Annotated in this window: 189 protein-coding genes, 6 tRNA genes, 3 rRNA genes, 2 pseudogenes and 1 CRISPR repeat array (1 of these 201 cut by a window edge); of the genes and pseudogenes, 89 read left to right on the top strand and 111 right to left on the bottom strand. The window is 62.9% G+C overall.

Annotated elements, in window-relative coordinates:
- Positions 1-140 precede the first annotated feature (140 nt).
- The 3 genes from LA343_RS04585 (at position 141) to LA343_RS04575 (ending at position 2,695) form a co-directional block, all read left to right on the top strand.
- Positions 141-383, top strand: a complete 243-nt coding sequence (locus LA343_RS04585) for a hypothetical protein (protein WP_025402179.1) — start codon at positions 141-143, stop codon at positions 381-383.
- A 168-nt stretch (positions 384-551) separates the two neighbouring features.
- On the top strand, positions 552-1,862 hold the full coding sequence (locus tag LA343_RS04580; protein ID WP_025402178.1) for a glutaminase: 1,311 nt from the start codon (positions 552-554) through the stop codon (positions 1,860-1,862).
- Complete coding sequence (locus LA343_RS04575; protein ID WP_052337514.1) at positions 1,859-2,695, top strand: class I SAM-dependent methyltransferase; 837 nt, start codon at positions 1,859-1,861, stop codon at positions 2,693-2,695. Before LA343_RS04580 ends, LA343_RS04575 begins: the two co-directional genes overlap by 4 nt.
- A gap of 6 nt (positions 2,696-2,701) precedes the next feature.
- Here LA343_RS04575 and LA343_RS04570 read toward each other — a convergent pair whose 3' ends face one another.
- From LA343_RS04570 to LA343_RS04550, 5 genes are all read right to left on the bottom strand, one after another.
- Positions 2,702-3,430 (bottom strand): enoyl-CoA hydratase, encoded by a 729-nt coding sequence (locus LA343_RS04570; protein WP_025402176.1) that lies wholly within the window; start codon positions 3,428-3,430, stop codon positions 2,702-2,704.
- Positions 3,431-3,491: 61 nt separating this feature from the next.
- On the bottom strand, positions 3,492-4,169 hold the full coding sequence (locus LA343_RS04565; RefSeq protein ID WP_025402175.1) for an FMN reductase: 678 nt from the start codon (positions 4,167-4,169) through the stop codon (positions 3,492-3,494).
- Complete coding sequence (locus tag LA343_RS04560; protein ID WP_025402174.1) at positions 4,166-5,332, bottom strand: CE1758 family FMN-dependent luciferase-like monooxygenase; 1,167 nt, start codon at positions 5,330-5,332, stop codon at positions 4,166-4,168. Before LA343_RS04560 ends, LA343_RS04565 begins: the two co-directional genes overlap by 4 nt.
- Positions 5,333-5,454: 122 nt before the next feature.
- Entirely contained in the window at positions 5,455-5,757 is a 303-nt protein-coding gene (locus LA343_RS04555) for a thiamine-binding protein (protein WP_039910868.1), read from the bottom strand.
- Between the two features lie 38 nt (positions 5,758-5,795).
- Positions 5,796-6,635 (bottom strand): aldo/keto reductase, encoded by an 840-nt coding sequence (locus LA343_RS04550; RefSeq protein WP_025402173.1) that lies wholly within the window; start codon positions 6,633-6,635, stop codon positions 5,796-5,798.
- Positions 6,636-6,816: 181 nt separating this feature from the next.
- Here LA343_RS04550 and LA343_RS04545 point away from each other — a divergent pair, with 181 nt between their 5' ends.
- Both LA343_RS04545 and LA343_RS04540 read left to right on the top strand, forming a co-directional pair.
- Complete coding sequence (locus tag LA343_RS04545; protein ID WP_025402172.1) at positions 6,817-7,698, top strand: ABC transporter ATP-binding protein; 882 nt, start codon at positions 6,817-6,819, stop codon at positions 7,696-7,698.
- Entirely contained in the window at positions 7,695-8,894 is a 1,200-nt protein-coding gene (locus LA343_RS04540; RefSeq protein ID WP_025402171.1) for an ABC transporter permease, read from the top strand. Before LA343_RS04545 ends, LA343_RS04540 begins: the two co-directional genes overlap by 4 nt.
- Positions 8,895-9,038: 144 nt before the next feature.
- Here LA343_RS04540 and LA343_RS04535 read toward each other — a convergent pair whose 3' ends face one another.
- Together LA343_RS04535 and LA343_RS04530 are read right to left on the bottom strand one after the other, a co-directional pair.
- Positions 9,039-9,398, bottom strand: a complete 360-nt coding sequence (locus LA343_RS04535; protein WP_025402170.1) for an FKBP-type peptidyl-prolyl cis-trans isomerase — start codon at positions 9,396-9,398, stop codon at positions 9,039-9,041.
- 201 nt (positions 9,399-9,599) lie between these two features.
- Entirely contained in the window at positions 9,600-10,880 is a 1,281-nt protein-coding gene (locus LA343_RS04530) for a citrate synthase (protein WP_039910867.1), read from the bottom strand.
- A 637-nt stretch (positions 10,881-11,517) separates the two neighbouring features.
- Here LA343_RS04530 and serC point away from each other — a divergent pair.
- The 3 genes from serC to LA343_RS04515 all read left to right on the top strand — a co-directional run bounded on the left by serC (position 11,518) and on the right by LA343_RS04515 (position 14,863).
- Complete coding sequence (serC, locus tag LA343_RS04525; protein ID WP_025402169.1) at positions 11,518-12,651, top strand: phosphoserine transaminase; 1,134 nt, start codon at positions 11,518-11,520, stop codon at positions 12,649-12,651.
- A 160-nt stretch (positions 12,652-12,811) separates the two neighbouring features.
- Positions 12,812-13,936, top strand: coding sequence for a septation protein SepH (gene sepH, locus LA343_RS04520; RefSeq protein WP_025402168.1), 1,125 nt, complete (start codon positions 12,812-12,814; stop codon positions 13,934-13,936).
- Between the two features lie 9 nt (positions 13,937-13,945).
- On the top strand, positions 13,946-14,863 hold the full coding sequence (locus LA343_RS04515) for a DUF6928 family protein (RefSeq protein WP_025402167.1): 918 nt from the start codon (positions 13,946-13,948) through the stop codon (positions 14,861-14,863).
- 25 nt (positions 14,864-14,888) lie between these two features.
- Here LA343_RS04515 and LA343_RS04510 read toward each other — a convergent pair whose 3' ends face one another.
- Both LA343_RS04510 and LA343_RS04505 read right to left on the bottom strand, forming a co-directional pair.
- Complete coding sequence (locus LA343_RS04510) at positions 14,889-15,821, bottom strand: TrmH family RNA methyltransferase (protein ID WP_039910864.1); 933 nt, start codon at positions 15,819-15,821, stop codon at positions 14,889-14,891.
- A gap of 24 nt (positions 15,822-15,845) precedes the next feature.
- On the bottom strand, positions 15,846-17,345 hold the full coding sequence (locus LA343_RS04505; RefSeq protein ID WP_025402165.1) for an NCS2 family permease: 1,500 nt from the start codon (positions 17,343-17,345) through the stop codon (positions 15,846-15,848).
- A 336-nt stretch (positions 17,346-17,681) separates the two neighbouring features.
- Between LA343_RS04505 and hchA the strand changes: the two genes are divergently transcribed.
- Positions 17,682-18,611, top strand: a complete 930-nt coding sequence (gene hchA, locus LA343_RS04500; protein WP_052337625.1) for a glyoxalase III HchA — start codon at positions 17,682-17,684, stop codon at positions 18,609-18,611.
- A 48-nt stretch (positions 18,612-18,659) separates the two neighbouring features.
- Here hchA and merB read toward each other — a convergent pair whose 3' ends face one another.
- Positions 18,660-19,388 carry an organomercurial lyase gene (merB, locus tag LA343_RS04495; RefSeq protein WP_081737269.1) on the bottom strand — a complete coding sequence of 243 codons (729 nt, stop codon included), beginning with the start codon at positions 19,386-19,388 and terminating at the stop codon, positions 18,660-18,662.
- 27 nt (positions 19,389-19,415) lie between these two features.
- Positions 19,416-20,168 (bottom strand): DUF3027 domain-containing protein, encoded by a 753-nt coding sequence (locus LA343_RS04490; protein ID WP_039911163.1) that lies wholly within the window; start codon positions 20,166-20,168, stop codon positions 19,416-19,418.
- A gap of 126 nt (positions 20,169-20,294) precedes the next feature.
- Between LA343_RS04490 and LA343_RS04485 the strand changes: the two genes are divergently transcribed.
- Together LA343_RS04485 and LA343_RS04480 are read left to right on the top strand one after the other, a co-directional pair.
- Positions 20,295-21,176, top strand: coding sequence for a glutaminyl-peptide cyclotransferase (locus LA343_RS04485; RefSeq protein WP_224209220.1), 882 nt, complete (start codon positions 20,295-20,297; stop codon positions 21,174-21,176).
- Between the two features lie 30 nt (positions 21,177-21,206).
- The gene (locus LA343_RS04480; protein WP_025402160.1) at positions 21,207-21,794 is read left to right on the top strand and encodes a DUF2771 domain-containing protein; all 588 of its coding nucleotides are present in this window, start codon (positions 21,207-21,209) and stop codon (positions 21,792-21,794) included.
- Between the two features lie 42 nt (positions 21,795-21,836).
- Here LA343_RS04480 and LA343_RS04475 read toward each other — a convergent pair whose 3' ends face one another.
- The gene (locus LA343_RS04475; RefSeq protein ID WP_025402159.1) at positions 21,837-22,220 is read right to left on the bottom strand and encodes a cold-shock protein; all 384 of its coding nucleotides are present in this window, start codon (positions 22,218-22,220) and stop codon (positions 21,837-21,839) included.
- 1,238 nt (positions 22,221-23,458) lie between these two features.
- Between LA343_RS04475 and LA343_RS04470 the strand changes: the two genes are divergently transcribed.
- Positions 23,459-24,163, top strand: a complete 705-nt coding sequence (locus LA343_RS04470) for a resuscitation-promoting factor Rpf1 domain-containing protein (RefSeq protein WP_025402157.1) — start codon at positions 23,459-23,461, stop codon at positions 24,161-24,163.
- 287 nt (positions 24,164-24,450) lie between these two features.
- Here the strand turns inward: LA343_RS04470 and LA343_RS04465 are convergent, their stop codons facing one another.
- From LA343_RS04465 to LA343_RS04455, 3 genes are all read right to left on the bottom strand, one after another.
- Complete coding sequence (locus tag LA343_RS04465; RefSeq protein ID WP_144084480.1) at positions 24,451-25,302, bottom strand: HNH endonuclease signature motif containing protein; 852 nt, start codon at positions 25,300-25,302, stop codon at positions 24,451-24,453.
- 57 nt (positions 25,303-25,359) lie between these two features.
- Positions 25,360-26,313 (bottom strand): hypothetical protein, encoded by a 954-nt coding sequence (locus tag LA343_RS04460; RefSeq protein WP_144084479.1) that lies wholly within the window; start codon positions 26,311-26,313, stop codon positions 25,360-25,362.
- Positions 26,314-26,821: 508 nt separating this feature from the next.
- Positions 26,822-27,010 carry a hypothetical protein gene (locus tag LA343_RS04455; protein WP_025402154.1) on the bottom strand — a complete coding sequence of 63 codons (189 nt, stop codon included), beginning with the start codon at positions 27,008-27,010 and terminating at the stop codon, positions 26,822-26,824.
- 59 nt (positions 27,011-27,069) lie between these two features.
- Here LA343_RS04455 and LA343_RS04450 point away from each other — a divergent pair, with 59 nt between their 5' ends.
- Together LA343_RS04450 and LA343_RS04445 are read left to right on the top strand one after the other, a co-directional pair.
- Positions 27,070-29,499, top strand: a complete 2,430-nt coding sequence (locus LA343_RS04450) for a helicase-associated domain-containing protein (RefSeq protein ID WP_025402153.1) — start codon at positions 27,070-27,072, stop codon at positions 29,497-29,499.
- A gap of 164 nt (positions 29,500-29,663) precedes the next feature.
- Positions 29,664-31,319, top strand: coding sequence for a DNA repair helicase XPB (locus tag LA343_RS04445; protein ID WP_025402152.1), 1,656 nt, complete (start codon positions 29,664-29,666; stop codon positions 31,317-31,319).
- Positions 31,320-31,338: 19 nt separating this feature from the next.
- Here LA343_RS04445 and fepB read toward each other — a convergent pair whose 3' ends face one another.
- The 4 genes from fepB to LA343_RS04425 form a co-directional block, all read right to left on the bottom strand.
- Positions 31,339-32,430, bottom strand: a complete 1,092-nt coding sequence (gene fepB, locus LA343_RS04440) for a Fe2+-enterobactin ABC transporter substrate-binding protein (RefSeq protein ID WP_224209219.1) — start codon at positions 32,428-32,430, stop codon at positions 31,339-31,341.
- Between the two features lie 181 nt (positions 32,431-32,611).
- Positions 32,612-33,397 carry an ABC transporter ATP-binding protein gene (locus tag LA343_RS04435; RefSeq protein ID WP_025402150.1) on the bottom strand — a complete coding sequence of 262 codons (786 nt, stop codon included), beginning with the start codon at positions 33,395-33,397 and terminating at the stop codon, positions 32,612-32,614.
- Positions 33,397-34,446: a FecCD family ABC transporter permease gene (locus tag LA343_RS04430; protein ID WP_052337624.1), complete on the bottom strand. Its 1,050-nt coding sequence runs from the start codon at positions 34,444-34,446 to the stop codon at positions 33,397-33,399. Before LA343_RS04430 ends, LA343_RS04435 begins: the two co-directional genes overlap by 1 nt.
- Before the next feature lies 1 nt (position 34,447).
- The gene (locus tag LA343_RS04425; RefSeq protein WP_052337623.1) at positions 34,448-35,434 is read right to left on the bottom strand and encodes a FecCD family ABC transporter permease; all 987 of its coding nucleotides are present in this window, start codon (positions 35,432-35,434) and stop codon (positions 34,448-34,450) included.
- A gap of 222 nt (positions 35,435-35,656) precedes the next feature.
- On the opposite strand from LA343_RS04425, the gene LA343_RS11720 reads away from it, so the two are divergent.
- On the top strand, positions 35,657-35,803 hold the full coding sequence (locus LA343_RS11720; RefSeq protein ID WP_263436993.1) for a hypothetical protein: 147 nt from the start codon (positions 35,657-35,659) through the stop codon (positions 35,801-35,803).
- Positions 35,804-35,851: 48 nt separating this feature from the next.
- On the opposite strand, the pseudogene LA343_RS11845 reads toward LA343_RS11720, so the two are convergent.
- Positions 35,852-36,121 (bottom strand): annotated as a pseudogene (locus tag LA343_RS11845) (alpha/beta fold hydrolase); the annotation flags it as partial.
- A 768-nt stretch (positions 36,122-36,889) separates the two neighbouring features.
- Here LA343_RS11845 and LA343_RS04415 point away from each other — a divergent pair.
- The 5 genes from LA343_RS04415 to LA343_RS04395 all read left to right on the top strand — a co-directional run bounded on the left by LA343_RS04415 (position 36,890) and on the right by LA343_RS04395 (position 42,714).
- Positions 36,890-37,558 (top strand): DUF3239 domain-containing protein, encoded by a 669-nt coding sequence (locus tag LA343_RS04415; RefSeq protein WP_025402146.1) that lies wholly within the window; start codon positions 36,890-36,892, stop codon positions 37,556-37,558.
- Between the two features lie 143 nt (positions 37,559-37,701).
- Complete coding sequence (locus LA343_RS04410) at positions 37,702-38,469, top strand: LamB/YcsF family protein (RefSeq protein ID WP_025402145.1); 768 nt, start codon at positions 37,702-37,704, stop codon at positions 38,467-38,469.
- Positions 38,466-40,175 carry a 5-oxoprolinase subunit B/C family protein gene (locus LA343_RS04405; RefSeq protein WP_052337513.1) on the top strand — a complete coding sequence of 570 codons (1,710 nt, stop codon included), beginning with the start codon at positions 38,466-38,468 and terminating at the stop codon, positions 40,173-40,175. The genes LA343_RS04410 and LA343_RS04405 overlap by 4 nt, the downstream gene beginning before the upstream one ends.
- Before the next feature lie 74 nt (positions 40,176-40,249).
- On the top strand, positions 40,250-42,079 hold the full coding sequence (locus LA343_RS04400) for an acetyl/propionyl/methylcrotonyl-CoA carboxylase subunit alpha (RefSeq protein WP_025402143.1): 1,830 nt from the start codon (positions 40,250-40,252) through the stop codon (positions 42,077-42,079).
- A gap of 5 nt (positions 42,080-42,084) precedes the next feature.
- Positions 42,085-42,714, top strand: a complete 630-nt coding sequence (locus LA343_RS04395) for a GntR family transcriptional regulator (protein WP_025402142.1) — start codon at positions 42,085-42,087, stop codon at positions 42,712-42,714.
- A 6-nt stretch (positions 42,715-42,720) separates the two neighbouring features.
- Here the strand turns inward: LA343_RS04395 and LA343_RS04390 are convergent, their stop codons facing one another.
- From LA343_RS04390 to solA, 3 genes are read right to left on the bottom strand one after another with little or no spacing between them, the layout of a single operon-like run.
- Positions 42,721-43,926 carry an NRAMP family divalent metal transporter gene (locus LA343_RS04390; RefSeq protein ID WP_025402141.1) on the bottom strand — a complete coding sequence of 402 codons (1,206 nt, stop codon included), beginning with the start codon at positions 43,924-43,926 and terminating at the stop codon, positions 42,721-42,723.
- Positions 43,919-44,911, bottom strand: coding sequence for an alpha/beta hydrolase (locus LA343_RS04385; RefSeq protein ID WP_052337512.1), 993 nt, complete (start codon positions 44,909-44,911; stop codon positions 43,919-43,921). The genes LA343_RS04390 and LA343_RS04385 overlap by 8 nt, the downstream gene beginning before the upstream one ends.
- Positions 44,912-44,942: 31 nt before the next feature.
- Positions 44,943-46,241 (bottom strand): N-methyl-L-tryptophan oxidase, encoded by a 1,299-nt coding sequence (solA, locus tag LA343_RS04380; RefSeq protein WP_025402139.1) that lies wholly within the window; start codon positions 46,239-46,241, stop codon positions 44,943-44,945.
- 454 nt (positions 46,242-46,695) lie between these two features.
- On the opposite strand from solA, the gene LA343_RS04375 reads away from it, so the two are divergent.
- Both LA343_RS04375 and LA343_RS04370 read left to right on the top strand, forming a co-directional pair.
- Positions 46,696-47,970 (top strand): MFS transporter, encoded by a 1,275-nt coding sequence (locus LA343_RS04375; protein WP_025402138.1) that lies wholly within the window; start codon positions 46,696-46,698, stop codon positions 47,968-47,970.
- Between the two features lie 6 nt (positions 47,971-47,976).
- A complete protein-coding gene (locus tag LA343_RS04370; RefSeq protein ID WP_025402137.1) occupies positions 47,977-49,290 on the top strand; it encodes an aminopeptidase P family protein in 1,314 nt (437 codons plus the stop codon).
- A gap of 63 nt (positions 49,291-49,353) precedes the next feature.
- On the opposite strand, the gene LA343_RS04365 is transcribed toward LA343_RS04370, so the two are convergent.
- Genes LA343_RS04365 through LA343_RS04355 form a run of 3 tightly spaced genes read right to left on the bottom strand, consistent with a single transcriptional unit; the run spans position 49,354 to position 52,737 of the window.
- Positions 49,354-50,766 carry an FtsX-like permease family protein gene (locus LA343_RS04365; RefSeq protein WP_224209218.1) on the bottom strand — a complete coding sequence of 471 codons (1,413 nt, stop codon included), beginning with the start codon at positions 50,764-50,766 and terminating at the stop codon, positions 49,354-49,356.
- Positions 50,753-51,931 carry an ABC transporter permease gene (locus LA343_RS04360; protein ID WP_224209217.1) on the bottom strand — a complete coding sequence of 393 codons (1,179 nt, stop codon included), beginning with the start codon at positions 51,929-51,931 and terminating at the stop codon, positions 50,753-50,755. Before LA343_RS04360 ends, LA343_RS04365 begins: the two co-directional genes overlap by 14 nt.
- Positions 51,931-52,737, bottom strand: a complete 807-nt coding sequence (locus LA343_RS04355) for an ABC transporter ATP-binding protein (RefSeq protein ID WP_224209216.1) — start codon at positions 52,735-52,737, stop codon at positions 51,931-51,933. The genes LA343_RS04360 and LA343_RS04355 overlap by 1 nt, the downstream gene beginning before the upstream one ends.
- 135 nt (positions 52,738-52,872) lie before the next feature.
- Between LA343_RS04355 and LA343_RS04350 the strand changes: the two genes are divergently transcribed.
- Positions 52,873-54,324 (top strand): nucleobase:cation symporter-2 family protein, encoded by a 1,452-nt coding sequence (locus LA343_RS04350; RefSeq protein ID WP_025402135.1) that lies wholly within the window; start codon positions 52,873-52,875, stop codon positions 54,322-54,324.
- 612 nt (positions 54,325-54,936) lie between these two features.
- Here LA343_RS04350 and rrf read toward each other — a convergent pair.
- The 7 genes from rrf to LA343_RS04315 form a co-directional block, all read right to left on the bottom strand.
- Positions 54,937-55,054: ribosomal RNA gene (gene rrf / locus LA343_RS04345) — 5S ribosomal RNA — on the bottom strand.
- A 196-nt stretch (positions 55,055-55,250) separates the two neighbouring features.
- Positions 55,251-58,329 (bottom strand): 23S ribosomal RNA (locus LA343_RS04340).
- A gap of 384 nt (positions 58,330-58,713) precedes the next feature.
- Positions 58,714-60,237: ribosomal RNA gene (locus LA343_RS04335) — 16S ribosomal RNA — on the bottom strand.
- The 16S, 23S and 5S rRNA genes sit together here, the layout of an rRNA operon.
- A gap of 718 nt (positions 60,238-60,955) precedes the next feature.
- The gene (murA, locus tag LA343_RS04330; protein WP_025402134.1) at positions 60,956-62,212 is read right to left on the bottom strand and encodes a UDP-N-acetylglucosamine 1-carboxyvinyltransferase; all 1,257 of its coding nucleotides are present in this window, start codon (positions 62,210-62,212) and stop codon (positions 60,956-60,958) included.
- A gap of 91 nt (positions 62,213-62,303) precedes the next feature.
- The gene (gene ramA, locus LA343_RS04325) at positions 62,304-63,161 is read right to left on the bottom strand and encodes an acetate metabolism transcriptional regulator RamA (protein WP_025402133.1); all 858 of its coding nucleotides are present in this window, start codon (positions 63,159-63,161) and stop codon (positions 62,304-62,306) included.
- A 337-nt stretch (positions 63,162-63,498) separates the two neighbouring features.
- Positions 63,499-64,077, bottom strand: a complete 579-nt coding sequence (locus tag LA343_RS04320) for a DUF2505 family protein (protein WP_025402132.1) — start codon at positions 64,075-64,077, stop codon at positions 63,499-63,501.
- Between the two features lie 48 nt (positions 64,078-64,125).
- Positions 64,126-64,911, bottom strand: a complete 786-nt coding sequence (locus LA343_RS04315; protein WP_025402131.1) for an enoyl-CoA hydratase-related protein — start codon at positions 64,909-64,911, stop codon at positions 64,126-64,128.
- Between the two features lie 198 nt (positions 64,912-65,109).
- Here LA343_RS04315 and LA343_RS04310 point away from each other — a divergent pair, with 198 nt between their 5' ends.
- The 3 genes from LA343_RS04310 to epsC all read left to right on the top strand — a co-directional run bounded on the left by LA343_RS04310 (position 65,110) and on the right by epsC (position 68,614).
- Positions 65,110-66,486 carry a lipase family protein gene (locus LA343_RS04310; RefSeq protein ID WP_025402130.1) on the top strand — a complete coding sequence of 459 codons (1,377 nt, stop codon included), beginning with the start codon at positions 65,110-65,112 and terminating at the stop codon, positions 66,484-66,486.
- A gap of 271 nt (positions 66,487-66,757) precedes the next feature.
- A complete protein-coding gene (gene cysK, locus LA343_RS04305) occupies positions 66,758-67,693 on the top strand; it encodes a cysteine synthase A (protein WP_025402129.1) in 936 nt (311 codons plus the stop codon).
- 336 nt (positions 67,694-68,029) lie between these two features.
- Positions 68,030-68,614 carry a serine O-acetyltransferase EpsC gene (gene epsC / locus LA343_RS04300; protein WP_025402128.1) on the top strand — a complete coding sequence of 195 codons (585 nt, stop codon included), beginning with the start codon at positions 68,030-68,032 and terminating at the stop codon, positions 68,612-68,614.
- 80 nt (positions 68,615-68,694) lie between these two features.
- On the opposite strand, the gene LA343_RS04295 is transcribed toward epsC, so the two are convergent.
- Positions 68,695-68,979 carry a GNAT family N-acetyltransferase gene (locus LA343_RS04295; RefSeq protein ID WP_025402127.1) on the bottom strand — a complete coding sequence of 95 codons (285 nt, stop codon included), beginning with the start codon at positions 68,977-68,979 and terminating at the stop codon, positions 68,695-68,697.
- Positions 68,980-69,522: 543 nt separating this feature from the next.
- On the opposite strand from LA343_RS04295, the gene LA343_RS04290 reads away from it, so the two are divergent.
- Positions 69,523-71,412 carry an HNH endonuclease signature motif containing protein gene (locus LA343_RS04290; RefSeq protein ID WP_081737267.1) on the top strand — a complete coding sequence of 630 codons (1,890 nt, stop codon included), beginning with the start codon at positions 69,523-69,525 and terminating at the stop codon, positions 71,410-71,412.
- A gap of 231 nt (positions 71,413-71,643) precedes the next feature.
- Here the strand turns inward: LA343_RS04290 and LA343_RS04285 are convergent.
- From LA343_RS04285 to LA343_RS04260, 6 genes are all read right to left on the bottom strand, one after another.
- A tRNA-Phe gene (locus LA343_RS04285) sits at positions 71,644-71,716 on the bottom strand.
- A gap of 39 nt (positions 71,717-71,755) precedes the next feature.
- Positions 71,756-71,829 (bottom strand) — tRNA-Asp (locus tag LA343_RS04280).
- Positions 71,830-72,282: 453 nt separating this feature from the next.
- Positions 72,283-72,359, bottom strand: a tRNA-Asp gene (locus tag LA343_RS04275).
- A gap of 1 nt (position 72,360) precedes the next feature.
- Positions 72,361-72,433 (bottom strand) — tRNA-Glu (locus tag LA343_RS04270).
- A gap of 426 nt (positions 72,434-72,859) precedes the next feature.
- Positions 72,860-72,932, bottom strand: a tRNA-Lys gene (locus tag LA343_RS04265).
- 177 nt (positions 72,933-73,109) lie between these two features.
- Positions 73,110-74,621: a succinyl-CoA:acetate CoA-transferase ScpC gene (locus tag LA343_RS04260; protein WP_025402125.1), complete on the bottom strand. Its 1,512-nt coding sequence runs from the start codon at positions 74,619-74,621 to the stop codon at positions 73,110-73,112.
- A gap of 276 nt (positions 74,622-74,897) precedes the next feature.
- On the opposite strand from LA343_RS04260, the gene dusB reads away from it, so the two are divergent.
- A complete protein-coding gene (gene dusB / locus LA343_RS04255) occupies positions 74,898-76,055 on the top strand; it encodes a tRNA dihydrouridine synthase DusB (RefSeq protein ID WP_025402124.1) in 1,158 nt (385 codons plus the stop codon).
- Between the two features lie 191 nt (positions 76,056-76,246).
- Complete coding sequence (phoU, locus tag LA343_RS04250) at positions 76,247-76,984, top strand: phosphate signaling complex protein PhoU (RefSeq protein WP_025402123.1); 738 nt, start codon at positions 76,247-76,249, stop codon at positions 76,982-76,984.
- A 31-nt stretch (positions 76,985-77,015) separates the two neighbouring features.
- Here phoU and LA343_RS04245 read toward each other — a convergent pair whose 3' ends face one another.
- The 7 genes from LA343_RS04245 to LA343_RS04215 form a co-directional block, all read right to left on the bottom strand.
- A complete protein-coding gene (locus LA343_RS04245; protein ID WP_025402122.1) occupies positions 77,016-77,627 on the bottom strand; it encodes a gluconokinase in 612 nt (203 codons plus the stop codon).
- A 348-nt stretch (positions 77,628-77,975) separates the two neighbouring features.
- Positions 77,976-78,752, bottom strand: a complete 777-nt coding sequence (pstB, locus tag LA343_RS04240; protein ID WP_025402121.1) for a phosphate ABC transporter ATP-binding protein PstB — start codon at positions 78,750-78,752, stop codon at positions 77,976-77,978.
- A gap of 94 nt (positions 78,753-78,846) precedes the next feature.
- On the bottom strand, positions 78,847-79,758 hold the full coding sequence (gene pstA, locus LA343_RS04235; RefSeq protein WP_025402120.1) for a phosphate ABC transporter permease PstA: 912 nt from the start codon (positions 79,756-79,758) through the stop codon (positions 78,847-78,849).
- Positions 79,759-79,771: 13 nt separating this feature from the next.
- Positions 79,772-80,827, bottom strand: coding sequence for a phosphate ABC transporter permease subunit PstC (gene pstC / locus LA343_RS04230; RefSeq protein WP_025402119.1), 1,056 nt, complete (start codon positions 80,825-80,827; stop codon positions 79,772-79,774).
- Positions 80,828-80,975: 148 nt separating this feature from the next.
- Positions 80,976-82,085 (bottom strand): phosphate ABC transporter substrate-binding protein PstS, encoded by a 1,110-nt coding sequence (gene pstS, locus LA343_RS04225; RefSeq protein ID WP_025402118.1) that lies wholly within the window; start codon positions 82,083-82,085, stop codon positions 80,976-80,978.
- A 300-nt stretch (positions 82,086-82,385) separates the two neighbouring features.
- Positions 82,386-83,414 carry a mycothiol synthase gene (gene mshD, locus LA343_RS04220; protein WP_025402117.1) on the bottom strand — a complete coding sequence of 343 codons (1,029 nt, stop codon included), beginning with the start codon at positions 83,412-83,414 and terminating at the stop codon, positions 82,386-82,388.
- Positions 83,415-83,462: 48 nt separating this feature from the next.
- Positions 83,463-84,155, bottom strand: coding sequence for a response regulator transcription factor (locus LA343_RS04215; RefSeq protein ID WP_025402116.1), 693 nt, complete (start codon positions 84,153-84,155; stop codon positions 83,463-83,465).
- Positions 84,156-84,486: 331 nt separating this feature from the next.
- Here LA343_RS04215 and LA343_RS04210 point away from each other — a divergent pair, with 331 nt between their 5' ends.
- Both LA343_RS04210 and LA343_RS04205 read left to right on the top strand, forming a co-directional pair.
- Entirely contained in the window at positions 84,487-85,302 is an 816-nt protein-coding gene (locus LA343_RS04210; protein WP_025402115.1) for an LmeA family phospholipid-binding protein, read from the top strand.
- Between the two features lie 11 nt (positions 85,303-85,313).
- Positions 85,314-86,084 (top strand): heme-binding beta-barrel domain-containing protein, encoded by a 771-nt coding sequence (locus LA343_RS04205; protein WP_025402114.1) that lies wholly within the window; start codon positions 85,314-85,316, stop codon positions 86,082-86,084.
- A 40-nt stretch (positions 86,085-86,124) separates the two neighbouring features.
- On the opposite strand, the gene LA343_RS04200 is transcribed toward LA343_RS04205, so the two are convergent.
- Positions 86,125-87,054: an aminodeoxychorismate lyase gene (locus LA343_RS04200; RefSeq protein WP_025402113.1), complete on the bottom strand. Its 930-nt coding sequence runs from the start codon at positions 87,052-87,054 to the stop codon at positions 86,125-86,127.
- A gap of 135 nt (positions 87,055-87,189) precedes the next feature.
- Here LA343_RS04200 and ygfZ point away from each other — a divergent pair, with 135 nt between their 5' ends.
- Both ygfZ and LA343_RS04190 read left to right on the top strand, forming a co-directional pair.
- On the top strand, positions 87,190-88,410 hold the full coding sequence (ygfZ, locus tag LA343_RS04195) for a CAF17-like 4Fe-4S cluster assembly/insertion protein YgfZ (protein WP_025402112.1): 1,221 nt from the start codon (positions 87,190-87,192) through the stop codon (positions 88,408-88,410).
- A gap of 237 nt (positions 88,411-88,647) precedes the next feature.
- Complete coding sequence (locus LA343_RS04190; RefSeq protein ID WP_025402111.1) at positions 88,648-88,902, top strand: DUF3073 domain-containing protein; 255 nt, start codon at positions 88,648-88,650, stop codon at positions 88,900-88,902.
- Positions 88,903-89,050: 148 nt separating this feature from the next.
- Here the strand turns inward: LA343_RS04190 and purM are convergent, their stop codons facing one another.
- The 3 genes from purM to LA343_RS04175 all read right to left on the bottom strand — a co-directional run bounded on the left by purM (position 89,051) and on the right by LA343_RS04175 (position 92,274).
- Entirely contained in the window at positions 89,051-90,154 is a 1,104-nt protein-coding gene (gene purM, locus LA343_RS04185) for a phosphoribosylformylglycinamidine cyclo-ligase (RefSeq protein ID WP_025402110.1), read from the bottom strand.
- A gap of 34 nt (positions 90,155-90,188) precedes the next feature.
- The gene (gene purF, locus LA343_RS04180; RefSeq protein ID WP_025402109.1) at positions 90,189-91,814 is read right to left on the bottom strand and encodes an amidophosphoribosyltransferase; all 1,626 of its coding nucleotides are present in this window, start codon (positions 91,812-91,814) and stop codon (positions 90,189-90,191) included.
- A gap of 67 nt (positions 91,815-91,881) precedes the next feature.
- Positions 91,882-92,274: a sterol carrier family protein gene (locus tag LA343_RS04175; protein ID WP_025402108.1), complete on the bottom strand. Its 393-nt coding sequence runs from the start codon at positions 92,272-92,274 to the stop codon at positions 91,882-91,884.
- A gap of 246 nt (positions 92,275-92,520) precedes the next feature.
- Here LA343_RS04175 and LA343_RS04170 point away from each other — a divergent pair, with 246 nt between their 5' ends.
- Entirely contained in the window at positions 92,521-93,516 is a 996-nt protein-coding gene (locus tag LA343_RS04170) for an acyl-CoA thioesterase (RefSeq protein WP_025402107.1), read from the top strand.
- Positions 93,517-93,666: 150 nt separating this feature from the next.
- On the opposite strand, the gene purL is transcribed toward LA343_RS04170, so the two are convergent.
- The 6 genes from purL to LA343_RS04140 form a co-directional block, all read right to left on the bottom strand.
- Positions 93,667-96,129 (bottom strand): phosphoribosylformylglycinamidine synthase subunit PurL, encoded by a 2,463-nt coding sequence (gene purL / locus LA343_RS04165; RefSeq protein WP_025402106.1) that lies wholly within the window; start codon positions 96,127-96,129, stop codon positions 93,667-93,669.
- 33 nt (positions 96,130-96,162) lie between these two features.
- Positions 96,163-96,834: a phosphoribosylformylglycinamidine synthase subunit PurQ gene (purQ, locus tag LA343_RS04160; RefSeq protein ID WP_025402105.1), complete on the bottom strand. Its 672-nt coding sequence runs from the start codon at positions 96,832-96,834 to the stop codon at positions 96,163-96,165.
- Complete coding sequence (purS, locus tag LA343_RS04155) at positions 96,831-97,073, bottom strand: phosphoribosylformylglycinamidine synthase subunit PurS (RefSeq protein ID WP_025402104.1); 243 nt, start codon at positions 97,071-97,073, stop codon at positions 96,831-96,833. The genes purQ and purS overlap by 4 nt, the downstream gene beginning before the upstream one ends.
- A gap of 85 nt (positions 97,074-97,158) precedes the next feature.
- Entirely contained in the window at positions 97,159-97,905 is a 747-nt protein-coding gene (locus LA343_RS04150; protein ID WP_025402103.1) for a DUF2334 domain-containing protein, read from the bottom strand.
- Between the two features lie 65 nt (positions 97,906-97,970).
- Positions 97,971-100,136, bottom strand: a complete 2,166-nt coding sequence (locus LA343_RS04145; RefSeq protein ID WP_025402102.1) for a S9 family peptidase — start codon at positions 100,134-100,136, stop codon at positions 97,971-97,973.
- Between the two features lie 44 nt (positions 100,137-100,180).
- Positions 100,181-101,074 (bottom strand): phosphoribosylaminoimidazolesuccinocarboxamide synthase, encoded by an 894-nt coding sequence (locus LA343_RS04140; protein ID WP_025402101.1) that lies wholly within the window; start codon positions 101,072-101,074, stop codon positions 100,181-100,183.
- Positions 101,075-101,515: 441 nt separating this feature from the next.
- On the opposite strand from LA343_RS04140, the gene LA343_RS04135 reads away from it, so the two are divergent.
- From LA343_RS04135 to LA343_RS04115, 5 genes are all read left to right on the top strand, one after another.
- Positions 101,516-103,168: a peptide ABC transporter substrate-binding protein gene (locus tag LA343_RS04135; protein WP_025402100.1), complete on the top strand. Its 1,653-nt coding sequence runs from the start codon at positions 101,516-101,518 to the stop codon at positions 103,166-103,168.
- 163 nt (positions 103,169-103,331) lie between these two features.
- Complete coding sequence (locus tag LA343_RS04130; RefSeq protein ID WP_025402099.1) at positions 103,332-104,258, top strand: ABC transporter permease; 927 nt, start codon at positions 103,332-103,334, stop codon at positions 104,256-104,258.
- Positions 104,251-105,255 (top strand): ABC transporter permease, encoded by a 1,005-nt coding sequence (locus LA343_RS04125; RefSeq protein WP_025402098.1) that lies wholly within the window; start codon positions 104,251-104,253, stop codon positions 105,253-105,255. Before LA343_RS04130 ends, LA343_RS04125 begins: the two co-directional genes overlap by 8 nt.
- On the top strand, positions 105,252-106,952 hold the full coding sequence (locus LA343_RS04120) for a dipeptide ABC transporter ATP-binding protein (protein ID WP_025402097.1): 1,701 nt from the start codon (positions 105,252-105,254) through the stop codon (positions 106,950-106,952). The genes LA343_RS04125 and LA343_RS04120 overlap by 4 nt, the downstream gene beginning before the upstream one ends.
- Before the next feature lie 107 nt (positions 106,953-107,059).
- Positions 107,060-109,246, top strand: a complete 2,187-nt coding sequence (locus LA343_RS04115) for an arabinofuranosyltransferase (protein WP_081737265.1) — start codon at positions 107,060-107,062, stop codon at positions 109,244-109,246.
- Between the two features lie 27 nt (positions 109,247-109,273).
- Here the strand turns inward: LA343_RS04115 and purB are convergent, their stop codons facing one another.
- The 7 genes from purB to purD all read right to left on the bottom strand — a co-directional run bounded on the left by purB (position 109,274) and on the right by purD (position 118,797).
- On the bottom strand, positions 109,274-110,713 hold the full coding sequence (purB, locus tag LA343_RS04110; RefSeq protein ID WP_039910860.1) for an adenylosuccinate lyase: 1,440 nt from the start codon (positions 110,711-110,713) through the stop codon (positions 109,274-109,276).
- 15 nt (positions 110,714-110,728) lie between these two features.
- Entirely contained in the window at positions 110,729-112,258 is a 1,530-nt protein-coding gene (cydC, locus tag LA343_RS04105; protein ID WP_025402094.1) for a thiol reductant ABC exporter subunit CydC, read from the bottom strand.
- A complete protein-coding gene (locus LA343_RS04100) occupies positions 112,255-113,781 on the bottom strand; it encodes an ABC transporter transmembrane domain-containing protein (RefSeq protein WP_039910859.1) in 1,527 nt (508 codons plus the stop codon). The genes cydC and LA343_RS04100 overlap by 4 nt, the downstream gene beginning before the upstream one ends.
- On the bottom strand, positions 113,768-114,739 hold the full coding sequence (gene cydB / locus LA343_RS04095; protein ID WP_025402092.1) for a cytochrome d ubiquinol oxidase subunit II: 972 nt from the start codon (positions 114,737-114,739) through the stop codon (positions 113,768-113,770). The genes LA343_RS04100 and cydB overlap by 14 nt, the downstream gene beginning before the upstream one ends.
- Before the next feature lie 14 nt (positions 114,740-114,753).
- The gene (locus LA343_RS04090; RefSeq protein WP_025402091.1) at positions 114,754-116,478 is read right to left on the bottom strand and encodes a cytochrome ubiquinol oxidase subunit I; all 1,725 of its coding nucleotides are present in this window, start codon (positions 116,476-116,478) and stop codon (positions 114,754-114,756) included.
- A gap of 171 nt (positions 116,479-116,649) precedes the next feature.
- Positions 116,650-117,525, bottom strand: a complete 876-nt coding sequence (locus LA343_RS04085) for an Fpg/Nei family DNA glycosylase (RefSeq protein ID WP_025402090.1) — start codon at positions 117,523-117,525, stop codon at positions 116,650-116,652.
- Positions 117,526-117,540: 15 nt separating this feature from the next.
- Positions 117,541-118,797, bottom strand: coding sequence for a phosphoribosylamine--glycine ligase (gene purD, locus LA343_RS04080; RefSeq protein WP_025402089.1), 1,257 nt, complete (start codon positions 118,795-118,797; stop codon positions 117,541-117,543).
- A 118-nt stretch (positions 118,798-118,915) separates the two neighbouring features.
- Here purD and LA343_RS04075 point away from each other — a divergent pair, with 118 nt between their 5' ends.
- Genes LA343_RS04075 through LA343_RS04065 form a run of 3 tightly spaced genes read left to right on the top strand, consistent with a single transcriptional unit; the run spans position 118,916 to position 121,305 of the window.
- A complete protein-coding gene (locus LA343_RS04075) occupies positions 118,916-119,356 on the top strand; it encodes an HIT family protein (protein WP_025402088.1) in 441 nt (146 codons plus the stop codon).
- Between the two features lie 9 nt (positions 119,357-119,365).
- Positions 119,366-120,484, top strand: a complete 1,119-nt coding sequence (locus tag LA343_RS04070; RefSeq protein WP_025402087.1) for an esterase/lipase family protein — start codon at positions 119,366-119,368, stop codon at positions 120,482-120,484.
- Positions 120,481-121,305: an esterase/lipase family protein gene (locus tag LA343_RS04065; protein WP_025402086.1), complete on the top strand. Its 825-nt coding sequence runs from the start codon at positions 120,481-120,483 to the stop codon at positions 121,303-121,305. Before LA343_RS04070 ends, LA343_RS04065 begins: the two co-directional genes overlap by 4 nt.
- On the opposite strand, the gene LA343_RS04060 is transcribed toward LA343_RS04065, so the two are convergent.
- Positions 121,226-122,851, bottom strand: coding sequence for a sensor histidine kinase (locus LA343_RS04060; RefSeq protein WP_081737400.1), 1,626 nt, complete (start codon positions 122,849-122,851; stop codon positions 121,226-121,228). The two genes, LA343_RS04065 and LA343_RS04060, sit on opposite strands and share 80 nt — an antisense overlap.
- Before the next feature lie 28 nt (positions 122,852-122,879).
- The gene (locus LA343_RS04055) at positions 122,880-123,587 is read right to left on the bottom strand and encodes a response regulator transcription factor (RefSeq protein ID WP_025402084.1); all 708 of its coding nucleotides are present in this window, start codon (positions 123,585-123,587) and stop codon (positions 122,880-122,882) included.
- Between the two features lie 197 nt (positions 123,588-123,784).
- Here LA343_RS04055 and LA343_RS04050 point away from each other — a divergent pair, with 197 nt between their 5' ends.
- The 5 genes from LA343_RS04050 (at position 123,785) to LA343_RS04030 (ending at position 128,784) form a co-directional block, all read left to right on the top strand.
- Entirely contained in the window at positions 123,785-124,513 is a 729-nt protein-coding gene (locus LA343_RS04050) for a L,D-transpeptidase (RefSeq protein ID WP_025402083.1), read from the top strand.
- Between the two features lie 85 nt (positions 124,514-124,598).
- Positions 124,599-125,108, top strand: coding sequence for a GNAT family N-acetyltransferase (locus tag LA343_RS04045; protein WP_025402082.1), 510 nt, complete (start codon positions 124,599-124,601; stop codon positions 125,106-125,108).
- 176 nt (positions 125,109-125,284) lie between these two features.
- Complete coding sequence (locus LA343_RS04040) at positions 125,285-126,007, top strand: TetR/AcrR family transcriptional regulator (protein WP_025402081.1); 723 nt, start codon at positions 125,285-125,287, stop codon at positions 126,005-126,007.
- A 40-nt stretch (positions 126,008-126,047) separates the two neighbouring features.
- Positions 126,048-126,923: a 3-hydroxyacyl-CoA dehydrogenase gene (locus tag LA343_RS04035; RefSeq protein WP_025402080.1), complete on the top strand. Its 876-nt coding sequence runs from the start codon at positions 126,048-126,050 to the stop codon at positions 126,921-126,923.
- A gap of 70 nt (positions 126,924-126,993) precedes the next feature.
- On the top strand, positions 126,994-128,784 hold the full coding sequence (locus LA343_RS04030; RefSeq protein ID WP_025402079.1) for an oleate hydratase: 1,791 nt from the start codon (positions 126,994-126,996) through the stop codon (positions 128,782-128,784).
- On the opposite strand, the gene LA343_RS04025 is transcribed toward LA343_RS04030, so the two are convergent.
- On the bottom strand, positions 128,781-129,749 hold the full coding sequence (locus tag LA343_RS04025; protein ID WP_144084475.1) for a chymotrypsin family serine protease: 969 nt from the start codon (positions 129,747-129,749) through the stop codon (positions 128,781-128,783). The two genes, LA343_RS04030 and LA343_RS04025, sit on opposite strands and share 4 nt — an antisense overlap.
- A 113-nt stretch (positions 129,750-129,862) precedes the next feature.
- On the opposite strand from LA343_RS04025, the gene LA343_RS04020 reads away from it, so the two are divergent.
- On the top strand, positions 129,863-130,081 hold the full coding sequence (locus LA343_RS04020; protein ID WP_182840976.1) for a hypothetical protein: 219 nt from the start codon (positions 129,863-129,865) through the stop codon (positions 130,079-130,081).
- A gap of 184 nt (positions 130,082-130,265) precedes the next feature.
- Here the strand turns inward: LA343_RS04020 and LA343_RS04015 are convergent.
- Positions 130,266-130,338: transfer RNA gene (locus LA343_RS04015), tRNA-Thr, on the bottom strand.
- A gap of 193 nt (positions 130,339-130,531) precedes the next feature.
- Here LA343_RS04015 and thrE point away from each other — a divergent pair.
- The 5 genes from thrE (at position 130,532) to otsB (ending at position 135,553) form a co-directional block, all read left to right on the top strand.
- A complete protein-coding gene (gene thrE, locus LA343_RS04010) occupies positions 130,532-132,148 on the top strand; it encodes a threonine/serine exporter ThrE (protein WP_025402076.1) in 1,617 nt (538 codons plus the stop codon).
- A gap of 88 nt (positions 132,149-132,236) precedes the next feature.
- Positions 132,237-132,614 carry a hypothetical protein gene (locus tag LA343_RS04005; protein WP_025402075.1) on the top strand — a complete coding sequence of 126 codons (378 nt, stop codon included), beginning with the start codon at positions 132,237-132,239 and terminating at the stop codon, positions 132,612-132,614.
- A gap of 6 nt (positions 132,615-132,620) precedes the next feature.
- Positions 132,621-134,096, top strand: a complete 1,476-nt coding sequence (locus tag LA343_RS04000) for an alpha,alpha-trehalose-phosphate synthase (UDP-forming) (RefSeq protein ID WP_025402074.1) — start codon at positions 132,621-132,623, stop codon at positions 134,094-134,096.
- Between the two features lie 11 nt (positions 134,097-134,107).
- Positions 134,108-134,686, top strand: coding sequence for an META domain-containing protein (locus LA343_RS03995; protein WP_025402073.1), 579 nt, complete (start codon positions 134,108-134,110; stop codon positions 134,684-134,686).
- Positions 134,687-134,695: 9 nt separating this feature from the next.
- Entirely contained in the window at positions 134,696-135,553 is an 858-nt protein-coding gene (gene otsB / locus LA343_RS03990; protein WP_025402072.1) for a trehalose-phosphatase, read from the top strand.
- 31 nt (positions 135,554-135,584) lie between these two features.
- Here otsB and LA343_RS03985 read toward each other — a convergent pair whose 3' ends face one another.
- A complete protein-coding gene (locus LA343_RS03985) occupies positions 135,585-136,724 on the bottom strand; it encodes a LacI family DNA-binding transcriptional regulator (RefSeq protein WP_025402071.1) in 1,140 nt (379 codons plus the stop codon).
- 188 nt (positions 136,725-136,912) lie between these two features.
- Between LA343_RS03985 and LA343_RS03980 the strand changes: the two genes are divergently transcribed.
- Genes LA343_RS03980 through LA343_RS03970 form a run of 3 tightly spaced genes read left to right on the top strand, consistent with a single transcriptional unit; the run spans position 136,913 to position 139,648 of the window.
- The gene (locus LA343_RS03980) at positions 136,913-137,926 is read left to right on the top strand and encodes a metal ABC transporter solute-binding protein, Zn/Mn family (protein ID WP_039910858.1); all 1,014 of its coding nucleotides are present in this window, start codon (positions 136,913-136,915) and stop codon (positions 137,924-137,926) included.
- A complete protein-coding gene (locus LA343_RS03975; protein ID WP_025402069.1) occupies positions 137,916-138,617 on the top strand; it encodes a metal ABC transporter ATP-binding protein in 702 nt (233 codons plus the stop codon). The genes LA343_RS03980 and LA343_RS03975 overlap by 11 nt, the downstream gene beginning before the upstream one ends.
- Positions 138,614-139,648 carry a metal ABC transporter permease gene (locus tag LA343_RS03970; RefSeq protein ID WP_025402068.1) on the top strand — a complete coding sequence of 345 codons (1,035 nt, stop codon included), beginning with the start codon at positions 138,614-138,616 and terminating at the stop codon, positions 139,646-139,648. Before LA343_RS03975 ends, LA343_RS03970 begins: the two co-directional genes overlap by 4 nt.
- Positions 139,649-140,091: 443 nt before the next feature.
- Here LA343_RS03970 and LA343_RS03965 read toward each other — a convergent pair whose 3' ends face one another.
- The 3 genes from LA343_RS03965 to LA343_RS03955 form a co-directional block, all read right to left on the bottom strand.
- Entirely contained in the window at positions 140,092-141,387 is a 1,296-nt protein-coding gene (locus LA343_RS03965) for a PDDEXK family nuclease (RefSeq protein WP_144084474.1), read from the bottom strand.
- 460 nt (positions 141,388-141,847) lie between these two features.
- A complete protein-coding gene (locus LA343_RS03960) occupies positions 141,848-144,337 on the bottom strand; it encodes a glycosyltransferase (protein WP_025402066.1) in 2,490 nt (829 codons plus the stop codon).
- Positions 144,334-145,440, bottom strand: a complete 1,107-nt coding sequence (locus tag LA343_RS03955) for a WcbI family polysaccharide biosynthesis putative acetyltransferase (protein ID WP_025402065.1) — start codon at positions 145,438-145,440, stop codon at positions 144,334-144,336. Before LA343_RS03955 ends, LA343_RS03960 begins: the two co-directional genes overlap by 4 nt.
- Positions 145,441-145,534: 94 nt before the next feature.
- On the opposite strand from LA343_RS03955, the gene LA343_RS03950 reads away from it, so the two are divergent.
- Genes LA343_RS03950 through LA343_RS03935 form a run of 4 tightly spaced genes read left to right on the top strand, consistent with a single transcriptional unit; the run spans position 145,535 to position 151,481 of the window.
- Complete coding sequence (locus LA343_RS03950) at positions 145,535-147,664, top strand: glycosyltransferase (RefSeq protein ID WP_224207946.1); 2,130 nt, start codon at positions 145,535-145,537, stop codon at positions 147,662-147,664.
- On the top strand, positions 147,661-148,785 hold the full coding sequence (locus tag LA343_RS03945) for a glycosyltransferase (RefSeq protein ID WP_052337510.1): 1,125 nt from the start codon (positions 147,661-147,663) through the stop codon (positions 148,783-148,785). Before LA343_RS03950 ends, LA343_RS03945 begins: the two co-directional genes overlap by 4 nt.
- Positions 148,782-149,714 (top strand): glycosyltransferase family 2 protein, encoded by a 933-nt coding sequence (locus LA343_RS03940; protein ID WP_025402063.1) that lies wholly within the window; start codon positions 148,782-148,784, stop codon positions 149,712-149,714. Before LA343_RS03945 ends, LA343_RS03940 begins: the two co-directional genes overlap by 4 nt.
- A gap of 18 nt (positions 149,715-149,732) precedes the next feature.
- A complete protein-coding gene (locus tag LA343_RS03935; protein ID WP_025402062.1) occupies positions 149,733-151,481 on the top strand; it encodes a carboxylesterase family protein in 1,749 nt (582 codons plus the stop codon).
- Positions 151,482-151,522: 41 nt separating this feature from the next.
- On the opposite strand, the gene rlmB is transcribed toward LA343_RS03935, so the two are convergent.
- On the bottom strand, positions 151,523-152,482 hold the full coding sequence (gene rlmB / locus LA343_RS03930; RefSeq protein WP_025402061.1) for a 23S rRNA (guanosine(2251)-2'-O)-methyltransferase RlmB: 960 nt from the start codon (positions 152,480-152,482) through the stop codon (positions 151,523-151,525).
- 103 nt (positions 152,483-152,585) lie between these two features.
- Between rlmB and LA343_RS03925 the strand changes: the two genes are divergently transcribed.
- Positions 152,586-153,962 (top strand): MFS transporter, encoded by a 1,377-nt coding sequence (locus tag LA343_RS03925; protein ID WP_144084473.1) that lies wholly within the window; start codon positions 152,586-152,588, stop codon positions 153,960-153,962.
- A 76-nt stretch (positions 153,963-154,038) separates the two neighbouring features.
- Here LA343_RS03925 and cysS read toward each other — a convergent pair whose 3' ends face one another.
- Positions 154,039-155,469 (bottom strand): cysteine--tRNA ligase, encoded by a 1,431-nt coding sequence (cysS, locus tag LA343_RS03920; protein ID WP_025402059.1) that lies wholly within the window; start codon positions 155,467-155,469, stop codon positions 154,039-154,041.
- A 68-nt stretch (positions 155,470-155,537) separates the two neighbouring features.
- Between cysS and LA343_RS03915 the strand changes: the two genes are divergently transcribed.
- A complete protein-coding gene (locus LA343_RS03915) occupies positions 155,538-156,443 on the top strand; it encodes a fumarylacetoacetate hydrolase family protein (protein WP_025402058.1) in 906 nt (301 codons plus the stop codon).
- Positions 156,444-156,810: 367 nt separating this feature from the next.
- On the top strand, positions 156,811-158,418 hold the full coding sequence (locus tag LA343_RS03910; protein WP_025402057.1) for a CRISPR-associated endonuclease Cas3'': 1,608 nt from the start codon (positions 156,811-156,813) through the stop codon (positions 158,416-158,418).
- Here the strand turns inward: LA343_RS03910 and LA343_RS03905 are convergent.
- Entirely contained in the window at positions 158,371-159,687 is a 1,317-nt protein-coding gene (locus LA343_RS03905; RefSeq protein WP_025401756.1) for an ISL3 family transposase, read from the bottom strand. The genes LA343_RS03910 and LA343_RS03905 overlap by 48 nt on opposite strands.
- A 140-nt stretch (positions 159,688-159,827) precedes the next feature.
- Between LA343_RS03905 and cas3 the strand changes: the two genes are divergently transcribed.
- The 8 genes from cas3 (at position 159,828) to cas2e (ending at position 167,509) form a co-directional block, all read left to right on the top strand.
- Positions 159,828-161,051: a CRISPR-associated helicase Cas3' gene (gene cas3 / locus LA343_RS03900; protein ID WP_081737264.1), complete on the top strand. Its 1,224-nt coding sequence runs from the start codon at positions 159,828-159,830 to the stop codon at positions 161,049-161,051.
- Positions 161,052-161,246: 195 nt separating this feature from the next.
- On the top strand, positions 161,247-162,965 hold the full coding sequence (gene casA / locus LA343_RS03895) for a type I-E CRISPR-associated protein Cse1/CasA (RefSeq protein WP_025402054.1): 1,719 nt from the start codon (positions 161,247-161,249) through the stop codon (positions 162,963-162,965).
- Complete coding sequence (casB, locus tag LA343_RS03890; RefSeq protein ID WP_025402053.1) at positions 162,962-163,591, top strand: type I-E CRISPR-associated protein Cse2/CasB; 630 nt, start codon at positions 162,962-162,964, stop codon at positions 163,589-163,591. The genes casA and casB overlap by 4 nt, the downstream gene beginning before the upstream one ends.
- A 78-nt stretch (positions 163,592-163,669) precedes the next feature.
- Positions 163,670-164,770, top strand: a complete 1,101-nt coding sequence (gene cas7e, locus LA343_RS03885) for a type I-E CRISPR-associated protein Cas7/Cse4/CasC (RefSeq protein WP_025402052.1) — start codon at positions 163,670-163,672, stop codon at positions 164,768-164,770.
- Positions 164,771-164,775: 5 nt separating this feature from the next.
- Positions 164,776-165,489 carry a type I-E CRISPR-associated protein Cas5/CasD gene (gene cas5e, locus LA343_RS03880; RefSeq protein WP_081737263.1) on the top strand — a complete coding sequence of 238 codons (714 nt, stop codon included), beginning with the start codon at positions 164,776-164,778 and terminating at the stop codon, positions 165,487-165,489.
- Entirely contained in the window at positions 165,489-166,145 is a 657-nt protein-coding gene (gene cas6e / locus LA343_RS03875) for a type I-E CRISPR-associated protein Cas6/Cse3/CasE (protein ID WP_025402050.1), read from the top strand. The genes cas5e and cas6e overlap by 1 nt, the downstream gene beginning before the upstream one ends.
- Before the next feature lie 3 nt (positions 166,146-166,148).
- Complete coding sequence (gene cas1e / locus LA343_RS03870; RefSeq protein ID WP_025402049.1) at positions 166,149-167,162, top strand: type I-E CRISPR-associated endonuclease Cas1e; 1,014 nt, start codon at positions 166,149-166,151, stop codon at positions 167,160-167,162.
- Positions 167,159-167,509 (top strand): type I-E CRISPR-associated endoribonuclease Cas2e, encoded by a 351-nt coding sequence (gene cas2e, locus LA343_RS03865; protein WP_081737262.1) that lies wholly within the window; start codon positions 167,159-167,161, stop codon positions 167,507-167,509. The genes cas1e and cas2e overlap by 4 nt, the downstream gene beginning before the upstream one ends.
- Positions 167,510-167,599: 90 nt before the next feature.
- Positions 167,600-172,086: direct repeats of the CRISPR family, unit length 28 nt; unit sequence GTGCTCCCCGCTCAGGCGGGGATGATCC.
- Positions 172,087-172,171: 85 nt separating this feature from the next.
- Here the strand turns inward: cas2e and ispF are convergent.
- From ispF to LA343_RS03850, 3 genes are read right to left on the bottom strand one after another with little or no spacing between them, the layout of a single operon-like run.
- A complete protein-coding gene (gene ispF / locus LA343_RS03860) occupies positions 172,172-172,645 on the bottom strand; it encodes a 2-C-methyl-D-erythritol 2,4-cyclodiphosphate synthase (protein WP_025402048.1) in 474 nt (157 codons plus the stop codon).
- 10 nt (positions 172,646-172,655) lie between these two features.
- A complete protein-coding gene (locus LA343_RS03855; RefSeq protein ID WP_025402047.1) occupies positions 172,656-173,549 on the bottom strand; it encodes an IspD/TarI family cytidylyltransferase in 894 nt (297 codons plus the stop codon).
- Between the two features lie 15 nt (positions 173,550-173,564).
- Positions 173,565-174,167 (bottom strand): CarD family transcriptional regulator, encoded by a 603-nt coding sequence (locus LA343_RS03850; RefSeq protein ID WP_025402046.1) that lies wholly within the window; start codon positions 174,165-174,167, stop codon positions 173,565-173,567.
- A gap of 236 nt (positions 174,168-174,403) precedes the next feature.
- On the opposite strand from LA343_RS03850, the gene LA343_RS03845 reads away from it, so the two are divergent.
- Both LA343_RS03845 and radA read left to right on the top strand, forming a co-directional pair.
- Positions 174,404-175,033, top strand: a complete 630-nt coding sequence (locus LA343_RS03845) for a hypothetical protein (RefSeq protein ID WP_025402045.1) — start codon at positions 174,404-174,406, stop codon at positions 175,031-175,033.
- 96 nt (positions 175,034-175,129) lie between these two features.
- Positions 175,130-176,584, top strand: coding sequence for a DNA repair protein RadA (gene radA, locus LA343_RS03840; RefSeq protein ID WP_025402044.1), 1,455 nt, complete (start codon positions 175,130-175,132; stop codon positions 176,582-176,584).
- 27 nt (positions 176,585-176,611) lie between these two features.
- Here radA and LA343_RS03835 read toward each other — a convergent pair whose 3' ends face one another.
- On the bottom strand, positions 176,612-177,355 hold the full coding sequence (locus LA343_RS03835; RefSeq protein WP_224209215.1) for a hypothetical protein: 744 nt from the start codon (positions 177,353-177,355) through the stop codon (positions 176,612-176,614).
- Positions 177,356-177,415: 60 nt separating this feature from the next.
- The gene (locus LA343_RS03830; protein ID WP_052337508.1) at positions 177,416-178,120 is read right to left on the bottom strand and encodes a carbonic anhydrase; all 705 of its coding nucleotides are present in this window, start codon (positions 178,118-178,120) and stop codon (positions 177,416-177,418) included.
- Between the two features lie 27 nt (positions 178,121-178,147).
- Here LA343_RS03830 and LA343_RS03825 point away from each other — a divergent pair, with 27 nt between their 5' ends.
- The 5 genes from LA343_RS03825 to brnQ all read left to right on the top strand — a co-directional run bounded on the left by LA343_RS03825 (position 178,148) and on the right by brnQ (position 183,159).
- Positions 178,148-179,104, top strand: a complete 957-nt coding sequence (locus LA343_RS03825; RefSeq protein WP_025402041.1) for an HhH-GPD family protein — start codon at positions 178,148-178,150, stop codon at positions 179,102-179,104.
- 121 nt (positions 179,105-179,225) lie between these two features.
- Positions 179,226-180,374: an ABC transporter permease gene (locus LA343_RS03820; RefSeq protein ID WP_025402040.1), complete on the top strand. Its 1,149-nt coding sequence runs from the start codon at positions 179,226-179,228 to the stop codon at positions 180,372-180,374.
- A complete protein-coding gene (locus LA343_RS03815; RefSeq protein WP_025402039.1) occupies positions 180,371-181,045 on the top strand; it encodes an ABC transporter ATP-binding protein in 675 nt (224 codons plus the stop codon). Before LA343_RS03820 ends, LA343_RS03815 begins: the two co-directional genes overlap by 4 nt.
- A 39-nt stretch (positions 181,046-181,084) precedes the next feature.
- Positions 181,085-181,654, top strand: a complete 570-nt coding sequence (locus LA343_RS03810; protein ID WP_025402038.1) for a TetR/AcrR family transcriptional regulator — start codon at positions 181,085-181,087, stop codon at positions 181,652-181,654.
- A 110-nt stretch (positions 181,655-181,764) separates the two neighbouring features.
- The gene (gene brnQ, locus LA343_RS03805; protein ID WP_025402037.1) at positions 181,765-183,159 is read left to right on the top strand and encodes a branched-chain amino acid transport system II carrier protein; all 1,395 of its coding nucleotides are present in this window, start codon (positions 181,765-181,767) and stop codon (positions 183,157-183,159) included.
- A 73-nt stretch (positions 183,160-183,232) separates the two neighbouring features.
- On the opposite strand, the gene LA343_RS03800 is transcribed toward brnQ, so the two are convergent.
- A complete protein-coding gene (locus LA343_RS03800; protein ID WP_025402036.1) occupies positions 183,233-185,842 on the bottom strand; it encodes an ATP-dependent Clp protease ATP-binding subunit in 2,610 nt (869 codons plus the stop codon).
- A 340-nt stretch (positions 185,843-186,182) separates the two neighbouring features.
- Between LA343_RS03800 and LA343_RS03795 the strand changes: the two genes are divergently transcribed.
- Positions 186,183-187,952, top strand: a complete 1,770-nt coding sequence (locus LA343_RS03795; protein ID WP_025402035.1) for an AMP-binding protein — start codon at positions 186,183-186,185, stop codon at positions 187,950-187,952.
- A 15-nt stretch (positions 187,953-187,967) separates the two neighbouring features.
- Here the strand turns inward: LA343_RS03795 and LA343_RS03790 are convergent, their stop codons facing one another.
- Complete coding sequence (locus LA343_RS03790; RefSeq protein WP_396021871.1) at positions 187,968-188,111, bottom strand: DUF2283 domain-containing protein; 144 nt, start codon at positions 188,109-188,111, stop codon at positions 187,968-187,970.
- Between the two features lie 99 nt (positions 188,112-188,210).
- On the opposite strand from LA343_RS03790, the pseudogene thiD reads away from it, so the two are divergent.
- A pseudogene (thiD, locus tag LA343_RS03785) lies at positions 188,211-189,044 on the top strand (bifunctional hydroxymethylpyrimidine kinase/phosphomethylpyrimidine kinase); the annotation flags it as partial.
- Between the two features lie 47 nt (positions 189,045-189,091).
- Here thiD and LA343_RS03780 read toward each other — a convergent pair.
- Positions 189,092-189,469 (bottom strand): LppP/LprE family lipoprotein, encoded by a 378-nt coding sequence (locus LA343_RS03780; RefSeq protein WP_039911114.1) that lies wholly within the window; start codon positions 189,467-189,469, stop codon positions 189,092-189,094.
- Between the two features lie 365 nt (positions 189,470-189,834).
- Positions 189,835-190,599 (bottom strand): hypothetical protein, encoded by a 765-nt coding sequence (locus tag LA343_RS03775; protein ID WP_025402032.1) that lies wholly within the window; start codon positions 190,597-190,599, stop codon positions 189,835-189,837.
- Between the two features lie 1,374 nt (positions 190,600-191,973).
- Here LA343_RS03775 and LA343_RS03770 point away from each other — a divergent pair.
- On the top strand, positions 191,974-192,441 hold the full coding sequence (locus LA343_RS03770) for a hypothetical protein (protein WP_025402031.1): 468 nt from the start codon (positions 191,974-191,976) through the stop codon (positions 192,439-192,441).
- 484 nt (positions 192,442-192,925) lie between these two features.
- Here LA343_RS03770 and LA343_RS03765 read toward each other — a convergent pair whose 3' ends face one another.
- The 10 genes from LA343_RS03765 to LA343_RS03720 form a co-directional block, all read right to left on the bottom strand.
- The gene (locus tag LA343_RS03765) at positions 192,926-194,140 is read right to left on the bottom strand and encodes an acyl-CoA dehydrogenase family protein (RefSeq protein ID WP_025402030.1); all 1,215 of its coding nucleotides are present in this window, start codon (positions 194,138-194,140) and stop codon (positions 192,926-192,928) included.
- 44 nt (positions 194,141-194,184) lie between these two features.
- Positions 194,185-195,603 carry an acyl-CoA dehydrogenase family protein gene (locus LA343_RS03760; protein WP_025402029.1) on the bottom strand — a complete coding sequence of 473 codons (1,419 nt, stop codon included), beginning with the start codon at positions 195,601-195,603 and terminating at the stop codon, positions 194,185-194,187.
- 232 nt (positions 195,604-195,835) lie between these two features.
- Positions 195,836-196,165 carry a tRNA-binding protein gene (locus tag LA343_RS03755; protein WP_025402028.1) on the bottom strand — a complete coding sequence of 110 codons (330 nt, stop codon included), beginning with the start codon at positions 196,163-196,165 and terminating at the stop codon, positions 195,836-195,838.
- 2 nt (positions 196,166-196,167) lie between these two features.
- Entirely contained in the window at positions 196,168-197,778 is a 1,611-nt protein-coding gene (gene lysS / locus LA343_RS03750) for a lysine--tRNA ligase (protein WP_025402027.1), read from the bottom strand.
- Positions 197,779-197,836: 58 nt separating this feature from the next.
- Positions 197,837-198,253, bottom strand: coding sequence for an aspartate 1-decarboxylase (gene panD / locus LA343_RS03745; protein ID WP_025402026.1), 417 nt, complete (start codon positions 198,251-198,253; stop codon positions 197,837-197,839).
- Between the two features lie 48 nt (positions 198,254-198,301).
- On the bottom strand, positions 198,302-199,591 hold the full coding sequence (galK, locus tag LA343_RS03740) for a galactokinase (RefSeq protein WP_025402025.1): 1,290 nt from the start codon (positions 199,589-199,591) through the stop codon (positions 198,302-198,304).
- Positions 199,584-200,705 (bottom strand): galactose-1-phosphate uridylyltransferase, encoded by a 1,122-nt coding sequence (galT, locus tag LA343_RS03735; RefSeq protein WP_025402024.1) that lies wholly within the window; start codon positions 200,703-200,705, stop codon positions 199,584-199,586. The genes galK and galT overlap by 8 nt, the downstream gene beginning before the upstream one ends.
- 236 nt (positions 200,706-200,941) lie before the next feature.
- Positions 200,942-201,289, bottom strand: coding sequence for a hypothetical protein (locus LA343_RS03730; protein WP_310648512.1), 348 nt, complete (start codon positions 201,287-201,289; stop codon positions 200,942-200,944).
- 90 nt (positions 201,290-201,379) lie between these two features.
- The gene (locus LA343_RS03725) at positions 201,380-203,035 is read right to left on the bottom strand and encodes a sodium:solute symporter family protein (protein ID WP_025402022.1); all 1,656 of its coding nucleotides are present in this window, start codon (positions 203,033-203,035) and stop codon (positions 201,380-201,382) included.
- Positions 203,036-203,458: 423 nt separating this feature from the next.
- Complete coding sequence (locus tag LA343_RS03720) at positions 203,459-204,406, bottom strand: aldose 1-epimerase family protein (RefSeq protein ID WP_025402021.1); 948 nt, start codon at positions 204,404-204,406, stop codon at positions 203,459-203,461.
- Between the two features lie 70 nt (positions 204,407-204,476).
- On the opposite strand from LA343_RS03720, the gene LA343_RS03715 reads away from it, so the two are divergent.
- On the top strand, positions 204,477-205,055 hold the full coding sequence (locus tag LA343_RS03715) for an HdeD family acid-resistance protein (RefSeq protein ID WP_025402020.1): 579 nt from the start codon (positions 204,477-204,479) through the stop codon (positions 205,053-205,055).
- Positions 205,048-206,217 (top strand): hypothetical protein, encoded by a 1,170-nt coding sequence (locus LA343_RS03710; RefSeq protein WP_144084472.1) that lies wholly within the window; start codon positions 205,048-205,050, stop codon positions 206,215-206,217. Before LA343_RS03715 ends, LA343_RS03710 begins: the two co-directional genes overlap by 8 nt.
- A gap of 7 nt (positions 206,218-206,224) precedes the next feature.
- Here the strand turns inward: LA343_RS03710 and panC are convergent, their stop codons facing one another.
- From panC to dacB, 12 genes are all read right to left on the bottom strand, one after another.
- On the bottom strand, positions 206,225-207,124 hold the full coding sequence (gene panC, locus LA343_RS03705; protein ID WP_025402018.1) for a pantoate--beta-alanine ligase: 900 nt from the start codon (positions 207,122-207,124) through the stop codon (positions 206,225-206,227).
- A gap of 6 nt (positions 207,125-207,130) precedes the next feature.
- On the bottom strand, positions 207,131-208,129 hold the full coding sequence (locus tag LA343_RS03700) for a Rossmann-like and DUF2520 domain-containing protein (protein WP_081737259.1): 999 nt from the start codon (positions 208,127-208,129) through the stop codon (positions 207,131-207,133).
- An 18-nt stretch (positions 208,130-208,147) separates the two neighbouring features.
- Positions 208,148-209,356: a DUF6779 domain-containing protein gene (locus LA343_RS03695; RefSeq protein WP_052337507.1), complete on the bottom strand. Its 1,209-nt coding sequence runs from the start codon at positions 209,354-209,356 to the stop codon at positions 208,148-208,150.
- 152 nt (positions 209,357-209,508) lie between these two features.
- Positions 209,509-210,003 (bottom strand): DUF3180 domain-containing protein, encoded by a 495-nt coding sequence (locus LA343_RS03690; protein ID WP_039910853.1) that lies wholly within the window; start codon positions 210,001-210,003, stop codon positions 209,509-209,511.
- Between the two features lie 28 nt (positions 210,004-210,031).
- Positions 210,032-210,628 carry a 2-amino-4-hydroxy-6-hydroxymethyldihydropteridine diphosphokinase gene (folK, locus tag LA343_RS03685; RefSeq protein ID WP_052337506.1) on the bottom strand — a complete coding sequence of 199 codons (597 nt, stop codon included), beginning with the start codon at positions 210,626-210,628 and terminating at the stop codon, positions 210,032-210,034.
- Positions 210,628-210,990 carry a dihydroneopterin aldolase gene (gene folB, locus LA343_RS03680; protein WP_025402013.1) on the bottom strand — a complete coding sequence of 121 codons (363 nt, stop codon included), beginning with the start codon at positions 210,988-210,990 and terminating at the stop codon, positions 210,628-210,630. The genes folK and folB overlap by 1 nt, the downstream gene beginning before the upstream one ends.
- Positions 210,983-211,834 carry a dihydropteroate synthase gene (gene folP, locus LA343_RS03675; protein WP_039911111.1) on the bottom strand — a complete coding sequence of 284 codons (852 nt, stop codon included), beginning with the start codon at positions 211,832-211,834 and terminating at the stop codon, positions 210,983-210,985. The genes folB and folP overlap by 8 nt, the downstream gene beginning before the upstream one ends.
- Positions 211,835-211,871: 37 nt before the next feature.
- Complete coding sequence (folE, locus tag LA343_RS03670; RefSeq protein ID WP_025402011.1) at positions 211,872-212,450, bottom strand: GTP cyclohydrolase I FolE; 579 nt, start codon at positions 212,448-212,450, stop codon at positions 211,872-211,874.
- Between the two features lie 43 nt (positions 212,451-212,493).
- Positions 212,494-215,076, bottom strand: a complete 2,583-nt coding sequence (gene ftsH, locus LA343_RS03665; protein WP_025402010.1) for an ATP-dependent zinc metalloprotease FtsH — start codon at positions 215,074-215,076, stop codon at positions 212,494-212,496.
- A gap of 33 nt (positions 215,077-215,109) precedes the next feature.
- Positions 215,110-215,691 carry a hypoxanthine phosphoribosyltransferase gene (hpt, locus tag LA343_RS03660; RefSeq protein ID WP_025402009.1) on the bottom strand — a complete coding sequence of 194 codons (582 nt, stop codon included), beginning with the start codon at positions 215,689-215,691 and terminating at the stop codon, positions 215,110-215,112.
- Entirely contained in the window at positions 215,692-216,777 is a 1,086-nt protein-coding gene (tilS, locus tag LA343_RS03655; RefSeq protein ID WP_025402008.1) for a tRNA lysidine(34) synthetase TilS, read from the bottom strand. It lies immediately after the preceding gene.
- Positions 216,778-216,787: 10 nt separating this feature from the next.
- Positions 216,788-218,179: a D-alanyl-D-alanine carboxypeptidase/D-alanyl-D-alanine endopeptidase gene (gene dacB, locus LA343_RS03650; RefSeq protein WP_224209214.1), complete on the bottom strand. Its 1,392-nt coding sequence runs from the start codon at positions 218,177-218,179 to the stop codon at positions 216,788-216,790.
- Between the two features lie 168 nt (positions 218,180-218,347).
- Here dacB and LA343_RS03645 point away from each other — a divergent pair, with 168 nt between their 5' ends.
- Positions 218,348-218,830 (top strand): inorganic diphosphatase, encoded by a 483-nt coding sequence (locus LA343_RS03645; protein ID WP_025402006.1) that lies wholly within the window; start codon positions 218,348-218,350, stop codon positions 218,828-218,830.
- On the opposite strand, the gene LA343_RS03640 is transcribed toward LA343_RS03645, so the two are convergent.
- Positions 218,827-221,322, bottom strand: a complete 2,496-nt coding sequence (locus LA343_RS03640; RefSeq protein WP_081737257.1) for an HAD-IC family P-type ATPase — start codon at positions 221,320-221,322, stop codon at positions 218,827-218,829. The genes LA343_RS03645 and LA343_RS03640 overlap by 4 nt on opposite strands.
- A 116-nt stretch (positions 221,323-221,438) precedes the next feature.
- On the opposite strand from LA343_RS03640, the gene LA343_RS03635 reads away from it, so the two are divergent.
- The 3 genes from LA343_RS03635 to LA343_RS03625 all read left to right on the top strand — a co-directional run bounded on the left by LA343_RS03635 (position 221,439) and on the right by LA343_RS03625 (position 226,384).
- Entirely contained in the window at positions 221,439-221,756 is a 318-nt protein-coding gene (locus LA343_RS03635; protein ID WP_025402004.1) for a rhodanese-like domain-containing protein, read from the top strand.
- Between the two features lie 161 nt (positions 221,757-221,917).
- The gene (locus tag LA343_RS03630; RefSeq protein WP_025402003.1) at positions 221,918-222,364 is read left to right on the top strand and encodes a MarR family winged helix-turn-helix transcriptional regulator; all 447 of its coding nucleotides are present in this window, start codon (positions 221,918-221,920) and stop codon (positions 222,362-222,364) included.
- Between the two features lie 6 nt (positions 222,365-222,370).
- On the top strand, positions 222,371-226,384 hold the full coding sequence (locus LA343_RS03625; RefSeq protein ID WP_052337504.1) for a Pls/PosA family non-ribosomal peptide synthetase: 4,014 nt from the start codon (positions 222,371-222,373) through the stop codon (positions 226,382-226,384).
- A 24-nt stretch (positions 226,385-226,408) separates the two neighbouring features.
- Here the strand turns inward: LA343_RS03625 and ppk2 are convergent, their stop codons facing one another.
- The 3 genes from ppk2 to LA343_RS11715 all read right to left on the bottom strand — a co-directional run bounded on the left by ppk2 (position 226,409) and on the right by LA343_RS11715 (position 228,246).
- Complete coding sequence (gene ppk2 / locus LA343_RS03620) at positions 226,409-227,299, bottom strand: polyphosphate kinase 2 (protein ID WP_025402001.1); 891 nt, start codon at positions 227,297-227,299, stop codon at positions 226,409-226,411.
- Positions 227,300-227,628: 329 nt separating this feature from the next.
- Positions 227,629-227,805 carry a hypothetical protein gene (locus LA343_RS03615; RefSeq protein WP_224209213.1) on the bottom strand — a complete coding sequence of 59 codons (177 nt, stop codon included), beginning with the start codon at positions 227,803-227,805 and terminating at the stop codon, positions 227,629-227,631.
- A 132-nt stretch (positions 227,806-227,937) separates the two neighbouring features.
- Positions 227,938-228,246: a hypothetical protein gene (locus tag LA343_RS11715; protein ID WP_025402000.1), complete on the bottom strand. Its 309-nt coding sequence runs from the start codon at positions 228,244-228,246 to the stop codon at positions 227,938-227,940.
- A 50-nt stretch (positions 228,247-228,296) separates the two neighbouring features.
- Here LA343_RS11715 and LA343_RS11710 point away from each other — a divergent pair, with 50 nt between their 5' ends.
- The gene (locus LA343_RS11710; protein ID WP_263436973.1) at positions 228,297-228,419 is read left to right on the top strand and encodes a hypothetical protein; all 123 of its coding nucleotides are present in this window, start codon (positions 228,297-228,299) and stop codon (positions 228,417-228,419) included.
- A gap of 260 nt (positions 228,420-228,679) precedes the next feature.
- Here LA343_RS11710 and groL read toward each other — a convergent pair whose 3' ends face one another.
- A complete protein-coding gene (gene groL / locus LA343_RS03605) occupies positions 228,680-230,320 on the bottom strand; it encodes a chaperonin GroEL (protein WP_025401999.1) in 1,641 nt (546 codons plus the stop codon).
- Positions 230,321-230,585: 265 nt separating this feature from the next.
- Between groL and LA343_RS03600 the strand changes: the two genes are divergently transcribed.
- Positions 230,586-230,686: the 5' end (the start) of a dipeptidase gene (locus LA343_RS03600; protein WP_039910851.1), read on the top strand. Its footprint extends 1,288 nt past the window's final position; 101 of the gene's 1,389 nt are visible here — the first part of the coding sequence; it begins with the start codon at positions 230,586-230,588; the stop codon falls past the right edge of the window.

The raw sequence follows: 230,686 nt of genomic DNA, 5'->3' as shown, positions 1-230,686 counted from the left end.
TTGGATTGCGATCGGAGGATTGCCCATTGCGCCCTGAGAGAACCCCGAATAGCATTCAGCACGTCAACAAAAACACCGCTCACTCGCCGTTGACACCCCCCACGTTCAATCCCAAAAGCTCTACTCAAGGAACGGAATTCATGAACATCCTCCTCCAGATCCAGGAAATCGTCGGCGCTCCCATCAAGGACCTGCTCCTGCAGATCCAGGGCGGCCTGCCGAGCGTTACCCTTCCCCCGGTGAACATCACCGCTCCGGAGAACGTCACCTTCGGTGATGCCAACCTGGGCTCCTCCAACTTCGGCAACGGCCTGGGCTCCACCTTCGGTGACGCCAACCTGGGCTCTTCCAACTTCCTGAACGGTGTTGGCACCGGTCAGTAAGGCTAGCAGCCACCGGCTCTAGCCTCTCGCAGCTAGAGCACCTCAACGCCCCCAAGGACTCTCCCCGAGTTCCCTGGGGGCGTTTCGCATGCCACCACCGTGCCCCACAGCTAGATCCCGCCATCCCTGCCCAGCCCCACCTCACCCCGCGCACTAGGCTTAATACCCATGAAGTCCATGATCATCGACTACCTCTCCGACGTTCTAGAGGATTACCGCCCCGACGACTCCGGCGAGCAGGCCAGCTACATCCCCGAGCTAGCCCACGCCGACCCGGATCACCTCGCCGTCTGCCTCGCCACCATCGACGGCAAGGTCTACGCCGTCGGTGACACCGAGGTGGAGTTCACCATCCAGTCGATCTCCAAGCCCTTCGTCTACGCCCTCGCCCTGGAAGATCGCGGCTTCGATACCATCCTCGAGCAGGTCAGCGTGGAGCCCTCCGGCGAAGGCTTCAACGAGCTTTCCCTCGATGACCTAGGCCGCCCCTTCAACCCGATGATCAACGCGGGCGCGATCACCACCCACTCCCTCGTCGGCGGCGATGACTGGACCGAGGGCCAGCGCCTCCAGCGCATCATCAACGGCCTCTCCGACTTCGCGGGCCGCCGCCTCCAGATCGACGAGCGCGTCTGCGGCTCCGAGCTCGACCATGCCCACCGCAACCTCGCCATCGCGCACATGCTGCGCAACTACGACGTCTTCACGCAGAACCCACCTACCGTCGTGGAGGGCTACACCCGCCAGTGTTCGCTGCTCGTCACCGCCCGCGACCTCGCGATCATGGCCGCCACCCTCGCCAACAAGGGCATCAACCCCCTCACGGGCAAGCAGATCGTCTCCGCCCGCGTGGTCCGCCAGGTCTTGAGCGTGATGACCACCTGTGGCATGTACAACTCCGCCGGCGACTGGGTCACCCAAGTCGGCATCCCCGCCAAAAGCGGCGTGGCCGGCGGCCTCCTCGGCGCGCTCCCCGGCCAAGTCGGCCTCGCCACGTTCTCCCCGAAGCTGGATAACCACGGCAACAGCGTGCGCGGCGTACGCATCTACGAGCGCATCTCCCGCGACATGGGGCTCAACCTCATGGAAATCCCGCCCACCGTCCAGTCGGTCATCCGCAACACCACGGTGCTCAACGAGGGCATGGGCGAGGACGAGGTCTGCGTCTACGCCCTCCAGGGCAGCCTGCGCTTCGCCGGTGCGGAAAAGATCGTCCGCGAGTTCAGCAATCAGGACATTTACGAGCCAAAGGTCGCCCTTGACCTCACCGACGTCCACGCTCTCGACCGGGTTGCCCGCCGCATGATCCTCGAGGTCGCCCGTCGCCTCATCCAGGACGGGAAAAAGGTCTACCTCATCGACCCGGACGACGTAATCCCCGCACCCAACGCCGACCACCACGCTGATCCCCACCTGAAGCTCAAGACCAAGATCGAAGTGGTACGCAGCCGCTCCGAGCTGCGCAAGGAAGAATCATGACCTACATCCACGGCCACGGTCACGCCCGGGCCAACCACGCCACCCGCACCGCCGCAGATTCCGCAGCGTTCCTGTTGCCGCATCTCACGAAGGACACCCGCCTGCTCGACGTCGGCTGCGGCCCCGGCACCATCACCCGCGGCCTCGCTGATCGCATCGTGGAGCTTGGCGGCTCGCCCGGCCAGGTTGTCGGAGTTGATCGTACGGTCGACGCCCCCAGCTCCCCCTCCGACCCACGGTTTCTCCGTGGGGACATCTACGCTCTCCCCGTCTCGGATGCCACCGTGGACGTGGTGTTTGTGTCCCAAACGCTGCACCACCTGCCGGATCCCGTCGCCGCGATTCGCGAGTGCGCCCGCGTGCTGCGTCCCGGTGGCCTGCTCGCCATCCGCGAGGTGGATTACGGTGCCATGACGTGGTTCCCGCCGAACCCCGGCATCACCCGGTGGCGCGCACTGTTTACCGTGGTCGCCGACCTGCAGGGCATGCAGCCCAATGCCGGCCGTCACCTACCGACGTGGATGGAGCGGGCCGAGTGGTCGGATTACGACGTGTCGGCGTCGATGTGGAGCTACGGTACGCCGAGCGAACGCCAGCGATTCGCGGATTCCTGGATCGCCCGTACGCAGGAAGATCATTATCGACGCCACGCCGCGCGCGCCTTCGGTGACCAGCCCGATGGGGCGGCCGTGCGGGAGGCGATTGACCAGATCACCACGGGGTGGGCGCAGTGGCGGGACACTCCCGGCGCGCTGTTCCTCATGCCCCACGTGGAAATCCTCGCGCGGAAGGCCCAGAAGGCGCAAAAAGCACAGAAGGCACAAAAGCCGTAGCGCGAATCAGCGGCCGTGGAACTGCGGGGCGCGCTTCTCGCTGCGGGCGCGGCGGGCCTCGGCGGCGTCCTCGCTGGCCCAGATGCCGGGGATCTGCGCTTCCAGCTCCGGCTGTTGCGACAAATCCGGGCTGTTAAAGACTCTCTTCGAATGTTCCATGGACAGCGGAGCCTGGGCTGCCACGGTGGTGGCGAAGTCGAGGGCCGTTGTGGCGTCGCCGATAAGAGTGGCGAACCCGATCGCGGCGGCCTGCTGAGCGTCCACCTTGACGCCGGCGAGGAAGACGTTGCGCGCCATGGCGCCGCCCATGAGTTCGCGGGCGCGCTCGTGGGTCCAGAAATCGAGGGCGAAACCGTGCTGGGCCAACGGAACCCACACGAGGGCATCTGGGCCGAAGACGCGCAGTTCACACGCCAGAAGAATCTGACAACCGGCGCCGACGGCCGGGCCTTGGACGTCCGCGATGACCGGCACGGGGGCGTCCAGGATCGCGTGGAGCATGTCGCGCATGGCGGGCCAGAAGTCGTCGCCGTACACGCCACCGGACAGGTCCGCGCCGGCGCAGAAGGCTGGGCCCTCGCCGCGGATGAGAATGGCGCGCACCTGTTGATCCAGCAGACTGTGGATTCCGCGGGTGACGGCCGTGGCGACCTCCGCGCGGATAGCATTGCGCTTTTCCGGGTGGTTCAGCACCACGACCCCCACGGAACCTTCTCGGAAAACGTCTACTCCCATATAGGGAAAGCTACCCGATTCGGTGTGCGTGCGCGGGGGTTATGGCGGTAATCACGGGACTTTAGGAGCCGTCGTGGCCTTGGAGGAGCACGCTGAAGTCGGTGACGTTCGCGTCTACGGTTGTGCCGGAGGTGCGGGTGGTGTGGGCGCTGTGGGCACTGTGAGCGCTGTCTCCGAGGTCTGGGCCGAAACCCTCCACCGCACCGGATTCCTGAACAAGGTATCCGGCGAGTTCCGACGCCGCCCGGTTGATCCGGCGCGTCAAGTCAGTCTGGGCTCCGAAGTCTTGAGTGGCGGCGAAGATCCCGGTCGGCATGACCGTAGCCCGGAGATACGTAAACAGCGGGCGCAGAGCGAAGTCGAGGACCAAGGCGTGCCGGGGCGTGCCCGCGGTAGCGGCAATAAGGACGGGCATACCGTTGAGCGAATCGGTGTCCAGGGTGTCCATGAACATCTTGAACAGTCCCGAATAACTAGCGGTGAAGACTGGGGTTGCCGCCACGAGCCCGTCGGCGGCGGAGATCCTATCGTGAGCATCCTTGAGTGCTGGGCTGGGGATCCCGGTGGTCATCATCGCGGCGAGATCGGTGGCGTAGTCCCGGAGATCCAGGTACGTGGTCTCGAGACCGTCGCCGCGCTTGGACACCTGGGCCTCGACGGCACCAGTGATCTCCTCAGCGAGCATCCGTGTGGTGGACGGGGTGGATAGCCCCGCGTTGAGAACGATGAGTTTTTTCATGACCTGTCTCCTGCGGGTTGGGCGGTGGCGGGATTGACGTTGACGGGTTGGGCGGTGGCGGGTTGAACGAGGCGGTGGGGCGAGTCCGGACCCTGCGCTACCAGGCTGGCGTGGGTAGGCGGGTCGGAGGGCACGTGGCTGGGGCGGCGTGCTTCCAGTTCCTTGCGGAGCTCGGGCACAACCTTGGTGCCGAGGATCTCGATCTGCTCCAGAACGACATCCTGCGGCAGGCCGGCGTGGTCGACGAGGAAGAGCTGGCGCTGGTAGTCGCCCACTGCGTCGGCGTAGCTGAGGTAGCGCTCGATGACCTGTTCCGGCGTGCCTACCGTCAGGGGTGTCATTTTCTCGAAGTCCTCGAGGCTGGGGCCGTGGCCATAGACGGGTGCGTTGTTGAAGTAGGGGCGGAAGAAGTCCTTTGCTTCCTTTTCACTATCGGTCATGAATACCTGGCCGCCCAGTCCCACGATGGCTTGGTCTGCCCTGCCGTGCCCATAGTGTTCGAAGCGCTGGCGGTAGAGGTTAACCATCTGCTGGGTGTGTTCGATGTTCCAGAAGATGTTGTTGTGAAAGAACCCGTCTCCGTAGAAGGCTGCTTGTTCGGCGATCTCGGTGGAACGGATGGAGCCGTGCCAGACGAAGGGCGGGGTGTCGTCGAGGGGGCGCGGGGTTGAGGTGAACGATTGCAGTGGGGTACGGAATTCGCCCTTCCACGTGACGTTCTTCTCGCGCCATAGGCGGCGGAGCAGATGGTAATTTTCGATCGCCATGGGGATGCCCTTGCGGATGTCGGCGCCGAACCAGGGGTAAACGGCGCCGGTGTTGCCGCGGCCCATCATGAGGTCGAGCCGGCCGTCGGCGAGGTGCTGGGCGTAAGCGTAATCCTCGGCCAGGCGCACGGGATCCATGGTGGTTATGAGCGTGGTCGACGTGCTGAGAATCAGCGAGCTCGTTTGCGCCGCAATGTTGGCTAAAAGAACCGGTGGGTTGCCCGGTGCCACGAATGGCGGATTGTGGTGTTGGCCCGTGGCGAAGACATCGAGGCCCACTTCCTCGGCCTTCTTCGCGATCTCGACGGTGTTCTTAATACGTTGGTGTTCTGTGACCAGCTTCCCCGTTGTGGGATCGGGGGTGTGGTCTCCGACTGTCATAAGTCCGAATTGCATGGCTTCAGTATGCATCCATTTAGTTGACGTGTCAACTACTTTGATATAGGGGTGTTCCGTCGCTGGTCACAACCCTTTTTCTAAATCCCCGCGCCCCCGATTGCTAATCGCCCTATGATCCCCTAAGAATCGAGAGCCCGCTCGAGGCGCTCGAGCTTTCCTTCCATCTCCCCCGTATAACCCGGGCGAATATCGGCCTTGAGGACCAGCCACACCCGAGTGCCGTACTCCCCCACAGCTTCGGTGGCGCGCTTGATCACGTCCATACAGTCATCCCATTCGCCTTCGATGGTGGTGAACATGGAGTCCGTGCGGTTGGGCAGGCCGGACTCGCGGACGATCTTCACGGCTGCGGCCACGGCGTCGTGCACCGAGGCATCTGGGTTATCCCCGCCGGAGGGGGAGACGGAAAATGCGAACAACATGGGTTCAACGATACCGAGTCACTCGGCACTATCCAGCGTTATTCGGCAGACGTGCCCGTGTTGAACTCACGCGGATCGGGACCAACGCGGCCGTCGGTGCGGTCAAGCTGCTCGATCTCCTTGACCTCATCCTCGCTGAGCTCGAAACCGAACACGTCGAAGTTCTCACGGACGCGCTCCACCTTGGAAGACCGCGGAATCACAACCTCGCCGCGCTGGATGTGCCACCGGATAATGGCCTGAGCCACGCTCACGCCGTGGTTGGAAGCGATGGCGCCGATGGTGGGGTCGGTGAGGTTCTTCCCCTGCCCCAGCGGGGACCAGGACTCGGTGACGATGCCGCGGCGGGCATTGTCCTCGCGTTGGTCGCGCTGACTAAAACCGGGGTGAATCTCGATCTGGTTCACGGCTGGGGTGAAACCGGCCTTGTCGAGCTCATCGAGGGCCTCCGGGTAGAAGTTGCACACGCCGATCGACTTCGCCGCGCCGGATTCGTTGATCGCAGCCATGGACTCGTAGGCCTGCACGAATGTCCCGGCAGCCGGGCACGGCCAGTGCAGCAGGTAGAGATCCACGTAGTCCATGCCGAGCTTGCTCAGGGATTCCTCGAAGGCTTCCTTGCCGCGCTGCTGGTCGGCGTTCCACAGCTTGGTGGTGATGAACAGATCCTCGCGCGTGACCTCGCCATTCGAGATGGCGTCGGCCACAGCCTTGCCCACTGGCTCCTCATTGCCGTAGATGGCGGCCGTATCGATGTGCCGGTAGCCGGCTTCGATGGCGGCACGGACGGAGGTGTAGGTGTCTTGGTCGTTGAGTTGCCACACGCCCAGGCCGAGCTGGGGGATGGTGTGGCCGTCGTTAAGTTTGAGAGATTCCATAGGCTCCTTTGTACTCTTCTGCCACCATCTCTGCGCCCGACCTATCACCCAACCCCAAACCTATGGGTAGCCTCTCATGTGCTCCACCCGTGCGGTACGGTCTGTGCTATCGGATTTATTTCCCTTTCCGAAGTCATACCAACTTGTACTAACCAGTATCCGCCCCCTCACGAGGAGTTCAATGCAGCCCTTATACATAGACCACCTAAATAAGAGCTACGGAGACCACCAAGTCCTCCACGACATGACCTTTCAGGTTGCCCCCGGCGAGATCTACGGGTTCGTTGGATCCAACGGCGCTGGCAAATCCACGACCATGCGCATTGCCCTGGGTGTGCTCGCCAGCGATTCCGGCGAGGTCCGCGTCGGCGACGAGCCCATCAACGACGATCTCCGCCGCCGCATTGGCTACATGCCGGAGGAACGCGGCCTGTACGCCAAGGAGAAGATCGCCGATCAGCTGCATTTCTTCGCCAAGCTGCACGGCCTCGATGCCGACCGCGCCCAGCGCAACACCACGGACCTCCTGGAACAGCTCGGCCTCGCCGAGCGCGCGAACGACAAGCTCGATGAGCTCTCCTTGGGTAACCAGCAGCGCGTCCAGCTGGCCGCCTCGCTCGTCCACGATCCCCAGCTGCTCATCCTGGATGAGCCCTTTTCCGGCTTGGACCCCGTGGCCGTCAACGTTATGAGCACGCTCCTCGTCGAGCGCGCCCAGCAGGGCATTCCCGTGGTGTTCAGCTCGCACCAGCTGGACTTGGTCCAGCGGTTGTGTGATCGCGTGGGCATCATCGCCGGTGGCGTGATGAAGGCCGAGGGTACCGTCGACGAGCTTCGCAGCCGCGGACCTCTGCGCTACGAGGTGAAGACCCCGGCGCGCGGTTGGTACCCCGATGGCATCACCGTCGTGGAGGAGACCCCGGAGTCGGTCATCGTGGAAGCGCAGTCCACGGACCAGGATCAGGCCATCTTGCAGGCTGCTTTGGCGGCTGGCCCGGTCCACTCGTTCTCCCGCCGTGTCCCCCACCTGTCGGAGCTGTTCCAGGAGGTCGTCGAATCATGAGCTATTCGTCCATGAACACCATCAACACCGTCGCCGGCCGTGAGATCAAGACCGCGCTGCGGAGCAAGAGCATCATCATTACCATTGCCCTCACGCTCGTCCTCGTCATCGGCGGCATCATCGCCGCGTCATTTTTCGCCGACGACGACAGCGAGCCTGCTCGCCTCGGCGTCGTCGGCGTTCAAGCTCCTGTGGTCGACGCCGCTACGCGGGCCCTGGGCCAGAACGCTGGCGTCGTGACGGAATCCATGACCGAAAGCCGAGAAGACGCCATCTCCCAAGTTAAGAATGAGAACGTCGCCGCTGTTCTTCTCAAGACCGATAAGGGCTTCGACCTCATCACCGACGGCGATGCGTCCCCCGAGGTGATGGGGGCGGCCAGCACCATCGCGTCCACGCTGTCGCAGGGCACTGCGCTGCAGAGGCTGGGGATTTCGCCTCAGCAGTTCGCGGAAGCAATGCCGCCGGCGGAGATCACCACCGTCAACGTCAAGGACGATAATTCGTCGGAGGTGAACATGCCTGCGGTGGTCATGGTGATGATCGGATCTTCCCTGATGAGCCTTTTCATCATCCTGTTCGCGGCGAATATCGGCGGTCGCGTGACGGAGGAGAAGTCGTCCCGAGTAGTGGAAATCATCCTGTCCACGGTCCGCCCATTGGATTTCTTGGCGGGGAAGATCCTCGGCAACACGGTCTTCGGGCTGATCGCGGCGGCGATTGTCCTCGGCGCCGGTGCCATCACCGTCTCGACGACGAACGTGCTGGATGGGTTCCCGTTCGATTACGGCATTCTGGGGCTCATGCTGCTGGCATTCGTGCTGGGCATGCTGTTGTTCGGCAGCCTGTACGCCGCCGCTGGGTCGATGGTGAGCCGCACGGAAGACCTGCAGTCCACGCAGATGCCCGTGATGATCCTTGTCTTCGGCATGATTTACACGCCGGTATTCGGATGGAACAGCTTGGATTCCACGGTGATGCAGGTCTTGACGTGGATTCCGCCGTTCAGCCTGCCGACCATTCCGTTGCAGGTCGCTGCCGGGAACATGAGCTACCCGCTGGCGCTTGTCGACTACGCGGTGTCTGCGGTGGTCATTGTGCTGCTCATGGTGCTGGTGTCGAAGATCTACCAGCGCTCGATCTTGCACAACGGCAAGAAGATGTCGTGGGCCAAGGCTCTCACGGCTAAGGCTTAAGCTGCGGCGCATTGGCTAGGACGGAGTCTTGAGCCACAAACCAGGAAAGTCTCCTGCACCCCACCATCTGCGGTGGGATGCAGGAGACTTTTCGTTGTGCTCGCGTGCAGCGCGCTTGTTTACGCTGTGCTGCATCGCGCTCGTTTAGTTCACATCGATAAGGTCAATGATGAACACGAGGGTGAGGCCGGACAGCTCGTGGCCGAGTTCCTTCGGGCCGTAGGCCTTCTCTGGGGGGATGGTGAGCTTGCGTCGCCCACCGACCTTCATGCCTGGGATGCCTTCCTGCCAGCCCTCGATGAGGCCAACGAGCGGGAATTCGATGGGGCCTCCACGGTCCCACGAGGAGTCGAACTCCTCGCCGGTTTCGTATTCCACGCCCACGTAGTGCACTTTCACCATGCCACCGGGGACTGCTTCCTCGCCATCACCAACGGTGATGTCCTCGATCACCAGATCCTCGGGGGCGGGCCCGGATTGGTGGTCAACTTGTGGCTTTGACATCGGATTGTCTCCTTTTACTGCTTTCGGATGTGTTCCACCCTAGCAAAGCGGGCGTGCGACGAATGCGGGCATTGGTCGACCAGACCGGGCGATCACAGACGCTGTTTCCGGAAGCGCACCCGAACCGCATAAGAAAAAGCCTGCTGCCCCGCAGGCGGGGATCAGCAGGCCTTTATCTGGCAGGTTGCGCTCTGGCAGGTATTACTGCAGCTTGCGAGCAGCGGGGCCGGTGTAGATCTGGCGAGGACGGTTGATCTTGCCAGCCGGGTCGTTGATCTGCTCGAGGTACTGAGCGATCCAGCCGGGCAGGCGGCCCATGGCGAACAGCACGGTGAAGAACTCCGTGGGGAAGCCCATGGCGCGGTAGATCAGGCCGGTGTAGAAGTCGACGTTCGGGTAGAGCTTGCGCTCGATGAAGTAGTCGTCGGCCAGTGCGATCTCTTCCAGCTTGAGGGCGAGATCCAGCAGCTCGTCGCCACCGAGGTGGTCGATGATCTCGTGTGCGGACTCCTTGATGATGGCCGCACGCGGGTCGTAGTTCTTGTACACGCGGTGACCGAAGCCCATGAGCTTAACGCCGGGCTCCTTGTTCTTCACGCGCTTCATGAAGTCAGTTGCGTCGCCGCCGTTGGCCTGGATCTCCTCGAGCATCTCGAGAACGGCCTGGTTGGCGCCGCCGTGCAGCGGGCCGGACAGGGCGTTGATGCCTGCAGCGATGGAGACGAACATGTTGGCCTGGGAGGAGGCAACCATGCGCACGGTGGAGGTGGAGCAGTTCTGCTCGTGGTCAGCGTGCAGGATGAGCAGCTTGTCCAGAGCCTTGGTGACGATCGGATCGTCCTGGAAGGGCTCGGTCGGGTAGCCGAACATCTGGCGCAGGAAGTTCTGGCGCGCGTTCAGGGAGTTGTCCGGGTACATGTAGGGCTTGCCCTTGGATGCGCGGTAAGCGTAAGCCGCGAGCATCGGCACCTTAGCCATGAGGCGGTAGGTGTTGAGCTTCTGGAAGTCCTTGTTCAGGGGATCCAGGGAGTCCTGGTAGTAGGTGGACAGGATGTTGAGGGAGGAAGCCAGCACGCTCATCGGGTGAGCGTCGCGCGGGAACACGCGGAACTGAGCTTTAAAGTCCTCATCCAGCAGAGTGTGCTTGCGGATGTTGGAGTTGAACTCTTCCTTCTGCTCGTCGTTCGGCAGCTCGCCGTTGATCAGCAGGTAGGAGACCTCGTTGAAGGTGGCGTTGTTCGCCAGATCAGCGATGTCGTAACCGCGGTACTGCAGAATACCCTTGTCACCGTCGATGAAGGTGATATCAGACTTGGTGGGCGCGGTGTTCATGTAGCCCGTGTCCAGGGTGGTCAGGCCGGTCTCGGCCAGCATCTTGCCCAAGTACACACCGTCGTTGCCTTCGGTGGCGTGGACAATGTCCATTTCGTATTCTCCACCGGGGTAGTGGAGTACGGCCTTGTCCTTATTGTCGGAAGCCATTGACATCCCTTTCTGAATGTTTACATGCTTTGTTTGTTCAAGCATGTTCCAGTCTATAACTTTCTGCCTTGGTCGGGGCGGGACAGCCGTGGCGCCCTCATGCTTCGCGGTCATACTGAAACGCCGTTCAGATGTGTCTCACGCATAACGTAGAGCAAAAGAAACTACCCAGCGAGGCTCGTCGTCGTCTGACCGAGGTGCAGTCGTTCGAAAACCCTCAAGCTCTGTAGAAACCACCAGCGCCGTGCGCCGGAGACCCTCCAGAACTTTCGTGGGACACCACACACTGTAGCCAATATGTGAGTTGAATGACACTGGAAAGGTCACCCAATCCTCACTTTCACCCCCACACCAGTGCATTTCGGTTATATTTTTGAACCTTTACTTCAATGTGACTAGCACCACCGACTAGTCTTGTAGTCGCACAAAAACGCGCCAGGCTCGCTGACGTCCATATATCTATACGTATTTTGTAGCATCCACCCATTCTGCGGTGCCCCGAGGGGCGCGTAGAGCCCGGGACTTCCGAGATCTCCCGGAAACGATCTCTCGGAAACCCCGCCCACAGGAACCCTAGGATCTCCTCGAAACTCCTAGGGGCCCTCAAAACCAAGGAACCGAAAAGGACTTTATGACGATGAGCTCCGACAACTTCCCCACCCTCCCCTCTGATCTGATCCCCGCCGATGGCCGCTTCGGATGTGGCCCGTCCAAGGTGCGCCCCGAGCAGCTCCAGGCCATCCAGGACCACGCTGACATCATGGGCACCTCCCACCGCCAGGCTGGTGTGAAGGATGTCGTGGGATCGGTTCGCGAGGGTCTCAGCGAGCTCTTCAGCTTGCCGGACGGCTACGAGATCATCCTGTCCCTCGGTGGCGCCACGGCGTTTTGGGATTCCGCCGCGTTCGGCCTGATCCGCAACAAGTCCGCTCACCTCACCTACGGCGAATTCTCCGGCAAGTTCGCCAGCGTGTCCAAGAAGGCTCCCTGGTTGGATGAGCCCCAGGTCGTTGCCGCTGAGCCCGGCACCGCCCCCTCCCCCAGCGAGCTGGATGGCACGGATGCCGACCTCGTTGGGTGGGCTCACAACGAGACCTCCACGGGCGCCATGGTTCCCGTCACCCGCCCGAACACCGAGGCCCTCGTGGCCATCGATGCCACCTCCGGCGCCGGCGGCCTTCCCGTCGACATGAACGAGGCCGACGTCTACTACTTCAGCCCCCAGAAGTGCTTCGCCTCCGATGGTGGCCTGTGGCTGGCTGCCTTCTCCCCCGCAGCTCTCGACCGCGTGGAGGAGATCGCTGCCACCGATCGCTTCATTCCCGCCTTCCTGGATCTGAAGACGGCCGTGGATAACTCCCGCAAGAACCAGACCTACAACACCCCGGCCGTGGGCACCTTGCTCATGCTCGACAACCAGGTGCAGTGGATGAACGCCAACGGCGGTCTGGACGGCATGGTCAAGCGCACCACCGAGTCCTCCTCCATCCTTTACAAGTGGGCCGAGAACCGCGCCGAGGCAACCCCCTTCGTGGCTGATCCGAAGTCCCGCTCCCTCGTCGTGGGCACCATCGACTTCTCCGACGATATCGATGCCGCCGCCATCGCCAAGATCCTGCGCGCCAACGGCATCCTGGACACCGAGCCGTACCGCAAGCTCGGTCGCAACCAGCTGCGCATCGGCATGTTCCCCGCCATCGATCCCTCGGATATCGAGAAGCTGACCGGCGCCATCGATTACATCCTCGATAACGGCCACGCCGCCAAGTAGCCACCCCGAGTAGCCGCCAAGTAACCAACCACCGCGGCACCACCCCCGTCGTCGAACGTGGTTGGAGCACGCGGGTGGAGTACGCGGGTTACGCACCGATACGTTCAACCTTTAGCTAAGGTTGGATGTATCACATGATCCCCGTCAGCAGGAGGTACCCGTGCAAGAGCTGAAGTTCATCGCAGCCGAGAGCGATTCGTCATCGCTCATCTTGCGCGCAGTGGATGCAGACACCGAATTCTTCCTCCCGGTGACCGGGGATCTTCGTTCTTTTCTTCTCGACGCCGCTACGTCCGCCCCTTCCCCCGCTCAGCCTGTCGCGCCTGCCAGCGCCAGCAACCCGCAGCTCGAAGCGGTGGAAACCACGGAAGACCCATCGCCTAACCCAGCATCCGACGCAGATTCGACCGAAGCGTCTGGCAGCACAGCGGAGGCAACAGCCGCCACATCCGCTGGCACTGACTCGTCTGACTCGTCGGCCGAGTCCGCCCAGCCCCGCCCTCGCCGGCCCCGCATTTCCCTGAGCCCCCGCGAGATCCAGGCCCGGATCCGGCACGGCGCGAGCGTCGCTGAGCTGGCAGAGGAAACCGGCTCAGACGAGTCGCGCCTCGAGCCCTACGCGTGGCCGATTCTGCAGGAGCGCTCCCGCATCGCCGATTTGGCGCACTCCGCCCACCCGGTGAGCAGCGAGGGCGCGTCCAACCTCACCCTCTGGGAGGTCCTGGCCACGGCTCTTGCCGCCCGCGGCGAGAACCTCTCCGACTCCGAGTGGAATGCCTACCAGAACCCCTCGAAGAAGTGGATCGTCACCGTGACGTGGGAGAAGTCGGTAGCCGGCCAGACGTCGCTGCACGCCGCAGAGTTCCAGCTGGACCTCGACCCCACCGGCCCGTCCCTGGCGCACCCGTACAACAGCATTGCGGGCGATCTCATCGATCCGCGCTACGGCCAGCCCGTTCGCCACGTCGCCCCGGTCACGCCTCTGTCGGCTGTTCCCCAGCACGAGGCCGACTACCCCGCCGATGATGGGCGCGATCAGGCCGGATCCGCTCGCCGTCACCCGTCGGCCGCAGCCCGCCACGGCGATCCATCGAACAACGATTCCGGCACCACTCCCGCCGGCTCCCCCAACGATTCCGACGAAACCCCCGCGGAACAAACGGACGAGTTCCTGCTACACCCGCAGAATCAGCCCGACCGCTCGCGCCGGAAGCGCAAGGCCGTCACCCCGCACTGGGAGGACGTGCTCCTCGGCGTTCGTACCAATCCCAAGAAAAAGAAGTAGAGCCCAGCCGTGACTCTCGTGACTCTCTGGTTTGTCAGCGCTGCTGAGCCGCGCACCGTCCTCGCCACAGAACCCCACGCCGACCGCGGCTTTGCCCGCAAGTATCTGGCGCAGCTCAACCCAGCGTGGCCGCTGACGCACATCGGTGATTTCGACATGACGCGCAGCACCTCCCCCGGCGCCCACGAGTTCTACATTGGCGCCTATTCCGGCCTGTCCGTGGTGCAGACGATCATTCCGGACCTCCGGCGCCTCTCCGAGCTCCCGGAGCGCTACCGCATCCTCGTGCCCGCCGCTGATGTGTACGCCACGGCCGTGGCCGATCACGCAGATACGGAATCTTTTGTGTCCGTCGGCGATGATTCCTTGGAAGATAGGCTCGACGCCACCTACGGCGGCTTTGCCCACTGGTCTGGTGGGGAGCTCAAGCGGTCGTTCTGTGCCACCCGCGAAACGGTTTTTGAGGACATTGGATTGCCCGCCCCCTTCGAGTTGAGCTTTTGGGAGGGCACCACGGAGGCGCAGGGCATCCAGTTGCCGTTCGTCCCCCGCGAGGCGGCCGCCACGGCGGCGCAGGAGTGGCTCGGCTTCCCCGTCTCCGACGACGGCCCGACCATCCCCATCGCGGCGTTCGCGGTGGATGGGCGCCCGGAGGCGAAGTCGAGTGAGTACGACGGCCTGACGCACGGCAACTCACCCCAAGCGCGCGATGGCAACGTCTCCCTCTACTCCGACGAGCAAGGATACGACGATTACGCCGCCCGCGGGCCCGGCGAGGAACCAAGCGGCAAGGATGTCGCCAAGAACGTGGTCAGTTCCGTGGTTCGAGCCACGGGGTCGGGCGTGCGCAAGGGCCTTCGGGGGCTGCAGGGGATCTCGCACAAGATCGGCGACGAGGTCCGCCGCCGCGCCCGCGGCAACAACTAGCGCCCAGCCAATTCACTGAGCCCAGCTAGTGCGCTGCGGCGTAGAACCCGATCGCCGCGGCGGTGGCCACGTTGAGGGAGTCAGTGCCGGGTGCCATCGGGATCGCCGCGCGGATATCCGCAGCCCGCATGGCGTGCTCCGTGAGGCCCGGCCCCTCGGCTCCCACCATGATGGCCACCCGCGCTCGGGCACTATTCGCACCGGCATTGTTTGCGCCAGCATTGGTAGCACGCGCTCGAGCTTCGGCCACCGCTTCCTGTAGCGACACATCCGTGTTCGGCGTAAGGGCAATGACGGTGTAGCCGCGTCGGGTAAGTTCGGTGAGATCGTGCTGCCACGTCGTCGTGGTGCCGGGGAACTTCGCGAACGGGGTGCGCAAAACGTGCCCCATGCTCACGCGCACACTGCGGCGATACAGGGGATCGGCCGTGGCGGCGCCGAAGAGAACGGCATCCACGCCCAAGCCGGCGGCGTTGCGGAAAAGCGCCCCGATGTTTTCGTGATCCCCCACGCCCTCGAGCACCGCGACGATGCCGCTGGCCTGCCCGGCCTCCCAGCGGGCGTCGACCTCGTCGAGGACCTCGCCCACCGTGGCGGGCTCCACCCGATCCGCCGCGGCCACCAAACCACGGTGCATGTCGAAGCCAGCCACCTGTTTCAACGTCTCGCGGGACACCACGTAACAATCCGGAACGGGCTGGTCGGTGGGCAGCGTGGTGGCGTCGGATGACAAAGAAGACAAAAATGAATCCAGCTTGCCGGGAAAGCCCACCACACACCGCACGGGATAGCGGCTCGCCAGGAGCCGAGGAACGACCAGCGGGCCCTCGGCGATGACGAGTCCCTTCCCGCCGGGCAGATCCGGACGATTATCCGAGGAGTTGAGATCCCGAATGTCGTCCAGGCGCGGGTCGTCGGGGTCATCGATGCGGATGGGGCGGGGCAAAGCTGAAGTCACGACACGTGAGTTTACCCGCCGTGACTAGTGCAAAGCATTCATCACGGGGTCCACGGCGAAGTAGACCACAAACAAAGCCGCCACAATGTACAGCAACGGGTGAACCTTCTTGGCGTTGCCGCTGACCAGCGCCATTGCCACGTAGGCGATGAAGCCCACGCCGATGCCGTTGGCGATGGAGTAGGTAAACGGCATGATCACGATGGTGAGGAACGCAGGCAGGGCGATCTGGAAAATGCTGAAGTCGATGTCGCGGATCTGCGCCATCATCATCGCACCCACGATGACCAGCACGGGAGCGGCGGCCTCGATGGGGACGATCTCGTAGAGCGGGGTGAGGAACATCGCCACGATGAACAGCAGGCCGGTCACTACGTTGGCCAGGCCAGTGCGGGCGCCATCGCCGATACCAGCGGCGGAGTCCACGTACACGGTGTTAGATGAACCGGACACGGCACCGCCCACGACGGCACCGGCGCCCTCGACCACGAGGGCGGTGCGCAGGTTGGGGATACGATCGTGCTCATCCACAAGCCCCGCCTGCTTGCCGAGGGCGGTCATGGTGCCCATGGCGTCGAAGAAGTTGGCGAGGACCAGGGTGAACACCAGCAACGCTGCGGCGAGGGCGCCGATGCGGGTGAAGGCGCCGAAGAGATCGACCGCGCCCACGAGCGACAGGTCCGGCACGCCACCCAGAGAATCGGGCATGCCCGGAACGGCAAGGCTCCAACCCTTGGGGTTCGGCTTGCCATCCACCATGGAGGGGCCGGCGCCGGCGAAATGCTCCACGATGAGCGCGATGATCGTATTCAGAACGATGCCGATGAACAGGCCACCGCGCACGCCACGCACCACCAGGGTGCCGCAGATGAGCAGGCCGATGATGAACACGAAGGTCGGCCAGGAGGCGATGGAACCGTTGATGCCGAGGCCCACGGGAACGGTGGTGTGGGCGTCGTCGGGCAGGCGGCGTACGAAGCCGGAATCGACCAGGCCGATGAGCGCGATGAACAGGCCGATGCCCACGCCGATGGCGGACTTCAGCGAAGCCGGAATGGAGTTAAAGACGGCCTCACGGAAGCCGGTCACGGCGAGGACGACGATGACGATACCGTCGATCACCACCAGTCCCATCGCCTCGGGCCAGCTCAGCCCCTCGGAGGCCACGAAGGTCACGGCCACGAGGGTGTTGATGCCCAGGCCGGCGGCGATGCCGAAGGGCATCTTGGCGATGAGGCCGAAGGCGATGGTCATGACACCCGCGGCGAGGGCGGTGACTGCTGCCACGCGGGAGGTGCCGAGGACGTCTCCGTTGAGGTCCGCACCCGTGCCGAGGATGAGGGGGTTGAGGATGATGATGTACGCCATCGCGAAGAACGTGACCACGCCACCGCGAACTTCGGTGCCGATGGTGGAGCCGCGTTTCGAGATGTCGAAGTAACGGTCGAGGAAGCCGGTTTTTCCGGTTGTTGCTGTGTGGTCTGCCGTGCGATCTGCTGTGCGATCTGCTGTGTGGTCTGCCATGTGGTCGGGGTCTCCCCATGCGTCAGGGGGCGCGTGCCGAGGAACGCGAGCCCAAAAAGGATGGTTGGCGCTGAACCGCTCAGCCGCTGAGACGCTCAGGTTCTCAGCTGCTTGACTGCTCAGCTACGTAGTTGCTTAGTCACTTAGCCACGTTGAGTACGTGCAGTACATCGAATACGTGGAGGTCATTCATGAAACGTCTGACTTTATAGTCAGATCTTAAAGAAACCACCGTCTGGCATGAATATGCAACTAAGAAGGGGCTTATCTGACAAGCACCTAGGTTTTACCTAAGTGTGTGGCGCTATTGATAGGCGCAGGCGTACTGTGGGCACCATGAGCGATACTCAAGACACCCAAGAAACCCAAGACACCCAAGAAACCCAAGACACTCAAGAAACTCAAGAAACCCAAAACAGCAAGCGGCCAACCCCCGATCCCGCCGAGAAGAACGCCTTCTTCCCCTCCCAGTACTCCCTGTCGCAGAACACGTCCGCCAAGACAGACTTCGACGGCACCGAACACAAGGGCGAGTACACCGAAGGCCGCTGGAAGGTTCTGGTCATCGCTACCGAGGAACGCTACCTCGAGATGGGCAATGGCACCCTCTTTTCCACGGGCAACCACCCGGTAGAGACCGCCCTCCCCCTGAAGCACCTGCTCGACGCAGGCTTCGGCGTGGATGTCGCGACCCTCGGCGGCAACCCGGTGAAGTTCGAATGGTGGGCCATGGCCGACGACGATGATGCCGTTGTCGAGACCATGAACGCCCTCGAGGACAAGTTCCGCCACCCGCTCAACCTCACCGAGCTCCAGCCGACCCTCGGCGCGGACTCCGATTACCTCGGCGTGTTTATCCCCGGCGGACACGGAGCCCTCAACGGCCTGCCCAGCAGCACCGTGGTGCGCGATACTCTCGACTGGGCGCTGGATAACGAGCGTTTCGTTGTCACTCTGTGCCACGGGCCGGCCGCCTTGCTGGCCTCCGGCGTGGGCCGTGACGAGTCTCGCTTCAAGGGCTACGAGGTTGCCGTCTTCCCCGACAGTCTGGACAAGGGCCCGAACAAGGATGCGGGTTACGTCCCCGGCGAGATGCCCTTCCTCTTCGGTGAGGAGCTGAAGAAGCAGGGGCTGACGCTAGTCAACGATGACATGGCAGGCACCGTTCACCGCGACGGACTGCTCCTCAGCGGCGACAGCCCGCTGGCCGCCCACTCCTTGGGCAAGCTGGCAGCCGACGCCTTTATCGAAGCGGTCAATAAGTAACCCCCCGACCTCCAACGACGGCCTCCACGAAGGTTTCTACAAAGGCCTTTACCAAGAAGCCGTCAGCCCCAAGCGCTGCGCCACCATCTCGGTGATGCGCAGCGCTTGTTCTATGGAGACATAGACAACGCCCGCCTGCCCGGCGCCACCAACCCCGGTAGCCTGGGCAGCCTCGCGCATCGCATCGGGGTGAACCGCCCACACCCGCGAGCGGCAGCAGAAGTCTTCGCGCAAGTTCGCGCCCGGGGTAAACAGAACTGGCAGCGAGACGCTCAGCTCCCGACCATCCCAGTCCCCTTGGGCCCGCGACGAATCCAGTGTTCCCTCTCGGAGATTCACCACGATCGCCTCGCCCGTCCGTGGACACTCCGAGCGGATTTGCGTGGCCTCACTTCCAGTCACGTGAACGAGCAGCGCATCGAAGAAACACCACGTCCACGCCTGGTAGTCCCCTCCTGCCAGCCCCCGAATCTCGTGCACGGTGGGGCGCCTGGTCACGATGCTTCCCTCCACCACATCCCCCACACACTCCGCCCCCACACACTCCGCCCCCGCAGACTCCACGTCCCCAAACTCCGTTGCCGGAAAAGCCAGCACCCGCTCGCGGCTCTTCGCGTCCCACTCCCCCATGTCGACCGGTCCGTACCGCAATCCTTGGGCCAGCCGCAGCCAGACCTCCGCCCCACCCGAGCTAAATCCAAATGCGGCGTCGAGCCGATCGGCCAAGGCCTCCGCAACAGCCTCCGTCGACACTTCACTACTGGCAATATTTTTCATTTAAGCCATCGTAGCAGCCTCGCCACATCACTCCGCCCAGCGCGACACCCCACTGTCGTCGTAGGCCCCATACTCCCGCCCGCCGTGGCCGAGCGTGTCGCCGATCATCTCCGGCTCTGTCGCCGAGTGCGCCCCGCAGCCGTAATCCTCCTGCACCACGCGCCCATCGGCCGAGAACTCGTTGGCACACACGCCAACCTCATTGTCCGCCGAATCCAGCGGCAAGTAGAACGCGCACGTCTCGCACGTCATATCGGCCTGCTTCGCGAACTCACTGTGCGGGCCGTACTCACCGGCGCGCCAGCGATCCAGCGCCTCGGCCAGCCCTTCGCGCGAGAGCGTCTGCTCCGAACGCGGATTGCGCACGAACCCATCGCCGTCGGTTAGTTCTGACCACGCGACTAGCCGCTCGTCGTCGTGCCGAGGCGGAAGGATATCCCCGGGGCCCAGGTCGCCGGGCTGAATTCGGTCCTCGTAAGGCACCCATTCCGGCGCCAGCGTGGCCTGCTTACCTGCCTGCAGGCTGACTTCATTCACCGTGATCTCGCCGCTGCCGGGCACGCTCGCCAACACGGCGATCCATTCCCATCCCTTATACCCAGGCATGAGACTGCGGAAGCGGTGCACCACCGCCCCGCTCTCGGTGACGGTCACGCCGATGTGTTCCCCCACGTGCTCCTCGCCGAGTTCCTCCACGACCTCGCGGGCCACCTCGACCGCCTCTGGGCTTAGCAGGATCGGGTCGGTGGCCGGGCGCCGCTTTCTTCTCCGGTTACTCATTGTTCCAATTATGCCCGCCTCACCCATCCATTCCCATTCGTCAGCTCCATTAGCTCCATCAGCTCTATTAGCTCCGTTCGCCACGTTGCTGTCCCACGCCGCCTCGTATACGGCAAGATGGTCTCCATGCGTATCGCCGCCTTCTCGCCTGTTTCTTTTACTCGACGCCACCCACCACGCGCAGCAATCACCGCCGCCCTCATGACGGGAGCGCTGATGCTCACCTCCTGCAGCGGGGATTCTTCCGACCCCACGAATGCCGCTGGACAAGCAGACGGTGGCGTCGAACAATTAGAAGCCACAATCGTGGCAACGCATCCCTGGGACAAAACGAGCTTTACCCAGGGCCTGCAGGTAACTGGCCCCGACCAGCTGCTCGTGGGCACCGGGCAGTACGGACAATCGCGGATCTACCACTCCACGCTGGCCGGTCAGCAAAGCGATAGCCACGACCTGCCACCCGAATTCTTTGGCGAGGGCGTGACACAAACCAACGACCCGGCCGACCCCGCCCACCCGATCGTGTGGCAGCTGACGTGGAAGGCCGGCAAGGCGATCAAGCGCGCGGCGGACACCCTGCAACAAATCGGCGAGGCCAGCTACGACGGCGAAGGGTGGGGCCTGTGCGCCCAGCAGGACCGGCTGGTTATGAGCGACGGCTCCGGCACCCTCACCTTCCGTGACCCGGGCACGTTCCAACCGACCGGAACGGTCGAGGTCACTCTCGCCGGGCAACCGACGAGCATGCTCAACGAGCTCGATTGCGCCACCGACGGCACCGTGTGGGCGAACGTGTGGCAGACCAACCAGATTTACCGGATCGACCCGGCCAGCGGAAAGGTCACCGGCGTGCTGGATACTACGAACACCTTTCCCGCCGCGACGAAACCGGGCGCCGATGTACTCAACGGCATCGCCGAGGTGCCGGGATCCACGCCGCCGCGGTTCTACATGACGGGCAAGTGGTGGGACGAGCTGTATGAGGTCACAGTCCAGCCGAGGCGGTAACAGCACAGCGTGTGCTCTAGGATCAACACCGTGAGTGATTCAGCTGAACAAACCACCAACACGCCCGCGCCCAAGAAGCTCAGCCGCAAGCAGCAACGCAGGAAGCAGCAGCGTAAGCAGCTCGCCACGGCGTTGGCGATCCTCGCGGTGGTCGTGGTGATTATCGCGGCGGTGATTTTCTACAACCGCTGGAAAGACGACCAGATCGAAACCCTGCCACAGGATCAGCGCATCACGGCCGTGGTGAACGGCCAGGAAACGGAGGTTCCCCCGTACTCCGCTTGCCAGATCGGCGACAAGGACTGCAAGCCCGGCGAGCCTTTCGTGCTCCACGTGGGCGATGCCAAGGAGTTCACGCTGAAGATCCCGCAGGACGTCTACGACCACGATTGGTCCCTGCTGCAGATCTTCGATGACCCGGGCGCGAATGCCGAGAGCTACTTCAAGGCCAACGAAAAGCAGGAAATAACCATCCAGACGACCTCCGATAAGAAGGCCGCGGACGGCACCACCCCGAAGCTGGCCGTGGTGGAGGTTCACACCATGCTCATCGGCCTCGACGGCAACGGCGAGCAAACGCCCGTCGGCACCGTGTGGGCGCTTCAGGTCGAGAAGTAAACGGCCCCGACGCTCCCCCGACAGCGCCCCTAGCGAGCGCCCCTAAGCGTCGATCTCGCGGGCGATAGTCCGCAGGATCTCCGCGATCTGGCGGCCTTCCTTGCTGTCGGGGCGTCGGCCGGACTGCAGGCCCGGCAGCACGCGAGAATCCAGCAGCGTGATGGTGTCTTGCACCATCTGCTGGAGCTGCTCGGTGGAGAACTTGTGCTTGGCGCGGCGCGGGCCCTCGTCGAGCACGGTGACGGTCAGGGCCTGCGGCCCGCGGCGCCCGGCCACGAATTCATACTCGAGGCGCTGGCCCTTGACGAGCTCCGTGACGCCCTCGGGCAGCACTTGGGAGCCCACGTACACATCTTCGTCGCCGGGGTTGCTGACGAATCCGTAGCCGCGCTCTGGGTCGTACCACTTCACTTTGCCGGTGGGCATTGGTTTGTTCCTCCTGTTGATTTGATTAGCGGGGTTGCGTGAACTTTCTCCGACGCTTCTTGCTCGTTTTCTCTTCTTGCCTCGACCCCACCAGCTTCCACTCCCTCAGCGTCCGCTGGTGCCTCATTATCCGGTGCCTCATTGCTCAGGTGATGCGGCCCGAGGTTCAGTGCGAGCTGCGACTAACGATCGTGACTACAGGCCGTGTCTGCGGGTTGTTTCTACAGGCTGTTTCTACCGATCTGCACACCGCCTCTGCACATCGTCTTTGGGCATCGTCGGCGCTTGGCGCGACATCCCATCCGCGTTTCGGGTTCACACTGTGGCAACTGAGAGATGGATCTGGTGTGGGGCGCGTGGCGGCGTCGAGAAAAAGAAAAAGTCTAGAAGCTATGCCGGAGCCGCGAGCGCCGATGATGTCGGCAGGGATCGCGTCTGCACAGGGTGGACACCGTTATGCACGGCAATTCAACCATCGGTGCGACCTCCTTACTTTCATCATCGCTGCCACCATCGCCATCATCACCATTCGCGGGGATCCGTATGGGTTGGTCCGGTTTCGTCTGGATTGGCTCGGATTGGCCCAGATTCGATGGTGGTCATGCGCGACTGTGCGGCCAGATTGCAACCCCACGCTGTGGGAGACGTATCTGCTGAATTAAAGGCTCAAGGATACCCGCCGCGCGGTGGCGGTTCAACTACCGAACCGTGTAACTGCGGATGACTGTTGTCTCTGTCAGGGACTACGTCTATGTCGGAGACAAGGAAGACACTGACGATCTAGGAGAAGTAGTCGCTTGGGGCGGCACCTCTCGGGCCTTCAGCTCGACCTTTAAACCCGACGTCAATCCTGCCTCTTAGAGCGACCCCTGTGGCCCACAGGGGAAATCACATATTTCACATAGGTCACAGCAACATGTGATCTTAATCACATTACGATTCGGTAACGAATTGGGTTCAAATGGATAACTTCCAGCGTGAGGGGCATTTTTGATTGCCGTTCACCTTCCAACACCGTGACCGAAGCGGCATCTGGGCGTGACTGTTTCGTAATAAACCGTTAGCGTTAGTTCCCAACAACCCGGTGCGGGGATGGTCGCCTCTGGCGCTTCACCTACCGAACCGGGGACTGATCGAGAAACGAAACGAACGGTTCTCCACCGCTCTACGCTCCCCACATCAAGGGAAAAACCGGGGAGCTCTGAGGACCGAAGAACCCGAAGGGACACTCTACAAGCATGGCTTTCAACACCAAGACCTCCCGCTTCTCCACCGCTGCACGCCTGACCGTAGCCGGTGTGGCCGTGGCTGCGGGCTCCGCAATCCTGGCTCCGACTGCCAGCGCAGCCCCCGATTCCGACTGGGACCGTCTCGCACAGTGCGAGTCCGGCGGTAACTGGCACATCAACACCGGCAACGGCTACTACGGCGGCCTGCAGTTCTCCGCAGGCACCTGGAACGCATTCGGTGGCCAGGAGTTCGGCGCCTTCGCTCACCACGCTAGCCGCGAACAGCAGATCGTCGTAGCCGAGCGCGTGCTGGCCGCACAGGGTTGGGGTGCATGGCCCTCCTGCTCTAAGAAGCTGGGCCTAAACTCCGCACCGACCCCGCGCACCGCTCCGGGTCGCCCCGCAGCAGCTCCGGCTCCTGCCGCTGCTGCTACCCCAGCTGCCGCTAACCAGCAGCTCGCACAGGCCGCTACTGTTGGCCAGCTCGACGACATCTACAACGGCATTGTCGCGCAGGCCCGCAACGCTGGCGTGGCCGTTCCCCAGCAGGTCACCGACCTCTACCAGAGCCTCCGCGCCCAGCTGAGCAACGCTGTTGCTCCGGTGGCTGGCCAGGTTCAGGGCATCGCTGATCAGGCTCAGGGCATCACCGGCCAGGTTCAGAACCAGGTCCAGGGCTACGCAGCTCAGCTGCAGGCGGCTCTGCCCCGCTAAGCCTCCCGTAGCCGAACTGGTACTGGTCGGCTGCCGGGTAAGCGCTGAGGCGTTTAAGGCAGCTACCTGACGTGCACGGTATTAGACCTCCACGCGTTGAAGTGGGGGTCTTTTGCATGCACGAGCCGTTTTCAGACCCGGCTTTGAACACCAGGCCGGGGTAGCGAAGGTCGTTGCTTGGCGGGGCACAGGTGGTGTGGTTGCGTCCGGATTCCGGATCGGCTGGCTCGGTTCGGGTTTGAAGTCAGGTGGTACTCGGTGCTGGGTTGCTGGGTGTCGGTGGTCGGTCATGATGCTCGATCACTGTGGCGTGTTGGTGGCTGTGGTGGGTCGAATAGTGCCTGGACCTCCGTGCTGCCCCAGTCCTGGTCCGGCACCTTGGCTCCGGGGGCTTGGCTGGCGGTGGTGGACGTATTGACCACAACCGTGTCACTCAACCGAGGATGCGGACGCGGGCGCACGCGCGTGTCCGACCCTGAAGGTTCGGTGACCGGTGACCCAGACGGTGATGGATCTGTCTTTGGTGTGGTGTTTGGTGGTGGCGCCCCAGGCAAGTCCGGTAACCCCTCATGGTTGTGGCGGGCTTCCCGCCACCCGACGCGTCCGGAATCCGGATCAACCTCGGCATGGCCCATACCGGCACCACCGTCATGCTGATCACGGTTCATCCGGTGATGCGTCCGGCACAACAACGTCAAATTATCGATGCTCGTGCGTCCCCCCTGGGACCAGGCTGTGATGTGGTGAACATCGCAGTCCACCGCAGCCCGGTTACACCCCGGATACGCACAACACAGCTGCTCAGCCACGAGCATGAGCTTCTGCTCCACCGTGGCGTGCCGTTTCATCCGCGCGGCAGTCAGGGTGCGTCCGGAATCCGGATCAAGCACCACCCCGAGATCATGCTCAGCCAAGCCCAGTCGAAGAATATCGATCGGGTGCAACCGTGCGTTGGTGTTGGTGGGGAACCACACGCCAGGTGCGTTGACCGACTCGGCAGTGGGAGGTGCTGCAGGGGCTGCACCAACGGCACCGCTCGAGCTGTGGCCGATAGTGCCGGTAGTGATGGCACCGGCACCGACGTCATCATTGGTGGTGTTGGTGGGCAGTGTGGTGAGATCCTTAGCCGACAGTGCCACCACCAAAGAGGCCAACCCCCGTGTGCGTGGTGCGGTGGCGGCGTCAGCATCCTCGGCTCAGGTTTCCAACATCGCCATAAACACATCCGCCCGGCGTTGAGCCATGGTCCTACGGTCCTCGTCTATGTTCACCCCACGACTGCGGTCAAAGGCCGCTAGCCGTGCCGGTGACATCAGTGTTTCCAGCAACGCATGCCCAGTCCTAGGTAGCACGGCGGTAACACGCACATTGCCATGGGTGTCGGCGGGTGACCAGAGGAGTTTGCGTGCCCGGTAGTCAGCGGTCGGATCCACCACAGAGCTATTCAACGTCCGGACCTGATTACGCAAGGTAAGTTTCAGGTCTTCGACGGTGGTGGTGGCTGCCATGGCGGTGGCGTTGTCGAACAGGATGTGGTGATGCTCTTGGTGCAGGCTGGGGTGGAGGTGTTCGAGTTCGCGGTTGATCTCAGCCAGTTTCGTATCAGAGAGCTTCCGGGCTTGTTTCCGCGCCTGGGCCTGGGCAGCCAAATGTGCTTGGTGGGCTTCGTGTTCCCGACGACGTTCGGCTAATTGGTCGGCACGGTTCTGGACAGCATCATCAGCTGAGTCTTCACCGTTGGCTGCGTCATCCTCACCGTTGGTGGTCGTCTTGTCTGCTGGTGGTTCGGGTGGTTTATACAGGCTTATGCCAAGGTTGATCCACTGTCGTGCTTGGTATTCGGAGGTGTCCAACAACCTGGCGAGGTAGGTCGAGGTTCGTGTCGTGCCCGCCGCGCGGGAGATGCCCGCTTCGTGGGCGGCGTAGGCGAATGCGGCGTACAGGGTGTCGGTGTGGCTGATGGTTTTCAACAGTCGGATGATGTCGGTGCGGTGGGTGTGGAATAGCTCGGCGGTGGGGTTGGTGAGGATATCGGTGATCGTGGCCATGGATGCTTCGATGAGATCAACAAGCGTAGTTAAGTCACTAGCGGTATCGATTGTGCGTTCGTCTCGACTCATCGGTTCTGTGGTGTGTGGTGTGGTGGTCATGGTGACCTTCCCCCTGGATGATTCCCCTACAAAGTTTCTTCTATGGTCTTGCTGTATCCGTGACACACCGGGAATAAACCCCGACATACCTGCTAAGAAACCGGCATATCCGAGCCGGTCTTGATGTTTCCCCGTGGTGTGGTGTCCCCGTGTGGTGTTGTTGGTTTCTATAGTACAGACGAGTGCGACATTCGACAAGTGGTTTCGGGAATATTTTCGAAAAATATCCGATCGCTCTGTCTAGATGAAGGTGATACGGGCGCAGGCGATGCAGCGGCCGCACAAATGTCTGGGCAGGCACTACCTGCAAGCACCCGAACCCACCCCAACGAACGGCAGGCTAGTGGCGTCGGATAAAAACAACCCGCCGCTCCTCAGCCCCCCCCCAAGAACCAGAAAAATCCCGCGCGAAACCCACCAGACGACCGCCGAGCCTGCGACAAGGCAGGCGCGCAGTCACGCGGATTCGCGCGGGATGATATCAACCCGCCGAAAGACTACCGGGAAACTACTTGTTGATCCGGGTGTACGGGTGCACGTACGGCAGCGTGGAAGGATCCACGGGGAACTCAATATCACCGTAGGGGCTCAGGGCACCAGCGGAGTGGGCAACGAGCTCGGTGACAGCGTGCTTACCTTCGGGGATATCGGTGGGCCAGCCCGGATCGACGTAGCCCTTCTTCTGTACGTTAGCCATGGTCTCATCTTTCCACACAAACTTGGCCTTCCGCTACTTAGCGCTACCATGAAAAGGCTATGAATCAGCAGGACGAACAGACTTTCCCCACCTATGCGCAGTGGCTCGCATCGCACTCCGACGCCACCATCGCCGCACTGCTGCACCGGTTGGTCAATGCTGGTTCCGCCGACCTCATCGACAACCTCACCGGGACGCTTCCCGAACACACCCGGCATATCCTGCGCAAACAACCGGAATCCTCGGCCGCCTTGCTTCACCTCTCGGCGATGGAGCTTGCTGTCCTCCACGCAGCCAGCGAGATCGATGCGGCCCATCATCCCGCCACCGAGGACGACATCGTGGAAACCCTCGGGGAGCTTTTCGACATCGCGGGCACTACCCCCGATCACCGCCCCACTCGCGCGGACGTCACCGCGGCCATCGCCTCGCTCACCCGTTGGGGCCTGATCTTCGGTCCGGCTATTAGCCTCGACGGCTCACCCAGCGACCCGTCCAGCGCCGCGCACAGCAGCCCACTCAGCGCCGCGCCTATCAGCCCAGCCGCGCACAGCACCTCACTAGCGCACCCCATCGGCGAGTTCAAAGTACCTCCCCAACTCCCACAGCTCTTCCAGCCCACCACCGCCCAGCTCTGGCGGCTCGTCGATGCCACCGCCTGCCCCATCCCCACCGCGGAGATCCCCAGCGCCGTGGCCGACCTGCCTCCGCGTCAACGCCGCCTGCTTACCACGCTGCTTACTGCTGGCGGCGTGGGTCATTCGGCGTCGCTGAACCCAGACGCCAACCCCGACGCTCCCCTGCCCACCATGGTTCGCCATGGAATCCTGGATCAGCTCGACGACCACACCGCTCGCCTGTCCGGGCGCATTCAGCAGCACCTCCGCGGCACGCTGATCACTCCCCCTGGCGGCACCTACACCCCCTCACCCGCCATTTCCTCCGCCCAGACCACCACCACCGCCCCCTCCGCCCAAGCCACCCAATCTGCCACCGACACCGGCACCGCCACCGCCATCCAGCTCGTCCAAGAACTCGCCGACTCCGTCCGCGACCTCGCCGCCCAACCACTCAGCCCGCTGACCTCCGGCGGCCTCGGCATCCGCGAACTCACGAAAGTGGCCCGCCGCCGTTCGCTCGACCCAGCCACCGTGGAAGACCAGCTCACCTGGCTCGTCCACGCCAACCTCGCCGCCCTCGGCGCGATCGAGCCCACCGAACGCTCCGGTCTGCGCAGCGACGTCTGGTCGGCCACCACCCTCGCCCGAGACTTCGTCACCGCGTCTCCGGCACGTGCGTGGGCGCTGTTGCTGCTCGGCTGGTCGTCCTCCACGTACGCCCCCTGGTTTCTCGACGACACCCTACGCGCCTTCGACCCCGAGCTCTTTGTGGGTCGCGCCGGTCAGCTGCGCGGGATCCTCCCAGCGCTGTGCGCCACTGACAACCCCCCTAGCGGATCGCCGGAGGTCACTCCCTTGCCGGAGCGGGCGAGGGATGCGTTGTGGCGTCGATCTCCGGGATTGACGTGGTCAATCTCCCAGGTCGCGTGGGCACAGGTCTGGGACGAGGCCGCACGTGTGGGCCTCGTGGCCGCCCCCACCCGGCGTGCGTCCAGTCGCGGAGCCGACGTGCCAATGGTCCCCACGCGCGCCGCCACAGCACTCGCGGACACGCTCGATCGCGTGCGTGCCGGCGACTGCCCCGACCCCGTGGCCGACCTCGCCGAGCGCCTCGAATCGGTGCTGCCGGCACCGGTGGACACGCTCATCATCCAGGCCGACCACACGATCATGGCACCGGGGCTGCTGAGCGCAGACGATGCAGCCATGCTCGCGCGGATCGCCGATCAGGAATCGGCGGGCATGGCGAGCGTGTGGCGAGTGTCGAAGGAGTCACTGTTGCGCGCCCTCGGAGGAGGCGCGAGCGCCGACGAGATCCTCGAGTTCCTCCAATCCAAGGCGATGGGCGGGGCGTCTGGTGTGCCGCAATCGTTGAGCTACCTCATCGCCGATGCCCAGCGCGCCCTCGCCGAGGGAGCTGCCACCCCCACGAGGCGGGCATTCGGCGGAGACGGCATGGACGACATGGCCGCAGTGCTCGTCGAGGCGCCGCGGCGTGCGTGGCAAGGCCCAGATGCGGAGAGTCTCGCCGAGTTGGATCGCACGATCGACGCCGCAGTGGAGGCTTTCCGCCGGTCCGTGGCGGACATCCAGGACGGCCTGGGTGGCGCCGGTGGCCCTGGTGGAGCTGGCGGCGCCGGATCGCCCCAGGTGGTCACCGATCTCCGGGGCATGATGAGCGCGTTGAAGAACGCCTATGCCTCCGGAACAATCGTGGAGCTCGCGTACGCCAATCGGCAAGGCGAGCCGGTGCACGACCGGGTGAGCGTGGTGATGATGAGCCCGTCGGTGATCGCGGTGGTGTCCGAGATCTCAGGCGAGAGCTTCACGCTGCAGCCGCACCGCTTGACGTCCGTGGCGAACGCCTAGTTAGAAAGCGGGTAGCATGGTTTGTTTGCGGGCCGTGCGGCGCGAAGCGCTGTTATGGCAGGTAAGCGGGTCACGGAGTGGACACACCAAGGCAACACGGTGGCCACACCATGGCAGGTAAGTAGCCGCAGAGTAGCCACACAGGAATGGAAGAGGCATCCAGGTTGGGTATCGGAAACGGACCATTGATCGTCCAGTCGGATAAGACCGTACTGCTAGAGATCGACCACGAGCAGGCCCAGGAGGCGCGCAACGCCCTGGCGCCCTTTGCGGAGCTCGAACGCGCCCCGGAGCACGTGCACACCTACCGCATCACCCCACTCGCCCTGTGGAACGCCCGAGCCGCCGGCCACGATGCCGAGCAGGTCATGCACGTGTTGGAGACGTACTCACGGTTCCCCGTGCCGCAGCCGCTGCTCATCGACATCGCGGACACGATGGACCGCTACGGCCGGCTGACCCTGGCGAAGAATCCGGCCCACGGCCTGGTTTTGGAAAGCAAGGACCGCGCCGTGCTGGCGGAGATCCAACGGCACAAGAAGATCAAGCCGATGCTGGGCCAGCAGCTCGATGAGGACACCGTGGTGGTGCATCCCTCCGAGCGTGGCCGGTTGAAGCAGGAGCTTCTCAAGGTCGGCTGGCCCGCGGAGGATCTAGCGGGGTATGTCGATGGCGAGGCTCACAAGATCGACTTGTCTACCGAGGTGGAGCAGTGGTCGCTGCGTGATTACCAGGAGATGGCCGCGGATAGCTTCTGGGAGGGCGGCTCCGGCGTGGTGGTCCTGCCCTGCGGTGCGGGCAAGACGATGGTCGGCGCCGCGTCGATGGCCAAGGCTAAGGCCACCACGTTGATCTTGGTGACCAACACCGTGGCGGGTCGGCAGTGGCGCGATGAGTTGCTGCGACGCACCACCCTCACCGAGGATGAGATCGGCGAGTACTCCGGCGAGAAGAAAGAAATCCGCCCCGTCACCATCGCCACGTACCAGGTGGTCACGCGCAAGACGAAAGGCGAGTTCCGGGCGCTGGAGCTGTTTGATTCCCGCGACTGGGGCCTCATCATCTACGACGAGGTGCATTTGCTGCCCGCCCCCGTATTCCGCATGACGAGCGACCTGCAGTCACGTCGGCGCTTAGGGCTCACTGCGACCCTTGTTCGTGAGGATGGTCGTGAGGGCGACGTCTTCAGCCTCATCGGCCCGAAGCGTTTCGACGCGCCGTGGAAGGACATCGAGGCCCAGGGGTGGATCGCTCCGGCTGATTGCACCGAAGTCCGCGTGCAACTGACCGATTCCGAGCGGATGGTGTACGCCACCGCCGAGCAATCGGATAAATACCGCCTGGCGGCAACCACGCCGACGAAGAACAAGGTGGTGCGCCGGATCATGGCAATGCACCCGGATGAGCCCACGTTGATCATCGGCGCGTACATCGACCAGCTTGAGGAGATCGCCGCAGAGCTGGACGTGCCGGTCATCGACGGCAAGACCGGAACGGCCAAGCGCGAAAAGCTCTACCAGCAGTTCCGCGATGGCGAGATCAAAACGCTCGTGGTGTCCAAGGTCGCGAACTTCAGCATCGACCTGCCCGGTGCATCAGTGGCGATTCAGATCTCCGGAACGTTTGGGTCCCGCCAGGAGGAAGCGCAGCGGCTGGGCCGGATTCTGCGACCGAAGCCGGATGGGGGCGGAGCCTTTTTCTACTCCATTGTTGCTCGTGACACACTAGATGCCGACTATGCGGCACACCGCCAGCGTTTCCTCGCGGAGCAGGGATACGGGTATCGCATTATGGATTCGATCGACCTGCCGGAAGCCTAGGGGTACAACAAGCCCCGAGCTACTTGGCAAAGAAGTTCTTGATCTCGTCGAGCATGTTCATTGCACTGTAATAGTCGATACGGAAATCCTCGGGAGCTAGATCGTAAACGTGCCCATCTTTCACCGCCGGGACCGTTGCCAACTGCGGGTTTTGCGCCATTGCCTCGGAAGGCTTAGTCTTGCCATCTGCGTTCAACGCGAATATCGATCTGCCGGTCAGCGCAAGGGCGCTGTTTTCTGCGGAGACCGGGCGGGCATCCTTTCGTTTAGCATATTGGCTCGTGGTGTCGACAAGATTCTCTGGGGGCTGAGCCACATCGAAGCCCAGATCTGTTAACACCCGCCCCTGTGCTGAATTCTTCGTCCAGAAATTTAACCCGCCGTTGTTCTTGGCTAGGGACACGATATTGACCGGCTGCTCCGGCTTCGTGATGGATTCTTTCACTTCTTTGACGCGCTCGTCGTACCGGTGGATAGCATCCTCGGCACCAGACTCGTGACCTGTCGCCTTCCCGAGTGCCCGAGCTGTGTCTTCCCATCCCTGGCGCGAATAATCGACAACCAAGGTGGGGACCGTCCCAGCGAGCTGGTTATACAGGTCAATCGCTGAATCCTGCCCGCTAGAGCTCATGACAACGAGGTCGGGCTTCTGAGCCAGAATTGCCTCAACACTAGGCTGCCCCTGGTAGATGGGTTCCACGCCACGCTGGTCGGCTACATCAGCCCATTGGGTGAAAAATCCCTGGCTGTTGGCTAGCGGAGGTCGATTATTCACGGTGCCGGTCGCTTTCACTGGAGCATCAATAGCTAGAAGGCTTCCGGTGAGAGTGACTGAAGTGCTGACGATTCTCTCGGGTTGATGCTCAATCGTCACCTCTGTCTTCTTTCCATCACCATCGAGCGACTCAATGGTGCGCGGCCATTGCCCCTGTTTTTCCGAGGAGGTGGCAGATTGAGAGGCCGTGGATTGGGTGGCAGTGTCCATCGGTTCGGAAGAGCGCTCTGAGCACGATGCGAGGCTCAGAGCCAACAGGCTCGCAATTGAGGCTGCAGTATATCGACCGATATGGGACCTCTTGGTGAACAAATCAACGTTCCTTTCGTTTATCACTGCTGGACGATCTTGGTGCTTGACATGGATGCTCCCCGTGCGATCATGCGAATCGCAGCCGCTCAGGTCGGAGGCACCACCACTGGACGCCTAACTAGTTAGGTAAGGCTTAATTTATTTTATGTTTGAGCGGTGATAAACACAAGGGTTCCATCGGTGAAAGTTCGACCTGTACGTGGACTCAGTAGTCTTTACGCGGAACGACGAGGGGACCACCGGTTTCTGGATCATTGACCACAATCGCCCGGAGTCCAAACGTCCTTCTCAGCATCTCCGCGCTGATCACGTCCCACGGTGTACCCACTGCCGCAATCGAACCATCGGCTTCCATGGCAAGGAGAATGTCGGAATAACGAATTGCGAGGTTCACATCATGGAGAACCATCACTATCGTCTTGCCATCCCGGTCGCACAAGCCTCGTACGATCCGCAGCACCTCAATGCTGTGTGCCAGATCGAGGTAGGTGGTGGGCTCGTCGAGCAGTATTGTCGGGGTGTCTTGCGCCAGCGCCATCGCGATCCATGCGCGCCGCCGTTGCCCGCCCGATAGGTGCTGCAACTCCGAACCCGCACGGCACTCCATGCCGACTGCTCTGAGCGCCTGTCGAACGATCAATTCGTCTTGCGCTGACCACTGAGAAAACCACGATTGATGCGGATGTCGACCCCGAGCCACAAGTTGAAACACCGTCATATGTTCCGGAGCAGTAGGACTCTGAGGCAGTAGAGCAATTCGGCGGGCGCGCTCACGAGATCGTAGTCCCATAATCGGCGTGTCCTCGTACGTAATGCTCCCTTGGTAGGGCATCAAGCCACACAAACTATTGAGCAGTGTCGACTTTCCACATCCGTTGGGCCCGATGAGAGTCGTCACTTTTCCTTGCGGAATATCTACAGAAAGCTCATGCAGAACCGAACGGTCACCGTAGCTAACGCTGAGATTGCTGATTGCAAAGCTCGATTTCATCACTGAGCCCTTCTGTTTGCCACGAATGCCAGGGTAAGAAGAACCGGAGCACCGCAGAACGCCGTAACAATGCCGACGGGCAGTTCCCGGGGTAGCAGAATCGCCGCTACGTAATCTGCACCGAGCAACAACGCGGCACCCAGCACAAGGGAGAGGACGAGGGGAGGCAACGGCGTTCCTCCGATCACGCGTGCAATCTGTGGCACCACGAAGGCGACAAAACCAATAGGGCCGGCTGCACTCACTGCTAGCGCAGTGAGGATCACGGCCACAACCAGTTGAGCAAGTTGTGCCTGCTTGATGTTGAGACCCAAGGACTGCGACAGGTTCGTGCCCAAACTGAGCGCCGACAGGTTGAAGCTCAACCATCCCGACAGTGCACACGCGATGACAATGGCGACACACACCGGCATGCCCTGCTCCCACGTTCTGCCATTCAGTGATCCCGCAAGCCACAATCGCGCGGATGCGGCTTGGTCAATGTTTGTCGCAACCAATGCCCAAGTACTCACAGCCTGCAACAAGATCGCACACCCCACCCCGATGAGCACAAGGGGAACGGGGGAATCCCGCCTCGATCCAGCCAACCACCACACTGCAGCTCCAGATGCGAGCGAACCAACAATTGCGACGAGAGGTAGGCCCAAGCTGGCCAACATCTCCGACAGGCCCGCTGGTAGGAACGTTCCCGCCCCAGCTATAGCGAGCACGACCGCACACGCAGCACCTTGAGTAATACCCAGCGTATCGGGGCTCGCTAACGGGTTTCGCGCCACCGACTGTGTGAGCGCTCCGGCAAAGCCTAGAGCTGCACCGACCACGCAAGCTACGAAGGCTCGGCCTGCGCGCACGTCGAGAACAAGTGTTCTTTCGATCGACGATCCCCCACCGCCAAGAACAGAAACTACATCCCGGATACTCAGAGGATAATCGCCCGATATCAGCTGAAGGACAATGAGGATGGCGACCAGTGCCAGGGCTAGGACAGTGACGCTGATCAGTCGGAAGTTAACCCTAACCGAGACGTTCGCACAGCGGAGCACCCTCATGTCACCCACCGACCTTTCCACTGCGAATGAGGCCAATAAAGAGCGGAGCGCCCACGATGGCGAGCACGATTCCCATTTGCAACTCGGCGGGCTGAATAATAACTCGGCCGATCATATCCGCCCCGAGGGTCAAAGCGGCACCAACTGCGGCAGAGTACGGAAGAATGCGTCGGTAGTCGGGGCCGGTCCAACGACGCACGATATGCGGAGCCACAAGGCCGACAAATGTGATGGGGCCAGCGCCGGCAACTGCGGCGCCCCCAAGGAGTGCGATTGACGCAATCCCCACCATTCGTGCGCGCCGAACGGACAACCCCAACGCATGAGCGGAAGCCCCTCCGAGATCCATAAGATTGAGCGCTCTACCCTGGGAAAAGGCGAGTACACACCCAATTAGCGCGATCGGTGCCACTGCCCACACCGTGGCCATCGTGGCTCCTTCGACAGAACCCGTGGCCCAGTGACGGAAGGCGTCCAGCGCCTCGGCACTCGCCAAAACCATGGCGTTGACACACGCCATGAGCAAAGCCGTGAGCGCAACTCCAGCCAAGACCATGGCCATTGGATCCATTGTTCCCCTCCCCGCCGTGGAGAAAGCAAAGACCACAACGGTCACCACTGCAGCTCCAGTAACAGCAACAACGGTACCCACTATGTGATGCAGCTCGACCCCTGCGTAGGCTGCCCCAATGAACGCCGCAGCGGCTCCTGCATTAATCCCTAACACCCCCGGCTCGGCGAGGGGGTTATGAGTATGTCCCTGGATGATCCCTCCCGCAAGCCCCAAAGCCGCCCCCGCCAGAAGCGCAACAAGTGTCCGAGGCAAGCGAAGGCCGCCAATTAACACCGCGAGCTGCGCATGCTTATCCGGATTGCCCACTAACGGACTATCGGTTGGGGATAGCGCATAGCGGATCGCATCTGGGATCGCCACAACAGAATCCCACAACGGTGTCGCACGCGATCCCACGGTAAGGCTCCACACCATCATGACCACCAAGATCGCTAACGTCGCCGCGTATCTGGGGATCCCAGCTCGAGCACGTAAACGACCTGCGTGACCCTCTGGGGTCTCCAGCGCGCGAGACCATTTCGCTACTTTCACAGAAAGTAAGGATAGCCGAACCTATACTGTTAATCCATAGTCTCGAGGTTCTCCCCACATGTGCATAATGCCGCGCGTCAGGGCCCCCTCCCACGCAGCCATCTCATGAGCAGTGTTCGTCACTTCAACCGCACACTCCACACCAGCCCCGGACAGGACGGAAGCAACAGCTCCGGCATGCTCTACCATCCCGACGCCTCCACCCCCTCCTTCACCTCGACCGACGGAAAAGAAGAATTCGGCATCAGTTGATCTCAGGCAATGAAGAGTTTCTGAGTCGCGGCAGAGCTCTGCCATCCTTCCACCAGCACGTCCACCAAAAGTAGGCCACCAGAAGCTCGGAGAATTAGCGATTGCCCGCGCTATTCGATTGGGGTGCAGCCGTACGATATTCGCCGCCGTAAGCCCCCCAAGGCTCTGTCCCGCGACAGCGACGCAGTGCGCCGGACGGGAAGGCAGGCAGCGCAGCAAGTCGCGGGCAACCCATTGCGCAAAATCCTCTGAACACCCGAGGATCCGAGAACGATCCTCCCGCGTATCAATAGCAATAACGCGGATATTCGGAATCATCATTGAAGCAGCCATCTCGGCAAGCACCTGCGGAAGACCAGTGTCCAGCCACATGGCGGCGTCGAAAAGAATAAGCAAGTGTGAAGAATCGGATGATCCAGCGGTCCACGCGGTCTTGCCAGCAAGAACCTCCATCTTCCACCCCTCGCCATGAGGAAATTGAGTTAACCCCTCAGGCCACCCAGGACGAGGAGGCGCATCCGGCATACTAACCCGTCCAGATTCCGTGGACATCGAGGACTCTACGAATACTCCCGGAGGGTCAATCGACACGACCGTGCGGCAGACGTTGGGAGCCACACTATGCGCAAGCAGCTCGTGCCAACGTGCTTGTGTATCACCAGGAGTACCCCTGCTCAGTTCTCGCATTTTTCGAGCGACCTCCGCGTCAACAGGCGCAACCAGAAAGGAGCCCATGGCATCCGATGGGATATCAACGCTCGCGTGAAACGTGCCGTCCGCTCGTTGCGTCATCACCGGCAGCTGAGGAGCATGGTGATCATGGACAGGAGCGCAATAGAAATAGACGTGAGATACCGGATCGCCTTCATTCAGCGCCGAGGGATCATATCGAAAGTTTAGGATAGGCATACCGAAATAATAACGGATCGAGAGTGCAGCGTTGGACACGTTTTGGCGTGGGCGTGCAGTTGGCTACCCACGTTTCCAACTAGGTTGCGAGCTTTGCCGCACCACATGCCAAACTAGAGTCACACCGAGCGAGCGACCCAGCCGACGCGCCCGCCACAAAGATTGGACGAAAGTACAATGACCGATTTCCCGTTCGACGTCGACGACACCTACGCCCGCAAGCACAACGAGTTTCTGCGGGACGCCAAGCGGATGCAGATTTCCGCCGCCATCCTGGCGGTCATCCTTATCGTGATCATCGCCATCACGTTCGCTGTGGTCGGCGTGAAGTTGCTGTCCATCGCGGTGGGCATTTCCTTGGGATTCTTTGCGCTGCTGTGTCTCATCCTCATCCCGGTGTTGCCGAAGCAGATGGGGAGCCCGCAGGAGCACTACAACATGTACAAGCTAGCTCCGGCCATCATTGCGGAGGTCAATCCCCGGGACATGGTGATCATGTGCCTGGCCAACGCTAATGGCGACGAGGCCAATCCCGACAAGGACGTGCCCGCGCTGGTACTGCGCACCGTCACTTCCATCCCTGGTGTGCCACGCGAACTGGGCGTGCGGGTGCCGTGCGTGGCGGTGACCGGTTATCGCCCGTCTCGCGGCCCGAAGGTGTACGAGGAAATCTCCCCCATGCCCATCGCGTGGGGAACCCCGCACGAGAAGGTATGGAAGGAAGCGGAGCGGGCCATTCCCACAAATAAGTGGAAGAGGTTGGAGTCCAGCATGAATAAGCTGGACGACGTGAAGAAAACCAAGCGCAATGTCCTAGTGTTGGAGGGCAATGGTGCGAAAAAGTAGCGCCACATAGCGAAGAGAATATTTTTCCCTTATCCTTGAGCAGTAATTGTTGAACAATTGCTGCTTTTGTGCTTTGTGCGGCCTTGTGCTTGGTATCCGTAGTCACGGTCTGCCGGCTCTTGTCGCGAAAGGAGATCTCCGATATGTCACAGGCTCACACCATTGACCTCAACGCCGACCTGGGTGAAACCACCGGCGGCAATCCCGTCAGTGACGATGCCGCCATGCTTGGCATCATCTCCAGCGCCAATGTGGCCTGTGGCTTCCACGCGGGCGATCCTCACGCCATCGCCACCACCGTGGCCGAGGCGGCGTCCCGCAACGTTGTGATCGGCGCGCACGTTGGCTACAACGACGCCCCCGGGTTCGGCCGCCGCTTTATCGACTACTCTCCCGCCGAATTGGCTGACGAAGTTCTGTACCAAATCGGCGCCCTCGACGCGCTCGCCCAGGCTCACGGCACCCGCGTGGAGTACGTCAAACCCCACGGCGCGCTGTACAACACGATCGTGCACCACGAGCAGCAAGCCAAGGCCGTCATCGATGGCATCGCGGCGTTCAGCCGGAACCTGCCCGTGATGCTCCTGCCGGGATCAGTGGCGGGAACCTACGCTGAGAAGTTCGGCCTGCGGGTCATCAACGAGGCCTTCGCCGACCGGGCCTACAACCCCGACGGCACGTTGGTTTCCCGCCGCGAGCCCGGCGCGGTCATCGACGATCCTCGCGCGGTCGCCGAACGAGTGCTGCGCATGGCCAGCGACGGCACCGTGGAGGCCCGCGACGGCAGCACGGTCGCCCTGGATGCGCAGTCCGTGTGCGTGCACGGCGACTCTCCCGGCGCGGTCGCCTTGGCCTCGGCCGTGGCCAAGGCGCTGCGCAGCAACGGCGTGGAGATTGCGAGCTTCCTATGAGCGACCCCACACACCGCGCCCTGCGGCCGCGCCTCCACGCCGCAGGAGATCGCGCGATCCTCGTTGACCTCGGCAACCGTAGCTCGCTGGAAACCGTCATGGACTGGCACCACCACTTCTCCGCCTCTCCCCTGGCGGGACAGCGGGACGTCATTGCCGCAGCGACCACGATCCTTTTCACCTTCTCCTCCGCCTACGCCGCCCGGCGCGCGTGGTCGCACCTGGCCAAGGCCACTCCTGCCACGCGCGATGAATCAGCCGCATCAACCGTGACCATTCCCGTGGTCTACGACGGCGACGACCTCTCCGAACTCGCCGCAATGTTGCACGTCTCCACCGAAGAGCTCATCACTCGCCACACCTCCCAACGCTGGATCGCGGCCTTCGGCGGCTTCGCCCCAGGATTCACGTATTGCGCGCCCGCACCGTCAGAATCTTCCAATAACAGCGTCACCTGGGACGTCCCCCGCAAGGATTCGCCGCGCACCTCGGTGCCAGCCGGTTCGGTGGCCCTCGCCGGGTCATTCAGCGCGGTGTACCCCAGCTCTTCTCCCGGTGGCTGGCAGCTCATCGGCCACACGGATCTGCCAATGTGGGACACCACCAACCCCGATAACCCCGCCCTTCTCCACCCCGGCGATGAGGTGCGCTACACAGCGCAGCGGGAATCCATCCGCACAAGCCACAGCACGGCCCGCACCACCGAACCCAGCACCACCGCTAGCCCAAAACCCACCACAAACCCCGCCCACCACGCTCCCGCCCAGCCAGCCTTCCACGTCGACAGCGCCGGGCTACTCACCGTCTTCGAGGATTCCGGCCGCCCCGGCTTTGGGGACGTCGGGGTGAATCCCTCCGGCGCCGCCGACCGCGCCAGCGCCTGGGCCGCCAATGATGCCGTGGGGAACTCCGGCTCGGCCACGGTCCTGGAAAACATCGGCGGCCTGCGCCTCCGGGCGCTCACGGACACCGTCGTGGCCATCACCGGCGCCGCCGCCCACATCGAACTCACCACCCCACAGCAAGCTAACCACGCCCGCGGCCTAGCGCAGCCCATCCTCATCCGGGCCGGGCATACCGTCAGCGTGGAACCCGTCAGTGCACCCGGCTCCGGCTTGCGCTCCTACGTGGCGGTGCGTGGCGGCTTCCACGCCGTCCCCACCCTGGGCTCCACCTCCACCGATGTCCTCTCCGGGCTTGGTCCCGCACCTATTCAGGATGGGGATACCCTCTCGGCTCACCCGGACGACGCCACCCGGGTCGCAACCCATGGGGTTATCCGATCGGCTGTGGCTGGTGGCGTCAACCCACAACAACCCCACGACCCATCCACGCCGACCGAGCTGCGATGCGTGGCCGGGCCGCGAGCGGACTGGTTCGACCCCGAGGAGCTAGCGCGATTCACGGAGATCGAATGGGTCGTGTCGGGAACGTCGAACCGCGTGGGCCTGCGGATGCAGGTGCCCGGTGACCAGCCACTACGCCGCTCCCGTACCGACGAGCTGCCCAGCGAGGGCATGACGCACGGTAGCGTGCAGGTGCCACCGAACGGTCTGCCGGTCGTATTCCTTGCGGATCACCCGGTGACCGGCGGTTACCCGGTCATCGCCACGGTTATCGACGACGACCTCGATGCCGCCGGGCAACTCGCGCCCGGAGACACGGTGCGGTTCGTGCTGACCGACCTGCGCAATCCCGAGCCCTAGGGGCGACCCCTCTCAGCCCTCTCAGCACTACCGACCCAATCACCAACGCCCCTGTGAGAAACACGAGAACCGCCATGACCAACCAACAATCTTCCGCCTCCACGGAACTGACCAGCGTGCTCATCGCCAACCGTGGCGAAATCGCCGTGCGCGTTGCCCGCGCCGCCCGCGACCTGGGCATTCGCAGCATCGCGGTCTACTCGCCCGCGGACGTGGATGCGCTGCACACCCGCATCGCCGATGAGGCCTACGCACTGCCCGGTGACGCCCCCGCCGACAGCTACATGAACGTGCCCGCCCTCATCGACATCGCCCTGCGCGCCGGGGCCGAGTGCGTGCACCCCGGCTACGGGTTCCTGTCGGAGAACTCGGATTTCGCACGCGCCGTCATCGACGCAGGCCTCACGTGGGTCGGCCCCAGCCCGGAGGCCATCGACACCCTCGGCGATAAGGTCGCCGCCCGCAAGCTCGCCACGGAGGCCGGCGCTCCGTTGGCGCCGGGCACGGATGATCCCATCGAGTCGTGGGAGCAAGCCCAAGCCTTCGCCGACGAGCACGGCATGCCCATCGCCATCAAGGCTGCGTTCGGCGGTGGCGGCCGCGGGCTGAAGGTTGTCCACGATTATGAAGACATTGAGCAGGCCTTCGCCTCCGCGGGTCGCGAGGCCAGGGCCGCGTTCGGCCGCGCGGAATGCTACGTGGAGAAGTTCCTCACCAAGCCGCGTCACGTGGAGGCGCAGGTGCTGGCGGATACGCACGGGAATGTGCGCGTGATCGGCACCCGCGATTGTTCGGTGCAGCGCCGTTTCCAAAAACTCGTGGAGGAGGCCCCCGCCCCGTTCCTCAGCGACGAGCAGCGCCGCAATATCGTCGAGGGCGCGCGGGATATCTGCGCTGCGGCGGGGTACACGGGCGCGGGCACGGTGGAGTTCATCGTCGCCGAGGACGGCACGGTGAGCTTCCTAGAGGTCAACACCCGCGTGCAGGTGGAGCACCCCGTGACGGAGGTGGTCACTGGTGCGGATATCGTGGCCGAGCAGTTCCGCATCGCCGCGGGCCTGCCCCTGAGCTTTGCGGATGATCCGGCCGCGCATGGCCACGCCTTCGAGTTCCGCATCAACGCCGAGGACGTGGCGAATGGCTTCGTTCCCTGCCCGGGCACGGTCGCGCTGTTCGAGCCGCCGACGGGGCCGGGGATTCGAGTGGATTCGGGCGTGGTCTCCGGTTCCGCGATCCCGGGGTTGTACGACTCGTTGCTGGCGAAGGTGATTGTGTGGGGCCCGGATCGCACCACTGCCCTGCGCCGTGCCCGTGCTGCCCTGGCGGAGATGCGCGTGGATGGGGTGCGCACGGTGTTGCCCTTCCACCGCGATATCGTCACCCACCCCGCGTTTTCCGGTGATGAGCTGCAGGTGTACACGGACTGGGTGGATAAGGAGTACCGCCCGGGCGTAGGTGCCGGGTACGCGGGCAGGGCCGAAGCGGATGTTGAGGCCGCTTACGAATCGCGCCAGCACATCACCGTGGAGATCGATGGTCGCCTGCACCGACTGGGTGTCCCGGAGCATCTTTTTTCCGTCGACGCCACCAGCCCCGCCCCTTCCCCAGCATCGGCTGGGGATGGCACGGAATCCGCTGCGAAGGGGGCTGAGGGCGCAGCGCAGGCAGGAAACACGTCACAGGCAGGGACCACGGAGGTGACCAGCCCTTACGCGGGAGAGCTCGTGGAGTTCGCAGTGACCGATGGTGACGAGGTCAGCGAGGGGGACACGATCGCCACGATTGAGGCGATGAAGATGGAATCAGCCGTGAACGCGCCGACCAGCGGCACGGTTCGCCTGGCGGATATCAGCAACGGGGATAGTGTCGCCAAGGGCCAGGCTCTGGCGTGGGTGGAAGGATAGGGTTTATGCAGGCAGATACGGCAATGCGCGGGGTGATGCGCGGGATCGCGGCGGGCACCTGGGGTCCGGGTGACAAGCTCAACGAAGTGGCCGTTGCCACGAAGCTGGGGGTATCCAGGAACACGCTGCGGGAGGCATTCGCCCGCATGGCTACTCAGGGCCTGGTGCAGCGGATTCCGAACCGGGGAGTGTTTGTGACCCGACCCGAACCCAAGGACGTCAAGGACTTGTACGCGGCCCGGACCATCGTGGAATCGGGTGCGCTGTTGTGGGGTAAGCGGCACCGGTTGGCTGGCACCAATGGTGTGGAGCGGCATGTCCGTGTGGCCGAGGAGGCTGCGGAGATTGGTGATCTGCAGGCGGTTGGCCTGGCTAATCGGAAGTTTCACCAGGACATCGTGACGAGCGTGGGCAGCGGATTCCTCAATGACACCACGGATCGGATGGCTGCGCAGATGCAGTTGGTGTTCTCGCTGGCTCGGGCGAAGGAGCCCAACTTTCAGCTGGAGTATGTGCCCGTTAACCGGCGCATCACGGACCTCATCAATGCCGACGAGTGGGAGCAGGCAGCGGAGTATTTGCGGGAGTCCCTCGCGGAGACGAGCGTGCGGCTGCAGAAGCTACTGAAGAAGTGAGCTGGTTTAACCCCACAGCTTCGCCAGGCCACTCAGCGAGCTCCATCCCAAGTAGACGCTTAGAAGCCAGGTCAGCACCCCAATGACGAGCAGCCACGCCGGATACTTGTAGCCATCCATGAGATCCTTGCGGCGCCACGCCGTCCACAACACCACCGCGAAGCCGACCGGCAGGATCAGCCCGTTGAACGCACCGGCGAAGATCAATAGCTGCTGCGGGGCCTTGCTCACCGCCACGTAGATAATCGCGCACACCACAATGAACGCGACTGTCAGACCATTGCGAAGCTTCTGCGACGTCTGCTGCGTAGTCACAAACGTGATCGAGGTATAGGACGCTCCGATGACAGAGGTCAGACCAGCCGCCCACAGCACGATGCCAAACAGGCGCACGCCAATCTCTCCCGCGGCCGCGCCGAAAGCGTCCGCAGCCATGTTGTTACCGGACAGCGCCACACCACTAGCCACCACGCCCAGAATGGCGAGGAATAGCAGCGCCCGCATGATGCCGGTGACGATGATGCCCAACACGGACACCTGCGTGATCGCCCCGACGTTCCGTGCACCCGTCAGCCCCGAGTCGATAATGCGGTGCGCACCCGCGAAAGTGATGTAGCCGCCCACGGTGCCACCGATCAGCGTGGTGATGACCAGCAGATCGACGTTCTCTGGGGCAACCGTGTTCTTCAGCGCCTCGCCGACCGGCGGTGCCGAGGAGACCGCCACGTAGATCATCAGCAGGATCATGATGGCACCCAGGCCCACCACGATACGGTCCAGCGCCATGCCCGCCTTCTTGGACAGGAACACGAGGATCGCCACGGCGGCACTGATGGCACCGCCGATTTTGGCGTCGAGACCAACCATGGCGTTAAGGCCAAGCCCCGTGCCACCGATGTTGCCGATGTTGAACACCAATCCGCCAACGAACACCACCACGGCCATCGCCCAGCCCAGGCCGGGGAGGATTCGGTTGCCGAGTTCGTTGGCGCGGAGGCCGGAGACACCCAGGACGCGCCAGACGTTGAGCTGAATGGCGATGTCCACCAGGATCGAGACCAGGATGGCGAAGGCGAACGCCGCGCCCATCTGCACGGTGAACACGGTGGTTTGGGTGATGAACCCCGGGCCGATCGCGCTGGTGGCCATGAGGAACATGGCGCCCAGGGAGGCGGCGAAGCTCGTGGGGCGGCTGACCGCGCTGCTATCCATGCTGATCCCCCGCGGTGTCGGCGAGCCACTGGGCGATATCGGCCACGCGGCGGCGCCAGACGGCAGGGGCCGCGATAATGTGTTCGGCCTCGTAGGTGCGGTAGTCCACGGGGCGCCCCGCACGGTCAAAGAACGCGCGCACCTGCTCCTCTGACGTGCCGCGGCTATCGCGGGCAGCCAAGCTCACGAGCACGGGAGCCGCGCCGGTATCCACCTGCAGGTCCTCGGTGATGCGCGGGGTCATGGCCACCACAAAATCAGGGTGCCGCACGCCCGCTGTGGCGAGGAAACCGCTGCCAAACGTCACCGTTCCCACGGACGCTCCCTCTGGGGCGTTCTCCCGCACCGCATCGAAAGCCTCAGCCACGGCCTCCTGCGTGGCCTCCCACGAGCCATAACCGGGAAGCGGGTAGGTCAGATCCACAATCGTGACACCCGATTCCTCCGCGATCGCCGCGAACAGGGGCAGCCAGAACTGGTCGTGGCTGGCACCATCGCCGAACCACCCCGGCCCGCCGTGGCAGCTGATCGCCCACGCGCCATTCGGGTGCAAGGGTTTCAGCACCGTCGCACTGATCCCCTCCGGCAGCGCGGCTTCCGCATCAAACGCTTCCGCCTCCGGACCACTGCGCAGGGACGCGACATGCGGCATCTGGTGATCCAACCCCGCACCCAGCACCAGCAGGCTGCTGTGGCTCAGCAGATCCGGCACGCGGGCCCACATCCGCTCGGTATCATCCACCAGCGCGGCCGGCACGGCCTCGCCCCGATCACGGTACTCGGCGCCCTCATCGGTTGTCAGCGACCGGAAGATCTCGGGGTAGTTGTCCTCGAAGAAATTGTTGAGCTGCACCAACTGCTCCGGTTCGGTCAGCGGGGTCACGCCTTCCTGCACATCCTTGTGGCTACCGGGCAGGCTCACAATGTCGGAGTTGGGGATGGAGCCGTCTGATGCGGCGGAATCTGCGGGGGTGTTGTCGCTCATGGGCACTAGTCTAATTGCCGCGATCAGGTGGCTAGGCGTTTTCCCCTACCAGGGTGTTGCCTCCTTTCGACGCCGCAGCCCGCACCTCTGTAAAGCGCATCGGGTCAAACAAATCGATGCTGTGCCGGGTGGTGGCGTCGAGAATAAGATCGGCCAACACCTCGCCCACCGCCGGCACGAATTTGAAACCATGGCCGGAGAAACCGCAGGCGATGACGATATCCGGGCTATCCCAACCGGGATGGCGACCGATCACAAAGTGAGTATCAGGGGTGGTGGTGTACATGCACGCGCGACTGGCGCGATGCTCACCGCGGCCGAGCGCAGGCACGAAGGTGAGAAGGCGCTCTCGCATCTCCGCAATCTCCTCGTCTGTGACAGCACGATCGAGCTGATCTGGGTCAACCGGGCGGCCGTTGCGGAAGAAAGCCACCTTCGACCCGGCATCTTCCCCATCGGATGCTGGGAAACCGTAAATCTGCAGCTCATCGGCGCGTTCGTGGATATACACCGGGCCAGATTCGTAGGCGGCGAACTCCTCCCCCGGGGAAAACCAGTGCATCACCTGCCGCTCAGCAAACTGGGGAATGCCCGTTTCCTCGAACAGTCCCGGCGCCCAGGCGCCCGGGCACACAACGACCTTCCTGGCGGTGACGACTTCCGGGGTTGGGTCGTCCTTGCCATCGCTTTGATCGGCAGTGTTAACAACCGTCACCGCGACACCATGGTCCGTTGGTTCGATACCGAGAACCTTGTGATTGTGTCGCAGATCCGCTCCGCGCTCCTCTGCCCGGGCGAGCTGAAGGGCCACGGTCATTTCCGGACGCACGAACCCGGCGCGTTTTTCAAACACCCCCACTTCGTCGTCCTCCACGGCGAAGTGGGGAAAACGGCGACGAATCTCCTCAGCGGTCAACATCTCGTGATCCAACCCATGCTCCTCAGCCGACATGCGGGATCCTTCCACAGTGATGCAGCCCGGAGGTCCCGCGTACAGACCACCTGTGTAATGCACCAGCTGATCCCACCCACGGTCGTCCGCGTCAGCCTGCAGCTCATCCCAGAGCTCGAACGCCCGGGCGAGAAGTGGCACGTAATCCGGATGCTCGAAGTAGCTCATGCGAATGAGCCGGGAGCCGCCGTGGTGGGAGCCGTTATCGTGACCGCGGTGGAACTGTTCGAAGCCGAGCACACGGGCGCCTCGTTCGCTGAGCCGGTCGGCTGCTGCTGACCCCATGGACCCGAGGCCAACAACAATAACATCGGCATCAACATCAGCATCAAGGCCTTCACTAGTGTGCGAATTCTGTTCGGTGAGTGCATTGTTCATGCGCAATATTTTCTTTCACATTCGCCCGAATGGGAATAGATTCCCACCGCTTACAACGCAGTGTTAACACGGGTCGATTACTGAAACTCAAAGGTCACTATCCGGAAATATCGGGGAAACCAAGCATTTTTAAAGTTCAACTAACGGTTGCTTTGCTCGACCCTGCACTGCATAAGTTTTCACCCAACGGTGAACTTATCGCCGCAGATCAGAGCAGGATTTCCCGCCGTGATACGGCCTCGGTAGAGGCGCTTTCGATGTGTTGTGAAAGGAGTGGATTTTCGTGAAGGTTCCATTTTCCCCACCGGCTGTGCCTGCGTCCAATACGCTGGCAGGTGCTGGCGCTGTGGGCAGAACAGGTGTTGATGGTCCACATGCTGGGCCCCGCGATATCCTCGTTCCTCCCGCCGCTCCATTCACTTCTCCTTCCTCGGATTCCTCGAAAGGCTCCCCCATGGATCTGCGTCGCTCAATATCCTCTAGCTTTATTGGCAATTTCATCGAGTGGTTCGATTACGCCATGTACGGGTATTTCGCCGTGGTTATTTCCGCGGTGTTCTTCCCCGACTCCGACCCCCACGCGGCGCTCGTTCTCACCTTCGGATTGTTTGCCTTGAGCTTTCTCATCCGCCCGATAGGTGCGCTTTTCTGGGGCCACATCGGCGACCGCCTCGGGCGCAAGACCACTCTTTCCTGGTCTATCCTCCTCATGTCTGGGGCCACGGCCTGCATCGCGTTTCTGCCGGGATATGCCCAGATCGGGTTGGCCGCGCCCCTGCTGCTTCTCCTTCTCCGCCTTGTCCAAGGATTCTCCGCTGCGGGCGAGTACGCCGGCGCTGGCACCATGTTGACGGAGATGGCTCCGCGCGGTCGCCGCGGCCTCATGGCAGCCGTGGTTCCGGCCTCCACCGCCACCGGCCTGCTACTGGGCTCACTCTTGGCCGCTGTGTTGACGGGTACGTTGTCCGACGCCAACCTGCATGCCTGGGGCTGGCGCATCCCCTTCTTCCTCGCTGCTCCCCTAGGACTCGTGGGCCTGTGGATTCGGCGCCGGATGGCGGAAACTGAAGAGTTCGAAGAGGTCAAGGCCGAGCAGGAGGCGCTGGAGAAAACCCCCGCCGCTCCGTTAAAGATGGTGTGGAAGGAGCCGAAGGCCCTAGCCATCGCGTTCGCAGCGTGCTTGCTCAACGCCATCGGCTTCTACGTGATCCTGTCCTATCTACCCACCTACCTCAGTGAAGAGCTGGGGCAGAACAAGACGGATTCCTTCATCGCCGCATCCGTCACACTCTTCGCGTACATCTTCAGCGTGCTGTTCACCGGCTGGTTGTCCGACCGCGTGGGGCGCCGCAAGATCATGCTCGTCGCATCCATTGCCTTCGTCGTCGCGATCGTTCCCGCCTTCATGCTGCTCGACGGTGCTGGATTGTTCTTGGTCATCGTCATCCAAATCGGCATGGGCATGGTGCTCGCTCTTAACGACGGCGTGCTGCCCTCCTTCCTGTCCGAACAATTCAGCACGAAGGTTCGCCTCAGCGGTTTCGCGCTGACGTTCAACACAGCCAACGCCATCTTCGGCGGCACCGCAGCCATGGTGTCGACGCTGCTCATCGGCTGGACCGACTCCGTGCTCGCCCCTGGTTTCTACCTCATGGCCGCAGCAGTCATCACCTTCCTTGCCGTGCTCAAAGCACAAGAAACAAACAACCACGAGCTCAAGAAAGGCTAAACCCTCATGTCACCGACTCGCACTGCCCCCGCACCGGCTTCTGCCCCTTCTTCTTTCACCTCCACCGGCATCGACCCTCGCATCGATTCCACGGACTTCCTCAACGAGCGCCTGCGCACGTTTTACAACGGGTCGAAGCAGCCCCTGACGTTTAGCAAGGACGAGATGGCGCGCAGGCTCAACGCTTTGCGCGACGTCATGGAATCTCGTGGTCTCGACGCCGTGGTGCTGACCTCCCCACACAACATTAAGTACTACTCAGATTTCCTCTACACCCACTTCGGTCGGTTCTACGCCATGGTCGTCACGCCAGAGGATTGCTGCACGATCAGCGCCGGCATTGATGCGGGCATGCCGTGGCGGCGTTCCGTGGGCGATAACCTGATCTACACCGACTGGGGCCGCAACAACTACCCACACGCGATTAACACCGCGATTCGTCAGCGCGTGACTCCCCGCCGGGTGGGCCTTGAGTTCGATGGACTATCCGCCCACCTTTACAGCGCGATCACCACCACGATCGGCCCTTCGGTCGAGTTCGTGGATATTGCCCCGGCCGCGATGACGCTTCGCATGGTGAAATCCGATGAGGAAATAGCTGTGATTACCGACGGTGCCAACGTTGCGGACATCGGCGGTGAGGCGATCCGTGCCGCGTTGGAGGAACGCCCCAGGGCTGAATACGAACTAGCCCGCATCGGCACTGACGCCATGGTGGAGGAAATCGCTCGCCGCTACCCAGACAGCGAGATCCGCGACACCTGGGTGTGGTTCCAATCCGGCATCAACACCGACGGTGCGCACAACTGGCCCACCACCCGGATGGTTCAGGACGGCGATATCCTCAGCCTCAACTGTTTCCCCATGATCAGCGGTTACTACACCGCCCTGGAGCGCACCATGTTCTACGGAACTGTCGACGACGACACGCGCCGGTACTGGGACGTCAACATGGAGGTCTACTACCGCGGCCTCGAGCTCATCCGCCCCGGCGCGGTGTGCGGTGATATCGCCAAGGAGCTCAACCTCATCTACGCCAAGCATGGAATGTTGGGCTTGCGCACATTCGGCTACGGCCACTCCTTCGGTGTGTTGTCGCACTACTACGGGCGCGAAGGTGGGCTGGAGCTACGGGAAGATATCGACACGGTGTTGGAGCCCAACATGGTGGTCTCGATGGAACCGATGATCGCGGTGCCCGATGGCCAGCCCGGCGCGGGTGGCTATCGCGAACACGACATCCTCGTTGTCACCGAGGACGGAGCCCGCAACATCACGGGCTTCCCCGTCGGCCCGGAGCACAACGTCATCCCCTCGTGATCCCCCAGTGATCATTCAGTTCTAGCCCGACCCCGCCACAACGCTGACTAGCTCCCAACACAGCTAGTCAGCAATGGCCTCCAACGGCGGGGTCCGCGCCGCCTTAATGGCCGGCCAGATGGCCGCCACCGCCCCCACCACCGCAGAGGCCAACAACATCACCACGATGAGCGTCCAGGGCACAACAGCCGGGCCCAACCCCTCGTTGGAGAGCACCTCCACGAACGCGAATCCCAGCACCACACCCAATACCGCGCCGATGATCGCACCAAACACCGCAATCTGAACGGCCTCGAGGGTGATCATCCTGCGGATCTGGCGGCGGTGCATACCTACCGCGCGGAGCATGCCCAGCTCCTGTCTGCGCTCAATGACGTTGAGCGCCAGGGTGTTGATGATTCCCAGCACCGCAACGATGATCGCCAGTGCCAGCAGGGAATAGAGAATGTTGAGCATCTGATCCACCAGCACCGCCTGCTGGCCTGCGTACTCCGTGGGCGTTTGCACCTGCGCGATGACGAACGGTTCCGTCACCTTATTCAGCTCATCCTGCAGCGACCGCACCGACTGCGACCCGTTGCCCGTGACCATCACCATGAGGGTTCGAAGCCCGTTGCCACCAGCGAGCGGTTGGCCCTCTTGCACCAGGGGCTCCAGAGTGGGCCAGCTGACCACGAACGGTCCCAGCGCCGGGGTGGGGTCATAGGTCCCCATCAACGTCACGGGGAATGAGAACGGAGAGTTCGGGATGCTCGCCTGCACGGTGCTGCCCACGGTCCAGCCGTTGGCTGCGGCCACGTCCTTGTCCGCAATAAACCCTGGCTGGGTGAAATCCGCCGTGCCCTGTGCCATCGTGAACGCCATCGCCGAGGAAATATCGCCGCGCGCATACCCCGCGCCGAATTCCCCGCCCGGCCCGCCACCGTTGGCGATAGGCCCGATTGCCAGTGGCGTCACGCCGAACTCCACCGTCGACGCCACCCCAGGGGCCTTCTCCACATCAGTGATGAGTTGGTCTGGCAGGGGGAAGAACGATTGCTGCGGCCCGGTGATCACCAGATCCGACTTCACTGAAGACGACACGATGTCCGTCACGGACTGCTTCATCGTGGCGCCGAGCATGCCGAAGCAGGCAACCAGCGTGAGTCCCAGGGTCAGGGCAAACGCCGTGGTCGCCGTGCGCCGCGGATTGCGCTGCGAGTTCGTAGCGGCGAGCTTGCCCACCGCGCCGAACGGGGCGCCGAGCACCCGGCCCAGTGCGGGCACCACTGGCCTGCCCAGCGCCGGACTGAATAGGAACGTGCCCAAGATCATCAGTGCCGCACCCACACCCAACGTGATGGCCCGGGTGGACGTGGCGACGTCGGAAAGAGAAATAGCAACCACCATGGCCACCACGCCGATGAGGAAAGCCACCCCGCCAGCCACAGTCCGCTTCACCAACGACGACGATGAGGACTGGTCACCGGAACGCATCGCCTCGACCGGCCGAACGCGACCGGCCCGGCGTGCAGGCGACCGTCACGAGTACGCCCACGATCAGCGGTGCCACAACGGCCTTGACCGTCAGCGACACCCCGCTCGAGGGCAGCCCGAAGCCGAACGCATCCATCGCCGCGTAGATCGCGTGCACCAGACCCACGCCGGCGAGCACGCCCAGCAGCGACCCGATGATGCCGATCACGATCGATTCGACTACCACGGACGAGGTCAGCTGCCTGCGCGACGTGCCGAGCGCCCGCAGCAAGGCGAACTCGCGCGTGCGCTGCGCCACGATCATGCTGAAGGTATTGGCGATGATAAACGCGCCCACCAGCAGCGCGATGAGCCCAAACGCCACGAGGAAGTAATTGAGGAATCCCAGCGAATCCTCCACCTTCGCGGTGGATTCGTCGGCGAGCTCCTGGCCCGTGCGGACCTGCAGGTTCGGGTAGGCCTGCCGCAGTTCTGCCACGAGTTGCTGCGAGGAAACGCCCGGTTTGGCGTCCACGTACACTCCTTTGGCTAGGCCCGTCGCGCCGAAGTCCTGCACATACGTGGCCGGGGTGACCATGCCACCCACGTAGCCGCCCGCGGCGGCGGAGAAATCGTAGATGCCCGTGACGGTGAAATCCCGCCGGTTCATGGCATCCACCGCAGTGAGGGTATCGCCGGGGTGGACGTTGAATTTCTCCGCGGCGGCGCGGTTGAGGATCATGTCCGTCGGCGTGGTCGGCGCTTGGCCTTCGACGATCGGCGCTTGGAGCCCGACCGTCTGATCCTCCGGGTAGTACGCGCGAATCACGCTGGGGGCGCCGCCGGTGCGGATGACAGTGCCGTCCTTCGTGGCGAATACTGCCTGGGTTTCATCGGCGACATTGACCTTGTCGACGCCAGGCTGCGCCCCCACCTCATCAACAAACTGGGGTGGCAGGGGTGGCTGCCCCGGCTGCGGTTCCACGACCGCCCCCACGTCGTCGTAAATGTCGGAGAACAGCCCGTCGAACGTGCGCGACAGGGAGTTGGTGAACATGAACGAGCCCGCGATGAAAGCGGTTCCCAGAACCACGGACAGAATTGTGAGGACGAAGCGAACCTTGTGTGCCGCGAGGCTGCGCATGGAGACGCGGGTGATGGCGGAGGTGCCAGAGGATGAGCTCATTACAGCTCCCCGATCGTGCTCATGACGTCGAGGATGTCCTCCATCGTGGGATCGGTGATCTCGGCGGCGATGTGGCCGTCGGAGAGGAACACCACCCGGTCGGCGTACGCGGCGGCCTTGGGATCGTGGGTGACGATCACGACGGTCTGGTCAAAGTCGTCCACGGCTGATCGCAGAATGCCCAGCACCTCGGCGGAGCTGTTGGAATCAAGGTTGCCGGTGGGCTCGTCGCCGAAGATGATCTCCGGCCGGGCTACGAGGGCGCGGGCGCAGGCCACGCGCTGCTGCTGGCCACCGGAAAGCTCCGACGGGCGGTGCCGCAGGCGCGGGGTGAGGCCCAGGCGCTGCGTGACCTCATCGAACCATTGCTTGTCCACCTTCTTGCCGGCGATGTCGCTGGGCAGGGTGATGTTCTCCGCGGCGGTAAGTGTGGGAACGAGGTTGAAGGATTGGAAGATAAATCCCAACCGATCGCGGCGCAGGTCGGTGATCTCCTTGTCCTTGAGCGTGGAGATGTCCGTGCCGCCGATGTAGGCGTGGCCGCTGGAGATGGAATCCAGACCGGCCATGCAGTGCATGAGGGTGGACTTGCCCGAGCCGGATGGACCCATGATGGCGGTGAAGTGTCCGCGCTGGAACTGCACGCTGATGTTGTCGATGGCCTTGACGGTGGTTTCACCTTGGCCGTAGGTCTTGCAAAGGCCTTCCGCGGAGGCGGCGATTGCTGCGTTAGCTGTATTCGCTGCGCTGTCTGCGGTTGCTGCAGTGGTGTGCGGGGTGGTGCGAGGGGTTTCGGGGGACATCATGCTCCTTGCAGGGTGGCGATTATGCGCACGTGGCTACCGCCAGAATAGAGTCACCCTATTCTAAGGGGCAGCGGAGACATCCCCCATATCGCCGTGGAATTTACCTGCACGTTTGCGGGGGCTTACAGTCTAGGCGTGACTACGAAAACTGAACATGCCGCCCGGGTCGCTCATCCCGTCAATGAGTATCCGGGCCTGCCTAAACTTCTCATTCTCGGCTTCCAACACGTTCTCGCGGCGTATGCCGGAGCTGTTGCGGTTCCCCTGTTCGTCGGGTGGGCTTTGGTCGACGCCGGAAAGATGTCTCCCGGAGATATTCCCCACCTCATCGCGGCCGATCTGTTCGTGGCGGGTATCGCCACGATTGTTCAGTCGGTGGGAATTTGGCGATTCGGCGTGCGGCTACCGCTGATCCAGGGCTGCACATTCTCTGCGGCCATCCCCATGGTGACGATTGGCTCTCAGTACGGCGTGCCCGCCATTTACGGTTCGGTAATCGCGTCGGGCATCTTCATGATTCTCTTTGCGCCACTGTTCGCATCGCTGCTGAAGTTCTTCCCGCCGCTGGTGACCGGCACGGTGCTGCTCATCATCGGTACAACCCTGATGCCGGTCGCCGCCGACTGGGTGGGCGGTGGTGCAGCCGTGAAGGGAACGAGTGAGTACGGCACCGCGCAGAATCTCGGTATCGCCGCCTTCGTGCTGGTCCTGATCCTGGTGATTGAACGCTGGGGGCCAGAGTGGTTGTCCCGCATTGCCGTGCTGGTTGGCATGATCACGGGCCTGCTGGTGTGCATTCCACTGGGAATGGTGGATTGGACCGAAACAAAGGACTCCCCTTTGTTTGGCATCACCTCGCCGTTCTACTTCGGTGCTCCGCACTTCGTATTCGCAGCAGTCTTCGCCATGTGCATCGTGTCGCTGGTGACGATGGTCGAGGCCACGGGCGACGTGCTGGCCATTGGTGAGATCACGGACACGGAGATCGACAACAAGCGCATTGCGGACACCCTCCGCGCCGATGGTGCTGCAACGGTCCTGGGTGGAGTGTTCAATACCTTTCAGTACACTGCGTTCGCCCAGAACATCGGTGTGTTGTCGATTACCGGTGTGCGGTCTCGCTGGGTCACGGCCGCAGCGGGCGGAATGTTGGTTGTTTTAGGTCTGATCCCGAAGACGGCCGCGCTTGTAGCTGCGATCCCCGCCCCCGTGTTGGGCGGTGCGGGCATTGCGCTGTTCGGCATGGTCGCGGCGTCGGGTGTCAGGACTCTGTCCAAGGTGAAATTCACTGAATCCAATGTGATCGTCATTGCCGTGCCGCTGGGTGTGGCACTGCTTCCGGCTGTATCGCCGTCGCTGTTTACCCAGCTGCCGGCTTCGGCCCAGACCTTCCTCGCTTCGGGTATTTGTATCGGCTCCGTGACGGCGATTGTTCTCAACTTGCTGTTCAACACGGCTGACCGGGCCCCACATTCGGTGAAACCATCCGCCCACGATACGTTCCGCGGTGGCATTAACTCCTCCGATGACGACCACGATGGCTTCGGCGATGCGCCCGTGACGCGCGACAACTGGAAGCAGCCGTAACAACGCTTCCATTCCTAGTGAGCCACTGTAGGACTAACTAGAACTCAGTGGACTCAGGTGGGCTCAGGTGGGCTCAGTCAAGTACAGCAAGGCAGTGCAGACTGCGACACTCACCAAGAGGACCTCGCCAAGAGCTAGCCACCGAAAACCTCGCACCCCCCGCAAGACCGATGTAATCCGCTGCTAAAACGGCGCCCCCGTTCTTGGGAGCGCCAATTTTTTTGTCTATGAGACGTTCGTTTGAAAGCTCCCGACGAATAGGGATTCGGACGACCCTGAAGAAGCGGGAGCCTCACAAAGAGATCACATTGTCAGCGCACTCCGCCGATTTACCGTGTGCGCATGCCGTGTTCTGTGAGGAAGCACCTTTGATCAACTGGGCTTTTGCAGAAAGCTAACCCGCAAAACACAGCGAACGTACACTTCTCCATGCGATGTCGAACTAGAAAGCTCTACAAACCAAGACGGGTCCCCTTACCCCTCATCCACCGACGCATGCAGGGAGCTCATCTTTTTTGCGCATGCAAGAGAGGGTGGTCAGTGCCGGTTGTGATCATCACCTTCTTTTTGTGACAAACACAGCCAACACTGACCACCCACTATCAAGTTTAAGGCCGGCGGTGACTTACTCTCCCACACCCTCCCAGGTGCAGTACCATCAGCGCAGGTAAGCTTAGCTACCGGGTTCGGAAAGGGACCGGGCGGATCCTTACCGCTAACAACCACCGACACAACAAACGGAACCAAACACACCCACCCACACCATGGTGGTGGTGTGCCGTGTCGTTCCAGACACTGCATAACAGACGCGAGCAACCCACAAACAGGGCAACAAGAATAATCGTTTATCCAACACGCTCCATGTGACCAGCCGAACACCACCAAACGGGTGCTACGGGTGTGATCCACACAAACCAACAATTTTATGTGTGTTGAACATTGGTAAATTAGTACCGGTCACCTCCACACCTCACAGTGCTTCCAGATCCGGCCTATCAACCCCATCATCTATAGGGAACCTCAAAAGAAACCTCATCTCGAAACAGGCTTCCCGCTTAGATGCTTTCAGCGGTTATCCCTTCCATACGTAGCCAACCAGCCATGCCACGGGCGTGACAACTGGCCCACCAGAGGTATGTCCGTCCCGGTCCTCTCGTACTAGGGACAGCCTTTCTCAAGTTTCAACGCGCACGGCGGATAGAGACCGAACTGTCTCACGACGTTCTAAACCCAGCTCGCGTGCCGCTTTAATGGGCGAACAGCCCAACCCTTGGGACCTACTCCAGCCCCAGGATGCGACGAGCCGACATCGAGGTGCCAAACCATCCCGTCGATATGGACTCTTGGGGAAGATCAGCCTGTTATCCCCGGGGTACCTTTTATCCGTTGAGCGACACCGCTTCCACAAGCCGGTGCCGGATCACTAGTCCCTACTTTCGTACCTGCTCGACCTGTCAGTCTCACAGTCAAGCTCCCTTGTGCACTTACACTCAACACCTGATTGCCAACCAGGCTGAGGGAACCTTTGGGCGCCTCCGTTACTCTTTGGGAGGCAACCGCCCCAGTTAAACTACCCACCAGGCACTGTCCCTAACCCGGATCACGGGCCGAGGTTGAGATGCTCAATACGATCAGAGTGGTATTTCAACAACGACTCCACCACCACTGGCGTGATAGCTTCACAGTCTCCCACCTATCCTACACAAACCGAACCAAACACCAATACCAAGCTATAGTGAAGGTCCCGGGGTCTTTTCGTCCTGCCGCGCGTAACGAGCATCTTTACTCGTACTGCAATTTCGCCGGGCCTGTGGTTGAGACAGCAGGGAAGTCGTTACGCCATTCGTGCAGGTCGGAACTTACCCGACAAGGAATTTCGCTACCTTAGGATGGTTATAGTTACCACCGCCGTTTACTGGGGCTTAAATTCTCCGCTTCGACCCAAAAGGGTCTAACAGGTCCTCTTAACCTTCCAGCACCGGGCAGGCGTCAGTCCGTATACATCGACTTCACCGTCTTCGCACGGACCTGTGTTTTTAGTAAACAGTCGCTTCCCTCTATTCTCTGCGACCACCACCAGCTCAAAACCAGTCTGTCACCAGCAGTGGCCCCCCTTCTCCCGAAGTTACGGGGGCATTTTGCCGAGTTCCTTAACCACAGTTCACCCGATCGCCTTAGTATTCTCTACCTGACCACCTGTGTCGGTTATGGGTACGGGCCATGTATGCACTCACTAGAGGCTTTTCTCGACAGTACAGGATCACCAACATCCCCACAACGGGTACGCATCACGCCTCACACATCATGTGCCCCGGATTTACCACTGGGCACGTGCCACACGCTTACACCACAATCCAATAAGTGGCTTGGCTACCAACCTGTGTCACCCCATCGCTTGGCTACTACCAGATCAGGTCCCACGCATCACCACACACCACACACCAAAGGTGCGTTAGTGGCGGGTCAGGGTGGTTAGTATCCCCGATTCACCATTGGGCGCACATACACGGGTACGGGAATATCAACCCGTTATCCATCGACTACGCCTGTCGGCCTCGCCTTAGGTCCCGACTCACCCTGGGAAGATTAGCTTAACCCAGGAACCCTTAGTCATCCGGCGGACAAGTTTTCCACTTGTCATTCGCTACTCATGCCTGCATTCTCACTCGCATAGCCTCCAGCACTGGGTCACCCCGCACCTTCACCGGCCACACGACGCTCCCCTACCAACCCACACAAAATGCGAGTTCCGCGGCTTCGGCGGTGTACTTGAGCCCCACTACATTGTCGGCGCAGAACCACTCGACCAGTGAGCTATTACGCACTCTTTCAAGGATGGCTGCTTCTAAGCCAACCTCCTGGCTGTCTTCGCGATCCCACATCCTTTTCCACTTAGTACACTCTTAGGGGCCTTAGCCGGCGATCTGGGCTGTTTCCCTCTCGACTACGAAGCTTATCCCCCGCAGTCTCACTGCCGCGCTCTGACTTACCGGCATTCGGAGTTTGGCTGATGTCGCTAAGATGATAGTCCCGCTAAACCAACCAGTAGCTCTACCTCCGGCAAGAAACACACGACGCTGCACCTAAATGCATTTCGGGGAGAACCAGCTATCACGGAGTTTGATTGGCCTTTCACCCCTACCCACAACTCATCCCCTCAGTTTTCAACCTAAGTGGGTTCGCGCCTCCACAACCTCTTACAGCTGCTTCACACTGGCCATGGGTAGATCACCCCGCTTCGGGTCCAGGACATGCCACTACAAACACACTAGTTAGTATTCGCTTTCGCTACGACTACCCCACATACACGGGTTAACCTCGCGACATGCCGCTGACTCGCAGGCTCATTCTTCAAAAGGCACGCCATCACCCCAAAAGGCTCTGACGGATTGTAAGCACACGGTTTCAGGTACTATTTCACTCCCCTCCCGGGGTACTTTTCACCATTCCCTCACGGTACTCATCCGCTATCGGTCACAACAAGTATTCAGGCTTACCGGATGGTCCCGGCAGATTCACAGCAGATTCCACGAGCCCGCTGCTACTCGGGAACAAACACACACCACCACAGTCATGCTTTCACGTACCGGACTCTCACCGTCTACGGCAGGCCATTCCAAACCACTTCCGCTAACACACTATGACAATGCACGGCATGGCAGCACCGCACGCATTCGTCCCACAACCCCACACACGCAACCCCTGCCAGGTATCACACGCATATGGTTTAGCCACATAATCCGCGTTCGCTCGCCGCTACTAACGGAATCATTATTATTTTCTTCTCCTACGGGTACTGAGATGTTTCACTTCCCCGCGTTCCCTCCACACCAGCTATGAATTCACTGGCAGGCGACCACCCATAACGATGGCCAGGTTTCCCCATTCGGACACCCTCGGATCAACGCTCTATTGGCAACTCCCCGAGGCCTATCGCGGCCTTACACGTCCTTCATCGGCTCATTGTGCCAAGGCATCCACCGTGCGCCCTTCACAGACAACACACACAAACAATCAGGTTTACATGGATACACCACAAACAAAATCACACTAAACAAGAAGAATAAAGAATATTCAACACCCACCACACACAAACACACACAGTGCGCTCACATGCGGCGAGTAAAGATACTCGCGTCCACTATACAGTTCTCAAACAACACGAACCCCACACCCACACACAACCAACCAGTCATGCGCAACCATGGGAATCCCACTCAAAGGAACAACACAAGCCGTTCCAGACACCCAACAATATGACAAACCAAGAACAAACAACAATTCACATCAACCACTGGTGTTGATCATCCACCACACCAACCCCACACCAATCGTGGGGCACGGTCCGTGAACTACCCAGATGAAAATAATGAAAATATAACTCCTTAGAAAGGAGGTGATCCAGCCGCACCTTCCGGTACGGCTACCTTGTTACGACTTCGTCCCAATCGCCGATCCCACCTTCGACAGCTCCCTAACGAGTTTGGGCCACTGGCTTCGGGTGTTACCAACTTTCATGACGTGACGGGCGGTGTGTACAAGGCCCGGGAACGTATTCACCGCAGCGTTGCTGATCTGCGATTACTAGCGACTCCGACTTCATGGAGTCGAGTTGCAGACTCCAATCCGAACTGAGACCGGCTTTCAGGGATTAGCTCCACCTCACGGTATCGCGACCCTCTGTACCGACCATTGTAGCATGTGTGAAGCCCTGGACATAAGGGGCATGATGATTTGACGTCATCCCCACCTTCCTCCGAGTTAACCCCGGCAGTCTCTCGCGAGTCCCCACCATAACGTGCTGGCAACACAAGACAAGGGTTGCGCTCGTTGCGGGACTTAACCCAACATCTCACGACACGAGCTGACGACAACCATGCACCACCTGTATACAGACCACAAGGGAAACTACATCTCTGCAGCGATCCTGCATATGTCAAGCCCAGGTAAGGTTCTTCGCGTTGCATCGAATTAATCCACATGCTCCGCCGCTTGTGCGGGCCCCCGTCAATTCCTTTGAGTTTTAGCCTTGCGGCCGTACTCCCCAGGCGGGGCGCTTAATGCGTTAGCTACGGCACGGAAATCGTAGAAAGATCCCCACACCTAGCGCCCACCGTTTACGGCATGGACTACCAGGGTATCTAATCCTGTTCGCTACCCATGCTTTCGCTCCTCAGCGTCAGTTACTGCCCAGAGACCTGCCTTCGCCATCGGTGTTCCTCCTGATATCTGCGCATTTCACCGCTACACCAGGAATTCCAGTCTCCCCTACAGCACTCCAGTTATGCCCGTATCGCCTGCACGCCCGGAGTTAAGCCCCGGGATTTCACAGACGACGCGACAAACCACCTACGAGCTCTTTACGCCCAGTAATTCCGGACAACGCTCGCACCCTACGTATTACCGCGGCTGCTGGCACGTAGTTAGCCGGTGCTTCTTATCCAGGTACCGTCACCACAAGTGGCTTCTTCCCTAGCGAAAGAGGTTTACAACCCGAAGGCCGTCATCCCTCACGCGGCGTCGCTGCATCAGGCTTGCGCCCATTGTGCAATATTCCCCACTGCTGCCTCCCGTAGGAGTCTGGGCCGTGTCTCAGTCCCAATGTGGCCGTACACCCTCTCAGGCCGGCTACCCGTCGTCGCCTTGGTAGGCCATTACCCCACCAACAAGCTGATAGGCCGCGGGCTCATCTTGTACCGAAAAAACTTTCCACCACACACACTAAAGCATGGTCCTATCCGGTATTAGACCCAGTTTCCCAGGCTTATCCCGAAGTACAAGGCAGATCACCCACGTGTTACTCACCCGTTCGCCACTCGAGTACCCCTGCAAGCAAGGGCCTTTCCGTTCGACTTGCATGTGTTAAGCACGCCGCCAGCGTTCGTCCTGAGCCAGGATCAAACTCTCCATAAGAACATTGTTTCAGAACAAAGAGCCTGAACAACTGGCAAAATAACCAAAAATTACTGACAAAAAATCAAAACATTCATCATCAGACCCCCACCCACAAAAACAATAAGTAGGGGATTACGCACCACAATATTTAACGCGGCGGCGTTACCCACCCGCGCTGGCACGAACCACACCAACCACACACCCATAAACGGCATGCGACCATGCGGCCAACGATGAACAATCAACAAGGTTGAAAAAAATAATCATTCAACAGCACACAACAACACAAAACATGCCATCATGCACTGCACTTGGTTCATCACACTATTGAGTTCTCAAACAACTTACGCACACAACAAACCACCCACACCCACAAGATGTGGAGCTCATCGTGACAGGAATCCGAGCTTATACCAACCACACGCTACAAAGCAAATCCGTGGCGAACAGGATGTAAACACTCGGTGAACACCACTGCTACTTCAATGGAAACCGTCAGGGCCGTTGTCCTGCCGCACACCCACCACATCACCCAAGAACAATCTCGGTAACTATTGTGGTCACGGTCGCGGTGTCGGTCGCGCTGACTCGAATAAATCTACACACCCCACCACCAACACACAAATCCCCAGCTCACGCCCCACAAACACCACCCAACAACCACACACCATGATGGCGTCGAACCACAAAGAAGCCGAACCACCAACCAAAACGGAACGGCCACCCCGAAGGCCAGCTACTCGGAGCGGCGCTCCACGTGCGCACCCAGCGCATTGAGCTGCTCCGGGAAATCCGGGTAGCCACGGTCGATGTGGTAGACGTCGTGCACCACCGTCTCCCCCTCGGCGACCAGGCCAGCGAGCACTAGGCCCGCACCGGCGCGAATGTCGGAGCTCCACACCGGCGCAGACGATAACGTGCGCCCACCGCGGATCACCACATGGTGACCGTCAATGGAGGCATCGGCGCCAAGGCGCATCATCTCGTCGACGAAGCGGAACCGCGATTCGAAAATGTTCTCCGTGATCACGCTCAACCCCTGGCTCACCGTGCACAGCGCAATGGCCATGGGCTGCAGATCCGTGGGGAAGCCGGGGAACGGCAACGTCTGGTAATCAACGGCCACCGGCGGGGTGTTTTGCACCACGCGGAAGCCCGTCGGGTACGTCTCCACCTGCGCACCCGCCAGCTTCAGCTTCTCCAGCACGAAGTGCAGGTGCTGCGGGTTGATGCCGCCCACTGTGATGTCACCCTGGGTCATCGCCGCCGCATACGCCCACGTACCTGCAACGATGCGGTCACCGACCACCTCGTGCTGCGTGGGGCGCAGCGACTTCACGCCCTCAACAGTGATGGTGTTCGACCCGGCGCCCTCGATCTTCGCGCCCATCTCGGTGAGCATCATGCACAAGTCGACGATCTCGGGTTCGCGGGCGGCGTTGTCCAGCACGGTTGTGCCTTCGGCGAGGACCGACGCCGTCAGGATGTTTTCCGTTGCACCCACCGACGGGAAGTCCAGCTTGATCGTGGCTCCATGCAGCTCATCGGCTTCCGCGACCACGCAGCCGTGTTCGATGTGCGTGCGGGCGCCGAGCTTCTCCAAGCCAGATTGATGCATGTCGAGCGGGCGGGAGCCGATAGCATCGCCGCCGGGCAGGGCCACGCGGGCCTTGAGCCGGCGAGCGGTCAGGGGGCCCAGCACGGCCACCGAAGCGCGGAACTGACGGACGGCATCGAAATCCGCGTTGTACTCCACGACGGCTGGCGTGGTGATGTGGACGGTGGAGCCATCGAGCTCCACGTCGCAGCCGAGCCCGCGCAGAACATCGGCCATGTAGGGAACGTCTGCGATCTGCGGGCAGTTGGTCAGCGTGGTGGTGCCTTCTGCCAACAGTGCGGCGGACATGAGCTTGAGCACGCTGTTCTTGGCGCCGGATACCTTGACGGCGCCGGAGAGGCGGGCTCCTCCAGTAACTACAAAGGTGTCTTTCACAGGCACCAGCCTAGAGAAAAAGGCCGGGGTTGTCTCAGTTGGGTCGCACTAGACCCGAGGATCAGGGCAGGGCGGAACAGGGCAGAGCAGATCAGGGCAGGGCTCCGATGCGGCGCGCAGCGTTGACGGCTTCGTAACGGGTGTGCGCCCCGAGCTTGCGCATGACCGAGCGCAGGTAGCTCTTCACCGTCTCCGCACCAATGCCCATCTCGGCGGCGGCTTCCACATTGGTGTGCCCCAGGGCCACGCAGGCGAGAACGTCCAGCTCGCGTGCGGAGAGCTTCGTGGTTTGCTTCACCCGAACCGGGGAGACCATCTGATCGCAGAGGACCTCGAGGTCGCGGCGGAGAGTGTCATCATCCACGCGGTTAGCCAGCATGCGCAGCTTGCTGTGAGTAGCACGGACCTGCTCCCACTCCGCGCCAGACATCGTGCGGACCTGCTTCGGGTTGGGTGATGCGGCAGCGGCGGCGCGGCCACCGTCGCTCTTACGCAGGGCGTCGTTGACCGCGAGTTCCTGCTCGAGGCAGCGAGCGGTCATGGTGACCTCTTCCAACACCTTGTCCCCCATGCGGGCGCGGGAGTGCACCCCGCCGTACAGGACCCCCTTCATTTCCCGCGACACGATCACCGGCACGGCCACGATGGAGTGCAGCCCTTCGTCGCGCACCTGGCGGTCGAACTCGTGGGTGATGTACTTCGTACGGGTGTAGTCGGATACGCCCACGGGGCGGCGCGTGGTCATCACCCGGCCGCCGACACCCGCGCCGGCGTTGATCTCCAGGTTGTAGAGAGCGGGAGTGCGCAGTCCCACCCATTTGTTGATGTGCAGCTTCCCATCGTCCATGCACGTGCCGTACATGGTGACCGGGATTCCAGTGGCATTCTTTAAAGAATTGAGGGCAGAAATGATGACGTCTTCGTCCTCGCGTTGCCGCTGTTGGTCCACGTGCTCACTCCTCAAGAAGGGTCCCCGGGGATGCCCGGAGAATTGGTCTCCCCCAGTAAGGCCTCGGGAAGGGTTCGCCCATCTAGCAGTGCCCTGGCTACTGTAAAGCGGCCGCGAGCTGGGAAAACGGTTCTCGATGTGAAGCTCCGGCAGGTACCGGAACCCTCACCTCGGGGGTCTATTCTCAACCTGACGTCATGTCTGGGTTGAGTATAGAACAGACCCTAATTACCCCCAAAATTGCCCCCGCCTAAACGTGAAACGCTGTTCATCTTGCGGTTCGTAGCGCGGGCTCCTAGAGCCCGGCCCGGCTAGCGCTCCCGGCTAGCTCTGTCTGCTAGCTCTGCACCTGGTCGAGGCGGCGCACCCGCTCCAGCCCGTTTTCCACGGTCTGCTCGGAGCTCTCCAGCAGCTTCTTCGCCAGCTTGCCGCCGACGATCGGGATCTTCACGTTCGCCATAGCCTGGACGTTGACGGTGGTCTCGCTCGGTCCGGCCGGGACGAAGCTGAAAGTGGTGGACATCTCGCCCATCCCGTTGGGCAGCGGAGTATCGGAGATCATGCGGAAGGAACCATCCGCATCGGGCGCGCTCACGATGGTCGCCTGGGTGGTTTCCAGCCCGTTGCTGTCACCGTCACCGGTGGGCTCGTGCGGATCTTCGTTGAGGAGGCTCTCGGGCTGGTGCTCCTTCTCCTCCGTCGGGGTGTCGCTATCTTGTGGCGTCGCCGATGTCACAGTGACTAGGGCGCGGACTTCGCCGTCATCCCCCACCTGACGCTCCGCGTGCAGGATCTCAACGGTGGACTCGGTAATCATCTCGTCGGTGGTGGTGAGGTACTGCTCGGAGGTCACAATCTGATGGACCCGCTCGATGGGCAGGTCCACACTGCTGGAGAATTCCTTAGTCTTTGCCATGGGCATTATTGTGCCATGACTCACTCCACTTGGCGCGGTGAGCAGCCGTTAGCGGTTCTTCCACTCTGGCTTGCGCTTTTCCACGAACGCGGTCATGCCCTCGGTCTGATCTTCGGTGTCGAAGAGCTTCCAGAATTGCTGGCGCTCCGCCTCCACGCCGTCGGTGAGGGTGGTTTGGTAGGCCTCATCAACCATGGCGGTGGCCGCTGCGGTGGCCACATGGGACATGCCGGCGACCTTCTCCGCGACCTTCTGCACCTCGTCGAAGAAGCCTTCGGCAGGCAGAATGCGGGATACGAGCCCGGCGCGCTCGGCTTCCTCAGCGTCCATCATGCGACCGGTGAGGATGAGGTCCATGGCCTTGTACTTACCGACCGCGCGGGTGAGGCGCTGGGTGCCGCCCATGCCGGGGATGATGCCCAGGGTGATCTCCGGCTGGCCGAACTTGGCGGTTTCGCTGGCCAAGAGGATGTCTCCGAGCATTGCGACCTCGCAGCCGCCGCCGAGGGCGAAGCCGGAGACTGCGGTGATAATCGGGGTGCTGAGCTGCGCGATGGTCTCCCATTCAGCGAACATGCGCTTCTCCGCGACCTCGGGGTAGGTCTCTTCCTTCATTTCTTTGATGTCCGCGCCGGCGGCGAAGGCCTTTTCGCTGCCGGTGATGACGATCGCGCCGATCTCGCCGTCCTTATCGAAGCCGGTGGCGGCATCGACCACATCCTTCAGCACCTGGCTATTGAGCGCGTTGAGCGCCTTCGGCCGGTTGAGGATGATGGTTGCCACGTTGTTCTTGACGGACGTTTCAATGGTCTCGTAGGTGCTCATGGTTGCCATTGTTGCAAAATCCGCAGTGCGGGGTGGGCCTTTTCGTCTCGACGCCACCAGCTCCTCCCCCGCCCCGGCACCCAGCTCGGGGGATGGCAGTTGTGCGCATGCGGGGAGGTGCTGGCTGGAAGCTGGCGCTTGGCGGTTTCGCACGAAGTTCTGCAAAAAGCATCACGTCGCCCGCAGCACACTGCTAGCTTTCGATTTGTGAACAAAAAAAGACGTTTCATCGCAGGTTTCGTATCCATCGCGTCCTCGATCGCGCTCGCAACGTCGGCTGTGACCGCTCCGATGGCAGCAGCGCAGACTGAAGGATCCACGCTGTCGTCCGAGCCGGTGCCGCTGGTGCCGGGTTCTTCGATCCACACGGGCACGCCGGGCAGCAGTTTCAACCCGGAAGATCCCTTCTACGCCACCCCGGCCGAGATCCCCTCGCAGCCGGGCACGGTGATCCGCACTCAGCCGGCTCCCCACGCGCTGGACGTCACGGGCGCGCCCGGTCCAGGGCAGGCGACGAAGATCCTGTACAGCACCCGCACGCAGGACGATAAGCCCATCACGGCCAGCGGTTATGTCATCGAGCCCGTCAATCCGTGGCAGGGCCCGGGGCCGGTGCCCACCTTGGTATTCGCACCGGGCACCCGCGGCCAGGCTGATGTGTGCGCTCCTTCCCGCGCTGCAGGCTTGGTCGCGAACGCGGATCTTCGCAACGGCGCCATCAATATCAATTACGAGTTGCCCACGATGTACCTCGCCTCGGCGTTGGGCATGCGCGTTGTCTCCGCCGACCTGATCGGCTTGGGCACCCCGGGCATGCACACGTACATGAACCGCGCGGAACAGGCTCACGCTATTCTCGACGCCGCCAGGGCCGGCCTCGCCGCCGCCGGCGTGCCAGCCGATTCGCCCGTTGGGTTGTACGGGTACTCCCAGGGTGGCGGTGCCTCTGCAGCCGGCGCGGAGCTCGCCGGTGAGTACGCCCCAGATCTGAACATGAAGGGCAGCTACGCGGGTGCCGTGCCCGCTGACTTGAGCCAGGTTGTCAACGCGGTGGATAGCCACCTCATTGCCGGCGTGCTGGGGTACACCCTCAATGGCTACCTCGAGCGTCGCCCCGATCTCGCCTACCTCAAGGACGAGTACTTCAACGACAAGGGCAAGGCATTCTTGGAGGCCACGAAGGATCGGTGCATCATCGACTCGGCCGTGACGTGGGGGCTGACGGACACCCGCACGCTGACCAAGACCGGCGAATCCTTCGGCGAGCTCCTTCAGCGTCTGCCGGAGCTGCACGAGATCATCGAAGAGCAGCGCATCGGCAAGCGCCCGCTCAACGCCCCGATGATGGTGGTCGCAGGTCGGCACGATGACACGATCCCCTACGGCCAGGTGCGCGACATGGCGAAGTCCTACTGCGAGCAGGGTGGCAAGGTGTGGTTCGTCACCGACGAGACACCCGAGGTGCTTCCGAAGTCTGCCCTCAACCACGCGATCCCCATGCTGGCTGAGACCCCTGCCTCGCTGGCCTACATGGTCAGCCGGTTTAAGGGCGAGCCCGCGCCGTCCAACTGCGGGGAGTTCTAACTTCCTGGGCTGTCCTGCCCCACTGGGTTTTCTCTGCCTCACTGGACTGCCCTGCGTAGTAACACTTATGCAGCGCTCCATATCGCTTTGTCGGCGATATGGAGCGCTGCGCTCGTTGTACCACTGTGTGACATACACGACGCGAGGGCCCGGAATGAGGTGGTGTTGGGGATTCGTGGTGGCGTCGGGAAAAAGAGTGTAGGCTATGCCGCAGGCAACAAATAGACCGATCAGTCTGCACTCGACGCGAGTGCCGAAAGGAAGATCAATCGTGGCAAAGATCTACGACAACATCACCGACCTCGTCGGCCACACTCCCCTCGTGAAGGCCAGCAAGCTGACCGAGGGCCTGGGCGCAACCGTGCTGTTTAAGCTGGAATCCGCCAACCCCGGCAACTCCGTCAAGGACCGCATCGGTAAGGCCATCATCGAGGCCGCTGAAAAGGACGGCTCCCTCAAGCCCGGTGGCACCATCGTGGAGGCTACCTCCGGCAACACCGGCATCGCACTGGCCATGGTTGGTGCAGCCAAGGGCTACAAGGTCGTGCTGACCATGCCCGAGACCATGTCCAACGAGCGTCGCATCATGCTCCGTGCCCTGGGCGCCGAGCTGGTCCTGACCCCCGGTGCAGGCGGAATGCAGGGCGCCGTGGACAAGGCCAACGAAATCGTTGAGTCCACTGACAACGCCATCCTGGCTCGCCAGTTCTCCAACCCGGCCAACCCCGAGGTCCACTACAACACCACCGGCCCGGAGATCTGGGAAGACACCGATGGCGATGTAGACATCTTCGTTTCCGGCATCGGTACCGGCGGCACCGTCTCCGGCGCATCCAAGTACCTCAAGGAGAAGTCCGACAAGGTCGAGATCGTGGGCGTGGAGCCCGCCGACTCCCCGCTGCTCACCGAGGGCCGCTTCGGCCCCCACAAGATCCAGGGCCTGGGCACCAACTTCTTCCCGGAGAACCTCAACAAGGACATCCTGGATCGCGTGACCGACGTGCCGCTGGACAAGGCCATCTCCACCGCCCGCGAGCTGGCCGCCAAGGAAGGCATCCTGGCTGGTATCTCCTCCGGTGCTGCTGTGTGGGCTGCGCTGGAAGAGGCCAAGAAGCCGGAGAACGAGGGCAAGACCATCGTCGTTATCGTCTGCGACTTTGGTGAGCGCTACGTGTCCACCGTTCTGTTCGACGACCTGCGCGACTAGATTTCCAGCCTTCGTTGCATGGAGCATGCATGGAATGTGCATGGGAGACCCCGATGAGGCACGCTGAGCTGTAGTGGCTTGGTTGGGAGGCCTCATCGGGGTTCTCCTCACCTGAGGCCGTGTGGCTGATGTAGCTGAAGTAGCTAAGGTGGTTAGAGCGACAGCTGTTGGTGACTCAGTGCCGGTGTCTCGGTGTCGTTGTCTTAGTGCCGTTGGCTCGAGCATCAGCAACGAGACTGAAGACCGGCGCAACACCCACGTAGTCTCACAAAACCCGCAAAGACCCGTAAATACCCCCAAAGACCCACGTACCCGACTGCAGAAAGACCCTAGACTGTGAGCATTCTCGGCAGAATCCGCGAAGACCTCGCCAACGCCCGGGAACACGACCCGGCCGCCCGCGGTGACGTAGAAAACGCCATCGTGTACTCCGGCCTCCACGCGATCTGGTCCCACCGGGTTGCGCACGCACTGTGGACCCGAGGAATGAAGGGCCCCGCCCGCATCCTGTCGCAGCTGACCCGTGCGCTCACCGGCGTGGAGATCCACCCCGGCGCAACCATCGGCCGCCGCTTCTTCATTGATCACGGTATGGGCGTGGTGATTGGCGAAACCGCGGAAATCGGCGACGACGTGATGCTGTACCACGGCGTGACCCTCGGCGGCTCGGAGCTCGTTCAATGCAAGCGCCACCCCACCATCGGCAATGGCGTGATGATCGGCGCCGGCGCGAAGGTTCTGGGCCCCATCACCATCGGTGAGGGCTCTGCAATCGGTGCGAATGCCGTGGTGACCAAGGACGCCCCGCCGCACTCCATCCTCACCGGCATCCCGGCAAAGATCCGCCCGCGCAAGCCGGAGCAGAACACTCCCCTAGTCGACGCTGTCAAGTGGGTCGACGATATGCAAAATAATATTTAGGCGGGCTTGTGGCGTCGAATATAGGCGCCCCCAGCCGACCCTCCCGCTAGCGGGACGAGCGGTAACAAACCGTTCGAGAACTAACCCTGATGAACCATGTCCTGGAAATCAGGGTTCTTTTCAATGAAGCCCTCGACGGCGGAGCACGTGGGGATCACCGAGTAACCCGCTTCGCGAGTGGACTCCAGCGCCTCCATGATCAGCGGCTTGGACAGGCCCTGCCCGCGGTAGTCGGGGTTCACGACGGTGTGGTGGAACTCGCGGACGTCGTCGCCGACATTCTTGTATTCGGCGAAACCGGCCTCATTGCCGTCGACCTCGATGACAAATCGGGAATTGGACTCGTCGTTTACGACCTTCTTCATGAGTAATGTGCTCCTCTCGCGCCTGCCTGGGGTCTTTCCCCGCGTCCGGCGCAGTGACGTGATGACGCGTTCCTCCATTATGACAACTTTGGCGGGTGTGTGGTGTTGGGTGTGTTGGGGTTGTTGTAGCGCTTCGCCGGGTCCGGGTAGCGCTCATCGGGGTTGATAGCGCTTAGCGGCGGGTTAGCCCCCTTTTTTGGTTCGACGCCACCAGCTTGCCGTTCGTTGGGTTGGGTTCGGGTGGTTGCAGGTAGTGCCTGCACAGGCATTCTGGGCGCTCGCTGCATCGCCTGTGCCCGCATCACCCTCATCCAGACAGAGCGACCGGATATTTTTCGAAAATGTTACCGAAACCCCTTGCCGGGGGTCGCACACGCCTGTACTATAGAAACCAACAACACCACACGGGGACGCCACACCACGGGGAAACACCAAACAACATCCAGACATGCTGGCTTTTAGCAGGTATGTCGGGGTTTATTCCCGGTGTGTCACGGATACAGCAAGACCATAGTAGGGGAATCATTCAGGGGGAAGGTCACCATGACCACCACACCACACACCACAGAGCCAACCAGAACAGACGAACACACAAACGATACCGCTAGCGACTTAACTACTCATGTTGATGTCATCGAAGCATCCATGACAGCGGTCACCGACATCCTCACCACCCCCACCGCCGAGTTGTTCCACACCCACCGCACCGACATCATCCGACTGTTGAAAACCATCAGCCACACCGACACCCTCTACGCCGCATTCGCTTACGCCGCCCACGAAGCGGGAGTCTCCCGCGAGGCGGGCACGACACGAACCTCGACCTACCTCGCTAGGTTGTTGGACACCTCCGAATACCAAGCCCGTCAGTGGATCAACCTCGGGATAAGCCTGTACAAACCACCCGAACCACCCAAAGATGACGGCGACGGGGATGCCAGCGACAGCACCGCTGAAGACCCGGGCGACAACGGTGACACCGACGATGCCCAGAACCGTGCCGACCAACTCGCCGAACGCCGCCGGGCACACGAGGCCCACCAAGCCCACCTCGCCGCCCAAGCACAGGCACGGAAACAAGCCCGCAAGCTCTCTGATGCGAAACTGGCGGAGATCAACCGCGAACTCGAACACCTCCACCCCAGCCTGCACCACGAGCATCACCACATCCTGCTCGACAACGCCACCACCATGGCAACCACCACCACCGTCGACGACCTGAAACTCCACCTGCGCACCCAAGTCCGCACGTTGAATAGCACTGTGGTGGATCCCACCGCTGACTACCGGGCACGCAAACTCGTCTGGTCACCCGCCGACACCCACGGCAACATCCGCCTCACCGCCGTCCTCCCCCGCACCGGGCACGCGCTGTTGGAAACACTGATGTCCCCAGCACGGCTAGCGGCCTTCGACCGCAGCCGTGGGGTGAACACAGACGAGGACCGTAGAACCATGGCTCAACGCAGGGCGGATGTGTTCATGTCCATGTTGGAAACCTGGGCCGAGGATGCTGACGCCGCCACCGCCCCACGCACACGGGGGTTGGCCTCTTTGGTGGTGGCACTGTCCGCCAAAGACCTCACTACGCTGCCCACAGATACGGGTAGTGCTCCTGGCTCCATTAATGCCGGCGCCGATGCAGCTTGTGCCACCGCTACCAACACGGGCAGTGCTGCGAGTGCCAACGATGCCGACACAGGCTCACCACTACCGGTGTCCGGAGAATCACTGAATGCACCTAGTGTGTGGTTTCCCACCAACACGAATGCCCGGCTGCACCCGATCGATATTCTCCGGTTGGGGTTGGCTGAGCATGATCTGGGGGTGGTTCTCGATCCGGATTCCGGACGCGCCCTCACTGCCGCGCGGATGAAGCGGCACGCCACGGTGGAGCAGAAGCTCATGCTCGTGGCTGAGCAGCTGTGTTGTGCGTATCCGGGGTGTAACCGGGCTGCGGTGGACTGCGATGTCCACCACATCACAGCCTGGTCCCATGGGGGACGCACGAGCATTGATAATTTGACGTTGTTGTGTCGGACGCATCATCGGATGAATAGGGATCAGCATGATGGTGGTGCCGGTATGGGCCATGCCGAGGTTGATCCGGATTCCGGACGCGTCGGCTGGAGGGAAGCCCGCCACACTCATGAGGGCTTACCGGACCTGCCTGGGGCACCACCACCAACAACCCCAACAGGAACCGATCCATCACCGCCTGGGTCACCGTCCACCGAACCCCCGGGGTCGGGCACGCGCGTGCGCCCGCGTCCGCATCCTCGGTTGAGTGACACGGTTGTGGTGAATACGTCCACCACCGCCAGCCAAGCCCCCGGAGCCAAGGTGCCGGACCAGGCCTGGGGCAGCACGGAGGTCCAGGCACTGTTCGACCCACCACAACCCCCACGACGCCACAGTGATCGGGCATCATGACCAACCGCCGACACCCAGCAACCCAGCACCGAGCGCCACCCGACCTCAAACCCGAACCAAACCAATCCGAGCCGATCCGGAATCCGGACGCAACCACACTGCCGAGCTGCCAAGCCCCAACCAGCAAGGAGCAGAAGGAGATTCGATCCTTGAACGACTTCGCGCCGCTCCCCCAGAGAGGCAAACGAAAAACCCACCGCGGGAATCCATTCCACGCGGCGGGTCTCACCGTGGCCAGAGCCGGGATCGAACCGGCGACCTTTCACTTTTCAGGCGAACGCTCTACCGACTGAGCTATCTGGCCTCGAAATCATGCTCAACACTGATTGAAGAGATTCCGAAGCGACCCTGACGGGACTTGAACCCGCGACCTCCGCCGTGACAGGGCGGCGCGCTAACCAACTGCGCCACAGGGCCACACGCACGCATTTCCCTTACGGGAATCGCTTGTGCACGAGACGTTACTCTACACAGTCCATGCCACTTCATCCAAATCCACAGGTAGCGCATACCAAGACCGATAAGTCGTCTACTTTCTCAGACAAGCACGCAAGCCATTTCTACACTTCACCGACCTTCGCGCCCGACGAAAACTAACCAGACGAAACTAGGTGTACGAATCATCTAACGCAGGCTAGGAGGAGCCCCTCCCCCAACCAGTACGCAGCCAAGGACGCGGCACCTACACGCTCGATACCGACCTAGAACCGACCTAGAGCCAACCAATCCCAAACTCGACTACCCCAGAACTGACCAACATCAGAACGCCCCAAAAATCAACCAACACCAGAGGAGCCGCCGCCCGCCGAGACACAAAAGAAGCGTGGCCATCGATAGCAATCTATCGACCAACCACGCTTCTCGCCGTAATGGCGACCCTGACGGGACTTGAACCCGCGACCTCCGCCGTGACAGGGCGGCGCGCTAACCAACTGCGCCACAGGGCCGTACTCCCAACGGGATTCGAACCCGTGTTACCGCCGTGAAAGGGCGGGGTCCTAGGCCTCTAGACGATGGGAGCCCACAAACTAAACACGCATCGGCGTTTAGCAGCCCGCTTAGTTTAAAACAGGTCAATCAATTCCTACAAATCGCTATTCCACCTGCAGCAATCCCCCAGCGCTCCTCCGCTGCAAGTCCCCAGCGATCCTCCGCTGCAAGTCCCCAGCGATCCTCCGCTGCAAATCCCCGACCACCCCAGCCACCCCAGCCACCCCAGCCACTCCAGCAATCTCCTGCAATCTCCTTGCCGTCCCCAGCGCTCCCCCACTGCAAGCCCAGATCACCCATTGGCCTAGGCAGCCGTGGGGTGGCGCCGAAAGAAAAGACAGAGAAAAAACAGTGAAAAGGAAAAGCAACAACAAAGAACAGAAAAAGGGCCACAGCACAGGAAAACCCCGCCCATCCCGGCGCGCGCCGAGGGGCGGGGAATCCCAACCGAAAACTGTGGGCCCTGTGGGGCTCGAACCCACGACCTGCGGATTAAAAGTCCGTAGCTCTACCAACTGAGCTAAAGGCCCAACGAGGAACAATCATAACCAATACAGGGAGCCGGAAGAAAACCGCCCCTCCACACACAGCAGAGAGACGGTTACGCAGCTCCAGGGGACCGCCGCAGCCACGCCAGCAACAGCGGCAGCATCAACGCAACAGCAGCAACAGCAGCAACAGCAGCCGCATCGGCGAATAGGCGACTCCTAAGCGTCGCCCTTCATGGAGCCCTTCTCCGCCAAGTTGATGTGGAAATCAAAGGCGGTCTTCAGATCGTGCGGGGTCTGCATGTAGTGACCCTCAGCGGTGGCACGCTCGTAGTACTCCTCCAGCAGCGGACGGTAATCCGGGTGAGCGATCGCGATCATCTTCTTCACGCGGTCGCGCGGTGCCAGGCCACGCAGGTCGGCGTAGCCGTGCTCAGTGATGATCACCATGGCGTCGTGCTCCGTGTGGTCGATGTGCGAGGCGAACGGCACGATGGCGGAGATGGCGCCGTCCTTCGCGATCGACGGGGAGATGAAGGAGGACAGGTAGGCGTTGCGGGTGAAGTCGCCGGAGCCGCCGATGCCGTTCATGATGCGGGAACCGGAGACGTTGGTGGAGTTCACGTTGCCGTAGATGTCCGCCTCGATCATGCCGTTGGAGGCGATCAGGCCCGTGCGGCGCACAACCTCGGGGTGGTTGGAGATCTGCTGCGGGCGCAGGATGATGTGATCGCGGTAGCGCTTAGCCTCAGCGTTCATCTTCTCCGCGTAGTCAGGCGACAGCGCGAAGGAGGTTGCGGAAGCCACGGTCATCTTGCCGGCGTCGATGAGGTCCAGCATGCCGTCCTGGATCACCTCGGTGTAGGCCTGGATGTTCTCGAACTTCGAGTCCAGCAGTCCCGCCATCACAGCGTTGGGCACGTTGCCCACGCCGGACTGCATGATGTACTGGTCGTACTTCAGGCGACCGGCCTTGACCTCGCCCTCGAGCAGGTCCAGGAAGTGCCCGGCGATCTTCTTGGAGGTGTCGTCGATCGGCTTGAACGGTGCGTTGCGGTCCGGAGCGTCGGTCTTCACCACGGCGACGACCTTGTTCTGATCCACCGGGATGAAGGGGGTGCCGATGCGGTCGCCGGGGCGGTTGATCGGGATGGGGGTGCGGTTCGGCAGCTTCGGCACGCTGTAGATGTCGTGCATGCCCTCGAGGTCGAGGGACTGCCACTCGTTGACCTCGATGATGATCTTGTCCGCGGCGTTGAGGTATTCAACGTTGTTGCCGACTGCGGAGGAAGGGATGATGTTGCCTTCCTCGTTGATGCGCACGGCCTCGATGATGGCGACCTGGAAGTCGCCGAAGAAGCCCTGCTCCACCTGCAGGCCCATGTGGGAGAGGTGGATGTCCTGGTACTTCATCTCAGCGCCGTTGATCTTCTTACGCATCACCGGGTCGGACTGGTAAGGCGCGCGGTAGCGGATTGCATCGGCCTCGGCCAAGACGCCGTCGCAGTCGGGTGCGGTGGAGGCGCCCGTGAAGACGTCGATGGCGAACTCATCACCGCGCTCGTGAGCGGCCTTTGCCTTGTTGGCGATGGCGGTGGGCATGGCCTTCGGGTAGCCAGCTCCCGTGAATCCGGACATACCCACCTTGTCGCCGTTGTTGACAAACTGAGCAGCCTCGTCGGCCGACATGACCTTGGACTTGTAGAACTCGTTGGCGATGCGTTCAGACATCGTTGTTTTCCTCCTAAAGATGAATGTGCCGCTGGAGCCCAGCTCAGACATGCGCCTGAAACCTATGAAATTACAACCAAAACCGCAGGTTAGGGCCACACAGCTTCTTTCCCCACCCTACCGAATCCCGATTCGGTGTGCTCGGGGTCACTCCCCCATTTTTGCTTCTTTCCTTTTCGACGCCACCAGACTCCGCTTTGTCACATACCCCCGCTGGGTGCGAAAATAGCCGCTGTGACTATGGCTGTGACGACGACTAAAACTGATGCTGCGACAATGAGCGCCGATGCCCCCGCCCTGAGCATCGGTTCCCTCGACCTGTCCTCCCCGGTGGTGCTGGCCCCCATGGCGGGCGTGACCAACGTTGCGTTCCGCACCCTTTGCCGGGAGCAGGAGCGCGAGCGGATGGGATCGGTCGCCGGCCTATACGTGTGCGAGATGGTAACGGCGCGGGCCCTCGTGGAGCGCAATCCGAAGACCCTGCACATGACCACGTTCGCCCCAGACGAGGATCCGCGCAGCTTGCAGCTCTACACCACCGATCCGAAGTACACGTATGAAGCCGCGAAGATGATCGTCGACGAAAACCTCGCCGATCACATTGACATGAACTTCGGTTGCCCGGTGCCGAAGGTAACGCGTCGCGGCGGTGGATCGGCGCTGCCGTATAAGCGCAGGCTGTTCGGCAACATCGTGGCCGCGGCGGTCAAGGCGACCGAGGGCACAGACATTCCAGTGACGGTGAAGTTCCGCGTGGGCATCGATGATGAGCACCATACCCACCTCGACGCCGGGCGCATCGCCGCCGACGAGGGCGCGGCCGCCGTGGCCCTGCACGCGCGCACTGCAGCGCAGCGCTATTCCGGTTCGGCCGATTGGTCCCATATCGCGCGTCTTGTGGAGCACATGGATGGCCGCGTGCCGGTTCTGGGTAACGGTGACATCTTTAAGGCCACGGATGCGCAGGCCATGATGGAGCAGACTGGATGCGACGGCGTGGTCGTGGGACGAGGTTGCCTGGGCCGGCCGTGGCTATTCGCCGAGCTATCTGCTGCCCTGCGGGGGCTGCCGATTCCACAGGAGCCGACGTTCGGCGAAGTTGCGCAGATCATCATGCGGCACGCTGAGCTGCTCGCCGAACACGACGGCGAGCGCAAGGCCTGCCGCGACCTGCGCAAGCACATGACGTGGTACCTGCGTGGCTTCCCCGCAGGAGGTGACTTGAGGCGGGCTCTATCAACGATCGACAGCCTCAGCGACCTGCGTGAAAGGCTGGAACCGGTGTGGGATTCCACCGCGATGGCCGAGGACGCGGACGGTGCCCGCGGGCGGCAGGGCTCCCCCGCGAAGGTGGCTCTGCCCGAGGGATGGCTGGACGATCCGGAGGATGACACCGTGCCCGAGGGCGCGGACATCATGCACAGCGGTGGCTAAGGCTACTTAAGCGTCACATTGGGTCGTTGCAGGTGAGGATGCTTCTCCAGCTATTCGCGGATGGGCGCAGTAAGAAGCTGCGGACGGGCGTAGTTGGAAGCTAGCGAGATCGAGAAAAATCCGCTGAAATTCCGGTCTTTTTTGCCTGCTCGCGTAGCGGGGTAGGTGTAGCACAGCTAAAATCGGTACGCATGCGCACGGCTTATCGAGATCAACTCAATCAACTCACCCACGATCTGCTATTGATGGCGGACTTCGTGCGCACGTCCATGGAATCGGCAACCCACGCCCTACTGCATGCGGACTTGGCCGAGGCCGAGCGGATCGTGGGCAGCATCGATGCCATCGAGGATCTTCGCGAGCAGGCGGACACCGCGGCCTTCGAGCTCCTCGCCCTCGAGGCACCGGTGGCTCGTGATCTGCGTCAGGTCGTGGCAGGCCAGCGCATCGTGGGTAACTTGACCCGCATGGCCGCGCTGTCCGTCCACGTGGCCAAGATGGCTCGGCGCCGCCACCCAAACATTGCTGTGCCCGAGCAGCTGCGCCCCTACATCAGCGAGATGTCCCGGTTGGGTGTGGGAGAGGCGCAGAACGTGAAGGACATCCTCGTCAGCGCCGATACGGATAAGGCCTTGCGGTTGGTGCGCGACGACGACGCCGTGGATGACATCCACCAGCACATTTTCCAGCTGACCACGCAGCGCGACTGGCCGTACACCGTTCGTGAAGCCGTCGACATTACGCTGCTATCGCGGTTCCTAGAGCGCTACTCGGACCACGCGGTGAGCATTGGTCAGCGGGTCGTGTTTATGGTTACGGGCATGCGCCCCGAGGACTACATTGAACAGCAACAGACCGAGGAAGAGCAGCTCAAGCAGAACCATCAGTTCGACGAGATCAAGCGGCGTTACTTCGGAGAGTTCGGCTAACTGACCCACGTTTGAAGCTGCTGCGGCTGCGCTAACTATCCGGTCCGGAACTATCCGACCCAGCGGGAGCTCCGTAAGCTCGCTGGGCAAACTTCGCGGCGCTCAGAGCGTCGTCGAGCAGGTCGTCGGGGTCGCGGCGCACGTCGAGCCGGATGCCCTTTTCATCGGGGAAGAGCCGCTGCAGATCGTTGAGCTGAGCGGCCAACAGTTCCCTCGGCAAGTCGGTGCCAATACGCTGGGCCATCCGTTCGGCGAGGACGGGTTCGGTGCCGTAGAGGTGGACGAAGAATACGGTGCCATTGGGCGAAGGTTCGCCGCCGTTGTCCGCCGCGCCGGTGAGGATGTCGCGGTGTTCGCGGCGCAGCGCCGTGCAGGCAGTCACTGAGTTTTTGCCCTGCTGAGCTTGCTCTTCGATCCACGCGCGGACCTTGTGGAGCCACGCTTTGCGCACGTCGTCGGAGGGAAGCTTGCCGTCCTTGAGGATCTCCATGGTTGAGCTCGGGTGCAGGTCGTCCGCTTCCTGCAGCGGCCAACCGGTCTTTTCGGAGATGCGCTGCGCAAGCGTGGTCTTACCGCATCCGCTTACGCCCATCACGATGATGTGCACCGTCCTCTGGGGGTTACCTTCAGCGTGACTGTCCATGGCTATGACCTCCTACGCACCAGCCTCGATAATCTTCGAGATGACTTTACGTCTCCAGTATGCCCTGTGGCGGCGGGCCTCTGCGGGAGATTGCCAATACCTCGAGCCAGAGCATCATGGGGTCGCTGGGTGTGACCGGGAGTCGGTGAGGCTCGGTGGAAGTAGCGGGGACCCACGGGGCGACGGTGAGGAACGGTGAGGAACGGTGAGGAACGGTGAGGAACGGTGAGGAACGGTGAGGAACGGTGAGGAACGGTGAGGAACGGTGAGGAACGGTGAGGGTCTATGAGAATGGCAAAGCCCGGTACTCGACGAGCGAGCACCGGGCAATGGAGCACGGGGGCGGGCTTATCCGAAGCGACCGGAGATGTAGTCCTCGGTCTCGGACTTCTCGGGGTTCTCGAAGATCTTCTTGGTGGGGCCCACCTCCACGAGGTTGCCGGGCTTGCCGGTGGCCTCGAGGGAGAAGAATGCGGTCTGGTCGGACACGCGGGCCGCCTGCTGCATGTTGTGGGTCACGATGACGATCGTGAACTCTTCCTTCAGCTCGTGGATGAGGTCCTCCACGGCGAGGGTCGAGATCGGGTCCAGAGCGGAGCAAGGCTCGTCCATGAGCAGCACCTCGGGCTCAACGGCGATCGCCCGGGCGATGCACAGACGCTGCTGCTGACCACCGGACAGGCCGCCGCCCGGCTTGTCGAGACGGTCCTTTACCTCTTCCCAGAGGTTCGCGCCGCGCAGGGCACGCTCGGCCGTTTCGCGGAGCTTCTTCCTGTTCTTCTCGCCGGACAGCTTCAGTCCAGCAACAACGTTTTCCTCGATGGACATGGTCGGGAAGGGGTTAGCCTTCTGGAACACCATGCCGATGGTGTTACGGACGGATACCGGGTCCACCTTGGGGTCGTAGATGTTCTCACCGTCGAGGAGGATCTCACCGGTGACGGTGGCGCCCGGGATGACCTCGTGCATGCGGTTCAGGGTGCGCAGCACCGTGGACTTGCCACAGCCGGACGGGCCGATGAAGGCGGTCACGGCCTTCGGCGGGATGTGCAGGTTAACGTTTTTCACGGCGTGGAAATCACCGTAGAAGATGTCCACGTCATTGAGGTCAAGGCGCTTAGCCATTGTTGTAATTCTCCTTGAAGAATGGCTGGCGATGGGAGCTGTATTGGTTCATCGCCTGGGGTTGTGTGTCAAGTGGTTGGTGGTGGAAACCCGGTTACACCTTGACCGAGAATCGCTTGGATACGAAGCGTGCGCCGATCATCAGAGCGGCCACGAGGATGACCAGGGTCAGAGCCGCGCCCCAGAGTCGGTCGAGCACGTAAGGATCGTTACCGGCGCGGTACATCTGCAACATGAACAACGGCAGGGAGTTCTGGTTGCCCTCGAACACGTCCCAGTTGACGATCGGGGTGGAGCCCACGAGGATCAGCACCGGAGCGGACTCGCCCATAACGCGGGCCACCGCCAGCATGATGCCGGTGACGATGCCGGACAGAGCCGTGGGAAGCACGATCTTCACGATGGTCTTCCACTTGGGCACACCGAGCGCGTATGATGCCTCGCGGAGATCCATCGGAACAATGCGCAGCATTTCCTCGGTGTTGCGGACGATGATCGGGACCATGAGCAGCACCAGGGCGAGGGCCACGGCGAAGCCGGAACGATCGAAGCCGAACATCGTGATCCACATCGCGTAGACGAACAGGGCGGCGACGATAGAGGGGACACCGGTCAGGATGTCGACCATGAACGTGGTAATCCGTCCGAGGAACCCGCCCTTGGAGTATTCGACGAGGTAGATGGCGGTAAACACGCCGATCGGGATCGACATGAGGGAGGTGACCAGCACCTGCATGAAGGTACCGATGATGGCGTGGACGATACCACCGCCGGGCTTGTTGGTGGGCTGGCCTGCCATGTCGTAGGCCCACCAGGTGGCGTCGAGGATACTCGGCAGGCCCTTGCTGATCACGGTGACAAGAACCCAGATCAGGGGAGCCAGCGCCAGAGCCATGGCCAGGTAGATGATGACGGTGGCGATTTTGTCCTTCGCCTTCCGGGTACCGGAGATGTGGCTAAAGAGCGCGTCCGGCTTGTTGTTCTTCGTAGCTACTGCTTGAGACATTGGTATTTCTCCCCTACTTCTTTGCCACAACAGCACGGGCTGCGGCGTTGACTAGGAAGGTCAAAAGGAACAGAACCAAGCCCGCAGCAATGTACGCACCGGCCTTGAGGTTGTCGTTGAACTCCGGAGCGGCGTTAGCAATCGCGGTAGCGAAGGTCGTACCGCCGTCCATGAGAGATCCGCGGAAGCTCGGGGCGGAGGCGATGACCATGTACAGCGCCATGGTCTCACCGAGTGCACGGCCCAGGCCGAGCATGCCACCGGAGACGTAGCCGGAGAAGCCGAACGGGAGGACCGTCATGCGGACAACTTCCCAGCGGGTTGCACCCAGCGCCAGGGCTGCCTCGACGTGTCCCTTGGGGGTCTGGACGAATACCTCTCGGGCGGTCGCCGCGATGACGGGCAGAATCATGATCGCCAGCACGATGCCACCGGTGAAGATGTTTCGAGAGGTGGACAGGGCCGGCGAGGAACCGACCTGATAGTTGAAGAGGAAGAAGTTACCCGCCCAACTGATCAGCCACTCGTAGAAGCCGCCCAGTGATGGGCCGAGCACCTGGATACCCCAGATACCGAACACGATAGAAGGAACCGCTGCCAGCAGGTCGACCAGGAAGCCGAGGGGTTTCACGAGGGACTTCGGGCAGTAGTTGGTGAGGAACACAGCAACACCCAGGGCAACGGGCATAGCCAACACCAAGGCAACGAGCGAGACGAGAACCGTGGTGAAGAACAAGTTCGGAATACCGAACTGCATCCAGCCACCATCGTTGGTGTTGTAGCTGGTGTTCCACCGGCCGCCGTAGGTGAAGAAGCTCAGCAGACCGTCGCGCAGCCGATCCAGAGCCGGCACTGCTCGCAGGATGAGGAACAGGCCGATGAGGGCGATGATGACAGTAATAAGGATGGATGAGGTCTTGGCCAGACCTTCGAAGATCACGTCGCCAGGACGCTTGACGGAGCTTCCGCCTGCCCTCTGGCTCGTTTGGTGGGGAACGTCCGCGTGAGTTCGTTCAGCCGCAGTGAGCTGAGGGTCGCGCTCCACCTCAGTCTTGTTGGCGTTTGCCATGAGTGAGATCCTCTGGATAACTCGAAGTAAAAAATTTTGTGCAATCGCGTTCTGGTAGCCATTTCGCACCAGAACCCCCGGCCGTATAAAACGGTCAGGGGTTGCGCAAATGTGCCCTAGGACAGCGCCGAGGTCACATCAGCGCTGGTTACTGCAGAGCCTCGACGGCCTTCTCCAGCTTGGACTTGAACTCGCCGTCAACCGGGATGTAGCCCTGGTCAGCCAGGCTTTCGTTCTGGTTCTCCAGGATGGTGTACATGAAGTTCTTCACCAGACCAGCGGTCTTCTCGTCGTAGCCCTTGGAGCAGACGATCTCGTAGGTAGTCAGAACCAGCGGGTACTGACCCTCGCCGCGCTCGGCGTACAGAGCCTCGGAGTCAACAACCAGGTTGTTGCCGTCGCCCTTGAACTTCACGCCGGACAGAGCCTTGTTGACAGTCTCGGAGCTGAGCTCAACCGGGCCTGCACCGAAGTCGATCTTGGCAACCTTGATCTTGTCGTTGTTCTTGGTGAAGCCGGACTCAACGTAGGTGATTGCACCGTTGGTTGCGGCAACCTGGCCAGCAACACCGGTGGAGCCGTTGGCGCCGGAACCGGTTGCGGTCGGGAAGGACTTACCAGTAGTGTCCCATGCTCCGTCGGAGGAAGCTTTGAGGAACTTCTGGAAGTTGTCGGAAGTACCGGACTCATCGGAACGGTAGACAACGTTGATCGGCTCAGCGGGGAGCTGCTTGCCCTCGTTCTCCGCTGCGATTGCCGGGTCGTTCCACTCCTTGATCTCACCCTTGAAGATCTTGGCGATGGTCTTGGTGGACAGGGTCAGGTCGTCCACGCCGTTGAGGTTGTAGGCAACAGCAACCGGGCCGATGACCATCGGCAGGTGCCATGCGTCGTTGCCCTGGCAGCGCTTCTTAGCGTCTGCGACCTGGTTGTCCTTCAGCGGGGAATCGGAACCAGCGAAGTCAACCTGGCCGGCGATGAACTGGGTCTGGCCAGCGCCGGAGCCGGTGGCGTTGTAGGCCAGGGTGGAACCGGACTGGGAGAAGGCAGGACCGAAAACGTTGTCCATAGCGTTCTGCTGAGAAGATGCGCCCTCACCGCGCAGCTCGCCGGTGACGTCAGCCATCTGGTACTTGCTGTCGGATCCGCTGTCGGAGCTGGAGCCCTTGTTGTCAGAGTTGGAGCAAGCGGTCAGAACCAGGCTGCCGGCAATCAGGGTGGCGGCTGCGGCGCTGCCGCGCTTCATGGTGAACTTCACGGGGTATTCCTCCGAAATATCAGAAGTGCAGTAAATGTGGATCGCGCACAAGATCGAGTGACCCATCGAGCGTTCCCTTGCGGGCCCTCGTCTTGGCATCGGTCTTAAACTTAAGACCCGCCAGTAGACACAAAGCGGGCACAAGGTGAACAAAAGGTTAACGATCCTGTTTTCCCACGTAGAACCCTGAAAATATTCTGAAATAGCGCTGATTTATGACCCTTCAACTACACCATCTGTGCACCCCCGTCACGAGCCAGCGCGCCGCTAGTTCACTTTCTGTTAACCCAATTGGCGACTCTAGTGCTGCACACCCAGCTGACCGCGGTACACCACGTCCGTATGAACGACCTCAAAACCGAGCCGCTTGTACGTTGCCACCGCAGGCGCGTTATCGCCCTCAACGTACAACTCGATGACCCCGGCCCCATCACGAAGAAGCGATCCCATGCCAATCAGTGTGATCGCACCACCGAGCTTCCGGCCGCGAGCCTCGTCAGCCAAGCACACCACGTACACTTCGCCGGCCCGTTCACCCGCATCCTTAGCTCGCTCGCTGACCGGAATCTTGGTCCAGTGGAACCCCACGCAGCGATACTCGCCGCCATCCACTTGGATGCCCACGCGCTCGTAACTGCAGTTCTCATCGAACTGCCACAGCATCCACACCCCATCCGGGTCGAACCACTTGGTATCGCGCGCCTCATGCAGCTGCTCAATGCTCAACCCGCCCTGCTCCGGGTGCCACGCAAACGCCTCGTTGTTCACGCGGACCCACTCTTCGTCGGTCGCCTCCTCGCCGAAGCGCTCGACCGACTCGGTGTACGTCAGCACCTCGATCCCCTGCTCCTCGGCCTTCTTTCGCGCGTCCTCATCCCCCTTAGTGAAGGACTGTGCGCGCTCGCTGCCCGGTGCACACTTCACAGCCATCTTCAGCAACTCACGGCAACGGCGGGCATCCAGGGTCTCTACGAATCGCTGGGCTCCCGCCCCGTCGCCATGTGCCCACACGTCGATGCAGCCCGTGATCCCGAGGTCACGTGCCATCGCGTCGAAGAGTTTGGTGGCGACGCCATTGTGGCGTCGAGAAGGAAGAACAGCGATCTCAACCACGCGGTCTGGGTCGATTCCGACCACCCCCACCACCTGATCGCCCTCGAATGCAACCGCGTGCTCATGGCCGCGATCCTGGCGAATGCCGCGCACAAATGCCTCGCTAAAGGCCTCGACCCCGTCGTGCTCGCGGACGTCGTCTAGTAGTTCCAGAACCTGATCCACCACCCCAGCATGGTCAGGTAGGTCGGTGTACGTCTTCACGGAAATACTCATTATTTGATCTTCCACCATCGCGAGAGGTTTGGGGCGAAATTTAACGGATTATTCGCCGGATTCGAATTCCTCCGGCGAAATTGCCTTGTAGCCCACGTTACGCACCGTAGCGATCAGCTGCTCATGCTCGTGGCCCAGCTTGGCGCGCAGGCGGCGGACATGCACGTCCACAGTGCGGGCGCCACCGAAGTAGTCATAACCCCACACATCCTGCAGCAACTGTTCACGGCTAAACACCCGTCCAGCGTTCTTCACCAAAAAGTGCAGGAGCTCAAACTCCTTGTAGGTGAGGTCGAGCGGCTGACCACCCACCCGGGCAACATACGTGAGCTCATCGACAATGAGGTCGCCGATCGCCGCGACCTGAGAATCGTCGGCCTGATCGACCGGAACGGGGCGGCGGGACTTGAGCAGGCGGATGCGGGCATCGAGCTCCACCGGCGACACGCTGGGAAGCAGGAAATCGTCCACGGCCCACGAGCCGTCGATGGCGATGAGGCTCGCCTCGGCAATCGCCACTGCGACGGGCAGCGTGGGGTGCGCCGCAGCCACAGCACGGCAGTAATCGCGGGCACCCAGCAGGTTTGAACCCGTCACATCTATGATGACTAGATCCGAATGCACGAGCTCTCGCACGGACTTTGCAAGAGGAGGCAGCAAGTCAACCTCGTGGTTGAGCAACCCCAGCGCCCCAACGACATCCCCCACATCAGAGGCGTCAGAAAGGACTGAAACCTTCATGCCGGGCCTCCTTAACGTGTTTTCTTAACGCGATATCTGTGACTTAGATCGTGTCCGACCGTCGAGTAGACGTGTCTACCGTCATATCTATAGCAATCAACGTTAGTCAATGCTCAGCGGAGAGTGGGCATTGCGGGGCAGTTTTGCGCCCATTTGCACTGCACCGATCTGTCTATCGCGACATTCAGCACATTACCCAATGACTTATCGAGTACAGAAACGGGCGGCACGTGCGGTAAGAATGAGGAGTAACGACCCCAGTGAATCCCCACGGGAAAAACCAAGGGACAAACCAAGGGAAACCGCAAGCGACGAAGGACACGGAGGCCGCATGAAGAAGTTTGCCGTACGCGGCAGCATCGCGCTGGTTGTCCTATTCTTTATCGCCCTCGTCGCCGACAGCCTAGTGGCCGCACGCGCCGAGCACCGCATCTCGCAGAATATCTACCAGCACTCCAACCTGGCGACTCCTCCCAGAGTGCAGGTGGCCGGATTCCCCTACACCGCCGCGATCTTCACCCATGAGATGCAAGCGGTCACAGTCAACGCCACGGACGTTAACGTGCCCGGTTATGGCCTCATGAGCGTCTACACGTCCGCGCAGTACGTGACCGTCTCCGCCAAGGACGTATTCCAAGGCGACATCACCGACGCCCCAGCGCGCAAGGTGTTCACCCGGCTGCAGCTCGATGGTGTGCTGCTCGGCAACCGGATGCACATCAATGAGCTGCTCATCCAGAACAAGGATGACATCTCCCCTCGTGGCGGTTGGGAAACCGAGTCCATCTTCGAGGGCACGCCCGATGGTTTCTCCAAGCCCGCCACCGTGGAGATGAAGCTGCGCGTCAAAGACGGCAACGTTATCCTCTCCCCCACCCGCATCCTCAAGGGTCCCACGGACCGCAGCGAGCACGCAAAGTTGGTGAGCGAAGACAAGCTCCCCGCGGACATCGCGCACTCCATCAAGAAGACTTTTTCCCTCACGTTGAAAGGCGACGATCTCCCGCTGCCCAACAACCCAGTGCGCGTGTACGTGGCCGGTGGTTCCATGTTCGTGGAGTCCGAGCAGTTCTACACCCGGGTAAGCATCACTGATCTCACACCGACCGCTCAACCGCTTCGTGAAGAAGATCGCCCAGGCCTATAGGCTGGGGTGTTATGAGCGACAACAAAGACAATAACAACGCCAACAACAGCAACGACACCAAGAACACCACCGCCGACGCCACCAGCCCCAGCTCCCCAGAGAACCAGCAGGGCCAGGAGTCTCAGCAGCCCCAGCAAGCACAGCAACCTCAGCAGGGTGCCGGCCAGAAGCTCGACCCCAACGTGGCCGTCGACCGCGCGGCCGAGCGGGCCAAGTCCACCAGCGACAAGAACCTGCCTGCATTTGGCGACCTCCCCATCCCCGATGACACGGCGAACCTCCGCAAGGGCCCGAACCTGCACGATGGCCTACTCGCCCTTCTGCCCCTCGTGGGCGTGTGGCGCGGCCAGGGCCAGGCTGCGCACCCCGGCGAGGAGGAATTCACGTTCGGTCAGCAAATTATCTTCGCCCACGACGGTGAGAACCGCCTGAGCTATGATTCCCGCACCTGGCGCATGGATGATGACGGCAAGCCGTTGAACACCCCCGACCGCCGCGAGTCCGGGTTCCTGCGCATCAGCGAATCCGACGAGATTGAAATGATCATCACCCACTCGGACGGCATGGTGGAGATCATGTACGGCGAGCCCATCTCCGAGCGTGCTTGGCAGCTGGAGAGCGCCTCCACGATGGCCACCGCCACCGGCCCCACGAAGCTGGGCCCCGGCAAGCGCCTCTACGGCCTCATGCCCAACAACGATCTGGGCTGGGTGGACGAGCGCCTCATCGATGGTGAGATGGTGCCGTGGATGTCCGCGCAGCTCGCCCGCGTCGTCGGCTAGCAAGCACTTGGACCCTCACGCTAGCCTGCTCTAGCGAGCACTACCCGGTCACAGCCTCCCGCGCCATGGCTTCAATCTCATCGGCGCACTCGGGTCGCTCCATCGCGTGCCCATCGATGCTGGTGACCCGCGCCTGCACGCGCACGGAGCTGAGCAACCACACGCCGTCGGCGTCGAGTAGGTCCTCCACCCGCATTTCCTTCTGTTCAGTGGCCCAGCCCCGTTGTTCCGCGAGGGTGAACAGCGCCGCCTGGCTGGTGCCGGCGAGGATGCCCACGTGCGTCGGCGGGGTGAGCAGCGTTTTGCCCTTCACCGCCACCACTGTGGAGGTCGGACCCTCCAGCACGAGTCCTTCCTCGGATACGAAGATGACGTCCTGGTAGCCCTGGCGCTTAGCCGCCCGCAGCGCGGCCATGTTCGCCGCGTAGGACAGCGTCTTGGCGCCAATGAGCGCCCACGGCGAGCGCTGTGAAAGATCAATCTTGAATCCCCGCTCGGCAGTCATGACGGCCACCCCGTCGCGGCGCGCATCCTCAATGTCGGCGGAGACGGGCGCCACTGTCACCCAGCCAGTGGGGCGACCGATGGACTCGCGGCCACGGGAATACACCCAGCGCAGCGCTGCCTCGGCGTGGTCGGGGTCGCCCCCGGCGCGCTCCACCAGGCCGGCGTATTCCTGCACGGCCAGGTCGGTCGCGGCCTTCCATCGGTCGAGGTCGGGTTGTGGGAGATCCAGCATGGTGGCGCTGCGGCCGAAGCGGGTGGCGTGGCGCTCGACGTTGCGCACGATTCCCCCGCGCAGCATGAAGGTCTCGAAGACCCCGTCGCCGCGCACCGCCGCGAGGTCGTCGGCGTAGATCATCGGCACGGTGGGGTCCATGACAGTGGGGTCGTCGTTGCCCAACACGTCGATCACCACGGTCCTTGCCGCTCCGCTGATCTCATTGCTGTTGTTGCTGTCGCTGCTCATGGTTGTCAGTCTAGTTCTCCGCACCACCGCCTCCCCGCGCACACCCCGCGCACACCCCGATCGAGCACCCCGGCCACGTCCCCTGACCCGCGCCTTGACCCGCGCCGTTACCCGCCCAGCGCAGACGTGGTTACCATGGTTGGTGTGTTGGATTCAGCTATCAGCCCTATCGTCACACATCACTCCTCCGCGAGTAACGAGTCGTGGGGGCGCACCATCGCCACCGCGTGGCACTACGGTGATCCGCTCGTGGAGCAAAGCAGGCTGGATCGCAAAGCGGGGATCGTGGACCGCTGGGACCGCGTTGCGCTGCGCATCTCCGGCCCGGAGCGGTTGGAGTGGCTGAACAACCTCATCTCTCAGAAGGTCAATGCCATGGTTCCGGGGCAGGCCAGCTACGGCCTGATTCTGGACGGGCAGGGCCGCGTGCAGCACTTCTTCGGCATTTCGTGCGTGGAGGATTTCATCATCCTCGATGTCCCCTCCGCCGAGATCGACGAGCTCGAGTCCTACCTGCAGAAGATGGTGTTCTGGTCCCAGGTCACCATCGAGCGGATAGACTGGGCTAGGTTGACCGTTGTGAGCCACGGTCTGTTCGCCGAGGCGTCTGCTTTCCATCTTTCCGACGCCACTAGCACCAGCGCCCTCCCCTCCGACCTGGCAGTCCAGATCCCCGCTGACATCACGGTGCACCTGTGGCGCTCCCATCTGCTCGGTGATCTGCACGCCGTGGACGTGTGGGTGGATCGGGATAAGGTCACGGAAGCGTGGGACGCATTCACACGCGAACTTTCCCCCACGGGGATGATGGCCTACGACGCCGCCCGCATGATGGCCCGCATCCCCGACCTGTCCGTGGACGTGGACGAGAAGGTTATCCCGCACGAGGTGGCGTTCTTCATCGGCGAGGGACTCGAGCAGGGCGCCACCCAGTTGGGAGCCGCCTCGGATGGGCCAACGAGCGCTGCGGTGCACTTGAATAAGGGCTGCTACCGGGGGCAGGAGACGGTCTCGCGCGTGCACAACCTGGGCAAGTCACCCCGCGTGTTGGTGCTGCTGCAGCTCGACGGATCCGCAAACCGCCTGCCGGAGGTGGGCGCGGAGGTCACGGCCGGTGGCCGACCCATCGGCCGGGTCGGAAGTTCCGTTCACGATGCCGACTACGGCCCCATCGCGCTGGCGCTCGTCAAGCGGTCTGTTGTGGAGAAGATCTTTAAGGACCCCGCGGCGGTTCCGCCGATCAGTGTGGACGGCGTGGATGCTTCGGTGGATCAGCAGGATGTCGATGCGGTCGGTTCCACCAACGGAGTCCGTCCGGGGCGCGCGGCGATCAATCGGCTCAAGGGCCGCCCGTAGGTTCGGCATTTTTGTTGCCGGCGGAAATCCGGCCGAATCATTGATGTGAGGCGTGAAAACCCAGCTCACACCGCAGCTTTACTTATAAATGTGCGGTGTGGCGCGCCGTTGTGGGGGACTCGTTTCGGAAAAATCGGTTCCGAACCGCTATGGTGTAGGTCAGGAAGAAACTCATACGTAAGAAATACGGGTGGCCGAACTCCCGCGCCACCCTGGACACCGCAAGGGGGTCAGGCCATGGGTCGCGGCCGCGCCAAAGCAAAGCAAGCCAAGGTAGCACGTCAGTTGAAGTACAACACTCCGGAGATGGATCTGGAGAGGCTCCAGAGGGAACTGTCCGGAGGCTCCGGCCACTCTGGTTCTCACGCGAACGATGACTATGACTACGACGCTGATTATGACGTCGACTACGACGGAGCCCACGACGACGATTACGAAGGTTACGACGAGTACGGCAAGTACGGCGATAGCCACGGTGGCAAGCGCCACTAGTCACTAATATTTCGCCCGCTTCATCGCGGCTCAGGGCTCTCACCACGTCACTGTGGAGGGGATGGATCTTGAGCCGCGATTCTTTGCGTTGTGGGCCGCTTCTCCCCCCCCGGCCTAGCTCGCCGGGCCCCCTCCCCCGCCGAGCTGTCTAAGCGCGGCGGTATTCGCCGGTGAGGTAGGCGCCGGTCTGGCCGTCCTCCGTGGCGTGCACCTCGCCCAGTTTCCAGGCCTCGACGTGCCGCGCGGTGAGCATGGCCATGGCACGCTCAGCATCGTCCTCTGCAACGACGGCAACCATGCCGACGCCCATGTTGAAGGTCTTTTCCATCTCCTCCTGGGGCACCCGGCCGGTGCGCTGGATCGTGCGGAAGATCGGCGCCGGGGACCAGGTGGAGCGCTGAAGCTCGGCCTGCATACCCTCAGGGATCACGCGGGCCAGGTTGGCCGCGAGACCGCCGCCGGTGATGTGAGCGAACGTGTGCACGTCACACTCATTCGCCAGGTCCAGGCAGGTCTTCGCGTAGATGCGGGTCGGCTCGAGCAGTTCCTCACCCAGGGTGCGGTCGAAGTCGCGGACGTAACCATCCAGCGGCAGGCCAGCCGTGTCCAGCAGCACGTGGCGGGCCAGGGAGTATCCGTTGGAGTGCAGTCCGGACGATGCCATGGCGATCACGGCATCTCCCGGGCGGACGCGGTCCGGGCCCAGCACCTTGGCCTCTTCCACCACGCCCACGGCGGTGGCGGAGACATCGTACTCACCCGGCTCCATCACGCCTGGGTGCTCGGCAGTCTCGCCGCCGAGCAGGGCACAACCGGCTTCCTCACAACCAGCGGCAATGCCTGCAACAATGCTGGCGACGTGCTCGGGAACGACCTTGCCGATGGCAATGTAATCCTGGAGGAACAGCGGCTCGGCGCCGCAAACCACGAGGTCATCCACGCACATAGCCACGAGGTCGCGGCCGATCGTGTCGTGCTTATCCATAGCCTGAGCCACCGCCAGCTTCGTGCCCACGCCGTCGGAAGAGGCTGCCAGCAGCGGCTTATCGTAATTACCCAGCGCGAACAGTCCGGCGAAACCACCCAGGCCGCCGCGGACCTCGGGGCGAGTTGCCCGCTTCGCTAGCGGCGCGAACAGTTCCACTGCCCGGTCGCCGGCCTCGATATCGACGCCCGCAGCAGCGTACGTTGCACCCCGTTCGTCGGGTTCGCCTGGGGACTGATTCTGAGTTGGTTCCACGTTTTCGCTCATTGTGCTGGACTTTCTGCTGGTGATGCTGTCGGTGCTAATTATTCGGGTTGGTGAATTCGTCGAGCTCGTCTGCGCTGGCACACGCCCGCCCAGAACGACGCGGTGGCTGAGCCTGCCCAGCCAGCTCAGCCTGGTGCTCCGGCTGCCGCAGAGGGTTCGGGTCGGCGGGACTGCCCTGCGCCTGCTGAGCCTGCATGGTCTTGACCAGCTCCGAGTTGGGGTCATCCGCGGGCATCCCCAGCGGATAATGACCATCAAAGCACGCACAGCACAAAGATTCAGCGGGTTGCCCGGAGGCCTCGATCATGGACTCGGCCGAGACATAGGCCAAGGAATCCGCCCCGATGTCCTCGCGGATACGCTCCACCGGATCGTTCTGATCCACGTTGTTGGCGATCAACTCCAGCGGCGAGGCGAAGTCGATGCCGTAGAAACAGGGCCACTTCACCGGCGGCGAGGCGATGCGCACGTGCACTTCCGCCGCACCCGCATCGCGCAGCATCTTGATGAGCGCCCGCTGGGTGTTGCCGCGCACGATGGAATCGTCCACCACAACCAAGCTCTTGCCCTCGATCACCTCACGCAGCGGGTTGAGCTTCAGGCGGATGCCGAGCTGGCGGATGGACTGCGATGGTTCGATGAAGGTACGGCCCACGTAGGCGTTCTTCATGAGCCCCTGGGCGAACGGGATGCCGGACTCTTGGGCGTAACCCACCGCAGCGGGGGTTCCGGATTCTGGGACGGGGATGACCAGGTCGCCTTCGGCGGGGGCCTCCTTGGCCAGCTTGCGGCCAATGGTCACGCGGGTGGTGTTGACGGACTGGCCGCGGATGACGGAGTCTGGGCGGGCCAGGTAGACGTACTCGAACACGCAGGTGCTGCGCTTTTCCGGCGCGAAGCGGCGGGAACGCAGCCCGTCGGCGTTCACCACGATGAGCTCGCCCGGCTCCACATCGCGCACGAAAGTGGCGCCCACGATATCCAGCGCTGCCGTTTCGCTGGCGACCACATAGCCGCCACCTTCCAGCTGCCCAATGGACAGGGGGCGCACGCCCTGCGGGTCGCGCACTGCGTACAGGGAATCTCCGTCCGTGAACACCACGCAGAAGGCACCGTTAACCTTAGGGAACAGCTCCATTGCCGCTTCTTCCGCGGAGTGACCTTCCCGGGTGTCGGCGGCCAGAAGGGCGCACATGACGAGGGAATCTGAAGGGTGAGTCTTGGGATCCACTAGGCCCTGGCGTGCGGCCTGCATGGTGAGCTCCCAGTGGTTCACCAAGTTGCCGTTGTGTCCCAGGGCGATATCCGTGCCATCGGGGGCCATGCGGAACATGGGCTGGGCATTTTCCCAGCTATTGCCACCTGCCGTGGTGTAGCGATTGTGGCCGATGGCGATGTGGCCCTTGAGGGCATCCAGCGATTGTTCGTCAAAGACCTGGCTCACCAAGCCGAGATCTTTGAACACCACGATCTGGTCCCCATTACCTACCGCGATGCCGGCTGCTTCCTGACCACGGTGCTGCAGCGCGTACAGCCCGTAGTAGGTGAATTTGGATACGTCTTCCCCCGGTGCCCATACTCCGAAGACGCCACACTCCTCGCGCGGCTCAGGCTCCCCCAAATCGTCGTAGGGGCCAGCGGGTACAACAGGCACTGACATGGTGTTTTGACTCTTTACGTCTGCCACTGCCCCCACATTACTAGGGTTTTCGGACAAAACCCAAGAATTATCCAGCCGACGACCCGAAACGGAAGAGCGGAAGTGACTCACCGATGGCCCCGGCGCGGGTGCCGGAGATGTCGGCGTCGGACGAAGAAAGATCAACATCACCGACGACCAGCCGTAGCCACTCGTGGGGATCGCACTGCACCACGTTCGGCGGGGTGCCACGGCGATGCTGCGGACCGGCCACGCACTGCACCGCCACGAACGGCGGGACCCGCACCTCGACGGTGTTACCAGGCGCGACCTGCGCTAACACCTCGGCGCTCAGGCGGACGGCCTCGGCAACCGCGGGACGGGACGGGCGCGGTGCGGTGCCGCGAACCCAGGGAAGGACGCGCTTGACGGCATCTCGGGCAGCGGCGGACAACTCCGGACCGGACAAAGAACGCTTCATAAACGCACACCGTACTCCCACGAGGGCGTCGGGCGCGTTAGGATGGATAAGTTAAGCCAACACTGGGTAAAAACTGGCAGAGCACCATCAAAACAATGACGAAGCGACCGGGAAGGCACCGCAGTGACAGACACTAGCTCCGACACCCCTGAGAACAACAAGAACACTGACAACACTGAGAACACTGAGCACGTCTCGGGAAACGCCACGGACAATTCCAACAACCCCACGTACACCGACGACGACATGGAAGGCACCAACCGCAGCCCCGAAGTGACGCTGCGCTTCCTCGCCGCCCCCACCGATGTCCTCATGGCAGGAGCGATGGGCGTGCACGGCGGTCGCGTGCTGGAATGGATCGACAAGGCAGCCTACGCCTGTGCCGTGGGCTGGGCACGCTCCTACTGCGTGACCGCCTACGTGGGCCACATCCACTTCACGCGGCCCATCCCGTCCGGCCACATGGTGGAGGTGCGCAGCCGCATCGCCTACACCGGGCGATCCTCGATGCACATCGTGAACGAGGTCTGGTCGGCCGATCCGCGCGAAGGCGTGTTCACCCGCGCCTGCGACTGCTTGGTGATCTTCGTGTCGATGGACGAAAACCGCAAGCCGAAGAAGGTCCCCACCTACGTGCCGACCACCGACGAGGGCCGCCGCGTGGAAGCCGCCGCGCTATCCCGCGTGCAGCTGCGCCGCGCCATCGAAGAAGAGATGCTGCGCCAGACCTACACGGAAAACTCCACCGCGCCGGAGCTGACCAACCGCTTCCTGGCCAAGCCCACGGACGTGAACTGGGGCGGCAACGTTCACGGCGGCACGGCGATGCAGTGGATCGACGAAGCCGCCACGGCCTGCACCATGGCCTGGTCCGGAGAGCGCACCACGGCTGTGTACGCCGGCGGTATTCGCTTCTACCGTCCGGTGCAGATCGGCGACCTCGTGGAGGTCAACGCGCGCCTAATCCGCACGGACCGGCGCTCCATGACCGTGATGGTGCACCTGCGCGCGGGCGATCCGCGCGAGGGCAAGGGCAACCTGCCGGTCGCCATCCACGCCTCCATGACCTATGTGGCCGTGGACCTGGATGGTAACCCGCTGCAGGCGCGTCAGTTCGTGCCGGAGACCAATGAGGACAAGCGCCTCGTGGAGCACGCCATCACCCTGCGCCGCCTGCGCAGCGACTACGAGCCGCGCCCGCTCGTGGAGCCGCACAACCGCGACTTTAAGTTCACTGAGTAACACTGAGTAGCACTGTGTAGCACGGTGTAGCACGGTGTAACTCGGTCTATCACCGTGTAGCTCCCTATAGCTCCAACAGCGCAAAGCCTCGCTCCCCCTGATGGGAAGCGAGGCTTCTTGTCTTCGCTAGCGCGCGCTGGACATCCGGACTTACTCGATGACCGAGTTGTTGCCGGCGGCGTGGCTGAACAGCGCCGGGAGGGTGGCCGTCCACGCCTCCTTCAGTTCGGTGACGCTGTAGACCAGCTCGGTGAGGTCAGCAGCGCTGCCGCCGGTGCTGACAGCAGTGCCGTCCTCGGAGCGTGCCTCGCCGAGTGCCACCTGCTCGCTAAACGGCAGTGCCGGGAAGATGCTCGTGCCGAAGCGCACCTGCGGGGTGCCAGCCTGGTCGGTGATGCCCGTCAGGCCCACCCACGCGCCGGCGAGGTCGTGGTCGGCCAGGGAAGCCATCACGTCCTCGTAGTTCTCCTTGGTCACGGCCAGCAGCACGCGAGACGCCGTCTCGGAGAACATGCCGATGAAGGCACGCTCCACATCCGACGATGCACTCTCGGTCTGTTCGCCCAAGGACTTATCCGTGAGCAGGGAGGGGTTCACGGCGATGCCGCGGTTCGCCTGCACGGCCATCTCCACCACGGCCTGGGCCAGGCCGCCCTCGGACAGGTCATGCGCGGCGGCGATGGACTCGCGGTTTTCGGCCAGGAACTGGCCCAAGCGCTGCTCCAACTTGAGATCCACCTGCGGCGGCACACCAGCCAGGGTGTTGTGCGCGACCTGCTGCCAGATCGAGCCGCCGAACTCGTCCTTGGTCTCCACACCGGCAAGAATGAGGTGGTACTCCTGCCCTTCCTGACCCGCCGGGAGCTTCTGCGGGATGCGCGTGGCGCAGTCGTCGATGGTGCCCAGCACGGCGATAACCGGAGTAGGCAAGATCGGCGTGGAGCCAGTCTGGTTGTAGAACGACACGTTGCCGCCGGTCACCGGAGTGCCCAGCTCAGCACAGCCATCGGCGAGGCCGTGCACGGCCTCGCGGAACTGCCACATCACCCCCGGATCCTCCGGGGAACCGAAGTTCAGGCAGTTGGACACGGCCACCGGGGTGGCACCCGTCACGGCCACATTGCGGTACGCCTCGGCCAAAGCTAGCTGCGCGCCCGTGCGGGGATCCAGCTGCGTGTAGCGGCCGGACGCGTCCGTGGCCACCGCGATGCCGCGGCCGGATTCCTCGTCGATGCGCAGCACACCGGCGTCGGCATCCTTGGCGGAAACGGTGTTGCCGCGGACGTAGCGGTCGTACTGCTCTGTGATGAACTCGCGGCTGCACAATGCAGGAGAAGCAGCCATGTCCAGCACGAGCTGGCGCAGCTCCTGGCTGGTGGTCGGGCGAGCAAGGTGGGGATCCTCGTTGAGAGCATCCTGGTTGTCCGGCTTGGAGTACGGGCGCTGGTAGACCGGGCCTTCCTCGGCCATGGTCCGCGGTGGGGCGTCGACCACAACCTCGCCCTGATGCTCGATGACCAGGTGGTCACCGTCGGTCACGCAGCCGATGTCGGAGGCCAGCACGTCCCACTTGGCGCAGATCTCCATGAACGCATCGACGTTATCCGGGGTCACCACGGCGCACATGCGCTCCTGGGACTCGGAGGAGAGGATCTCGGCCGCGGTTATGTTTTCAGCGCGCAAGTGTACGTTGTCCAGGTTGATGTGCATGCCGCCATCGCCGGCGCTGGCCAGCTCTGAGGTGGCGCAGGACAAGCCGGCGCCGCCCAGGTCCTGGATCCCCACGACCACACCGGCGCGGTACAGATCCAGGCAGCACTCGATGAGGACCTTCTCCGCGAACGGGTCGCCCACCTGCACGGCAGGCAGCTTGCGCTCGGCGCCCTCTTCGAAAGTGTCAGAGGCCAGCACGGACACGCCACCGATGCCGTCCAGGCCGGTGCGCGAGCCGAAAAGGATCACGCGGTTGCCCTCGCCGGAGGCGAAGGCCAGCTTGAGGTCCTCGGTGCGCAGGGTACCCACGCACAGGGCGTTGACCAGCGGGTTGCCCGCGTAGGAGGCATCGAAGACAGTCTCGCCACCAATGTTGGGAAGTCCCAACGAGTTGCCGTAACCGCCCACGCCGGCCACCACGCCTGGCAGGACGCGCTGAGTATCGGGGGCATCGGCGGGGCCGAAGCGCAGCTGATCCATGACGGCCACTGGGCGAGCGCCCATCGCCATGATGTCGCGGACGATGCCGCCCACGCCCGTGGCCGCGCCCTGGTAGGGCTCCACATAAGACGGGTGGTTGTGGGACTCAACCTTGAAGGTCACGGCGTGGCCGCCACCGATGTCGATCACACCGGCGTTCTCACCGATGCCAGCGAGCATCTTGGACTTCATCTCATCCGTGGTGGTCTTGCCGAAGTAGCTCAGGTGTGCTTTCGAGGACTTGTAGGAGCAGTGCTCCGACCACATGACCGAGTACATGGCCAGTTCCGCGTCGGTGGGCCGGCGGCCCAGGATGTCTTTGATGCGCGCGTATTCGTCGTCCTTCAACCCCAGCTCGGCGTAGGGCTGATCCAGGTCAGGGTTTTCCTGCGCCTGCGCGACAGTATCGTTGTGAATCATTCGTTCTCCGTTCGCAGCTTTCGTCGCGGTGGGTTAGGACACCAGGGTGGATATCACGGACGTAAACAGGCCCAGGCCATCGGTGGAGGGGCCGGTGAGCTCCTCCACGGCGTGTTCCGGGTGCGGCATGAGGCCGACCACGCGGCCATCGGCGCTGCTGATTCCGGCGATGCTGTTGCGGGAACCGTTGTGATTGTGCTGGTAGCGGAAGACCACGCGGCCCTCCCCTTCCAGCTCATCGAGGGTTTCCTGGGATGCTTGGAAACGACCCTCGCCGTGCTTGGTGGGCACGTAGATCGCGGAGCCCTCGTCAAAGGAGTTGGTCCAGGCGGTGTTGGTGTTTTCCACGTCCAGGTAGATGTCTCGGCACACGAAGTGCAGGCCCTCGTTGCGGGTCAAGGCACCCGGCAGCAGCCCGGCTTCCTGGAGGATTTGGAAGCCGTTGCAGATGCCCAGAACTGGGGTTCCGCGCCCCGCGGCCTCCACGACGGAGCGCATGGCCGGAGCGATGGAGGCGATGGCTCCCGCGCGGAGGTAGTCGCCGTAGGAGAAGCCACCGGGCACTACCACGGCGTCCACGTTTTTCAGGTCTTCGTCTGCGTGCCACAGTTCCACGGGTTCTGCCCCGGCGAGCCGGACCGCCCTGGTGGCGTCGACATCATCGAGGGTTCCGGGGAAGGTGATCACGCCGATGCGTGTGCTCACTTGTCCCCCTCCACAACCACGTCGAAGTCCTCGATGACGGTGTTGGCGAGGAGGTCGGAGGCGATCTTGCGCAGATCCTCCTGGCTCACGCCTTCCTCAACGTCCAGCTCAAAGCGCTTGCCTTGGCGAACATCGTTGACTCCACTGATTCCGATGCGGCCCAGGGCGCGAACGACGGCCTGGCCTTGGGGATCGAGGATTTCCTGTTTGGGCATTACGTTAACGACAACACGGGCCATGGCTCTGTGCTAGCTCCCAGATGTGAAGGGTAAAGACGGTCTTGATGTACCCGCCTATCGTAACACCTGGGGTTTTCCGCTGCCCCTACGCGGCGGTGGGGTGACGCCGCTCCACGAACCCCCGGTGGCTGGCCGAGCGGTACCCGGCGGATGCCAGGTCCGTGAGGATCGCTTCCATGTCCCGCCGGATATCTTTCTTCGCGGCCTTGTGCGCGCTGATCGACAGGCGGATGTCCTGGCCCCTCTCGGCGATGCGGTGCACGCTGTTTTTCACATTTCGACGCCACCACGCGACCGCGCCGAACCCGTCTCCGAAGGCGAGCACGCGCACGTTGTGCGTGGAGGGGGCGGCGAGATCGCGAATGGTGTACGCGTCCGCTGCCACTGTGAATCCCAGTTGCTCGGCAGCGCTCAAGGAGGCTTCGGACGCCAGCCAGCGCGATGGCGCAAACACGCTCGGCTCAATGCCGAGCGTGGCGAGTTGGCGCCGTGCGGCGGTGAGCCGCAGCAGGGACTCGTGGCGACCGAGGCGGTGGAACTCCCCTTTGCCGGCATCCCCACCCAGCGGTCCCAGGCCGCCGAGCAGAAGCTCATGCCCGTGACCTGCGGACTCGTGGACGAACTCTAGGGCCGCGTGGTCGTCGCGGAGGCGCCACTGGGGCGTTTGCACGTTGAGCACCAGCCCCGCCTGGAAGCCAAGCTGCCGCGCGTAGTCGCGCATGCGCTCGGCGGCCACGACCGTGGCGCCATCGATCCCCGTGATCGTCATGATGAGGGCGGGATCGGTGGACTGTGAGGAAGAGGCGGAGGAGGGGGTGACGGTCGTGCTCATAGGGATCTACCCTGCCCCACCGAGGTAAACGGCGGGTGGCGCCAACCTAAAGTTCGCGCGACCTCTCAGCGAATCTTCTCTGTTGCGCCCATCCGGTCGAGCTCCCACGCGGTTTCGAAGGCATTCTGGCGCCACTTTTCGTAGCGCCCGGACACGCCACCGTGGCCGGCCTCCATATCGGTCTTGAGCAGCACGTCCGCGTTGGCCACGGCGCGCAGCTTAGCGACCCACTTGGCCGGTTCCACGTAGAGCACGCGGGTGTCATTGAGGCTGGTGATCGCCAGAATCGGCGGGTAGGTCGTGTCCTCGGTGATGTTCTCGTACGGCGAGTAGCTCGCCATGTAGTCGTACACCTGCGGGTCGTGGAACGGGTCGCCCCACTCATCCCACTCGGTTACGGTCAGCGGCAGCTCGGGCATGAGCATGGAGGTCAGCGGATCCACGAAGGGCACCACGGCCTCGATGCCGGCGAAACGATCACCGGCGAGGTTCGCCACGGCACCCATGAGCATGCCGCCCGCCGATCCGCCCTCTGCCACCATCTTGTCCGGGGTAGTCATGCCCTCGGCGATAAGGTGATCGGCCACGGCAATGAAGTCCGTGAAGGTATTGCGCTTGAATAGGCCCTTGCCGGTGTCGTACCACAGTCGGCCCATCTCACCACCGCCGCGCACGTGGGCGATGGCGTACACCACGCCGCGATCGAGCATGGACAGCCGGAAGATCGAGAATCCGGGGTCCATGGACGATTCGTAGGAGCCGTAGCCGTACAGCAGCACCGGGTTTTCCTGGTCCAGGGGCACGTCCACGCGGTGGATGAGGGAGACGGGGATGCGCTGGCCGTCCGCGGCGGTCACCCACATGCGCGAGGAGGTGTACTGGCTCGCATCGAAGGGCACGCCCTCCGGATCGGGCAGCACCTGCTGTTCCTTGCGCAGAATGCGCTCGCCGGTGGCCAGCACGATGTCGTAGACCTGCGCCGGGGTGGTGAAGCTGGTGTATACCACCCGCAGCACGGGAGCATCCCATTCGGAGTTACCGACGGTCCCCACGCTGCCGAGTTCCTCACCGAAGTCGATGCGGGTGAACTCCGTGAAGCCATCGCCAGCGTCCCCAAACTCCATGAGGTACAACGTCTCCAGCGCGTTCTCGCGCATCTCCAGAGCCATGTGGTTGGCGAACACGTCCACGCCCTCCACCCGGGCATCGTCCCGATGAGCCACGAGCGTGGTGACATCGTCCCAGCTCTCGATGGAGCCGACGGGGTGGTAGGCCAGCTCGGAGTTCACGCCATTGCGGTTGTGCACAATGAGCCAGTAATCCTTACCCGCCACCACAGCGTGATCCACGCCGTATTCCACGTTGGTTTCCCGCGGCTTGACGCACGTGAGCGTGGCTTGCGGATCCTCCAGATCCAGGTACCAGACCTCGCTGGTCACCTTCGAGCCGGTGTGCAGGCAGAGGAAGCGCTCCGAACGAGTGGTGCCAGTCGACACCCAAAATCGCTCATCGTCCTCGGTGAAGACGAGCTCGTCCGTAGCGGCGTCGGAGCCAAGAACGTGCTTCCAGACCTCGCAGGGCCGCCATGCATCGTCCACCTTGATGTAGTAGACAACGTCTCGGCCCACCCAGGTGGCGCCATAGAAGACGTTCTCGATGACGTCCGGGAGGTCCTCGCCCGTGGTGAGGTCCTTGAAGCGCATCGTGAAACGCTCATCGCCGGTGGTGTCGGTGGAGTAGGCCAGGCGGGTGCCATCGAGGGTGACGCTGGCGGCGCCGAGGCTGAAGAAGTCGTTGTCCTCGGCGAGGGCGTTGCAGTCTAAGAAGGTCTGCTCGTTCGGCGAGGGCTTGTGGGGATCAATGGTGGGCGGAGTCCAGTTGTCCGGGTCCGTCACCGGGATGCGACACATGCGCGCGTAGCTTTTGGATTCCTCGGTGCGGGAAAAGTACCACCAGTCGCCGGAGCGCACCGGCAGGGACATGTCCGTCTCCTGCACGCGGGCCTTGACCTCGGCGAAGATACGGTCCTCGAGCGGCTTGAGGTGGCTCGTGGACTGGGCGGTCCAGGCGTTTTCCGCATCCAGGTAGGCGCGAGTCTCTGCAGACTCCTTATCGCGGAGCCATTCGTAATCATCAACAAAATCGCGCCCGTGGAACGAGCGCGTGATGGGGTGCTTAGCCGCGACGGGAGGATGGGCGAGCTTCTGATCGGATGCGGTCTGTTCTGACATAAGACCACATCCTAGTGACGCACGCGGACGGGCCGCATGTCAGGTTAGACGCAGCTGCCGATCCAATCGGCGAAGCGCTTGCCGGAAATCTTCTCGTACGCCTCGATGTAGCGGGCGCGGGTGGCCTCGACCACGGAACCGGGCAGAGCCGGCGGCGGGGTGCCATCAGACTTATCCCAACCGGACTTTGGGCCGTTGAGCCAGTTGCGCACGTACTGCTTATCGAAGCTGGGCTGCACCTTGCCCTCCGCGTAGCCCTCGGCGGGCCAATAGCGGGAGGAATCCGGAGTGAGGACCTCGTCGGCGAGCACAAGGGTGCCATCCGCATCGAGGCCGAACTCGAGCTTCGTGTCGGCCAAGATCACACCGCGCTCCTCCGCAATCGCGGCGGCCGTAGAGTAGATGTCCAGCGTGGCCTGGCGGATCTCCTCCGCGCGCTCCTTGCCGAGGGACTTGACGACGACATCGAAGCTCACGTTCTCGTCGTGATCGCCGAGCTCCGCCTTGGTGGCCGGGGTGAAGATCGGCTCGGGCAGGCGGGACGCCTCAGTGAGCCCCTCGGGCAGCTCGATGCCGCAGACGGTGCCGTTGTCCTTGTATTCCTTCAACCCAGAACCGGTGAGGTAGCCGCGCGCCACGCACTCGAACGGGATCATGTCTAGCTTCTTGCAGATCATGGCGCGGCCCAACACGGATTCCGGGATCCGCTCATCGTCAAGCGGGCCGGCGAGGTGGTTGGGGAAATCGATGGCGTCGAAGAAGTAGTCGCTCATGGCGGTGAGGACCCGTCCCTTGTCTGGGATCTCGGTGTCGAGGACGTAGTCGAACGCGCTGATGCGGTCGGAGACAACCATGAGCAACGTGTTCTCGTCTACCTCGTAGATCTCACGCACCTTGCCTGCGGAAAGGTGCTCGTAATCAGACAGTTCGGGACGCATGGCTAGTTAGTCTAGTACCGGTGTGCAGCTTTGACTATCTGGGGAGCCACGGCAGCAACTGCATTGCAATTCACAGAATTTTTTTCGCAGGTAAACAACCTGGTTTGTTAAGAGTGTGTGACGGAGTTTGGGATTTTCCTTACAGAAGGCGGACATATCGATAGGATTTCGATCAATCCCGTCTCAGCGCTGTTGAGACACCTTCTGTTCACCGCAGGTTTACTTCACCGCAGGTTTACCGAGCGGCGGGCGGCAGCGTAAAGGTCCGAAGTGCCTTCTACACCGCCTTCCAGGAGGTCGACCTTCGGCGGGGACTCGGAGGCTTCGAGACACGGACGCCTAGTGGCGTCGAGAAGAATTCGCACCTGAGAAGACCTGACAATCCTGACAAAGCGGAGTAGACAACACACTCTGCCCCCACAGAGGAGAGGGCGTACACCCATGAAACGATCGAAGAAGGTGTCGGTAGCAGCGGGTATCGCGGCAGCGACACTGCTCGGCGGCAGCCTCACGGCCTGCGGATCGGACGACAAGTCCGGCTCCAACAATGCCTCGGGTAACGGCAGCAACATCATTCTTACCGACGGCACCGAACCGCAGAACCCGCTGGTGACCACCAACACCAACGAAAACGGTGGCGGCCGCGTACTCGACCAGATCTACACCGGCCTGGTGCGCTACACCAACGACGGCAAGGTGGAAAACGCCGTAGCGGAGAAGATCACCCCGAACGACGACGCCACGGAATACACCATCAAGCTCAAGGATGGTTGGACCTTCACCAACGGTGAGAAGATCACCGCAGACAGCTTCATCGACGCATGGAACTACGGCGCAGCAGCAAAGAACGCGCAGCTGCAGGCCGACTTCTACTCTCCCATCGAGGGATTCGACGCAGTCTCCAAGGAAGGCTCCACCGAGGACAAGATGTCCGGCCTGCAGAAGGTCAGCGACCTCGAGTTCAAGGTCAAGCTCTCCCAGCCCGAGTCCAGCTTCCCCGTCCGCCTGGGCGCCAGCCCCTACATGCCGCTGCCCAAGGCCGCATTCGAGGACATGAAGGCCTTCGGCGAGAAGCCGATCGGCAACGGCCCGTACAAGCTGGCTGACAAGAACGGCTGGGTCCACAACCAGGAAATCAACTTGGTCACCAACGAGGACTACAAGGGCGAAAACAAGCCGAAGAACGGCGGCGTGACGTTCAAGATGTACAACAACTTGGACACCGTCTACACCGACCTGCAGTCCGGCAACCTGGACCTGACCTACAACACCGTCCCTTCCAACGCGATGGCCGTCTACAAGGACGATTTCCCGGATAGCCACGAGGACAAGCCGATCGCCGCTATCCAGAACGTGACCATCCCCGAGCGCCTCGCCCACTTCGGCAACGACGAAGAAGGCAAGCTGCGCCGCGAGGCCATCTCTCTGTCCATCAACCGCAAGCTGATTGCGGACAAGATCTTCCACGGCTCCCGTGTTCCCGCCAAGGACTTCGGAGCCCCGACCCTCGGCGAGGGCGGCACCCCGGATATCAAGGGCAACGATGTCCTGGACAACAACCCGCAGAAGGCCAAGGAGCTGTGGAAGAAGGCCGACGAGATCAAGCCCTGGTCCGGCACCTTCGAGATCGCCTACAACGCCGACGGTGGTCACAAGGAATGGGTGGAGGCTGTCACCAACGACATCTCCCAGACCCTGGGCATCCAGGCTCAGGGCAAGTCCTACCCGACCTTCAAGGCCATGCGCGATGAGATCACAAACAAGAAGATTAACACCGCGTTCCGCTCCGGCTGGCAGGCCGACTACCCCTCCATCGCGAACTTCCTGGAGCCGCAGTACGCCACGGATGGTTCTTCCAACGATGGCGGCTACTCCAACCCCGAGTTCGACAAGCTGCTGAAGGAAGCCGCAGCCCAGACCGACGAGAAGAAGGCCCAGGAGACTTACAACAAGGCTCAGGCCGTCCTCATGGAGCAGCTCCCCGCCATCCCGCTGTTCTACTACGCAGCAACTGATGCGTGGAACACCAACCTGTCCAACGTGGCATACAGCTGGAACGGCACGGCCGATCTGCCGCCCATCGAGAAGAAGTAACCTCGATCCAGGACGAACTCACGTTGAACGCATGATGCTTGAGACCCCCTCTTAGCGGCGGCTACTTCCCGTGCACCTTGCACCGGAGGTAGTCGCCGTTCATGCGTGAGTGACAACCACCCCGCGATCGCTCCCCCAACTAATCATAGGACCGCACAAGCTTATGCTCTGGTATATCGGCAAACGCCTCCTCCAGATGGTGCCTGTCTTCTTTGGCGCCACATTCCTCATCTACGCGATGGTGTTCCTGACCCCAGGCGACCCCGTCACAGCACTCGCCGGCGACAAAGCCGTCAATCCCACCGTGCTGCAGAACATTCGCGAGCAGTACAACCTCGACAAGCCCTTCATCGTCCAATACTTGCTCTTCATCGGTGGCCTCTTCAAAGGCGACCTGGGCATGACGTTCTCCCAGCGCCCCGTCGTCGACGAACTGATGTCCGCTTTTCCGGTGACGTTCAAGCTCGCCATCATGGCACTCGTCATTGAAACGATCTTTGGCGTGGGCTTCGGTGTGATCGCGGGCCTGCGCAAGGGTGGGTTCTTCGACTCCACCGTGCTCGTCATCTCCCTCATCATCATCGCGGTTCCCATCTTCGTGCTGGGCTTCGTGGCTCAGTATCTGTTCGGTATCAAATGGGGAATCGTCCCGCCGACAGTGGGAGTCAATACCGACTTCTCAGATCTCATACTTCCCGCCTTCGTTCTGGGGTTGGTGTCGTTCGCCTACGTGCTCCGACTTACGCGCAGCGAGATCGCAGAGAATCTCCGCGCCGATTTCGTGCGCACGGCCTACGCCCGCGGATCCAGCCGCGGCTCCGTGATCACCCGCCACGTCATGCGCAACTCGATGATCCCCGTGGTGACGTTCATCGGCGCTGACCTGGCCGGCCTCATGGGCGGTGCGATTGTGACGGAAGGCATCTTCAACATCCACGGTGTCGGTGGTCTTTTGTACAAGGCCGTGACCATGGGCGAAGCGCCCACCGTGGTGAGCGTGGTGACCGTGCTGGTCATCATCTTCCTCATCGCCAACCTCATCATCGACCTTCTGTACGCACTGCTCGACCCGAGGATCCGCTATGCCTAACACTCCAGACAACAACCCGTTGACCAGTTCGGGACCCGAGCCGGTCCACGTCACCCCCGGCGATGCCGACATCCGAGGCCTGCGCTGGGTCGCTGAGGTCGATACTGACGATGTTCTCACGCGCGACCAGCTGATTCCCGATGACGCCCCCATGGGGATGTGGGGCGAAGCGTGGAAGCACCTGCGCCGCCGCCCCATGTTCTGGATCGCCTCGCTCATCATTCTGTTCGTCATTCTGCTCGCAGCCGTGCCGGGCCTGTTCACCAACCTCGATCCGCACCACGCTGACCTGGCGAAGTCCCTCAATGGTCCGGAGGATGGCCACATCTTCGGCTTCACCCAGCAGGGCTATGACGTGTACGCTCGCACCATTTACGGTGCCCGGGCCTCCGTGGTGTGTGGCATCGCCACCACCTTGCTGGTGACGGTCTTGGGCGTGATCATCGGCGCCATCGCGGGCTACCGCGGCGGCTGGATCGACTCCGTCCTTTCCCGCATCACTGATACGTTCTTCGCCATCCCGTTGTTGCTGGCCGCCATTGTGTTGATGCAGGTCTTCTCCGTCCGCACGATTTGGACCGTGGTGTTGGTGCTCGCGCTGTTCGGATGGCCCCAGATGGCCCGCATTGTCCGCTCATCGGTGATGAGTGTGAAGAACAACGACTACGTGACGGCATCCCGAGCCCTCGGGTTGTCCCGCACTGCCATCCTCATCAAGCACGTCCTACCGAACTGCCTGGCCCCCATCATCGTGATGGCGACCACGAGCTTGGGCATCTACATCGTCGCCGAGGCAACCCTGTCGTACCTGGGCATTGGCCTGCCTCCCACGGAGGTGTCGTGGGGTAACGACATTTCGGCCGCACAGAACTCCATCCGCTACCAGCCTGCTGTTCTGTTCTACCCCGCAGGGTTCCTAGCACTGACCGTGCTGGGCTTCATCCTGCTGGGCGACACCTTGAAGGACGCACTCGATCCGAAGGAGCGCACTCGATGAGCGATGACACAAAGAAGAATCAGGACGTCGTGCGTGACAAGCCCATTTTGTCCATGCGCAAGGTGGATATCGCTTTCGGCTCGAAGAAGAAGCCCATCGACACGGTCTTTGGCGTGGACCTGGATATCTACCCCGGTGAAACCGTGGCCGTGGTGGGCGAATCCGGCTCGGGTAAGTCCACGACCGCGCACGCCATCATGGGCCTGCTGCCTGGCGGCGGCCACGTCACGGGTGGCACGATCACCTTCGATGGCGAGGACATCACCCACGCCTCCCCCACGCGCCTCACCGAGCTGCGGGGGTCCCAGATTGGTTTGATCCCCCAGGACCCGATGTCCAATCTCAACCCCGTGTGGTCGATCGGCTCGCACATCAAGGAAGCGCTGAAGGCCAATAATGTGGTCTCGGGCTCGGAGGCTCACAAGCGGGCCATTGAACTCATGGAGGAGGCGGGACTCCCCGATGCTGAGAAGCGTGTGGGCCAGTACCCGCACGAGTTCTCCGGCGGTATGCGCCAGCGCGCGTTGATCGCCTGTGGCCTAGCCGCTCGCCCACAGCTGCTCATCGCGGACGAGCCCACCAGTGCACTGGATGTAACGGTCCAGCAGCAGATTCTGGATCATTTGCAGGGCCTGACGACAAAGCTGGGCACCGCCGTGATGCTCATTACCCACGACTTGGGACTTGCCGCAGAACGCGCCCACCGCATCGTGGTGATGAGCCAGGGGCACGTGGTGGAGACCGGCCCAGCGCTAGAGATCTTGCAGGACCCGCAGCACCCGTACACACAAAAGCTCGTGGCTGCGGCTCCGTCGCTGGCCGCACGGCGTAGCGACGTTGTTGACCACCGTGCACAGATCCGTGCGGAGGCCGAAGCCGCTGCCGGCGCTTCGGATTCCCAGCACCTCATTGAGGTAGAGGGGCTGACGAAGGTCTTCAAGGTCCCGGGAGACAAGCCGTGGCAGAAGAATGATTTCGTTGCCGCCGACAATGTGAACTTCTGGTTGGATCGGGGCCACACGCTCGCGCTCGTGGGCGAATCGGGCTCCGGCAAGTCCACCGTGGCCCAGATGGTGCTTGGCTTATTGGAACCCACCAAGGGCCGGGTCATGTTCGACGGTCAAGATGTCACCGGCCTCAAGGGAAAGGATGAGCTCGCGTTTCGCCGCCGAGTGCAGCCTGTGTTCCAGAACCCCTACGGCTCGATCGATCCGATGTATTCGGTATACAACACCATCGCTGAGCCGTTGAAGATCCACAAGGTGGGCGATAAGAAGTCCCGCGAGTCGCGGGTGCGCGAGCTGCTAGATATGGTCGCCATGCCACAGTCGATGATGCACCGCTTCCCCGGCGAGCTTTCCGGTGGTCAGCGCCAGCGCGTGGCCATCGCACGTGCCCTAGCGTTGGGCCCCGAGGCGCTCATCCTCGACGAGGCCGTGAGCGCACTCGACGTACTGGTTCAGTCTCAGATTCTGGAGCTGCTCAACAATCTCCAGGCCGAGATGGGGCTAACCTACCTGTTCATCACCCACGACCTGGCCGTAGTGAAGCAGATCGCGGATGAGACGCTGGTCATGCAGAAGGGCAAGATCGTGGAACGCGGGGAGACGGACGGTTTGTTCGCTAACCCGCGCGAGGAATACACCCAAAAGCTGCTGAATTCCATTCCTGGCGGAAAGATCGAGTTGTACTCCTAATTTACCGATCAGCCTGCTTGAGGATTGTTCCGCAAAATCGCCAGTGATTGTCTCGCGATCCAACACCGCCGCCCTATCGGGTGGCGGTGTATTCTTATTTCCGCTCAATGATTTTCTGCAGGGTATGGGCAAGCGACTTGGCGTATATCCCCAGCCTTCCCTGCACAATTGGCGATGATGTCCGCCGAGTTAGCCGACGATGCACTATAACCAAATGTGAGGTCAAGCACCGTATGAATTCCCGCCACCCAGCTCGCCGTCACGGTCGCCACGAGGCCACCGCCACCTCGCCTTTGCGTACTGCAGCGTCCCGCCCTGAGTCGTCGTCGCTGCCGTTTTTCGCTTTCGACGCCGCCATGGCCGCTCTAGTCGCAGCTGTGTGCACGGTCGGGTGCGTCCTTGCGGTCCATGGGCTGCATTTTCAGGCGCCCTCCACTCTGCCGCGCATGGTTGCCAGCACTGCCATTGTCGTCGTATGCGCTCTGGTTGCGTGGTTGGCACTGTCCCGTCGTCTTCCACGGTGGATTCGGTATGTCACGGGGCTCGTAGGTCCCAGCGTTTCCAGCGCACTTCTCCTCAGCTTGTTGCTGTATGGCACTCCCAACTACCTCAATGGCTTTGTCGGTGACCAATCCCAACGACTCGCCTATACTACGAAATTTACTTCTACCACGGACCTTGTTGATCCTTTTTACGAAGGTATTGCTCCTTTTTATCCCGCTGCGTGGTTCTGGGTCGGTGGTCAGATTGGCCATCTACTTGGTGTCGAAGGTTGGGTGCTGTACAAGCCATTCGCCATTTTTACAATGGCATTATCGAGTGGACTCTCATTTATTCTGTGGCGGCGAATCGTTCCAAATAACCTTGCCATTGGAATAGCGATGGTGACAGCCATCATTGGCGTGCACATGGGTTCATACGAGCCGTATTCCTGGATTTTCATAGCCTTGCTACCGGCTGTTGCCTGGGCCGCCCAACGTGCTTATTATCCTTCGATCCTCCTCGGTCTCACAGTTTTCGTGGGGCTCAGCTGTGTCACCTATACCCTCGCCGCAATGTGGGCGGTGATCATTGTTGTGCTCAACGCCTGGGTGGGCCGCCGATCTACCGCTAGCTTCGCCGGAGCATTCTCCGTAGGAGCTGTCGGAGCAACGGCAATTGGACTGCTGTTTTGGGGTCCCTATTTGCTGTCGATAGTGCGCGGAGTACCTCACGAGAGTTCAGTCGCCACGCACTACGCACCCGAGATTGCTGCTTCGTGGCCGACTCCCATGTTGGAATGGTCTGGGAGGGGAATACTTTGCCTTGTTGGCTTCCTGTGGCTCGTTGCACGATTGAGTGGCATTCCACGGAGCAACTCCTGGAAAGCAGTTCCGCACTCCGTCGTGTTCGCCCTCACTAGTTGCGTTGCCGTTGGGTACGCTTGGTTCGCTCTGTCGGGGGTCGTTGCGCTGATGGGAACCACCCTCCTGCAATTCCGCATCGAGCCTCTAATCGTGCTGAGCTGCTCCATAGCGGGTGTGTGCGCCATAAGCGATGGTTGGCATTTTGCGCTCAACGTTGTTCGTAAGTCAGCAATTCAGCGCGAAAAAATAGCAACTCGGACATTAGCGTTCCACGGCAACGCTCTACGTGTCTCCATGATTGCTGTGCTGTCAGTCATTGCCTTGTCGATGGCCCAACACTATTCCAGCGAGAACCTCGAATTGGCCGAATCTGCCCGCACCAAGGGTGGCCCGAGCCGCGAGTTGTTGGATGCGGTGAGCACCGTGACCGGTGGAGTTGCGGACAACGAAGTGACCGTGCTTGCCGAAGGCACCCTTACCGCGCAGCTCCTCGGTCGAAGGAGTTACTGGGCCTTCCAAGCACCGGCCCCAGCTTACGCTGCACCTTTGGCTCGTTACGGGGCGAGAAACGATGCAATCGCATCATGGTCATCTGCCACCACCCCTAGTGAACTGCGCGCCGCGCTGGCTTCTGACGGTTTCCCAGACCCAACCGTTTTCGTGTTCGAGACTGTGTCTCCCGAGAAGAAGGAAAATGCCAACCCTGAGTCCTCGACGGATCCGTCCCCTGTTGGTGTGGAGGATCGAAATCGGCAGGATAGGGGCGGACAGAGCGCTAATGAAGGTTCGGAACAGTGGGTCTACACACGACGAGATAACACGATGCCGAGTTCCACGCTCACTGCTTCAACACCTATCGTCTTTTCTCCCTCCGCCTTCGACGACCCCTCGTTTCCCCATGTTCGAGTGGGCTCATTGATGGTCGTTGGGGTGCCGCCGAATAACTAACTGTCTCGTCCCTTCCTCACCGAGCTTCTAAAGGATCTCGCCCGGCTGGTACGCCGCCGCCTCTGGGTGGCGGCGCACTTGCTCCTCCACCTTGTCTAGCACGCGCTGCACCTGCGATTCTGCCGCGCCGATGAAGGCATGGCGGTCGGCGAGGGCCTCGTTGAGCTGTTGCTCGTCCAGCGGGAAGCGGTCGTCGGCCGCCAAGCGCTGTACCAAGTCCTGGTCTCCGCCGTTTTCACGCATATTCAGGGCGACGCCCACAGCGTGCTCCTTAATCAGTTCGTGAGCGGTTTCTCGACCGACCCCTGCCCGCACGGCTGCCATGAGAATGCGCGTGGTCGCCAGGAACGGCAGGTAGCGGTCCAGTTCGCGTTCGATCATGGCAGGGAACGCGCCGAACTCGCCGAGAACGGTGAGGAAGGTTTCCGTCATACCGTCGAAGGTGAAGAAGGCATCAGGCAATGCCACGCGGCGCACCACGGAGCAGAACACATCGCCCTCGTTCCACTGCGCGCCAGCCAGGTCGGCGGTCATGGTGAGGTAACCGCGCAGCAGGATCTGCATGCCGCCTACGCGCTCGCACGAGCGAGCGTTCATCTTGTGCGGCATGGCGGACGATCCCACCTGGCCTTCCTTGAAGCCCTCGGTGACCGTCTCGTTGCCGGCCATGAGCCGGATGGTCATGGACAGGCTGGACAGTGCAGCGCCCATTTCCACGAGCGCCGAGATGGCGTCGAAATCGAGACTGCGCGGGTAGACCTGGCCCACGGAATCAAAGACGTGGTCGAAGCCCAGGTTGCCCGCGATTTTCTCCTCGAGTTGGGCGAGCTTGGCTTCGTCGCCGCCGAGGAGGTCGAGCATGTCCTGGCTGGTGCCCATGGGTCCCTTGATGCCGCGCAGCGGGTAGCGGCCGAGCAGGTCCTCCACGCGGTCCAGGCCAACGAGTAGCTCGTCCGCCGCGGAGGCGAAGCGCTTGCCCAAGGTGGTGGCCTGTGCGGCGACGTTGTGGGACCGGCCGGCCATCACCAGTGACTGGTACTCCCCGGCGCGCTTGCCGATGCGGTTCAGCACCGCCACGGCCTTGTCGCGGGCCAGCTCGAGGGAGCGGTAGATCTGCAGCTGCTCCACGTTCTCGGTGAGGTCGCGGCTGGTCATGCCCTTGTGGATGTGCTCGTAGCCGGCGAGGTCGTTGAATTCCTCGATCCTGGCTTTGACGTCGTGGCGGGTGACCTTCTCGCGCTCGGCGATGGAATCCAGGTTCACCTGGTCGATGACGCGCTCGTAGGCCTCGATGGCCTCGGCGGGTACGTCGACCCCGAGTTCGGCTTGAGCCTTCATCACGGAGATCCATAGTTTGCGCTCCATGATGATCTTGTTCTCCGGGGACCACACTTCGGTCATCTCCGGGGAGGCGTAGCGGTTGGCAAGGACGTTGGAAATCTTCTTCTTAGCAGGCACGTCTTTCATTATCCCATAGCCTGGTTAGCGGTTTCTCGGGTGTCGCACCACGATGACGGTGCGCCGAGCTCGCGCCCCGGGCAGTGGCGGCACCGCTCCCCCACCGCTTCCCCCATCACCCACGCCCAGCAGCGCCAGCATCGCGGCCTCACCGTCGGCGTCGAGGTGCTCCGTGGGTTCGTCGAGCAGGAGCGTCGGCGCATCCGTCAGCAGGGCACGGGCCACGATAATCCGCCGCCGTTGCCCGCCGGAAAGCGCTGCCGCGCCATCGCTGAGCACGGTGTCGAGGCCGCGGTCGAGGTTGCGGACCCAGTCAGCCAGCCCGACGGCCGCGAGCACCTCCCACATCTGCTCGGTCGTGGCATCGGCGGCACCCACGGCGAGGTTGTCGCGCACGGTCGTTGCGAAGATGTGCTCGTCCTCAGCGATGAAGCGCGCCCCGTCGGCGCGGTAGGTTCCGCTGAGCGGCGGCAGGAGCCCGGCCAGGGTCAGCAGCAGTGTGGTCTTTCCCGCGCCCGATTCGGCCACGATCACGTGCCGCCCGCCCTCGGGGACGTGCAAATTGACCGTCATCGCTGGCGTTTCCCACCCGACCACGAGGTCCTGAGCGTCGACGCCACCACGCATCCCCTCCTCCCCGTCCGCTGTGGGAACCACGTCGGCGCTCCCCTGGGAAATGGTCCGCCCGAGGCGATCCTCCGCGCGGCTGGAGCGAATGCGGACGCGGGCGGCGTCGGGCAAAGAGGCCACCGCCTCGAACGCGGCGAGGGGCAGTAGCGCCGCCACGGTGAGCCACTCGGGGCTGTGCTGCGGCGCGGCGAGGGAGGCCACGGCAAAGGTAGCCACCGCCGTGAGGGCTGAGGCCAGCATCCACATCCCAGCCGCCCGCGCTGACCACGGCCGGGCCGGCGCGCGAGAGGCGGCGAGATCGTGGTCGGCGCGCGCGGCGGCGTCCAGACTGTCGGCAAGCTGTCCGCGCACGCGCAGGGTCGCGGCGTTGCGGAGCACGTGATCGACCGCGCCGACGTACCTCTGCTGTGCGTCGAGGCTGTCCAGCCTGCGTTCCGCTGCGCCCGCCATGCGGGGTGCAATGAGCCCGGCCACGGCCAGACCCACGGCCAGCACGCCTGCGGCGGGTAGCGACAGCAGCGCGGTGAAGCCGATGGCGAGCGCGCAGGTCAGGCCGGCGACCCATCGGGGGATGGTGCTGCGGACGATGCGATCGGTGAGCGCGTCCACGTCCGAGCCGATGTGGGCCAGTAGTTGGGCTCGGCTGAGCGCCATCACCTCCCCGCTCGGCGCGGTGGACAGGGCGTTGTAGATGCGGGTGCGCGCGGTGGCCGCCGCGCCGAGGGCGACATCGTGGCTGGCGAGCCGATCGACGTAGCGGAACACTGCCCGCGAAATGCCGAGGGCTCGCACGGCCGTGACCGCCACGGAAAGCTCAAGGACCGGCGGCATCTGCCACGCGCGGGTGATGAGCCACGCGGACACCACCGTCAGCGCGATAGAGGACACGAGCGTAAGCGTGCCCGCGAACACTGCCCGGATCATGCGCTTACCTCCCAGACCACATCGGCCGCCGCGATAACAAGCGGATCGTGGCTGGCCACGAGCACTGTCGCGCCGTCAGCCGCCAGCTGCGTGAGGGTGCCGATCATCGTCGACGCCGCCACGGAGTCCAAGTGCGCCGTGGGTTCATCGAGGATCACGAGGTCCTTGCCCGGAACGACGCTGCCGAAGCTCGCTCGCTGGCGCTGGCCGACCGACAGCTTGGAGGTGTCCCCCACCGCGGCGGTATCGAGGACGGGACGCTGCGGCAGGTAGGCGGTGCGTTGCCACAGCTCCGGGCCCGTGACGGCCCCGTCAGCGCCCACTACCCCGGCTGTGCCTGTGCCGCTGGAAATACCCAGGGCCGCCAGGAGCGCGGTGGATTTGCCCACGCCATTGGGCCCGGCAAGCACCGTGAGGCGGCCGGGCTCAGCGTGGGCGGTGAGGTTGCGCGGGCGGGCGCCATCGCGGCCGGGTGAGGAGTAGTTGTCAAAGATGACCGTGAGGGCAGCGCTGGACGCAGCGGCCGGTTGTGCCGGTGTGGTGCCAGTTGGCTGTGCTGGCGTGGCATCGGCGGGGCGGGAAAGTTCCGCGTCCACGGCCTTCCAAGCAGCCATGCCGTCCTGGGCCGAGTGGAACTGCGTGCCCACCGCCCGCAGCGGGGCGTAGACCTCCGGCACGATGATGAGCACGGCCAGCCCGGCAGCGAGCGTGATGTGCCCGCCGAGCAGGCGGAAACCGATGTTCACGGCAACCAGGGCCACCGATAGCGTGGCGAGGAACTCCAGCACGAAGCTGGACAGAAAGGCGATCTTCAGCACCGCCATGGTGGAGTTCTTCTGGGCCAGCGACAGTCGCTCCACTTCGCCCTGGGGTGAATCCGCCCCGCGTTGGCGATGATGCGCCACGAGGGTGGGAAGCCCCGTAATGACGTCGAGTAATTGATCAGTGAGCCGGGCGGTATCCCGCAGCTTGCGTTCGGTCCGGTCTTTGGTGAGGGTGCCGACGAGCCACATGAAGAGAGGGATGAGTGGGATCGTTGCGGCGGCCCACAGTGCAGAGGGAACGTCGAGCCACGCCACTGCGGCCAGCGCGATGGGCGTGGACAGCGCCGAGGCCGTGGCCGCAGGCAGGAAGCCGGTGATGTAGGGGCGGATGCCCTCCATGCCGGTCGTGAGGGTCTGCAACCACTGGGCCTTGTCAATCGAGCGGGGATCGCGACCGGCCAGGTGAGCCGTGGCGCGGGCGCGCAGGTCGGCAATGGCATCGTCGGCGGCGTGGTCGCCCAACCTGCTCTGCGCCCACGCAACAACGGCGCGCGCTGCGGCAGCCACGATGAGCCATCCCACCAGTCGCGCCGGGAACAGGTGGTTCGGCGACGACTGGTCCAGCACGTCGGCCACAGCCAGGCCGGTGAGCACGCCGAAGGCGATGGTCGCCGCCACTCCAGCAACGTTGAGCAGCGCGGCGATGACCACCCACCGGCGCAGGGCCGGGCTGAGGGTCAGGAGTTTAGTAGGCCGCATCAGCAGCGACCGGCTCGGCGGTGACGCGCTTGCGGAACACCCAGTAGGTCCAGCCCTGGTACGCCATCACCGCGGGGGCGCCGATGGCGGCGGCCCATGTGAGGATCACGAGCGTGTAGTGGCTCGACGCCGCCGAGTACACATCCAGCCCCGGCCACAGACGCGGGAACAGGGATCCGAAGATGGCCACGCTCATGGCGAGCACGGCCGCAGAGGTCGCCACGAAGGCGATCCCATCGCGCTGCGCACGGGCTGCAACGGCGGCGATGATCATGCCGGCGAGCACCACGACCGTGGCGATCCACGTCCAGGTCTTGCCGTAGCTGAGCTGCATCCACACGACCCATCCGCCGCCGAGTACCACGGCCGCCACGGTGGGGGCGAGCACGTAACGGGCCAGCTCGTTGCGCAGTGCCCCGGCCGTCTTGAGCCGCAGGAAGGTGATGCCGTGCACGAGGAAGACGGTGACGAAGGCTGCCGCGCCGAGGATGCCGAACAGGTTGAACAGCGGGTACACCGCACCGGCGTTGTCAGGCACGCCACGGATGAGATTACCCATGGCCACGCCCCACAGGATGGGCGGTGCCCAGGAGCCGATGATGATGCCGGCATCGCACCAGCTCCGCCAGCGTGCGGTATCCACCTTGGAGCGCCATTCGAGGCCCACGACGCGCACGATGAGTGCCGCGAGGATAAGAAATAGCGGCAGGTAGTAGCCGGAGAACATGTCCGCGTACCACGCGGGGAACGCGGCGAACAGGGCGCCGCCGGCGGTGATGAGCCAGACCTCGTTGCCGTCCCACACCGGGCCGATGGTGCGGACCATGGCCGCGCGGCGGGATTCGTCCTTACCGGCAAGGGGCAACAGCATGCCCACGCCGAAGTCGAACCCTTCCAGCAGGAAATACCCCGCGAACAAGAAAGCGATGATGACGAACCAGATTGTTGGAAGATCCACACCAAACATTGCTGCTACTTCCCTTCCTCGTCGGTGGCATCCCGGTGGCCTGCGCCGCCGGAGTGGGCGAAGCGGATCGTTGAGCCATCGTCTGCGCTACCGCGAGCATCGGCGCCAGCCCCATCGGTGCCGCCCGCCGAGTCCTCATGGGACCCAGCATTCCCGCCGGAACCCGCCGGCGAGGGATCGGTGGGAATGGCGGGCTTGGCGGCGTCGGGCGGGCCCTGCAAAACAGTGCGACGAATCAGCCAGAACCAGACCACGAACAGGGCACCGTACAACAGCGTGAAGCCCACGAGGGTGATCACGACATTCCACGCGGAATGATCCGTGACACCCATGTCCACGGTCATGCGGATCATCTCTGTGCGCGGATCGCCAATGGAATCCGGGTTGGGGTGGACAATCCATGGCTGGCGGCCCATCTCGGTGAAAATCCAGCCGGCCGAGTTGGCCAGGAACGGGAAGGGCAGCGAGGCCAAGCACCCAGCCGCGAAGATGTTCTTCCAGCGCCCCTGCGGGAGCCTGCCGTTGCGGGTGAACAGCCACACGAAAAACGCCAGCGCCAGGCTGCCCAGCATGAGGCCGATCATGGCGCGGAAAGACCAGTAGGTGACGAAGAGGTTGGGGGCGTAGTTGCCAGGGCCGTAGAGGGCCTCGGCCTTCGCCTGCAGATCAGCGACGCCCTGGAGGGTCACGCCGCTGAACTTACCCTCAGCGAGGAAAGGAAGCACCCACGGGGCCTTGATCAAGTGGATCACGGACTCGCAGTTGTTGTGCGTGCCGAGGGTGAGAATGGAGAACATGGGGTTCGTCTCGGTCTGGCACAGCGACTCGGCGGAGGCCATCTTCATGGGCTGCTGTTTGAACATGAGCTTGCCTTGGGCATCGCCGGTGATGAACAGGCCGATGGAAGACAGCGCCACGGTCCACCAGCCCACGCGCATGGCGGGGCGGTACATGGCGTGCTTGTTGTCGACGACTGTCTTGGCGGCATCGGCGGCGGTGGTAGCACCAGTGCTACCAGCGTTTCCAGCGTCACCAGTCTCTGGGAGCAATCCCTTGCGGTGCGCCCGGATCAGCCACCACCCAGAAACACCCAGCACGAACGTGCCTGCGGTCAGGAAGGAACCGGCCACGGCGTGCGGGAACGCCGCCAAGGCCGTGGGGTTGGTGAGCAGCGCCACGATGTCCACCAGCTCGGCGCGGCCAGTGTCCGGATTGTATTCTGCGCCCACGGGGTGCTGCATGAACGAGTTGGCCACGATGATGAAGTACGCCGACAGGTTCACGGCCAGCGCCACCAACCAGATCGATAGCGTGTGCAGCCACACGGGTAGCTTGCCCCAGCCGAAGATCCACATGCCGAGGAACACCGATTCCATGAAGAAGGCGATGAGACCCTCGAAGGCGAGCGGTCCGCCGAATACGTCGCCGACCATGCGGGCGTACTCGGACCAGTTCATACCGAACTGGAACTCTTGGACGATGCCGGTGGCCACGCCCATGGCGAAGTTCACGAGCAACACCGTGCCAAAGAAGCGGGTTGCCCGGTACCAGTGGGGCTTTTTCGTCACCGCCCAGAAGGTTTGCATCAGGGCCACGAGCGGGGCCAGGCCGATGGTGAGTGGAACGAAAATGAAGTGGTAGACGGTGGTGATACCGAACTGCCACCGGGAAATGTCAACGACGTTGAGATCCGGCGCTGACAGCCCTGCGGCAAGTACCGACAGGTCCATCTCTGCCTCCTTGAGTGCGACTAGGTCAATCCCGAATGGGTCAATCCCGAAGTCCTTTCGAGCAATTAGAAGACTAGTCGGCTGTGAGACGGCGAAAGTTCCCGCTGCGCTCGGAAACGTGACATAACCCATCGAGGCCCTGTGCGTCTCACAGGATCACACTGCCCCCGGTCACTCCGCCTGGCACGTCGGGCACCAGAACAGGTTGCGCCCCTCCACCACCGCCGTGGCGATCGGCGTGCCACACACCAGGCAAGGCTGGCCCGCTCGCCGATACACGTAAACCTCTCCCCCGTGATCGTCTTTCCGCGGCTCGCGCCCCATCGCCTCGGGCGTGTGTTCTGGCCGCACCGTATCAATCCGCCCGCTGGCCTCGCCCTGAGCCATGAGGTCGGTGAGGAGCTCCCAGATCTGCTCTTTGTCTTCTCTCGACGCCCCAACGCCCGCCCTATCCGGACTGATGCCGAGGAGAAACAGCACTTCAGCGCGGTAAATGTTGCCCACTCCGGCGTACAGCTTTTGGTCCATGAGCAAGCTGCCGAGGCTGCGCTTGGACCGCGCCACGCGGGCGTGCACATCGTCGAGGGTCGCCAGGTTGTCGGGGTCGGTGGGGCGCAGCGGGTCGGCGCCGAGTTTCGCCACGGCCGCGTCGCGTTCCTCTTCCGTGATGAGGCGACACCATTGTGGCCCGTGGAGGTGCGCCACGGTGGTTCCGTCGCTGATGAGCAAGCGTATCTGCCCCGTAACGGGCACGTCGGCGGGTTGCAGGCGAAAAGTACCAATGAGGCCTAAGTGGATGTGCACGATGCGTTCGGGGCCGAGAACTGCCCCGGCTCCACCAACTGTCCCGCTTGCGCCGCCGTTGCCCGGCGCGAAGTGAATGAACAGGTGCTTGCCCCACGCTTCGGCGCGTTCCAGCACGTGCCCATCGAGTTGAGCTGCCTGTTGCGCGAACGTTCCCTGTGGGCTGGATACCGACACCGGCTCGCCCGCGAAAGCGTCGTTGAGCAGGCGGGCGAGCCGGTGGATGACGTGACCTTCTGGCATAAGGTGTCGGGGCCGTTAGACCTCGATGCGCCCTTCCACGGCGGGCAGGGCAATGTCGGAGCGGTAGTGTCCGCCCGGCATCGTGATCGTCTCCATCACCCCGTAGGCGCGGGTGCGCGCTTCCTCCAAGGTCTGGCCCTTGCCGATGACGTTGAGTACGCGGCCTCCGGCGCTGACCGTCTGGTCATCCTTGCGGGCCACACCTGCGGCTCGGACACCGCGATCCTCGCTGCCCGGTTCGGCACCCGTGATGGGCTGCCCGGTGATGGGCTTCTCCGGGTATCCCTCGGCGGCCAGCACCACGGTCAGGGCGTAGCCATCCTCCCACTCCAGCGGGGGCAGCTCGCCCAACGTTCCATTGGCCACGGCGGCAAGCACACCGGCCAGGGGTGTCTTCAGCAGATCCAGCACGGCCTGCGTTTCGGGGTCACCGAAGCGGCAGTTGAACTCCACGACCGCGGGGCCGTCCTCGCCCCAGGCCAGGCCCGCGTACAGCAGCCCGGAGAACGGCACTCCATCGGCCACCATCTGCTTGGCCACGGGTTCCACAACCTCATCGACGATGCGCTGCACCCCATTCTCCGGCAGCCACGGCAACGGCGTGTATGCCCCCATGCCACCGGTGTTCGGGCCCTCATCGTTGTCGCCCACTCGCTTGTGATCTTGGGCCGGCAGCAAGGGCACCACAGTCTCGCCGTCGACGAGGCAGAACAGTGACACCTCCGGGCCGTCCAGGAAGCTCTCGAGCAGCACCGGGTTTCCGGCGGCGTGCACGTAGGCAATGTGGTCGAGTGCTTCTTGCTTGTCGGTGGTGACTACCACGCCCTTGCCGCCAGCCAGGCCGTCGTCTTTCACCACATACGTGGGACCGAACTCCGTAAGGGCGTCGACCTTAAACTTCTCAGTGCAACCGACCGGTACCTCGAGTGCACGAGCGGTGCGTACCCCGGCGCGGGCCATGACGTCTTTCGCGAAGGCTTTGGATCCCTCAATCTGCGCGGCAGCTTCGGACGGGCCGAAGACGGCGAAGCCAGCGTCGCGCAGCACGTCAGCCACGCCCGCGACCAAGGGAATCTCGGGGCCGATGACCACGAGATCAGCGTTGATGTCGCGTGCCAGCTCCAGCGGCTCGCCTTCCGGGTGCACCGTGGCTACGGCGGTCATGCCGGCGTTGCCGGGTGAAACGTGCACCTCCTCAACCTGCGGATCGAGGGACAGGGAGTAAGCCAAGGCGTGCTCGCGAGCACCGCTACCGATCACAAGAATGCGCATGGTCATACATTTTACCTGCCCCGGTGGCCCTGGCGCTCACGCAACTATCCTGTCTCTGCCCTTTCTCGTACCCGTCCCGCCCCGCCCGCGTGGTCGTTTCCCGCTACCATCGAGGACTATGGCAACCGTATTCACCAAAATCATCAACGGAGAACTGCCGGGGCGGTTCGTGTACCGCGACGATTCCGTGGCCGCGTTCCTCACCATCGAACCCGCGGCATACGGGCACACCCTCGTGGTCCCCATCGAGGAAGTCGACCGGTGGACGGACATGGATCCGCAGCTGTGGGCGCACTGCAACGAGGTGGCACAGTTGGTCGGTAAGGCTGTTATTTCTGCCTTCGACGCCCCCAGGGCCGCGTACCTCATCGCCGGTTTCGAGGTGCCTCACGCTCATATCCACGTTTTCCCGGCGAGCGATATGTCTGGCTACAACCTCCAGAACATCATGAAGATGGACGAGACGGACCCTGAGAAGATGGACGATGCCGCCGAACGCATCCGCGAACAGTTGCGGTCGGCTGGGGTGGAGTCGTCTCTTATTCCTGACGCCAACTAGGGGCGGGCGGTGAGCCAGCACGAGAACGGGCCCGAGGGGAGCGAGGCCACTGGGGCGCAGGTCGACGAGGCCGTGGGCGACGATCCCCATGGCCCCACGGCCGATGAACTGCGCGCGGATCCGGAGTTGCCGGCTGACCCGGCTGAACCCGCAGACTTCGACGACACTGCCGACATAGACGACGCAGACGACGACAGCGAGTTCGACGAATACGGCGACGAGGACGACAACGACCGCAGCTGGCTCGCCAAGCTCGGCTCGGGCGTGGCATCGACCGGTAAGTTCATCTGGGACATCCCCGGCAACCTCGGCAACGTCCGCCTCAGCCGCCCCCAGTTGCCGCAACTGCGCGGCGCTATCCCCGATCCCCCGCTCGGCGCCCGCCAGGTCAGCCACGGGTACGCCGACGATCTCTGGCAGGCCCGCCCCACTCTGGACCGCCCCTACCCCGTGGTGCTCATCCACGGCACGATCAGCAGCAAGAACGTGTGGCAGAACCTCGTGCTGCGCCTGCGCAGCGACGACTTCGTGGTCTTCTGCCCCGATTACGGCGTGCACGGCACCCAAGACATCCCCACGTCCGCCCAGGACGTCGGCGCCTACATCGAGCAGGTGCTGGCCGCCACCGGCGCAGAGCAGGTCGACATCGTGGGCCATTCCCAAGGTGGCCTGCTGGCTCGGTATTGGATCAACGAGCTTGGCGGTGAGGACTACGTCCACCACCTCGTGACCTTGGGGGCTCCGCATAAGGGCACGTCGCTGCTGGGTATGCTGGGTAACTTGCTGACCACCGACATGTCGCAGCGGATGGCGGCCGCGACGATTCGCCGGGTCTTCGGCGAAGCGGGTATGCAACAGGTCATGGGATCCGCGGTGTTGGAGACGCTGGCGGCGTCGCCAGAAACCCGCCCCCACATCCGCTACACCTGTTTCGCTACGCGCAACGACTCCACGGTTGTGCCGCTCGACAACGCCTTCCTTGACGATACGGACAACCCGCTGGTGCACAACGCTTTCCTGCAGGATCTGGGTGTGACGAAGGTGAAGCACGAGTTTTTGCCGTCGACCCCGGAGGTGCAACAGATCGTGCACGAAACACTGCTGCAGGGAATCGAGGATGATTCGTGAGGCGCTCGATCTTTTCCTACGTTCCTGACCTGGGCCATTGGGAGGAATCGCCGATCTATCGGCGCACCCCATCCGAGCCCACGCCGGTGGTTGTCGTCCACGGCACGGTCGGGGGGCGCGGAAACTTTAACCGCCTCGTCCCTTTCCTTCGCACCACATTCGACGCCCGAACCCGGCGCGTCTTCAGCGTTTCCTATGGTGACGCCGGGACGACCGCCCTGAAGGAGTCCCTGGAGGAGATCGAGGAACATCTCGTTGAACTGCACGAGGCCACGGGGTTTGATTCTTTCGACCTCGTGGCGCACTCGCAGGGCGGGCTGCAGTCACTGGCGGTGGCCTCCCGGCCGCGGGCGGGGCACTTGGTGCGGCACATCGTGGGGTTGGGGGCGGACTTCCGTGGCGTGCGCATGCCGTGGTCCGGCCGCCCGCAGGCGGAGATGTTCAACCGCGTGGTGGATCGGCTGGCGGGCCCGGCGTTTGCCCAGCAGATTGCGGGGTCCCCGGAGCTGACGGAGGTGTTGTCGCAGACGGGAACGTGCATGGTGCCCATCACGGCGATTGCCACGAAATACGACCGCATGGTGCCGCTGGAGGCGGCGTTTGCCCTGGCGGATCACAGTGATCTGACCGGCACGCCGCCACATCCGGGCCCGCTGCGGCTGGTGTTGGTGCAGGACTACTACCCGGATCTCACGGTCGCGCACAACATGCTCACGCGCAACGAGAAGGTCGCGAGGTTGGTTAAGTACGCGTTGGAGCATCCTCCGGAGCGTCACCCAGCACGTCACCTGGAGAGTCATCAGGAGCAGCGGGGAGATTGATGTGGAACACGGTTCCCTCCCCCACGGTGCTTTCCACACTGATGGTGCCACCGTGTGCTTCCACGAGCCCCTTGACGATCGATAGTCCCAGCCCCGAGCCGCCGGAGGCGCGCGAGCGGGATTCATCCGCCCGGTAGAAGCGCTCAAACAGGTGGGGAAGGTCGCTGGCGGGGATGCCCTTGCCGTTGTCGGACACATCCACGAGGACACGCTGGTTTTCGGTGCGTAGCGTGATCGTGGCTGCTGCATCGTCGCCACCGTGGCGCATGGCGTTGGTGATGAGGTTGCCGATGACCTGGTGGAGGCGGTTGACGTCTCCGATCACCACGGGGATGGCTCCCGATTCGTTCTGCACGGTGATGGACCGGCCGGGGAAACCAGCGCGGGCGGAATCGGCGGATTCCAGCACAAGCTCGAGCATGTCCACCCGTTGCTTGTCGAGCGGTCGGCCTTCGTCCATGCGGACCAGCGCGAGGAGATCTTCGACGAGAAGGCTCATGCGGCCGGCTTCCTCGCTGATCTTCTCGATGACCATGGGAGCATCGTCGGTGGCGCCGGACTGGTAGAGCTCCGCGTAGCCGCGCACAGAGGTCAACGGGGTGCGCAGCTCGTGCGAGGCGTCGCCGATGAACCGGCGCATGGAGGCCTCCGACTTGCGAGCCGCTTGCTCGGAGGCTCCCACGGCCATGAACGCGCCCTGGATCTGAGAGAGCATGCGGTTGAGCGCCTGGGAAAGCCTGCCGACCTCGGTGTTCGGGGCCCAGTTGGGGACACGCTGGCTGAGCTCGCCGCGGGCGATCTTCGAGGCGGTGATTTCCACTTCGTTTAGCGGGCGCAGGGCTCGGCGCACCAGGTACATGCTGGCCACGATGAGCGCGGCTAGGACCATGAGCCCGATAATGACCTGCAGCAACACCAACCGGGAGATGATGTGCTCTTCATCCTCGAGCGGCAGGGCAACGATGGTGACCGTGCCGTTGTCGTTGCGCACGCTGGCGGCGCGCCACGGGGTGTCATCGGCAGAACCTGGGCGCGCGGGAACCGTCACGGGACCGGTGGGGGTCTCGAGGCCGCGGACCTCCGGCTTGGACTCGTTGACCGAGTTGAAGTGCTCGTAGGCCACGGATTTGTCAACGACGAGCACGTAGAAGTCCGATGGCGGACGGGTCACGCCGGTGTCTCCGGGGTAACTGCCGAGATCGCCGAGGCCGCCGGAGCCCGACGTTCCCGGGGTGGTCGAGCCGCCGGAGTAGTGAGCCCAGCCGTTGGTGGCGGCGTTGAGCTGCTCATCCACGCGGTCGATGAGGAACCTCTGGAGGGTTCCGGTCACGATCGCGCCCGAGGCTGTCAGGCCGAGAGCCACGAGGACCGTGATCACAACGACCAGCGAGGCCCGCAGCGGGTAGTGCGACAGGAAGTGGCCGGGGTAGTTGCCCTTCGTGCCACCTGGGGGCTGCGCTGGGGCCGGGCCTGCGGGTTGTGCTTGCCCTGGCTGGCCCTGCGGATTTTGCGGGTTCTGCGAGGGCTGGCCTGACCCATCTCCCATGGGCCACGGGATCTTCGGCATCTTTGCTTTAGGCACGAGGCTTCCGGAGGACGTAGCCGACACCACGGACGGTGTGGATCAGACGTGGTTCTTGGGTATCGATCTTGCGACGCAGGTAAGACACATAGGATTCCACGACGTTTCCATCGCCACCGAAATCGTAGTTCCACACGTGGTCGAGGATCTTGGACTTGCTGAGCACAACCTCCGCGTTGACCATGAGGTAACGCAGCAGCTTGAACTCTGTGGGGGAAAGGTCGACTACTTCCCCACCCTTGGTGACTTCGTGCATATCGTCATCCAAGGTGATGTCCTCGTACGTGATGAGGCTCGATTCCTTGTCCTCATCGGGGGCGACCCGGCGCAGGATGACGCGCAGCCGGGTAATGACCTCTTCAAGGCTGAAGGGCTTGGTCACGTAATCATCGGCACCGATGGTGAGTCCGTGGATGCGGTCTTCCACACCATCTTTGGCGGTAAGGAAGAGCACGGGCGCATCGTGTCCGGCAGCGCGGAGCTTGCTCAGAAGGGTAAAGCCATCCATGGACGGCATCATGACGTCGAGAATAAACGCATCGGGCTGGTAGGAATCCGCCAGGGCGAGCGCGTCCTGTCCGTTGTCTGCGGTCTCAACGTCGAATCCCTGAAACTTTAGGCTGACTTTTAACAGGTCGGAGATGTTCGCCTCATCGTCAACGACGAGCACCTTGGTTGGCTGGGCATTCGGCATGGTCATGCTCCTTATTGTGGTACTCAGTAATGATCTATCTCTCTCTATCCACTGTACGTTTCCTGTGAAGCGAGGATGAATTTCTTGTACGCGCCAACCTCGTTTGCGCCGGTAGACGCTCGATTGCGTTGATGGGTCAATGCGAGAATTTTCTGTGCGTTCCCTTGCATTGACAGGGGTAGGTAGGCGTAAAGTCCTTATTCATGAAGTCTGACCAACCTAAGAACCTGCGCCGCCGCCTCATGGGCATCGGTGCCGCAACCGTGATGGTTGCCTCTCTCGGCACGGGAGTTGCCTCCGCACAGTCCTCCATGCCTCAGCTTCCCCAGATTCCTGGCGCGCCGACTGCTCCGCAAGCCCCGACTCAGCAGGACATCAACAAGGCTGCCAATGACGCCGTGCTGGGCGCGCGTGACAACATCCACGCGCAAACCGCTCCGCTTCCCGGCGAGATCCGCGAGCCCATCAACCAAAACGTTGATAACGCCGTGAACTTCCTGGCTCCCGGCGCACTGGCCGCCCGCGAGCAGGCTCGCGCTGCCGCTGCCGCCGCAGCCAAGAACCCTGCACCGACCGAGCGCACCACTCCCTGCCCGGCATCGGCTCACGCATGCGTGAACCTCGAGGGTCGCGACGCATGGCTGCAGACCAACGGTCAGACCACCTACGGACCGGTGAAGATCTCCTCCGGTCGCCAGGGTGAGGAGACCCCGAAGGGCAAGTTCTACGTGACCCGCAAGGTCAAGGACGAGGTGTCCCACGAGTTCAATGACGCTCCGATGCCGTACTCCGTGTACTTCACCAACCAGGGCCACGCCTTCCACCAGGGTGACGTGAACGTGGAGTCCGCCGGCTGCATCCACCTGTCGCAGAAGGATGCCGCTGCATTCTTCGATCAGCTTCAGGTCGGCGACGAGGTCTACATCTACTAGGTCTAGGTTCTGAGTCTGAGCTCTGAGTTTAGGCTCAGGCCCCAGCTCCGGCACGGGCTGCACATCTTCGCTAGCCTTAGAGCTTATGTCTGAAAACTCTGCTGATTCATCGCTCACGTTCCGTCGCGCCCAGGATTCTGACCGGGATTTCATTCACGCTATGCACCGGGAAGCCGAAACCTGGGGTGACCCGAACAAGACTCTCTCGGAATTCTTCGACGAAGACGACCAGCTCTACGTGCAGGAGTGGTCGGAAGATCAGGGAGGTGTCATCGTCGAGGATAACGGCAACCCCATCGGTGCTGCATGGCTTCGAACCTTCACGAAGGATCGCCCTGGCACCGGGTTCATTTCCGAGGAGTACCCCGAGATCGCCCTGGCCATCGCACCCGGAAACACCGGCAAGGGTCTCGGCCGCAAGCTCATGACGACAACGCTGGAGCAAGCCCGCGAAGACGGTCGCCCCGGTGTGAGCCTGTGTGTGGCGCACGGAAACAAGCGTGCTCTCCACCTCTACGAGAAGATCGGCTTTGAACACCACGGCGAATCCGCCGACCACACGGACACCTTTGCCGTGATGCTGTACACCTTCTAGCGTCCTCGAACGCCTTCGGCATCCTCGAGCGCTTCCCCGCGCATCATCCTCCGCCCAGCCACAGGCCGGGCGGAGGATTTTTTCGTGCGCACAGCACAAAACCACCTCTCTCGACTGGCTAAATACTAAAACTTGAGTACACTCATAATTGAGCGTACTCAGAAAGGAGTGCTCACATGAGGGCCATCAAGCACAGCAGCTCACCCGTTAGCTCACTGGGTCGGCGCGAGCGGAAACGCGAACTCACCCGCCAAGCGGTGTACGACGCGGCCGTCAGCCTCTTCGTGGGACACGATGCAGACGCAGTGACCACGCAACAGATCGCGGACTCCGCAGACGTCTCCATTGGCACTGTCTTCAACTACGCCGCGACGAAAAATGAGCTGTTCCTCCTGGCCTACAACTCGGTGTTTGCCGATGCCATCACGGCCGGCGAACAGCAACTGGACGGCGATCAGCCACCGGCCACAACGGTGGACGCCCTGCATGCCCTGCTTCGCCCCCTCCTCGAGCTCTGCCACGGAAGCGATCGTGCCAACCTCTTGCGGTATCACCGCGAGCTGCTGTTCAGCGACAGCAATGATCGCTACCGCCTGCAGGGCATCGAGCTTGTGAGCCAGCTCGAGCGCAGCATCGCACGGATCCTCCTGCGCGGCCTCGGCAGCACAGCGGCCTCCGTGGATGACGCCCCACAGCCCCTCGCCGACACTGTCCGATCGGCAGCTCGCGCGGTGTGGGCGGCGGTTCAGTTCTCCGTAGCTATGCCCGAGCACACCATCGATGAGAACGTTCGCTTCGCAGACGCGGATGAGGCAACCGTCATCCGCCAAATAGACATCATCGTCCGAGGACTCGAGACCACCGCGGCCTACCTCCCCGGTTCGACGAGCACGTCATAACACCAACACCTCATAAGACCCCATCAGAAGGGTGAGAACAATGACCCAAACCATTCACAACGTCACCGTCCTCGGCTCTGGAGTCCTCGGATCGCAGATTGCCTTCCAGGCAGCCTTTCACGGATTCGCCGTTACCGTCTACGACATCAACGACGACATCCTCGCAGACGCACGGAAGCGCTTCGGCGCTCTCGCCGAGGTCTACGCCACCCAGGCTCCCACTCCCGAGGGAGTCGACGGCAAGGCGGCAGCCGACCAGGCCCTAGCTGGCCTGCGCTACAGCTCTGACCTCGCCGACGCCGCCAAGGACGCCGACCTCGTCATCGAGGCCATCCCCGAGATCCTCGATCTCAAGCGGAAGGTGTTCGGCAACCTCAACGACGTGGCGCCGAGCAGCACCATCTTCGCCACCAACTCGTCCACTCTGTTGCCCTCCGATATCGCCGATGCCACCGGCCGCCCCGACCGCTTCCTCGCCCTGCACTTCGCCAACGAGGTGTGGCTCCACAACACCGCCGAGATCATGGGCACCGCGCAGACCGACCCCGAGGTGTTCGACACCATCGTGGACTTCGCCACGAAGATCGGCGCCGTTCCGATCCCCATGCACAAGGAGAAGGCCGGCTACGTCCTGAACTCGCTGCTCGTGCCCTTCCTCACCGCCGCCCTCGAGCTCGCGGCCGATGGGTACGCGGAGCCGCACGACGTGGACAAGGTCTGGAGTATCGCCACCGGTGCGCCCCTTGGCCCCTTCCGGATCTTCGACATCGTTGGCTTGCACACCCCGTACAACATCATGGCCAACGGCACTGACCTGGAGCGTCGCCTTGCGCAGTGGCTCAAGGACAACTACATCGACCAGGGCAAGCTCGGCCGCGCCAGCGGAGAAGGTTTCTACACCTACCCCCAGAACTAATCACCACCCCGAAACCTCTCACCGGAACCTCTCGTTAGGAACCTCTAGACAGGCTCGATAAGGACCAATCATGTACTACAGCAACGGAAACTACGAAGCCTTCGCACGCCCCCTCAAGCCCCAAGGCGCCGATCGCAAGCACGTATGGATCGTCGGCTCCGGCCTGGCCGGTTTGTCCGCCGCAGGCTTTCTTGTTCGCGACGCCCAAGTCCCCGCCAAGAACATCACCGTTCTGGAGGAACTTGAACTCCCCGGCGGTGCACTCGACGGAATCAAGGAACCCGAAAAGGGGTTCGTGATCCGCGGCGGCCGCGAGATGGAAAACCACTTCGAAACCCTGTGGGATCTCTTCCGCTCCGTGCCCTCCCTCGAGGAGGAAGGTGCCTCCGTGCTCGATGAGTTCTACTGGCTCAACAAGCGCGACCCCAACTTCTCACTGCAGCGCGCCACCATCAACCGCGGCGAGGATGCCCACACGGACGGCAAGTTCACCCTCTCCAAGAAAGCCCAGAAAGAATTGACCAAGGTCTTCCTGGCCACTCGTGAGGAGATGGAAGGCAAGCGCATCACCGATGTGTTCTCAGACGACTTCTTCGAATCGAACTTCTGGCTGTACTGGCGCACCATGTTCGCCTTCGAAACCTGGCACTCCGCCCTGGAGTTCAAGCTGTACCTCCACCGCTTCATCCACCACATCGGCGGACTGCCGGACTTCTCGGCGCTGAAGTTCACCAAGTACAACCAGTACGAGTCCCTCGTTCTGCCGCTCGTCACCTGGCTCAAGGATCAGGGCGTGCAGTTCCAATACGGCACCGAAGTCACCAACGTACAGTTCGACTTCGACGGCGATCAGAAGCGCGCCACCCGCATCGACTGGATCAAGGACGGCGCGGAAGGTGGCGTGGACCTCAGCGACGACGACATTGCGCTGGTCACCATCGGTTCCTTGACGGAAAACTCCGGTGAAGGCGACCAGCACACCCCCGCCCCGCTCCTCGATGGGCCTGCACCTGCGTGGGACTTGTGGCGTCGGATTGCGAAGCAACACCCCAGCTTCGGCCACCCAGACGTGTTCGGTAGCAACATCCCCGAAAGCAAGTGGGAGTCCGCCACGGTCACCACGCTAGACGACAAGATCCCGCCGTACATTCAGCGCATCGCCAAGCGCGATCCGTTCAGCGGACGAGTGGTCACCGGCGGCATCGTGACCGCACGCGACTCGAACTGGCTGCTGTCGTGGACCGTCAACCGGCAACCGCACTTCAAGAACCAACCGAAGGACCAGCTGGTCGTATGGGTCTACGCGCTCTACACCGACCGGAAGGGCAACTACACGGGCAAGACCATCGAGGAATCCACCGGCGAGGAAATCACCCAGGAATGGCTGTATCACCTGGGCGTTCCCGAGGAGGCCATCCCCGAGCTAGCGGCCAACAGCGCCAAGTGCGTACCGGTGATGATGCCCTACGTGACCTCGTTCTTCCTGCCGCGCAAGGCCGGCGACCGACCCGACGTGGTGCCGGAGGGAGCCGTGAACTTCGGCTTCATCGGCCAGTTCGCGGAGAGCTCACGCGACACGATCTTCACCACGGAATACTCCGTGCGCACCGCCATGGAAGCCGTGTACACGCTGCTCAACGTGGATCGTGGCGTACCGGAAGTGTTCGGCTCGACCTACGACATCCGCTCCCTGCTCGCTGCGGCGGCGCGGTTGAGCGACGGCGAGGGCGTGAACGTGGGCCCCGGCTTCGTGCAAAGGGCCATCGAGCGCCGCATCGCCGATAGCGAGATCAGCGAGCTCATCGAGCAGTTCAAGGTCTTCGGCGACCGCAAACCGCACCTTCCGGGGCGCGGGCGCTAGTTGCGCATCGAAAGGCCCTTGCCCGTCATGACGGGGCCGATGACTTTGCCACCCGCGAGGGTGGCATCGTTGTCTTGCTCGAAGCTCGTGATGGCCACAGCGTAGATCGTGCTGGCTGTGGGGTCGGACGGGTCGAAAGCCCATACGGCACCGCCACTGTCGCCGGAATCCAACTGACCCTCGAAGCGGATGGTGTACTGGCTGGTCAACTGCACGAACTCGCCGCAGGCCAGCCCGGTACGCCAGCCGAACAGGCACATGTAGGGGCGGTTCTGTTTCAGCCAGTCTGCGTCCTTCGATCCTCCGAGCTTCAGCGGCATCCCGGCGAGTGCCACGCTGGGTGTCGCTTGGACGTACTTGACGTAATTGGAGTAGAACTCGATGAGCGCATAGTCAGGGCCCACGCCGATGTCCGACCTACTACCCCGACCGTTCCCCTGGCCGCTGCCGTTGAATTCTTGCCAGACGATTTCGCCGACATTGACGGGATCAGCCCCGTCCTTCTGGACGTACACTTTGTCCCCGACCTGCCCGCAATGACCAGCGGTGAGGTTGAACACTCGGCCTTTCTGGCCCACCATCCAGCCGAAGGAGCACTTGCCTGCCGAGCCGTCGCGGTGTTTGACGATGTACATTGCCCCCGGCTCGATGGTGCCGCCGTATTCGAGGAAGCGGAAGTCTCGGCTGTTTTGATAGATCTTGCGCCGTTCAATTTTCTCGGCGTCGTTCTCCCCAATCTTGGCCGATCCCCCCGGATCATTCGGCAATGGTCCCCCAGAGCCCGGTGCGCTCGTCGATGGTGACGGGCGGGCAATTGACGTTCCCCCAATGGATGAGTCCGGCCCCGGAGTGGTTGATGGCTCCGGGACGTCGGTTGGTTTTCCGGACAATGTGGAGTTTCTGGATTTGTTGGCCATGACGTCTTCGTGCGAGCCCAACAGGTTCGACGCCACAACGGATCCCACGGCTATGGCCCCTATGATCGCTAACACTGTCAGCAGGCTCGCGCTCTGCTTCGGGCTCCTCGGCGTCGGTCTGCGCGGTGGGTGCGGTGGGTGCGGTGGGTGCGGTGGGTGCGGTGGGCGCGAGCCCAGCGGCGGTGGTGGTGGTGCGATCCTCGGTGGCTGTGGCGGTTGTGGTGGCTGTGCTGGCTGCGGTGGTTGTGGCGGGCGCGAATGCATGTGCTGCGGACGCTGCGGTTGCGGTGGTTGCTGTGATTGCTGCGGCTGAAATTGTCGTGATGGCTGTGATGAATATGGTGGTCTTGGCGGATGCGACTGAGGCGGATTCACGATAGATACACATACCACGGGGCACCACAGGTGCGCGGGGCAAGCGAAGGGCATTCTGCCGGCTGGCCTGTACCGCTCCATCGTCGCGGGTACCCCAAGCTCGATCCGCTACGGAATGGGCCATCCCGAATCCACGACTGTCCCCGTATCTTCGTATATTTTTACACCTTCAACGCGCGGTGCTCAGTGAGCTGGAGACGAGACTTGAACTCGCAACCTACGGTTTACAAGACCGTTGCGCTACCGATTGCGCCACTCCAGCAATGCCAAAGAATGCTCAAGGAATCTTACAGAAAAAAGTTCCGACAGCTTTCGCTTTAGCGCAGACCAGAGTAGCACCCCCGAGCCACCACACAGAAACCACGGCCACCATGCCCCACCCAGCGCGTTGCTACGCCCCACCTGCCTAGAAATCCCCGCCACCGTGGCGGTACGGTATGGGGGTGGCTACATTCATGAGGGATATCATCAAAAAGGGCTCCGACATGCTCTTTTCGGGCAATCGGGCCACCATTGACGCTATCCGCATGGCACCGCCGCCCTCCCCGCTGGCGCCGGTCAACCTCTCCGATCCCGTGCAGGTCCATGCCGTCATGGACCTCGCTGCACGCATCGGCGACCTACTGCTCGCCGCGGGCACGGGTAACTCCGATGCCAAGGCGCAGATCCGCGGCATCATGAGCGCCTACGGTCTGCGGTACACGCACGTGGACATCACGTTGAATACCATCAACGTCTACGCCCGCTTCGCCAACGACCAGCCGCCCACCAACGTGTTCCGCGTGGTGCACCAGCTCGCTACAGACTTCTCCCACATCACGGAGGTGGACCGGCTGGTGCGTTCCATCGTCGCCGGCGCCACACCCCTGGATCTCGCGCAGAAGATTCTCTTCGATATCGAGACCTCTCCCCTGCCCTACCGCAACCGGTACGCCCTGTTGTCGTGGGGCGGGTTCGCTGCAGCCGTTGCCCTGTTGCTCGGCGGTGGATGGGCCGTGGCGATCGTCGCGGGCATCACCACGATCTTCACCGTGTTTGCGAACGCCTGGCTGGCGTCGAAATCCCTTCCATTGTTCTTCCAGAACATCCTCGGCGGCTTCGCCGCGGTCATCCCCGCGGCAATCACCTTCGCCGCAGCCGATGCCCTTGATTTATACATGCCACCCAGCCTCATCATCGGTTCGTCCATCGTTGCCCTGCTGGCGGGATTGACGCTGGTCCAGGCCCTCCAGGATGGCATCACCGGCGCGCCAGTCACTTCGGCCGCGCGTTTCTACGAGACACTCGTGCAGACCGGCGGCATCATCACCGGTATCGCCGCCGGTATCCAAACCATGTCGGTCATCGGCATCACCCTGCCGCCCATTGACACCTCCCACACCTCCGGCGATCTCGGCACGGTGCCCATTCAGATCATCTCCGGCGCGGCTGCGACCGTGTTCTTCTGCGGGGCGTGCTTTTGTGAACGCCGGGCGATGGCCATTGCGGGGCTCACTGCTTTCATCGCCTCCGTGGCGTTTTTCTTCATCCAAGACGTTCTGGGAGGCTCCTACGTGGTTGCGGACGGGGCGGCGTCGATCATGATCGGACTCGCCGGCGGTCTGCTGTCTCGCCGCTATATGATCCCACCCCAAATCACGGCGGCCGCGGGCATTACTCCGTTCCTGCCCGGCCTGGCGCTGTACCGCGGCATGAGTTCGCTGCTCAATGACCAGTTCGTGGTTGGTATGTCCAATCTCGGTGTCGCTCTGACCACCGCCACCTGCCTCGCTGCTGGCGTGGTGTTGGGCGAATGGGTCGCTCGTCGTATTCGACGCCCACGTATTCTTCACCGCTACAACCAGCTACGGCGCCCCAAGGCGGGCAAGCGCCCCACGGAGCAGGAACCGCACCTCGATCAGCACGGGCGGGTCCGTCAGCCGTTGCACTGGCTGCGGCGCCAAAAGAAGGGCTCGCAGAGCCAATGGCTGCTGGACCGGCAAATGCGCGATACCGAAGATGAAGCCCGGGAGAAAGCCCAGCAGGAAGGCACCGAGGCAGACACCGATGGGCCGGATGACGTAAAGTATTAAAGGTTAGGGGCGTCGCAGTTCCACAGCGTTTGACGCAGAGTTTTACACGAGTTCTTTTCACACGATTTATAGAAAAGGGGTCTGGCACGTGCCTCCCAAGGTCACTGACAACCGTTCCGCCAACAATGAATCCCTGCATGCCGTCGAGGCCGAAACCGCCGCAGCCGCGCAGCGCATTGTGGCGACGTATTCGGAGGACTTCCTGGATGCGGCAACGCTCATGTGCATGCTCGGTGTGGAGCCGGAGGGGCTGATCCACCGGCGCGTGGTCGCTGAGCTAGAAGAAGCTGAGCAGGAGGCCACGAAGTCCACCCGCAAGACCACCAAGCGGGCGTCGAAGAAGGCTGCGAAGAAGACCACCAAGAAGGCAGCCACCAAGAGCACGGCCAAGAAGACCACGAAGAAGGCTGCCACCAAGAGCACGGCGAAAAAGACCACGAAGAAAACCACCAAGAAGGCCGAGTAGATAACCATGAGCTCCGACTTCGTTGTCGTTGCCAACCGCCTGCCCGTTGACCGCAGCACCGATCCCGACACGGGCGAATCAACCTGGACTCCCTCCCCCGGCGGGCTTGTGACCGCGCTCCGCCCGGTTCTCCAGGCCAACGATGGCGCCTGGGTCGGCTGGCCCGGATCCACCGACGAGGTCACGGCCGACGAACTGCCCTCCGCCGAGGAGACGGGGCTGACGCTACTGCCGGTCAACCTCAGCGCGGAAGACTTCGAGAAGTTCTACGAGGGCTTCTCCAACGCCACGCTGTGGCCGCTGTACCACGACCTCATCGTGCCGCCCACGTTTAATCGCGACTGGTGGGACCGCTACCAGGATGTGAACAAGCGCTTCGCCGAGGCCGCTAGCGCGGAAGCCGCCGAGGGCGCGACCGTGTGGGTGCAGGATTACCAACTGCACCTCGTGCCGGGCCAACTGCGCGCCATGCGCGACGATGTCTGCATCGGATTCTTCCTGCACATCCCCTTCCCCTCGCCGGAGCTGTTCCGGCAGATGCCGTGGCGCACCAGCGTGCTGGAGGGCACCCTCGGCGCAGACGTGATCGGCTTCCACACGCAGGATTCCGCCCGCAACTTCATGCTCACGCTCCGCGCGTTGGGCTATGAGGTGACCATCCAGGATTCCAGCGACAGCGCCACCTACCTGCGCGGGGCACGCCTGCCGGAGGAGGGCCACATCGTGGGCACCGTGGAGTTGGAGGACGGCCGGTCGGTGAAGGTCGGTGCGTTCCCCATTTCCATCGACTCCGCCCAGGTCAATGCCAAGGCTAACGACCCGGAGGTTATGGCCGTGGCCACGGACCTGCGGGCCCAGCTGGGCCACCCCAAGTTGCTCATTGCCGGTGTGGACCGGCTGGACTACACGAAGGGCATCCTGCAGCGCCTCGAGGCCTTGGAGTATCTGCTGGATAGCGGGAAGCTCAACGCCGAGGACGTGGTGATGGTGCAGGTCGCCACACCATCGCGTGAGCGGCTGGATGACTACCAGCGCACCCGCGAGATGGTGGAGCAGACGGTCTCTCGTATCAACGGCAACCACGGCAGCCTGGGCCGATCCGTGGTGCAGTATCGGCACTCCGGCCTGCCGTTTGAGCAGATCGTGGGCCTGTATGCCGCCGCGGACATCATGCTGGTCACGCCGCTGAAGGACGGCATGAACCTGGTGGCCAAGGAATACGTGGCGTGCCACTCCGATGGGTCGGGGGCCTTGGTGCTCTCCGAGTTCGCCGGTGCGGCCACGCAGTTGGTGCAGGCATACTTGTGTAACCCGCACGATGTGGAATCCATCGCCGCCGCTGTGATGCGGGCTGTGGAGGATGACCCGGCCAAGCGTAAGGAGCGGATGGAGCAGATGTGGGAACACACCCGCGACAACGACGTTGATCGTTGGGCGGCGACGTTCTTGGAACAGCTTCGATCAATCGACCCCGAAAGGTGAGATCCGACCGGATGGCTAACGTTTCTTCTTCCCCGGCAGACAAGGCAGGGCGCACCCGCTCTCGCACGGTTACTACCGCAGCCGCGGCTGTGGCTGTGGCAACGCTTGGCGTCGGCGCAATGACCGCCTGCAGCTCCTCGGACAAGTCCCCGCTAGGTGATACCCAGTGGCAGGTCAGCCACATCTACGATGAGGTTTCCGCGGGTGGCCTGCTGCCACCCCCAAGCCAGGCGCGGACCTACCTGGTCTTCGGCGAGGACCACTTCACCGGCGAGAGCGGCTGCGTGCGCCTGTTCGGCAAGTTGTCATGGACTGGTGACTACCAGAACCTCAAGATTGACGAATTCAACACCGACTCCAGCGACGACAGTACTCCCCACAAGCAGTGCCAGCCCGGTGATGAGGAAACCGCCGTTCGCCTGCGTAATGTGCTCGCCCACCAGGATCTCAAGGTCACCCGCCCACAGGACAACGCGCTGAAGCTCATGCAGATCCACAAGGACGACCAGCAGTGGCAGAACGATTACGGCGTGGCTTTCATTAGCGGCCCCGCCAACACAGACTCGGGCGACTCCGGCAAGGACAAGTGATCCGAACCCATGAGCGCGCCAGACCCCGCTTCCCCTTCTTCCTTCGATTCCTCTGCTCCCGCCGGTTCTGCCGCCCCGCGCCCGCTGACTGATCAAGACATCGTTTCCCTGGCTGCCGCCCCTGACCTGCTCGTGGCCATGGATTTCGACGGCACACTGGCCCACTTTTCCGACGATCCTTACGGGGTTCGCGCCATCGATGGTGCCATCGACGCCCTCACCGAGCTCGCCGCAGCGCCGCACACCACGGCCATGGTGATTTCCGGGCGCAATATGGACCAGCTCACCCGCGCCACTGAGTTGCCCGCTGATGGCCCCGTTCTGCTCGTGGGTAGCCACGGCGCCGAGCCCTCCCCCGCCGCGGCAGGTTCGGGAGCGTCTGCGCTCGAGCTCACTGATGAGCAGTCACAGCTGCTTCACGACCTCGGCGAGCGTGCCGAATCCATCGCCAGTGGCCTTCCCGGCGCATGGGTGGAGTACAAGCCCGTTGCCGTGGGGCTACACACTCGCACGGTCAAGGACTCCGACGCCGCCACGGCCGCAGCCGCCGAACTACGGTCTTTTGCGGCTGGCCATGCGTCGAGTCACATCACGGAGGGCAAGAACATCCTCGAGATCGCGGTCGTTTCCACCACGAAGGGTGAGTTCATCCAGGGCTATCGGGAGCGGGTGAACCCCAACGATCTCACCGTGGTGTTCGCCGGCGATGACACCACGGACGAAACGGTGTTGAGCACCCTGGATTACAGTCGCGACCTGGGCATCCGCGTGGGCGGCGGTGCCACGAGCGCGAACCGGAGCCTCAAGGCTCCGGAGGACGTGCGCGACTTCCTCCAGGCGCTCGCGAAGGCCCGCCGTCAGCGCTAAGCAGCTGCAGCCCCAGCCGCAGCCACAGCCGCTATATCCGCGGCGCCCCCACCGACGTGCCCTCGATCAGCTCAGTCGGCAACTCCACCCGCTGCGGCGCCTGCGGCTTCTTCGCGTCCTGGCTCTTGATGAGCTGCGCCAGCATCTCCCCCGCTTCCAGACCTTTCGCCCGGCTGGGCTGACTCACAGTGGTCACGCCCTGGTCCACGGCCTGCGGAATCCCGTCGAACCCGGTCACGCTGAGGTCCCCTGGAATCGTCAGCCCGGCGTCCTCCGCGTAGGCGAGCACCCCGAGTGCCTGCGAGTCCGTCGTGCACACCACGGCGGTGAGCTCGGGGTGGGCCGTGAGAAGTTCCTCGGCCGCCGAGTACGCGGTGGCTTCGTTGTTGATGTGCCGTTCCACGATCGGCACGGTGTCGGCGCTGGCCGGCTCGCCGGTTGGATCGATGGTGCTTAGCACGTCGAGCACCCCCTGCACGCGGGAGCGCTGGACGTGCATCTGCGCGTTGGCGAGCCGCTCGGCCGTCACCGGCCCGTTGTTGGGGTGCCGATCCAGGCGAATGCAGAGGATGCCGATGTTGCGGTGCCCGGCGTCCACGAGCGTCCGCACGGCGGGTTGGATCGCGTGCCGGTCGTCGATGCCCACGAAGTTGCCGCCGGGCACCTCGGCGGGCTGGTCGCAGATGACGGTCGGCAGTCCGCGGTGCTGTACCGCGTCGAGGAACGGGTCATCGGCCGCCACGGAGTACACGATGAACCCGTCTACTGCCGCCTGGCCGATCAGTTGCGCCGCTCGTGCTGCCGTGTCCGCTGGTTCTGGTTTGTCGTTTGATTCGACGCCAGCAGGAATCAGCAGCATCGATGCGTCCATGGTGCTACAGGCCACGGAGATGCCGGAGACGAACTCCAACGACGCCTGGTCCTCGAACGCGTACGTCATGTCCTCGGTGAGCAGCACCCCGATGGCGCCCGCGTGGCGGGTGCGCAGGGACCGGGCCGTGGGGTCGGGGCCCGGGTAGCCCAGCCGGTTGGCCGTTTGCAGGATTTTCTCCCGGAGCTTGGGCGAGAGCTGATCGGGCCTGTTGTAGGCGTTGGAGACGGTGGTGCGGGAGACCCCGAGTTCTGCTGCGATGGAGGCTAGTGTGCCGCGGCGCGCCGGGGGGAAATTCATGGGAATAAGTGTATTCCATGGCTGCGTTGTTGAGGTGGCACGGCTGGCGGTTTCGCTAGCCCCGTCGCCCTCAGCCATCGTCCTCAATCTTCGCCACGTATCCTCACCCCATCTGCAACCCTATGGCTAACTGTTTTCAATAGATTTCCAATTGACAATAATTGTCAATTGTCTTAGCTTTGACAGCTATGAAGAAAGCACTAGCCAGCATCACCGGAGTTCTGCTTCTCGGCGCGGGTCTGTCGGCCTGCTCCGATGGAGGCTCGACCGACACCCCCGCCGACGGCAAGACGATCAAGGTCGTCGCCTCCACAGCGATCTGGGGCGACCTCGCCAAGGAGGCCGCCGATGGCCACAAGAATGTGGATGTTGTGACCATCCTGAGTAGCAAGGACGACGATCCCCACGAGTACGAGGCCACCGCCCGCGATCTCGCGACGCTGGATAGTGCGGATCTTGTCGTCGCCAATGGTGGCGGATATGACAATTGGCTCACCGATCACGTGAAGCAGGGCACTCCAGTTGTCACGGCCCTGCCGATCACTGAGGGGCATGACCACGGGGGCCACGATCACGGCGCTGATGATCATGCCGCTCACGACCACGGCACCGAGGGCGCCGCAGCCGATGGACACGATCACGCTGCTGACGGCCACGACCATGCAGCCGACGGTCACGAGGGCCACGATCACGGCGTCCCTAACCCGCATGCCTGGTTCAACATGGACGACGTCCGCAACTTCGGCAACCACGTCGCCGAGCAGCTGCACAAGCTCGATTCCAGCATCCCCGACAAGTCGGAAGAGATCACCAAGCAAGCCGACGAGCTCGAAAAGCGCATCAAGGCCCTCAAGGGCAAGAATGTGGTGCTCACCGAATCCATCGGCCAGGACGTCGTGCTCGATTCCGGCCTGAAGGATGTAACCCCGGAAGGCTTCGCCAACGCCGTCGCCAAGGAATCCGAACCCTCCGCCGCGGACATCGCTGCCACTAAGGAACTCATCGACAACGGCAAGGTCGGTACCCTCATTACCAACGAGCAATCGCAGACCCCCGCATCCGCGCAGCTCATCGACGCCGCCAAGGCCCACAAGGTCGCGGTAGTCAACCTCAACGAAACACCCGACGAAGACCAGACCTACTTCGAGTACGCCAACAGCTTCGTCGACAAACTGGAAGAAGCCACCAAGAATGGTTCTTAAGTTCCACGACGCATCCGTGGAGCCCCTCTGGCGCGACCTCAACCTCGAGGTCGCGCCAGGCGAGTTTCTAGCCGTCCTGGGCTCCAACGGCGTGGGCAAGTCCACGCTACTCAACACTGCCCTGGGCACCCGCGCGCTCAGCTCCGGCACCGTAGAGGTCACCGGCCGCATTGGTTACATCCCCCAACAGCGCATGTTCGACCCATCCATTCCGTTGCGGGCCAAGGACTTGGTGGGGTTGTCGTTGGCTCATGGCGTCGTAAAAAAAAGAAGGCCCAATAAGAACGAGGTTGCCGCGGCGCTGGAGGAAGTCGGCGCGACCGGGCTGGCCGATATGCGCGTGGGAAGGCTCTCCGGCGGGCAACAGCAGATCATCCGCCAGGCGCAGGCGCTCGCGAACAACCCCGAGTTGCTGCTGTGTGATGAGCCGCTGCTCTCCCTCGATCTGCGGGCACAGAAGCGCACGGTGGAACTGCTCGATTCATACCGGCGGCGGCACAACACCGCGATTGTGTTCGTGACGCACGGCATCAACCCGATCCTGCACGTCACCGACCGGGTGCTGTACCTCACCCCGCACGGGCACACGATCGGCACGGTCGATGAGGTTATGACCAGCGAGACGCTGTCTGCGCTGTACCGCACGGAAGTGAAAGTTCTCAACGTTGACGGAAGGTTGATAGTGGTATGACCGACTTCTCTACCGGCAACTGGTGGGCCGACACGATGAGCCTGCTGGGCGTGGACTTCGTGCAGAACGCAATCCTTGCCGCGCTGCTGCTGGGCGTGGTCTCCGGCGCGATTGCTCCGCTGATCGTGATGCGGCAGATGAGCTTCGCCGCGCACTCCACGGGCGAGCTGGCACTGATGGGCGCGGCGGCGGCACTGCTGTTCGGCGCGAGCGTGAGCTGGGGCGCGCTGGTCGGCGCTGTGCTCGCTGCCGTGGTGCTCACGGCGCTGGGGATGCGCGAGCAAGACAGCATCGTGGCCGTGGTGTTGAGCTTCGGCATGGGACTATCCGTGCTGTTCATCTACCTCTACCCCGGCCGATCCTCCACCGCGTTTAGCCTGCTGACCGGGCAAATCGTGGGCGTGAGTGGTACGTCCCTGGGGATCCTCGCGGGACTAGCGGGCCTCGTGGTGGCTGTGGTGGCGCTGCTGTGGCGGCCGCTGCTGTTCGCCACGGTGGACCCGGTGCTGGCTGCGGCGGGCGGGGTGAAGGTGCGTGTGCTGGGGCTGGTCTTCGCGGCGCTCATTGGTGTGGTGGCGAGCCAGGGCGTGCAGATCGTGGGCGCCCTGCTGCTCATCGCGCTGCTGATCACGCCGGGCGCGGCGGCCGTGAAGGTGACATCCAACCCCGTGGTGGCCGTGGTGCTGTCCGGCGTGTTCTCGGTGGTGTCCGCGGTGGGTGGGCTGGTGCTGTCGCTGGCGCCGGGCCTGCCTGTGTCCGTGTTCGTGACCACCATTAGTTTCGTGATTTACCTGTTGTGTCGCGGTGTGTCGTGGCTGCGGTCTCGGAACGTCGACGCCGACAGCGTCCGCGCCCGCGAGTACTCCCCTGGTGCTTCTGCCGGTCCTGGCTCTCCCGGCGCTCTGGGGGCTTCTGGTGCACCTGGCTCCCCCGCCTCCCCCGGCGCTCCCGATTCACCCGGCCTCCCTGACTCTCTCGATTCCCCCGGCTCCCCAGACTCCCTAACCAGCGCCCCACATCACCCCCGGTAGCAGATCTGCTGCGAAAAGATAGACCGAAATGTACATTTGAGCGCCGCCAGCGTACCCCTTCAGTAGATCTTTTCGCTTCACATTTGCTACCAGCGGCCAGTGGGCGCGATCGGGACCCATTTCCCTCTGAACTGAGGGGAGTAGGGACATAACCAAGAGGCAGGCAGGGTGGAACCGAGGGGCAGAGACAGAATCCAGGGACAGAACCCGAAGTAGCGGATCTGCTGCGAAAAGTTGGACCGAAATGTACATTTGAGCGCCGCCAACGTACCCCTTCAGTACATCTTTTCGCTTCAAATCTGCTACCGAAGAGTTTAGGGAAGGCTGTGCCGAGGGGTCGGGAAGTCAGTGCCGGGCGGTAGGGAAGGCTGTCCGGGCGGTAGGGAAGGCAGTGCCGGGCGGTAGGGAAGGCAGTGCAGGGAGGGAGGCAGGGTAGTAGAGAGCTAGCACAGGCGGAGCTGCTGCAAGGTTAAGCCCAGCAGGTGGCCCGGCTCGTTGAGCATGCCAGCGGTAACGCGCAGCATCGGCAGCCCCGCCCCAGTTACGGCGGCAAGGATCGCAGAATCACGGTCGCGCTGACTGCGCTGAAGGTGATGCGCCCCGTCGAACATCAGTGCCACCGCGCTGAGATCCCGCTCCCCCGCCAGCTCCCCCGTCCACTCGCCCGCCCCCTCCCACTCTCGCTCCCGCGCCCACTCCCCCTTGCCCCCACAAGCCCTCGAGGAATCCAGACGCAACACCCTATGAGGATAGGGCTCGTTCTCCCGGCGCGGACTCACCTCAACGATCCGATGAGATTGGTGATTGGGGAGGATGATGGCGTCGGCGCGAGTGATCCGACGGCCATCAACCACCAGGTCAACCTGCGACACATACCGAAACCCGCGCTCGACCATGGGGCGCTTCACCATCAGCCGCATGAGAGTTTCCATCGGCGATTCGGCGCCCGGGTCGGAGAGGTCGATGAGGCGTTGGACAAGCTTCGCATCGCACAGGTCTGTGACCAGCGACAATGATCGCTGCGCCGCGGTGAGTTCCGAGGGAATGGCGTGGAAGAACGCGTTGATCACCTGAACCTGCCGCACGGTAGTCGCCCGCGGTTGCAGGGGCGGCGGGATGCGCCAGCGTTCGGTGCTGACGTATGGACGGTCGTTTTCGAGCGACGCCACCACGTCCGCGAGCGCCACCATCGGCCGTTGGGCGAGCAAAGGTGTGTTGCCCGGGAGTGGGCGCCAGATGTGGTGTGGCCGGGGCGGCCGCGCGCAACCGATGAGGAAGACTTGGTCTGCAGGTCGTAGGGATGTTGTGCTGCGGATGTGGTTCGTGCCCCTTGTACGGCGCGCGCGGCCTGCGCTGCCGGTGCTCCCCGTTTCCCGCATGTTCCCAGAATCCCGCGCTGGCAAAGGGGCCAGCGTTCCGTGCACAGCGCGGCCTTGGCGGCGGAAGGTGGTGGGTTGGTCGTCGACGAAAAACGGTATCCCCGCCAGCGCCAGCGCCGAAAAGTGACTAGCCACCCCGCCCGCTGCCATTCGGGATAGCACCACCGCCCGCGTCACCGCGCCGTGCCCCGGATACTCCGGCACCGGGTCAGCGAGCGAATGCCTGCGGCGCACGTAGAACCCCCGCACGACTGGGTGGAAGTCGCGCCTGCGCACGCGACGGGTTACGCCCATGTCAGTGAGCTGCCGGGCGGTGAAAAGCTCCATCGATGCACTGGGCTCCATCTTCATGGGGCTCATCACAGCACAGCATCCGCAGCGCCCGAGCATCCAAACAGCGAATCCGCAGGCGGGTTGTGGATAAACAGGCGGGTTGTGGATAAACAGGCGGGTTGTGGATAAACAGGCGGGTTGTGGATAAACCCGTGCCTGTGGAAAAACCTTAACGGTTATCCCCAGTTGATGGCCGCGCATCCCCACCACTGCCATGAACTACGGCGGGATCACCGGCGCTTTAGCTGGTGTGCTCTGCACCGCCATGCACTTCGCTCAGCACACACTGTGGGATGTTGCCGATCATCTTCCTCGTCCCCGGGCTCGCTTTTGTGCCCATCTTGGCGGGCGTCGCGTTCGGAATGTTAGCCAGCACCTATGGCGCGGAGCGGGCTACGAGCCACTCGACACAAGGCGCCGGGGTACTGGGCGATAGGCGCTGGGGTACTGAGCACTAGGCGCTAGCCACCGAGCACTGCCGGCCTGGTCACCAGCCGGCGAAGCGCCGCTCAAGGCGCTGGGGTTCACCGATGATCTCCCACGGCTCGGCGATGGGTACGTCGCGCACCAACCCCGGAATCCTCCGCGGCGGCGCCTTCGCGTCACTCGGAACATCACGGAGAGCATCACCCGGGCCGTCACCCGGCGCGCGGCTTGCCCGGTAACGCGCGCTATCGACCTCGGCCAGCACCAGCTCCTCTGGCTCCCCTGGCACCTCTGACTCCTCTCGCACCAAGCGCTCCCCGCTTTCCGGCGGGGCGATAAGCCGCACGTGCCCACCGAGGTTGTCTACCTCGGTCACATCTTCCAAGCTCTGCGGGATCGCCGGCACCGCGAGGTGAACCCGCAAGCGGGCACCCATCCACTCCCCAGCGGGGTCGGTGTGGGAGGGCTGGTTGGTGGCGTCGGAGGAAAAGAAATGAACCCGCGGGTCGGCGGCGAACAGGGCGGTCGCGCTGGGCGTGCGGGGGCAGAGCAGGTGCACGTCTGGGAGGGCGAGCCAGCCCGCGATGACGGACTCGCATGCGCCGACGGGCCAGGTAGACGCAGCAGGGAGGATGACGAGCACGTCCGGCACGGTGAACACCACACCGGCCGGGCGGGCCAGCGGATGCGAAATGCGCGGAGCCAGGGCGACGGTCTCGCGGTTCTTCTCCTCGCAGGCAGCCTCGGCGGAGCTAGTACGACCGGCCCAATCGTGGGCATCGTGATCCGCGATTGCCTTTGCTTCATGGTGGAACAGGGCACCGGCGTTCCAGCAGCGCCAGCCGAAATCCCAGTCCTCGCCGCCGTAGCCCACGATGGATCCGTCGAAGCCGCCGACGCGGTCGAAGAGCTCCGCCGAGCACGTCAGCACCGCAGAGATGACGAAGCGCCAGAGGGAATCGTCAGTGGCGTGGAGGTCATCGGTGCTCTTCCAAGCATCGGCGAGCCAGGTGGGTTCGGTGCCGTCACCGTGAAGCCGCGTGCCGATGGTGACCACGCGCGGGTCCGCGGTAGGCCCGGCCACGGCGTGCGTGAGGTAGCTGGAGCGGGGAATCGTGTCGCCATCAAGGAAGGCGAGCACACTGCCGCGGGCGTGCTGGGCGCCGAGGTTGCGGGCGGCAGCGGCGCGGAAGCCGCGGTCCTCCTGGCGCACCACGCGCACGGGAAAACCCAGATCCCGGGGGATGGGCGGCGGGGTGTCGGAGCCGTCGTCGGCTACGATGCACTCGATGTCGCCGGGGTAATCCTGCTGGTCGAGCGCGCGCACAAGCCGCTCGAGGTCGGTGGGGTTGTTGTAATACGGCACGATGACGCTGACCAGCGGGGGCTCCGCGTATTCTCGATCGGTGGCGTTCTCGGCCACGCCCTGCCGGGAGATCACCCCGCCGATCCGGCGCAGCCACGTGCGCTGATACGCCCGCGCCACGTCCTGCCACGTCCAATTCGTCGGCGGCTCGAGCGGCTCGCTGAACCCCTGGGGAAGCTCCGCAATCGCCTTCGCCCACTGATCGTCGCGGACGGTGACGATGAACTCCGGCCATAGCTCAGCCAGCTCACGGGCGTAGTCGCTGTCGGCCACGAGCACGCGGCGCCCCAGCGCTACCCACTTCATCAGCGACCCAGACGCCGAAAAATGCCGATGCGGGCACACCGGCACGTCGGCAGCGCGCATCGCCCGCTCCAGATCTTCCTCCGGTAGGTAGCCGGAAATCTCCAGGTCCAGCCCGCCGCGCTCGGCCGCCTGCGTTAGCTGCTCGCCCAACTCGGCATGCCCCGCCGCCAACGCACCCAGCGCGCGGACCCGCACCCCGGTCCCGGCCAGCGCGTCGATAAGCTCCGCGTGCCCCTTGCCTGGGTAGATGAATCCCATCACCGTGACATCCGACGCCACCCCGCTGCCGCCCCGCTTTCCTGCCGTGTCGGTAGCATCCGTGAGCGTGGCCGGGAGGGGAAGCGGCACGATCCGCGGGTCGACGGCGCGGCTCCCCTGGCTGCGGCACTCCTCCCGGAAGAACCGCGCTTCGTGCTCGGAGTTCACCCACAGCACATCCGCGCGCTCGGCGAGGCGCACGTAGGCGGCGGCGCGGCGCTGATAGCGGGCGGTGCCCTCCTGCGGCTGCGGCACGTCGTGGACAGACACGCTGAGCGGGCGGGATTCCGCGAGCTTGTCCACCAACTCCACGGCGGCCTGCGGGTCCGCGCCGAAGAGATGGTCAGTGAAGGTCACGTGCACGGGATCGCCGGGATCACTGGGGTGGCCGGGATCACTGGGGCGGCCGGGGCGCCACCCGCCGTCCACCGCGTCTCGGAGGTCCTGCCATGTCGCGAAGCGGTGGACGGGCACACTCTGCCCTCCCGCGAGTTCGCTGAGGGCGTGGGCGAGGCGCAGGCCGTATTCGGTCACGCCGTGCTCATCGGGCCCGACGAGCACGTGGTTCACCAGTCGCTGCCGCTCGTTATCCACGAAGGTTGATGCTGGGGTGTCGCTCATGCGTCGTACCCCAGCGCCCGCAGCATCGGCGCGTGCCTGCGCAGCCCCTCGGTCACGGCATCCGGGTACTGCCGGTAGAACTCCCGTTGGGCTTCCCACACCTGGTCGACGGGGATGTCCGCGCCATGGTCCACCCAGGCCGTGCGGGGATTGTCCACGCCCCAGTGGGCCGTGGCCTGGGGATCCTCCGGCGCGTCGATGCCGCCCAACAGTTCACGGCCGGGGTCGTGGACCTGCGGCAGCGCTGCTTCAGCGCCACTGGTGCCACTGCGTCCGCTCGTGCCACTGCCGCCGCTGGCACCGCTGCCAGCACTAACCTCCAGAATCCTTCGTGCCACCCGGCGGGCCAGCTCCATGAGCGTGGCATTATCCGGATGGTTGACCGTGTGCCACCGCGGAGCCTCCGCCACAACATCGCTGATCTCCACGCAGCCATGCGCGACCTCCCGCACCCGTAGTTCGTGGAGGAAGAGCTGCATGGTGGCGTCGAAATTGGGGGAACCCGTCCGAGCAACACCAGCGAACGCGGCGAGATTATGCAGGTCGTGGTACGGAACCACCGGCGGATCCAGGGACGTATCCTGCGGCACGCGGATGATCGTGATGGCGGGATTCATGCCGCTATAGCGCAGCGCGGGGTAGCGCACGACCGTGCCGTGGGCAGGCAGAAACCGGGCCAATTGCTTGTCGCCGCAGGGCAGGCCGCGGTAGTCGTCGCGGATGGCTTGGGTGACTAGCACGTCGCAGTCGGCCATGGCAGTGCGGGCGAAGTGAACGTCCAGCTCATCCCACTCGTGAACCGGCGGGATGCGGAAACTATCGAACAGGCCAGTGGAATCGAGGAGGATGCGCTGCGATTCGGCCTGGCAGTTGCCGATCACGCAGATGCGGATCGCGCCGGGGGTTCGCTCCCGCCACCGCGGCGCGAGGCCGTAGAACTCGCCGTAGTGGTGATGCCTGGGGGTCACGTCGGCGCTGTCGAGGCGCGGTGGTGTGGGGCTGGCTGGTCGCTGCTGCATGGGCGCGATGATTCCTGGTCTGTTGGTGATGTGCGGCTCGCGCCCTGCGGGCGTGATCCCCTGCGCGAGCGGGATATTTGTCATCGTACATTCCGCGGGATATTTGTCATCGTACATTCCTACGAAAACTGCGCTACAGTAAGAACGTTAAATTAAGAATTTCCGGAAAGGAATTAGGTTGGCTGTCCTGTCCATCCCTGCGGGGCATCCTTATGTCCAGTCCGTCGCCCCGCAGGAGCCTAAATCCTCCATCGGCCTGCTCCGCGACCCCGTCATCGACCCCACCAACCCCGCCCGCTGGTGGCCGCACCCAGGCCTCGACGCCAGCTGGTGGCGCGCCGAGACCCCCGACACCCCCTCCGAGGTCAAAGACTCCATCTCCGTGGTGCACGTCCACTTCGGATACGAACACCTAAGCGTTACCGAAACCGCCGCGTTTCTGGAGGCCCTGCGGGACCGCCGCACTCCTTTGGTGCTCACGGTTCACGATATCGACAACCCGCACCTGCTCGACCAGCGTGCCTACCATCAGCAGCTGCGCCTGTTGCTGGCCGACGCCGCGCGGATCATCACCCTCACCGATCACGCCCAACAGCGGCTGACCGGCGAGTTTGGGGTGCCCGCCCACCGCATTACCGTGCTGCCGCACCCGCAGGTGGTGCCGGATGCGCACCCGGCTCTGGCGCGGGCGAATGATCCGGACCGCCGCTGGGATGTCGCGGTGTTCCTCAAGTCCATGCGCACGAATGTGGTTGCCGATCCTCGCTTCTACCAGGACATTGCCGAGGAGTGTGCGGCCGCGGGTATGACCTGTGCGGTGTTCGTGCACCGGGATCAGGCCGATTCTTCTTTTGTTCGACGCCTCAACGCTCAGCTGCCCTCGGCGGCACGAGTGGTGGTGCACGATCCGATGGCTGACGACGAGCTGTTCTCCACGATTGCCCAGTGCACTGCGGTGATTCTGCCTTATCAGGTGGGCACGCATTCCGGCTGGCTGGAAATGTGCCGCGACCTGGGCGCCCGCGTGGCCGCGCCGGAGTGTGGCAGCTATGCCGATCAGGCCGATGATCCCGCCGCCGTGGCCTCCTACCCCACCGCCGATGGCACGGCGGCAGGCCGGGCCGCCGTGTCCCTGGCCGCGCTGGGTCCGCTGGCCTATCAGGGCGACCGCACGGCGCAGCGCGATGCCACGGAGGACTTCCACCGCAGCACGTATCAGCAGCTATCCCGGCCCACGTTCAACGTGGCTTTCATCGCCCCGGCGCGCTTCCCCATCGCGCAGCCCTACGCGGGTGGCCTGGAGGCCTTTTGCGCCACGACCGTGCAGGCCCTGCGCCAGCGCGGGCACCGTGTGGATTTGTACGCCGCGGCCGGCTCGGAGGGCAATAACAAGACCGTGGAGTTTCCCGGCGTGGACTGGACGGGCCACGCGCACATCCGCGAGGACCACACGTACCCGCCGGGTGAGCGGGCCAAAGAGGATGCGGCGTTCAAACGGTTGCGCACCCACTTGGAGCGGGATGTGGCCTCCGGGCGCATCGACGTGATCCACAACAACAGCCTGCACCCCGAGCTCTTCGGCAGCGCACTGGCGGCCCGGATGATTACCACGTTGCACACCCCCGCCCTGGACGATGTGCAGGCGGCAATCGACGCGTCCGCGAACCCGGGGAGCTTCGCCGCCGTCAGCCAGGCCACGGCGGATTCCTGGCGGCTGCCCTCCCCCGCGCACATTGTGCACAACAGCTTCGACGAAAACGTGTGGAAGTTCGGGGAGGGCAGCGAAGGGGCACCCCGGGCGGTGTGGTTCGGCCGCATCACCCCGGAGAAGGGCCCGCACATGGCCATTGACGCGGCCCGCCGCATGGGTCTCGACATCACGCTCGTGGGGCGGATCAGCAATCCGCGCTACTTCGAGCAGGCCATCCAGCCGCGCCTGGGCGATGGAGTCACGCTGCATTCGGAGTGCACGCAACCCCAGCTCAACGAGGTGGTGCGCACCAGTTCACTGTGCTTCGTCACCCCGCAGTGGGAGGAACCTTTCGGCCTGGTGGTCATTGAGGCGATGGGCTCCGGAACACCGGTGGCGGCGATTCGCCGTGGTGGCATCGGCGAAGTGCTCCACGATTACCCGCAACTCCTCGCCGAGCCGGAGGACGGCCTGGAGGGCCTAGTGCGTGCGGCGCACAATGCGCTGGCGACGGACCGGCGCGACGTGGCCGATTGGGCGCGAAACAACTACAGCAATCACCGCCTCGCGCAGCGCTACACGCAGTTGTACCGCGAGGTCAGTGGTGGTGCCCGATGATCGGCGTGCGGGGTGCGACCACGGGGTTGCGGGTGGGGATGTACGCCCACCACCACGGTTCGGGGCACCTGCACCGCTGCCGCAGCATCGCCGCGGAGCTGATGGCCACCCACGGCGCGAGCGTGACGGTGTTCTCCAGCCGCGCCGGGGCGGATGTTGAGCTGCCAATGGACACCATGGAAGCACAGGAGACAGGCACCGTAGAGCTAGACGCCGCAGAGCTAGGAACCACAGCCGTTTCCTACCTAGATGCCACCGCCCACGGCACCTTGCACTGGGCACCGCTTGGGGTGCCGGGGCTCAGCGACCGCATGGCTCGGATCGCAGAGTGGGTCGTGCAGACCCGCCCGGACGTGTTCTACGTCGACGTGTCCGTGGAGGTCGCCGTGCTCGTGCGGTTGCTGGGGGTGCCGGTGGTGCACATCGCTATGCCGGGCACGCGCTCGGACGCGCCGCACCAGTTGGCGTATGCCCAGGCCAGCGCCCTCATTGCCGCCTGGCCTGCGGCAGTGCCGACCCCGGATCACTTGCGCGCTCACGCCGACCGGCTGCATCCGGTCGGGGGCATTTCTCGGTTCGACGCTACCACGCTTCCCCACCCCACGTCCCCTCGAGTCCGGGAGTCGGCGCAGCCCGGCGCCAGCACCGTGGTGGTGCTGCAGGGCAAGGGCGGTACGTCGTGGACTGAGGATTATTGGCGGGACGTGGAGCGGGCCTGCCCCGGGTGGCACGTCGAGGTGCTGGGTGGCAGGCATACCGTGGACAACCCGGTCCCCGTGATCGCGGCGGCCGACGTGGTGGTGAGTGCCGCGGGGCAGAACTCCGTCGCCGACATTGGGCTGACCACCACCCCGGCTGTGTTAGTTCCGCAGGAGCGCCCGTTCGGTGAGCAGGCGGCCACGGCCCGCGCTGTGAGTGAGCTCGGGGCCGCGGTGGTGGTTGAGCGCCTTCCGGAGCCCGCCGCGTGGGCGGATCTCCTGGCTGACGCGAGCCGGCGCCGGGATTCAGGTGCCGCCAGCATCGGCGATGTGTGGAACGTGCGTGGGGCGGCGGCGCGTGCGGCGGAGGTGATCGCGCGTTGCGGTGAGCACCGCGCTTCGGATTCCGGGGGCAGCCAATGATCACGGTGGTCACACTGGCCGATGCCTCCCGAGCTGAGCGGGTGCGCCTGCAGCACCGGGCGCTCACTGCCGTGTGCCCGGATGCGCTCCACGCGGTGGTGACGCTCGGGGACGAGGACTTGTCTGTTCCAGGCGTGCATTCCATCGGGCGGGTTGGCGCCGCCGCAGGAAAGGATCGCCCGCATTTGGCAGCGGCACGCAACCTCGCTGGGGACTGGGCTGCGGAACGGGCCGCGGAACGGGGTGCAGAACGGGCAGCACAGCACTCGGACACGGGCGGGGATGTCATCATCTTCCTCGATGCTGACTGCCTCCCCTCCGCTGAGCTCGTTGAGCTCTACGCCCACCGGTTGCGGGCGCATCCGGATTGGGTGGTCGCTGGGCCGGTGACGTATCTGCCAGCAGAGCGCACGCGCACGCTGTTCGACCGTGCTGCCGCGGATTCCTCGGCGGTGGCTCTTACGATTGACCCCTCGTGGATTGATCCCCACCCGGCTCGTCCCTTCCCTGCAACCGGTGATGTCCGCACGGCTACCGGCGACGATGCCAATCTTTTCTGGTCTTTGTCCTTTGCCACCACGAGCGCCACGTGGCGAAGCATCCGGGCTCGCTGGGGTGGTTTCGATGAATCCTTCGTGGGCTACGGCGGCGAGGACACCGATTTCGGGTGGCAGTTGCGCGCTCATGAGGATCCCCTGGTGTGGGTCGGTGGTGCGCACGCCTTCCACCTGTGGCACCCGGTGAGCTCCCCGCCGTGGGAGCACCTCGCGGAGATCGTGGACAACGCCAACCGCTTTTACGCGAAGTGGGGAACGTGGCCGATGGAGGGCTGGCTGCGGGAATTCGCCAACGCCGGGGCCATCGTGATGGAGGGCGGACGCTGGGCCGTGACCGGCAGAATTGCCGATCGTCCAGAACAGCCAATCTAAATCTATACAATTAGCTCCATGGCTAAGACCGGAGCGAGCATTCGCGATCAGTGGATCATCAACACCACCACGGGCCCTGTGAAGGGCCATGCGGAAACGGGAGTCGCGGCCTTCCGTGGCATCCCATATGCGGCGCCACCCGTGGGTGAGCTCCGTTTTCGCCGCGCCCAGCCCATCGAGCCCTGGGAGGAGGTCTTCCACGCCGACGCCTCCGGCCACCCCTGCCCGCAGTACCATGCGGGATCGCGCCGCTCCGAGGGCACGTGGGAGGGCGACGAAGACTGCCTGTGGTTGAACGTGGTGGTTCCCCGTGACACAGCGAATGACGCAGCAGACGCAGCGGACAGCACCGTCATCGACACCGATGCCAAGCGCCCCGTGGTTGTGTATATCCACGGTGGGTCGAACGTCCATGGTTCGGCCGCGTCGCCCATGCTGTCCGGCGAGTACTTCGCCACGAGTATCGACTGCGTCTATGTTGGCGTCAACTATCGAGTAGGAATCCTGGGGCAGATGTCCCTGGGGTATGGCACCTACACCAGCGACGACATGGACACGAACCCCGGGCACTCCGACCTGGTGACGGCTATTCGCTGGGTGCACGACAACGCCGCGGCCTTCGGCGGTGATCCGGGGCGCATCACGATCATGGGTGAATCTTCCGGAGGCTCGATGGTTTCCGCGCTGCTCGCTACACCGCAGCTGGAGGGGATCATCAGCGCCGGTATCGCGCAGTCGCCGGCGGCGACGATCGTGCACACTCCCACGACCGTGGGGCCGTGGGTGGACTTTGCCGCCCGGTGGTATCAGCGCATGGTGGATGAAAAGGATGTACCTCCGGCCAAGCGCGCGCCGGTGAACACCGCCCCGCCGGAGCTGGACGGCCCGGCGCTGAAGAAGGCGACCGAAGCTCTGCTGCAGGCGGACGCGAAGATGCTGGGGCAACTGTCTGACGAGCTCGTGCGGTATCAGGCGGATAATCCCGAATCGACGGCTGGGCCGTTCGCCCCGCTCGTCGACGGGGATCTGCTGCCCCGCCACCCGCTGGAACCCGGTGCGATGCTCGATGTCCCGCTTCTTGTGGGGTCCAACCGCAATGAATACGACATGATGCGTTTGGAGGCCAAGCCCAGCTCCATGCAGTTGCGGCGTTCGCAAACGTTTGCCGGGCTGTTCGCTGCGGCGGCGGATGCTGCGTCCGATGCGGCATCAGACACGGCGGCCGACAAGGCCTCGGATGATTCCTCCACCGACGCCGCCGCGCAGGCCTCCGCCGCTACCGCTGACCTCGGCCCCCGTGGACTCCAGATCCTCCGCGAGCACTACAAGGATGGTCGTTCGCGGTCCATGGTCGGCCGCTTCTTTGGCGATGCCATCTTTACCGCCCCAGCATGGCGCATGGCCAGCAACCACCCATCCGGTCATGCGTGGGTGTACCGCCTCGATACCACCACGCCGTTCCTCCGAGTCTCCGGCATCGGATCGATGCACGCTCTGGACCTGCCGATTCTGTTCCAGCGGTATGACCTGGATAAGGGCAGAGTTGCTCTCCTGCTCGGTGGCCGGGATGATTTCCGGATCACCACGGCGGCAATGCACAACCGGTGGCGCCGGTTTATTCACCACCGCGACCCTGGATTCGATCCCTACTGCCACGGATACGCCACGCAGATCTTTGATTCGAAAATCCCCGGTGGGGAGCGCACCGAATACGATCCCCAGTCGTCGTTGCGCCAGGCGTGGGAGAAGGTCAATCTCGTGCTGTAGAGCCTTTCATCCGGCTCTGATTCCTACGCCCCGGCGCCGAGCTACTCCCCCTGCACGCCTTGAGCACGGCGCTGCCGAGCGAATTCGCTGAGCACCACGCCCGCCGCCACGGATGCGTTGAGCGATTCGACCCACCCCGCCATCGGGATGGACAGGATCGTGTCGCACGTCTCGGACACCAGCCGGGACAGTCCCTTGCCCTCGGAGCCTGCAACGATGACCGTCGGGGTGGTGCCGTCGTACGTATCGAGGGTGTGGTCGCCTCCGGCGTCGAGACCAACAACCTGGTACCCGGCCTGCTGGAACTGCTTAAGAGCACGCACCATATTCGTGGCCTTCGCCACCGGCAACCGCGCCGCCGTACCCGCGGACGTGCGCCACGCCACCGCGGTGACGGATGCGCTGCGACGCTCCGGAATGATCACGCCGTGGCCGCCGAACGCCGCCACGGAGCGGATGACCGCACCCAGGTTGCGCGGGTCGGTGATGTTGTCCAGCGCCACGATGAGCCCCGGCGTGCCGGCCTCGGCGGTCTTGTCGATGAGGTCTTCGACCTCCGCGTACTGGTACGGCGGGATCTGCAGGCCGATGCCCTGGTGCATCCCGTTGCCGGTCATGCGCTCCAGCTCGGCGCGGGAAACCTCCAGCACGGAAATGCCCCGATCCGCGCAGGTGTGCACGGCTTCGGCGAGGCGGTCGTCGTTCTTCGTTCCCTCCGCCACGTACAGCGCGGTGGCGGGCACGTTGGCGTGGAGGCATTCGATCACGGGGTTGCGGCCCACGACCAGCTCCACGTCGGTGGAGCGGCGATCGTGCGCGCCCGAGGCCCGGCGCTCCGCGGCCTTCTTCCGCTTATATGCGGCGTGGTAGACGCGATCTTCGGCCTTGGGGGTCGCGCCCTTGCCGCGCAGCCCGCGCCTGCGCTGCCCGCCGGAGCCCTTGGCTGCGCCCTTCTTCGACGTCTTCCTCGTTGCCCCTTGTCGTTGCGAATTTCCCGCCACGGTTACACCCTCTTATGTCTCATGTAGTTCTTTATCGATACTTATCCCGGTTGCTATGGTTGCCATCCTATCTTTCCGGGGCCAGCAGGTACTATTTCCTTCTATGTCTGACGCCCAAACGCGCCCACTCCAACCAGCCATGACGAGGAACGACAGGCTGGAGTCGCTCCCAGTGACGGCCAAGCACGCCAAGCTTCTCGGCGGCTCCGGTGTCGGCTGGGCCCTAGATGCGATGGACGTGGGGTTGGTGTCGTTCATCATGGCCGCGCTCACGGCCCACTGGGGGTTGAGCCACACGCAGACCTCCTGGCTGGGCTCCATCGGTTTCGTCGGCATGGCGCTGGGCGCCACGCTGGGTGGGTTGCTGGCGGACAAGTTCGGCCGCAGGCAGGTCTTCGCCGCCACGCTGCTCATCTATGGGCTGGCCACGGGCGCGTCCGCGCTGGCGGGGAGCCTGGCGGTGCTCATGGTGTTCCGCTTCATCGTGGGCTTGGGCTTGGGCGCGGAATTGCCGGTGGCCTCCACGTTCGTCTCGGAGTTCTCGCCCCGGGCCGTGCGCGGGCGCATGGTGGTGCTGCTGGAGGCTTTCTGGGCCGTGGGTTGGATCGCTGCGGCGTGCATCGGCGCGTTTGTGGTGGCGGGTTCCGATAATGGCTGGCGCTGGGCGCTGGCTCTGGGCTGCATCCCAGCGGCGTATGCGCTGGTCGTGCGGCTGGGAATGCCGGAATCCGTGCGGTTCTTGGAATCGCGGGGTCGGGAGGACGAGGCCGAGGCCGTGGTCCGCTCGTTTGAACAGTCCAAGCCGCTGTTCTGTGACGATACCGATGGCGGGCGTGGGGTTGTGGGGGCGCGGGGTGGCGTCGAGAATAAGGAAAAGGAAGCTGAGGCAGACACAGCGGCGGGCATCTGGGGCGAGGCGCTGCGCACGCGGACGGCGGCGCTGTGGGTGGTGTGGTTCTGCATCAACCTGAGCTACTACGGGGCGTTCATTTGGATCCCGTCGATCCTGCACGAGCAGGGGTTCACACTGGTCAAGAGCTTCACGTTCACGCTGATCATCACGCTGGCGCAGCTGCCGGGATATGCGGTTTCGGCGTTTCTCATCGAGAAGTGGGGGCGGCGCAGCACGCTGGCTACGTTCCTTGTGGGCTCCGCGGTGGCGGCGGGGCTGTACGGCGCGAGTAGCGCGGAGTGGCAGATCATCGCCGCGGGCTGTGCTTTGAGCTTCTTCAACCTGGGCGCGTGGGGTGCGCTGTATGCGATCGGGCCGGAGCTGTACCCCACGCACCTGCGCGGCACGGGCACGGGCGCGGCGGCAGGGTTCGGACGCATTGCGTCTATCGCGGCGCCGCTCATCGTGCCGCCGATTCTCTCGTTCGGTGGGCAGGGGATGCTGTTTGCCGTGTTCGGGGTGACCTTTGCGGTGGCGGCTGCGGCGGCGTTGACATTGCCAGAGAAGCGGGGCACGGCGCTGGAGTAGGCGGCTGGAGTTCGTACAGCTGATTGAAGTTCGTACAGATCGTACAAGCGCGGGCTGAACGACCGCCAGCTAGCAGCTAGTCCTTCAGCGCCCACTTCGCGCCGTCGGCGGTGTCCGTGACCTCAATGCCGGCCTCGGCCAGGCGATCGCGCACCTCGTCCGCCACCGCCCAGTTCTTCTCCGCCCGGGCCTGCGCGCGGCGCTCCAGCTCGGAGCGCACCAGCACATCGAGCGCACCCATCGCAGCTGCCGACCCACCGGCCGCGGCAATGGTGGAATCCAGCCACACGTCAGACAGCGGATCCACGCCCAGCACCGCCGTCATGGCGCGCACGGAACCGGCGATCTCCTTCAGCCGTTCCACGTCCGGCTTCTTCGCATCCAGCAGCTTATTGCCTTCGCGCACGGTCTCGTGGATGATGGCCAGGCACTGCGGCACCGCCAAATCCTCATCCATCTTCGCCGCGAATTCGTCCGTCACCTCACCGACAGGCAAGGCCTCTGGGGCTGAGGTGGCGTCGACCCCAACAACAGAAGCAACACGCAGCAGGAACTTTTCGATGCGACGGTATCCCGCGGCGGCCTCGCCCAGCGCGGTTTCCGAGTACTCCAGCATGGAGCGGTAGTGCGCGCTGCCCAGGTAGTAGCGCAGCTCCACCGGGCGCACGAGCTTGAGCACGTTCGGGATGGACAGCACGTTGCCCAGCGACTTGCTCATCTTCTCGCCGCTCATCGTCACCCAGCCGTTGTGCATCCAGTAGCGGGCGAAGCCGTCACCGGCGGCGCGGGCCTGCGCGGCCTCGTTCTCGTGGTGCGGGAACTGCAGATCTAGGCCGCCGCAGTGGATGTCGAACTCGCTGCCGAGGTAGTTCGTGGCCATCGCAGAGCACTCGATGTGCCAGCCCGGCCGGCCCGGCCCCCACGGCGTATCCCACGAGGGCTCGCCGGGCTTGGCGGCCTTCCACATGGTGAAGTCGCGCGGGTCGCGCTTGCCCTTGCCTGCGGATTCGCCCTGGTCCATCTCGTCGAGGCGCTGGCCGGAGATGAAGCCGTAGTCCTCGATGGTGGCGGGCTGGGCGTACACGTTGCCCTCGGCGGCGTATCCGTGGCCGTTGTCGATGATGCGCTGCATGTACTCGATCATCTGCGGGATGTGTCCGGTCGCGCGTGGCTCGATGGAGGGCGGGGTCACGCCCAGCTGGTCGTACGCCCAGGTGAAGGCGCGCTCGTGGGTGGCGGCCCATTCCCACCAGGGGCGGTCGTTTTCGGCGGCCTTGGTGAGGATTTTGTCGTCAATGTCGGTGACGTTGCGGACAAACGCAACGTCCAACCCCTTGGCCTCCAGCCAGTTGCGCAGGATGTCAAACGCCACACCGGAGCGAACATGCCCGATGTGCGGAATCGACTGCACGGTGGCGCCACACAAATAGATCGATGCGTGGCCTTCCCTGATGGGTTCGAAGTCTCGGAGGGTCCGGCGCGCGGTATCGTAAATTCGCAGAGTCACATTTATCTATTTTACGCATCTATGTCACGCGCACCCCGGTGGGTCTTTGTGCAAGGGAGTTTTCCACTATGAAGTTCGGTCGCCTATCCATTCCCGGTTCTCAGCCCGACGCCCAACCCATCCCCATCGCCATCGATCATTCGGGGGATTCAGTCCGCCCTGGTTCGCGGTGCACGGGGCGGATCCTGCCCGGAGGCGGCGCATACGCTGGCGGCGGGGTTGATGGCGGCGGGGTCGATGGCGGCGGGGTCGACCTGTACGCCTTGCCGGAGGTGACCTTCGCGGTGGAGGACCTGCTTCCGCCGGCAGCGGCGCCGGAGGCGACCGCTGCCGGTGGGATGGGTGGGCGCATGGTGGCGTCGACCCAAAAGATCTTCTGCGTGGGCCTGAACTACCGCGAGCATATCGAGGAAATGGGGCACCCGATTCCGGATCACCCGACGCTGTTTACGAAGTTCCCCGATACGCTGGCCAGGCCGTTTGCCGCGGTGGAGGTGCCGGCGGCGATGGCGGAGCAGGTGGATTACGAGGGCGAGCTGGCGATCATCATGGGCAACGGCGGGCGGATCGCAGGGTACACGGTGGCGAATGATTGCTCGCAGCGGGACTGGCAGTACCGCACGCAGCAGTGGATGCAGGGGAAGAACGTGGTGGCGTCCTCTGCGCTGGGGCCGTGGATGGTGACGGCCGACGAGCTGGATCCCGTGGCGGAGGGGAGTGTGCTGCGCACGTGGGTCAACGGGGAGCTGCGGCAGGAACACAGCCTTGCTGACCTGGTGTTTAAGCCGCAGGAATTGGTGGACTACATCCAGACATTCACGCCGCTGCACGCTGGCGACGTGATCATGACCGGCACGCCCGAGGGTGTGGGGCACGGGATGAAGCCGCCGCGGTACCTGGCCGATGGCGACGAGGTGACCGTGGGGATTGATGGGATCGGGTCGGTGACGAGCGTGGTGCGGTTCGAGGGGTAGGTGGGGGTCACGCAGGGGTTGCACAGGTATGGACGGCACCCCTTTCGAGGTGACTTAGGGGGAATATACTGATTGTCACTGGGAGCAAGCTCCTTGCGAAAGCAGGGATGATCCCAGTTAAATTTTCGATTTTGAGTGTTCCCCGCATACGCGGGGTTTTAGCAGGTGAGAGGGACTATCCCTCTCACCTGCTTTCTATATACATCCGTAACTCCAAAGGCGTTGTCCACCGGGATGTGGATAATTCAGTCCACAGCCAGGCGGGCCCCGGACGGCATAGAACAACAAAAGCCTTGCGGAGCGAAACTAGCTTGAGTAAGCTGTGGGACATAAATCTAAAATTTAACTATTCACTGAAGGGCGGGTCATGACCAACAGCACCCTCTTCTGGGCGAAGTACTCCCGAAGCGACGGGCAAACACTCTCTGTTGCCCAGCACAGTAGGGATGCAGCTGACGTGATCACGCATGTCGCACAGCTTCTACTTCCCCCATCGGTACTCGAAGACCTGCAGGAGGACTTGGGGAACGTAGATCTCTCCTTGTTACTTACAACAATGGCCGCGGTTCATGACCTTGGAAAGATCAGCCCCTATTTCCAAGCCAAAGCTCCGGAGCCAGCAGCCCGACTGGATTCCACCAGGTTTCCCATGACGGTTAACCGGACCTCGATGCGAAACGCTCCGCATTCACTTGTGAGCTTTCTCAGTTTTTGGGAATGGATGGAACAACGCGGTTCTACGAAACTCACGCGCGACGCGCGCCGAGGATGGAAATATATTCTCGGCGGTCACCATGGCGTGTTCCCCACGGACGACAGCGTCAGGGTTGCTCGATCGGAATTACGCCTGGAACCCGCTACGTGGCGTCAAGCGCGATTCGACTTCCTCGACGAGATCGCTGAAAGGTACGACATTACCGCCGAGATTGCCCAACAGTTCGCGACCTTGGAGTGGAAACCTCAGCATTGGATTCTGCTCACCGGTATCCTCATCACCGCTGACTGGGTGGCCTCGAACGAAGATTATTTTCCGTACGATGCGGATGACCTCGAAATCGATCGACTCGAACGTGCACTCACACTGATCAACCTGGGCCATCAGTGGAGCCCGAGCTCGGTCACCCCGGAGGCATTCGCATCACGATTCGGTCTCCCCACCGGTTCGTCCGCGAATGCGCTACAGGCAGCTGCCATCGATGTATCCCAAAGCACAACTGCCCCGAGCCTGCACATCCTCGAAAGCGAGACGGGCAGCGGGAAAACCGAGGCAGCCCTCGCAATGGCTGAAAATCTCGCGTTGACGTTTGGAAAATCGGGGATCTTCTTTGCTCAGCCCACGCGAGTGACATCTGATGCAATGTTCAATCGAGTGAAGAAGTGGCTGGAATCGTCTCCATCCGGCAATCCAGCACCCTCCTTCATTCTCGCTCACGGAAGAGCCCAATTTAACTCAGATTTTGAGTCAATCTTCACGTGGGGACCTCGGCACACTCTCCCCAGTGAAATCTACGATGAAGAGCCGTCTGATACCGGGGATCTTTCCTCCACGCCGGAAGCTCCACAATGGTTCCGAGGACGGAAGACATCGTTGCTTGCAAGCATCACGGTTGGAACCATTGACCAGTTGCTCTTTGGTGCTCTGAGCTCAAAGCACATAGTGCTCCGTCATCTCGGCCTTGTCGGCAAAGTTGTAATTCTCGATGAAATTCACGCAGCCGATCACTGGATGAGTGTTTATCTCAATCGGATGCTCGAATGGCTCGGAACCTACGGTGTACCCGTCATTGCACTGTCCGCAACTCTGCCGGCCGCCAAGCGAAATGAGCTTTGTGCTGCCTATTCAAAAGGAGTGCTCAGTGGCACGGCAGCGAAAAAAGGCCTGGCTGCAATTTCCACGCCTGAGCACGGTTATCCGGCTCTTCACGATTTAGAGTGCGTTGATCCGGTTGTGTATCTGGCCGGAGTGGATCAGTGACCGCAAGATGTAGTGGTTGAGATTCCTGAACCCCAGAGCAATCCCGCGTAGATGCTCGAGCCGTCCGTTGATCGCCTCGACCGGACCGTTGGACGCCCCGATATCGAAGTACGCCAGGACATCCTCACGCCGACGCCACAATGTCCGACCCAGTTGCGCGAGCTCTTCCAGCCCCTTCGGTAGGCCCTTACGAATGCTGTTGATCACCCTGCTCATGAGCTTCTTGCCCTCCGACTTCTGCGGATGCCCGTAAGCCGCAATCATGTCCTGATAGAACATCCAGGTCACCTCCAGGGCCACGTATTCGTCATCGGTGGCCCACAGCATGTCCAGGCGCTGCTTCTGCCGCTCGGTGAGGTAGTCCGTCCTGGTCAGTAGCGTGCGACGGTGCTTGTACAGCGGATCGTCCTTGCGGCCCCGGTGTCCGGTGGTCTCTCGTTGGAGCCGTTGCCGGCATCCGGTGAGTTTGTCGGCTGCCAGATGCACCACGTGGAAGGGGTCCATGACCTTGGTGGCATCCGGGAGCATCTGATCGACGGCTGAGGCGTAACCGGTGAAGCCGTCCATGGTCACCACCTGCACATTTTCCCGGAAAGCAGGATCGCGTTCCTGCAGCCAGGTGCGCAGCACCTGTGCACTGCGGCCGGGGCGCATGTCCAGCAGTCGGGCAGGGCCACGGCCGTCGACCAGGGGCGTGAGGTCGACGAGGATGGTCACCAGACTGGATGGCTGACCTGACTTTCGGGTGTGTTTCCATACGTGCTCATCCACCCCGAGGATGCGCACCCCGTCCAGATGCGGAGAGTCGTCGTAGACAAGCTTGCGGCAGGCCTCGAGGGCGACCTGATTGACCAGCTCCCAACCCACGCCGAGTGCCTTGGCGGTGGCAGACACGCTCATCCGGTCGACCGCGAGGCGCTGGAGGATCCAGCGGGTCACCCGGTGGGTGAGTTTCGCTCCGTCATCGGCGCAGCTCAGTGTGGCCTGGAAGATCTTCCTGCCACAGGAGGCATTCGTACAGGTGAAGCGGGGCACGCGGACGTGCAGACGGGTCGGGAACCCGACCACCGGCAGATCGACGAGACGACGAAGGACGTGGTCGCGAAGCTTCCCGGATTGTGCGCAGTCAGGGCAGGTGTTGCTCGCGGACACGGGTGTGGCGTCGATGATGGTGATGTTTCCGGCGTCGGCGGCACCGGTGATCGTCAGGCCGATCTCGGCGGTGCGGCAGATGGTGTCGGCGACGAGGTTGCCAGTAGTAGGCTGCACAGTAGGGTCCTGGTTCGGTTGGATGGAAGCGTCGTAACTCTCATCTTGTACCGGCCAGGACCCCTATATGTTGTGCCACCCCGAACCCCACCCCGCGGTCAACTACGCACTCCGAAACGTGAAGAGCCGGTTAGCCACGCATCACGACAGTAAGAGAGGCACAGCCGACCACAGTCTTTCCGCAAGATGATTCTCACCATGCTGCTAGAACGGTCGAGGTTTGCTTCCATGACGAGGAATTTGCTGAGACCGCTTCCCGTCTCATCGAAGCCAGCGCTGCAGGCGGGTGCGTAGCCGCGATCTGCAATACGGTTTCACGAGCTCAAGAACTCTACGAATACGTCAAGACCCAGTTACCTCACAACGATGCAGATGTGGTTCTTCTGCATTCCCGCTTCCTCTCGGATCACCGATTCGACCGGGAATCTGATCTTGTTCGACTACTGGGACGGCACACTGCAGCACGGCCCGAACGGCTCATCGTCATCTCCACTCAAATTGTCGAGCAGGGCCTAGATCTCGATTTCGACTACATGGTTTCAGATCTTGCACCGATAGATCTTTTGATTCAGCGTATCGGCAGGCTCCATCGACACCGAAATGTTGACGCGGTACGCTCGCAAACCCATAAAACGGCCCGCCTCGACATCATCGGATCGAGCATCCCCGACCTCGACGGGGAAGCTCCGCACTTCGAACCCGGCCTTGTGGCGGTATATCGAAAGCTCCCTCTCTTGCGCACTGCAGCTACGCTGCAGCGCCATGTGAAGGCCAACGGAGGACTCGTCACCATTCCCGACGATGTAGAAGGGCTGGTGAGCAGTACCTATACGAATCACGAAAGCCCCCCAGCATGGCGGGAAGCGTACGCGGCTGCAGAGGAGAGGGAACGGATTTTTACTGAGCGACAGCATTCTGGCGCTTCTCATTATCTTATTTCCCCACCAAGTATGAAAAATCTAGACTCTTGGTCGTCCGCACTCGCACCGGCAGATGAGCAACTCGGATGTGCGCAGGTCCGCGATGCCGATGACTCTGTCGAAGTAGTCGTTGTACAGCGTCGCGAAGGGCGCGTGTTTGCCTTGCCGCACGTTCAGGGGCTATCAGACATTCCGCTCGACGACCTAGCGGAAATCGATCCCCCAATCGCGAAGAGGATCGCTCAATGTACAGTTCGGCTTCCTAGCTGGTCCATTCGGGACGAGGATATTCGGATTCTTGAAGAAGGCGGCCTCGACGGATGGCAACATTCTCGATGGCTCGCTGGCCAGCTCCCCATGATTCTTGACGAAGATCTATCGATTGAGCTCGCGAGTACTCGCTTCACGTATGACCTTGAAAGGGGGCTTCTCATGGGGCCGTAAACCAACCAAAATCACGGAGCTAACAGGTTGTTCTTGAACGTATTTGTAGCCGTGAGAAGCAACGAGAAACCGAGTTAAAGAAGGAAACTTCTACTGACAAGCATTAGCGCCCTGCTAACGCTCTAACTCGGTGAACCCCACCCTAGATTCCGTCTGCACAACGGCGGGACACCACCATAGAAAGGAGGTACCACATTGTCTGAAAACACAGCTGAAACGGATGTCAGCAAATTCAACTTGCTCACTGAACCCTGGATCACCGTCCTGGACCAACAGGGCGTGGAACGCGACATCAGTATTCACGAGGCCTTGGAGAACGGCGAAGAGTATCAGCGGCTCGCGGATCCTCTGGAAACCACGAATTTCGCAATTCTGCGAATTCTTTTGGCGATTCTCTACAGAGTGTGGGATGCCGACGACCTCGACGATGAAGACACCGCCCTCGAGTTGTGGCAGTCACTGTGGGAAGCCCCCACCCTATTGTCTGACGAGGTCAAGTCTTATCTCGACGAGTGGTCTTACCGATTTAACCTGCGAGATCCCGAGTATCCCTTTTTCCAGGTACCTGATCTCCACACCTCGAAAAATTCGGTGGGCGATCTCGCTCTCCTCATACCGGACGTGGGTGCACTATTCAGCATGCGGACGGAGGTTTCAGAGCTGACGGCCGCGGAGGCCGCTAGAGCTCTCGTTCATTGCCAGGCCTACGATTTTTCCGGCATCAAGTCCGGTGCCGTCGGAGACGATCGCGTCAAAGGAGGTCGCGGATATCCCATTGGTATCGGCTGGGCTGGATGGCTTGGCGGCACCGTGCTTCACGGGGATAACCTCAAGGAAACACTTCTGCTGAACTTCGCGCCCCAACATGGCCCTGAGTTGGCTGGGCACTCCGGTGACGATCTCCCGATCTGGGAACTGCCTCAGCTCACCAGTAGTGCCCGGAAGGAACCGCGGTTCGACCCCAAGTCTCCGGAACGCACCCGCGCAACTGGCCCTGTGGAGCTTCTCACATGGCCACAGCGTCGCATCCGCCTGTTCTGGAAAGATGAAAAGGCAATTGGCGTGCTGATCTCGAACGGTGATCCGGTCGGTTATACCCGCCAATATGGTGTCGAGAAGATGACGCCGTGGAGGTACAGCGATCCCCAGTCCAAGAAGGCAAAAACTTTGGTCTACATGCCCCGGGCCTTTGACCCTGGTCGCGCCTTGTGGCGATCATTGTCCGGAATACTTCCCCTGGCTCGTGCTCAACAGGCTAAATCTAAGTTTGGAGCCAACGGAACGGTTGATGCCAGCAAACCGCCCAAGACGGTCGAGTGGCTCAGCACGCTTCTCCTCGATGGCCAAGCTGGGATTGACGAATCGAAGCGCATCCGAGTGTCCACCGTATCGATGAGCTACGGTAGCCAAAGCTCATCGTATGGAACCATTGCTACCGACAGTCTCAGTATTGGAACTGCCCTCCTAGCGCCAGAGCAGGAAGACCTGCGAGAAGCTGCACGCAGCGGCGTCGAACTATCCGACCAGGTTGCATGGGAGACGGGAAATTTCTACAGAAAGCTTGTCTTCGCTGGCTCAGGTGAATTCCCGTCAGACGCGGACGACATCCGCAGTCGTTTCTATGCAGCGATTGACGTGCCCTTCCGTGAATGGCTGTTGACACTCACACCGTCCGTTGCACCGTCCACGGCCATTGACGTGTGGCAGAAGACACTGCGCTCCACCGCAGAGAGGGTCGGTCGTGACTTGCTCGACGATGTCAGCCCTCAAGCATGGGCTGGGCGTTGGCATGCAGACTCCAAATTCCGAATCACGGCTGGAAGCGCTCATCTGCAATTCCGCCGTAATCTCACCAAGATCCTCGGACAAGTAAACCCAGTGGATCGCAACAACGAGAAGGAAGGTTCCTCATGACATTTAATTTCGCACAATCGCGGAACCTCGTTGGATCACATATCACAACGACAATTGAACGGCTCCAGCGAAGCCTGCTCGAGGGGCATTCCTCGACGAGCCGTGCGCATCTTGCTCGCATGCGCAGGGGCACCAGCTCCCAAACGTTCGATCCAACAGTCACAGCAGTAGCATTCACAGACCTGCCTGCCGAACTCGTTGGCCGCAGTGACGATCTCAGCTACGCCGAACGTTCAATCCTCAGCGCGCTGTCTCTCTACTCCGTGCATCAACAGTCCCAATCCACTGCGATGCACCGACGCGGCAGGGGGTTTGGTCAAGCAATTCGGGATCTCATTCGTTTGAGCCCTGCCGAGGACTACGAGTCCAGCCCCGTTATTCGGCGGTACAACGCTCTCATCACGTCTGATTCTCCCGATGAGCTGCTATGGCACATGCGCGGACTAATAAATCAACTTCGCGCAGCTGGTATTTCGCTTGACTACGGCCAGTTGGCTGAAGACCTATTCAGCTACCACTTTGATCAACCTCGCCGAGGCGTACGCCTGGCGTGGTCCCGGGATCTGTACGCGCAAAACCCGTCATCCGAAAAACCGACTGAGGAAACTTCCGAGCACACCGCCTAATCGGAAGCACACACAAACCCACCGGCTGCAATAACGATTTGCAGCTACCTATGACACGTCTGGAAAGGACTCCCTATCATGTCTCTATTCATCGACTTCCACGCCATCCAGCTCGTTCCCCCATCAAACCTGAACCGTGATGACACTGGCTCTCCGAAGTCAGCCCGCTTCGGTGGTGTAGAGCGCCACCGCGTGTCCAGCCAAGCATGGAAGCGTGCAATGCGGCGAGACTTTCACAATGTCTTGGACGAAAGCCAGCTCGGCGAACGCACCAAGCACGCTGCTTCGCTCATTGCTGAGCAACTCAAGCAGAACCGTAACGAGCTTTCCGATGACGACGCAATGCAAGCAGCCCAGAAGGCTCTAGCGGCTGCGAATATCACCATGGACAAGAAGCGACCGGAAGAAACTGGTGCGCTGATCTTCCTTGCCCGCGAAGAGATTGCAAAGCTGGCCCAATTTGCCGCCGATATCCTTGATGGTCAGACCCTCAAGAGGTCGGATGTCAAGAAGGCAATCGACAGTGCCCAAGCCGTAGACGTCGCACTCTTCGGCCGGATGCTCGCCAACCTTCCTGAGCTCAATGTCGATGCTTCCTGCCAGGTCAAGCACGCCCTTTCCGTTCACCAGGCTATTCAGGAATTCGATTACTTCACAGCGGTCGACGACCTCGCTCCGGAAGACAATGCCGGTGCCGGCATGATCGGCACAGTCGAGTTTGTCTCCTCCACCCTCTATCGATATGCCACTATCAACGCCACCAAGCTGGTGGAGAACATTGGAAGTGCTCAAGCTGCGGCCGAGGCTGCCCGCGCATTCACGCAGGTGTTCACCACAAGCATGCCGACCGGCAAGCAAAACACGTTTGCCAACCGAACCCGTCCAGATTTCCTTTTGGTCGAAATTCGGGATGACCAGCCGGTGGAACTCGGCAACGCTTTCGAAGATCCCATTCCCAACAAGGGTGAAGCAAGCAAGCTGGCAGCTCAGCGACTTGTTGAGTACGCCATCGATGGAGACGCTCAGTACGCAACGAAGCCGGTGGATTCCTTCTATCTCGCAATCGATCGAGTTTCTTCCCCAGAGCTTCAGGAAGCCCTCGACGGACGCGCAGTCCAACTCACCCTTCCTGACATCGTCGATCGCGTGGCTCAGTCATTTGCGAACTTGGAGGTCTAGAATTAATGCCTACCTTGCTCTTGGCCCTCGATGGGCCAATGCAGTCGTGGGGCTCAAGCAGTCGATTCAGCCGCCGGGAAACTCGCACAGAACCTACGAAAAGTGGAATTATCGGGCTACTTGCCTCAGCTGAAGGACGATCGCGAGAATCCGACCTCAGCGATCTTCTTGGGCTCCGTTTCGGGGTGCGAACCGATCAGGTTGGAACGATTCGCCGTGACTTTCAAACCGAAACTCGTTGGCCGAAGAACGGATCCAAAGCTGAGTCAATGGTGCTGACCAATCGCTTCTACTTGCATGACTACAAGTTCGTTGCTGCAGTTGAAGGCCCCAAAACCACGCTCCAGGGCCTTGAAGACTCTCTGAGACATCCCGTTTTTCCGCTCTATCTCGGCCGACGGAACTGTCCCCCCGGTAGGCGAGTATCCCTGGGAATCGTCGCCTCTGGCCTCCATGAGGCTCTCAGCGAAGCAGAGTGGATGGCGGCTCCTTGGTACCGGAAGCGCCAACCGCGAAATCTGAACTTGCTTGTGAGCCGAGATGTTGAAGCCAGTGAAAAGTCGGACGAACTTGTCCGCGACAATCCAGTTTCCTTCTCGCCTACCCACCGCCAGTATTCCCTGCGTCCCATTGTTCATTCATGGGTCCGAGTACACAATGATCTCGGACTGGAAGACCGTGGTGGCCATGACCCCTTCACTCTTCTAGGAGGAAGCTGATGTACTTATCCAGGATGGAGCTTCACCCTCGTCGGCGAGGTGCACGCGAACTTCTGTCATCGCCCGGAAAAATGCATGGTGCGGTTATGGATGCTTTTCCTCGGGATCTCATAAATGAGAAACGAGTACTGTGGCGAGTCGATACGCTGTCGGATCGTTCATTGCTATACATCGTCAGCCCGGACAAGCCTTCGTTCGAGCACATTCAGGAACAGGCAGGCTGGGCTAACGAGCAAAGTTGGGCGATTCGCGACTACACGCCCCTCCTTCAAGGAATTATGCGCGGACAGACATACGCGTTTCGCTTGACGGCAAATCCGACACACACTGTGACTCTGGAAAATGGACAGAAGAAACGTCTGGCACATGTCACTGTGAAACAGCAGACACAGTGGCTCGTCGACCGAGCCGAAAGCATGGGCTTAGTATTTCCAGAGGCGGAGGACTGGCAGAACCAACCTGCGCTGTCGGTTGTAGGCCGTGAAATGGCTAAATTCCCTCGAAAAGGAAAGACAGTCACCATCTCGAAGGTCACCTACGAGGGGCTCCTTGAAGTCCGCCAAGCCGATGCGCTGCGCAGTGTGCTCACCGACGGCATAGGGCGCGCTAAGGCCTACGGATGCGGTTTACTCACTCTCGCATCAGTGACGGGATAGACGATGGCTGGAGTACTACCACCGCGGCCTCAGCAGGTCTTGCGTGCCGGAGACAGAATTTCCTATCTTTACCTGGAGCATTGCACCCTGGGTAGGGACGGCGGTGCGCTAACTTCTACTGACGAGGACGGGGTTATACATGTCCCTGTCTCTGCGCTGAACGTCCTTCTATTAGGCCCTGGAACAAGAGTCACTCATCAAGCTGTGACCGTTGCCGCCGAATCGGGCTGTTCGTTGGTATGGGTTGGAGAGGAAGGAGTGCGGTACTACGCACACGGTCGGAGTATCGCCCGTTCTTCCCGTCTATTGACCGTGCAAGCCGAGAAGGTTAGCAAAACCACAAGTCGACTTGCCGTTGCTAGACAGATGTATGGGATGCGCTTTCCAAACGAAGACACGGCTGGGCTTACGATGCAGCAACTTCGTGGAAAGGAAGGAGCTAGAGTTCGGCGAGTCTACAGGCAATGTTCCGAGGAGTTCGGCGTGGAGTGGGATCGGCGAACCTACGATCCGGAAAATTTCTCGGCCGGCGACCCGATTAACCAAGCTCTTTCAGCAGCTCATGCCTGTATGTATGGCCTCACCCACGCGGTGGTAGTTTCACTCGGTTGCAGTCCGGGCTTGGGCTTTGTCCACACCGGACACGACCGGAGCTTTGTTTACGACGTGGCCGATTTGTATAAAGCGGAGATTTCAATTCCAGTCGCTTTCCGAGCCATACGGGAACTTCACGATGCTGGCACAGTGGACCTCACTGATATTGGAGTGCTAGTAAGAAGGAAAATGCGCGATGAGTTTAGGAATTCTCAGCTTCCGTCACGCATCGCGGACGATGTGAAGAGCCTGTTACTAGGACCTGACTCGAACGAAGATGCACATCAATGGGCCGACGTCGTTGAGCTATGGGATGGTGCGGACCGCAAAGTCGCTGGAGGGTCAAACTATGCTCCGGAGGAACTGTCGGAGGATGCTTTCGATGAGCTGGACCCGAAGCCCTCTGATGAGGAGCCCCGATGATCACACTTGTCATCACTGCTTGCCCTCAACGGATTCGCGGGTACCTCACCCGCTGGCTTTTTGAGATCGAGCCCGGTGTCTACGTGGGTCGGGTAAATAAGCGAGTCAGAGATGAACTATGGTTCACTGTCACCGATGAAGTGAAGTCAGGAAGGGCTATCATGACCTTTCCATCCCGAGATACAGAATCTGGTTTCGAAATTCGTGTTCACCGGGCTCAGTGGAAGCCTGTGGACTACGACGGCCTCACCCTCATACGCCGGCCGATCTCCAACCAATCGAGCTCGCTGAAGGCAGGGTGGTCGAAGCAATCGCGATATCGAAAAGCGAAAAGGCGGCGCGGTTAGGGCACTCCCCCTGGGCACTCTCCGCCGATCCTAGAAGGCAAAGTGATGTAAATTGTCTCTGTAGGATCACATAGCTGCTGTTCAAGTAGTGTGCTCCCCGCTCAGGCGGGGATGATCCCACCCGATGCTGCCCCTCCACGCGGCGGATCAAGTGCTCCCCGCTCAGGCGGGGATGATCCGTCCCTCCTGCGGGCGCGGGCGATCCTCGCGCAGTGCTCCCCGCTCAGGCGGGGATGATCCGCTGCAGGGTGACGATATGCTGCAGCTGCTGTCGTGCTCCCCGCTCAGGCGGGGATGATCCCAGCAGTCTGCGACCACCACCCAGACTTGTCCAGTGCTCCCCGCTCAGGCGGGGATGATCCTGTGAAGAACGGCACGATCATTCCAGTGTTCGGGTGCTCCCCGCTCAGGCGGGGATGATCCCAGATCATCCATGGCAAGCCGATTCAACCAGTCGTGCTCCCCGCTCAGGCGGGGATGATCCCGCAACGCTGAACAGCGCGTATCGTCCTGGCGTGTGCTCCCCGCTCAGGCGGGGATGATCCCGCACGCACCCGCGCGTGATACACCCCCTCACGGTGCTCCCCGCTCAGGCGGGGATGATCCCTCAATTACAGTAGCGCAACTGATAGCCCACATGTGCTCCCCGCTCAGGCGGGGATGATCCCACATAATCCGGGTTGAACTAGCCTAGCTACCCGTGCTCCCCGCTCAGGCGGGGATGATCCCACACCAAAAACACGGCCTGACCTGCGGTTATGGTGCTCCCCGCTCAGGCGGGGATGATCCTGAAACAAGAATCCACTAAGCATGACGCGATGTGTGCTCCCCGCTCAGGCGGGGATGATCCCCGAGGAATCCTTCCCCAGAACACCAGCCGCGACGTGCTCCCCGCTCAGGCGGGGATGATCCCCGTGTCCGACAACGGCTTCAAAAACGGAGGCGGTGCTCCCCGCTCAGGCGGGGATGATCCGTGGTCGCGCTTGACGGTGCAGCATATTAGCCGCGTGCTCCCCGCTCAGGCGGGGATGATCCGTTAAGCCGGATTGAGTCGTTTTTAGTCCCGTGGTGCTCCCCGCTCAGGCGGGGATGATCCCTAGGTATCGAAGAGGGCGAATATGAGGAAAAGGTGCTCCCCGCTCAGGCGGGGATGATCCCTAGGTATCGAAGAGGGCGAATATGAGGAAAAGGTGCTCCCCGCTCAGGCGGGGATGATCCCTATGGGGTTCAATTCCCTAGCGTCCACTAAGGGTGCTCCCCGCTCAGGCGGGGATGATCCCTCGTAGACCACCTGCGCCTCACACCATCCTTCGTGCTCCCCGCTCAGGCGGGGATGATCCGTGCTCCAGCGGGTCCTCATTCGTCTCCATGTCGTGCTCCCCGCTCAGGCGGGGATGATCCGCAGGTCCGGTGGGGCACTGCCCCCATGGTGACGTGCTCCCCGCTCAGGCGGGGATGATCCGCGCCCTCCTGCACAGTAGCCGGATCGACCGGCGTGCTCCCCGCTCAGGCGGGGATGATCCGTGAGGTTAGCTTAACTATGGAAGTGAGGAAAGGTGCTCCCCGCTCAGGCGGGGATGATCCGTGAGGTTAGCCTAACTATGGAAGTGAGGAAAGGTGCTCCCCGCTCAGGCGGGGATGATCCGCATAGCCAATACGCCCAGTTCAAGACGACGTTGTGCTCCCCGCTCAGGCGGGGATGATCCCAACGGGTTCGGGGAGTCTTTCACACTGCCCCAGTGCTCCCCGCTCAGGCGGGGATGATCCGAACAACACCAACAGATCTCTGATTGGTACTTGGTGCTCCCCGCTCAGGCGGGGATGATCCCCCCGCGGCCTTATCAATCAGGCGCTGCTTCTCGTGCTCCCCGCTCAGGCGGGGATGATCCTGAACTTCCCGAGGTGAGTTTTCCCTGGATACAGTGCTCCCCGCTCAGGCGGGGATGATCCTGAGATCACCACTAGACGAGAGGAAGTCCCTCCGTGCTCCCCGCTCAGGCGGGGATGATCCCGCTTCGTTGAACTGCCAGTACGCGGTCTTGCCGTGCTCCCCGCTCAGGCGGGGATGATCCCTGTTCGGAAATCCTGCAGCTGCAGCTCCCCAAGTGCTCCCCGCTCAGGCGGGGATGATCCCTTGGTGAGCGTCTTCGGCTCGATCGTCACTGCGTGCTCCCCGCTCAGGCGGGGATGATCCTCCACATCCGCCATTCGTCGGGAACCGCCCACGGTGCTCCCCGCTCAGGCGGGGATGATCCCAAAAAGCCGATAGATCGCCTTAACCGGATAGGGTGCTCCCCGCTCAGGCGGGGATGATCCCACCATCGGACGCCAATCAAACGGCTGGCCAGGGTGCTCCCCGCTCAGGCGGGGATGATCCCGCTGCTGGCAGTAGGGACGGCGGTAGCCGGTGGTGCTCCCCGCTCAGGCGGGGATGATCCCCGCGTCGCGTCGGCCATGACAGACCGCAGGATGTGCTCCCCGCTCAGGCGGGGATGATCCGGGGGTATCCGACCGCGACGAGATAACGCGGGCGTGCTCCCCGCTCAGGCGGGGATGATCCGGATCATGCGAAGTCTAGGGTGATGCCGTCTTTGTGCTCCCCGCTCAGGCGGGGATGATCCCGGTATCCGTAATGCCTGGAATGCTATCGCCGAGTGCTCCCCGCTCAGGCGGGGATGATCCGTCTAGGGTGATGCCGTCTTTTGGTAGGGCTAAGTGCTCCCCGCTCAGGCGGGGATGATCCCCCACGAAAAACCATTCGGGCTACCAGCTCCTCCGTGCTCCCCGCTCAGGCGGGGATGATCCGGCAACCCCGGAGTTGTGGCCCCGGCGGGCGGAGTGCTCCCCGCTCAGGCGGGGATGATCCGGAAAACCAATGAAACTGCCTGAGAATTTGACGGTGCTCCCCGCTCAGGCGGGGATGATCCCGGGATCGACCGGTCGGCATCGCTGGTGCGCCAGTGCTCCCCGCTCAGGCGGGGATGATCCCCCGGTTTCCCACGCCCCGGCGAAATACCCCACCGTGCTCCCCGCTCAGGCGGGGATGATCCCCTGGTTGGCGAAAACAGTGGATGTTTTTTGGGGTGCTCCCCGCTCAGGCGGGGATGATCCCCCCTGCGCAATCATCCACGACGCCGCAGCATGGTGCTCCCCGCTCAGGCGGGGATGATCCCATCGTCAAGCGAAGCCTCGAACGCGGCGAATGGTGCTCCCCGCTCAGGCGGGGATGATCCCTCCTCGGCCACTTGGCGGCGTTTCACGTGGAGGTGCTCCCCGCTCAGGCGGGGATGATCCCCGAAGCCGATTGGTCAGACCCCTCCGACAAGCGTGCTCCCCGCTCAGGCGGGGATGATCCCGGTTGCCGTGGCGTCCTGCGCAGCGAGGAAGTGTGCTCCCCGCTCAGGCGGGGATGATCCCTCACCCACCGTGGCGTAGCAATGGCAATCAAGCGTGCTCCCCGCTCAGGCGGGGATGATCCCCACCCCGACTTATCCACAACATCAACAATCAGGTGCTCCCCGCTCAGGCGGGGATGATCCGGATCGTGTTGATGCGCTGATTCGTCAAATCTGGTGCTCCCCGCTCAGGCGGGGATGATCCGCCTTCTTATCCTCAAATGACCTAAAACAAACAGTGCTCCCCGCTCAGGCGGGGATGATCCGTCCTACGCGACGCTGCAGGAGCTTCGTGACGAGTGCTCCCCGCTCAGGCGGGGATGATCCCACCAGTTGTCGTAGCGCCCACCGTTTGACCAGGTGCTCCCCGCTCAGGCGGGGATGATCCCGGCGTTGTGGTTCCTACGTGGAATCAGATGGGGTGCTCCCCGCTCAGGCGGGGATGATCCCGTTTGCGCAGGTCAAGGGCAGTTTTCGAGCACGTGCTCTCCGCTCAGGCGGGGATGATCCCGAAGAGAGTGGCGTGTCCGTGGGGGAATCCGAGTGCTCCCCGCTCAGGCGGGGATGATCCGTACCCGAGCCTCGCCGAAATCGCCACCGGCGAGTGCTCCCCGCTCAGGCGGGGATGATCCTGTGGGTAGTGTCTGTAAAGGGCAGGCAATTGAGTGCTCCCCGCTCAGGCGGGGATGATCCGTGCCATCTTTTCCCCCTAAAGAAAAACGGCCCGTGCTCCCCGCTCAGGCGGGGATGATCCCGAACCAGGACTGCTCATCAATGGCGTTAGCTACGTGCTCCCCGCTCAGGCGGGGATGATCCCTTAACGACCTTATTGCTGGCCATTTTCTTTCCGTGCTCCCCGCTCAGGCGGGGATGATCCCAGATCATCCATGGCAAGCCGATTTAACCAGTCGTGCTCCCCGCTCAGGCGGGGATGATCCGTCTGGACCGGGGGCACCATGCAGGTCATGTAAGTGCTCCCCGCTCAGGCGGGGATGATCCCAGCCGTCTTAGACGCGGCCACGCTCGCGGCCAGTGCTCCCCGCTCAGGCGGGGATGATCCTACTGAACTCACGGCCGTGATGGGCGCGCTCCCGTGCTCCCCGCTCAGGCGGGGATGATCCCTCCTGACGGCCAACAGCAGCCTCCTGCAGCGCGTGCTCCCCGCTCAGGCGGGGATGATCCCTTTATCAGAGGCATTGAGAACAGAACCCCAGCCTATTCCCCGCTCACGCGGGGATACCGGCCCCCTGCAGCGCCCTAACCCCCCCTACTCCCCCTCAAACACCAGCGCCGTCGCCACCGCAGCCACACCTTCACCCCGCCCGGTGAAGCCCAGCCCGTCGGTGGTCGTCGCCGACACACGCACCGGCGCGCCGAGGATCTCCCCCATCACCCGCTCCGCCTCCTCGCGGCGCGGACCCATCTTCGGGCGGTTACCCACCATCTGCACCGCCGCGTTGCCGATCCGAAAACCCTTCGATTCCAGCAATTCCCGGCATTCACGCAGCAGCCGTTCGCCAGAGACGTTGTCGTATTCCTTCCGCCCAACGCCCACGAAACTTCCCAGGTCACCCAGCCCGGATGCGCTCAGTAGGGCGTCGACAACCGCATGTGCGACCACATCGCCATCGGAATGTCCCTCGCAGCCGTCCTCGCCCTCGAACAGCAAGCACGCCATCCAGCATTCCTTGCCCGCCTCGCGCTGGTGCGCGTCCGTTGCAATGCCAACTCGTGGGATCATCCCCGCTCCTTTACTCTCCATCTGCCGTCTCACCCTTGCTCTCGACACTCTCGGCACTCTCGGTGCTCTCGGCATCCTTATTCTCGACGCCCCCACGCGCCCCCACCAGCATCTCCGCGATTCGGTAATCCTGCGGGGTGGTGATCTTCATGGCGAGCGGGTCGGCGTCTACCGCAAGCACGCGCTTGCCCGCGAGCTCCATGATGGAGGAATCATCCGTAGCCATCGGCACCGGGTTGCCGCCCCCAGATCCCGTAGGGTGCGCCGAGGCGATCTCCACCGTGTCGAAGTACTGCCGATTCGCCTCCAGCAGAGTGTCCACGTTGAACACCTGGGGCGTCACCGCCGCGCGCAGGGTGTGCCGGGCGGGGGTCTGCTCCACGAGCAGCGCACCGTCCGCAGGCCCGGAACTCGCGTGGTCCACGATCTTGATGGTGTCGGTGACGGGCAGCACGGGCACAGCCCCATCCCACGCGCCTGTCTCCACGCCTCGACCCGCGCGATCCACGACCTGCCGAACCATGTCGGCGGGAATGAGGCAGCGGGCGGCATCGTGAACAGCAACAAGGCTGCCCGCAGCCACGCCGCAGCGCTCGAGTTCTTCCAACCCGGCGAAGACAGAATCCACGCGCTCGCCGCCGCCGAGGCACACGGAGGTACTCATCGGCCCCCACGCGGCCACGTTGTCGGTGCGGGCCAGCAGATCCTCGGCCGCGGTGCGCATGTCGGCGCTGACCAGCACGATGGCGTGGTCGATGCAGCCGGACTCCGCGAGTGCGTCGAGGGAGCGCTCCAGCAGAGACCGCCCGGTCAGCTCAACGAAGGCCTTGGGCGTGGAAAAGCCCAGGCGCGTACCGCTTCCTGCGGCCGCTACCAGGGCATATACGGGTCGGTCGAAAGCCACGGTGAGGGAGAACCGCTACTCGTCGTCGTCCATGTCGAGCTCTTCATCCAAGTCGATTGGGCCCTTGGAACCGGCCTCGTCATCGTCGGAGAGTCCCGCGGCGCGAGCGGCCTCGGCCTTGGCGCGGTGGCGCTTGATGGCCTCCTGCATTTCCTCCAGGAGCGCGTCGGTCTTCTTATCGTCCACACCCTCGGCGAGCGCCAGTTCGCCCACGAGGATCTGCCGGGCCTTGGCGAGCATGCGCTTCTCGCCGGCGGATAGGCCACGGTCTTGGTCTCGACGCCACAAGTCGCGCACAACCTCAGCGACCTTATTGACATCGCCAGAGGTCAGCCGCTCTTGGTTGGCCTTGTAGCGGCGGGACCAGTTACCGGCCTCCTCCACGTCGGTTTCGCGCAGCACCGAGAAGACCTTGCGCAGGCCTTCTTCGCCCACCACGTCGCGCACGCCGACCTTCTCGGCGTTGGCGGCGGGAACGCGCACGGACAGGTCACCCTGGTTGATGCGCAGCACCAGGTAATCGACCGTTTCCCCCTTGAATTGGCGCTGCTCGATCCCCTCGATGACGGCGGCTCCGTGGTGGGGGTAAACGACAGTGTCTCCGACCTTGAACTCCATGAGTGTTCCTCTATGTCCTTCCCGTTGTAGCTCCCGTTGTTGCTCCCCGTCCGGGCCGCACTTTCACACCGAGCAATTCTACCGCACATCGGCACGTCACCCGCATTTGGGGCGAATCCCACCAGGATGAACCAGTGAATCTCCTATCCGGCTATGTGTTAGCCCCTATTTCCGGCTAATCTTATTGGCAGACGTTTTTCAAATATCTTTCGACGTATTCGAAGCAATCGCCTCAGATGGAGGATCACATCGTGAAGTCCCAGAAGTCCTTCGCCGTGCGTGGCACCCTCGCGCTGGTAGCGGCTGGTTCCGCGCTGACCTTTACTGCCTGCAGCGCTGGCCAGATCACCCAGACCGGCAGCCAGGTGGCCGCAGTCAACGGCGTGTCAGGTTCCCAGGGATTCGCCACGGTGAGCGATGCCGCCGTGGTGGTTGGTCCCGATGACGGCTTGGAGATGAAGTTCACCGCTGGCAACCTGGCGGACAATAAGGCTCCCATCCGCCTGGAGTCCGTTGAAGTTGAGGGCAAGCAGGTCAGCGGCATCCCCGTGCAGGAGATCAAGCCTGGCTGCAACATCGTTGCTGACAAGAACGGCAACGTGAAGGACATGGAGAACGCTGCACGCGAGTCCACCTGCAATATCTACGCCTCCACCGATATCCCCGGTCTGAAGGACGTATACCTGGGCGGCCACAAGAAGGTCACCTTCACCTTCAGCAACGGCACCATCGAGCTCAACGCTCCGGTTGTTGCTTTCACCCCGCCGGCAGGCAAGCTGTACCGCCTGGATGATGGCCAGTTCGTGGATCAGAAGGACTACCACACTGGTGCTGACGAGAACGCAGGCCACGGCGGCAGCCACTAAGAGCTAACCGGAAGCTCGCGGAGAGCTTCTTGCATAATCGAACACTTCGTTCCCGCGCCACGGATGATGTCCGTGGCGCGTTTTAGTATGTGAGCCATGGCGAAAAGCACGAAGAGAACCAGCACCTACGTGTGCTCCCAATGTGGGCACCAGGTGAGCAAGTGGATGGGCAAGTGCCCGTCCTGCGGGGAGTGGGGCTCGCTAGAGGAACGGGTCTCCTCCGCCCAGGCGTTGGGTATTCGGGGCAAGGCCGGCCGCGGTGGGAGCATGGCGATGCCCGATGGCGGCAGGTCCGGCGGAGCACCCGGAGTGTTGGGGGCCGGGGGCCTGGTCCCCTCGAGTGCTGCGCAGCCTGTCACGAAGATCGACCCCACGATTGCGCAGCACCGCAAATCTGGCCTCGCGGAGCTCGACCGGGTGCTGGGCGGCGGCATCGTGCCCGGGAGTGCTGTGCTGCTGGCGGGTGAGCCGGGCGTGGGCAAATCCACCCTGCTGCTGGAGGTCGCCGCGAGCTGGGCGAAGAGCGGGCGCACGGTGCTGATCCTCACGGCGGAGGAATCCGTGGGGCAAGTGCGCCACCGGGCGGAGCGCACCGGCGCGCTCGATGACCGGCTCTACTTGGCGAACGAGAATGACCTCGAGCAGGCCCTCGCGCAGATCGATGCCATCCAGCCGGAGCTCGTCATCGTGGACTCGCTGCAGACCCTGCAGGCCACGGGAGTCGAAGGTGTGGCTGGCGGTGTGGCGCAGACCCGCGCGGTCACCAGCACCCTCACCACCCTGGCGAAGCTCACTGGTATCCCGATTATCGCGGTCGGCCACGTCACCAAGGATGGCAACGTGGCGGGCCCGCGCACCATCGAGCACCTCGTGGACGTGGTGCTGAACTTTGAGGGAGACAAACACTCCTCCATGCGCTTTCTGCGGGGCATCAAGAACCGCTTCGGCGCCACAGACGAGGTCGGGTGCTTCGAGCAAACGGCACACGGCATCCGCGAAGTCAGCGACCCCAGCGGGCTATTCCTGCACCACCGCACCGAGTCGGTGACTGGTACGGCCGTGACCGTGGTGATGGACGGCAGGCGCGCCATTGTCGGAGAGCTCCAAACGCTCGCGCTGACCAGCGAATTCAAGAATCCCAAGCGGTACGTCACGGGCATGGATGCCAGCCGGGTATCCATGAACCTCGCGGTGCTCTCCGAGCGCTGCGGCCTGGCTCTGGGCGACAAGGAGGTGTATGCCGCCACCGTTGGTGGCATGCGGATCCAGGAGCCTTCCGCGGACCTGGCCACGGGGCTGGCGCTGGCATCCACTGCGGCGCGCGCTCCCCTGCCTCTCGGGCTCGTGGCCGTGGGTGAAGTGGGCCTGGGTGGCGAGGTGCGCCGGGTCCCCCAGCTCACCCAGCGCCTTGCCGAAGCCGCTAGGTTAGGATTCACCCACACGCTCGTGCCCAAGCACTGCCTCTACGACACCCCGAAGGGCATGCAGGTCACGGAAGTGTCCACTCTGTGCGAGGCCGTGCGACACTGCGGGCTCGGCACGCGGGACTAGGTTCTCACTAGGTCGAGCTGGTTCCAGCTACCCGAGGTTGAAGGTGGCCGGCTGCGAGGTGTTATCGCCCACGTGGGCGTACAGCAGGTAGTTGCCGGGGCTCACGGGCTGGCGATTATCGCACTTGCCCGGCGCGGAGGTGGTGCGCGACCACGCTTCGAGCTCGTAGTTCACGCTCCGACCAGCCGGGATCGTCACATCTCCCGTGACCTCCGGGGCGTTGCAATCCGTATCCGCCCACACGCGCTCGTAGTTGTTCATGGTGAACACCTCGAACTTCAACTGATTGGTGTTGAAATCCACCACGCAATCGGCCTTCGTGGGGTTCTTGATCGTGGCGAAGAACTTCGGCAACTGGCCTGCGGGGAACGTCGGCTCACCCGGCGTTGCGGTGACCTGCAGGTCCGCGACGGTGCAGGTGTCCTTGCCCTCTGCGCCTTCTGCTCCCGCAGCATTCGGATCAGACGGCTTCGCCGTATCCGTTGCCGACTCGGAGCCCGAAGGAGACTCGGACTCGGACGAGCTCGCGCTAGCGTCGGCCTTCTTCGACTCGCTCGGCTTCGCGCTGCTCGACACCGTACTGGACTGGCTTGCAGTATTCGCGGTCGTAGCGGCGTTGTTATCCCCGCCGCTGAGGGCGGACACGATCCACCAGATCAGCAGAATGACCAGCACAATAACGACCACGGCCGCGATCCTGCGCCGCATGTATACCTCGCGGGGCAGGGGCCGTTGGGGGCGGTGGCGATTGTCTGGGTTCACAATCCTCATGCTAATAGCCGACCGGCCGTCGCCGGGGTAAAGACACCCCGGCATTCGCCAGCCGCGGCGCTAGCTCTTGTGCAGCTCCTCCACCCGCAGCTGCTCGGCACCCTCGATGTCCAGGCCGTAGCTCACCAGCGGCTCAGCCAGGCCGTCGGACAGTCGGTACCGCAGCCCCACCACGGCACAGCGCCCATCGGCCACGCGCTGCTGCACCTCCGGGGAGCGATCCACGATGTGGTTGGCGATCTCGCGCACATGGTTGCGCTCGAAGTTCTCGATCCCATCCAGCCCCAGCTTCTTCGCGGACAGCAGAGACGGCGTGACCTTCTCCACCAGCACGCGCTGGAAACCGTTTGGCATATCGCCCGTGTCCAGCGCCTTGGATGCGGCCGCCACGGCGCCGCACTTCTCGTGGCCCAGCACAACCACCAGCGGCACCTGCAGGGAGTCCACCGCGAATTCCAGGCTGGCCAGCACGGACAGGTCGGTGATTTCGCCGGCGGTGCGGATCACGAAGACGTCGCCCAAACCCTGGTCAAACAGGATCTCCACAGGCGCGCGCGAGTCTGAGCACGCGAGCACAACCGCGTGCGGTCGCTGCCCCGCCTGCACGGCCTGGCGGCGGTGGCGGTCCTGGTTCGGGTGGTCGGAATCCTGCTTCATGAAGCGCTCGTTGCCTTCGCGCAGGGATTCCCACGCTTCGAGCGGGGTCTTCTCGGACCTCTTCTTTGCAGGTTCAGCTGTGTTTGGTGCAGTGCTCATAACTTTCATTGTGCCCCGCACTACTGTGGTGGAGAAATGAACACTCAGATTTTGTGCGCAAAGCTCAACTCGTGGTTCGCGGAACACGGTCGTGCACTACCGTGGCGCCATCCGGACACCACCCCGTGGGCCATCCTCGTCAGCGAAATCATGGCCCAGCAGACCCCGGTCGCCCGGGTCATCCCCCTGTGGGAGGCGTGGATGAAGCGCTGGCCGACACCGTCCGATCTCGCTGAGGCATCGAAGGCCGATGTCCTTACGATGTGGGCGAACTTGGGCTACCCCCGAAGGGCCCTGCGGTTGCAGTTGGCGGCTCAGGGCTGCGTCGAGCACCACAAAGGGCGTGTGCCGGAGACGGTCGCGGAGTTGGAAGCGCTGCCTGGGATCGGGGCCTACACCGCGCGAGCGGTGGCCGCGTTCGCGTTCGGTCAGGCTGTTCCCGTGGTGGATACCAACGTGCGCAGGGTGTATTCGCGCCTGGTCAAGGGCGCTTTTTTGGTCGGTCCGGCGCGGTCGGCGGACCTCGTGGACGTCGCGGATTTGTTGCCGTGGGTGGACCCCGATCCTTTTTTGATCCGACGCCACTACGCCGCCCACAATGCCGATCCCGCTGACCGCGACGCGGCCAACCTCATGTGTAGTTCACTCATGGAATTGGGCGCTTTGGTGTGCACGGCGCGGTCGCCGAAGTGCGACGAGTGCCCGCTGCGCGGTGAGTGCGCGTGGGTCCAGGCGGGCTGCCCCGCCCCCAGCGAGGCGGAGGCCAGCCAGGCGGCCCGGCGCGTGCAAAAGTTCGCCGGGACGGATCGGCAGGTGCGGGGCAAGGTGATGGCGCTGTTGCGGGAATCGCCGAATTCGCAGGTGGAGTGGGCACAGATCGCGGCGGTGTGGGCGGATCAGGCGCAGTTGGAGCGAGCCGTGCGCTCGCTGGTGGCCGATGAGCTGGTGGTGACTGTTGGGGAGGAGCCTCGGGGGTTGGCGCTCCCACGTTAGCAACACCCTGATTCTAAGTTAGAAACATACTGTTGCTAACATGTGGGTCGACGCAGCATACCTGCCGTCGACCTACCGATCTCCTTACCGATCTCCTTAAGAATTTCCAGGAAGCTTCATCATGTATCTAGCCTGGCGCGAGATTCTCTTTGCGCGCACGCGATTCCTCCTCATGGGTGCAGTCCTTGCGCTCATGTCTATGCTCGTGGTCATCATCTCTGGACTCACCGCCGGCCTCGTCAACGACGGTGTCTCGGGCCTCAAAGCCACCGACAGCGATGTGATTGCCTTCGCCAACGGAACACAAACGGACTCGGCTTTCACCCGCTCCGTCGTGGATGTCTCCGAGGCAGCCACGTTCTCCCACCTCGACAGCGTCGAGGAAGCCACCCCGCTGGGGCTGACGATCGCCAACGCCCACAACCAAAATGGCAAGGCCGTGGACCTCACCCTCTTGGGCGTCGTACCCGGATCCTTCGTGGCCCCGGAAGGCCTGCCGGCGATGAGCACCCAGCCGCACCCCAACGCCCCGACCCACACGAAACACGACATCATTGTGTCCTCCACACTGCAGGACGAAGGCATTGCCGTGGGCGATACCATCACGATCGACCGGCTGGACACGGCCCTGCACGTCATCGGATTCACCGACGGCCAGCGCACCTTCGGCCACGTCGACATGGCCTACCTGCCCCTCGACGTGTGGCAGGAGATCCGCGCTGGAGCGCGCAAGGGCGAAGCCGTGAACCCGGCTGCCTACACCGAAGCTTCGGTCATCGCGGCGCAGACCTCTGGCACGGCCGATACCTCTGCACTGTCCGAAGAATCCGGCCTCACCGTGCGCACCCTAGAGGAAAGCTTCCAGTCCTCCCCCGGCTACACGGCCGAGATGATGACGCTGTCCATGATCAAGTGGTTCCTCTACATCATCGCCGCTCTCGTCACCGGCGCGTTCTTCCTGGTCTGGACCATTCAGCGCGCGGGCAGCATCGCAACCCTGCGCGCCATGGGATCCACGAAGAAGTACCTGCTGCTCGATAGCCTCGGCCAGGCAGTGATCATTCTCGCGGCCTCCATCATCGTCGGCGCGCTCATCGCTGTGGGCCTGGGTAGCCTCCTGGAGACCACCGCGATGCCCTATGCCACCGAGCTGCAATCCGTCCTCGGCGGTAGCGTGATCCTCTTCGTCTCTGGCCTCATCGGCGCCCTGGTCGCCGTCTTCCGCGTCACCCGAGCCAACCCCCTTGCAGCCCTAGGAGAAAATCGATGAGCACCGCACTGGAACTAACGGACGTCTCTGTGACCTACACCGACGGCGATTCACATGTCACCGCACTCGGTAACGTCACCCTCGCCGTTAACCCCGGAGAATTCGTGGCCGTGGTGGGCCCCTCCGGCTCAGGAAAGTCCACGCTGCTGGCCGTCGCTGGTGCCCTCACCACACCGGATTCCGGCCGCGTGCGCATCGCGGGCGAGGACATCACCGAGCTCGATAGCGCCGGGCTGGCCCGCATCCGCCGCGAGCACATCGGCTTCGTCTTCCAATCATCGGGAAGCCTGCCGCCCGCGCTCACGGCTGAGCAACAGCTCGAGCTCGCCGCCCGCGTGGTGGGCAAGCGCGGCCGCTACTCCAACGCTGAGCTGTTGGAGAAGGTCGGCATGACCGAGCGGGCCAAGCACCGCCCCGGGAAGCTCTCCGGCGGCGAGCGGCAGCGGGTGGGCATCGCCCGAGCCCTCGTTGGCGATCCCCAGGTGCTGCTGGTCGATGAGCCCACCGCGGCCCTGGACCGCACCCGTTCGCAGGACATCGTGGCGCTGCTGGCCAGAGAGTGCCACGAGTTCAACGTCGCCGGCGTGATGGTCACGCACGATCACGACGTGCTGAGCCACTGCGACAAGGTCTACGAAATGGTCGACGGCCGCCTCAGACTGTTCGACTAGAAGTTCTGCTTCTTCCCCAGCTTCTCTAGACTCGAGCACATGCCGAAAATCACCGAAACAACCGTGGCGCAGCACCGCGCGGTACAGCACCGCGCGGTACTCGAGGCCGCGGAACGGTTGATCGTCGAAGGCCACGGCAAAGTCCCCACCGTCGGCGACATCGCCACCGAGGTCGGGCTCGCCCGCCCGAGCGTCTACCGGTACGTCTCCTCCCAGCACGACCTCATGGTGCAGCTCCTCTTGCTCTCCACGGAAGCGTGGAATGAGCGCCTGGAGCGCGAGGTCGCGGTGGCCCCGCCGGAGCCAACAGAACGCATCTGCGCCTACGTGGATGCCACCTTAGACCTGTTCATCCACGGCTCACACGGACCCCTGATGACCGCCGCCCAGAACTTCCCCGAAGCATTCGCCGAGGAGAAAGTGCAGCAATCGCACTCCGGGTTCAAGAAGATCCTGGCCGAGTTCTGCCCGGGCGTATCCCCCATGGACATGTCTCTGCTCAATGCCGCCATCATGCGCGCGGCCGAGGTCGCATCCACGCAAGAAGACATCGCGCGAGCGAAAGACACCCTCCACGCCATGGCCCAGGCAGTGGTCAGACTAAGCTAACGGGTGCTTTGACCACCTGCTGACCGTGTGCAGCGCAGCCGCTGACCAGCGCCACCCCCTTGCTGGCACCAGCGCCGCGTGCACCACTTGCTTGAGGAGATCCCTCCGCCGTGCCTTCCCGTGCATCCGCCGCGCCTACTTCTGGGCCTACTTCTGGAGCCACTTCTGGGCCCACCTCCGGCCCCCGCTCGAACATCATCACCACAGCCGCCGTGGGCCTCATGCTGTTTTCCATGTTCTTCGGCGCGGGCAATCTCATCTTCCCGCCGATGCTCGGCCTAGAGGCGGGCACGAACTTCTGGCCCGCGATCATCGGCTTCCTCGCCACGGGCGTGCTGCTACCCATCCTCACCGTCATCGCGGTGGCTATCTCGGGCTCCGGCGTGCGCGACCTCGCCGCCCGCGCCGGTAGCCTCTTCGGGCTGATCTTTTCGCTGGTGGTGTACCTCTCCATCGGCGCGTTCTACGGCGTGCCCCGCGCCGCAGCCATCGGCTACGAGCTGGGTGTAGAATCCACCTTCCACCTGGATGGCCCGTGGTGGCGCCTGGTCGGCACCGGAGTCTTCTTCGCCGTCGCGTTCGCGCTCACGCTCTGGCCCGGCAAAGTCGTGGATACCGTCGGGCGCATCCTCACCCCAGCTCTGCTGATCCTGCTGGTCGTGCTGGCCGTCTCGGCGTTCCGCAACCTCCACACCCCCATGCCGCAGCCCGCGGAGAAGTTCGCCGATGGCCCCTTCGTCGCCGGCATCCTGCAGGGCTATTTCACGATGGATTCCATCGCGGCACTGGCTTTTGCCCTCATTGTTGTCACCTCGTTTAGCAACCGCGGCGTCACCTCCCACCGGTCGGTCGTGCGCGTGACGATCCTCGCCTCCGCCATCGCGGGATTCTTCCTGTTGCTCGTCTACTTGGGCCTCGGCTACGTTGGCACGGCCATGCCGCAGGACCGCGACTACTCGGACGGCGCGGCCCTGCTCAGCCACGCCGCCGAACTGACGATGGGCACCACCGGCGAGGCCGTGTTCTCCCTCATCGTGCTGCTCGCTTGCCTCACCACCGTCATTGGCCTCACCGCCTCAACGTCCTCGTTCTTCCACGAGCTCGTCCCCCAGATCAGCTACCGGTGGTGGGCGTTGATCCTCGCGGTCGTTGGGCTGTTGCTGGCCAACCTCGGCCTGGAGCGCATTCTCGCGGTATCCGGGTCGATCATCGGGCTCATCTATCCGCCCGCCATCGCGCTGATCGCCATGACGTTTGTGCATCTGCTCCGCCGCGACATCGAGATGCCGCTGGCGTATCGCACCGCAGTGACGGTGGCGTTCGCGTTTTCCGTTCTTGATCTCGCGGCCTCGCTGGGCGCCCCGGTTGGTTCTCTTCTCGACGCCCTCAGCTGGATTCCTCTCCTCAGCCAAGGCATGGGGTGGCTAGTGCCCACCATCGTGCTGACGGCCATCGCCGTGGTGATTGATATTCGCCGTGCCGCAACGACTCAAGCCCCTTGCTGATTTTTACTAATCAGCAAGGGGCTTGGCGGGCTAGCCGGGCTTACCAGGCTAGCCAGGCCGGGAAGAGGGGCAGTTAGCTCTCCGGAACGTCGCTCTCGGCGGCGCTGACCACGGCCTCCTGGGCCTCGTCAGCCGGGGTTTCTTCCTCAACCTCGGGCAGCGGCTTGGGCTTGGAGCCGAAGACGAACTTCGCATCCTCGCCCTTGGAATCGCCGTCCCAGTTCTCCACGTCCACGGTGACGATCTCGCCGGCGCCGATCTCGCCGAACAGGATCTTCTCGGAGAGCTGATCCTCGATCTCGCGCTGGATCGTGCGGCGCAGCGGGCGGGCGCCGAGTACCGGGTCGAAGCCGCGCTTGGCCAGCAGGTTCTTGGCCTTGTCGGTGAGCTCCAGGCCCATGTCCTTCTGCGCCAGTGCCTTCTGCACGCGGCCGAGCAGCAGGTCCACCATCTGGACGATCTGCTCGCGGGTGAGCTGGTGAAAGACCACGATGTCGTCGATACGGTTGAGGAACTCTGGGCGGAAGTGCTTCTTCAGCTCGTCGTTGACCTTCTGCTTCATCCGCTCGTACTGGGTCTCGTCGCTGGCCTCGCCGGAGCTGGAGAAGCCCATGCCCACGGCCTTGGAGATGTCCCTGGTGCCCAGGTTCGAGGTGAAGATCAGCACGGTGTTCTTGAAGTCCACCATGCGACCCTGGCCGTCGGTGAGGCGACCATCCTCGAGGACCTGCAACAGGGTGTTGTAGATCTCCTGGTGAGCCTTCTCGATCTCATCGAACAGCACAACGGAGAACGGCTTGCGGCGGACCTTCTCGGTCAGCTGGCCACCCTCGTCGTAGCCGACGTATCCGGGAGGTGCACCGAACAGGCGGGATGCCGTGAAGCGGTCGTGGAACTCGCCCATGTCGATCTGGATGAGGGCATCGTCCTCGCCGAAGAGGAACTCCGCCAGAGCCTTGGACAGCTCCGTCTTACCCACACCGGACGGGCCCGCGAAGATGAACGAACCGGAGGGACGCTTCGGGTCCTTCAGGCCCGCACGGGTACGGCGAATGGCGCGGGAAACAGCCTTGACGGCGTCGTCCTGACCAATGATGCGCTTGTGCAGCTCGTCCTCCATGCGCAGCAGGCGGGAAGACTCTTCCTCAGTGAGCTTGAACACGGGGATGCCGGTCCAGTTGCCCATGACCTCGGCGATCTGCTCCTCGCCAACCTCAGCGACCTCGTCGAGCTCGCCGGCACGCCATGCCTTCTCCTTCTCAGCACGCTCCTCGGTGAGCTTGCGCTCATCGTCGCGCAGCGCTGCTGCCTTCTCGAAGTCCTGATCGTCGATGGCCGCTTCCTTCTTGCGACGCACCTGGGCGATCTTGTCATCCACATCCTGGATGGACTTCGGAGCCGTCATCCGCTTGATGCGCATGCGAGCACCGGCCTCATCGATGAGGTCCACGGCCTTATCCGGCAGGAAGCGATCGTTGATGTAACGATCCGCCAGCTGGGCGGCGGCAGCCAGGGCACCGTCGGTGATGGATACGCGGTGGTGAGCCTCGTAACGGTCGCGCAGACCCTTAAGGATCTCGATGGTCATGTCCACGCTCGGCTCAGGAACCTGAACCGGCTGGAAACGACGCTCCAGGGCGGCATCCTTCTCAATGTGCTTGCGGTACTCATCGAGGGTGGTGGCACCGATGGTCTGCAGCTCACCGCGGGCCAGCTTGGGCTTGAGGATGGAGGCTGCGTCGATAGCGCCTTCTGCGGCACCTGCGCCGACGAGGGTGTGGATCTCGTCGATGAACAGGATGATGTCTCCGCGCTGGTTAATCTCCTTGAGCACCTTCTTCAGGCGCTCCTCGAAGTCACCGCGGTAGCGGGAACCGGCGACCAGGGAACCCAGGTCCAGGCTGTAGAGCTGCTTATCCTTCAACGTCTCCGGCACCTTGCCGTTGACGATGTCCAGGGCCAGGCCCTCGACCACGGCGGTCTTACCCACGCCGGGCTCACCGATCAGAACGGGGTTGTTCTTGGTACGGCGAGACAGCACCTGCATGACGCGCTCGATTTCCTTCTCGCGCCCCACAACGGGATCCAGCTTGCCGTCCTTGGCAGCTTGGGTGAGGTTGCGGCCGAACTGGTCAAGCACCAACGAGTTGGACTTCTGCCCCGGCTTCGGGCCAGAAGCGTTGTCCGAGCCGGAGCCAACACCAGCGGTGGCGGGCTCTTCGCCCGCGGACTCCTGCTCGCCGCCTTCGTAACCGCTCAGCAGCTGGATAACCTGCTGGCGCACGCGCGACAGATCCGCGCCCAGCTTCACGAGAACCTGAGCTGCAACGCCCTCGCCCTCGCGGATAAGGCCGAGCAGGATGTGCTCAGTGCCGATGTACTTGTGGCCCAGCTGCAGCGCCTCGCGCAGAGCCAGCTCGAGGACCTTCTTGGCCCGCGGGGTAAAGGGAATGTAGCCACTCGGCGGGTGACCGCCGGTGCCAATAATGTCCTTAACCTCGGTGCGCACAGCATCCAGGGAGATGCCCATGGATTCCAGGGCCTTGGCTGCAACACCCTCTCCCTCCTGGATGAGACCCAGCAGGATGTGTTCCGTGCCGATGTAGTTGTGATTCAGCGCGCGAGCTTCCTCCTGCGCCAGGACCACAACGCGCCGAGCGCGGTCGGTGAACCTCTCAAACATGGTGCTTCTCCCTTATAAATCTTGGTTGGTGTGCTTACCGTTCAGGGTTTCGCTTGGGGTTAGTGGTGCCCACCTTAGTGCGGTGGATGGACAACTCCCATTGCCTTCGACTACAGCAACCGCCGTTATCCCTTTATTCCCCACCCTCACAACGCCCCACCACCACCAAAACCCCAGCTCACAACGCATTTTCCGACCCCGATCGTGCCCTGTACGCCTTCAGCGAACACCCGCCCGCTATTTTTGGATAACTATTTATTTTGTTTTGGCACTGAGGTGATTGTGAGCGAGTAACGTGACGCCCATCACCACCTACTCTGATCTCCCCAAGGAGTACGCCATGTCCCCCGCCCACCAGCAGCCCAAGCTCACGCTCGCCCAGCAGGCCTCCAACGCCCGCAACCTCGTCGCCGGTGCCGTGCCGCTCGTGAAATCGGGAGTCCTGGGCGGCATGACCCCCGCCGCCGCGAGCAAGGCCCTGCAGGGGATGTATCAATGGCGCCTCCTCCCCGCCGGCTTACTCGCCATCGGCGCTGGCCGCGACCCGTTCCACACCGCCATCATCGACGACGCCGGGTCCATGACCTACGAGGAGCTCCACGAACAGACCAATAGCCTCGCCCGCGCCCTGTTCCGCACCGGCATCCGCGAACGCGACCGCATCGGCGTGCTGTGCCGCAATCACCGCGGCCTCATCCTTGCCCTCTGCGCCCACGGCAGGCTGGGCACGGACATCGTCTTCTTCAACACCGGAGCTTCGGCGGAGCAGACCCGTGCCATCGCCAACGAGCAGAAGCTCGACGTGCTGTTTATTGACGAAGAGTTCCTCCCCCTCCTTCCCAAGGATTTCGACGCCTGCCCAGTGATCATCGCCTGGGAGAACGGCGACACCCTCGGACTGACCAGAGACGCGGAGGCCGCGCTAGACGCCCCCTCGAATGTGCGCGACGCCATTGACAGCGGGGACTTCGCCGAGCGCAGCCCGGACTGGGCCACCCTCCAGGAGATCATCAGCACCACCCCGGACCACCTGACGATCCCATCGCGGCCCCGGATGGGGCGGACAATCATTCTCACCTCCGGCACCACGGGCACCCCCAAGGGCGCCCGGCGCCCGGAACCGAGGACCTACATGCCGGCGTCGTCGATCATGAGCAGAATTCCACTCAAACACCACCGGCCAGTGTTCTTGGCGGCCCCGATGTTCCACACCTGGGGTTTCGCGCAGATCCAGCTGGCACTCGCCCTGCGCAACACCATGATTCTGCAGCGCCGTTTTAGCCCCAAGGCCGCGGTCAAGGTGATTGAGAAGAACAAGCCGTACACCATCGCGATGGTGCCCACGATGCTGCGCAAGCTGCTGGAAGCAATCCCGGAGGGGTTCAACCCGGGCACGAAGATCATCGCCACGTCCGGCGAGGCCCTGCCACCGAAGGTCATCCGCGACACACAGGAGAAATTCGGCGACGTGCTCTACAATCTCTACGGTTCCACGGAGGTTAGCTGGGCTTCCATCGCCACCCCGCAGGAGCTGCGCGACCATCCCCGCACCGCTGGCAAGCCACCGCTGGCCACCACGCTGAAGATCATCGACGACGATGGAAACGAGCTCCCCGAGGGTCAGATCGGGCGCATCTTCGTGAAAAACGACATGCTCTTCGAGGGCTACACCCGGCCCGGCGCGGACAAGGACACCATCGACGGCATGGTGGCCACCGGCGACCTCGGCTACTACGAAGACGGCCTGCTCTACGTCTCTGGCCGCAGCGACGACATGATCGTCTCCGGCGGCGAGAACGTTTTCCCCCAAGAGACAGAAGACGTTCTCACCAGCATGGACGAGGTCGCCGAGGCCGCTGTGCGCGGCGTGGAGGATCCGGACTTCGGCCAAGCCCTCTGCGCCTGGGTGGTGCTGGACGGCAGCGCCTCCGGCGGTCGCAGCAGCGCTGACCTCAGCGATGCGGACAAGGATGAATTCATCGATACAGCGAAGGCAGCGGTGAAAAAGAAGCTCGCACGTCACTCCGTGCCCCGTTACTTCGTGTTCCTCGACGCGCTGCCCCGCAACGCCGTGGGCAAGGTCGTGCCGCGCGAGCTCCCCCAGCCCTAGCCTCCCCTTGCAGCCTTATTGGCAGCGGGCGGAATCGGCCTGGTTCCACGCCGATTCGGGCAGGATGGTGCGCGCGCTGAGCAGCTCCACGCCCGTCACGTGCCCCTGGTCATCCACGTGGAGGTTAACCTGACCGGCAATCTTGGGATTCGGCGGCACCCCGATGATCTCGGAGGTGTTGTCAGGGACCCTCCCGACCGGGATAAACGCCGAGTCCGAGGCCTTATCGACCTGCCACGCTTATGCCCCTTCTGGATAATGGTCAGCATGAGCTCCCCCAACTCGCCCCACTCGCCCCGCCCATCGCGCCCGTCGCGCCCGCGCGTCCTCTCCATCGCCGGCACCGATCCCACCGGCGGGGCCGGCGCCCAAGCCGACCTCAAATCCATCATGGCCGCGGGCGGCTACGGCATGTCCGTCATCACCGCCCTCGTCGCCCAAAACACCCGGGGTGTGCGGAGCATCCACACGCCACCGCAGGATTTCCTCCGTGACCAGCTGGATTGTGTTTTTAGCGATGTTCACGTCGACGCCACCAAGATCGGCATGCTCGGAGATGCCACCACGATCCGCACAGTCCGTACCTTCCTGGAACAGCACCCCGTGCCGGTTCTCGTCATCGACCCGGTGACCATTGCCAGCAGCGGCGATCGCCTCCTGGAGCCCGAGGCCGAAGATGAACTGCGGGCATTCGCACACCTCGCCACGGTGCTGACCCCCAATATCCCCGAGCTAGCGCTGATGACGGAAACACCAGAGGCGACGAGTGCGGAGGAGGCTGTGGGCGTCGCCAAGAAATGGGCGAAAGAAACCAACGCCACCGTGATCGTGAAGATGGGGCACCTGACCGGGCCCGAGGCGGGCAACGTGGCGGTCATGCCGGACGGGCGCACGCACGCGGTGCAGGCCGAGCGGGTGGAGACGAAGAATACGCACGGCACGGGGTGCTCGCTGTCCAGCGCGCTGGCGACCCGGCTGGGGGCAGGCGAAAGCATCGACGAGGCGCTGGAGTGGACCACGCGCTGGCTCAATGCGGCGATCCGCGCGGCCGACGACCTGCAGGTGGGCGAGGAGCACGGACCGGTCGACCACGGTGTGTGGTTGGGCTCCGGCGGTGCCGTTCATGATGCGCTGAAGGACTAGGTTCCGGGAGGCGCATCGCCGGTCATGACGACCTTGCCTTTCTGGTCGTCCCAATCAAACTGGGCGTAAGTTTCGCCAGAGCGCTCAGCATTGGATTCTCCCGGCTTGGGCCAGTGGAAGACCACCGAAATTAGACTGTCGCTTTCTCGTGTAACGGTTGGCCCAAAGCCAAACGCCTTCTTCGTAGCCGTCCCCAGATACTGCCCGTTGTGGAACAACATGATCTGATACGGCGACGATGCGGTGGCACCTTCAATGGAGATGACAATATATGACAGGGCTGCGCAATCGTCGTAGCCCTCAGGTGACGCCCAAGTAGTGGCCCATGGCCAGTCGGGGCGATAGCGAGGAACCCGATCAACCCACTTGTTCAATGCTTGCTGGGCTGTGAGGCCGGAGCACTGCGGCCAATTCCGGGGATCGTCTGGATCCGCAGAGTCGTGGGAGCTTTCCGCCGTCGTCGGAACAGTGGGTCGTGGCCGAGACGCAGCGTTTTCAGTGGGCTGTGCCTTCGTCTCGGAAGGCTGGGCACTCGTCATCGAAGTGGCCCCAGCGTCTATCGGCTTTTCTGATTCATTCTGAGAACAAGCCACCAAACCGAAGGTAGGCAGCATGAACATTACTGCTGCCAAGGACAACCGTGCGCGGCGACGAACCCCGCCGCTCGCCATGTGCGTTTTCACAACAGGAGCTCCTTCACCACAATGAAATCTTCCTTTTTCCATGAGGGGCATTGCCCCTAGGCGACGGGCTCGGGGGTCAAGCGTGCACGACGCCGCCCCATGAGATAGCGAATATTCCACACCAGCTGAAGGAACACGAGCATGGCCACCGTATTGACGAAAGCAAACCCGGTAACGGCGATGACGGTCGTCATTTGGTCGACCGCTTCCACTAGAGGGTCGAGTAAACCACTCCCGCTCGAGGAACGCGACGAGGAGCTGTCCCCACCACTCGTGAGCACAATCAGCAGGAGATAGAGCCAGCCTAGGAAGATCCAGCCCCACCCCAGTGCCCACATCAGCGACGAGCTCCGCGAACGGTGCTCGGTGATTGCGAACTTGGAGAAGTCGATATTGACACTCACACCAGTGCTCGGAACGGCCTGTGAACTGGCCGTCGTAGTGGAAGAAGGAGCGGCAGCTTGCGTCTGGTAGGACTGCTCCCAAGGATGAGACTGCTCAGTGCCCTGTGCGTAGGAACTTGCGTCGCTGGTCGACTCCGTCACTGAACTCGCAATCTCGCGAAGCCTACGAACGCCCAGGGTCGTCACCGTGGGATCACTAAGTTCACGGTCGTAGACTTTCCGAGCCTCCGGAGAGCCAAGGATCGTGCGCAAAGTCTGGAGCTTATCCATCTCCGCGTTATCGGTGGGCGACACGTGGGAAAGCTTCTCCGAAATTCGGCTCTTAAGCTCGCCGCACTCGAGACTGCGGCTTAAACCTAGGTCCTCGTACGCATCGTATTTCGACGGTTGATTGTGGGATTGTGAACTGGTGTCCACGGCGTTTCCTTTCTAGTAAAAGCGTGCCCTGTGGCGTCTGGCATTGCCAAGCAGGTGTCAACAAAAACGAATCGGCAGAGGGTTCAACTCAGCCACATGGACTAGTGAAGTCTCCCTCCACGTTGAGGGTTCGCGGGTTCCCTCCTCGTTGGGCTGCAGTCCTGCACAGAGCAGAACGATCGTCACCGAAGTCGAGGTAAATCGGATAAACATCGGCACCGTCCACGTGGCCGCGCAAAGACGGGCAATGTTCGGGGCGCAGCACACTGGCATCCGGGTTCCGGTTGAGAGCATCCTGAACCAGCTGATTTGCATCATCACCAGGCTTCACGAGCACAGATTCAAGAATGAGAATGTTCCGCCCATCGCATCCCGGCGACCCCTGATTCGGAAGACTTCGAGGAACCGAACTACGAGACGCAGCTGACGACTCCGTTTCACACAGAAGAAGTTCCGACGACATGGATTGCGGAGCGCCGATCCGATTCAGCCTCTTCGCGTCATAGCACGCAAAACCATTGACGTTCCGGGCTGGCGTAATGGTCTCCCATGTGCTCCCATTCCACCGAAGAAGAACGTTCATATCCGTGCTCTTCGCCCCTGCGCGCATCCATTTCCCGTCACATTGGAATATCGCGTTGATCTCACCATGTGCGGAGTTCCTATGGAGGGCATCGAGCGTGCAGTTGTTCTGCTCGCCAGGGGCCGCAGATTCGTCCACACTCGGCGATGTACTGTTCGACGCCGATGGTTGCGTTGACTGCGACGCCGATGAAGACGAAGACGTCGTTGATCCAGACGCAACATCATCACCGTCACTTCGACCTGTTGCGTAGACAACTCCCGAAATTGCAAGCGCAACAATCGCGGCAATGGCAATAGCCACTACCAGTTTCTTTCGGCCCGCTCCAGGCTCTGGCGGCTCAACGGTTCCCGGTTCGGGGCGGGGTGAATCCGCTGCCGGCTGAGGTTGCGAGGCTGCAGGCCGCAAGCCCCTGTCAGGCCCTCCCCACGACTGGCTGTCCTGTGATGGGTCTCCCCAACCATCCTCGCTTGCTTTGTGCGAGTTCGTTGAGCTGTCGCGAGCGTCTCCCGCGCTTCCCCATTGATCATCAGACAATAGGAACCCCTTTCCGTCCATGCTGCTGACGACCAAGGCTGACCGACAGTGAATGCTTTTCTGCCATCGCGCATGCGCGCGGACACCATGCTTGAATGCTAGTTGAAAAATTGGGGACTATCTCAGGCTTGATCCAAAAGACATTCAAAACCCCCTCGAAAGAGTGGAATTCGATTGCTCTAAAAATCATGCCGCAGCCGGAAACCTGATCGAAAGCACGCGGGAACGGTCGCAGACCCCAGTACATTGAGGGCATGAACTACGAGGATTCCTCTCACTCAGCACGCTCTCCATACAAAACCATTACCCTGAATGAACGGCTTAAGCAGGTCAAAGATGATTTCTACCGGGGTCTTCGGGAGAACCCAGACAGGAAACGCGAAAGCTTCGAACTGGACATTGTGGAGGTCAAGCACTTTCCGAACTCGAAGATTGTCTTAACAGGTGTAGCGTTCTTGAAAGATCAACGGCGCGTTCTACTGAAGTGCGAAATCGATGAAAGTTCACCTGCCTATGATTGGTGGGTCGCAAAGAACTCCGGTGTCAGCAAAGCGTCCGGGGGAATTGATGCCCTGAAAAAAATTGCCGCGTGTCCGCGCTCGCGGCTACTTCGCTTGCTCTCCAAGATTGGAGCTCATTACCAAGATCACATGGATGCAGGTTTGCGACAGGAAAAACTCGATACTATCCATGAGGCAACAATGCTATTCACTGCTCAGTGAAAAATCCGTGGGAACGTTGTCCTCCTTCAATGAGGTTCCTTATCCCCTCAATAGTCAACCGTACGTATTGGCCGTGCAGAAGAGGTTCACGCAGATACACATCATCTCGGGAAAGAATTCAGAAACGCTCAACGATATCAAGGCAAAGCTTTCCCATTCCCGGCACTCACTAAATATCTCCTCCCATGTGGTTCCGATCCAATCGCCCGAAACGGCCCGGAAGACCCAGGCTTAATAACCCCGCTCATGCACGCCGAAACAGAACTTGCCGCCCTCAGGAAGCGCTTCACCCGATGGATGCTTGCTTTCCTTTGCGTTAGGCTTTTGGTCGGCATCATCGCGACGGTTTTCATCGGCAGCTTCGTATAAATACGCGAACGCCGCGCCACCTTTTCACAGATGGTCGCGGCGTTCGCGCTGTCTTCACGCGGGGATCAGCATTCATGCCCCGCTACGAAAGGCGTGCCTGCAACGTCCAGGCTGCCTACTTCAGTTCCTTGGAGGACAGGCCCAGCTCACGGCGAGCCACGATGAGCTGCTGGATCTGCTGGGTGCCCTCAAAGATGTCGAGGATCTTGGAGTCGCGGCCCCACTTCTCCAGCAGGTCGCGCTCGGAGTAGCCGTAGGCACCGGCCATCTCCACGGCGCGCAGCGTGAGGTCCGTTGCCATGCGGCCAGCCTTCGCCTTGCACTCGGAGGCTTCCTTGGAGTTCGGGATCTTGTTGTCTGCCATCCACCCTGCACGCAGGGTCATCAGGTAAGCAGCCTCCCAGTCAGACTCCAAGCGCACGTACTCGCTGGCAGCTGCGGACTGGTTCCACGCTGGGGCGTCGTAATCAATAACAACACCAGCATCGGTGAGGATCTCACGCAGCTTCTCCAGAGCAGCGCGGGCCACGCCCACTGCCATGGCCGCCACGAGCGGGCGGGTGTTGTCGAAGGTGGCCATCACGCCACCGAAGCCCTTCTTGGTGTCCACCTCCGGGGAACCCAGCAGGTTCTCCTTCGGAATGCGGACGTTGTCCAAGATGAAGTGGGCGGTGTCGGAGGAGCGAATGCCCAGCTTGTGCTCCAGGCGGACCAGCTCGAAGCCGGGGGTGTCGCGGGGCACAACGAAAGACTTGATGGCAGCGCGGCCCGCGGACTTGTCCACGGAAGCCCACACCACAACGTGGGTGCAGCGCTCACCGGCGGTCACGAAGATCTTCTCGCCGTTGAGCACGTACTCGTCGCCGTCCAGCTTTGCGGTGGCGGCCACGGCGGCGGAGTCCGAACCGAACTGCGGCTCGGTGATGGCCATGGCGGCCCAAACCTTGCCGAAACGCTCGAGCTGCTCGTCCGAAGCAACGGCGGCGATAGCGGAGTTACCGAGGCCCTGGTAAGGGATGGACAGCGCCAGGCCCACATCGCCCCAGCACATCTCCAGCACGTTGAGGATGGCGGCCATGTTGCCACCGTTCTTGACGCCTGCGCGCTCCGGCTTCTTCTTTTTGCCGTCGCGACCAGCGGTAGCACCGGCCATGCCCTGACCGGCATCGGCCATGCCCTCAACGAGAGAAGCCATGGTGTCCAGCTCGACCGGGCGGGTGTGCTCGGCGAGGTCGTACTTGCGGGAAATCGGGCGGAAGATCTCTGCGGCGGCCTGGTGAGCCTGGTTAGCCCCCGCCTTGAGGCGCTTGGGAAGTTCCAGATTAATCATGATGAGTGTCCTCGAGATTCGTGAATCGGATTGGCGGGTTGTTCTTACAGGACCACAACGCCTTCGGCGAGGCCGATGGCGCGCATGTCGCGGTACCAGCGCTCAACAGGGTGCTCCTTGGTGAAGCCGTGTCCACCGAGCAGCTGCACACCGTCGAGGCCCATGACCATGCCCTTATCGGATGCGTAGCGGCGAGCCAGGCCGGCCTCACGGTGGTAGGACAGGCCCTGGTCCAGGCGGGACACGCCGCGCAGCAGGATCAGACGCAGGCCGTCGAGCTCGATGCGCAGGTTGGCAACCATGAAGGCCACTGCCTGGCGGTGGGAAATCGGCTCGCCGAAGGCCTCGCGCTCGTTGACGTAGTTCTTGGTGTAGTCCAGGATGGCCTGGCCAGTGCCCGCAGCGAGGGCAGCCCAGCCGAGGCGGGAGCGGCGAATGATCTCCGCGTAGTTTTCCACGCGCTCATCGTCAGCGAGGTCCGCGCCGCCGAGCAGGTTGGCAGCGGGCACGCGCACGTCCTTGAGCAGCAGGCGGCCCATGGCAGCGCCGCGCAGACCCATGGAGGGATCAGCCTCCACAACGAGGCCCTCGGTATCGGACTCGACAATAGCGAAGGTGTTCTTGCCGTCCAGATCAACAGCGACGATGAACAGCTCGGCTGCACCGGCGTTGGGGACCAAGGTCTTCACACCGTTGATGACGATGTCATTGCCTTCGCGCACTGCGGTGGTCTGCAGCTCGAAGGGGTCGAACAGCGGGCGGGACTCGGAGACTACAACTGCTGCCGGGGGCACGGACTCACCTGCGAAAGCGGGCAGGTAGGTCTTCTGTTGGGCGTCGTCGCCGTAGTTGGTGATGACGTTGGCCACGGAGGCGGGAGCCAGAATGGCGACAGCCAGGCCCATATCGCCGTATGCCAGAACTTCGGCGATGAGGGCGTTGGTGGTGGCGCCGGAGGCGGTGGCGATGCCCTCGAACTCCTCGGGCAGGTTGATCAGGGCCACGCCCAGCTCAGCTGCGGTGTCCAGCAGGCCCTCGGCGGGCTCGGACTTCTCGTTGCACTCGGAGGCCACGGGGCGCAGGCGCTCCTCAGCGAACTCGCGCACGGCCTCGACGATCATCTCTTGATCCTCGGTGGGGTTCAGGTCGAACGGAGCCTTGCCCGGAGCCGGCGCGTCGGTGGGAACGGGCTGGTTGTTCTCATCCGTGGTCTGGTTTGCCAGGCGAACGGGCTTGCCGGAGCCCTTGATCTTCTTGAACTGGCGGTTGACGGCACCCAGGGTGCGCATGCCGGTCTTGGTGGACTCGTAGGCCACGCGGTCGACCTTCTTGGACAGACCGTACTTCTCGGCAAGCTCAGATCCGGTGAAACGGGTGATAACGCGCATCGCGGTGCCGATGGCATCCCGCTTGAAGCCGTTAAGCCCCGGGGTGGAGTTGTCACGCTTGCTTTGGTCGCTCATTGTGTGCGGCCACCTTTCACTGGTTGTCAGCGCAAATTGCGTATCTGCAGGAGCGGATAGTTATAGACGTAGCATAAACAAAATAATGGCGCGGATCACATTCCCAGCGAAAAAACTTATAACTAACACAGTTCTGTCAGCCCCGATTGGGGCGTTGACCCCACAGGTCACACGCGCGGGTGTCGTGCTGGTTGCCCCTGCAGCCCCTCTTCTAGCTAACCTGCTCCCCGGCTTAGCTAACCCGCTCCCCCGGTTCCGCCGCATCGTCCACACCAAGCAGGTGCGCGACCCCCTCATCGTTGACCGCCGCGAGCACCAAGCAATTGCTCATAAAATTGGCGATCTGCCGCGACCCCAGATTCACCGCGGCGATCACCTTCCTGCCCAGCAGTTCCTCTCGGCTGTAGTTGGTGATCTGCGCGCTTGTGCGCAGCTCACCGCACTCCCCCGCGTCCAGCGTCAGCTTCCACGCTGGCTTTCGTGCCTCGGGGAACTCCTCCACCTCCACGATCCGTGCCACCCGCATATCTACGGAGAGGAAGTTGGACAGGATATCGCTCACGCCTAGTTGTCCCGCTCCGGCTTGACCAGCGGGAACAGGATCGTCTCTCGGATGCCCAGCCCGGTCAGTGCCATGAGCAGTCGGTCGATGCCCATGCCCGTGCCGGCCGTCGGCGGCATGCCCTGTTCCATGGCGGTGAGGAAGTCCTCGTCCAGCACCATGGCTTCGTCGTCGCCACCGGCGGCCAGCCGTGCCTGATCCTCGAAGCGTTCGCGCTGGATCACCGGATCAACCAGCTCGGAGTAGCCCGTGGCCAGCTCGAAGCCGCGCACGTAGAGGTCCCACTTTTCGGTGACACCCGGCTGGCTGCGGTGCTGGCGGGTCAGCGGCGAGGTCTCCACGGGGAAGTTTCGCACGAAGATTGGGCCGGTGAGCTGGTCTTCGCACAGCACTTCCCAGATCTCCTCCACGAGCTTGCCGTGGCCCCAGCCGCCCTTTTCGGGAACGCTCAGGCCGATCACATCTGCGATCTGCTTCAGCTCTTCCACGGAAGAATCAATGGTGACCTCCGGCTGGCCGGGGAACTTCTTCTCCAGAGCTTCGTTGAGCGAGGGGTACATCTCGATGGACTCCCACTCACCGCCAAGATCGTATTCCGTGCCGTCGACAAGCGTTACGGTCGTGGAGCCGAACACCTCCTGGGCCACTTCCTGGATGACCTCGCGGGTGGTGCGTGCACAGGTGTTGTAGTCGCCGTAGGCCTGGTAGGTCTCCAGCATCGCGAACTCGGGGCTGTGGGAGGAGTCCACGCCCTCGTTGCGGAAGTTGCGGTTGACCTCGAAGACCTTGTCCAGGCCACCGACCACGGCGCGCTTGAGGTACAGCTCGGGGGCGATGCGCAGGTACAGGTCAATATCCAGCGCATTGGAGTGCGTCACGAACGGACGAGCCGCCGCGCCGCCGTGGAGGGTCTGCAGCATCGGGGTTTCCAGCTCCATGAATCCTCGGCGCTCTAGGGCATTGCGCAGGGCACGCATCACCTTGATGCGGGTCAGCGCGTTTTCCCGGGCCTGCTCGCGCATGATGAGGTCGGTGTGGCGCTGGCGCACGCGCGTATCTTCGCTCAGATCCTTGTGCGCTACCGGCAGCGGACGCAGGGACTTCGACGTGATGAACCAGTGCTTCGCCATCACGGACAGCTCGCCACGCTTGGAGCTAATCACACGGCCCTCGACAAACACCATGTCGCCCAGGTCAACGAGGTTCTTCCACTCGGTGAGCGCTTCCTCGCCCACCTCGGCGAGGCTGAGCATGACCTGCAGCGTGGTGCCGTCGCCATCCTGCAGGGTGGCGAAGGCCAGCTTGCCGGTGTTGCGGATGAACATCACGCGACCGGCAACGCCCACGACCTCGTCGGTTTCCTCGCCGGGGGCGAGCCATACCTTCTCGGTGTTGCTGTTGTTGTCGTCTTTATTATCGACGCCACCAGCCTCAGCCTCGTCGCCGTCCTTTTTCACACCCCAGGAGGCGCGAACCTCCGCCAGTGTGTGGGTGCGCGGCACTTCCACGGGGTAGGCATCCTTGCCGGAGTCCAGGATGCGCTGGCGCTTCTCGCGCCGGATGCGGAGTTGTTCTGGAACGTCGGAAGCTGGGGTTTTTGATGCGTCAGTCACGGCTCACAAGTGTAGCGCACCGAGCGGACATCCCCATGCCACGGATTGCTCCTATGGCTTACGCCTCCGGGTGGCGCGGGTTCAGCAGGCCCGAGCCTTCCGGTGCGTGCGCGGGGTCGGCACCCGCTTCGAGCTTCTTGTTGTTCTCGTCTACGAAGATCACCCGAGACTGATATGTTTTCAGGTCTTCTTCGTTGTACTGGGCGTACCCAATAATGATGACGAGATCGCCGGGGCTGATCAGCCGCGCGGCAGCGCCGTTGATGCCGATCACACCGGTCCCCCGCTCGCCGGCGATGGCGTAGGTGGTCAGGCGGTTGCCGTTGTCGATGTCAACGATGTCGATCTGCTCCCCCTCGAGCAGATCGGCAGCGTCCAAGAGATCGGCGTCGATGGTGCAGGAGCCGACGTAGTGCAGGTCGGCCTGGGTCACGGTGGCTCGGTGGATCTTGGATTTCAGCATGGTGCGCAACACGGAGCAACACCTTACCCGCCGCCGATCGCCCAGGCCATTTGGGGTTGTCTAGCGGTCCCGCCGGGCCCCATCGCTCGGCAGTGCCACCACGAACTCGGGTGCGGCGAACCCGTGCTCAGCGAATGCGTCGGCCACTGCCTGCGCCGTGGTCTCCACCCGGTCGGCGTCGATGAGTGCGATCGCCGATCCGCCGAATCCGCCGCCGGTCATGCGTGCGCCCAGCGCACCCTGAGCCATCGCCACGTCCACGGCCACGTCGAGCTGAGGCACGGTGACTTCGTAGTCGTCGCGCAGCGAGGCATGGCTGGCTTGCATGGACTCGCCGAAGGCCTCCATGTCGCCCGCCTCGAGCTGCTCGATGGCCTTCGCGGTGCGGTCGATCTCGCTGACGACGTGCCGCACCCGCTTGGCCACGGTCGCGGGCCATTCCTCGGGATCTACGCCCTCTGGCACGTTGTTGGCGGCCCAGCGTTGGGACTGCGCTTCCGCGTCCTCGGCGTGTCGCAGGCTGCTCACGCCGAGGTCCTCGGTCACCCCATCGATGACCGCCCGGCGCGAGGCGTACTGCCCGTCCGCCAAGCTGTGCGGCGCGTTCGTGTTCATGATGAGCACGGCCAAGCCACGCTCGGCAATCGCGAACGGAACCTGCTTCGTGGAATCTTCCGCGAAGTCGATGGCCAGCGCGTGGCCTTCCTGACCGAACAGGGAAATCCGCTGGTCCAAGCCACCGGTGGAGGCTCCCACGACCTCATTTTCGGCCCTGATCGCCGCATTCATCAGTGCCGTTCGGTTGGCTTCTTCCAACTCGACGCCACCAGTTTCCGCAGCCGCCACGCCCGCCGAACACTCCAGAGCGGCGGAGCTGGAAAGCCCAGCGCCCACCGGCACGTCAGAGACGATGGCCAGATCGAGCCCCTGCGCGGGCAGCACACCGGCTTCGATCGCCGCCCAGATGGTGCCGACCACGTAGCCGGACCAATCTGAGGGGTTGCCGGGGCCGACCTCGTCGAGGCCTACGGTGGTGCGGGAGACCTCCCCGTCGAACAGGGAGGCCACACGGTAGTCGTTGGTGCCGTTGGCGCGCGCGGCCACGTAGGTGCGCTGCGACAGGGCGAACGGCACGCTGATGCCGCCGGCGTAGTCCACGTGCTCGCCGATGAGGTTCACGCGGCCCGGCGCGGACCACACACCCTCTGGCTGCGCGCTAGTACCGCCGGACTCGCCACCAGACTCGCCACCGAACTCGCTGGCGAACAACTCGGTGACCTCCCGCACGGCATCCTCGGCGGAGCGGGTGGTGAGCCACTGAACATTAGCGTTAGGCAGAGATTTAGACATTGCCGACCTCCCGGAACCGAGCGGCGATGCGCTCCGGGGTGGTGTCCGAGATCCACGCTTCCTGGCCGGACTCGCTGCCCGCCAGGAACTTCATCCGTCCCGGCGAACGCATCATGGAAAACAGCTGCAGGTACAGCCGGCCGTTTTCTCGATCCTCCCCCACGGGAGCCTGATTCCACGACGCGATGTACGGGGTGCGCTCCACCCCATCGAAGAACTTGTCCATGCGCTGCAGCAGATCCAGGTACATGCGGGTGAGCTCGTCCTTCTCCACATCGGAGAGATCCGCGAAGTCCGGTGCCGGGCGGTTGGCCATGAGCATGACCTCCACCGGCCACTTGGCAGCCGCCGGAACGAACGCCGTGAAGTACTCGCCCTCGCTAATAACCCGAGTGCCCTCGGCTTTCTCGGCCTGGAGGATGGCGTCGAACAAATCGGCGCCATGGGCGCTGCGGAACGCAGCGGCGCGGGAGGCAACCTCGGCGGTGCGCGGCGGGAGGAAGGGGTAGGCGTAGATCTGACCGTGCGGGTGCTGCAGGGTCACGCCGATCTCCTCGCCGCGGTTTTCAAACGGGTACACGCAGCGGATGCCGGGCAGGGCGGAAAGCTCGCGGGTGCGATGTGCCCACGCCTCCACGACCGTGCGGGCGCGGGAGAAGGGCAGATCGCGGAACGTCGAGTGGACGTCCGGGGTGAAGCAGACAACCTCGCAGCGACCCACGGCGGGCTGGCGCGGGAAGAGATCCTGGCCGTCCACGGTGGTGGCGAAGTCGTCCGGCACCTCCATGTGCATGGATAGCGACGGGAAACGATTTTCGAAGACGACCACGTTGTAATCGTCGGCGGGGATCTCCGTGGGGAGCTCGCCCGGGCGGGTGGGCGCCAACGGGTTCTCGTTCGCCGGGGGCATGAACGTGCGGTTCATGCGGTGGGCCGCGTACACGTACCACTGCCCGGTCAGCGGATCCTGGCGCATCTCCGATTCGGTGTCTGCGCGGGGCAGGTCGCGGCCATCGTGCAGCTCGCGCTGCTGGTCGCCGGAAACGAACTGCGGATCGTCATCGAAATACAGCAGTTCCCGGCCGTCCGCGAGGGTTGTCCTCGTGACACGGATGGGGTGTTCGTGCGTGTTCACGTGGCTGCTATCCACTTGGTTTCACCTTCTGCACTGAGGTTGTGTGCACAGTGGTTGTGCACGTTGCGTGTGTACTTATGTTCAACTGTTGCTCAACTGTTCAACGGTATGCCGAATCTGGGCGGCATACCGTTGAGACGCAGGTGGGAATCCGTGCGGGAAAGAACTCGCGGACGCGGGTTCACATGCGGCCGAGGGCCGGCGCGGGGTGCGCGCTAGTCCTCAACCATGCCCGCGGACTCACCCGGGGCGGTCTCCACGATCTTGATCGGGTCAACCTTCGTCCATATAAAGAATACGGCGGCGCCGATCACGAGGGCGAGGCCAGCCCAGAGGTTGTAGACGGCGTCCTTCGACTCGCCGGTGGTGACATCCATGCCGGGGTCGAGAAGGAAATAGCTGATGAGCAGCACAATGCCATAGATGCCAAGCAGGCCTCCGATGACGTTGCGGATATCGAAAGCGCCAGCCTTGTGGACACGGCCACGCTTGTTCTCGGTACCCACGGCGCTGTCGGTCTTCGCAGCTGCGCTGGTAGCGCCTGCGGTGTTGTTGTCACTCATTATGAGTCACTCCTTGCAATATGTGCGGTGCTTGCTGAATGTAGCGAATGCCTACTGAATGCGTACTGGATACGTACTCAGCCGGAAGCACTAGGCGAACACGATGTTGAGAATGAGGACCAAGACCAAGCACAGCATGCCCAGCGGCACGGTGCGGCGGTACCACGGCAGGTCGTTCTCGGCAGCGTCCGTGAGGTTTTCCTTGGGCGTGACGGAGCGGACGAAGCCCACGAGCTCCTCGTCAGGCTTCGGCTTGGTGGCCATGGACACGATGATGGAGATGATGATGTCCACCACGAATGCCAGGGAAGCTGCGACGAACGCGGTGCCCTGACCCGGCAAGTTGAAAAAGCCGATGTCCGTGTTGCCGAAGGTGGCCACAGCCCAGTAGGCAATAGCGGAACCCGTACCGGCGACGAGGCCCACCCAACCTGCGGTGGGGGTCATGCGCTTCCAGAACATACCGAGGATGAACGTTGCGAACAGCGGGGCGTTGAAGAAGCCGAACAGCGTCTGCAGGTAGTCCATCACGTTGCCGAAGTTGGATGCCAGCAGTGCGGTGAACACAGCGATGACGGTGGCGCCCACGGTGGCGATGCGGCCGATCTTCAGGTAGTACTCGTCGTCGCGATCCTTGACGACGTAGGCCTGCCAGATGTCGTAGGAGAACACGGTGTTGAACGCGGAGATGTTCGCAGCCATGCCGGCCATGAAGGCAGCCAGCAGGCCGGCCAGGGCCACGCCCAGCAGACCGTTGGGCAGCAGGTCGCGCATGAGGTAGAGCATTGCGTCGTTCGGCTCTGCGTTGCCGTCGATGAGCGGGGTGACGGTTGCGCCGGCGATCATGCCGGGGATCACCACGATGAACGGAACGAACATCTTCGGGAAGGCGCCGATGATCGGGGTCTTGCGAGCCGAGGACAGAGAATCCGAAGCCATGGCGCGCTGCACCTCGACGAAGTTGGTGGTCCAGTAACCGAAGGACAGCACGAAGCCCAGGCCGAAGACCAGGCCGATGGCGGAGACCACCGGGTTGTCGAAGCCGGAGATTTCGGTACCCGGCCAGGTGTGGAAGTGCGCGGGGTCGGCGACCTTCTCCTTGAGGCCTCCCCAGCCACCGACCTGGTGCAGGCCGATGAGGGTCAGCGGCAGCAGCGCGGCCACGATGATGAAGAACTGCAGGACCTCGTTGTAGATCGCGGCAGACAGGCCACCAAGGGTGATGTAGGACAGCACGATCACGGCGGCGACGATGAGGGTGATCCACAGCGGCCAGCCGAGCAGGGAGTTCACAACCTTGGCAAGCAGCAGCAGGTTAATACCGGCGATAAGCAGCTGGGCGATAGCAAAGGAAATGCCGTTGACCAGGTGTGCACCGTTGCCGAAACGGCGGCGCATGAACTCAGGAACAGAGCGGACCTTCGAACCGTAGTAGAACGGCATCATCACGATGCCCAAGAAGACCATGGCAGGGATCGCGCCGATCCAGAAGTAGTGCATGGTCTCGAAGCCGTATTGCACGCCGTTGGCGGACATGCCGACGATTTCCACCGCACCGAGGTTGGCAGAAATAAAGGCCAATCCTGTCACCCATGCGGGCAAGGATCGGCCAGAAAGGAAGAAGTCGATAGAGCTGGACACCTTGGACTTTGCAGCCCAGCCGATACCTAGTACGAACGCGAAGTAGACCGCAACGATGGCGTAATCCACCCACGACGCGTCCAACCGTAGTCCTTCAGCTGTCATAGCTGGGAACCTCCCGGATCAGTCGGTCCCTCGCCGTCACGTGGGCGCAGACCGCCACCCGGTCGATGCATCCGACGATGGATCCGATAGGGCCGAGCTCTGAACCGATTCACGGAAAGGGAGAATGGTTTCTCACCCCGCACTCTTGTGCTTCCCAATGCCAGTGGCCTTGTGGACCGGCGGCGATGTGTCAGGTATGTCACACGAATAGGGGCTGTGTTGTCCCCTACATCCTAAACGCTGCCTGCCCGCTTTCCAGCATCTTCCAATATTGGGACACGTCAACTTCCGCAAACCTCGCCCACCCACCGGCCGCGCCCCAATCCCCCAGCTCAGAACGCAGACCCCTACACTGAACCAATCAAAGGCGTTTCTGCTGGTAGGGGTGAACTTATGGAGATCTGTGAGATTTCTCTCCCGGTTTTACCCCTTCATGGTTACTGCGACTCCGAAGCTGAACGTTTCCTGATCGCCGCCTTCCAGCCGAATAAGATGCCGCCCCGATCGCAGGGCGTCAGGCGGGCACGTCATGGGTTCCACCGCCAGCGCGCGCCCAACGTCGGGGTACCCTTCGCGACGGGCCGGGTCGGCCGTGAACACCTGGTACCAGTCGAACATCTCGTCCGCCCAGAGCCGCACGCCGTCGCCTTCGGAATTGATAAGCTCCACCTCGGACCCGCCTTCGGGCACGCCGCCGAAGCAATGGTCCAGCCAGATCCCCGCCATGTGCTGGCCCCGCTCCAGGTTGGGCAGCACCCGGTCAGCCGGGAACTCCGGTCCCGCCGGCAGGTTGCGCACCGAGTCGAGCGGCAGGTTGGTGTGCGCGGGCAGGTGCAGCGTGCATTCGTCAAGCGGGGCACCCAGCGCCGATAGGTAGGGGTGCCAGCCCAACCCGAACGGGCACGACACCTCCTCCTCATTGCGCACCGTCACCGTTCCCGTCAACCCCTTGCTCGGATCGAGCTCCCAGGTGACCGTCATGCGCAGCCGCCACGGCCACCCTTCTTTCATTCCCGACGCCACCTCGAGCGTGACCGCGCTGTCGCTACGGTCGGTCACGTCCCAGACCATGGAACCAACGAATCCGTGGATGGCCGTGGCCCGTCCGGGCTCTGTGATCTGCAACCGGTGGATCTGGCCGTCATGGGCGAACACTCCGTCGGCTGTGCGGTTGGGCCACGGCGCCAGGATGATGCCGGCGGATAGCGGCGGGTACTGACCGTGCGGGTAGCCCGGGGTGAGGGGCTGGCCGGCGTAGTCCAAGGTGTGCAGCCCTCCGCCGAACGCGGAGATGGATGCGCGGTAGTCACCGGCCGCCAAGTCGATGAAGGGATGGTTATGCGTGCGGGGTGTGGAGGTTGGACTAGTCATAGCTTTATCCTGGCACGATACAGAATTCACTGGGAAGCGTGCCGATGAAACTGTGTGTATCCTAATAGGCATGACTACGACGAATTTTAATCCCCGTTCCCTGGCCCAGACGCTTGGCAAGAAGGGCTTTACCTACCTGCTGTGGCGCGGTATCTTCGCCGTCCTCGTCGGCATCATGTTCCTTGTGTGGCCATTCGATTCGGCCACCGTATTCGGCATCCTCGTGGGTGCCTGGATGATCGTCGATGGCCTGGCCACCTGCGGCATGGCCTTTGATCAGAGGAAGGCTGGCATCCCGTGGGGCTGGAAGCTCGCCGAGGGCATCATCAGCGTGATCGCCGGTCTGCTGATCGTCATCTTCCCGGCATCCTTCGCTGTCGTGAGCTCCTTCTTCATCCTGGGCTTCCTGGCCTTCGGCCTGATCTTCCAGGGCATCGTCCAGATGACCACCCCCAAGCCACTGCGCAGTGGCTGGCTGATCGTCAACGGCATTATCAACGTGATCTTTGGTCTGATCCTGGGCTTCCTGGCCATCCTCAACCCGGTCGGCAGCGTATTCAGCCTGGCCTGGATGGCTGGCCTGACCATCATCGTCATCGGCGCCTACATGATCTGGTTCGCCTTCAAAGTCCGCAAGCTCAGTGTCTAAAAGCCCTTCCGACAAGCCTTCCAAGCCTTCCCGTTCTACCGGTCTTCCCGGCGAGGTACGGGCTGCTCTTGCCACAGCCAAGCAGGCGGACAAGGACTACGTGGCGTTCCCCACCCCGTGGACTGCACCCACGCCGTACCCCTGGCGGGAGGATTGGAACGCTGCGTTGGCACAGCGCGATGGCACACGGCTTCAGGGGATCTTCACATATCCCTCGCTGACCGCCAGTGACCGGGCCTTCATGCTGATTATCGTGCACGAGCGCCTAGCGAAGGACTCTAGGTGCGCCGAATGGCTCGCCAAAGAGTTTTCCCACGATGATCCTTTTGCACTTATGCTTCGCGCGGAACTCCACTTCCACCAGGCCACAGCTGCCCGTGGCGCCGGCACCGGCGATACTGTGCACAGCGATGCCGCCACCACCTGGGTGGGGAACTGCCACCTCGCCCACGAGCTAGCCGATAAGGCCTACGAGCTCTCTGGCGATCCGGCGGCGCTCGCCATTCAGCAGTCCTTCGCTTTGGGTATGCACACTCCCGATAGCGACGACCTGCCCATCATGGAAATTTTCGAGCGCTGGAGCAGTGTGGATCCCTGGAACATCGCCGGGTGGCATCAACTGGTTCTGTCCTCCGACGAGCGGTGGTCCGGGGATCCCGAGCTGCAGCTCAACCTTGCCGGACACATCGCGCACGACGCACCTGAAGGCCACTTGGTACTCGGCAAGGTTCCGGAGTACATCGACGAGCGTTTCCGGTACGTCTATCTTTTCAACACCGACCGCTCCAACGACGTGGACCCGGTGCGCCGGGATTTTTATGAGCAGGACTTCATCCGGGACATCGTCAAGACCGCCTGGGATCGGCTCGTCTCCCCCGGTCCGATCAATAACCCAGATCACGCCCCGAATCCGGAGGTCGAAACACCACTGGGCCGTGCGGCATTTAGCAACTTTGTTTTCTGCCTGTCCATGTGTGGCTTCCACCAAGAAGCCTTCGAGGCCCTCTGGCGCTCCAGGGGGTACTACCGGCCTGGTACGCCCTGGGTGCTCGGCAGGAAAGTGAAGCGATCGGTCGCAGCAGTATCCGCATGGCGGTCCTACGTAATCTACAACGCCATCGTTGGGCCGGGGTTCCGTGCCATGCCACAGCTGCAGGACTAAATCTTCATCACGCCTGCTCGGCGTCCAGCCCCTTAAAGCCCGTGCCCAGTGGCACACCCACGTTGTCGATGAGGCGCGTGCTGCCCACGCGGGCGGCAACGAACAGGCGGGCGTCGCCGTCTTCCGGGGCGGGGCCCAAATCGGCGGCCCGTAGCTCTAGGTAGTCCACGGAGATCTGGGGGGTGGCGTCGAGAATAGAACGAGCCTGATCCAGCACCGCATCGGCTCCCTTATCCGCCACAAAGGCACCGGCCGTGAGGGCTGCGGAGAGGGTCAGGGCCAGCTCGCGCTCGCCGTCGGACAGATACCGGTTACGCGAAGACTTCGCCAGACCATCGGCCTCGCGGACGATCGGCACCCCGTGGACCTGAATATCCATGTTCAGGTCGGTGACCATCTGCTGAATGAGGATCAACTGCTGATAATCCTTCTCGCCGAAGAAAGCGTGCGAGCAGTGCGAAATCGTGAACAGCTTGTTAACCACCGTGAGCACACCGGCGAAGTGCGTGGGCCGATGCTCGCCCTCCAGGATCGTGCCCACCGCACCCGGCTGCACCGTGGTGCGCGGGCCGTTGGGATACATGTCACGGGGGGTGGGGGCGAATACTGCGTCCACGCCCGCGGCGCGCAGCTTCGCCACGTCCTCATCGAGGGTGCGCGGGTAGGCATCCAGATCCTCGCCCTCGGCGAACTGCAGCGGGTTGACGAAAATGCTCACCACCACCAGCGCGCCCGGGATGGACTGCGCGGCCTTGACCAGCGACAGGTGCCCCTCGTGGAGCGCGCCCATCGTGGGAACCAAGGCGACCGGGCGGCCGACCTTGCGGATGGCTCGGGTGAGTTGGGACAGCGATTCTACGTCCGTGTAGACAGTGGCTTCCCCCGGCTGAAACTGTGAAGTGCTCATGATCCTCTAGCGTAGTCCCATGGTTTTATCGGCCAGCACCCGCTCCACTTCAATGGCATGGCGCATCTGAGCGGTGCGTTCCGCCATGGTGGTGTAGGCGGCGGTGAAGGATGCCGAGCCGGCGCTGCCATCGCTGAGTTCCTCGAGCGCAGCGATGTGGCGCAACACCGCAGGCGCGTCATCACGGGCGACCGGGCCGGTGAGCTGGTCCATCCGGCTTTCCAGCGCGTTGTCCACGGCGGCCAGCGCGAGCCGGCGCAGCAGCATCGCACTATTCGGGTTGTGTGGCACCTGCCCACCTGGGGCGTGGGCACCTGTGGCGCCTGATCCGTCCAGCACATAGTCCATGATCCGCAGCGCATCGTTGATGAGCGTGACCGTGTGATTGCCCGCGTGCGCCATCGCCGCGTGATAGGCGGGGCGCTTGTCCTCTGCAATGGCAATTGGCACGCCGGCCACGGTGGTGACCAGCAGCTCTGCCACGGCGAGTCCCTGGTCCGAATCGGCGGTAATCCCCCACGCGCAGCCGGTCAGTCGCTCGGTATCCACCGGAGAACCCGTGAACGCCATGGCCGGGTGCAGTGCCAGCGGCAGCGCCCCGGTATCTGTGATCGGCTGCAGGATGTCACACCCAAACGCACCCGAGGTGTGCGCCACCATCTGCCCGTCTTGGGTGTGCTGGGCAACCTCCTCGATCACCGTGGGCAGCTGCGGATCCGGTACTGCGAGGATGACCAACGCGGCCTGCGCTACCTGTTCCAGCGGGAGTTGGGGGATGGTGGGAATTCTTTTCGACGCCGCCACGGCCGAGCGTTCCGAATGCACATTGACGCCGTGCACGTGGTGTCCAGCCCGGGAGAAGGCCTCCGCAAGGGCGGTGCCCACTGCTCCGGCGGAGATGATGCCGACGGTTAGGCGCGGCTCGTGGGACTCGTGCGGTCCGTGCGGCTCGGGAGACGGCCGGTCGGAGGGCGTAGCACCCGAGGGCGTACTGGGAGTTGGCACAGTAGTTAGTTCTTGGCTTTAGTTCTTGAAGCGCTTCATCAGCTCGGCCACGGTCAGGCCTTCGGAGGCTTCATCGGCGCGGCGGCGGCCACGGCGCGGGGCGGAGTCGTTGGAGGGCGCCTGGGTGCCCTGCTGCTCCTGATACGGGCTCTGAGCGGCGGCCCGGCGGTGGTGGCCGTGCTGCTGCTCGTGCTGACCGTGCTCACGGTGCTCCCGGTGCTGGGTGCGCTGGTTGTTCTGCTCATGCTCGCGCTGCTGGCGGCCCTCGTGCTGGCCGTGCTGGCCATGCTGGCTGTGCTGGCCGCGCTGCTCGTGCTCGCGGTGCTGCGGAGCGTCCGTGGCAGCGGTGTGGTGATCAGCGGTGTGGTGCTCGTAAGACTGCGCGCCGGTGGCGGAGCCGCCGAAGTTCGGCGTCGGTTCAGCGCTGCTCGGCTGGTCGGTGTCATCCAGCGCCGTGGTGTCCACGATGAGCGGCAGCTGGGAGGTCTCCTGCGCATCCTGCCCGGTCCAGTTCACCGCCGCGAACGATCCGGTGGAGAACTTCGGTCCCTTGCGGCGCTGCGACGGAACAGCAGAGGATCCGGTCGATGCCGAACCGGCTGAACCTGCCGAGCCAGCCTGGCCGGTCTCGCCGGACTGGTAGGGCTGCGCACCACGCGACGCGCCACCGAACACGGCCTCACGCTGGCGCTGCAGCTCGTCCTCGCTGGGGCCCTGCTGGGCGGCGCGGTTCGCGGAGTTCTCAATCTCGCGGATCCGCTCCGCGCGCGCACGCACTGCCCGCTGATCCTCCTCGCCCAAGTCGCGGCCGGAGAGCTCGGCAAGCTGACGGCGCATCTGAGCCAGCTCGGCCCGCAGTTGCTCGAGCTGCTCGTCGCGAATGTTCTGCACCCGCTTGGTGTAGTCAGTCTCCATCGCAGCCTGGCGCTGGGCGAACTGGGACTTCTCCCGCTCCAGCTCGGCGTTGTGCACACCCTCGATCTGCTGGGCACGTTCCCGCTCGGCCTTCAGCGCGCTGGAGTAGCGAGTGGCCAACACAGCTCCGATAAACGCCGCCCACAGCGCCGCGATGACGGAGATCTTCAGCCACACCTCGGAGTCCAGGAACAGCATCAACACGCTGGCCACAACGGCCAAAACGATCAGTCCGAACATCAGCAGCTTGGACATAGAGCCATCGTTGCCATCGTTTTTTGTGGTGCGTGGTGACTGCGGTTGGAAACTCATGCGTATAACCCTACCGAACGTCGGTAGAAAATCGGCGAAGAACTCCCCGTTCAGTCTTTCGCCATTGCGTTTCTTAGTTGAGTTATCAGACCCATCCCTAAGCCCTACCCCTGAGCCCCGCCCCCTAAGCCGCACCCCCTATGCCGCAGCCCCTATGCCGCAGCCCCCGAGCGCAGAGGCGGCTCCGGCGCATCGGGCGGCGGCGCGATGCAACTGCGCTCCAACCACACGCCCGCGATCGTGGCCGCCACACACGATAGCGCCCCAGACACCACGCCCGGAATGTCCTCGCTGGCGGCCACCAAAGTGCTGGCCTTCGGCACCACGTAGAACCCCACGCCCACGTACAATCCGCCAATCACGGCCCCCACCCAGGCCACCGCTTGGCCCAGCGCCAGCCATTGCGCCACCGTCACGGGATTCAACTGTGAGCGATCCATGCCCACTTCCCCGTTAGCGATGCGCCGCCGGATCACCCACCCGGCGATGCCGCACACCACGGCCATGACCCACATCAACGTGGAGGCCAGCACATTAATCGCGGGGAAATCCCCGTAGAACCCCAGAGCCGTGACAAACGCGATCAGTGCAGCAGCAACGAACACCCCAACCAGGGCGAAGATGTTGATGCGCTTGATGTCTTTCACCCTGGCTATCTTACAACCCCACTGCCCCCTATCGGTGCCCGGCTGGCGGATCCTCCACGGCAACGATGCCGCGAACCTCAGCCTCGTCAACATCCGCCACACACTCGGCGATGGTGCGTTCCCCCAGCACACACCACGGCTCGGCGGCCGCATCGAGGTCCAGCCACGGCACCAAAACGAACGCCCGCTCCGCCGCGTACGGGTGAGGCACTACTAGTTCGAACCCCCACTGCCCGTGGGAGATAATCGGGCTCAGGGTGGCGTCGAAACAACTAAGAACATCCACATCAACAGTCCGCGGGCCCCAGCGCACCTCCCTCACACGGTTGCCCACCGCCTCCGCAAACTGGCAATGATGCAGCAACGCGAGGGGATCGAGAGTGGTGCGCACGTGGATCACAGCATTGCGGAACTCGGATTGTTCCACCCCACCCCACGGCGGCGTGGCGAAGATGCGGGAACGCTGGACGATCCGGATGGCCGGGTGCATCTCGAGCAACTTGCAGGCGCGCTCGATTTGAGCTTCTGGCGATCCGACGTCGCCAGGCAGGTTACTGCCCAGGCCAATGAACGCGGTGATCTCGGGGCGCTGCGTCGGGTCTGCAGGCAACTGTTCTGTGTTCATCAACGATTCGAGCGCCGGGCGACCACGCGCACATCGGCGAAGGGGTAGTCGATGGGAGCCTGCGGCTTGTGCACGGTGACCTCCACGGCATACACGCCGGCGAGGGTCTTGATTCGATCAGCGATGACCGAGGCCACGGTCTCGATGAGGTCATACCCCGGGCCCTGGATGACGTCCACGGCAATGTCCGCGAGCTCCACGTAGTTGATGGTGTCGCCGAGGGAATCGGAGCCGGCCGCGTCCGCGAAGTCGGTCCACACGACCATGTCCACCACGAACTTCTGGCCCGTGTCCTTCTCCTGCCGGTACACGCCGTGGTGCCCGAAGGCCTCCACGCCCAGCAATTCGATGCGATCAGCCACGCCTGGCTCTCCAATCTTCTGCGACATCTGGGCCCTTGCCGGTGGACGCGGCGTAGGCCACATCCACGGCTGCCCGTGTGGGTGCCACATTATGCACTCGCACCGCCCACACGCCAACCGACGCCGCCAGGGCCGACACCGCAGCCGTGGCGTCGTCGGCGGTATCCGGGGCGCCCGGCTGGCCATCGGGCCCGGGGCGCAAAGCCGTGAGGAAGCGCTTCCTGCTCGCTCCCACGAGCACCGGGAAGCCAAGGTCGTTGATGCGGTCAAGGCCGCCGAGGATCTTCCAGTTCTCCTCCGGCTTCTTAGCGAATCCGATGCCCGGGTCCAGGATGATATTGCGTTCCGCCACGCCTGCGGCGACGGCGGCATCGACGCGGCGAGTGAGCCAGTCGCAGACGTGGGCGACGATGTCCTCACCGTGATCGTGGTAGCCCTCCGCCCCGGCGAAGCCCTCCTTGGTGCCCTTGTTCCAGTGCATGAGGATGACGGGGAGGTCGGCCTCGGCGCAAACCCGGAGCATGTCCGGATCGGCGAGGCCACCGGAGACGTCATTGATGTAATCCACGCCGGCCTCCACAGCTGCGGCGGCGGTGGCGGCGCGCATGGTATCCACGCTGGTAGAGATGCCTTGGGAGGCTAGTTCGGTGATGACGGGGACCACGCGATTGCGCTCGACGGTCGGATCCACGCGGGTGGCTCCGGGGCGGGTGGATTCCCCGCCGATGTCGATGAGGTCCGCCCCATCGCGGACCATGGCCAGCGCGTTGCGCACGGCGATGTCCGTGGTGGGGTTCGCGCCGCCATCGGAGAAGGAATCCTCGGTGACGTTGAGAATTCCCATGACCTGGGTGCGGGTGGGAGTGGTAGTCACGGCGCGCCTAGTGGCCGCGGATGAGCGCCATGGCCTCCGCCCGGGAGGTGGCACTGGTCTGAAACAGACCGCGGACGGCAGAGGTGACGGTGGTGGCGCCGGGCTTGCGGATGCCGCGCATGGCCATGCACAGGTGCTCGGCCTCCAATACAGCAACCACCGCGGTGGGGTCGAGGCGCTCCACGAGGGCGTTGGCGATCTGGCTGGTGAGGCGCTCCTGGACCTGCGGGCGCTTCGCCAGGCCATCGACGAGGCGAGCCAGCTTGGACAGGCCCGTGACCTTACCTTCCTCGCCGGGGATGTAGCCCACGTGGGCCTTGCCGAAGAAGGGCACGAGGTGGTGCTCGCACGTCGAGTAGAACGTGATGTCGCGGACGAGGACGAGTTCCTGGTGGTCCTCGTTGAAGGTCTTTTCCAGCACGGCGGTGGGGTCGGTGTGCAGGCCGGCGCAGGCTTCCTTGTAAGCACGGGCGACGCGGGCGGGTGTTTCCACCAACCCTTCGCGGTCGGGGTCCTCCCCGATCGCGAAGAGAAGCTCGCGGATGGCGGCTTCAGCGCGGGGCTGGTCGAACTCGGGGTAACTCATCGTGGGGTGCAGATCCTCGTCTACTTCGTCTACTCAGCTGTGATTACTTATCGTTGTCGTTCTCGTCCAAGGGGTAACGGTCATACGGGGTTAGGCCGTCGCGCTTGGCGTGGCGGCCACCATCCTGATCGTCGCCTCGAGTCGAATCGTTGCCGCGGCTGTGGCTGTCACTGCGGTTATCGCTGCGGTTGGCGCTGTGGTTGTGGCCAGCATGCTCATCGCGGTTGCGCTCCCACGGGAACTCCTGCTTCGGGAACGCTCCGCGGCGCGGGCGCTGCGGTGCGGACTCTGCGGGCTCTGCAGGCTGTGCGTGCGGCGCGGGCTGTGCGGGTGGCACCTGCGCGTCCTCACGCCGATCACCGTGCTGTTCACCGCGCTGGCCCTCACGCTGGTTCTCCGGCGGCTGCACCGGAGTGATCTTCCGGGTCGGCGCATCGTCGCTCGTCCACGGGTGATCCGGGCGCTCGCTTTCCGGCAAGCGGAAACCGCGCTCCTCCACCGGCTGGGGACGCTCGGCGGGGTGCTCGGGATCAGCGGGCTGATCCTCGGGGCGGCGCAGCGGCTTGTTCTCCAGCGCGCGCTCGTCTTCCTGGCGTGCCTCCTGCAGCTGCTTTTCCTGCTCTGCCTTGCGGCGCTCCATGCGGGCACGGCGGGCAGCGGAGAAGAAGTCGTTCTTCTTCGGCGGCTCCTCACCACGCTCCTTCGCCAACTCCACGGGGGTCTTCACCGGCTCGCGGTAATCCATGGGGCGGTCCACATCCTGCATGGGGAAGATGTCGTTGACTTCACGGGACTCCATGCCATCGAAAATGGCCTCCAGGTCCGGTCGGCGCAGCGTCTCCTTCTCCAGCAGCTTGGCGGCGAGGGTATCCAGGTAGTCCCGGTTGTCACGCAGCACCTCGTAGGCGATCTTCTGTGCCTTGTCCAAGAGCATGCGCACCTGCTCATCGATCTGCGCTGCGACTTCCTGCGACGGCTCTGACTGGCCCTGGCCACCCCGGCCGGCGAAGGGATCACCCTGCTCCTGGCCGTACTTCACGGCGCCGATGACGGGGCTCATGCCGTACTCCATGACCATGCCGCGGGCAACGTTGGACGCCATCTCGATATCGGCAGAGGCTCCCGTGGTGGGGTTACCGAACACCAGCTCCTCAGCAGCACGGCCTCCCATGGCGAACACTAGGCGGGCGAACAGCTCGGAGCGGTTGTACATGCCCTTGTCGTCTTCCGGCGCGGTCATCGCGTGACCGCCGGTGCGACCGCGGGCGAGGATGGTGACCTTGTACACCCGGTCGATGTCCTTCATCGCCCAGGCGGCCAGAGTGTGGCCACCCTCGTGGTAAGCCGTGACCTTCTTCTCGTGCTCGGAAATGATCTTCGAGCTGCGGCGCGGGCCACCCACCACGCGGTCGGTTGCCTCTTCCAGCGCGTCGGCGGTGATGACGTTGCCGTCCACGCGGGCGGTCAGCAACGCAGCTTCGTTCAGCACGTTCTCCAGATCCGCACCACTCATGCCCGCGGTGCGCTTGGCCAGGGACTTCAAATCCACGTCCTTGGCGATCGGCTTGCCCTTGGCGTGCACGCGCAGGATCTGCTCGCGGCCTGCCAGATCCGGGTTGGTCACCGGGATCTGTCGGTCGAAACGGCCCGGGCGCAGCAGCGCCGGGTCCAGGATGTCCGGGCGGTTGGTGGCAGCCATGAGGATCACGCCCTCGCGGTCGCCGAAGCCATCCATCTCCACGAGCAACTGGTTCAGCGTCTGCTCGCGCTCATCGTGTCCGCCGCCCATGCCGGCGCCGCGCTGGCGACCCACCGCGTCGATCTCGTCCACGAAGATGATGCACGGAGAGTTTTCCTTGGCCTGCTTGAACAGGTCACGCACGCGGGAGGCACCCACACCCACGAACATCTCCACGAAGTCGGAACCGCTGATGCTGTAGAACGGCACACCGGCCTCACCGGCCACGGCGCGGGCCAGCAGGGTCTTACCGGTACCGGGCGGGCCGTAGAGCAGCACGCCGCGCGGGATCTTCGCACCCAGGGCCTCGTAGCGGCTGGGGTCGGAGAGGAAGTCACGGATTTCGTCGAGCTCCTCCACGGCCTCGTCCGCACCGGCCACATCATCGAAGGTGGTATCCGGGTTGTCCTTGTTGAGCTGCTTGGCGGTGGACTTGCCGAAGCCGAAGGCTCCCATTCCCCCACCGCCTTGCATGCGGCTGAACAGGAACATGAGCAAGCCGAAGATCAGCAGCATCGGCAAGATCATCATCAGCAGCCCGCCGAGGAAGGAATCCTGTGTGACCTTCGTGTTGTACTTCTGGGCGTCGGAGCCCGCAACGGCGTCGAACACCTGAGGCGACACCCGAGCCGGGTACTTGGTCACGACCTGCTCAATCCCGTCCTTACCATCGACGGAGATGGGGTCCTTGAGCTTGAGCAGCAGTTCCTGTTCGCGATCGTTGATCTGCGCCTCGGAGACGTTCTTCTTGTTGAGCTGCTCCATGGCCACGGACGTGTCCACGTTGTCGTAGCCACGGGTGCCGTCGGTGAGCACGCCGAATGTGTAGATCACAATGAGCACCGCGGCCACGATGCCGGCGATCCTCAGAACCTTTTTCTTGTCCATGTTTCCTAGGTGTGGGTAGCTAAATGGTGTGGCTTATTCGTATACTGCGGGCCGCAGCGTGCCAACGTAGGGCAGGTCGCGATAACGTTCGGCAAAGTCCAGGCCGTAGCCGACCACAAACTCGTTGGGGATATCGAAGCCGATATCTTCCAGCTCGATCTTCACCTTCACGGCCTCCGGCTTGCGCAGCAGGGTGACCACCGACAGGCTCTTCGGATGACGGTTGCGCAGGTTCTTGATCAGCCACGATAGGGTCAGGCCGGAGTCGATGATGTCCTCGACGATCACCACATTCCTGCCCTCAATATCGCGATCCAGATCCTTCAGAATACGCACCACGCCTGATGAACTCGTGGAGTTTCCATAGGAACTCACTGCCATGAACTCCAGCTGGGAGGGGATATCCAGGGCGCGGGCGAAGTCGGTGATGAAGAACACCGCCCCCTTGAGTACGCACACGAGGATGAGGTCATCTTCCTCGTCGCGGAATCGCTCGGATGTCGCCGCGGCCATTTCCCGGATGCGGGCGTGCAGGGTTTCCTCGTCAATGAGCACGCTCTCGAGGTCGTCGCCGTACGGGTTCGCGGGGACATCGAAGTTCTTATCGCTGTGCATTCAGTGATCCCGTTCCTCTTCCCGCAGTTGGTTGGATAGCTTGGCTCGATTGTCTTTCGCCACTGCAGCCACTGCGGCTAGCTGTAGTTGTCCGTCTTTTCTGCGCACCACCAACCGGTGAGTATGGCGCTTCTCGTTCATTGTAGGGCACTGCTGGCCCCAGGGAATCGCCACACCTCCCTGACCTTTCCAGCGCTCCACCAGCGCATCGATGCCGAGCAGGTGCGTGCTGGTGAGTTCCCCGGCGATGTCCGCCAGCCAACGTTGGTAGATGCGCCGCCGGATCGCCGCCGGGTGTTGGCTAAGTTTCGCGCAGTTCAGGGCGGTTTTTTCGCCTAGTGCTGGGGCTTCTTTGTTGTTCGACGCCACCTCCGTGAGCCCTGTCAACGCAGTGGTTGCGACGGTATCAAGCGCGTCCGCATCGTCGCGGAGAAGTCGGGTTGTCCGGGCCATGTTGTCCGTGATGTGTTCGCCGAGGGCGTTGCGCATCTGGGGGATCAGGTCGGTGCGGATGCGGCTGCGGGTGAATCGGGGGTCAGCGTTGTGGGGGTCGTCCCACCACTCGAGCCCGGCGCGGCGGCAGTGATCCTGGGTGTCGGTGCGGCTGCACCGTAGCAGTGGCCTGCCGAGCCACGCGGCCCCGGCGTCGACGGCGGGATGATCCGTGGTGACGCTCGGCATCCCGGCGAGGGAATCCAAGCCGGAGCCGCGGGTCAGCCCAAGGAGGAGCCCCTCGGCGGCGTCGCTGGCGGTGTGTGCGACGAGCAGTGGGCGGCCGGCGGCGGCGTGGCCGAGGGCGAGGTAGCGGGCGTGGCGGGCGGGTCCCTCCCCGTCCCCGGCGACGGTGACGGTGCGGATCTCTGCGGTGGCGCCGAGTGCGCGGGCGCGGTCGGCGGCGGTGCGGGCGACGGAGGCGGAGTCTGCTTGGAGCTGGTGATCCACCACGATGGCGTGCACGTGGCAGCCGTGGTGCAGGGCGGTGTGGACGAGTGCGAGGGAGTCGGCCCCGCCGGAGAGTCCGATGGCGACGTCAGCGGGCAGCGTATGCGTGGCGGCGAAGCGGGCGAACTCGGAGTGCAGGCTCATGGGCAGGTGGCTAGTTGGTGGCTGGCGCGCCGGACTTCGCGTTGCGCAGAGACGCCGCCAGTTGGTCCAACGCCGTGCGGGCGGCATCCACCTCGGAACCGTTGGACAGGAAGGCGAAGGTCAGGGGGCGACCGTCGGCGGTCATGATGGTTCCCACGAGGGCGCTGACGCCAGAGAGGGTGCCAGTCTTGGCGCGGACCCATCCGGCCGCTGCCTCCGCGCCGGAGCCGGAACCGTAGCGGTTGGCGAGCGTTCCTTCGGCGGACGAGACGGGCAGTAGGTCGAGGATTTCTCGGGTCTTCTCCCCCGCCAGCACGCCGTTGAGGGCGATGGCGGTGAGGCGGTTGTCCTTACTCATTCCGGAGTTGTCTTTGAGGGTGACATTCTCCGTGGGGTAGCCATTGTTCTTCAGTGCCTCCAGGGTGGCCTCGGCGGCGCCGGCGAAGGTGGTGGGCTTGCCCATTGCTGCGGCCACGTCGCGGCCGATGGATTCGGCCAGCAGGTTATCGCTGTGGATCATCATGTCCCGCAGGCGCACGTCCAGCGGCGCGGACTTCACGGTACCGAGGATCTTATTGCCACCTTGCTGGGTGTCCTGGGCGGAGTCGCTGAGCGTCACGGTCGCACCGGTTGCACCCAGGGCGCTGGCCAGAGCCTCGCCGACGTCCTCGCCGGGGCTGTGCGAACGGGGCGAATAGGGATCGCTGGGGTCCAGGCGCCCGGCGTTGAGCATCACGGCATCGAGGTCGGCCACGTTGCCGCCGTCGATGTCTTGCGGATCCCACGTGGAGTTGAACACGTCCTTGCTGCGCACGGAGTTATCCACGATGATTTCGGAGACCTTCTGATCCCCCAGGGATTTTTTCACCTGGCCAGCCAGATCGCTGATCGTCGCCGGGTCGGTGAAGAAGCCCTTGCCCGGTTCGGTGGCGAGGGTGACGTCTCCGGTGGAGCTCAGCACGAGGGTGCCTGGCTTGGTTTCGGTGACCGTGGTGACTTCGCGCTGGTCGTTCGGCAGGGTGAGCAGTGCCGCCCCGGCGGTCAGCACCTTCGTGGAGGAGGCCGGAACCATCGGTTGGTTTTCCGACTTGTTCCACACCACCGTGTTCGAGACGAGGTCGGTGACCTGCGCGGCGAGGTTACCCAACGCGGGGTTCGCCGCCGCCTGAGCTACCGCAGCTTCCACGTCCGGCACCGTGCCCGTGTCATTCGGCCCGCGGAGAGCGGGCGTGGCCTCTGCAACGCTGGGCGCGGGCTGCACCTTGTAGGTATTGCGCCCTGCGAGCCACAGGGCAGCCACGATCACCACTGCAGCGATCACGAGGAACACTGCAATGGTCAGCAGCCACCGCTTGAGACGCTTGGGCTTTTTCGGCTGGGCCTTCTTCACCGACTTACTCACCTCACTCACACTAGCTAACGAAGGAGACATCGGACGCTATAGACTGGGGAAGGTACGTAAAAAGGGACGGACTAGATACGAGACTAGATACAAACTAGATACAAAACAGACGCATCTATCCCCATCCCCAACGCAATCAAACAGGTAAAGGACGGCGAGGAACTGCCCATGAGCAATCACGTTGAAGTCACCATCGAGATCCCCAAGGGTTCCCGGAACAAGTTCGAAGTGGACCACGAGAGCGGCAAGGTTTACTTGGACCGCTACCTGTTCACTCCCATGGCATACCCGGCCGATTACGGCTTCATCGATCACACCCTGGGCGAGGACGGCGACCCGTTGGATGCCCTCGTGATCCTGCCGGAGCCCCTCTACCCCGGCGTGATCGTCAAGGCCCGTCCGGTCGGCGTGTTCAAGATGACCGACGAGGCTGGCGGCGACGACAAGCTGCTTTGTGTGCTCGACGATGTCCGCTTCGACAAGTACCAGGACATCGACGATGTCGATGAGTTCACCCGCAACGAGATTGAGCACTTCTTCGTGCACTACAAGGATCTGGAGCCGGGCAAGGAAGTTCACGGCTCCGGCTGGGGCAACGCCGAGGAAGCTCAGAAGATCCTCGACGAAGCCATCGAGCGCTACAAGGGCTAGTCAGCCCTTTCGAGCACCTTTTGCCGCTGGGCGGCGATCTGGTGAGCGATCTCAATGAGCGCCGCACCACCCACGCCCACGGCCAATCCCGCGATCATCAAGGTGAGGTTGCCGGGGTGCAGCATCAGCAGCTCACGCAGCGGCGGCACGAGGAAGATCACTAGGTAGCCGCCCACGCAGCAGGCCAATAGGAGCACCTTCCACCAGGTCAGCGGGCGCGCCACGATGCACAGCACCCACAGCCCCATGATGATCAGCGCCAGCAGCACGGCCGTTCCGGCCTGCTGCCGTTGAATTTCCGGCACATCTGCGCCGGGGTAAATGATGATCCACATCGCCACGCAGATGCCGCCGATAAGCACGCCGGAGGGAATCGCCAGAGCCAGCACGCGCTTGACGAATCCCTCCCGCGGACGCTCTGTGTTCGGAGCCAAGGACAACACGAACGCCGGAATGCCAATGGTGAACCATCCGGTGATCGTCACGTGAATCGGCTGGAACGGGAACGCGATGCCGAGCACCGCCACCACCAGTGCCAGCACCACCGAGTACACCGTCTTCGTCAGGAACAGGTGCGCCACGCGCTCGATGTTGCCGATGACCCGGCGCCCCTCGGCAACCACGCGCGGCAGCGCGGAGAACTTGTTGGTGAGCAGCACGAGCTGCGCCACACTACGCGTCGCCGGCGCGCCCGATCCCATGGCCACGCCGATGTCGGCCTTCTTCAGCGCGAGCACGTCGTTGACGCCGTCACCGGTCATCGCCACCGTGCGGTTCTGTCGATGCAGGGATTCCACCATCTGCTGTTTCTGCTCGGGGCTGACTCGTCCGAAGACGTTGGCGCGCTTGATCTCCGCGTCGAATGCGTCCTGGTCAAGGTCATTGAGGGTGCGGGCATCGACCGCCACGAGCTCCCGGTCGGTCGCTTTGCGTGCGACGGCCGCCACGGAATCCGGGTTGTCACCGGAGATGACCTTGATGTCCACGTTCTGCTCGTCGAAGAACTCGAGCGTCTCCCGGGCATCGGGGCGCACTTGCTGGCGCAGCACCACGAGCACGGGTTCGTCGAGCTGTGGTGCGGAATCCATGCTGAGGTTGTCAGTATCTGCCCAGCGCTCACCATCGCTGCCCGCGACCTGGCCGAACACGAGGATGCGCAGCCCCTCGTCACCCAACTTCTTGGCGGTCTCCGCGGCGGCACCTCCCTCGCGCAGGAGCACATCGGGCGCGCCCATGATCCACGCGGTGGCATCGGAAGTGGTAAATCCGGAGAATTTGTACCGCGAGTTGAAGGGGATTTCTTGTCCCTGCCATTGTTCGGGTTCGACGCCACGCTCATGCAACCCGGCCACAATGGAGCGAGCGGTGTCGTTGAGGTCATCCTGGGCTCCCAGCATGGAGGCGAGGTTGCGCGCCCAGGATTCGTCTGCCTCGCTACCGTCGGCGGCGACGATGGAGTCGAGTTCCATCTCGTTGGTGGTGAGGGTGCCAGTCTTGTCCGTGCACACGGTGTTGACGCGGGCGAGGCCCTCGATGGCGACGAGCTCGTTGACCAGGGCTTTGAACTTGCCGAGGCGGATCACGCCCGCGGCGAAGGCGATGGAGGTCATGAGGATCAGGCCTTCCGGCACCATCGGAACGATCGCCGCGGCCATGGAGAGGATGGATTCGCGCACGCCCGTGCCGGAACGCACGAGCTGGGTCCAGATGGTGAGGATGCCGGTGGGGATCAGCAGCCAGGTGATGACCTTGAGGATGCTGTTGATGCCGTTCATGAGGACGGAGTCGGTGAGCGAGAACTCGCTGGCTTGGGAGGCCAGGCGGGCGGCGTAGGCCTCGTCGCCGACTTTATCGGCGCGGAAAACGGCGGAGCCTTCGTTGACGATGGAGCCGGAGAGGATCTCGTCACCTTCGCCCTTGCTCACGGCATCGGCTTCGCCGGTGAGCTGGGATTCGTCCACGCGCACGGAACCAGAGACCACGGTGCCGTCCACCACCACTTCGTCGCCGGAGCGGAGTTTGATGATGTCTCCGAGGACGACCTCGTGCTGCGGGATGGATTTCTCTTCGCCGTCGCGGATGACGGTGGGTTCTGATTCGCCGACGATGCGCAGCTCGTCGAGGGTCTTCTTGGCGCGCAGCTCCTGGATCACGCCCACTGCGGAGTTGGCGATAATGAGCAGGCCGAAGGCGGCGTTGATGATCGAACCGGTGGACAGCACGATCGCGCACAGCACGCCAAGGATGGCGTTGACGCGGGTGAAGATGTTGGCGCGCAGGATCTGGGCCACGCTGCGGCCGGTGCCGCTGCCCTGTGTGTTGACCTCGCCGCGCTTCGTGCGCTCAGCCACCTCGGCGGCCGTGAGACCCCTCGTAGGGTCGGTAGCAGCCGGAGACGCCGCGGACACGTGGTCGCTGGTATGCGCCAATTCAACCTCCTTCGTGGGCGGCCGGTGGGATGCGGCCGGGGTATTCCATCTATTTAACTCCATGACGGTAGCTGCACGGCCGCGACCCCGGTTCGTCTTATGAAGTTCATAGCGAAGACTGCGTAGCTGCGCGCCACTGTGACGGCTGGCGTAGACGTTTTTGCCTACAATGGGGTGGCATGAGTGAATTCGAAACAGTACAGCCCAAGGACGTTCCCGCGAACGCACAGCTCATCGACGTGCGTGAAGCAGACGAGTTCAACGATTGGCACGCGGTAGGTGCCACCAACATCCCGCTGTCTGAGTTGCAGGTTCGCTATTCCGAGCTGGATCTCAACAAGGACATCTACGTGATCTGCCTGTCCGGCGGCCGCTCCGCAAAGGCCTGCCAGTGGCTGGAGATGAACGGTATCGACGCCAAGAACGTGGCCAACGGCAGCTCCGGGTGGCGCGACGAGGGCCTCGCCATCTGGCGCAAGGAAGACGAGATCAGCTAACACTCTCACTACTACCGGGTGCACAACCCTGCACATTCCCGCACAGCCCAGTGCCCCTTTCAGTGCGGGCTGCAAAACCGCGGCAAAAGATGTCCAACATTCGGATAATGGGCACACCCAACAGTTAGACAGCCCCCATTGTTAGCGGTATATTTTGCAGTATGTCTGAATCCCTGCCGCTACCTACGGAACTCCTGTCCTCCCCGTCGTTCCAACTGGAGCGATTGCGGCGCAGAACCCGGGAGTTCGTTGAATCCTCCCTGGCCGAGCACGGATTCAACCTCCGCGAATACTGGATCCTCACATGCCTCGTCGATGGCGACGCCGCCAGTCAAGCCGCCCTGGGGGAAATTCTCGGCGTGGACCGGTCCGACATGGTACGGCTTGTCGATTCGCTCGAGAAGCGCAACCTCGCCAAGCGTGTCAAGGACGCGAAGGATCGGCGGCGGCAGATCATCTCCATCACCAAGAAGGGCGCGAAGGCTTACGATAGCCTCAAGCCCATCGTCACCAAGGCCGAGGACAAGGCCCTGGACGAATCCACCTCGAAGCAGCTCAAGCACCTGCGCAAACTCGCCAAAGCCACCATTGCTGGAGAAGAGAGCTAGGTACCGGTGACCGATTCCGAGCACACCCCCACAGCCACTCCGTCCCCCGACCTTCCTGCCCACCACATTCCAACCCACAACATTCCCACCCAGTACCTCCGCTCGCACGAGCCGCCCGAACCGCGCACGCTGTTCGACATCCTGAAAGCCACCGCTTCCGCCCACCCAGACGCCCCCGCCATCGACGATGGCGAGGGCATCGTCACGTATGCCGAACTGCTCGAAGAGGTCACCACCACCGCGCACTGGCTGCATTCGCGCGGCCTCGGGCGCGGCGACCGCATCGGCATCCGCATGCCCTCGGGCTCCCGGGCGCTGTACATCGCCATCCTGTCCACCCTCGCCGTCGGCGCCGCCTACGTGCCCGTCGATGCCGACGATCCAAACGAGCGCGCGGAGCTTGTGTTCGGCGAAGCGCACGTCAACGCCATCTACACAGCTGCGGGGTTGGAGATCGTGGTGGCGTCGAATATGACGGATACGTCGAATAGAGAAAGCGACGGTAGCAAAGAGTTCGGCCCCACAACCAGCACCGACGCGTGGATCATCTTCACCTCCGGCTCCACCGGCAAGCCCAAGGGCGTGGCGGTGACCCACCGCAGCGCCGCCGCGTTCGTCGACGCCGAGGCGGAGATGTTCCTGCGCGACGAGCCGCTCGGGCCCAGCGACCGCGTGCTCGCCGGCCTGTCCGTGGCCTTCGACGCCAGCTGTGAGGAAATGTGGCTGGCCTGGCGCCACGGCGCGTGCCTCGTGCCCGCACCCCGAGCGCTAGTGCGCAGCGGCGTGGACCTGGGCCCGTGGCTCATCGCCCGCAGCGTCACCGTGGTCTCGACCGTGCCGACGCTGGCAGGCCTGTGGCCGGACGAAGCGCTCGACGCAGTACGACTGCTCATCTTCGGCGGCGAGGCCTGCCCACCCGAGCTCGCGGCCCGGCTCGCCACCGACGGGCGCGAACTGTGGAACACCTACGGCCCCACCGAAGCCACGGTGGTGGCCTGCGCCACCACGATGGATGGCGTCTCGGCCGTCTCCATTGGCCTGCCGCTGCGCGGCTGGGACCTCGCGGTCGTGGACACTTCCAACCAGCCGGTCGCCATGGGCGAGACCGGCGAGCTCGTCATCGGCGGAGTTGGCCTGGCCCGCTACCTCGACCCGGCGAAGGACGCCGAAAAGTTCTCCCCCATGCCCGAACTCGGCTGGGATCGCGCCTACCGCTCCGGCGACCACGTGCGCCTCGAACCCGACGGCCTGTACTTCGTGGGGCGCGTGGACGACCAGGTGAAGATCGGCGGGCGGCGCATCGAACTCGGCGAGGTCGATGCCGCACTGTCCGCCCTGCCGAACGTGCGCAGCTCCGCCGTGGTCGTGCAGACCACCGGCGGTGGCGACAAGGTGCTTGTGGGCTACGTCTCCCCGGAGGCCGGCAGCGCCGAAGAGTTCGACCTCGCGCAGGCCCAGGCGGAGCTGAAGAACAACTTGCCCGCGGCGATGGTGCCTCGCCTGTGCCCACTGGACTCCCTGCCGGTGACAACCTCCGGCAAGGTAGACAAGAAGGCCCTGCCGTGGCCACTGCCCTCCCGGGGCGAGGCCCGGTTCGATACCCCCACCCAGGAGTGGCTGGCGGGATTGTGGTCCGACTCCCTCGGCACTGCCGTGACCAGCCCGGACGTGGACTTTTTCACCCTCGGTGGCACCTCGCTGGGCGCGGCCACGCTCATCGGACAGGTGCGCAAGCGCGTGCCCACAGTCAGCGTGCGAGACCTCTACGACCACTCGCGGCTGGGCGCGTTCGCGGAGTACGTCGATGACCTTGTCGACCTTGATGACCTTGATGACTTTGCCGAGTCCGGCAACGCTGCTGGCGCAGGTGCCGCAGGCAACAAGCCATCCCGGCACATCCGCCCCGTCTCGACGGGCACCCGGCTGGCTCAGGCGCTCATCCAGCTCCCCGCCATGACGCTCGCCGGGGCGCAGTGGGTCACGTGGCTCGTCGTCGCCAACGCGCTGCTCGCCCCGGTGCTGGATTATGCCCGGCCCGTCCCGGCCTGGCTGTGCATCGTGCTGCTGCTCATCTTCGCCACTCCCCTGGGCCGCCTGCCGCTATCGGCACTCATCATCCGCGGCCTCTGCGCTGGCATCACGCCCGGGGACTACCCGCGCGGTGGAGCCACGCACCTGCGGATCTGGGCGGCCGAACGGGTCGCCGACACCTCGGGCGCCCGGGACGTCTCCGGCGCCGCCTGGATCACCACCTTCGCCCGCTGGCTCGGCGCGGACGTGGGCAAGGGCGTGCAGCTGCACACCCTCCCGCCCGTCACCGGCCTGCTCAAGCTCGGCGACTACTGCTCCGTGGAACAGGAGGTCGACCTCTCCGGCTACTGGATCGAGGGCGACACCCTGCACGTTGGGCGCATTTCCGTGGGCCCCGCCGCATCGGTGGGCGCGCGCTGCGTGCTGTTCCCCGGCGCGCGCATCGGCGCCGGTGCGCACATCGAGGCCGGGTCCGCCGTGACCGATCGCAAGAAGGTCAAGTCGGGCAGCCGCTGGGCCGGATCGCCTGCGGTGAAGGTCGGCAAGGCCCGCACCCTTTTTCCTGACGACGCCGCGCCGCGCAGCTCCCGGTGGGTGGGTATCTATGCGGTGAGCGCCATCGTGTTGTCGTTGCTGCCGCTCATCGCCCTGTTCGCCGGTGTTGCCGTGGTGGTTGCGCTGGTGGGCCCGGACACTCCCTCGGGGGCGGGGATCGCCGCCACGATCGGGTGGAGTGCTGTGGCGGGGCTCATCGTCTTCGCCCTGTACGCCGGGCTGACGTGGGTGGCGGTAAGAGTCCTGTCGTTGGGCCTGCGTCCCGGCGTCGTTCCAGTAAGAAGCCTGACGGGATGGCGAATCTGGGCCATCGAACGCCTCATGGACGCCGCGCGCACCTACCTGTTCCCCATGTACGCCGCACAGCTCACGCCGTGGTGGTTCCGCTCCCTCGGCGCGAAGGTCGGCAAGGACGCGGAGATCTCCACCGCGGTGATGGTGCCGCTGTTCGCGGAGGTCAACCGCGGGGCGTTCCTCGCCGACGACACCATGGTCGGCGGCTACGAACTCGGCGGCGGTGGTTGGATGCGCACGGGTGTCACGAAGGTGGGCAAGCGCTCCTTCCTGGGTAACTCGGGCATCGCGGGACCGGAGCGGCATTTGAAGAAGAACTCACTGGTCGCGGTGCTGTCCTCCACCCCGGAAAAGACGAAGTCCGGCACCGACTGGCTGGGCTCGCCCCCGGAGCGGCTGCGGCGCGCGAAGGTCGAATCCGACGAGGCGGCCGGCGGCACCCGCACCTACAACCCCGGCTTCGGCCTCAAGGCCGCCCGCGGTGCGGTGGAGACGCTGCGCCTGCTGGCTCCCATGACGTCTGCGGCGCTGGCCGGCGGTTGCGTGATTGCACTGCAGGCAGCGCTGCTGCACTGGGGTGTGTGGCAGGCCTATGCTGTGGCGGGCCTGGTGCTCATCGCGGCTGGTTTCGTGGCGGCGGTGCTGACGGTCGCGATGAAGTGGCTGTGCGTGGGGCGGATTCGCCCGGGCGATCACGTGCTGTGGTCGCGGTTCGTGTGGCTCAACGAGCTGCAGGATCAGTTCGTGGAGACCGTCGCCGGCCCGTGGTTCCTGGCGCACACGCTGGGCACGGGATCGCTGAACATGTTCCTGCGCGCACTGGGTGCGCGGGTGGGCCGCGGCGCGTGGCTGGATTCCTACTGGCTACCGGAGGCTGATCTTGCAGCCGTGGGCGCCGGGGCTACGGTCGGTCCGGGATGTGTGGTGCAGACGCACCTATTCCAGGATCGCGTGATGAGCCTCGATGAGGTTCAGATTGGTGCGGGGGCCACCTTGGGCCCGCACAGCGTGGCTCTTCCGGCCGCCTCTGTGGGCGACGCCGCCACGGTCGGCCCCGCCTCATTGGTCATGCGCGGTGACCAGGTTCCCCCGGCCACGCGGTGGCAGGGCAACCCGATCGAGGTGTGGCGGCAACGCTAGTGGGCAGTGGCTTACCACCCGCTACTAGTCGCCGATCTGATCGCGACCGCGCTTGACGATCAGCGGATCGGGCTCGCCCACAACGTCGTGGTCCTTGCCGGTGTACTCGAACTTGGAGAGCACGTAGCGCATGGCGTTGATGCGGGCGCGCTTCTTGTCGTTGGACTTAATGGTGATCCACGGGGACTCGTTGGTGTCCGTGTAGCGGAACTGCTCCTCCTTGGCGCGGGTGTAGTCATCCCACTTGTCCAGGGAGGCGAGGTCCATCGGGGAGAGCTTCCACTGGCGCACCGGGTCGACCTGGCGGATGGCGAAGCGGGTGCGCTGCTCCTTGCGGGTCACGGAGAACCACAGCTTGGTGAGGCTGATGCCGGAGCCCATGATCATGTTCTCCAGCATGGGAACTTCGCGGAGGAACTCGGCGTGCTGGTCGTTGGTGCAGAAGCCCATGACGCGCTCCACGCCGGAGCGGTTGTACCAGGAGCGGTCGAAGAAGACGATCTCGCCGCCGGCCGGGAAGTGCTGGATGTAGCGTTGGAAGTACCAGGAAGTGGACTCGCGCTCGGAGGGCTTTTCCAGGGCGACGGTGCGAGCGCCACGGGGGTTGAGGTGCTCGTTGAAGCGCTTGATGGTGCCGCCCTTACCGGCGGCATCGCGGCCTTCGAAGAGGATGATGTGCTTCTGGCCGGTGTCCTTGGTCCAGTTCTGCCATTTCAGCAGCTCGATCTGCAGGGAGCGCTTGGTGGATTCGTACTCCTCGCGGCTCATGCGCTCGTCGTAGGGGTAGCCATCGCGCCAGGTATCGACGCGGTGGCCGTCTGGGGTGATGAGTGTGGGATCGTCTTCGTCCGAGTCGTCCACCAAGTACCCTTCGGTGGCCGCTAGGTCAACGATGTGGAAGTCATCATCAGACATTATGTAAGTTCTCCTCCGATTGGGTCCTGTGGGGACTGTTAGCCATACCCCTCCATTATAGGTTTTTGCATGCCTGAGTACCGAGTAAGAGAACGGGTGATTAGCCCCATTTAGAACGAAGTTTCCTCGCTGGTGTGTTGCTTGTAACCCGGGGGCTGCACTGTGTCTGCACGCCGATTGCGTTCCTCCGGAACGGTCGGAAGAGTCCAGACATGCACCAAGCCCGCGCGGTCACTGACAATGCCAGTGGCCGCGCGGGCTTTCGCGTGGGTTGCGACGTCTCGCGAGGGGGAAAGGTGCTTCGCGAGGGAGGGGTGTTGCCGGTGCTCTTAGAGGCCCAGTGCCTGCAGAGCGTTCGGGATCAGGCCGATGAGCTTAGCGATGACACCGACCCAGGAACCGAAATCGTTCATGAAGGTGAAGAAGGTCTCGGCGCTGGATCCGGTGGCGTCAGCGGTGGTGGCTGCGCCCTCAGCGGCGTCTGCGGCGTAGGTGAAGATATCCATTGTTGTTCTCCTTTGAAACAATGTGGATGGAATAGTGAGGAAGTGAGAGGTGCATGTTTACCGTGCCCCTCCTACTCATGCGAAGGAGGGGACGCGGAAGCGGTGCAGTGTCCGCCCTGGACTGGGCGCTACTTAAGCAGCGGGCTTAGCGGTGGGCTCAGCCGGGGAAGTGGTCTCAGCCGGGGAGGGGTCGACCGGAGTGGTCTCAACCGGGGTGGGGTCGACCGGGGTGGTCTCAACTGGAGGGGTCGGGACGCTCGGGTCAGTGGGTTCCACACCCTCGGTGCCGTTGGAGCTGCCCAGGCCGTGCAGTACGTCGGAGGAGCCGGTGAAGGCGTCGTCACCGTTGAGCAGGTTGAACAGCGGCTTGAAGAAGTCGCCGATGTTGGTCCAGAAAGTCGAGAAATCCTCGAGAATGGTCTTCAGAATGTCGAGATTCATGATTCTCCCATGTCAGAGTTTACGAACGCGCATTGTTTTGCGAGACAACAATGCGTGATATCAATGGCGGCTACACCTTCGCGGTTGCCTACATTGAGCGTATCGAAAACTGCCTGTTGGGCAAGAGTTTTATGAACTTTTCCTGGGTCGTGAAAAAAGTCAAGAAAGCGTAAGAAAATGAAGCCCCATCTTTATTGTTGGGCCCGTGGACTTCTAACCTGCAGCGTAAATCGTGACTCCGCTTTACTATTGACTTTCGTTAATTTTCCGTTCACGTTACATCGTAATTTGTGAATCCCCCTCATCGGAGGTACGGCAATGTCAGCGCGCAAACGCTAGGGGCAAACGCTGAGAGAACGCTAGGGCAAAAGAAATGCGCATCCCCTCCCCTTGTGGGGAGAGAATGCGCACGAAAGAGAAGGGGATGTGGCTCTTAGAAGCCGCCCATGCCCATCTCGTCGCCGCCCGGCATAGCGGGAGCTTCGGGCTCCGGCTTGTCGGCAACGACAGCCTCGGTGGTGAGGAACAGCGCTGCGATGGAGGCAGCGTTCTGCAGAGCGGAGCGGGTGACCTTCACCGGGTCGGAGATGCCAGCGCCCAGCAGGTCAACGTACTCGCCGGTTGCAGCGTTCAGGCCCTCGCCCACGGGCAGGTTGGCAACCTTGTCCACGACAACGCCCGGCTCCAGACCAGCGTTGTGAGCGATCTGCTTGAGCGGTGCGGTCAGGGCGGTGCGGACGATCTGCACGCCGGTGGCCTCATCGCCTTCCAGCCCCAGGTTGTCGTCGAGAACGTGAGCAGCCTGCAGCAGGGCAGCGCCGCCGCCGGCCACGATGCCCTCCTCGGCAGCAGCCTTGGCGTTGCGCACGGCATCCTCGATGCGGTGCTTGCGCTCCTTCAGCTCCACCTCGGTAGCGGCGCCGACCTGAAGCACGGCCACGCCACCGGAGAGCTTAGCCAGGCGCTCCTGCAGCTTCTCACGGTCGTAGTCGGAGTCAGCGTTCTCGATCTCCTGGCGGATCTGCTTGATGCGGCCAGCGAGCTGCTCAGCGGAACCAGCACCGTCGACGATGGTGGTGTCGTCCTTGGTCACCACGACCTTGCGTGCGGTGCCCAGCAGCGGGAGATCAGCGGTCTCGAGGGACAGGCCAACCTCTTCGGCGATAACCTGGCCGCCGGTGAGGATGGCGATGTCCTGCAGCTGAGCCTTGCGGCGGTCACCGAAGCCCGGTGCCTTCACAGCCACGGACTTGAAGGTGCCGCGGATCTTGTTGACCACGAGGGTGGACAGAGCCTCGCCCTCGATGTCCTCGGCGACGATCAGCAGCGGCTTGCCGGACTGCATGACCTTCTCCAGGAGGGGCAGCAGGTCCTTGACGTTGGAGATCTTGGAGCTGACGAGCAGGATGTAGGGATCCTCGAGCACAGCCTCGCCGCGCTCAACGTCGGTGGCGAAGTAGCCGGAGATGTAGCCCTTGTCGAAGCGCATACCCTCGGTGACTTCGAGGGTCACGCCGAAGGCGTTGGACTCCTCAACGGTGATGACACCGTCCTTGTTCAGCTCGCCATCGCCGACCTTGTACATTGCCTCGGCGATGAGCTTACCGATTTCCTCATCGGCGGCGGAGATGCCAGCGGTTGCGGCGATCTGCTCCTTGGTCTCGATTTCCTTGGCGTTGTCCAGCAGCTGCTGGGTGACCTTCTCCACGCCAGCCTGGATACCGCGCTTGATGCCCATGGGGTTAGAGCCAGCGGCAACGTTGCGCAGGCCTTCGCGAACCAGTGCCTGTGCCAGGACGGTTGCGGTGGTGGTGCCGTCGCCAGCGACGTCATCGGTCTTCTTGGCAACTTCCTTGACCAGCTCTGCGCCGATCTTCTCGTACGGGTCCTCGAGCTCGATCTCCCGGGCGATGGTGACGCCGTCGTTGGTGATCGTGGGGGCGCCCCACTTACGCTCTAGGACGACGTTACGGCCCTTGGGGCCGAGGGTTACCTTAACCGCGTCTGCCAGGGTGTTCAGACCCTTTTCCAGACCACGGCGTGCTTCTTCGTCGAATGCAATCATCTTAGCCATAAGGCTTCGATCCTCCGTTGGGGTTGGCGCGACACATGCGGTTCAGACTCAGCGCCCGCGACGGCACGGATGGGCGAATGTCGCGGCGCCCACCCTCACTGGATCTGACGGTGTTTTCATTTAGCACTCGTTGTGCTTAAGTGCTAAGCCCGTTTTAGCACTCGGAGTGGTCGTGTGCAAGGTGACGGGCGCTCAGCAAGCCCCGTCACCCCGTGTCCAATTATCCCGTGCCCTATGACACTGTGTCCTATTACACTGGGGTGGCATGAACTTCAGTGCAGAAAAGATCACCGCCATGATCGACGAGAAGATGCCGCAGCTGCAGCAGGATCTCACCGAGCTCGTGGCTTTCAAATCGATTCACTC

It is taken from the genome of Corynebacterium falsenii, assembly GCF_020099275.1.
GTDB classification, from domain to species: Bacteria; Actinomycetota; Actinomycetes; order Mycobacteriales; family Mycobacteriaceae; genus Corynebacterium; species Corynebacterium falsenii.
This window is presented reverse-complemented; position numbering and strand designations above follow the sequence as displayed.

Bases quoted from the DNA above. Each gene is read 5' to 3' on its own strand.
- LA343_RS04375 (WP_025402138.1), top strand. From the start codon at position 46,696: ATGGATCTGCGTCGCTCAATATCCTCTAGCTTTATTGGCAATTTCATC.
- LA343_RS03820 (WP_025402040.1), top strand. From the start codon at position 179,226: ATGTATCTAGCCTGGCGCGAGATTCTCTTTGCGCGCACGCGATTCCTC.
- groL (WP_025401999.1), bottom strand. From the start codon at position 230,320: ATGGCTAAGATGATTGCATTCGACGAAGAAGCACGCCGTGGTCTGGAA.
- LA343_RS04475 (WP_025402159.1), bottom strand. From the start codon at position 22,220: ATGCCCACCGGCAAAGTGAAGTGGTACGACCCAGAGCGCGGCTACGGA.
- LA343_RS03995 (WP_025402073.1), top strand. From the start codon at position 134,108: ATGGCTAACGTTTCTTCTTCCCCGGCAGACAAGGCAGGGCGCACCCGC.
- LA343_RS04415 (WP_025402146.1), top strand. From the start codon at position 36,890: ATGACCGATTTCCCGTTCGACGTCGACGACACCTACGCCCGCAAGCAC.
- LA343_RS04385 (WP_052337512.1), bottom strand. From the start codon at position 44,911: ATGAGCGACAACACCCCCGCAGATTCCGCCGCATCAGACGGCTCCATC.
- merB (WP_081737269.1), bottom strand. From the start codon at position 19,388: ATGAAAAATATTGCCAGTAGTGAAGTGTCGACGGAGGCTGTTGCGGAG.
- LA343_RS03810 (WP_025402038.1), top strand. From the start codon at position 181,085: ATGCCGAAAATCACCGAAACAACCGTGGCGCAGCACCGCGCGGTACAG.
- LA343_RS04040 (WP_025402081.1), top strand. From the start codon at position 125,285: ATGAGGGCCATCAAGCACAGCAGCTCACCCGTTAGCTCACTGGGTCGG.
- LA343_RS03760 (WP_025402029.1), bottom strand. From the start codon at position 195,603: ATGAGCGACCAAAGCAAGCGTGACAACTCCACCCCGGGGCTTAACGGC.
- LA343_RS03835 (WP_224209215.1), bottom strand. From the start codon at position 177,355: ATGAGGATTGTGAACCCAGACAATCGCCACCGCCCCCAACGGCCCCTG.
- LA343_RS03730 (WP_310648512.1), bottom strand. From the start codon at position 201,289: ATGAGTGACAACAACACCGCAGGCGCTACCAGCGCAGCTGCGAAGACC.
- LA343_RS04405 (WP_052337513.1), top strand. From the start codon at position 38,466: ATGAGCGACCCCACACACCGCGCCCTGCGGCCGCGCCTCCACGCCGCA.
- phoU (WP_025402123.1), top strand. From the start codon at position 76,247: ATGCGCACGGCTTATCGAGATCAACTCAATCAACTCACCCACGATCTG.
- LA343_RS04395 (WP_025402142.1), top strand. From the start codon at position 42,085: ATGCAGGCAGATACGGCAATGCGCGGGGTGATGCGCGGGATCGCGGCG.
- LA343_RS04460 (WP_144084479.1), bottom strand. From the start codon at position 26,313: ATGACCACCACACCACACACCACAGAACCGATGAGTCGAGACGAACGC.
- LA343_RS03645 (WP_025402006.1), top strand. From the start codon at position 218,348: ATGAGCAATCACGTTGAAGTCACCATCGAGATCCCCAAGGGTTCCCGG.
- LA343_RS03910 (WP_025402057.1), top strand. From the start codon at position 156,811: ATGACCAACAGCACCCTCTTCTGGGCGAAGTACTCCCGAAGCGACGGG.
- ppk2 (WP_025402001.1), bottom strand. From the start codon at position 227,299: ATGTCTGATGATGACTTCCACATCGTTGACCTAGCGGCCACCGAAGGG.
- galK (WP_025402025.1), bottom strand. From the start codon at position 199,591: ATGTCTAAATCTCTGCCTAACGCTAATGTTCAGTGGCTCACCACCCGC.
- LA343_RS03970 (WP_025402068.1), top strand. From the start codon at position 138,614: ATGACCGACTTCTCTACCGGCAACTGGTGGGCCGACACGATGAGCCTG.
- LA343_RS11720 (WP_263436993.1), top strand. From the start codon at position 35,657: ATGAGCAGTGTTCGTCACTTCAACCGCACACTCCACACCAGCCCCGGA.
- LA343_RS03925 (WP_144084473.1), top strand. From the start codon at position 152,586: ATGTCTGACGCCCAAACGCGCCCACTCCAACCAGCCATGACGAGGAAC.
- LA343_RS04575 (WP_052337514.1), top strand. From the start codon at position 1,859: ATGACCTACATCCACGGCCACGGTCACGCCCGGGCCAACCACGCCACC.
- LA343_RS04360 (WP_224209217.1), bottom strand. From the start codon at position 51,931: ATGAGCTCATCCTCTGGCACCTCCGCCATCACCCGCGTCTCCATGCGC.
- radA (WP_025402044.1), top strand. From the start codon at position 175,130: ATGGCGAAAAGCACGAAGAGAACCAGCACCTACGTGTGCTCCCAATGT.
- LA343_RS03945 (WP_052337510.1), top strand. From the start codon at position 147,661: ATGATCGGCGTGCGGGGTGCGACCACGGGGTTGCGGGTGGGGATGTAC.
- LA343_RS04410 (WP_025402145.1), top strand. From the start codon at position 37,702: ATGTCACAGGCTCACACCATTGACCTCAACGCCGACCTGGGTGAAACC.
- cas5e (WP_081737263.1), top strand. From the start codon at position 164,776: ATGCCTACCTTGCTCTTGGCCCTCGATGGGCCAATGCAGTCGTGGGGC.
- LA343_RS03640 (WP_081737257.1), bottom strand. From the start codon at position 221,322: ATGGAGTTAAATAGATGGAATACCCCGGCCGCATCCCACCGGCCGCCC.
- purS (WP_025402104.1), bottom strand. From the start codon at position 97,073: ATGGCCCGTGTTGTCGTTAACGTAATGCCCAAACAGGAAATCCTCGAT.
- cas1e (WP_025402049.1), top strand. From the start codon at position 166,149: ATGGCTGGAGTACTACCACCGCGGCCTCAGCAGGTCTTGCGTGCCGGA.
- purM (WP_025402110.1), bottom strand. From the start codon at position 90,154: ATGAGCGAAAACGTGGAACCAACTCAGAATCAGTCCCCAGGCGAACCC.
- LA343_RS03830 (WP_052337508.1), bottom strand. From the start codon at position 178,120: ATGAAAGTTATGAGCACTGCACCAAACACAGCTGAACCTGCAAAGAAG.
- pstB (WP_025402121.1), bottom strand. From the start codon at position 78,752: ATGGCTAAGCGCCTTGACCTCAATGACGTGGACATCTTCTACGGTGAT.
- LA343_RS03825 (WP_025402041.1), top strand. From the start codon at position 178,148: ATGAACACTCAGATTTTGTGCGCAAAGCTCAACTCGTGGTTCGCGGAA.
- LA343_RS04550 (WP_025402173.1), bottom strand. From the start codon at position 6,635: ATGGAATCTCTCAAACTTAACGACGGCCACACCATCCCCCAGCTCGGC.
- pstC (WP_025402119.1), bottom strand. From the start codon at position 80,827: ATGGCAAACGCCAACAAGACTGAGGTGGAGCGCGACCCTCAGCTCACT.
- panC (WP_025402018.1), bottom strand. From the start codon at position 207,124: ATGAGCACTTCACAGTTTCAGCCGGGGGAAGCCACTGTCTACACGGAC.
- LA343_RS03795 (WP_025402035.1), top strand. From the start codon at position 186,183: ATGTCCCCCGCCCACCAGCAGCCCAAGCTCACGCTCGCCCAGCAGGCC.
- LA343_RS04085 (WP_025402090.1), bottom strand. From the start codon at position 117,525: ATGCCAGAAGGTCACGTCATCCACCGGCTCGCCCGCCTGCTCAACGAC.
- LA343_RS04455 (WP_025402154.1), bottom strand. From the start codon at position 27,010: ATGGCTAACGTACAGAAGAAGGGCTACGTCGATCCGGGCTGGCCCACC.
- LA343_RS04490 (WP_039911163.1), bottom strand. From the start codon at position 20,168: ATGAGTAACCGGAGAAGAAAGCGGCGCCCGGCCACCGACCCGATCCTG.
- LA343_RS03765 (WP_025402030.1), bottom strand. From the start codon at position 194,140: ATGATTAATCTGGAACTTCCCAAGCGCCTCAAGGCGGGGGCTAACCAG.
- LA343_RS03985 (WP_025402071.1), bottom strand. From the start codon at position 136,724: ATGAATTTCCCCCCGGCGCGCCGCGGCACACTAGCCTCCATCGCAGCA.
- solA (WP_025402139.1), bottom strand. From the start codon at position 46,241: ATGAACAATGCACTCACCGAACAGAATTCGCACACTAGTGAAGGCCTT.
- LA343_RS04570 (WP_025402176.1), bottom strand. From the start codon at position 3,430: ATGGGAGTAGACGTTTTCCGAGAAGGTTCCGTGGGGGTCGTGGTGCTG.
- LA343_RS04565 (WP_025402175.1), bottom strand. From the start codon at position 4,169: ATGAAAAAACTCATCGTTCTCAACGCGGGGCTATCCACCCCGTCCACC.
- LA343_RS04370 (WP_025402137.1), top strand. From the start codon at position 47,977: ATGTCACCGACTCGCACTGCCCCCGCACCGGCTTCTGCCCCTTCTTCT.
- ygfZ (WP_025402112.1), top strand. From the start codon at position 87,190: ATGGTTGGTGTGTTGGATTCAGCTATCAGCCCTATCGTCACACATCAC.
- LA343_RS03695 (WP_052337507.1), bottom strand. From the start codon at position 209,356: ATGAGTTTCCAACCGCAGTCACCACGCACCACAAAAAACGATGGCAAC.
- LA343_RS04115 (WP_081737265.1), top strand. From the start codon at position 107,060: ATGATTTTCTGCAGGGTATGGGCAAGCGACTTGGCGTATATCCCCAGC.
- LA343_RS03615 (WP_224209213.1), bottom strand. From the start codon at position 227,805: ATGGATATCTTCACCTACGCCGCAGACGCCGCTGAGGGCGCAGCCACC.
- purF (WP_025402109.1), bottom strand. From the start codon at position 91,814: ATGTCAGTGCCTGTTGTACCCGCTGGCCCCTACGACGATTTGGGGGAG.
- LA343_RS04170 (WP_025402107.1), top strand. From the start codon at position 92,521: ATGGAAGGCACCAACCGCAGCCCCGAAGTGACGCTGCGCTTCCTCGCC.
- LA343_RS03800 (WP_025402036.1), bottom strand. From the start codon at position 185,842: ATGTTTGAGAGGTTCACCGACCGCGCTCGGCGCGTTGTGGTCCTGGCG.
- LA343_RS04090 (WP_025402091.1), bottom strand. From the start codon at position 116,478: ATGGACCTGTCGGTACTTGCCGCAGGGCTGTCAGCGCCGGATCTCAAC.
- ftsH (WP_025402010.1), bottom strand. From the start codon at position 215,076: ATGGACAAGAAAAAGGTTCTGAGGATCGCCGGCATCGTGGCCGCGGTG.
- folP (WP_039911111.1), bottom strand. From the start codon at position 211,834: ATGGGAATTCTCAACGTCACCGAGGATTCCTTCTCCGATGGCGGCGCG.
- LA343_RS04055 (WP_025402084.1), bottom strand. From the start codon at position 123,587: ATGACCATGCCGAATGCCCAGCCAACCAAGGTGCTCGTCGTTGACGAT.
- LA343_RS04555 (WP_039910868.1), bottom strand. From the start codon at position 5,757: ATGTTGTTCGCATTTTCCGTCTCCCCCTCCGGCGGGGATAACCCAGAT.
- LA343_RS03915 (WP_025402058.1), top strand. From the start codon at position 155,538: ATGAAGTTCGGTCGCCTATCCATTCCCGGTTCTCAGCCCGACGCCCAA.
- LA343_RS04140 (WP_025402101.1), bottom strand. From the start codon at position 101,074: ATGCGTCCCGAACTGTCTGATTACGAGCACCTTTCCGCAGGCAAGGTG.
- LA343_RS04045 (WP_025402082.1), top strand. From the start codon at position 124,599: ATGTCTGAAAACTCTGCTGATTCATCGCTCACGTTCCGTCGCGCCCAG.
- LA343_RS04125 (WP_025402098.1), top strand. From the start codon at position 104,251: ATGCCTAACACTCCAGACAACAACCCGTTGACCAGTTCGGGACCCGAG.
- LA343_RS04050 (WP_025402083.1), top strand. From the start codon at position 123,785: ATGAAGTCTGACCAACCTAAGAACCTGCGCCGCCGCCTCATGGGCATC.
- LA343_RS03845 (WP_025402045.1), top strand. From the start codon at position 174,404: ATGGAGGATCACATCGTGAAGTCCCAGAAGTCCTTCGCCGTGCGTGGC.
- LA343_RS03630 (WP_025402003.1), top strand. From the start codon at position 221,918: ATGTCTGAATCCCTGCCGCTACCTACGGAACTCCTGTCCTCCCCGTCG.
- thrE (WP_025402076.1), top strand. From the start codon at position 130,532: ATGAGGGATATCATCAAAAAGGGCTCCGACATGCTCTTTTCGGGCAAT.
- LA343_RS04320 (WP_025402132.1), bottom strand. From the start codon at position 64,077: ATGGCAAAGACTAAGGAATTCTCCAGCAGTGTGGACCTGCCCATCGAG.
- serC (WP_025402169.1), top strand. From the start codon at position 11,518: ATGAGCTCCGACAACTTCCCCACCCTCCCCTCTGATCTGATCCCCGCC.
- LA343_RS04245 (WP_025402122.1), bottom strand. From the start codon at position 77,627: ATGGACAGTCACGCTGAAGGTAACCCCCAGAGGACGGTGCACATCATC.
- LA343_RS03975 (WP_025402069.1), top strand. From the start codon at position 137,916: ATGGTTCTTAAGTTCCACGACGCATCCGTGGAGCCCCTCTGGCGCGAC.
- LA343_RS03725 (WP_025402022.1), bottom strand. From the start codon at position 203,035: ATGACAGCTGAAGGACTACGGTTGGACGCGTCGTGGGTGGATTACGCC.
- LA343_RS04365 (WP_224209218.1), bottom strand. From the start codon at position 50,766: ATGCGTTCCGGTGACCAGTCCTCATCGTCGTCGTTGGTGAAGCGGACT.
- LA343_RS04145 (WP_025402102.1), bottom strand. From the start codon at position 100,136: ATGTCAGAACAGACCGCATCCGATCAGAAGCTCGCCCATCCTCCCGTC.
- LA343_RS04000 (WP_025402074.1), top strand. From the start codon at position 132,621: ATGAGCTCCGACTTCGTTGTCGTTGCCAACCGCCTGCCCGTTGACCGC.
- otsB (WP_025402072.1), top strand. From the start codon at position 134,696: ATGAGCGCGCCAGACCCCGCTTCCCCTTCTTCCTTCGATTCCTCTGCT.
- LA343_RS04450 (WP_025402153.1), top strand. From the start codon at position 27,070: ATGAATCAGCAGGACGAACAGACTTTCCCCACCTATGCGCAGTGGCTC.
- purD (WP_025402089.1), bottom strand. From the start codon at position 118,797: ATGCGCATTCTTGTGATCGGTAGCGGTGCTCGCGAGCACGCCTTGGCT.
- mshD (WP_025402117.1), bottom strand. From the start codon at position 83,414: ATGAGTATTTCCGTGAAGACGTACACCGACCTACCTGACCATGCTGGG.
- LA343_RS04100 (WP_039910859.1), bottom strand. From the start codon at position 113,781: ATGCGGCCTACTAAACTCCTGACCCTCAGCCCGGCCCTGCGCCGGTGG.
- LA343_RS04430 (WP_052337624.1), bottom strand. From the start codon at position 34,446: ATGAGGGTGCTCCGCTGTGCGAACGTCTCGGTTAGGGTTAACTTCCGA.
- LA343_RS04120 (WP_025402097.1), top strand. From the start codon at position 105,252: ATGAGCGATGACACAAAGAAGAATCAGGACGTCGTGCGTGACAAGCCC.
- LA343_RS03720 (WP_025402021.1), bottom strand. From the start codon at position 204,406: ATGACTAGTCCAACCTCCACACCCCGCACGCATAACCATCCCTTCATC.
- LA343_RS04060 (WP_081737400.1), bottom strand. From the start codon at position 122,851: ATGGGAGATGGGTCAGGCCAGCCCTCGCAGAACCCGCAAAATCCGCAG.
- LA343_RS04485 (WP_224209220.1), top strand. From the start codon at position 20,295: ATGCGTATCGCCGCCTTCTCGCCTGTTTCTTTTACTCGACGCCACCCA.
- LA343_RS04135 (WP_025402100.1), top strand. From the start codon at position 101,516: ATGAAACGATCGAAGAAGGTGTCGGTAGCAGCGGGTATCGCGGCAGCG.
- pstA (WP_025402120.1), bottom strand. From the start codon at position 79,758: ATGTCTCAAGCAGTAGCTACGAAGAACAACAAGCCGGACGCGCTCTTT.
- hchA (WP_052337625.1), top strand. From the start codon at position 17,682: ATGAGCGATACTCAAGACACCCAAGAAACCCAAGACACCCAAGAAACC.
- LA343_RS04400 (WP_025402143.1), top strand. From the start codon at position 40,250: ATGACCAACCAACAATCTTCCGCCTCCACGGAACTGACCAGCGTGCTC.
- LA343_RS03770 (WP_025402031.1), top strand. From the start codon at position 191,974: ATGAACTACGAGGATTCCTCTCACTCAGCACGCTCTCCATACAAAACC.
- LA343_RS03955 (WP_025402065.1), bottom strand. From the start codon at position 145,440: ATGACAAATATCCCGCTCGCGCAGGGGATCACGCCCGCAGGGCGCGAG.
- LA343_RS04435 (WP_025402150.1), bottom strand. From the start codon at position 33,397: ATGAAATCGAGCTTTGCAATCAGCAATCTCAGCGTTAGCTACGGTGAC.
- folE (WP_025402011.1), bottom strand. From the start codon at position 212,450: ATGAGTTACCCCGAGTTCGACCAGCCCCGCGCTGAAGCCGCCATCCGC.
- LA343_RS04355 (WP_224209216.1), bottom strand. From the start codon at position 52,737: ATGATGTCCCCCGAAACCCCTCGCACCACCCCGCACACCACTGCAGCA.
- LA343_RS03635 (WP_025402004.1), top strand. From the start codon at position 221,439: ATGAGTGAATTCGAAACAGTACAGCCCAAGGACGTTCCCGCGAACGCA.
- LA343_RS04190 (WP_025402111.1), top strand. From the start codon at position 88,648: ATGGGTCGCGGCCGCGCCAAAGCAAAGCAAGCCAAGGTAGCACGTCAG.
- LA343_RS03815 (WP_025402039.1), top strand. From the start codon at position 180,371: ATGAGCACCGCACTGGAACTAACGGACGTCTCTGTGACCTACACCGAC.
- LA343_RS04505 (WP_025402165.1), bottom strand. From the start codon at position 17,345: ATGGCAGACCACACAGCAGATCGCACAGCAGATCGCACGGCAGACCAC.
- LA343_RS03935 (WP_025402062.1), top strand. From the start codon at position 149,733: ATGGCTAAGACCGGAGCGAGCATTCGCGATCAGTGGATCATCAACACC.
- LA343_RS04560 (WP_025402174.1), bottom strand. From the start codon at position 5,332: ATGCAATTCGGACTTATGACAGTCGGAGACCACACCCCCGATCCCACA.
- LA343_RS04150 (WP_025402103.1), bottom strand. From the start codon at position 97,905: ATGAGCACGACCGTCACCCCCTCCTCCGCCTCTTCCTCACAGTCCACC.
- LA343_RS03960 (WP_025402066.1), bottom strand. From the start codon at position 144,337: ATGAGCGACACCCCAGCATCAACCTTCGTGGATAACGAGCGGCAGCGA.
- LA343_RS04030 (WP_025402079.1), top strand. From the start codon at position 126,994: ATGTACTACAGCAACGGAAACTACGAAGCCTTCGCACGCCCCCTCAAG.
- LA343_RS04470 (WP_025402157.1), top strand. From the start codon at position 23,459: ATGGCTTTCAACACCAAGACCTCCCGCTTCTCCACCGCTGCACGCCTG.
- LA343_RS04535 (WP_025402170.1), bottom strand. From the start codon at position 9,398: ATGTCAAAGCCACAAGTTGACCACCAATCCGGGCCCGCCCCCGAGGAT.
- LA343_RS04390 (WP_025402141.1), bottom strand. From the start codon at position 43,926: ATGGATAGCAGCGCGGTCAGCCGCCCCACGAGCTTCGCCGCCTCCCTG.
- cas2e (WP_081737262.1), top strand. From the start codon at position 167,159: ATGATCACACTTGTCATCACTGCTTGCCCTCAACGGATTCGCGGGTAC.
- LA343_RS04530 (WP_039910867.1), bottom strand. From the start codon at position 10,880: ATGGCTTCCGACAATAAGGACAAGGCCGTACTCCACTACCCCGGTGGA.
- casB (WP_025402053.1), top strand. From the start codon at position 162,962: ATGACATTTAATTTCGCACAATCGCGGAACCTCGTTGGATCACATATC.
- cydC (WP_025402094.1), bottom strand. From the start codon at position 112,258: ATGATCCGGGCAGTGTTCGCGGGCACGCTTACGCTCGTGTCCTCTATC.
- LA343_RS04585 (WP_025402179.1), top strand. From the start codon at position 141: ATGAACATCCTCCTCCAGATCCAGGAAATCGTCGGCGCTCCCATCAAG.
- LA343_RS11715 (WP_025402000.1), bottom strand. From the start codon at position 228,246: ATGAATCTCGACATTCTGAAGACCATTCTCGAGGATTTCTCGACTTTC.
- dusB (WP_025402124.1), top strand. From the start codon at position 74,898: ATGAGCGCCGATGCCCCCGCCCTGAGCATCGGTTCCCTCGACCTGTCC.
- LA343_RS04425 (WP_052337623.1), bottom strand. From the start codon at position 35,434: ATGGTGTGGAGCCTTACCGTGGGATCGCGTGCGACACCGTTGTGGGAT.
- LA343_RS11710 (WP_263436973.1), top strand. From the start codon at position 228,297: ATGCGTGATATCAATGGCGGCTACACCTTCGCGGTTGCCTACATTGAG.
- purL (WP_025402106.1), bottom strand. From the start codon at position 96,129: ATGATTCACAACGATACTGTCGCGCAGGCGCAGGAAAACCCTGACCTG.
- cas7e (WP_025402052.1), top strand. From the start codon at position 163,670: ATGTCTCTATTCATCGACTTCCACGCCATCCAGCTCGTTCCCCCATCA.
- LA343_RS04295 (WP_025402127.1), bottom strand. From the start codon at position 68,979: ATGAAGAAGGTCGTAAACGACGAGTCCAATTCCCGATTTGTCATCGAG.
- LA343_RS04200 (WP_025402113.1), bottom strand. From the start codon at position 87,054: ATGAGCAGCGACAGCAACAACAGCAATGAGATCAGCGGAGCGGCAAGG.
- LA343_RS03965 (WP_144084474.1), bottom strand. From the start codon at position 141,387: ATGAGCCCCATGAAGATGGAGCCCAGTGCATCGATGGAGCTTTTCACC.
- LA343_RS04075 (WP_025402088.1), top strand. From the start codon at position 118,916: ATGGCAACCGTATTCACCAAAATCATCAACGGAGAACTGCCGGGGCGG.
- LA343_RS04210 (WP_025402115.1), top strand. From the start codon at position 84,487: ATGAAGAAGTTTGCCGTACGCGGCAGCATCGCGCTGGTTGTCCTATTC.
- LA343_RS04580 (WP_025402178.1), top strand. From the start codon at position 552: ATGAAGTCCATGATCATCGACTACCTCTCCGACGTTCTAGAGGATTAC.
- folK (WP_052337506.1), bottom strand. From the start codon at position 210,628: ATGAACACAGAACAGTTGCCTGCAGACCCGACGCAGCGCCCCGAGATC.
- hpt (WP_025402009.1), bottom strand. From the start codon at position 215,691: ATGCACAGCGATAAGAACTTCGATGTCCCCGCGAACCCGTACGGCGAC.
- LA343_RS03850 (WP_025402046.1), bottom strand. From the start codon at position 174,167: ATGGAGTTCAAGGTCGGAGACACTGTCGTTTACCCCCACCACGGAGCC.
- ispF (WP_025402048.1), bottom strand. From the start codon at position 172,645: ATGATCCCACGAGTTGGCATTGCAACGGACGCGCACCAGCGCGAGGCG.
- LA343_RS03980 (WP_039910858.1), top strand. From the start codon at position 136,913: ATGAAGAAAGCACTAGCCAGCATCACCGGAGTTCTGCTTCTCGGCGCG.
- LA343_RS04315 (WP_025402131.1), bottom strand. From the start codon at position 64,911: ATGGCAACCATGAGCACCTACGAGACCATTGAAACGTCCGTCAAGAAC.
- LA343_RS04290 (WP_081737267.1), top strand. From the start codon at position 69,523: ATGACCACCACACCACACACCACAGAGCCAACCAGAACAGACGAACAC.
- LA343_RS04175 (WP_025402108.1), bottom strand. From the start codon at position 92,274: ATGAAGCGTTCTTTGTCCGGTCCGGAGTTGTCCGCCGCTGCCCGAGAT.
- cas6e (WP_025402050.1), top strand. From the start codon at position 165,489: ATGTACTTATCCAGGATGGAGCTTCACCCTCGTCGGCGAGGTGCACGC.
- LA343_RS04205 (WP_025402114.1), top strand. From the start codon at position 85,314: ATGAGCGACAACAAAGACAATAACAACGCCAACAACAGCAACGACACC.
- LA343_RS04540 (WP_025402171.1), top strand. From the start codon at position 7,695: ATGAGCTATTCGTCCATGAACACCATCAACACCGTCGCCGGCCGTGAG.
- LA343_RS04545 (WP_025402172.1), top strand. From the start codon at position 6,817: ATGCAGCCCTTATACATAGACCACCTAAATAAGAGCTACGGAGACCAC.
- purB (WP_039910860.1), bottom strand. From the start codon at position 110,713: ATGAAAGACGTGCCTGCTAAGAAGAAGATTTCCAACGTCCTTGCCAAC.
- LA343_RS04215 (WP_025402116.1), bottom strand. From the start codon at position 84,155: ATGAAGGTTTCAGTCCTTTCTGACGCCTCTGATGTGGGGGATGTCGTT.
- LA343_RS03715 (WP_025402020.1), top strand. From the start codon at position 204,477: ATGACTACGACGAATTTTAATCCCCGTTCCCTGGCCCAGACGCTTGGC.
- LA343_RS04130 (WP_025402099.1), top strand. From the start codon at position 103,332: ATGCTCTGGTATATCGGCAAACGCCTCCTCCAGATGGTGCCTGTCTTC.
- LA343_RS04260 (WP_025402125.1), bottom strand. From the start codon at position 74,621: ATGTCTGAACGCATCGCCAACGAGTTCTACAAGTCCAAGGTCATGTCG.
- LA343_RS03940 (WP_025402063.1), top strand. From the start codon at position 148,782: ATGATCACGGTGGTCACACTGGCCGATGCCTCCCGAGCTGAGCGGGTG.
- tilS (WP_025402008.1), bottom strand. From the start codon at position 216,777: ATGAGCCTGCACTCCGAGTTCGCCCGCTTCGCCGCCACGCATACGCTG.
- LA343_RS04035 (WP_025402080.1), top strand. From the start codon at position 126,048: ATGACCCAAACCATTCACAACGTCACCGTCCTCGGCTCTGGAGTCCTC.